Annotated in this window: 200 protein-coding genes, 3 tRNA genes, 7 pseudogenes, 1 riboswitch and 1 other annotated feature (2 of these 212 cut by a window edge); of the genes and pseudogenes, 129 read left to right on the top strand and 81 right to left on the bottom strand. The window is 49.6% G+C overall.

Annotated elements, in window-relative coordinates; all coding sequences use genetic code 11:
• The 8 genes from HUZ68_RS14935 to yeiP form a co-directional block, all read right to left on the bottom strand.
• On the bottom strand, window positions 1–697 hold the 5' portion of the coding sequence (locus HUZ68_RS14935; RefSeq protein WP_000501611.1) for a microcin C ABC transporter permease YejB. The gene continues 398 nt to the left of window position 1, outside the view; the window shows 697 of its 1095 coding nt (coding positions 1–697); its start codon is at window positions 695–697; the stop codon falls past the left edge of the window.
• A complete protein-coding gene (locus HUZ68_RS14930) occupies window positions 698–2512 on the bottom strand; it encodes an extracellular solute-binding protein (RefSeq protein WP_077039663.1) in 1815 nt (604 codons plus the stop codon).
• A gap of 81 nt (window positions 2513–2593) precedes the next feature.
• Window positions 2594–4150, bottom strand: coding sequence for a cyclic di-GMP phosphodiesterase (locus HUZ68_RS14925; protein WP_000470592.1), 1557 nt, complete (start codon window positions 4148–4150; stop codon window positions 2594–2596).
• A 180-nt stretch (window positions 4151–4330) separates the two neighbouring features.
• Window positions 4331–4897 (bottom strand): bifunctional murein DD-endopeptidase/murein LD-carboxypeptidase, encoded by a 567-nt coding sequence (mepS, locus tag HUZ68_RS14920; RefSeq protein WP_000241011.1) that lies wholly within the window; start codon window positions 4895–4897, stop codon window positions 4331–4333.
• A gap of 411 nt (window positions 4898–5308) precedes the next feature.
• A complete protein-coding gene (gene lpxT, locus HUZ68_RS14915) occupies window positions 5309–6022 on the bottom strand; it encodes a Kdo(2)-lipid A phosphotransferase (protein ID WP_000594599.1) in 714 nt (237 codons plus the stop codon).
• Between the two features lie 38 nt (window positions 6023–6060).
• The gene (gene yeiR, locus HUZ68_RS14910) at window positions 6061–7047 is read right to left on the bottom strand and encodes a zinc-binding GTPase YeiR (protein WP_094318123.1); all 987 of its coding nucleotides are present in this window, start codon (window positions 7045–7047) and stop codon (window positions 6061–6063) included.
• A 118-nt stretch (window positions 7048–7165) separates the two neighbouring features.
• A complete protein-coding gene (locus HUZ68_RS14905) occupies window positions 7166–8632 on the bottom strand; it encodes a mannitol dehydrogenase family protein (protein WP_001613458.1) in 1467 nt (488 codons plus the stop codon).
• A 222-nt stretch (window positions 8633–8854) separates the two neighbouring features.
• On the bottom strand, window positions 8855–9427 hold the full coding sequence (gene yeiP, locus HUZ68_RS14900; RefSeq protein WP_001136827.1) for an elongation factor P-like protein YeiP: 573 nt from the start codon (window positions 9425–9427) through the stop codon (window positions 8855–8857).
• A gap of 154 nt (window positions 9428–9581) precedes the next feature.
• Between yeiP and HUZ68_RS14895 the strand changes: the two genes are divergently transcribed.
• Window positions 9582–9836, top strand: coding sequence for a YkgJ family cysteine cluster protein (locus HUZ68_RS14895; RefSeq protein WP_000389030.1), 255 nt, complete (start codon window positions 9582–9584; stop codon window positions 9834–9836).
• Here the strand turns inward: HUZ68_RS14895 and setB are convergent.
• Entirely contained in the window at window positions 9833–11014 is a 1182-nt protein-coding gene (setB, locus tag HUZ68_RS14890) for a sugar efflux transporter SetB (RefSeq protein ID WP_069906318.1), read from the bottom strand. The two genes, HUZ68_RS14895 and setB, sit on opposite strands and share 4 nt — an antisense overlap.
• Before the next feature lie 367 nt (window positions 11015–11381).
• On the opposite strand from setB, the gene fruB reads away from it, so the two are divergent.
• From fruB to HUZ68_RS14860, 6 genes are all read left to right on the top strand, one after another.
• Window positions 11382–12512 carry a fused PTS fructose transporter subunit IIA/HPr protein gene (gene fruB, locus HUZ68_RS14885; protein WP_000487246.1) on the top strand — a complete coding sequence of 377 codons (1131 nt, stop codon included), beginning with the start codon at window positions 11382–11384 and terminating at the stop codon, window positions 12510–12512.
• Window positions 12512–13450 carry a 1-phosphofructokinase gene (fruK, locus tag HUZ68_RS14880; protein WP_000091263.1) on the top strand — a complete coding sequence of 313 codons (939 nt, stop codon included), beginning with the start codon at window positions 12512–12514 and terminating at the stop codon, window positions 13448–13450. Before fruB ends, fruK begins: the two co-directional genes overlap by 1 nt.
• A gap of 16 nt (window positions 13451–13466) precedes the next feature.
• On the top strand, window positions 13467–15158 hold the full coding sequence (gene fruA, locus HUZ68_RS14875) for a PTS fructose transporter subunit IIBC (RefSeq protein WP_000854439.1): 1692 nt from the start codon (window positions 13467–13469) through the stop codon (window positions 15156–15158).
• Window positions 15159–15581: 423 nt separating this feature from the next.
• The gene (locus HUZ68_RS14870; RefSeq protein ID WP_001208138.1) at window positions 15582–16523 is read left to right on the top strand and encodes a pseudouridine kinase; all 942 of its coding nucleotides are present in this window, start codon (window positions 15582–15584) and stop codon (window positions 16521–16523) included.
• On the top strand, window positions 16511–17449 hold the full coding sequence (gene psuG / locus HUZ68_RS14865; protein WP_032224464.1) for a pseudouridine-5'-phosphate glycosidase: 939 nt from the start codon (window positions 16511–16513) through the stop codon (window positions 17447–17449). Before HUZ68_RS14870 ends, psuG begins: the two co-directional genes overlap by 13 nt.
• Before the next feature lie 93 nt (window positions 17450–17542).
• Window positions 17543–18793, top strand: coding sequence for a NupC/NupG family nucleoside CNT transporter (locus HUZ68_RS14860; protein ID WP_001389701.1), 1251 nt, complete (start codon window positions 17543–17545; stop codon window positions 18791–18793).
• A gap of 70 nt (window positions 18794–18863) precedes the next feature.
• On the opposite strand, the gene HUZ68_RS14855 is transcribed toward HUZ68_RS14860, so the two are convergent.
• Window positions 18864–19562, bottom strand: coding sequence for a transcriptional regulator YeiL (locus tag HUZ68_RS14855; RefSeq protein ID WP_000658575.1), 699 nt, complete (start codon window positions 19560–19562; stop codon window positions 18864–18866).
• Window positions 19563–19691: 129 nt separating this feature from the next.
• On the opposite strand from HUZ68_RS14855, the gene rihB reads away from it, so the two are divergent.
• Entirely contained in the window at window positions 19692–20633 is a 942-nt protein-coding gene (rihB, locus tag HUZ68_RS14850) for a ribosylpyrimidine nucleosidase (protein ID WP_000415446.1), read from the top strand.
• 99 nt (window positions 20634–20732) lie between these two features.
• Window positions 20733–21983 (top strand): NupC/NupG family nucleoside CNT transporter, encoded by a 1251-nt coding sequence (locus HUZ68_RS14845; RefSeq protein WP_097489610.1) that lies wholly within the window; start codon window positions 20733–20735, stop codon window positions 21981–21983.
• A 55-nt stretch (window positions 21984–22038) separates the two neighbouring features.
• Here HUZ68_RS14845 and HUZ68_RS14840 read toward each other — a convergent pair whose 3' ends face one another.
• The 3 genes from HUZ68_RS14840 to HUZ68_RS14830 all read right to left on the bottom strand — a co-directional run bounded on the left by HUZ68_RS14840 (window position 22039) and on the right by HUZ68_RS14830 (window position 25110).
• A complete protein-coding gene (locus HUZ68_RS14840) occupies window positions 22039–23127 on the bottom strand; it encodes a sugar kinase (protein WP_001064972.1) in 1089 nt (362 codons plus the stop codon).
• A 2-nt stretch (window positions 23128–23129) separates the two neighbouring features.
• The gene (gene nfo / locus HUZ68_RS14835) at window positions 23130–23987 is read right to left on the bottom strand and encodes a deoxyribonuclease IV (RefSeq protein ID WP_000873890.1); all 858 of its coding nucleotides are present in this window, start codon (window positions 23985–23987) and stop codon (window positions 23130–23132) included.
• A 73-nt stretch (window positions 23988–24060) separates the two neighbouring features.
• Window positions 24061–25110, bottom strand: a complete 1050-nt coding sequence (locus HUZ68_RS14830; RefSeq protein WP_000182053.1) for a YeiH family protein — start codon at window positions 25108–25110, stop codon at window positions 24061–24063.
• A gap of 98 nt (window positions 25111–25208) precedes the next feature.
• Here HUZ68_RS14830 and yieE point away from each other — a divergent pair, with 98 nt between their 5' ends.
• The 3 genes from yieE to cirA all read left to right on the top strand — a co-directional run bounded on the left by yieE (window position 25209) and on the right by cirA (window position 30035).
• Entirely contained in the window at window positions 25209–26090 is an 882-nt protein-coding gene (yieE, locus tag HUZ68_RS14825; RefSeq protein ID WP_000548294.1) for a DNA-binding transcriptional regulator YeiE, read from the top strand.
• Between the two features lie 204 nt (window positions 26091–26294).
• The gene (gene lysP, locus HUZ68_RS14820) at window positions 26295–27764 is read left to right on the top strand and encodes a lysine-specific permease (protein WP_000253274.1); all 1470 of its coding nucleotides are present in this window, start codon (window positions 26295–26297) and stop codon (window positions 27762–27764) included.
• Between the two features lie 291 nt (window positions 27765–28055).
• Window positions 28056–30035: a catecholate siderophore receptor CirA gene (cirA, locus tag HUZ68_RS14815; RefSeq protein WP_000489254.1), complete on the top strand. Its 1980-nt coding sequence runs from the start codon at window positions 28056–28058 to the stop codon at window positions 30033–30035.
• Between the two features lie 31 nt (window positions 30036–30066).
• Here the strand turns inward: cirA and yeiG are convergent, their stop codons facing one another.
• Window positions 30067–30903 (bottom strand): S-formylglutathione hydrolase, encoded by an 837-nt coding sequence (yeiG, locus tag HUZ68_RS14810; protein WP_097489611.1) that lies wholly within the window; start codon window positions 30901–30903, stop codon window positions 30067–30069.
• A gap of 257 nt (window positions 30904–31160) precedes the next feature.
• Here yeiG and folE point away from each other — a divergent pair, with 257 nt between their 5' ends.
• The 6 genes from folE (at window position 31161) to mglC (ending at window position 38070) form a co-directional block, all read left to right on the top strand.
• On the top strand, window positions 31161–31829 hold the full coding sequence (gene folE / locus HUZ68_RS14805) for a GTP cyclohydrolase I FolE (RefSeq protein ID WP_001139613.1): 669 nt from the start codon (window positions 31161–31163) through the stop codon (window positions 31827–31829).
• A gap of 16 nt (window positions 31830–31845) precedes the next feature.
• On the top strand, window positions 31846–33003 hold the full coding sequence (yeiB, locus tag HUZ68_RS14800) for a DUF418 domain-containing protein YeiB (protein WP_239593917.1): 1158 nt from the start codon (window positions 31846–31848) through the stop codon (window positions 33001–33003).
• Between the two features lie 141 nt (window positions 33004–33144).
• A complete protein-coding gene (galS, locus tag HUZ68_RS14795; protein ID WP_001625502.1) occupies window positions 33145–34185 on the top strand; it encodes an HTH-type transcriptional regulator GalS in 1041 nt (346 codons plus the stop codon).
• A gap of 279 nt (window positions 34186–34464) precedes the next feature.
• Window positions 34465–35463: a galactose/glucose ABC transporter substrate-binding protein MglB gene (gene mglB / locus HUZ68_RS14790; RefSeq protein ID WP_001036964.1), complete on the top strand. Its 999-nt coding sequence runs from the start codon at window positions 34465–34467 to the stop codon at window positions 35461–35463.
• 60 nt (window positions 35464–35523) lie between these two features.
• Entirely contained in the window at window positions 35524–37044 is a 1521-nt protein-coding gene (mglA, locus tag HUZ68_RS14785; protein ID WP_000255039.1) for a galactose/methyl galactoside ABC transporter ATP-binding protein MglA, read from the top strand.
• A 15-nt stretch (window positions 37045–37059) separates the two neighbouring features.
• Window positions 37060–38070, top strand: coding sequence for a galactose/methyl galactoside ABC transporter permease MglC (gene mglC, locus HUZ68_RS14780; RefSeq protein WP_032325346.1), 1011 nt, complete (start codon window positions 37060–37062; stop codon window positions 38068–38070).
• Window positions 38071–38312: 242 nt separating this feature from the next.
• Here mglC and preA read toward each other — a convergent pair whose 3' ends face one another.
• From preA to HUZ68_RS14740, 8 genes are all read right to left on the bottom strand, one after another.
• Complete coding sequence (gene preA, locus HUZ68_RS14775) at window positions 38313–39548, bottom strand: NAD-dependent dihydropyrimidine dehydrogenase subunit PreA (protein ID WP_000956071.1); 1236 nt, start codon at window positions 39546–39548, stop codon at window positions 38313–38315.
• A complete protein-coding gene (gene preT / locus HUZ68_RS14770) occupies window positions 39542–40780 on the bottom strand; it encodes an NAD-dependent dihydropyrimidine dehydrogenase subunit PreT (RefSeq protein ID WP_001136365.1) in 1239 nt (412 codons plus the stop codon). Before preT ends, preA begins: the two co-directional genes overlap by 7 nt.
• Window positions 40781–40973: 193 nt before the next feature.
• Window positions 40974–41213 carry a DUF2542 family protein gene (locus tag HUZ68_RS14765; RefSeq protein ID WP_000383096.1) on the bottom strand — a complete coding sequence of 80 codons (240 nt, stop codon included), beginning with the start codon at window positions 41211–41213 and terminating at the stop codon, window positions 40974–40976.
• A 2-nt stretch (window positions 41214–41215) separates the two neighbouring features.
• Window positions 41216–41935 (bottom strand): outer membrane permeability protein SanA, encoded by a 720-nt coding sequence (sanA, locus tag HUZ68_RS14760; protein ID WP_000920064.1) that lies wholly within the window; start codon window positions 41933–41935, stop codon window positions 41216–41218.
• Window positions 41936–42084: 149 nt separating this feature from the next.
• Entirely contained in the window at window positions 42085–42969 is an 885-nt protein-coding gene (cdd, locus tag HUZ68_RS14755; protein WP_000553555.1) for a cytidine deaminase, read from the bottom strand.
• Window positions 42970–43098: 129 nt separating this feature from the next.
• On the bottom strand, window positions 43099–43794 hold the full coding sequence (locus tag HUZ68_RS14750; protein WP_000968208.1) for a CidB/LrgB family autolysis modulator: 696 nt from the start codon (window positions 43792–43794) through the stop codon (window positions 43099–43101).
• Window positions 43791–44189 (bottom strand): CidA/LrgA family protein, encoded by a 399-nt coding sequence (locus HUZ68_RS14745; protein WP_001299855.1) that lies wholly within the window; start codon window positions 44187–44189, stop codon window positions 43791–43793. The genes HUZ68_RS14750 and HUZ68_RS14745 overlap by 4 nt, the downstream gene beginning before the upstream one ends.
• A gap of 130 nt (window positions 44190–44319) precedes the next feature.
• The gene (locus tag HUZ68_RS14740; protein ID WP_000024633.1) at window positions 44320–45228 is read right to left on the bottom strand and encodes a LysR family transcriptional regulator; all 909 of its coding nucleotides are present in this window, start codon (window positions 45226–45228) and stop codon (window positions 44320–44322) included.
• A gap of 126 nt (window positions 45229–45354) precedes the next feature.
• Between HUZ68_RS14740 and mhbT the strand changes: the two genes are divergently transcribed.
• The 6 genes from mhbT (at window position 45355) to dusC (ending at window position 51433) form a co-directional block, all read left to right on the top strand.
• Complete coding sequence (gene mhbT, locus HUZ68_RS14735) at window positions 45355–46713, top strand: 3-hydroxybenzoate transporter MhbT (protein ID WP_000194230.1); 1359 nt, start codon at window positions 45355–45357, stop codon at window positions 46711–46713.
• An 11-nt stretch (window positions 46714–46724) separates the two neighbouring features.
• Window positions 46725–47753, top strand: a complete 1029-nt coding sequence (gene gtdA / locus HUZ68_RS14730) for a gentisate 1,2-dioxygenase (protein ID WP_000131688.1) — start codon at window positions 46725–46727, stop codon at window positions 47751–47753.
• A 15-nt stretch (window positions 47754–47768) separates the two neighbouring features.
• The gene (locus tag HUZ68_RS14725) at window positions 47769–48470 is read left to right on the top strand and encodes a fumarylacetoacetate hydrolase family protein (protein WP_000196039.1); all 702 of its coding nucleotides are present in this window, start codon (window positions 47769–47771) and stop codon (window positions 48468–48470) included.
• An 8-nt stretch (window positions 48471–48478) separates the two neighbouring features.
• A complete protein-coding gene (gene maiA, locus HUZ68_RS14720) occupies window positions 48479–49123 on the top strand; it encodes a maleylacetoacetate isomerase (RefSeq protein WP_000781198.1) in 645 nt (214 codons plus the stop codon).
• A gap of 14 nt (window positions 49124–49137) precedes the next feature.
• A complete protein-coding gene (locus HUZ68_RS14715) occupies window positions 49138–50331 on the top strand; it encodes a 3-hydroxybenzoate 6-monooxygenase (RefSeq protein WP_000170147.1) in 1194 nt (397 codons plus the stop codon).
• Window positions 50332–50482: 151 nt separating this feature from the next.
• Window positions 50483–51433 carry a tRNA dihydrouridine(16) synthase DusC gene (dusC, locus tag HUZ68_RS14710; RefSeq protein WP_001311941.1) on the top strand — a complete coding sequence of 317 codons (951 nt, stop codon included), beginning with the start codon at window positions 50483–50485 and terminating at the stop codon, window positions 51431–51433.
• Window positions 51434–51820: 387 nt separating this feature from the next.
• On the opposite strand, the gene yohP is transcribed toward dusC, so the two are convergent.
• The gene (gene yohP, locus HUZ68_RS14705) at window positions 51821–51904 is read right to left on the bottom strand and encodes a small membrane protein YohP (RefSeq protein ID WP_000691708.1); all 84 of its coding nucleotides are present in this window, start codon (window positions 51902–51904) and stop codon (window positions 51821–51823) included.
• Between the two features lie 223 nt (window positions 51905–52127).
• On the opposite strand from yohP, the gene mdtQ reads away from it, so the two are divergent.
• Both mdtQ and HUZ68_RS14695 read left to right on the top strand, forming a co-directional pair.
• Window positions 52128–53564, top strand: coding sequence for a multidrug resistance outer membrane protein MdtQ (gene mdtQ / locus HUZ68_RS14700; protein ID WP_069916527.1), 1437 nt, complete (start codon window positions 52128–52130; stop codon window positions 53562–53564).
• Window positions 53565–53616: 52 nt separating this feature from the next.
• Window positions 53617–54378: an SDR family oxidoreductase gene (locus HUZ68_RS14695; RefSeq protein ID WP_000079520.1), complete on the top strand. Its 762-nt coding sequence runs from the start codon at window positions 53617–53619 to the stop codon at window positions 54376–54378.
• Between the two features lie 129 nt (window positions 54379–54507).
• Here HUZ68_RS14695 and HUZ68_RS14690 read toward each other — a convergent pair whose 3' ends face one another.
• A complete protein-coding gene (locus tag HUZ68_RS14690) occupies window positions 54508–55086 on the bottom strand; it encodes a DedA family protein (protein WP_000365433.1) in 579 nt (192 codons plus the stop codon).
• Window positions 55087–55255: 169 nt separating this feature from the next.
• Between HUZ68_RS14690 and HUZ68_RS14685 the strand changes: the two genes are divergently transcribed.
• Entirely contained in the window at window positions 55256–55843 is a 588-nt protein-coding gene (locus HUZ68_RS14685; protein ID WP_236933199.1) for a Yip1 family protein, read from the top strand.
• A gap of 173 nt (window positions 55844–56016) precedes the next feature.
• Window positions 56017–56949: a D-alanyl-D-alanine endopeptidase gene (gene pbpG, locus HUZ68_RS14680; RefSeq protein WP_001295432.1), complete on the top strand. Its 933-nt coding sequence runs from the start codon at window positions 56017–56019 to the stop codon at window positions 56947–56949.
• Window positions 56950–56987: 38 nt separating this feature from the next.
• Here pbpG and dld read toward each other — a convergent pair whose 3' ends face one another.
• Complete coding sequence (dld, locus tag HUZ68_RS14675; protein ID WP_000097369.1) at window positions 56988–58703, bottom strand: D-lactate dehydrogenase; 1716 nt, start codon at window positions 58701–58703, stop codon at window positions 56988–56990.
• Between the two features lie 195 nt (window positions 58704–58898).
• Here dld and bglX point away from each other — a divergent pair, with 195 nt between their 5' ends.
• The 5 genes from bglX to yehW all read left to right on the top strand — a co-directional run bounded on the left by bglX (window position 58899) and on the right by yehW (window position 65184).
• Window positions 58899–61196, top strand: a complete 2298-nt coding sequence (gene bglX, locus HUZ68_RS14670) for a beta-glucosidase BglX (protein ID WP_000871512.1) — start codon at window positions 58899–58901, stop codon at window positions 61194–61196.
• A gap of 251 nt (window positions 61197–61447) precedes the next feature.
• Window positions 61448–62365, top strand: a complete 918-nt coding sequence (gene osmF, locus HUZ68_RS14665; protein WP_239593916.1) for a glycine betaine ABC transporter substrate-binding protein OsmF — start codon at window positions 61448–61450, stop codon at window positions 62363–62365.
• Between the two features lie 6 nt (window positions 62366–62371).
• Window positions 62372–63529: a glycine betaine ABC transporter permease YehY gene (gene yehY, locus HUZ68_RS14660; protein ID WP_001613417.1), complete on the top strand. Its 1158-nt coding sequence runs from the start codon at window positions 62372–62374 to the stop codon at window positions 63527–63529.
• Complete coding sequence (gene yehX, locus HUZ68_RS14655; RefSeq protein ID WP_021577703.1) at window positions 63522–64448, top strand: glycine betaine ABC transporter ATP binding protein YehX; 927 nt, start codon at window positions 63522–63524, stop codon at window positions 64446–64448. The genes yehY and yehX overlap by 8 nt, the downstream gene beginning before the upstream one ends.
• A gap of 4 nt (window positions 64449–64452) precedes the next feature.
• Window positions 64453–65184 carry a glycine betaine ABC transporter permease YehW gene (gene yehW, locus HUZ68_RS14650; RefSeq protein ID WP_000783120.1) on the top strand — a complete coding sequence of 244 codons (732 nt, stop codon included), beginning with the start codon at window positions 64453–64455 and terminating at the stop codon, window positions 65182–65184.
• Here the strand turns inward: yehW and HUZ68_RS14645 are convergent.
• Window positions 65165–65272, bottom strand: a complete 108-nt coding sequence (locus tag HUZ68_RS14645; RefSeq protein ID WP_001216963.1) for a protein YohO — start codon at window positions 65270–65272, stop codon at window positions 65165–65167. The genes yehW and HUZ68_RS14645 overlap by 20 nt on opposite strands.
• Window positions 65273–65331: 59 nt before the next feature.
• Window positions 65332–66063, bottom strand: a complete 732-nt coding sequence (gene mlrA / locus HUZ68_RS14640) for an HTH-type transcriptional regulator MlrA (RefSeq protein ID WP_021556974.1) — start codon at window positions 66061–66063, stop codon at window positions 65332–65334.
• Between the two features lie 221 nt (window positions 66064–66284).
• On the opposite strand from mlrA, the gene btsS reads away from it, so the two are divergent.
• The 3 genes from btsS to HUZ68_RS14625 are packed head-to-tail and all read left to right on the top strand — an operon-like array spanning window position 66285 to window position 69203.
• Window positions 66285–67970, top strand: a complete 1686-nt coding sequence (btsS, locus tag HUZ68_RS14635) for a two-component regulatory system sensor histidine kinase BtsS (RefSeq protein ID WP_001295431.1) — start codon at window positions 66285–66287, stop codon at window positions 67968–67970.
• The gene (btsR, locus tag HUZ68_RS14630; RefSeq protein ID WP_000598641.1) at window positions 67967–68686 is read left to right on the top strand and encodes a two-component system response regulator BtsR; all 720 of its coding nucleotides are present in this window, start codon (window positions 67967–67969) and stop codon (window positions 68684–68686) included. The genes btsS and btsR overlap by 4 nt, the downstream gene beginning before the upstream one ends.
• 46 nt (window positions 68687–68732) lie before the next feature.
• Entirely contained in the window at window positions 68733–69203 is a 471-nt protein-coding gene (locus tag HUZ68_RS14625; protein ID WP_001295430.1) for a YehS family protein, read from the top strand.
• A 41-nt stretch (window positions 69204–69244) separates the two neighbouring features.
• Here the strand turns inward: HUZ68_RS14625 and HUZ68_RS14620 are convergent, their stop codons facing one another.
• From HUZ68_RS14620 to metG, 10 genes are all read right to left on the bottom strand, one after another.
• On the bottom strand, window positions 69245–69706 hold the full coding sequence (locus HUZ68_RS14620) for a YehR family lipoprotein (protein WP_033815449.1): 462 nt from the start codon (window positions 69704–69706) through the stop codon (window positions 69245–69247).
• A gap of 124 nt (window positions 69707–69830) precedes the next feature.
• Window positions 69831–71834 carry an SWIM zinc finger family protein gene (locus HUZ68_RS14615; protein WP_033815450.1) on the bottom strand — a complete coding sequence of 668 codons (2004 nt, stop codon included), beginning with the start codon at window positions 71832–71834 and terminating at the stop codon, window positions 69831–69833.
• Window positions 71831–72967 carry a VWA domain-containing protein gene (locus HUZ68_RS14610; RefSeq protein WP_033815451.1) on the bottom strand — a complete coding sequence of 379 codons (1137 nt, stop codon included), beginning with the start codon at window positions 72965–72967 and terminating at the stop codon, window positions 71831–71833. Before HUZ68_RS14610 ends, HUZ68_RS14615 begins: the two co-directional genes overlap by 4 nt.
• Window positions 72960–75239: a DUF5682 family protein gene (locus tag HUZ68_RS14605; RefSeq protein ID WP_239593915.1), complete on the bottom strand. Its 2280-nt coding sequence runs from the start codon at window positions 75237–75239 to the stop codon at window positions 72960–72962. The genes HUZ68_RS14610 and HUZ68_RS14605 overlap by 8 nt, the downstream gene beginning before the upstream one ends.
• A 10-nt stretch (window positions 75240–75249) precedes the next feature.
• Complete coding sequence (locus HUZ68_RS14600; protein WP_024257900.1) at window positions 75250–76338, bottom strand: ATP-binding protein; 1089 nt, start codon at window positions 76336–76338, stop codon at window positions 75250–75252.
• A 1183-nt stretch (window positions 76339–77521) separates the two neighbouring features.
• On the bottom strand, window positions 77522–77842 hold the full coding sequence (gene yehK / locus HUZ68_RS14595; protein ID WP_239593914.1) for a protein YehK: 321 nt from the start codon (window positions 77840–77842) through the stop codon (window positions 77522–77524).
• A gap of 60 nt (window positions 77843–77902) precedes the next feature.
• Window positions 77903–81535 (bottom strand): DUF4132 domain-containing protein YehI, encoded by a 3633-nt coding sequence (gene yehI / locus HUZ68_RS14590; RefSeq protein WP_033815033.1) that lies wholly within the window; start codon window positions 81533–81535, stop codon window positions 77903–77905.
• A 9-nt stretch (window positions 81536–81544) separates the two neighbouring features.
• The gene (locus HUZ68_RS14585) at window positions 81545–84577 is read right to left on the bottom strand and encodes a DUF4132 domain-containing protein (protein ID WP_021577697.1); all 3033 of its coding nucleotides are present in this window, start codon (window positions 84575–84577) and stop codon (window positions 81545–81547) included.
• Window positions 84578–84589: 12 nt separating this feature from the next.
• Window positions 84590–88399 carry a DUF4132 domain-containing protein gene (locus HUZ68_RS25145; protein ID WP_023154461.1) on the bottom strand — a complete coding sequence of 1270 codons (3810 nt, stop codon included), beginning with the start codon at window positions 88397–88399 and terminating at the stop codon, window positions 84590–84592.
• Between the two features lie 140 nt (window positions 88400–88539).
• A complete protein-coding gene (gene metG, locus HUZ68_RS14575; protein WP_001301615.1) occupies window positions 88540–90573 on the bottom strand; it encodes a methionine--tRNA ligase in 2034 nt (677 codons plus the stop codon).
• A gap of 131 nt (window positions 90574–90704) precedes the next feature.
• Between metG and apbC the strand changes: the two genes are divergently transcribed.
• The 6 genes from apbC to HUZ68_RS14545 all read left to right on the top strand — a co-directional run bounded on the left by apbC (window position 90705) and on the right by HUZ68_RS14545 (window position 97489).
• The gene (gene apbC, locus HUZ68_RS14570) at window positions 90705–91814 is read left to right on the top strand and encodes an iron-sulfur cluster carrier protein ApbC (protein WP_001005448.1); all 1110 of its coding nucleotides are present in this window, start codon (window positions 90705–90707) and stop codon (window positions 91812–91814) included.
• Between the two features lie 262 nt (window positions 91815–92076).
• Window positions 92077–92358, top strand: a complete 282-nt coding sequence (locus HUZ68_RS14565; RefSeq protein WP_001362265.1) for a YehE family protein — start codon at window positions 92077–92079, stop codon at window positions 92356–92358.
• A 293-nt stretch (window positions 92359–92651) separates the two neighbouring features.
• Window positions 92652–93194 (top strand): fimbrial protein, encoded by a 543-nt coding sequence (locus HUZ68_RS14560; protein ID WP_023154819.1) that lies wholly within the window; start codon window positions 92652–92654, stop codon window positions 93192–93194.
• Between the two features lie 79 nt (window positions 93195–93273).
• Window positions 93274–93948 (top strand): fimbria/pilus periplasmic chaperone, encoded by a 675-nt coding sequence (locus HUZ68_RS14555; protein WP_000677381.1) that lies wholly within the window; start codon window positions 93274–93276, stop codon window positions 93946–93948.
• Window positions 93949–93963: 15 nt separating this feature from the next.
• The gene (locus tag HUZ68_RS14550; RefSeq protein WP_033815034.1) at window positions 93964–96444 is read left to right on the top strand and encodes a fimbrial biogenesis outer membrane usher protein; all 2481 of its coding nucleotides are present in this window, start codon (window positions 93964–93966) and stop codon (window positions 96442–96444) included.
• Window positions 96445–96454: 10 nt separating this feature from the next.
• Complete coding sequence (locus HUZ68_RS14545; protein ID WP_239593913.1) at window positions 96455–97489, top strand: fimbrial protein; 1035 nt, start codon at window positions 96455–96457, stop codon at window positions 97487–97489.
• A gap of 81 nt (window positions 97490–97570) precedes the next feature.
• Here the strand turns inward: HUZ68_RS14545 and rcnB are convergent, their stop codons facing one another.
• The gene (gene rcnB / locus HUZ68_RS14540) at window positions 97571–97909 is read right to left on the bottom strand and encodes a Ni(II)/Co(II) efflux transporter accessory subunit RcnB (RefSeq protein ID WP_000153074.1); all 339 of its coding nucleotides are present in this window, start codon (window positions 97907–97909) and stop codon (window positions 97571–97573) included.
• Window positions 97910–98127: 218 nt separating this feature from the next.
• Window positions 98128–98952 carry a nickel/cobalt efflux protein RcnA gene (rcnA, locus tag HUZ68_RS14535; protein ID WP_000134567.1) on the bottom strand — a complete coding sequence of 275 codons (825 nt, stop codon included), beginning with the start codon at window positions 98950–98952 and terminating at the stop codon, window positions 98128–98130.
• A 120-nt stretch (window positions 98953–99072) separates the two neighbouring features.
• Between rcnA and rcnR the strand changes: the two genes are divergently transcribed.
• From rcnR to HUZ68_RS14510, 5 genes are all read left to right on the top strand, one after another.
• A complete protein-coding gene (gene rcnR, locus HUZ68_RS14530; RefSeq protein WP_000019944.1) occupies window positions 99073–99345 on the top strand; it encodes a Ni(II)/Co(II)-binding transcriptional repressor RcnR in 273 nt (90 codons plus the stop codon).
• A gap of 91 nt (window positions 99346–99436) precedes the next feature.
• A riboswitch (TPP riboswitch) is annotated at window positions 99437–99533 on the top strand.
• A 34-nt stretch (window positions 99534–99567) separates the two neighbouring features.
• A complete protein-coding gene (gene thiM, locus HUZ68_RS14525) occupies window positions 99568–100356 on the top strand; it encodes a hydroxyethylthiazole kinase (protein WP_097470117.1) in 789 nt (262 codons plus the stop codon).
• Window positions 100353–101153 carry a bifunctional hydroxymethylpyrimidine kinase/phosphomethylpyrimidine kinase gene (thiD, locus tag HUZ68_RS14520; protein WP_047624243.1) on the top strand — a complete coding sequence of 267 codons (801 nt, stop codon included), beginning with the start codon at window positions 100353–100355 and terminating at the stop codon, window positions 101151–101153. Before thiM ends, thiD begins: the two co-directional genes overlap by 4 nt.
• Window positions 101154–101217: 64 nt before the next feature.
• A complete protein-coding gene (locus HUZ68_RS14515) occupies window positions 101218–102036 on the top strand; it encodes a glycoside hydrolase family 25 protein (RefSeq protein WP_239593912.1) in 819 nt (272 codons plus the stop codon).
• 51 nt (window positions 102037–102087) lie between these two features.
• A complete protein-coding gene (locus HUZ68_RS14510) occupies window positions 102088–102834 on the top strand; it encodes a GntR family transcriptional regulator (protein ID WP_000434038.1) in 747 nt (248 codons plus the stop codon).
• On the opposite strand, the gene HUZ68_RS14505 is transcribed toward HUZ68_RS14510, so the two are convergent.
• Genes HUZ68_RS14505 through HUZ68_RS14495 form a run of 3 tightly spaced genes read right to left on the bottom strand, consistent with a single transcriptional unit; the run spans window position 102808 to window position 106048 of the window.
• Entirely contained in the window at window positions 102808–103773 is a 966-nt protein-coding gene (locus HUZ68_RS14505) for a carbohydrate kinase family protein (RefSeq protein WP_001613398.1), read from the bottom strand. The two genes, HUZ68_RS14510 and HUZ68_RS14505, sit on opposite strands and share 27 nt — an antisense overlap.
• Window positions 103770–104774: an ADP-ribosylglycohydrolase family protein gene (locus HUZ68_RS14500; protein ID WP_032201094.1), complete on the bottom strand. Its 1005-nt coding sequence runs from the start codon at window positions 104772–104774 to the stop codon at window positions 103770–103772. Before HUZ68_RS14500 ends, HUZ68_RS14505 begins: the two co-directional genes overlap by 4 nt.
• Window positions 104771–106048: a nucleoside permease gene (locus HUZ68_RS14495; RefSeq protein WP_097470118.1), complete on the bottom strand. Its 1278-nt coding sequence runs from the start codon at window positions 106046–106048 to the stop codon at window positions 104771–104773. The genes HUZ68_RS14500 and HUZ68_RS14495 overlap by 4 nt, the downstream gene beginning before the upstream one ends.
• A gap of 256 nt (window positions 106049–106304) precedes the next feature.
• Between HUZ68_RS14495 and fbaB the strand changes: the two genes are divergently transcribed.
• The 8 genes from fbaB (at window position 106305) to HUZ68_RS14455 (ending at window position 113905) form a co-directional block, all read left to right on the top strand.
• Window positions 106305–107357, top strand: coding sequence for a class I fructose-bisphosphate aldolase (fbaB, locus tag HUZ68_RS14490; protein ID WP_239593911.1), 1053 nt, complete (start codon window positions 106305–106307; stop codon window positions 107355–107357).
• A 299-nt stretch (window positions 107358–107656) separates the two neighbouring features.
• The gene (gene gatY, locus HUZ68_RS14485) at window positions 107657–108511 is read left to right on the top strand and encodes a tagatose-bisphosphate aldolase subunit GatY (RefSeq protein ID WP_032342919.1); all 855 of its coding nucleotides are present in this window, start codon (window positions 107657–107659) and stop codon (window positions 108509–108511) included.
• A gap of 28 nt (window positions 108512–108539) precedes the next feature.
• Complete coding sequence (gatZ, locus tag HUZ68_RS14480) at window positions 108540–109802, top strand: tagatose-bisphosphate aldolase subunit GatZ (RefSeq protein WP_115740082.1); 1263 nt, start codon at window positions 108540–108542, stop codon at window positions 109800–109802.
• Window positions 109803–109811: 9 nt separating this feature from the next.
• The gene (gatA, locus tag HUZ68_RS14475) at window positions 109812–110264 is read left to right on the top strand and encodes a PTS galactitol transporter subunit IIA (protein WP_000182899.1); all 453 of its coding nucleotides are present in this window, start codon (window positions 109812–109814) and stop codon (window positions 110262–110264) included.
• 30 nt (window positions 110265–110294) lie between these two features.
• Window positions 110295–110579: a PTS galactitol transporter subunit IIB gene (gatB, locus tag HUZ68_RS14470; RefSeq protein WP_000823282.1), complete on the top strand. Its 285-nt coding sequence runs from the start codon at window positions 110295–110297 to the stop codon at window positions 110577–110579.
• A 3-nt stretch (window positions 110580–110582) separates the two neighbouring features.
• Window positions 110583–111938, top strand: a complete 1356-nt coding sequence (locus HUZ68_RS14465; protein WP_000490679.1) for a PTS galactitol transporter subunit IIC — start codon at window positions 110583–110585, stop codon at window positions 111936–111938.
• 47 nt (window positions 111939–111985) lie between these two features.
• Entirely contained in the window at window positions 111986–113026 is a 1041-nt protein-coding gene (gene gatD / locus HUZ68_RS14460) for a galactitol-1-phosphate 5-dehydrogenase (protein WP_000844194.1), read from the top strand.
• Between the two features lie 105 nt (window positions 113027–113131).
• Window positions 113132–113905 (top strand): DeoR/GlpR family DNA-binding transcription regulator, encoded by a 774-nt coding sequence (locus HUZ68_RS14455; protein ID WP_001295426.1) that lies wholly within the window; start codon window positions 113132–113134, stop codon window positions 113903–113905.
• An 81-nt stretch (window positions 113906–113986) separates the two neighbouring features.
• Here the strand turns inward: HUZ68_RS14455 and yegS are convergent, their stop codons facing one another.
• Entirely contained in the window at window positions 113987–114886 is a 900-nt protein-coding gene (gene yegS, locus HUZ68_RS14450) for a lipid kinase YegS (protein WP_000807366.1), read from the bottom strand.
• Between the two features lie 413 nt (window positions 114887–115299).
• Here yegS and yegR point away from each other — a divergent pair, with 413 nt between their 5' ends.
• Window positions 115300–115617: a protein YegR gene (gene yegR / locus HUZ68_RS14445; protein WP_000716757.1), complete on the top strand. Its 318-nt coding sequence runs from the start codon at window positions 115300–115302 to the stop codon at window positions 115615–115617.
• Window positions 115618–115946: 329 nt separating this feature from the next.
• On the opposite strand, the gene trhP is transcribed toward yegR, so the two are convergent.
• The 10 genes and pseudogenes from trhP to mdtA form a co-directional block, all read right to left on the bottom strand.
• Window positions 115947–117308, bottom strand: coding sequence for a prephenate-dependent tRNA uridine(34) hydroxylase TrhP (gene trhP / locus HUZ68_RS14440; RefSeq protein ID WP_000476014.1), 1362 nt, complete (start codon window positions 117306–117308; stop codon window positions 115947–115949).
• Between the two features lie 102 nt (window positions 117309–117410).
• Window positions 117411–117707, bottom strand: a complete 297-nt coding sequence (locus HUZ68_RS14435; RefSeq protein WP_033815040.1) for a type II toxin-antitoxin system RelE/ParE family toxin — start codon at window positions 117705–117707, stop codon at window positions 117411–117413.
• Window position 117708: 1 nt separating this feature from the next.
• A pseudogene (locus HUZ68_RS14430) lies at window positions 117709–118006 on the bottom strand (type II toxin-antitoxin system ParD family antitoxin).
• A gap of 197 nt (window positions 118007–118203) precedes the next feature.
• Window positions 118204–118536 (bottom strand): YegP family protein, encoded by a 333-nt coding sequence (locus HUZ68_RS14425; protein WP_001301848.1) that lies wholly within the window; start codon window positions 118534–118536, stop codon window positions 118204–118206.
• Window positions 118537–118726: 190 nt separating this feature from the next.
• Window positions 118727–119449: an envelope stress response regulator BaeR gene (baeR, locus tag HUZ68_RS14420; protein WP_033815041.1), complete on the bottom strand. Its 723-nt coding sequence runs from the start codon at window positions 119447–119449 to the stop codon at window positions 118727–118729.
• Complete coding sequence (baeS, locus tag HUZ68_RS14415; protein ID WP_000675144.1) at window positions 119446–120849, bottom strand: envelope stress sensor histidine kinase BaeS; 1404 nt, start codon at window positions 120847–120849, stop codon at window positions 119446–119448. Before baeS ends, baeR begins: the two co-directional genes overlap by 4 nt.
• A pseudogene (mdtD, locus tag HUZ68_RS14410) lies at window positions 120846–122260 on the bottom strand (multidrug transporter subunit MdtD). The gene baeS and the pseudogene mdtD overlap by 4 nt, the downstream one beginning before the upstream one ends.
• Window positions 122261–125338 carry a multidrug efflux RND transporter permease subunit MdtC gene (gene mdtC, locus HUZ68_RS14405; RefSeq protein ID WP_033815043.1) on the bottom strand — a complete coding sequence of 1026 codons (3078 nt, stop codon included), beginning with the start codon at window positions 125336–125338 and terminating at the stop codon, window positions 122261–122263. It abuts the pseudogene before it with no gap.
• A complete protein-coding gene (gene mdtB / locus HUZ68_RS14400; protein WP_001197877.1) occupies window positions 125339–128461 on the bottom strand; it encodes a multidrug efflux RND transporter permease subunit MdtB in 3123 nt (1040 codons plus the stop codon).
• Complete coding sequence (gene mdtA / locus HUZ68_RS14395) at window positions 128461–129708, bottom strand: multidrug efflux RND transporter subunit MdtA (protein WP_024192826.1); 1248 nt, start codon at window positions 129706–129708, stop codon at window positions 128461–128463. The genes mdtB and mdtA overlap by 1 nt, the downstream gene beginning before the upstream one ends.
• A 278-nt stretch (window positions 129709–129986) precedes the next feature.
• On the opposite strand from mdtA, the gene HUZ68_RS14390 reads away from it, so the two are divergent.
• The 6 genes from HUZ68_RS14390 (at window position 129987) to yegI (ending at window position 134279) form a co-directional block, all read left to right on the top strand.
• On the top strand, window positions 129987–130043 hold the full coding sequence (locus HUZ68_RS14390) for a type I toxin-antitoxin system Ibs family toxin (RefSeq protein ID WP_012767742.1): 57 nt from the start codon (window positions 129987–129989) through the stop codon (window positions 130041–130043).
• Window positions 130044–130314: 271 nt separating this feature from the next.
• A complete protein-coding gene (locus tag HUZ68_RS14385) occupies window positions 130315–130371 on the top strand; it encodes a type I toxin-antitoxin system Ibs family toxin (protein WP_012767741.1) in 57 nt (18 codons plus the stop codon).
• A gap of 273 nt (window positions 130372–130644) precedes the next feature.
• A complete protein-coding gene (gene ibsA, locus HUZ68_RS14380) occupies window positions 130645–130704 on the top strand; it encodes a type I toxin-antitoxin system toxin IbsA (protein WP_010723109.1) in 60 nt (19 codons plus the stop codon).
• Window positions 130705–130924: 220 nt separating this feature from the next.
• Window positions 130925–131584 (top strand): vWA domain-containing protein, encoded by a 660-nt coding sequence (locus tag HUZ68_RS14375; RefSeq protein ID WP_000003176.1) that lies wholly within the window; start codon window positions 130925–130927, stop codon window positions 131582–131584.
• Window positions 131581–132342, top strand: a complete 762-nt coding sequence (locus HUZ68_RS14370) for a PP2C family serine/threonine-protein phosphatase (protein WP_000119055.1) — start codon at window positions 131581–131583, stop codon at window positions 132340–132342. Before HUZ68_RS14375 ends, HUZ68_RS14370 begins: the two co-directional genes overlap by 4 nt.
• Window positions 132339–134279, top strand: coding sequence for a helix-hairpin-helix domain-containing protein (gene yegI, locus HUZ68_RS14365; RefSeq protein WP_239593910.1), 1941 nt, complete (start codon window positions 132339–132341; stop codon window positions 134277–134279). Before HUZ68_RS14370 ends, yegI begins: the two co-directional genes overlap by 4 nt.
• A gap of 12 nt (window positions 134280–134291) precedes the next feature.
• Here the strand turns inward: yegI and yegD are convergent, their stop codons facing one another.
• Window positions 134292–135644 (bottom strand): molecular chaperone, encoded by a 1353-nt coding sequence (gene yegD, locus HUZ68_RS14360; protein ID WP_033815045.1) that lies wholly within the window; start codon window positions 135642–135644, stop codon window positions 134292–134294.
• Window positions 135645–135777: 133 nt separating this feature from the next.
• On the opposite strand from yegD, the gene alkA reads away from it, so the two are divergent.
• Window positions 135778–136626, top strand: a complete 849-nt coding sequence (gene alkA / locus HUZ68_RS14355) for a DNA-3-methyladenine glycosylase 2 (protein WP_033802910.1) — start codon at window positions 135778–135780, stop codon at window positions 136624–136626.
• A 108-nt stretch (window positions 136627–136734) separates the two neighbouring features.
• Here alkA and HUZ68_RS14350 read toward each other — a convergent pair whose 3' ends face one another.
• Window positions 136735–140052, bottom strand: a complete 3318-nt coding sequence (locus HUZ68_RS14350) for a diguanylate cyclase (RefSeq protein ID WP_033815046.1) — start codon at window positions 140050–140052, stop codon at window positions 136735–136737.
• Window positions 140053–140369: 317 nt separating this feature from the next.
• Here HUZ68_RS14350 and udk point away from each other — a divergent pair, with 317 nt between their 5' ends.
• From udk to asmA, 3 genes are all read left to right on the top strand, one after another.
• Window positions 140370–141011, top strand: a complete 642-nt coding sequence (gene udk / locus HUZ68_RS14345; protein WP_001295424.1) for a uridine kinase — start codon at window positions 140370–140372, stop codon at window positions 141009–141011.
• Between the two features lie 91 nt (window positions 141012–141102).
• Window positions 141103–141684 carry a dCTP deaminase gene (dcd, locus tag HUZ68_RS14340; RefSeq protein ID WP_001234767.1) on the top strand — a complete coding sequence of 194 codons (582 nt, stop codon included), beginning with the start codon at window positions 141103–141105 and terminating at the stop codon, window positions 141682–141684.
• 21 nt (window positions 141685–141705) lie between these two features.
• Window positions 141706–143559 carry an outer membrane assembly protein AsmA gene (gene asmA, locus HUZ68_RS14335; protein WP_033815047.1) on the top strand — a complete coding sequence of 618 codons (1854 nt, stop codon included), beginning with the start codon at window positions 141706–141708 and terminating at the stop codon, window positions 143557–143559.
• Window positions 143560–143611: 52 nt separating this feature from the next.
• On the opposite strand, the gene HUZ68_RS14330 is transcribed toward asmA, so the two are convergent.
• The 4 genes from HUZ68_RS14330 to HUZ68_RS14315 all read right to left on the bottom strand — a co-directional run bounded on the left by HUZ68_RS14330 (window position 143612) and on the right by HUZ68_RS14315 (window position 146238).
• Window positions 143612–143902 (bottom strand): helix-turn-helix domain-containing protein, encoded by a 291-nt coding sequence (locus tag HUZ68_RS14330; protein WP_000687872.1) that lies wholly within the window; start codon window positions 143900–143902, stop codon window positions 143612–143614.
• On the bottom strand, window positions 143892–144230 hold the full coding sequence (locus tag HUZ68_RS14325; RefSeq protein WP_001227701.1) for a type II toxin-antitoxin system RelE/ParE family toxin: 339 nt from the start codon (window positions 144228–144230) through the stop codon (window positions 143892–143894). Before HUZ68_RS14325 ends, HUZ68_RS14330 begins: the two co-directional genes overlap by 11 nt.
• Window positions 144231–144304: 74 nt before the next feature.
• Window positions 144305–145888 carry a TerC family protein gene (locus tag HUZ68_RS14320; RefSeq protein WP_000454701.1) on the bottom strand — a complete coding sequence of 528 codons (1584 nt, stop codon included), beginning with the start codon at window positions 145886–145888 and terminating at the stop codon, window positions 144305–144307.
• Between the two features lie 200 nt (window positions 145889–146088).
• Window positions 146089–146238 carry a hypothetical protein gene (locus HUZ68_RS14315; protein ID WP_162829205.1) on the bottom strand — a complete coding sequence of 50 codons (150 nt, stop codon included), beginning with the start codon at window positions 146236–146238 and terminating at the stop codon, window positions 146089–146091.
• Between the two features lie 308 nt (window positions 146239–146546).
• Between HUZ68_RS14315 and wza the strand changes: the two genes are divergently transcribed.
• The 34 genes from wza (at window position 146547) to wzzB (ending at window position 185102) form a co-directional block, all read left to right on the top strand.
• A complete protein-coding gene (wza, locus tag HUZ68_RS14310; RefSeq protein ID WP_000978094.1) occupies window positions 146547–147686 on the top strand; it encodes a polysaccharide export protein Wza in 1140 nt (379 codons plus the stop codon).
• A gap of 5 nt (window positions 147687–147691) precedes the next feature.
• Entirely contained in the window at window positions 147692–148135 is a 444-nt protein-coding gene (gene wzb, locus HUZ68_RS14305) for a low molecular weight protein-tyrosine-phosphatase Wzb (protein ID WP_000482901.1), read from the top strand.
• A gap of 2 nt (window positions 148136–148137) precedes the next feature.
• On the top strand, window positions 148138–150300 hold the full coding sequence (gene wzc / locus HUZ68_RS14300) for a tyrosine-protein kinase Wzc (RefSeq protein WP_239593909.1): 2163 nt from the start codon (window positions 148138–148140) through the stop codon (window positions 150298–150300).
• Between the two features lie 92 nt (window positions 150301–150392).
• Window positions 150393–151232: a colanic acid biosynthesis glycosyltransferase WcaA gene (wcaA, locus tag HUZ68_RS14295; RefSeq protein ID WP_000654494.1), complete on the top strand. Its 840-nt coding sequence runs from the start codon at window positions 150393–150395 to the stop codon at window positions 151230–151232.
• A gap of 2 nt (window positions 151233–151234) precedes the next feature.
• Window positions 151235–151723, top strand: a complete 489-nt coding sequence (gene wcaB, locus HUZ68_RS14290; protein WP_047645743.1) for a colanic acid biosynthesis acetyltransferase WcaB — start codon at window positions 151235–151237, stop codon at window positions 151721–151723.
• Window positions 151720–152937 (top strand): colanic acid biosynthesis glycosyltransferase WcaC, encoded by a 1218-nt coding sequence (wcaC, locus tag HUZ68_RS14285; protein ID WP_115740074.1) that lies wholly within the window; start codon window positions 151720–151722, stop codon window positions 152935–152937. The genes wcaB and wcaC overlap by 4 nt, the downstream gene beginning before the upstream one ends.
• A complete protein-coding gene (gene wcaD / locus HUZ68_RS14280; protein ID WP_115740073.1) occupies window positions 152912–154129 on the top strand; it encodes a colanic acid polymerase WcaD in 1218 nt (405 codons plus the stop codon). Before wcaC ends, wcaD begins: the two co-directional genes overlap by 26 nt.
• Before the next feature lie 10 nt (window positions 154130–154139).
• Complete coding sequence (wcaE, locus tag HUZ68_RS14275; RefSeq protein WP_000927041.1) at window positions 154140–154886, top strand: colanic acid biosynthesis glycosyltransferase WcaE; 747 nt, start codon at window positions 154140–154142, stop codon at window positions 154884–154886.
• A 15-nt stretch (window positions 154887–154901) separates the two neighbouring features.
• A complete protein-coding gene (gene wcaF, locus HUZ68_RS14270) occupies window positions 154902–155450 on the top strand; it encodes a colanic acid biosynthesis acetyltransferase WcaF (RefSeq protein WP_001153573.1) in 549 nt (182 codons plus the stop codon).
• A 26-nt stretch (window positions 155451–155476) separates the two neighbouring features.
• The gene (gene gmd / locus HUZ68_RS14265; RefSeq protein ID WP_000048190.1) at window positions 155477–156598 is read left to right on the top strand and encodes a GDP-mannose 4,6-dehydratase; all 1122 of its coding nucleotides are present in this window, start codon (window positions 155477–155479) and stop codon (window positions 156596–156598) included.
• Window positions 156599–156600: 2 nt separating this feature from the next.
• The gene (gene fcl / locus HUZ68_RS14260) at window positions 156601–157566 is read left to right on the top strand and encodes a GDP-L-fucose synthase (protein ID WP_000043606.1); all 966 of its coding nucleotides are present in this window, start codon (window positions 156601–156603) and stop codon (window positions 157564–157566) included.
• Window positions 157567–157568: 2 nt separating this feature from the next.
• Window positions 157569–158048, top strand: a complete 480-nt coding sequence (gene gmm / locus HUZ68_RS14255; protein ID WP_000479836.1) for a GDP-mannose mannosyl hydrolase — start codon at window positions 157569–157571, stop codon at window positions 158046–158048.
• A complete protein-coding gene (wcaI, locus tag HUZ68_RS14250) occupies window positions 158045–159268 on the top strand; it encodes a colanic acid biosynthesis fucosyltransferase WcaI (protein WP_137461689.1) in 1224 nt (407 codons plus the stop codon). The genes gmm and wcaI overlap by 4 nt, the downstream gene beginning before the upstream one ends.
• 2 nt (window positions 159269–159270) lie before the next feature.
• A complete protein-coding gene (cpsB, locus tag HUZ68_RS14245) occupies window positions 159271–160707 on the top strand; it encodes a mannose-1-phosphate guanyltransferase (protein WP_239593908.1) in 1437 nt (478 codons plus the stop codon).
• A 280-nt stretch (window positions 160708–160987) separates the two neighbouring features.
• Entirely contained in the window at window positions 160988–162358 is a 1371-nt protein-coding gene (gene cpsG, locus HUZ68_RS14240; RefSeq protein ID WP_001514313.1) for a colanic acid biosynthesis phosphomannomutase CpsG, read from the top strand.
• Window positions 162359–162412: 54 nt separating this feature from the next.
• Window positions 162413–163807, top strand: a complete 1395-nt coding sequence (gene wcaJ / locus HUZ68_RS14235) for an undecaprenyl-phosphate glucose phosphotransferase (RefSeq protein ID WP_000183130.1) — start codon at window positions 162413–162415, stop codon at window positions 163805–163807.
• 1 nt (window position 163808) lies between these two features.
• Complete coding sequence (gene wzxC, locus HUZ68_RS14230; protein ID WP_000058463.1) at window positions 163809–165287, top strand: colanic acid undecaprenyl disphosphate flippase WzxC; 1479 nt, start codon at window positions 163809–163811, stop codon at window positions 165285–165287.
• A gap of 371 nt (window positions 165288–165658) precedes the next feature.
• Window positions 165659–166939 (top strand): colanic acid biosynthesis pyruvyl transferase WcaK, encoded by a 1281-nt coding sequence (wcaK, locus tag HUZ68_RS14225; protein WP_239593907.1) that lies wholly within the window; start codon window positions 165659–165661, stop codon window positions 166937–166939.
• Complete coding sequence (gene wcaL / locus HUZ68_RS14220; RefSeq protein WP_239593906.1) at window positions 166936–168156, top strand: colanic acid biosynthesis glycosyltransferase WcaL; 1221 nt, start codon at window positions 166936–166938, stop codon at window positions 168154–168156. Before wcaK ends, wcaL begins: the two co-directional genes overlap by 4 nt.
• Window positions 168157–168166: 10 nt before the next feature.
• Entirely contained in the window at window positions 168167–169561 is a 1395-nt protein-coding gene (gene wcaM / locus HUZ68_RS14215) for a colanic acid biosynthesis protein WcaM (RefSeq protein WP_170880803.1), read from the top strand.
• A gap of 174 nt (window positions 169562–169735) precedes the next feature.
• Window positions 169736–170629 carry a UTP--glucose-1-phosphate uridylyltransferase GalF gene (gene galF / locus HUZ68_RS14210; RefSeq protein ID WP_060634346.1) on the top strand — a complete coding sequence of 298 codons (894 nt, stop codon included), beginning with the start codon at window positions 169736–169738 and terminating at the stop codon, window positions 170627–170629.
• Window positions 170630–171000: 371 nt separating this feature from the next.
• On the top strand, window positions 171001–172086 hold the full coding sequence (gene rfbB / locus HUZ68_RS14205) for a dTDP-glucose 4,6-dehydratase (RefSeq protein ID WP_001710472.1): 1086 nt from the start codon (window positions 171001–171003) through the stop codon (window positions 172084–172086).
• The gene (gene rfbD / locus HUZ68_RS14200) at window positions 172086–172985 is read left to right on the top strand and encodes a dTDP-4-dehydrorhamnose reductase (RefSeq protein WP_001710471.1); all 900 of its coding nucleotides are present in this window, start codon (window positions 172086–172088) and stop codon (window positions 172983–172985) included. The genes rfbB and rfbD overlap by 1 nt, the downstream gene beginning before the upstream one ends.
• A 57-nt stretch (window positions 172986–173042) precedes the next feature.
• Window positions 173043–173921, top strand: a complete 879-nt coding sequence (gene rfbA / locus HUZ68_RS14195) for a glucose-1-phosphate thymidylyltransferase RfbA (protein WP_042054565.1) — start codon at window positions 173043–173045, stop codon at window positions 173919–173921.
• A gap of 4 nt (window positions 173922–173925) precedes the next feature.
• The gene (gene rfbC, locus HUZ68_RS14190) at window positions 173926–174474 is read left to right on the top strand and encodes a dTDP-4-dehydrorhamnose 3,5-epimerase (protein ID WP_042054567.1); all 549 of its coding nucleotides are present in this window, start codon (window positions 173926–173928) and stop codon (window positions 174472–174474) included.
• Window positions 174475–174517: 43 nt separating this feature from the next.
• A complete protein-coding gene (gene wzx, locus HUZ68_RS14185; protein ID WP_198586500.1) occupies window positions 174518–175744 on the top strand; it encodes an O1 family O-antigen flippase in 1227 nt (408 codons plus the stop codon).
• A 9-nt stretch (window positions 175745–175753) separates the two neighbouring features.
• Window positions 175754–176881, top strand: coding sequence for a non-hydrolyzing UDP-N-acetylglucosamine 2-epimerase (gene wecB, locus HUZ68_RS14180; protein ID WP_042054570.1), 1128 nt, complete (start codon window positions 175754–175756; stop codon window positions 176879–176881).
• A 14-nt stretch (window positions 176882–176895) separates the two neighbouring features.
• The gene (locus HUZ68_RS14175; protein WP_042054571.1) at window positions 176896–177960 is read left to right on the top strand and encodes a glycosyltransferase family protein; all 1065 of its coding nucleotides are present in this window, start codon (window positions 176896–176898) and stop codon (window positions 177958–177960) included.
• 51 nt (window positions 177961–178011) lie between these two features.
• Window positions 178012–179016, top strand: a complete 1005-nt coding sequence (gene wzy, locus HUZ68_RS14170; protein ID WP_042054573.1) for an O1 family O-antigen polymerase — start codon at window positions 178012–178014, stop codon at window positions 179014–179016.
• A 1-nt stretch (window position 179017) separates the two neighbouring features.
• Window positions 179018–179977 (top strand): glycosyltransferase family 2 protein, encoded by a 960-nt coding sequence (locus HUZ68_RS14165; protein WP_042054575.1) that lies wholly within the window; start codon window positions 179018–179020, stop codon window positions 179975–179977.
• A gap of 9 nt (window positions 179978–179986) precedes the next feature.
• Window positions 179987–181051 carry a DUF1972 domain-containing protein gene (locus tag HUZ68_RS14160; protein WP_042054577.1) on the top strand — a complete coding sequence of 355 codons (1065 nt, stop codon included), beginning with the start codon at window positions 179987–179989 and terminating at the stop codon, window positions 181049–181051.
• 103 nt (window positions 181052–181154) lie between these two features.
• Window positions 181155–182561, top strand: coding sequence for an NADP-dependent phosphogluconate dehydrogenase (gene gndA / locus HUZ68_RS14155; protein WP_000043472.1), 1407 nt, complete (start codon window positions 181155–181157; stop codon window positions 182559–182561).
• 248 nt (window positions 182562–182809) lie between these two features.
• Window positions 182810–183976, top strand: coding sequence for a UDP-glucose 6-dehydrogenase (gene ugd / locus HUZ68_RS14150; protein WP_000704848.1), 1167 nt, complete (start codon window positions 182810–182812; stop codon window positions 183974–183976).
• Between the two features lie 145 nt (window positions 183977–184121).
• Window positions 184122–185102: an LPS O-antigen chain length determinant protein WzzB gene (gene wzzB, locus HUZ68_RS14145; RefSeq protein WP_001350693.1), complete on the top strand. Its 981-nt coding sequence runs from the start codon at window positions 184122–184124 to the stop codon at window positions 185100–185102.
• 96 nt (window positions 185103–185198) lie between these two features.
• Here wzzB and hisIE read toward each other — a convergent pair whose 3' ends face one another.
• From hisIE to hisL, 9 genes are all read right to left on the bottom strand, one after another.
• Window positions 185199–185810, bottom strand: a complete 612-nt coding sequence (gene hisIE, locus HUZ68_RS14140) for a bifunctional phosphoribosyl-AMP cyclohydrolase/phosphoribosyl-ATP diphosphatase HisIE (RefSeq protein ID WP_000954893.1) — start codon at window positions 185808–185810, stop codon at window positions 185199–185201.
• On the bottom strand, window positions 185804–186580 hold the full coding sequence (gene hisF / locus HUZ68_RS14135) for an imidazole glycerol phosphate synthase subunit HisF (RefSeq protein WP_000880151.1): 777 nt from the start codon (window positions 186578–186580) through the stop codon (window positions 185804–185806). The genes hisIE and hisF overlap by 7 nt, the downstream gene beginning before the upstream one ends.
• On the bottom strand, window positions 186562–187299 hold the full coding sequence (hisA, locus tag HUZ68_RS14130) for a 1-(5-phosphoribosyl)-5-[(5-phosphoribosylamino)methylideneamino]imidazole-4-carboxamide isomerase (protein WP_089676588.1): 738 nt from the start codon (window positions 187297–187299) through the stop codon (window positions 186562–186564). Before hisA ends, hisF begins: the two co-directional genes overlap by 19 nt.
• Window positions 187299–187889, bottom strand: coding sequence for an imidazole glycerol phosphate synthase subunit HisH (hisH, locus tag HUZ68_RS14125; protein ID WP_089676586.1), 591 nt, complete (start codon window positions 187887–187889; stop codon window positions 187299–187301). Before hisH ends, hisA begins: the two co-directional genes overlap by 1 nt.
• On the bottom strand, window positions 187889–188956 hold the full coding sequence (gene hisB / locus HUZ68_RS14120; RefSeq protein ID WP_089676584.1) for a bifunctional histidinol-phosphatase/imidazoleglycerol-phosphate dehydratase HisB: 1068 nt from the start codon (window positions 188954–188956) through the stop codon (window positions 187889–187891). Before hisB ends, hisH begins: the two co-directional genes overlap by 1 nt.
• Complete coding sequence (hisC, locus tag HUZ68_RS14115; protein WP_001362957.1) at window positions 188956–190026, bottom strand: histidinol-phosphate transaminase; 1071 nt, start codon at window positions 190024–190026, stop codon at window positions 188956–188958. The genes hisB and hisC overlap by 1 nt, the downstream gene beginning before the upstream one ends.
• Window positions 190023–191327, bottom strand: coding sequence for a histidinol dehydrogenase (gene hisD, locus HUZ68_RS14110; RefSeq protein WP_239593905.1), 1305 nt, complete (start codon window positions 191325–191327; stop codon window positions 190023–190025). Before hisD ends, hisC begins: the two co-directional genes overlap by 4 nt.
• A 5-nt stretch (window positions 191328–191332) precedes the next feature.
• Window positions 191333–192232: an ATP phosphoribosyltransferase gene (hisG, locus tag HUZ68_RS14105; protein ID WP_000131782.1), complete on the bottom strand. Its 900-nt coding sequence runs from the start codon at window positions 192230–192232 to the stop codon at window positions 191333–191335.
• Between the two features lie 46 nt (window positions 192233–192278).
• Window positions 192279–192402, bottom strand: a sequence feature (His leader region).
• Window positions 192378–192428: a his operon leader peptide gene (gene hisL, locus HUZ68_RS14100; protein WP_001364200.1), complete on the bottom strand. Its 51-nt coding sequence runs from the start codon at window positions 192426–192428 to the stop codon at window positions 192378–192380. Its footprint overlaps the feature before it by 25 nt.
• A gap of 426 nt (window positions 192429–192854) precedes the next feature.
• On the opposite strand from hisL, the gene HUZ68_RS14095 reads away from it, so the two are divergent.
• From HUZ68_RS14095 to tsuB, 6 genes are all read left to right on the top strand, one after another.
• Window positions 192855–193679: an SDR family oxidoreductase gene (locus tag HUZ68_RS14095; protein ID WP_000754737.1), complete on the top strand. Its 825-nt coding sequence runs from the start codon at window positions 192855–192857 to the stop codon at window positions 193677–193679.
• A 45-nt stretch (window positions 193680–193724) separates the two neighbouring features.
• Window positions 193725–194654 carry a LysR substrate-binding domain-containing protein gene (locus HUZ68_RS14090; protein WP_160399157.1) on the top strand — a complete coding sequence of 310 codons (930 nt, stop codon included), beginning with the start codon at window positions 193725–193727 and terminating at the stop codon, window positions 194652–194654.
• Window positions 194655–194868: 214 nt separating this feature from the next.
• The gene (yoeI, locus tag HUZ68_RS14085; protein ID WP_010723108.1) at window positions 194869–194931 is read left to right on the top strand and encodes a membrane protein YoeI; all 63 of its coding nucleotides are present in this window, start codon (window positions 194869–194871) and stop codon (window positions 194929–194931) included.
• The gene (gene plaP, locus HUZ68_RS14080) at window positions 194921–196279 is read left to right on the top strand and encodes a putrescine/proton symporter PlaP (protein WP_000019197.1); all 1359 of its coding nucleotides are present in this window, start codon (window positions 194921–194923) and stop codon (window positions 196277–196279) included. Before yoeI ends, plaP begins: the two co-directional genes overlap by 11 nt.
• A 178-nt stretch (window positions 196280–196457) precedes the next feature.
• Window positions 196458–197516 (top strand): thiosulfate utilization transporter TsuA/YeeE, encoded by a 1059-nt coding sequence (gene tsuA, locus HUZ68_RS14075; RefSeq protein WP_239593904.1) that lies wholly within the window; start codon window positions 196458–196460, stop codon window positions 197514–197516.
• Between the two features lie 13 nt (window positions 197517–197529).
• A complete protein-coding gene (gene tsuB, locus HUZ68_RS14070; protein WP_000985273.1) occupies window positions 197530–197757 on the top strand; it encodes a thiosulfate utilization sulfurtransferase TsuB/YeeD in 228 nt (75 codons plus the stop codon).
• A 42-nt stretch (window positions 197758–197799) separates the two neighbouring features.
• Here tsuB and sbcB read toward each other — a convergent pair whose 3' ends face one another.
• Window positions 197800–199227 carry an exodeoxyribonuclease I gene (sbcB, locus tag HUZ68_RS14065; RefSeq protein ID WP_239593903.1) on the bottom strand — a complete coding sequence of 476 codons (1428 nt, stop codon included), beginning with the start codon at window positions 199225–199227 and terminating at the stop codon, window positions 197800–197802.
• A 208-nt stretch (window positions 199228–199435) separates the two neighbouring features.
• Between sbcB and dacD the strand changes: the two genes are divergently transcribed.
• The 4 genes from dacD to HUZ68_RS14045 all read left to right on the top strand — a co-directional run bounded on the left by dacD (window position 199436) and on the right by HUZ68_RS14045 (window position 202952).
• Window positions 199436–200602: a serine-type D-Ala-D-Ala carboxypeptidase DacD gene (gene dacD, locus HUZ68_RS14060; RefSeq protein ID WP_032224278.1), complete on the top strand. Its 1167-nt coding sequence runs from the start codon at window positions 199436–199438 to the stop codon at window positions 200600–200602.
• Between the two features lie 118 nt (window positions 200603–200720).
• Window positions 200721–201194: a DNA gyrase inhibitor SbmC gene (sbmC, locus tag HUZ68_RS14055; protein WP_001105414.1), complete on the top strand. Its 474-nt coding sequence runs from the start codon at window positions 200721–200723 to the stop codon at window positions 201192–201194.
• A gap of 198 nt (window positions 201195–201392) precedes the next feature.
• Entirely contained in the window at window positions 201393–202451 is a 1059-nt protein-coding gene (locus HUZ68_RS14050) for an FUSC family protein (RefSeq protein ID WP_001200891.1), read from the top strand.
• Between the two features lie 171 nt (window positions 202452–202622).
• A complete protein-coding gene (locus HUZ68_RS14045) occupies window positions 202623–202952 on the top strand; it encodes a DUF496 family protein (protein WP_000450409.1) in 330 nt (109 codons plus the stop codon).
• 100 nt (window positions 202953–203052) lie between these two features.
• Here the strand turns inward: HUZ68_RS14045 and HUZ68_RS14040 are convergent.
• Window positions 203053–203349 (bottom strand): annotated as a pseudogene (locus HUZ68_RS14040) (EutP/PduV family microcompartment system protein); the annotation flags it as partial.
• On the opposite strand from HUZ68_RS14040, the gene HUZ68_RS14035 reads away from it, so the two are divergent.
• The 5 genes from HUZ68_RS14035 (at window position 203328) to ldtA (ending at window position 207194) form a co-directional block, all read left to right on the top strand.
• The gene (locus HUZ68_RS14035) at window positions 203328–203687 is read left to right on the top strand and encodes a hypothetical protein (protein ID WP_001307873.1); all 360 of its coding nucleotides are present in this window, start codon (window positions 203328–203330) and stop codon (window positions 203685–203687) included. The pseudogene HUZ68_RS14040 and the gene HUZ68_RS14035 overlap by 22 nt on opposite strands.
• A gap of 133 nt (window positions 203688–203820) precedes the next feature.
• Entirely contained in the window at window positions 203821–204366 is a 546-nt protein-coding gene (gene cobU, locus HUZ68_RS14030; RefSeq protein WP_000973155.1) for a bifunctional adenosylcobinamide kinase/adenosylcobinamide-phosphate guanylyltransferase, read from the top strand.
• The gene (gene cobS / locus HUZ68_RS14025) at window positions 204363–205106 is read left to right on the top strand and encodes an adenosylcobinamide-GDP ribazoletransferase (protein WP_033815069.1); all 744 of its coding nucleotides are present in this window, start codon (window positions 204363–204365) and stop codon (window positions 205104–205106) included. The genes cobU and cobS overlap by 4 nt, the downstream gene beginning before the upstream one ends.
• A gap of 11 nt (window positions 205107–205117) precedes the next feature.
• Complete coding sequence (gene cobT, locus HUZ68_RS14020) at window positions 205118–206197, top strand: nicotinate-nucleotide--dimethylbenzimidazole phosphoribosyltransferase (RefSeq protein ID WP_033815070.1); 1080 nt, start codon at window positions 205118–205120, stop codon at window positions 206195–206197.
• 61 nt (window positions 206198–206258) lie between these two features.
• Complete coding sequence (gene ldtA, locus HUZ68_RS14015; protein WP_000986322.1) at window positions 206259–207194, top strand: L,D-transpeptidase; 936 nt, start codon at window positions 206259–206261, stop codon at window positions 207192–207194.
• A gap of 55 nt (window positions 207195–207249) precedes the next feature.
• Here ldtA and HUZ68_RS14010 read toward each other — a convergent pair.
• A tRNA-Asn gene (locus HUZ68_RS14010) sits at window positions 207250–207325 on the bottom strand.
• Between the two features lie 325 nt (window positions 207326–207650).
• Between HUZ68_RS14010 and nac the strand changes: the two genes are divergently transcribed.
• Window positions 207651–208568 (top strand): nitrogen assimilation transcriptional regulator NAC, encoded by a 918-nt coding sequence (gene nac / locus HUZ68_RS14005; protein ID WP_001011466.1) that lies wholly within the window; start codon window positions 207651–207653, stop codon window positions 208566–208568.
• Window positions 208569–208669: 101 nt separating this feature from the next.
• Complete coding sequence (cbl, locus tag HUZ68_RS14000; protein WP_094318080.1) at window positions 208670–209620, top strand: HTH-type transcriptional regulator Cbl; 951 nt, start codon at window positions 208670–208672, stop codon at window positions 209618–209620.
• Window positions 209621–209657: 37 nt separating this feature from the next.
• Here cbl and HUZ68_RS13995 read toward each other — a convergent pair.
• Window positions 209658–209733 (bottom strand) — tRNA-Asn (locus tag HUZ68_RS13995).
• A gap of 160 nt (window positions 209734–209893) precedes the next feature.
• On the opposite strand from HUZ68_RS13995, the gene yeeO reads away from it, so the two are divergent.
• Together yeeO and HUZ68_RS13985 are read left to right on the top strand one after the other, a co-directional pair.
• Window positions 209894–211381 carry a toxic metabolite efflux MATE transporter YeeO gene (gene yeeO, locus HUZ68_RS13990; RefSeq protein ID WP_094318147.1) on the top strand — a complete coding sequence of 496 codons (1488 nt, stop codon included), beginning with the start codon at window positions 209894–209896 and terminating at the stop codon, window positions 211379–211381.
• A 100-nt stretch (window positions 211382–211481) separates the two neighbouring features.
• Window positions 211482–211557 (top strand) — tRNA-Asn (locus HUZ68_RS13985).
• 455 nt (window positions 211558–212012) lie between these two features.
• Here HUZ68_RS13985 and HUZ68_RS13980 read toward each other — a convergent pair.
• The 3 genes from HUZ68_RS13980 to shiA all read right to left on the bottom strand — a co-directional run bounded on the left by HUZ68_RS13980 (window position 212013) and on the right by shiA (window position 215944).
• The gene (locus HUZ68_RS13980; protein WP_077039684.1) at window positions 212013–212729 is read right to left on the bottom strand and encodes a YebC/PmpR family DNA-binding transcriptional regulator; all 717 of its coding nucleotides are present in this window, start codon (window positions 212727–212729) and stop codon (window positions 212013–212015) included.
• Window positions 212730–213071: 342 nt separating this feature from the next.
• Entirely contained in the window at window positions 213072–214526 is a 1455-nt protein-coding gene (gene amn, locus HUZ68_RS13975; protein ID WP_001060244.1) for an AMP nucleosidase, read from the bottom strand.
• Between the two features lie 101 nt (window positions 214527–214627).
• Window positions 214628–215944, bottom strand: coding sequence for a shikimate transporter (shiA, locus tag HUZ68_RS13970; protein ID WP_094318079.1), 1317 nt, complete (start codon window positions 215942–215944; stop codon window positions 214628–214630).
• 307 nt (window positions 215945–216251) lie between these two features.
• Between shiA and HUZ68_RS13965 the strand changes: the two genes are divergently transcribed.
• From HUZ68_RS13965 to HUZ68_RS13955, 3 genes and pseudogenes are all read left to right on the top strand, one after another.
• Window positions 216252–217514 (top strand): IS1380-like element ISEcp1 family transposase, encoded by a 1263-nt coding sequence (locus HUZ68_RS13965; protein ID WP_239593902.1) that lies wholly within the window; start codon window positions 216252–216254, stop codon window positions 217512–217514.
• A 239-nt stretch (window positions 217515–217753) separates the two neighbouring features.
• Window positions 217754–218395 (top strand): oxygen-binding di-iron domain-containing protein, encoded by a 642-nt coding sequence (locus HUZ68_RS13960; protein WP_000134999.1) that lies wholly within the window; start codon window positions 217754–217756, stop codon window positions 218393–218395.
• A 223-nt stretch (window positions 218396–218618) separates the two neighbouring features.
• A pseudogene (locus HUZ68_RS13955) lies at window positions 218619–218957 on the top strand (IS4 family transposase); the annotation flags it as partial.
• Between the two features lie 30 nt (window positions 218958–218987).
• On the opposite strand, the pseudogene HUZ68_RS13950 reads toward HUZ68_RS13955, so the two are convergent.
• Window positions 218988–219383 (bottom strand): annotated as a pseudogene (locus HUZ68_RS13950) (helix-turn-helix domain-containing protein); the annotation flags it as partial.
• An 87-nt stretch (window positions 219384–219470) separates the two neighbouring features.
• On the opposite strand from HUZ68_RS13950, the gene tetC reads away from it, so the two are divergent.
• Window positions 219471–220064, top strand: coding sequence for a tetracyline resistance-associated transcriptional repressor TetC (tetC, locus tag HUZ68_RS13945; RefSeq protein ID WP_000428546.1), 594 nt, complete (start codon window positions 219471–219473; stop codon window positions 220062–220064).
• Window positions 220065–220176: 112 nt separating this feature from the next.
• On the opposite strand, the gene tet(B) is transcribed toward tetC, so the two are convergent.
• Window positions 220177–221382, bottom strand: a complete 1206-nt coding sequence (gene tet(B), locus HUZ68_RS13940; RefSeq protein WP_001089068.1) for a tetracycline efflux MFS transporter Tet(B) — start codon at window positions 221380–221382, stop codon at window positions 220177–220179.
• Between the two features lie 81 nt (window positions 221383–221463).
• On the opposite strand from tet(B), the gene tetR(B) reads away from it, so the two are divergent.
• Window positions 221464–222087 carry a tetracycline resistance transcriptional repressor TetR(B) gene (gene tetR(B) / locus HUZ68_RS13935; protein WP_000088605.1) on the top strand — a complete coding sequence of 208 codons (624 nt, stop codon included), beginning with the start codon at window positions 221464–221466 and terminating at the stop codon, window positions 222085–222087.
• Here the strand turns inward: tetR(B) and HUZ68_RS13930 are convergent.
• Genes HUZ68_RS13930 through HUZ68_RS13920 form a run of 3 tightly spaced genes read right to left on the bottom strand, consistent with a single transcriptional unit; the run spans window position 222065 to window position 223458 of the window.
• Entirely contained in the window at window positions 222065–222751 is a 687-nt protein-coding gene (locus HUZ68_RS13930) for an ArsR/SmtB family transcription factor (RefSeq protein ID WP_001284954.1), read from the bottom strand. The two genes, tetR(B) and HUZ68_RS13930, sit on opposite strands and share 23 nt — an antisense overlap.
• A 7-nt stretch (window positions 222752–222758) precedes the next feature.
• Window positions 222759–223145: a hypothetical protein gene (locus tag HUZ68_RS13925; protein ID WP_000460651.1), complete on the bottom strand. Its 387-nt coding sequence runs from the start codon at window positions 223143–223145 to the stop codon at window positions 222759–222761.
• Complete coding sequence (locus tag HUZ68_RS13920; RefSeq protein ID WP_000562370.1) at window positions 223138–223458, bottom strand: antibiotic biosynthesis monooxygenase family protein; 321 nt, start codon at window positions 223456–223458, stop codon at window positions 223138–223140. Before HUZ68_RS13920 ends, HUZ68_RS13925 begins: the two co-directional genes overlap by 8 nt.
• A 443-nt stretch (window positions 223459–223901) precedes the next feature.
• Between HUZ68_RS13920 and gltS the strand changes: the two genes are divergently transcribed.
• Both gltS and HUZ68_RS13910 read left to right on the top strand, forming a co-directional pair.
• On the top strand, window positions 223902–225107 hold the full coding sequence (gene gltS, locus HUZ68_RS13915; protein ID WP_000599533.1) for a sodium/glutamate symporter: 1206 nt from the start codon (window positions 223902–223904) through the stop codon (window positions 225105–225107).
• 230 nt (window positions 225108–225337) lie between these two features.
• Window positions 225338–225457: pseudogene (locus HUZ68_RS13910) on the top strand (LysR family transcriptional regulator); the annotation flags it as partial.
• A 15-nt stretch (window positions 225458–225472) separates the two neighbouring features.
• Here the strand turns inward: HUZ68_RS13910 and HUZ68_RS13905 are convergent.
• Window positions 225473–226681, bottom strand: a complete 1209-nt coding sequence (locus HUZ68_RS13905; protein ID WP_239593901.1) for an IS4-like element ISVsa5 family transposase — start codon at window positions 226679–226681, stop codon at window positions 225473–225475.
• Between the two features lie 619 nt (window positions 226682–227300).
• Here HUZ68_RS13905 and HUZ68_RS13900 point away from each other — a divergent pair.
• The 3 genes and pseudogenes from HUZ68_RS13900 to HUZ68_RS13885 form a co-directional block, all read left to right on the top strand.
• Window positions 227301–228347, top strand: a pseudogene (locus HUZ68_RS13900) (thioredoxin family protein).
• Window positions 228337–229752, top strand: coding sequence for an IncHI-type conjugal transfer protein TrhH (gene trhH / locus HUZ68_RS13890; protein WP_001200841.1), 1416 nt, complete (start codon window positions 228337–228339; stop codon window positions 229750–229752). The pseudogene HUZ68_RS13900 and the gene trhH overlap by 11 nt, the downstream one beginning before the upstream one ends.
• Window positions 229753–229760: 8 nt before the next feature.
• Window positions 229761–230686, top strand: the 5' portion of a protein-coding gene (locus HUZ68_RS13885) for a conjugal transfer protein TraG N-terminal domain-containing protein (protein WP_239593899.1). Its footprint extends 796 nt past the window's final position; only the first 926 of its 1722 coding nucleotides appear in the window; the start codon lies at window positions 229761–229763; the stop codon falls past the right edge of the window.

Raw genomic sequence — 230686 nt, 5'->3', positions numbered from 1 at the left:
GCACCGGCAGCGTGATATGCCACAGATAATCGGTGATTTTCTGATACCACGGCAGCGAATCAAAGTTAGCGGAAACCAGGCCGCGTAGAGGGAACAGGTCGAAATAGCTGCCGCCTGCGAAGAAGACAATCAGCAGGATGGCAAACAAAAAGGCCGGAATGGCGTAGCCGATGATGATAAATGCGCTACTCCAGACGTCAAAGCGGCTCCCATTATAAACAGCTTTGCGAATGCCTAACGGAATCGACACCAGATAGATAATCAGCGTGCTCCACAATCCGAGGGTGATGGAAACCGGCAGACTGTCTTTAATCAGCGTCAGCACCGAGGCGCTGCGAAACAGGCTATCACCAAAATCAAAGCGGATGTAGTCCCAGAGCATTTTGAAGTAACGTTCGTGGAGCGGCTTATCGAAACCGTAGCGATGAGTGATCTCAGCGATCACTTCTGGATCTAATCCGCGTCCGCCACGGTAATTACTGTCGCTGATATTGCCGACACCCGTTTGCGCATGGCTGGCACGAACACCTTCACCGCCTGCGCCGGGTAATACTCCGGCATTACCAAACTCAATGGCGGCGATGGCCTGGTCGACCGGACCGCCAGGCGCAATTTGCACGATGAAAAAGTTGATAGTGATAATCGCCCATAACGTTGGGATCACCAGCAACAGACGGCGAATCAGATAAGCGCCCATCTACTCTCCCTGTTGTCTGGCTGACGGCAGTTTGGCCGCTTTATTAATGTCATACCACCAGGTATCGATACCCAGGCTGTAAACAGGGCGTACAGCGGGTTGGGAGAATTTATCCCACCAGGCGAGACGGTCTTCCGCCATGTACCACATTGGCAGCATGTAATAATTCCACGTTAATACGCGATCCAGTGCTCGCCCTAACGGCAGTAATTTTTCTTTATTTCCCTGCGCGGCAATAATTTGGTTGATCAGCGAGTCGATAACCGGGCTTTGCACGCCGGGGGCATTATAAGTGGAATTGATATATTCCGATGACCAGGAAATCTGTAAATCGGAACTGGGCCACGGCATCGCCCGCCATACGCGCGGCATCATGTCATAGTCGCGACTGCGCATGCGGTTGGTGATTTGCGAGTTATCCACCTTGCGAATGTCCATGTTGATACCCAGCCGTTGCAGGCTGTGCTGGAACGGCAATACCCACTGACTATTGCTGCTTGCAGGAAGCAATAATTCAAAGCTGAGCGGCTGACCCGTTGTGGCATTAACGCGTTGCTGACCCTTCAGCACCCAGCCCGCTTCGTTGAGAAGTTTGTCGGCTTTTAACAGGTTGTCACGATCGTAGCCATCGCCTTTAGATACCGGCGGCTGGTAGATTTGTGTGAAGACTTCTGACGGTAGATCTTTTTTCATTGGTGCCAGAAGCACCAGCTCCGCGGCGTCGGGGTAATTTCTGGCCGCGTATTCGGTATTCTGAAAATAACTGTTCGTGCGACTCCAGGCATTGTAAAACAACGCCTTGTTCATCCATTCAAAGTCAAAGGCGAGGGTGATTGCTTCCCGGACCCGGCGATCGCTGAATACCGGACGTTGGATATTAAACGCCAGCCAGCGCGTATCCTGGGCTGATTCGTTCTTTTGCTCATCTTTGATGATGTATTTTTTATCGAAATTTTTACCGGTATAACGCGTGGCCCAGTTTTTAGCGTCGTTTTCCATACGCAAATCAAAAGCACCTGCTTTAAACGCTTCAAAGGCGACATTATCATCGAGGTAATAATCGTAGCGAATGGTGTCGAAATTCCAGCGTCCACGGTTTACCGGTAAGTTTGCTGCCCAGTAATCTTTCACGCGGGAATAGACAATATTTTGCCCCATTTTCCAGGACGTAATTCGGTACGGACCACTGGCAAGCGGAGGCGTGGCGAGCGGATCGCTAAGTTTGTGATCCTTCCAGTACTTTTCTGGAAATACCGGCAGCGAAAACAGACTCAACATATCTTCTTTGCCGGGTTTAGCTAACTCAATGCGCACGGTTAACGGCGCAATGGCTTTGACGGTGGTGCCTTTGTAGACCAGACGAAATTGCGGCACGCCTTCGGTCATAAATTTTTGAAAAGTAAACTCTACATCGCGGGCAGTAATGGGCGAATCATCATGAAAACGGGCGCGCGGATTAATAGCGACCTCCACCCAGGAATAATCGTCAGCATAGCGTGCGCTTTCAGCAATCAGCGGGTAATAACTGCCTGGTTCGTCATCGGAAGTCGTAAATAGCGTGTCGTACAGCTGCTCGGTGCGTGCGCCCGGGTTGCCGCGCAGTGCATAGCGGTTGAAATTATCGAAGGTGCCGAGGGCTGACAACGTTATCTGCCCACCTTTTGGCGCGGCGGGGTTCACATAATCAAAATGGTTGAAATTAAACGCGTACCGGGGTTCGCCCAGCACGGCAAAGGCATAGCTTTCCTTGATAGCCTGCGCCTGCGCACCAAAGGTGAACAGAGCGATAAACAGCAGCAGTATGCGCACAATCATCTGCAACGGATTTCCTTTTACTCATCATTAGCCGCAATCCGGCATGCTTTCACTATGAATAATAAGGGACGTAAGCACACCTTACCACTGCGGCGTATACGGTTTCTTCAGCCAGCGGACAAAATCGTCCAGCGGTAACGGGCGACTAATCCAGTAGCCTTGCATGAAATTAACGCCGCGTTCGCTTAGCCATCGCGCCTGTTCCGGCGTTTCGACCCCTTCAGCAACCGTCAGCATATTGAGGCGTTTCGCCAGCGTCAGCACCGCGTCAAGTACGGGTGAAGTGATCGTTTCCGTACCGATGGCGTTGATAAATCCACGGTCAATTTTCAGATAATCGAGCGTAAAACGCTCAAGATAGATAAGCGCGCTGTGCCCGGTGCCGAAGTCATCAATAGCAATTTCTATGCCGACCGAGTGCAGCCAGGCGAAGAGTTGTGTGGCTTCTTGCTCTTTCAGCATATCGCGCTCGGTAATTTCCAGCACAATCTGGAAATGGTGTGCGGGCAGGGAAGTGAGCAGTTTCTGGATATCTGCTTTAAAGCTTTCGCTGTGCAGATGGTCCGGCGCAATGTTAATACCAAATTTGACGCCTACCGGCAGCACTTTTTCTAATTCTGCGGCATCGCGGGCAATTAACTCAAACAGGTGCTGAGTCAGCGGCACAATCATCTTTTGAGATTCGGCAAAGTTAATGAAGGCATCCGGGGGAATTTCTCCCGCGACAGGATGCCGCCAGCGTAGCAGTACTTCCAGGCCCGTTACTCGCAAAGCTTGTGTATCCACCACCGGTTGATACGCCACGTAAAATTGTTCGCGCTTGATGGCGGTCATGATTTCTCTGCCGGGGCGCATACGTACGCTCATCAGGTAATAGCAGAGCAGGCCAACGACAGTTCCACTCATGCCGCCCAGTAAAAATGCGTACCACACATCGTTCCATGTCCAGTCATCTGCATAAAGCCGAACGGTCAGAGGAATGCCCGCAATTTTAGTTTCACGGACTGGCATGTCGGTTAATTCATTAACGTTCATCAAACGTGAAGAAAAGGTAGATAGCGCAGTATTACCAATAATGAGGGCGACGCCATCGTAATCTTCCTGCCTTGAACTATAAAAGAGAGAAGGCGTCAGGTTGAGATTCAGAGCGGCAAAGACGCCGCTATTTTTCAGCAAAGGGTTGCGATACCAGATGACGATTGCGGGTTTGTTCGGCACCATCGGCGTGCCGGGTAAGATCGCCATATCGACGTTTTTATTAATGTCGAGCGCCGGAATCAATTCATTGAGTGGAATGTCCATCTCACCGGTCGCAGATGAACAGAATGTTTTTTTATCTTTCACCAGCACAAACGTACGGACATTCATGCTAAACGCCGCGCGGGCGGTCAGTTCGGGGTTAGCCTGCTGGCAGGTATCTAAGGTCAGCGGCTGGAGCCGGTCAGTAGTGGATTTCAGGTCGGCAAAATAGGTATCGAGATACTTTTGTACGTCGGTAATCAGTGTGTCGTATTTGACTTCGTGCTTATGCCAGGCCACTAAAAACTGAAGGCAACTCACCAGTATCGCAATCATTACGCCTGCAACAATGCAGGTAAGCAGGAGCTTACGTCCAGAATTGGGAGCGCGTATGAACATGATTCCGTTAATTTCCTGAAATTACGACAACATTTAAAAGATAACAATGACCGGACTATAGCCTGGATCAAGACGCGGAAACATCATTTTCTCTGATGAATGAAAACAAAAAAGCACTGCCTAAGCAGTGCTTTCAGTTAACTCGTCAGGATAGCCAAGGGATTGCATCCAAACGGTTTATTAGCTGCGGCTGAGAACCCGGCGTGCTTCGTTGTAACGCTTCTTCCAGTACGGTTCATTCATGCTGGAAATAATAACACCACTGCTGGTGGAAGCATGGACAAACTGATTGTTGCCGATATAAATACCGACATGGCGTCCCGTTGAACCGGCACGGAACAGAACTAAATCACCCGTACGCAAATTACTGCGGGAAACAGATTTACCCATTTCCTGCTGTTCGTAAGTCGAACGCGGAAGTTCTAAGCCAAATTGCTCACGGAATGTACGCTGTACAAAACCAGAACAATCGATACCTTTTTTAGTGCTGCCGCCCAGACGATAACGTACGCCTTTCCAGTCAGCATACTGATCCATAATTCGCGATTTTACGTCGACATTACGAACCAGGTTTTCAAATTCATCCTGAGAAGCTTGCAGTGATGATGTTTCACTACCCACTGCACGTGTCTCAGGATGCATATTCTTTGCGGTGTTATTTGCACTACATGCAGAAAGCAGAACCGCTACTGCAATCGCGGGGATCCCGCGCAAGATATATCTCAAAATCGGTTGAGATTTGACCATGTTGTTTGTTTTCCCTTGAAGTCCTTAACGACAAATATCGTTATAAAAAAATGCCAAGCGACACGAGACTAATTACCTGGGCATGTTGAAACAATTCCTTAAGGCCAAATCTGTGGACTAACGCACAAAATTATATGCTGTGAGGATAATCTAACGCCGAGGCAAAACGAGTTCGAGATTACCCGATTGGTGCGGTCTTGGCGAGCGGTTTTACATGATTTTTTATAAGAAAAAGTGATACAGAAAGTTAATAAGCGGGATTGGTCAATTAAAGTACGATTGAGTGAAACGCATGCAATCCATTCATTTACTTAGAGAATGATTTTTGCGTTCGATAGATGAAAGCACGGTGCGCATCATCAGGATTATCCTCACTATAAAAATAAACCTGATGATGTTAATTACTGTGAGTTATTTGTTTTGGAAATGTTTGTTTTTTCCCGGTAGTGATTTGTCAAAAAAGGTGATTAATCGATCACTTAATGGCGTCAGCAACACCCAGGGCAAACCGATCAATATCACGGTCATCGAACCGACAATGATGTCAGTAAACCAGTGTGCGCCAATCATTACTCTGGGAAACGCAAAAACCACAAAAATAATAAGGGCGATAAGACCTGCAACTTTGCCGAAATAACGCCACATGAATGCCGAAAAAATAAGCAGCATCATGCCGTGATCGCCGGGAAAGCTATCTCGTGAGGCATCTTTCGTGGGGACAGAGAGCAGTTCGCTGACGCGGTTAATATCGGTAAAAGTCAATGTTGGGCTGGCCCGTTTTACAGGAATTAATGCCTGACCCAGCTGGTTTAATACCACTGCAGTTAATAGCATGACCAGACCAATAATCACGATACGTCGTCTGCCTGGGGCGTTTTCTTTCAGCCAGAAACTCAGCATCAACATTCCCATCGCCAGCAGTGAACAACCGTCGAAAGCGCGATTGTTGGTTAATGCAACCAGCCACAAAAAGGCCTTACTTTCGACCAGTTTCTGATTAAAGAAATAAAAAATATCCGCATCAATCGGCAACCAGAATCCATGATTAACGGGAATATACCAGGAAAGAAACAGCGCGAGGCCGACAATATTCAACAACACTATTTGCGGCAAATTTTTAATCATATTTTCTCTAATTATCTTACTGAAAAACGCAGGCAACCTTACGCGGTAGTCGCTAAACGAAGCTTCAACAGCGCGCTCTGCAAGGCATTCCAGTCAGCTTCGCTGCTGGAAATCAGCTCAATACGGCTGTCCGGTGGCGCAACGTTTTGCGTTTCAATGTGCAGGTCATCGCCCTGACGGTTGATTCGCACCAGCCCTTCGGGAATACGCAGCACGCCTTTGACGCGTTCTACCGGTGCAAGTCGCGCCCATTCCAGAATGCCAATGGTGTCGAATACCGTATCAGCGTCGAATATCCAGCCGCAGGCCTGATATCCTTGCCCGCTGTTCAGACTGCGACGCCAGCGTTGATGCTCTGGCAGGCTTAACGCTGCTAACCCTTTTTTCACGCCATGCTGATGAGAATGCGCGGCGCTGGCGGGCAATTCGGCTAAATTGCGACGCGGCAAATCCAGAAGATGACCGTCAACTTTCCCATGCGCGCTGTGAATTAATTGCCGATCGCCACCATTTTGCTGCCACCAACGTTGTAACGCTTGCTCGCTTTCAGGTGTAGCGCGATCGGATTTATTGGCGACAATAATGTCGGCGGCAGCCAGCTGGTCACGGAAGTTTTCATTGCTGACGCTTTTTTCGTCCAGCAGCAGGCGAGGATCGAGAATGCACAAGGTGGCGCGCAGATCGATCCACGGTTCATAGACCGGCGCGGTTAACAGATCGAGGATCTGTTTCGGATGACCCAGTCCGGTCGGCTCTATCAGCAAGCGGTCAGGTTTTCCCTGGCGCAGGAGGGTATTCAGCCCCACCTGCATAGGTAAACCATTGACGCAACACATGCAGCCGCCAGGGATCTCTTTCAGCAATGCGCCACTATCTGCGAGCAAAGCGCCATCTATTCCGACTTCCCCAAATTCATTAACCAGAACCGCCCATTTTTCGTTTGGATCTTTGTGGGCTAGCAGATGAAGGATAGAGGTTGTTTTCCCGCTGCCGAGAAAACCGGTGATGAGGTTGGTCCTGGTCACAACGGCTCCGCAATAATCAGATGAGTTAACTGTGCGTTAATCCTGGCTAAAAAAGCCGGAAAAGAGAAGAGAGAGGGCGGACGAAGCGATGCTCCATCCGCTTTAACCGCAGAAATCGTTAAATTTTGAGGGTGTTTAATAGCGCCTGATGCGCGCCGAACTGCGCGATTTGTTGCCAGGCTTGTTCGATTGCCTGCACAAAATGCGGGTTATCTGGCAGATCATCACCGAAAACTTCACGCAGGGAAAGCAGGGCGGTGACGCGTTGTTCACTGCTGCTGCCCGCAACAAGTTCGCGAATTTTATCGCTAAGCGGATCGCGAACATCAATGGCATTTCCGGCATCATCAACGCCGCTGACGTAACGCATCCAGCCTGCAACGCCTAATGCCAGCAACGACCAGTCCGTTTCGCGCCCCAGATGTATGCGAATACCTGCCAGCATGCGTTGCGGTAATTTCTGGCTGCCATCCATCGCGATTTGCCAGGTCTTATGTTTCAGCGCCGGATTAGCAAAACGTGCAATTAACTTATCCGCATATTGTGTTAAATCGACATCTTTAATCCGCAGTGTCGGCGCTTGCTCATCCAGCATTAATGTTCTGGCGGCATGGCGAAATGCGCGATCCTGCATGCAATCACTGATATGGGCGAATCCTGAGAGGTAACCCAGATAAGCGAGAAAAGAGTGGCTGCCGTTAAGCATACGCAGTTTCATCTCTTCCCATGGCAGGACATCATTCACCATTTGTACACCTGCGACTTCCCAGGCAGGACGCCCAGCGACGAAGTTATCTTCCACCACCCACTGGATAAACGGTTCGCAGCTAATCGCGCAGGGATCATTTACCCCCAGATGCTGGCTGATTTCTGCCAGTGATTCGGCGGTTGCAGCCGGAACAATGCGGTCGACCATGGTTCCCGGAAAACTGACGTGTTCTTTTATCCACCCGGCGAGTTCTGGCGAACGTTTTTCTGCCATTCCCAGCACCGCGTTTTTCACCACATGGCCATTGTCGGGAATATTGTCGCAGGAGAGCACGGTAAACGGTGTAAGGCCGCGCTCACGGCGGCGTTTCAGTGCTTCGACGAGAATACCTGGCGCGGAGTGAGGTTCTTCAGGGGTTTGTAGATCGTGAATAATCCGCGGATTGCTGGTGTCGAGTGCACCGGTGGCCGGGTCAATACAATAGCCTTTTTCGGTAATCGTCAGGGAAACAATTGCCACCTGTGGCTCGCAAAATTTCTCAATAATTGCCGCTAAGGAATCCAGTTTTGCATTCAGGCATTCGTGAACGGCACCGACGATTATCGCCTGATTGCCGTCCGCCCCTTTCTCCAGCACGGTATATAAATGGTTCTGTGCGCGGAGCTGGCTCATCAGTTGATCACCGCTGAACAAGCTGATTTCACAGATCCCCCAGTCGCCGCCCTGGGCATTCAGCACACGATCGGTCAGTAACGCCTGATGTGCGCGGTGAAAGGCTCCAAAGCCAAAATGAACGATACGTGATTGCAACTGCTGGCGATCGTAGCGTGGAGCGTGTACATGATGCGGGAGCGTAACGGAGGCGATTGTATTCATAGGAGTCACGTCTTAGTAACGATTAATTAACAATGATAGTGTAAAGTTATATGACAGCAATTGAAATTGGTCTGGATTGTTAATGCGATGAAGTGTGAGGGCGATCAATCAACGAGTGAAAATTGCGGGCATAAGGTGTTCAGGAAGCGCAAAATAGAAGATTGGTATAATAAATTAAAAAAGGGACAGCCTGAGCTATCCCTTTTCTGCATGCGGCTGAAGTTAGTCAGCACGCCCCATATAACGGCGTTCTTCGATATGGATACGAATTTTTTCGCCCGGGCTTAAGTATTCTGGTACCTGAATCACCAGACCAGTGCTCAATGTCGCCGGTTTGTTACGGGCGCTGGCAGATGCCCCTTTGATGCCTGGTGCGGTTTCAACGATTTCCAGATCAACGGTCTGCGGCAGCTCAAGCGCCAGCAGTTGACCGTCCCAGGTCAGCACCTGCATGTCCGGCATGCCGCCTTCTGGCATAAACAGCAACTCTTCTTCAATCTGATCTTTGGTGAAGGTATACGGAGTATAGTCTTCTTTATCCATAAAGACATATTCGTTGCCATCGACATAGGAGAAGTCAACGTAACGGCGGGTCAGCGTCACGGTGTCAACGATATCATCTCCTTTGAAACGCTCTTCTACTTTCAGCCCGGTACGGACATCAGAAAAACGCATTTTGTACAGCGTAGCGGCACCGCGGGCAGTGGGCGACTGAATATCAATGTCCTTAACCAGCAGCAGTTTGCCGTTGTAATTCAGTACCATACCTTTTTTAATTTCGTTCGCTCTTGGCATCGAAAAATTCCTGTAGTCGAAAATGTCAAAAATATCGCGACAAAGTACTCGCGACGGGCCTTTCGGGCAAGTGGTATTCGCACTTTTGCTGGTGCAAAAAAGGTGGTACTGTGCGCGCTCATCAATCCGGTGGTTAACCTTAAGAGAACAACGTATGGAATGCCGTCCGGGTTGCGGGGCGTGTTGCACTGCCCCTTCAATTTCCAGCCCTATTCCCGGTATGCCAGATGGCAAGCCCGCCAATACGCCCTGCATTCAGCTTGATGAACAGCAACGCTGTAAAATTTTCACCTCGCCACTGCGGCCGAAAGTCTGTGCAGGCTTACAAGCCAGCGCTGAAATGTGCGGTAACTCGCGTCAGCAGGCAATGACCTGGCTTATCGATCTGGAAATGCTGACCGCGCCTTAAACATCTTTAATCCGCAGTAAGCAAAACAGAGTGGCGATAATCATCACCATCGCAAACCAGAACACAGCGTGATAATTCCAGATCTCGGCGACGATGCCCGCTACAGATCCTGCGATGATCCAGCCCACGCGCGACGTGTTGGTATAGAGCGTGGTGGCTGAACCTGCCTGACCGGGCATCAAATCCTGAAAATAGAGCATCCCGATGCCGCCCAGAATGCCAATAAAAATAGCATTTAGCAGCTGCAAGCCCAACAGAATGGCAGGTGAATGCGCCATCAGCATTCCTGCGTAAAAACAGACGCCACCCACGGCAGCAACGCGCATTAAGAAACGCTTACCCAGACGTTTGGCGAAATATCCGGCAATCAACATCGTCGGGATTTCCAGCCCGGCGGCGGTCCCCATCATCACACCGGCCAGTTTCTCGGGAAGATGCAGTTCGTTGATAATAAATAGCGGCATGTTGATGATGTACAGGCTGTTCGAGCCCCACATCAATGTACAAATGACAAACAGCAGCAGCGTATCGCGACGGTTACGGCGCGGCGCTTCGATCGTGCCGGTCGCCAGCGGAAGCTCTTTTTGCATCGACGGTAAAAACAGCCACACCATCACACCGCAAACAATAAACGCTACCGCTGCGCTCAGATACATTACCGTAAAGCTGAAACCCATCGCTAAGGCATAAGCCAGCGGTGGGCCAATGACCCATGCCAGTGAAACCTGAGCGCGTAAAAAAGAGCTGAACATCACCGCCTCACGTCCGGTTTTGTCGGCATGTTCACGGGCAAGGGCAAACATTTGCGGGTTAGCGGTCGAGCCAAAGCTGCTAAGAAAGACGCCAACGAATAGCAAAACAAAGTAGTTGCGATTCCAGGCAAAAAGGGTGCAGGCCAGCACGCCTAACAGGCAGCAAAAGACAATCAGCGATTTGCGATCGCCGCGCTTATCAGAGCGCCCGGCGAGAAACTGACTCACCAGAATCCCAATGACAGCGCTGCCGGTAAAGAAGAATCCCACCATCGCCGGACGGGCATGTACTTCATCGGTAAGAAAAATACTGAGTGTCGGGGTTTGCAGAGCGCCCGCAATACCGGTGAGAAAGGCAACGATTAAAAACGCCGTCGAGGTCAGGTCAAACGATTTCGCGCTGGAGACTGCGGGGGAGTTATGCATGCTGGTCGATCACTGGAAGAGGAAGACGCGGAGTTTACGCTGCTTGTCAGAAAATAAACAGACAGCGAAATCAAAAGCGCCACGAATAATCAAAATGCCATTTCACTGTTGCTGATTGGCTGCTGACGCTGCTGAAATGAAATTGCTGATAACGGATTTTCCCATCAGCAATTAGGAAAAATGACAAAAAATTGTGCAGCACATCAAACTTTTGCTCATAACTTTACGGCTTTCCTTGCGTGCTGAAACAGAAGTATTATGCTTTCTTGAAACGTTTCAGCGCGATCTTGTCTTTAACCCTAAGCCAGGTTGGCGCTTTTTTTCTCATAGAAGCTGAATCGTTTCAATTCAGCAAGAGAGGAGAACTATGTTCCAGTTATCCGTACAGGACATCCATCCGGGCGAAAAGGCCGGAGACAAAGAAGAGGCGATTCGCCAGGTCGCTGCGGCGCTGGTGCAGGCCGGTAATGTAGCAGAAGGCTACGTCAATGGCATGCTGGCGCGCGAACAGCAAACCTCAACGTTCCTCGGCAATGGTATTGCTATTCCACACGGCACTACCGACACCCGCGATCAGGTGCTGAAAACCGGCGTTCAGGTATTTCAGTTCCCGGAAGGCGTCACTTGGGGTGACGGTCAGGTAGCGTACGTAGCGATCGGTATTGCTGCGAGCTCGGATGAGCATCTGGGCCTGCTACGCCAGCTGACCCACGTACTGAGCGATGATTCCGTTGCTGAACAACTGAAGTCAGCAACAACAGCAGAAGAACTTCGCGCATTGCTGATGGGCGAAAAGCAGAGTGAGCAGCTGAAGCTCGACAACGAAATGCTGACGTTGGATATCGTCGCCAGCGATCTGCTAACTCTTCAGGCGCTGAACGCTGCGCGTCTGAAAGAGGCGGGGGCAGTTGACGCCACTTTCGTCACCAAAGCCATCAATGAACAACCGCTGAACCTCGGACAGGGCATCTGGCTGAGCGATAGCGCCGAAGGCAATCTGCGTAGCGCGATTGCGGTAAGCCGTGCGGCAAATGCTTTTGATGTGGACGGCGAAACGGCAGCCATGCTGGTGAGTGTGGCGATGAATGACGATCAGCCCATTGCGGTTCTTAAGCGTCTCGCTGATTTGTTGCTCGACAATAAAGCTGACCGCTTGCTGAAAGCGGATGCGGCAACGTTGCTGGCGCTGCTGACCAGCGATGATGCGCCGACCGACGACGTGTTAAGCGCGGAGTTTGTGGTGCGCAATGAACACGGCCTGCATGCTCGTCCAGGTACCATGCTGGTCAACACCATTAAACAATTTAACAGTGATATTACCGTGACAAACCTTGATGGCACCGGCAAACCGGCAAACGGACGTAGTCTGATGAAAGTTGTGGCACTTGGCGTTAAGAAAGGTCATCGCCTACGCTTTACCGCCCAGGGTGCAGATGCTGAACAGGCGCTGAAAGCAATCGGCGACGCTATCGCTGCTGGTCTTGGGGAGGGCGCATAATGAGCAGACGTGTTGCTACTATCACCCTTAATCCGGCTTATGACCTTGTTGGTTTCTGCCCGGAAATTGAACGCGGCGAAGTGAACCTGGTGAAAACCACCGGTCTGCATGCGGCGGGTAAAGGCATCAACGTGGCCAAAGTATTAAAAGACCTGGGAATTGATGTCACCGTTGGCGGCTTCCTCGGTAAAGACAATCAGGATGGTTTTCAGCAACTGTTCAGCGAGCTGGGCATTGCCAACCGTTTCCAGGTTGTACAGGGGCGCACCCGAATTAACGTTAAGCTGACGGAAAAAGACGGCGAAGTGACCGACTTCAACTTCTCGGGTTTTGAAGTCACCCCCGCCGACTGGGAACGCTTTGTGACTGATTCTCTGAGCTGGCTCGGTCAGTTCGATATGGTCTGTGTCAGCGGAAGCTTACCGTCAGGCGTCAGCCCGGAAGCGTTCACCGACTGGATGACTCGCCTGCGTAGTCAGTGCCCTTGCATTATCTTTGATAGTAGCCGTGAAGCGTTAGTAGCAGGTTTGAAAGCGGCACCGTGGCTGGTGAAACCTAACCGCCGCGAGCTGGAAATCTGGGCAGGCCGTAAACTGCCTGAAATGAAAGATGTGATTGAAGCTGCGCATGCGCTGCGTGAACAAGGTATTGCGCATGTCGTTATTTCACTGGGTGCCGAAGGCGCGCTTTGGGTTAATGCCTCCGGCGAATGGATCGCCAAACCACCGTCAGTCGATGTCGTAAGCACCGTTGGCGCAGGGGATTCTATGGTTGGTGGCCTGATTTATGGCTTGCTAATGCGTGAATCCAGTGAACACACACTGCGTCTGGCGACTGCTGTTGCAGCCCTGGCGGTAAGTCAAAGCAATGTGGGTATTACCGATCGTCCGCAGTTGGCCGCAATGATGGCGCGCGTCGACTTACAACCTTTTAACTGACAGCAGGAGAGGCATAATGAAAACGCTGCTGATTATTGACGCTAATCTCGGTCAGGCACGCGCCTATATGGCGAAGACCCTGCTGGGCGCGGCGGCGCGAAAAGCAAAACTGGAAATCATCGACAATCCGAACGACGCAGAAATGGCGATTGTTCTCGGTGATTCCATCCCGAATGACAGCGCGCTGAACGGTAAAAATGTCTGGCTGGGCGATATTTCCCGGGCAGTTGCGCACCCTGAGCTGTTCCTGAGTGAAGCCAAAGGCCATGCGAAACCTTACACTGCGCCGGTCGCTGCGACAGCACCGGTTGCCGCCAGCGGTCCGAAACGCGTAGTTGCGGTGACTGCTTGCCCGACTGGCGTAGCACACACCTTTATGGCGGCTGAAGCCATTGAAACCGAAGCGAAAAAACGTGGCTGGTGGGTGAAAGTTGAAACCCGTGGTTCTGTTGGTGCGGGTAATGCAATCACCCCCGAAGAAGTAGCCGCAGCGGATCTGGTGATTGTGGCGGCAGATATCGAAGTGGATCTGGCGAAATTTGCTGGTAAACCGATGTATCGTACCTCTACCGGTCTGGCGCTGAAGAAAACCGCGCAGGAACTGGATAAAGCGGTTGCTGAAGCAACGCCGTATGAACCGGCGGGCAAAGCTCAAACGGCGACCTCTGAAGGTAAGAAAGAGAGTGCAGGCGCATACCGTCACTTGCTGACGGGCGTCTCTTACATGCTGCCGATGGTCGTTGCAGGTGGTCTGTGTATCGCGCTTTCTTTTGCTTTTGGTATCGAAGCGTTTAAAGAGCCGGGTACGTTGGCAGCGGCGCTGATGCAGATTGGTGGTGGTTCAGCCTTTGCGCTGATGGTGCCGGTACTGGCAGGTTACATTGCCTTCTCCATTGCCGATCGTCCGGGTCTCACGCCGGGTCTGATTGGCGGTATGCTGGCGGTCAGCACCGGTTCTGGCTTCATTGGCGGTATTATTGCGGGCTTCCTGGCTGGTTACATTGCGAAGTTAATCAGTACGCAACTGAAACTGCCACAGAGTATGGAGGCGCTGAAACCGATCCTGATCATTCCGCTAATTTCCAGTCTGGTGGTCGGTCTGGCGATGATCTACCTGATCGGTAAACCGGTTGCTGGCATTCTCGAAGGGTTGACTCACTGGCTGCAGACCATGGGGACTGCGAATGCGGTTCTGCTGGGGGCGATCCTCGGTGGCATGATGTGTACTGACATGGGCGGACCGGTAAATAAAGCAGCGTACGCATTCGGTGTGGGTCTGCTGAGTACTCAAACCTATGGCCCGATGGCGGCGATTATGGCGGCAGGTATGGTGCCACCGCTGGCAATGGGTCTGGCAACAATGGTGGCGCGTCGCAAATTCGACAAAGCGCAGCAGGAAGGTGGCAAAGCCGCTCTGGTTCTTGGTCTGTGCTTTATTTCGGAAGGTGCAATTCCGTTTGCTGCTCGTGATCCGATGCGTGTGCTGCCGTGTTGTATCGTTGGTGGGGCGCTGACTGGCGCAATCTCAATGGCGATTGGTGCGAAACTGATGGCACCGCACGGTGGTCTATTTGTTCTGCTGATCCCTGGCGCTATTACGCCGGTACTGGGTTACCTGGTAGCAATTATTGCCGGTACGCTGGTGGCGGGTTTGGCCTATGCCTTCCTGAAACGTCCGGAAGTGGACGCAGTAGCGAAAGCCGCGTAATAAAAGGTGTGTTACAGGGCAGAAATTTCCTGCCCTGTATCATTGGATGAGCGCAAAGAGAATGACCGGTTTGTGAATGTAATTTTATGAATTTAAATGGTTTTATCTTTTAGTAGAAACCTGAAACGTTCATCAAACACTAAGGTTATTTCCTCAAGGGCAGATTATTTTCTGCCCTTTTTTAGTGTTCCTGTTCTGTGCATCCCGTCACAAATTCCTCGCTTTTGTAATTCTGACATTTAATCGCATTTTGTGAGCCTGCTCAAATCTGCCCGCTTTGCCTCTCTGGCGGCAATTTACTTTACGTAAAACATGCATACTATGAGCACATGTTTAAATATGAACACATGTTTAAACCGTCTTTGCAGTATCTATATTCTTGTGGATTGACAGGGTTGGTAATTTTTTACCAGAGGACGTGCTATGCGCGAAAAGGATTATGTCGTAATTATAGGCTCGGCGAATATTGATGTCGCCGGATATTCACATGAATCATTAAATTATGCGGATTCAAATCCAGGTAAAATAAAATTTACGCCTGGTGGGGTAGGGCGCAATATTGCACAAAACCTGGCGTTGCTGGGTAATAAAGCCTGGCTACTGAGCGCCGTAGGCAGTGATTTTTATGGCCAATCGCTGCTAACGCAAACCAATCAATCTGGCGTTTATGTCGATAAATGCCTGATTGTGCCGGGAGAAAATACGTCGAGCTATTTATCATTACTCGATAATACCGGTGAAATGCTGGTTGCTATAAATGACATGAATATTAGCAACGCTATTACAGCTGAATATCTCGCACAGCACCGTGAATTTATTCAGAGGGCAAAGGTCATTGTCGCGGACTGTAATATCAGTGAAGAGGCACTGGCATGGATTCTGGATAATGCTGCCAACGTACCCGTATTTGTCGATCCGGTTTCAGCGTGGAAATGTGTCAAAGTGCGCGACCGTCTAAATCAGATCCACACTCTGAAGCCAAACCGCCTTGAAGCGGAAACCCTGAGTGGGATTGCGCTGTCAGGGCGTGAAGATGTGGCAAAAGTTGCTGCCTGGTTCCATCAACATGGCCTGAACCGACTGGTATTGAGCATGGGCGGCGATGGCGTTTATTACAGTGATATCAGCGGTGAAAGTGGCTGGTCTGCCCCGATCAAAACCAATGTTATTAATGTTACCGGAGCGGGCGATGCCATGATGGCGGGACTTGCTTCGTGTTGGGTAGACGGAATGCCGTTTGCCGAATCTGTTCGTTTCGCACAGGGATGTTCGTCAATGGCGCTCTCCTGTGAATACACCAATAACCCCGATTTATCGATTGCCAACGTTATATCGTTAGTGGAGAACGCAGAATGTCTGAATTAAAAATTTCCCCTGAATTATTACAAATTTCCCCGGAAGTGCAGGACGCTTTAAAAAACAAAAAACCGGTTGTGGCGCTGGAATCGACCATTATTTCTCACGGGATGCCGTTCCCACAAAATGCCCAGACCGCAATTGAAGTTGAAGAAACTATTCGTAAACAGGGCGCAGTACCTGCCACTATCGCCATTATTGGTGGCGTGATGAAAGTGGGTTTAAGCAAAGATGAAATTGAATTACTGGGTCGTGAAGGGCATAACGTGACCAAAGTTAGTCGTCGCGATTTACCTTTTGTTGTTGCCGCCGGAAAAAATGGCGCAACCACTGTGGCTTCAACGATGATTATTGCGGCGCTTGCCGGAATTAAAGTATTTGCCACCGGGGGAATTGGTGGTGTTCATCGCGGGGCGGAACATACCTTCGATATTTCTGCCGATTTGCAAGAACTGGCAAATACTAATGTCACCGTTGTTTGTGCCGGGGCGAAATCTATTCTCGATTTAGGATTAACCACTGAGTATTTAGAAACCTTCGGTGTGCCGTTAATTGGCTATCAGACTAAAGCGCTGCCTGCGTTTTTCTGCCGCACCAGCCCGTTTGACGTCAGCATTCGTCTCGACAGCGCCAGCGAAATTGCCCGTGCAATGGCGGTGAAATGGCAAAGCGGGCTGAACGGTGGCCTCGTGGTAGCGAACCCGATCCCGGAACAGTTTGCGATGCCAGAACACACTATCAATGCGGCGATCGATCAGGCGGTAGCTGAAGCTGAAGCGCAGGGTGTTATTGGTAAAGAAAGTACGCCATTCCTGCTGGCGCGCGTTGCTGAGCTGACCGGCGGTGACAGCCTGAAATCCAACATCCAACTGGTGTTCAACAACGCCATTCTGGCGAGTGAAATTGCCAAAGAATACCAGCGTCTCGCGGGTTAATTTCTGACGGGCAGAAAGCCGTCGCCCGTACTCATCAAACATACCAAAACCTGGCGCTGACGCCGGGTTTACTGGCATGAAGGGAAAATCATTATGGACATAATGAGAAGTGTTGTGGGGATGGTGGTGTTACTGGCAATAGCATTTCTGTTGTCAGTGAATAAAAAGAGCATCAGTTTGCGTACGGTTGGAGCCGCACTACTGCTGCAAATTGCTATTGGTGGCATCATGCTCTATTTTCCGCCGGGAAAGTGGGCTGTAGAACAGGCGGCATTAGGCGTTCATAAAGTGATGTCTTACAGTGATGCCGGTAGCGCCTTCATTTTTGGTTCGCTGGTCGGGCCGAAAATGGATGTCCTCTTTGACGGTGCGGGTTTTATCTTCGCCTTTCGCGTACTCCCGGCGATTATCTTCGTCACTGCGCTCATTAGTTTGCTGTACTACATTGGCGTGATGGGGCTGCTGATTCGCATCCTTGGCAGCATTTTCCAGAAAGCCCTCAACATCAGCAAAATCGAATCTTTTGTTGCGGTTACCACTATTTTCCTCGGGCAAAATGAGATCCCGGCGATCGTTAAACCGTTTATCGATCGCATGAATCGCAACGAGTTGTTTACCGCAATTTGTAGCGGGATGGCGTCCATTGCGGGTTCGATGATGATTGGTTATGCCGGAATGGGCGTACCAATTGACTACCTGTTGGCGGCATCGCTGATGGCGATCCCCGGCGGTATTTTGTTTGCACGTATTCTTAGTCCGGCAACCGAGCCTTCGCAGGTCACATTTGAAAATCTGTCGTTCAGTGAAACGCCGCCAAAAAGCTTTATCGAAGCGGCGGCGAGCGGTGCGATGACCGGGTTGAAAATCGCCGCCGGTGTGGCGACGGTGGTAATGGCGTTTGTCGCAATTATTGCGCTGATTAATGGCATTATCGGCGGAATTGGCGGCTGGTTTGGTTTTACCAATGCTTCTCTGGAAAGTATTTTTGGCTATGTGCTGGCACCGCTGGCGTGGATCATGGGTGTGGACTGGAGTGATGCCAACCTTGCGGGTAGCCTGATTGGGCAGAAACTGGCGATTAACGAATTCGTCGCTTACCTGAGTTTCTCCCCATACCTGCAAACGGGCGGCACGCTGGAAGTGAAAACCATTGCGATTATCTCCTTTGCGCTTTGTGGTTTTGCTAACTTTGGTTCTATCGGTGTTGTCGTTGGCGCATTTTCGGCTATTTCGCCAAAACGTGCACCGGAAATCGCTCAGCTTGGTTTACGGGCGCTGGCAGCAGCAACGCTTTCCAACCTGATGAGTGCGACTATTGCCGGGTTCTTTATTGGTCTGGCGTAATGCTCAATTTGTAGACCGGATAAAACGCATCAAGCGTTGCATCCGGCAATCGTGCTATTGCAAATAATTTTTACTGCATCATCCCGGAGAATTTATTCTCCGGGTCCATCTCCAGCGCCAGCCCTGACAACTGCTTTCTGTTTTTAATTAGATATCCTTTCTTGCTTTTAATTAATAAACCGTCGTGAATGAATTGCGCGAGAACATATAAAAGATGTCGATAAGAAACGCCTAAATACTCTGCCGCTTGCGTATGCTTTTCGTGATAAAGATCACCTTCCTGCGAGAGTAATATAAAAGCTGCCAGGCGATTAACTAACGGAAATGATTGATTCTGAGTTAAAGAAACAATATTACGATAATTTTTATGACTTAAGGTGACGCAGAGTTTTCGTAAAAATAGCGTGTCGTTTAATAACAGCGGGCGGTAATGTTTCATAGGGAGCGCAAGGCACCAACACTCTTCAATAGCCTGCACCGCACGCGGTTCATGGTCTTTGTCGATTAACTCAATCTCGCCAATAAAACAGGGGGCGGCAAAGAAATCGATCAGCGACACGCGACCATTAGCTAGCGTGGCGTAAAGCCTGGCGCGGCCTCGCGTCAGGTAAAACAGCCAGGACGGCTGTTGCCCTTCCTGCACAATGTAGTCACGCGCTAAAAAATGAAACAGCCGCGTATCGGCTGAAACATCCGTTAAAAAGCAATCCTTAAACGCGGATTCACTCATCAATTGCTGCTTAAGATCATTATTGTGGATTTCTTTCACGATGTTTATCCGCTATGAGATTTCTCATATTTAGCATACGTACGCGGTTGGTAAGATTCAATCATCGGCCCGGTCGAATTTTCTTTGCTGTAGAAAAAATAACGCAACTGGAAACAGAGGAAATAAACAATGGAAAAGAGAAAAATTATTCTGGATTGTGATCCGGGTCATGATGATGCTATTGCAATGATGATGGCAGCGAAACATCCGGCAATAGATTTATTAGGCATCACTATTGTAGCGGGTAATCAGACGCTTGATAAAACATTAATTAATGGCCTGAATGTTTGCCAGAAACTGGAGATTAATGTTCCGGTTTATGCGGGGATGCCGCAACCCATTATGCGTAAACAAATCGTTGCCGATAATATTCACGGTGAAACCGGACTGGATGGCCCGGTATTCGAGCCGCTGACCCGCCAGGCAGAAAGTACCCACGCGGTGAAATACATCATTGATACCCTGATGGCAAGCGATGGCGATATCACTCTGGTGCCGGTTGGTCCGCTTTCAAATATCGCGGTGGCAATGCGTATGCAACCCGCGATCCTGCCCAAAATCCGTGAAATTGTGCTAATGGGCGGCGCTTACGGTACAGGCAACTTCACGCCATCTGCCGAGTTCAACATCTTTGCTGATCCGGAAGCAGCCCGCGTGGTGTTCACCTCCGGCGTTCCATTAGTGATGATGGGCCTCGATCTCACCAACCAGACCGTTTGCACCCCGGACGTGATTGCACGGATGGAAAGGGCAGGCGGCCCTGCCGGAGAGCTGTTCAGCGACATCATGAACTTCACTCTCAAAACGCAGTTCGAAAACTACGGCCTGGCTGGCGGCCCGGTGCACGACGCCACCTGCATCGGTTATCTGATTAACCCTGATGGCATTAAAACCCAGGAGATGTACGTCGAAGTGGACGTCAACAGTGGCCCTTGCTATGGGCGCACCGTCTGCGACGAGCTGGGCGTTCTTGGCAAGCCCGCCAATACCAAAGTCGGCATCACTATTGATACCGACTGGTTCTGGGGCTTAGTCGAAGAGTGCGTGCGCGGCTACATCAAAACCCATTAAGCGTTGATAACAAGCCGGGCCGATAGCGCAAGATGCAGGCCCGGCTATTTCTGATGGGCAGAAAGCCGTCGCCCAATATGACATGAAGAGATAATCACTATGGATGTCATGAGAAGTGTTCTGGGAATGGTGGTATTGCTGGCAATTGCATTTTTGCTGTCAGTAAACAAGAAGAAGATCAGCCTGCGTACCGTTGGCGCGGCGTTAGTGTTACAGGTTGTGATTGGCGGCATTATGCTTTGGTTACCGCCAGGGCGTTGGGTCGCTGAAAAAGTCGCTTTTGGCGTGCATAAAGTGATGGCGTACAGCGACGCGGGTAGCGCATTTATCTTCGGTTCTCTGGTCGGACCGAAAATGGACACCTTATTTGATGGCGCAGGATTTATCTTTGGTTTCAGAGTATTACCGGCAATTATCTTCGTCACCGCGCTGGTGAGTATTCTCTATTACATCGGTGTGATGGGGATCTTAATTCGCATTCTCGGCGGTATATTCCAGAAAGCATTAAATATCAGCAAGATCGAGTCATTCGTCGCGGTCACTACCATTTTCCTCGGGCAAAACGAAATTCCGGCAATCGTCAAACCCTTTATCGATCGGCTGAATCGCAATGAATTATTTACAGCGATTTGTAGTGGCATGGCCTCGATTGCTGGTTCGACAATGATTGGTTACGCCGCACTGGGTGTGCCTGTGGAATATTTGCTGGCGGCATCGTTAATGGCGATCCCCGGCGGGATCTTGTTTGCCCGCATGCTAAGCCCGGCTACGGAATCTTCACAGGTTTCCTTTAATAACCTCTCTTTCACCGAAACACCGCCAAAAAGCATTATTGAAGCGGCAGCGACAGGGGCGATGACCGGGCTGAAAATCGCTGCGGGTGTGGCAACAGTGGTGATGGCATTTGTTGCCATCATTGCGTTAATTAACGGTATTATCGGCGGCGTTGGCGGCTGGTTTGGTTTTGAACATGCCTCGCTGGAGTCCATTTTAGGTTATCTGCTGGCCCCACTGGCGTGGGTAATGGGTGTTGACTGGACTGATGCGAATCTTGCCGGGAGTTTGATTGGACAGAAACTGGCAATAAATGAATTTGTCGCTTATCTCAATTTCTCACCCTATCTGCAAACGGCTGGCACTCTGGATGCTAAAACCGTGGCGATTATTTCCTTCGCGTTGTGCGGTTTCGCTAACTTTGGTTCTATCGGGGTGGTGGTGGGGGCGTTTTCTGCGGTTGCGCCACACCGTGCGCCGGAAATCGCCCAGCTTGGTTTACGCGCGCTGGCGGCGGCGACACTTTCTAACCTGATGAGTGCCACCATTGCCGGGTTCTTTATTGGTTTAGCGTAGTGTGCGATTTATGAGCCGGATAAGATGCGGTCAAGCGTCGAATCCGGCAACATTGTTACACCATTGGCACTAATGAAAGCGCGTTATCGGCAGACAGGGTAGGGTTGTTTAAGCTGCCGCTGGCGCGTGAAATTGCCGCGCAGGCCATCGCAAAACGGGCGCTGTCACGGAAATTGTTTCCTTCCAGAAAGCTATATACCAGGCCCGCCATAAAACCATCGTCAGCACCAAAACTGTCTACTGTCGTATGCGCTGGTGCGGTCAGCAAAAATTGTTCTCCATCCTTTTCGCTGCAATAAACTGACTCATCGGGCAAATAAACAAACAGTTGCTGAACACCTTGCTGATGCAACGCATTCACTGCAGCATTACGGTCAGCATCGCTGGTGATCGCCTGTCCCCATAAAATTTCCAGCTCCGGTAAAGTGGGTTTCAGGGTGTGAATATGCGCCAGCCAGTGTTTGATTTTGCCCGCTTTGAATTCTGAAACGGTATCGACAAACACCGGGATCTCACCAGCGAGGGTAAAGACCCATTCCAGCGCCTCGGCTGTCAGGTTGCAATCAGCCAGTACCACGCCCGCATGACGAAGTAAATCGCGCGACCCGTTCAATAATTGCGGCGATAACTGTTCCAGCAGATGGGTATCGTTAATCGCCAGCACGGTTTCATCGTCTCGATTGGCAATTGCCAGATACGTCGATGTGCTTTGACCATGTAAACGAACGCAGCCGGAGACATTCACGCCGGCGCGGCGCGTTTCTTCCAGGAGCATTTCGCCATAAAAGTCATCGCCAATCACTGAAAGCAAATGGACGTCGCGGCCTAACAGCGCCAGATTGTGGGCGATATTGCGTCCAACGCCGCCTGCCGAGCAATGAATTGTACCGGGATGAGAAGCCGCTTGCGGGTAATGGATATCCGCCATCCCGCGAATATCCATATTGATTGTCCCCACCACTACGCAGTATTCCTGCTCGGTGAGAATGTAACCTTTGCCTTTAATCCGGCCTTTGCGCATTAAATCCATAATATGCGCCGCAACGCGCGAACGACTGATTTGCAGCATGTCCGCAATTTCGTTCTGCTGAATCAGCGGGTTACGCCGTAAAATTGCAAGGATCTCCTTTTCCCGGTTATTCATCTTCAGGCTACCGCTTTTTCAGTTTGTTGCGCTTTCAGCCAGGCGATCTCTTCTGCCCAGATATCCGGGTTGATGGTTTCAAGGATCAGCGGAATGCCGTCGAAACGGTCGTCCTGCATGATCCAGCGGAACGCATCATGACCGATATTGCCTTCACCGAGGCTATGATGGCGGTCAACGCGGCTGCCAAAGGTGCTTTTCGCATCGTTAAGGTGCATCCCGCGCAGATACTTAAAGCCGACAATACGGGCAAAATCAGCGAACGTTTTCTCGCATTCGGCTGGAGTACGCAAATCATACCCGGCAGCGAAAGCATGGCAGGTATCAATGCAGACGCCGACACGGGATTTATCTTCCACGCCGTCGATAATCGCCGCGAGATGTTCGAATTTAAACCCTAAGTTACTGCCCTGACCGGCGGTGTTTTCAATCACCGCGGTCACACCTTGAGTTTTATCCAGCGCAATGTTGATGGATTCGGCAATACGCGCAAGGCAATCCTCTTCTGAAATCTGCATCAGATGGCTGCCAGGGTGGAAGTTGAGCAAAGAAAGCCCTAGTTGTTCGCAACGCTGCATTTCATCTATAAAGGCATCGCGCGATTTTTCCAGAGCTTCAGTGACCGGATGTCCGAGGTTAATCAGATAACTGTCGTGGGGAAGAATTTGCGCCGATGTGTAGTGATATTTTTCACAGGCGGCTTTGAATTCATCGATGGTTTGCGTCGTGAGCGGTGCGGCACGCCACTGACGTTGGTTTTTGGTGAACAAGGCAAACGCGGTTGCGTCGATTTCGGCGGCGCGAATTGCGGCATTTGCCAGACCGCCAGCAGCACTAACGTGCGCTCCAATGTATTTCATGCGAGGACTCCTGTTAAACCCGCTGGAGGAAAACGGTAATGATAGCGGGTTAACAGGAGCAAGATGTAGTGGTTTATGCGATGACGCTTTGAATCACATAGTTAATCGCACCACCACCAACAATCAGCCAGGCAAACAGTACCAGTGCCATCAGCAGAGGTTTCGCCCCAGCTTTTTTCAGCGCGCTGACGTGAGTGGTCAGACCCAGCGCCGCCATCGCCATTGCCAGCAGGAAGGTATCCAGCGTTACCAGCATGTTCACCACGCTCTGCGGTAACAGGTGGAACGAGTTAAAGATGGCAACTACGATGAACAAGATGGCAAACCACGGAATAGTGATTTTGCTTTTCTCGCCGCTGTTCGCCCCAGACAGCTGTTTAACACGCGCCGCCAGCAGGATGAGGAACGGAGCCAGCATCATCACGCGCAGCATTTTGGAAATAACTGCTGCGTTTTCCGCATCCGGGCTGATGGCATGACCTGCCGCCACCACCTGCGCCACTTCGTGCACAGTAGAACCAATGTAGATACCGAAAGTTTCCGGACTAAACCATTGAGACATCAGCGGATATATCGCCGGGTAGAGGAAAATCGCGACGGTCCCGAAGATAACAACGGTTGCAACAGCCACGGTTACTTTACTGGCTTCCGCTTTCACTACCGGCTCAGTCGCCAGTACCGCGGCAGCACCACAGATACTGCTACCGGCACCGATCAACCAGCTGGTGTGCTTATCCAGACCAAACACTTTCTGCCCCAGGAAGCAAGCCAGCAGGAAGGTACTGGACAGCGTCAACACGTCAATGATGATCCCACTGATACCGACATCGGCAATTTGCGAGAACGTCAGACGGAAGCCATAAAGAATGATACCCAGACGTAATAAATATTGCTTGGCAAACAGCACACCACCGTCACAGCTTTTCCAGATGTGCGGATAGATGGTGTTGCCTAAAACCATCCCCAACAAGATTGCGAGGGTGAGGGCACTAAACCCGGCACCCGCAACCGCGGGAATGGAACCACCCCACAGGGCGACCCCGGTGATAACTGCACTCAGGGCTAACCCCGGAATAAAATGCCACAGTGTACGATGTTGTTTCTGTAAGGTGATATTCGTCATAACCCTCTCCTTTAACCGGGCATAAGGTTACGACTAACTGGTTTAAAAATAAAATTGATTATATATTTATAATTAATCTTTATAAGTGGTAAGCGACTATGCACATCACCCTCCGGCAGTTGGAAGTTTTTGCAGAAGTATTGAAAAGTGGATCAACCACCCAGGCGTCGGTGATGCTGGCGTTGTCGCAATCAGCAGTGAGCGCAGCCTTGACCGACCTGGAAGGGCAGCTTGGCGTGCAACTGTTTGATCGCGTGGGGAAAAGACTGGTTGTTAATGAACACGGGCGGCTGCTCTATCCGCGTGCGTTGGCATTGCTTGAACAGGCGGTTGAAATCGAACAACTGTTTCGCGAAGACAACGGCGCGATTCGTATCTATGCCAGTAGTACCATCGGTAACTACATTCTGCCTGCAGTTATCGCCCGTTATCGCCATGATTATCCGCAGTTGCCGATTGAACTTAGCGTTGGGAACAGCCAGGACGTGATGCAAGCGGTGCTGGATTTCCGCGTTGATATTGGCTTTATTGAAGGACCGTGCCACAGCACTGAAATCATTTCTGAACCGTGGCTGGAAGACGAGCTGGTGGTTTTCGCCGCGCCGACTTCGCCGTTGGCCCGTGGTCCGGTCACCTTAGAACAGCTGGCCGCTGCGCCGTGGATCCTGCGTGAACGCGGTTCCGGCACGCGGGAGATTGTCGATTATCTGTTGCTGTCACATTTACCGAAGTTTGAGATGGCGATGGAATTAGGTAACTCCGAGGCAATCAAACATGCGGTGCGTCATGGGTTGGGAATTAGTTGCCTGTCGCGACGTGTGATTGAAGATCAATTGCAGGCAGGCACATTAAGTGAAGTTGCGGTCCCTCTGCCGCGCCTGATGCGTACGTTGTGGCGTATACATCATCGGCAAAAACACCTTTCCAACGCGCTACGGCGCTTTCTGGACTATTGCGATCCCGCAAATGTGCCGCGTTAAGTTGCTGTACAAGAACATGCTGGTGCTGTGTCGATTTCGTGACGCAGCGCCTTCAGCATGCATTCGCCAGAAAAGAGATTGGCTGCTTTACTTATAATCCCGGGGCGATCATGAAGGTGTCTTATAACCGTGTATTTCTGCCGGAAGGATTGCCAATCGTCTGCTACAATCGCGCCTCATTTTTTAGATGGATAGCATTTTTGTATGGTTTCCGAAACTAAAACCACAGAAGCGCCGGGCTTACGCCGTGAATTAAAGGCGCGTCACCTGACGATGATTGCCATTGGCGGTTCCATCGGTACAGGTCTTTTTGTTGCCTCTGGCGCAACGATTTCTCAGGCAGGTCCGGGCGGGGCATTGCTCTCGTATATGTTGATTGGCCTGATGGTTTACTTCCTGATGACCAGTCTCGGTGAACTGGCTGCATATATGCCGGTTTCCGGTTCGTTTGCCACTTACGGTCAGAACTATGTTGAAGAGGGCTTTGGCTTCGCGCTGGGCTGGAACTACTGGTACAACTGGGCGGTGACTATTGCCGTTGACCTGGTTGCAGCTCAGCTGGTCATGAGCTGGTGGTTCCCGGATACACCGGGCTGGATCTGGAGTGCGTTGTTCCTCGGCGTTATCTTCCTGCTGAACTACATCTCTGTTCGCGGCTTTGGTGAAGCGGAATACTGGTTCTCACTGATCAAAGTCACGACAGTTATTGTCTTTATCATCGTTGGCGTGCTGATGATTATCGGTATCTTCAAAGGCGCGCAGCCTGCGGGCTGGAGCAACTGGACAATCGGCGAAGCGCCGTTTGCTGGTGGTTTTGCGGCGATGATCGGCGTAGCTATGATTGTCGGCTTCTCTTTCCAGGGAACCGAGCTGATCGGTATTGCTGCAGGCGAGTCCGAAGATCCGGGGAAAAACATTCCACGCGCGGTACGTCAGGTGTTCTGGCGAATCCTGTTGTTCTATGTGTTCGCGATCCTGATTATCAGCCTGATTATTCCGTACACCGATCCAAGCCTGCTACGTAACGATGTTAAAGACATCAGCGTTAGTCCGTTCACCCTGGTGTTCCAGCACGCGGGTCTGCTCTCTGCGGCGGCGGTGATGAACGCAGTTATTCTGACGGCGGTGCTGTCAGCGGGTAACTCCGGTATGTATGCGTCTACTCGTATGCTGTACACCCTGGCGTGTGACGGTAAAGCGCCGCGCATTTTCGCTAAACTGTCGCGTGGTGGCGTGCCGCGTAATGCGCTGTATGCGACGACGGTGATTGCCGGTCTGTGCTTCCTGACCTCCATGTTTGGCAACCAGACGGTATACCTGTGGCTGCTGAACACCTCCGGGATGACGGGTTTTATCGCCTGGCTGGGGATTGCCATTAGCCACTATCGCTTCCGTCGCGGTTACGTATTGCAAGGACACGACATTAACGATCTGCCGTACCGTTCAGGTTTCTTCCCATTGGGGCCGATCTTCGCATTCATTCTGTGTCTGATTATCACTTTGGGCCAGAACTACGAAGCGTTCCTTAAAGATACCATTGACTGGGGCGGCGTAGCGGCAACGTATATTGGTATCCCGCTGTTCCTGATTATTTGGTTCGGCTACAAGCTGATTAAAGGAACCCACTTCGTACGCTACAGCGAAATGAAGTTCCCGCAGAACGATAAGAAATAAGTTTCTCCCTTCCTTGCTAAGCCCTCTCAACCGAGAGGGCTTTTTCAATTCCATTTCCCTGACAAATCATGCGGATATAAAATTTAACATTTGGATTGATAATTGTTATCGTTTGCATTATCGTTACGACGCAATCAAAAAAGGCTGACAAATCAGAGGCTGGTCCGGCTTTCTGGGATGATCACCTGCATACAAATAAGTCCACCGCGATGCTGCCGTACGCAAGGGGACGTGAAGAAGATGTGAGCGATAACCCATTTTATTTTCGTAGTTACCTCATGGAGATATGGAATGTTTAGGTTGAACCCTTTCGTACGGGTCGGGCTGTGTTTGTCCGCTATTTCTTGTGCATGGCCTGTGTTAGCGGTCGATGATGATGGCGAAACGATGGTTGTCACTGCATCTTCCGTTGAACAAAACCTTAAAGATGCACCCGCCAGTATCAGCGTCATTACCCAGGAAGACCTGCAGCGAAAACCGGTACAGAATCTGAAGGATGTCCTCAAAGAAGTGCCTGGCGTACAACTGACGAACGAAGGGGATAACCGTAAGGGCGTTAGTATTCGTGGTCTGGACAGCAGCTACACCCTGATTCTTGTCGACGGTAAACGCGTTAACTCCCGCAATGCCGTCTTCCGCCACAATGATTTCGATCTGAACTGGATCCCGGTCGATTCCATCGAACGTATTGAAGTGGTCCGTGGCCCGATGTCGTCGCTGTACGGTTCCGATGCGCTCGGCGGTGTAGTGAATATCATCACCAAAAAAATCGGTCAGAAATGGTCGGGTACCGTTACCGTCGATACCACCATTCAGGAACATCGCGATCGCGGTGATACCTATAACGGTCAGTTCTTTACCAGCGGACCATTAATTGACGGTGTGCTGGGAATGAAAGCTTACGGCAGCCTGGCAAAACGTGAAAAGGATGACCCGCAAAACTCAACGACCACCGATACCGGAGAAACGCCGCGTATTGAAGGATTCTCCAGCCGCGACGGCAATGTCGAATTTGCCTGGACACCGAATCAAAATCACGATTTTACTGCCGGATACGGTTTCGACCGTCAGGATCGTGATTCCGACTCGCTGGACAAAAACCGCCTGGAACGCCAGAACTACTCCGTCAGCCATAATGGGCGTTGGGATTACGGCACCAGCGAACTGAAATACTACGGTGAGAAAGTCGAGAACAAAAACCCTGGCAACAGCAGCCCGATAACTTCCGAAAGCAATACGGTCGACGGCAAATACACGTTGCCGCTGACGGCGATTAATCAGTTTCTCACGGTTGGCGGTGAATGGCGTCACGACAAACTTAGCGATGCGGTGAACCTGACCGGGGGAACCAGCTCCAAAACGTCTGCCAGCCAGTACGCGCTGTTTGTGGAAGATGAATGGCGGATCTTCGAGCCGCTGGCGCTGACGACCGGCGTGCGTATGGACGATCACGAAACCTACGGTGAACACTGGAGTCCGCGTGCCTACCTGGTTTATAACGCCACCGACACCGTAACGGTGAAAGGGGGCTGGGCGACGGCATTTAAAGCACCTTCTCTGTTGCAACTTAGCCCTGACTGGACGAGCAATTCCTGCCGTGGCGCATGTAAGATTGTGGGTAGCCCGGATCTGAAACCAGAAACCAGCGAAAGTTGGGAGCTGGGGCTTTACTACATGGGTGAAGAAGGCTGGCTGGAAGGGGTTGAATCCAGCGTTACCGTTTTCCGTAACGATGTGAAAGATCGTATCAGCATCAGCCGTACGTCTGACGTCAATGCTGCACCGGGCTACCAAAACTTTGTTGGTTTTACAGCGAACGGTGTGCCGGTATTTAGCTACTACAACGTTAACAAAGCACGTATTCAGGGCGTGGAAACCGAGCTGAAAATTCCGTTCAACGATGAATGGAAACTGTCACTCAACTACACCTACAACGATGGTCGTGATGTCAGCAACGGCGAAAACAAACCGCTATCCGATCTGCCGTTCCATACCGCTAACGGTACGCTGGACTGGAAACCGCTGGCGCTGGAAGACTGGTCATTCTATGTTTCTGGTCACTATACCGGGCAGAAACGAGCCGACAGCGCGACGGCTAAAACACCGGGCGGTTATACCATCTGGAATACCGGCGCGGCCTGGCAGGTGACTAAAGACGTCAAACTGCGCGCAGGCGTGCTGAACCTTGGCGACAAGGATCTCAGTCGTGACGACTACAGCTATAACGAAGACGGACGTCGTTACTTTATGGCAGTGGATTATCGCTTCTGATAAGAAGATGCCCGGCGAACCGGGCGGACTTTCACTTCAGTAAATACTGCGCATGGAAGCGCAGGTGATCCTCTATAAAAGAGGCGATGAAGTAGTAACTGTGATCATATCCCGGCTGAATACGCAGCGTCATCGGCCACGCTTTCTGGCGCGCGGCTTCTGCAAGTACTGCAGGTTGCAGTTGGTCAGCAAGAAACTGATCGTTATCACCCTGATCGATAAGCGTCGGGATCGCATCCTGCGCGTTACTGGCATACATCAGCGCGCAACTGTCCCATTCCAGCCATGCATTTTTGCCCTCACCTAAATAGCGGCTAAACGCTTTGATTCCCCACGGGACGCTGCACGGATTCACAATTGGCGCAAAGGCCGAAACGCTGGTGTATTTGCCCGGGTTTTTCAGCGCCATAATCAGCGCACCGTGACCACCCATTGAATGACCGCTAATAGCGCAGCGGTCGCTGACATTAAATTGCGACTGAACCAGCGCCGGTAATTCATCGCGCAGATAATCATACATCCGGTAATGCGTCGCCCACGGCGGTTGCGTGGCATTAAGATAAAAGCCTGCGCCCTGGCCTAAATCGTAGCCATCGTCGTTGGCAACCTTTTCGCCGCGCGGGCTGGTGTCTGGCATTACCAGCACAATCCCCAGTTCCGCCGCTACCCGCTGAGCACCCGCCTTGGTGGTGAAGTTCTCGTCATTGCAGGTTAATCCGGAAAGCCAGTACAGCACTGGAGGCGGGGTGTGATCACGAGGTGGTGGGAGAAAGATACTGAACGTCATCGGACAGTTTAAGGTACTGGAGTCGTGTCGCCAGCGTTGCTGCCAGCCTTCAAAACAGCGGTGCTCTTCGAGCATTTCCATGCGTGGCTCCTTGTTGTGTTGTTTGCAATTTCTTCATCATACCGTTTATTCAATGTGCTGTGAGTAACTTTCACTTCCGTATTTGCATAACGATGTTTTAACATCTGCTGATGAAAGGCAGCGGCAATTACAATAATTATCGCTGTGAATACTGGATTATGTGCGCCGCCTCACGCACAATAATCAGGCTGTAAATCAGCTTAATAACTTTGCCCCCACGCAGGGCGGAGGCGTCACACCTGCAGGAGAAATCATAAATGCCATCACTCAGTAAAGAAGCGGCCCTGGTTCATGAAGCGTTAGTTGCGCGAGGACTGGAAACACCGCTGCGCCCGCCCGTGCATGAAATGGATAACGAAACGCGCAAAAGCCTTATTGCTGGTCATATGACCGAAATCATGCAGCTGCTGAATCTCGACCTGGCTGATGACAGTTTGATGGAAACGCCGCATCGCATCGCTAAAATGTATGTCGATGAAATTTTCTCCGGTCTGGATTACGCCAACTTCCCGAAAATCACCCTCATTGAAAACAAAATGAAGGTCGATGAAATGGTCACCGTGCGCGATATCACTCTGACCAGTACCTGTGAACACCATTTTGTTACCATCGATGGCAAAGCGACGGTGGCTTATATCCCGAAAGATTCGGTGATCGGTCTGTCAAAAATTAACCGTATCGTGCAGTTCTTTGCCCAGCGTCCGCAGGTGCAGGAACGTCTGACGCAGCAAATTCTTATTGCGCTACAAACGCTGCTGGGCACCAATAACGTGGCTGTCTCTATCGACGCGGTGCATTACTGCGTGAAGGCGCGTGGCATCCGCGATGCAACCAGTGCCACGACAACGACCTCTCTTGGTGGATTGTTCAAATCCAGTCAGAATACGCGCCACGAGTTTCTGCGCGCTGTGCGTCATCACAACTGATTAAAAGGCAGGAACCATGGAGCGCAACGTCACGCTCGATTTTGTTCGCGGCGTCGCCATTCTGGGGATCCTGCTATTAAACATCAGCGCCTTTGGGCTACCAAAGGCGGCTTATCTTAATCCCGCCTGGTACGGCGCTATTACGCCGCAGGATGCATGGACCTGGGCATTTCTCGATCTCATCGGCCAGGTGAAATTCCTCACGCTTTTTGCGCTGCTGTTTGGTGCTGGCCTGCAAATGTTGCTGCCCCGTGGCAGACGCTGGATCCAGTCGCGGTTAACGCTGTTAGTCTTGCTGGGCTTTATTCACGGTTTATTGTTCTGGGACGGCGATATTCTGCTGGCTTACGGGCTGGTGGGCTTAATCTGCTGGCGGCTGGTGCGCGATGCGCCATCGGTAAAAAGCCTGTTTAATACCGGCGTCATGCTTTATCTGGTGGGGCTTGGCGTTTTGCTGTTATTGGGGTTGATTTCCGATAGCCAGACCAGCCGCGCCTGGACGCCGGATGCATCGGCTATTTTGTATGAAAAATACTGGAAGCTTCACGGCGGCGTTGAAGCGATCAGTAATCGTGCCGATGGTATTGGCAACAGTTTACTGGCACTGGGCGCACAGTATGGCTGGCAACTGGCTGGGATGATGCTCATTGGTGCCGCATTGATGCGCAGTGGCTGGCTGAAAGGGCAGTTCAGCTTACGTCACTATCGTCGTACTGGTTTTGTGCTGGTGGCGATTGGGGTGATCATTAACCTTCCTGCCATCGCCCTGCAATGGCGGCTGGACTGGGCATATCGCTGGTGCGCCTTCTTACTTCAGATGCCGCGGGAACTGAGTGCACCGTTTCAGGCGATTGGCTATGCGTCGCTGTTTTATGGTTTCTGGCCGCAATTGAGCCGCTTTAAGCTGGTGCTTGCGATCGCCTGCGTCGGACGGATGGCGCTGACCAACTATCTATTGCAAACGCTGATTTGTACCACGCTTTTTTATCACCTCGGTTTGTTTATGCAGTTTGACCGTCTGGAATTGCTGGCGTTTGTTATTCCGGTATGGCTGGCGAATATTCTCTTCTCTGTTATCTGGCTGCGTTACTTCCGCCAGGGGCCGGTGGAATGGCTCTGGCGTCAGTTAACTTTGCGTGCTGCCGGACCAGCAATATCTAAAACATCAAGATAACGATCTGGATCACATTCGTTAACAAAACGGCTGTAACCGTTTCCATTGCTGTGACTCGATTCACGAAGTCCTGTATTCAGTGCTGACAAAATAGCCGCCAGCAAGCAGTAATTTACTGCAATCTCATAACAGGTAGTGAATATGATCACCATTCGTGATGTAGCGCGTCAGGCTGGCGTCTCTGTGGCAACGGTTTCCCGGGTGCTCAATAACAGCACGCTGGTCAGTGCCGACACGCGTGAAGCAGTAATGAAAGCCGTGAGTGAGCTGGATTATCGGCCAAACGCCAATGCCCAGGCGCTGGCAACTCAGGTTAGCGACACCATTGGCGTGGTGGTGATGGACGTTTCTGATGCGTTTTTCGGCGCGCTGGTAAAAGCGGTGGATCTGGTCGCCCAGCAGCATCAGAAATACGTGCTAATCGGCAATAGCTATCATGAAGCGGAAAAAGAACGTCACGCCATTGAGGTGTTAATTCGCCAGCGTTGTAATGCATTGATTGTTCACTCAAAAGCATTGAGTGACGATGAACTGGCGCAATTTATGGATAACATTCCCGGTATGGTGTTAATCAACCGCGTTGTGCCGGGGTACGCCCATCGTTGCGTTTGCCTGGATAATCTCAGCGGTGCCCGAATGGCGACGCGCATGTTGCTGAATAACGGTCATCAACGTATTGGTTATCTTTCTTCCAGTCACGGCATTGAAGATGACGCCATGCGTAAAGCAGGCTGGATGAGTGCGTTGAAAGAGCAGGATATTATTCCGCCGGAAGGCTGGATTGGCACTGGCACGCCGGACATGCCGGGCGGTGAGGCGGCGATGGTTGAACTGCTGGGGCGCAATCTACAACTTACCGCTGTATTTGCTTATAACGACAATATGGCCGCTGGCGCACTGACAGCATTAAAAGATAATGGCATTGCGATTCCGTTACATCTCTCAATCATCGGTTTCGATGATATTCCCATCGCCCGTTACACCGACCCGCAATTAACGACCGTGCGTTATCCCATTGCTTCAATGGCGAAATTAGCCACCGAACTGGCCTTGCAGGGGGCAGCAGGCAATATTGATCCTCGTGCCAGCCACTGTTTTATGCCGACGTTAGTGCGTCGCCATTCTGTCGCAACACGCCAGAATGCGGCGGCGATCACTAACTCAACAAATCTGGCGATGTAACCGCTTTCAATCTGTGAGTGATTTCACAGTATCTTAACAATGTGATAGCTATGATTGCACCGTTTTAACGTTGTAACCCGTATGTAACAGTGAATAATCACTTTCACCGAGGTAATAGCGTCATAACAACAATTAAAGCCGTTTTCTGGAGCGTTACCGGGCATGGAAGAACGAATTTTAAAAAGTGAGCTTCGGCGTTCAGTAACACTTCATTAACTCTACTGCCCCGCCGAGCATTTATCTCAAGCACTACCCTGCATAAGAAAAACCGGAGATACCATGAATAAGAAGGTGTTAACCCTGTCTGCTGTGATGGCCAGCATGTTATTCGGTGCCGCTGCACACGCTGCTGATACTCGCATTGGTGTAACAATCTATAAGTACGACGATAACTTTATGTCTGTAGTGCGCAAGGCTATTGAGCAAGATGCGAAAGCCGCGCCAGATGTTCAGCTGCTGATGAATGATTCTCAGAATGACCAGTCCAAGCAGAACGATCAGATCGACGTATTGCTGGCGAAAGGGGTGAAGGCACTGGCAATCAACCTGGTTGACCCGGCAGCTGCGGGTACGGTGATTGAGAAAGCGCGTGGGCAAAACGTGCCGGTGGTTTTCTTCAACAAAGAACCGTCTCGTAAGGCGCTGGATAGCTACGACAAAGCCTACTACGTTGGCACTGATTCCAAAGAGTCCGGCATTATTCAGGGCGATTTGATTGCTAAACACTGGGCGGCGAATCAGGGTTGGGATCTGAACAAAGACGGTCAGATTCAATTCGTATTGCTGAAAGGTGAACCGGGCCATCCGGATGCAGAAGCACGTACCACTTACGTGATTAAAGAGCTGAACGACAAAGGCATTAAAACTGAACAGTTACAGTTAGATACCGCTATGTGGGATACCGCTCAGGCGAAAGATAAGATGGACGCCTGGCTGTCTGGCCCGAACGCCAACAAAATCGAAGTGGTTATCGCCAACAACGATGCGATGGCAATGGGCGCGGTAGAAGCACTGAAAGCACACAACAAGTCCAGCATTCCGGTGTTTGGCGTCGATGCGCTGCCAGAAGCGCTGGCGCTGGTGAAATCCGGTGCACTGGCGGGCACAGTACTGAACGATGCTAACAACCAGGCGAAAGCGACCTTTGATCTGGCGAAAAACCTGGCCGATGGCAAAGGTGCGGCTGATGGCACCAACTGGAAAATCGACAACAAAGTGGTCCGCGTACCTTATGTTGGCGTAGATAAAGACAACCTGGCTGAATTCAGCAAGAAATAAGACTGATTGGGCGCAGTCGTTTACTGCGCCCTTATTGTATGGCCAACAAGGTAAAATTATATGGTCAGCTCAACGACTCCGTCTTCCGGGGAATACTTGCTGGAAATGAGCGGTATCAACAAGTCCTTTCCTGGTGTTAAGGCACTTGATAACGTTAATTTAAAAGTCCGGCCACATTCTATCCATGCATTAATGGGGGAAAACGGTGCAGGAAAATCGACATTATTAAAATGCCTGTTTGGTATTTATCAAAAAGACTCCGGCACCATTTTATTCCAGGGTAAAGAGATCGATTTCCATTCTGCCAAAGAAGCACTGGAAAATGGTATTTCGATGGTACACCAGGAGTTAAACCTGGTATTACAACGTTCGGTGATGGATAACATGTGGCTGGGGCGATATCCCACCAAAGGCATGTTTGTCGATCAGGACAAAATGTACCGCGAAACCAAAGCGATTTTTGATGAACTGGATATTGATATCGATCCGCGTGCGCGCGTCGGCACATTATCCGTTTCGCAAATGCAGATGATCGAAATCGCCAAAGCGTTTTCCTATAACGCGAAAATTGTGATTATGGATGAACCGACTTCTTCGTTAACCGAAAAAGAGGTCAATCATCTGTTCACTATTATTCGTAAATTAAAAGAGCGCGGCTGCGGTATTGTTTATATCTCGCATAAAATGGAAGAAATCTTCCAGTTATGTGATGAAGTTACCGTATTGCGCGACGGTCAGTGGATCGCCACCGAACCGCTGGCAGGACTGACGATGGACAAGATCATCGCCATGATGGTTGGGCGTTCTCTTAATCAGCGTTTTCCTGACAAAGAAAACAAGCCGGGCGAAGTCATCCTCGAGGTGCGTAACCTAACGTCACTGCGCCAGCCGTCGATTCGCGATGTCTCGTTTGATCTGCATAAAGGGGAGATCCTCGGTATTGCCGGGCTGGTGGGGGCGAAACGTACCGATATTGTTGAGACGTTATTTGGTATTCGCGAGAAATCGGCTGGCACCATTACGTTGCACGGCAAACAGATCAATAACCATAATGCCAACGAAGCCATAAACCACGGATTTGCACTGGTAACTGAGGAGCGCCGCTCAACGGGAATTTATGCCTATCTGGATATTGGTTTTAACTCGTTAATTTCCAATATTCGCAACTACAAAAATAAAGTTGGTTTACTGGATAACTCGCGGATGAAAAGCGATACCCAGTGGGTGATTGATTCGATGCGGGTAAAAACGCCGGGTCATCGGACGCAAATTGGTTCGCTCTCCGGTGGTAATCAGCAAAAGGTGATTATTGGTCGCTGGCTACTAACGCAACCAGAAATATTAATGCTCGATGAACCGACGCGCGGTATTGATGTCGGGGCGAAGTTTGAAATTTATCAGTTAATTGCCGAACTGGCGAAGAAAGGCAAGGGGATTATTATTATCTCCTCTGAAATGCCTGAGTTGTTAGGGATAACAGACCGTATTCTGGTCATGAGCAATGGTCTCGTTTCCGGAATTGTCGATACAAAAACAACAACGCAAAACGAAATTCTGCGTCTTGCGTCTTTGCACCTTTAAGATTAGGGGCTTCCCATGAGTGCGTTAAATAAGAAAAGTTTTCTTACTTACCTGAAAGAGGGCGGTATTTACGTCGTTCTTTTAGTTTTGCTGGCGATTATTATTTTCCAGGACCCAACATTTTTAAGTCTGTTGAACTTAAGTAATATTCTCACCCAGTCATCGGTGCGTATTATTATCGCGCTCGGTGTGGCAGGGTTAATTGTCACCCAGGGGACCGATCTTTCTGCTGGTCGTCAGGTAGGGCTGGCGGCAGTGGTGGCTGCGACATTATTGCAGTCCATGGATAACGCCAACAAAGTGTTCCCGGAAATGGCGACGATGCCGATTGCGCTGGTTATTCTGATTGTCTGTGCCATTGGTGCGGTGATCGGTTTGATCAACGGTCTGATTATCGCTTATCTCAACGTGACGCCGTTCATTACCACGCTCGGCACGATGATCATCGTCTATGGCATCAACTCGCTCTATTACGACTTTGTCGGGGCGTCGCCAATTTCTGGTTTTGACAGTGGCTTCTCTACCTTTGCTCAGGGCTTTGTCGCGCTGGGGAGTTTCCGTCTCTCTTACATCACCTTCTACGCGTTGATTGCGGTGGCGTTCATCTGGGTGTTGTGGAACAAAACCCGCTTCGGTAAGAACATTTTTGCCATTGGCGGTAACCCGGAAGCGGCAAAAGTATCTGGTGTCAACGTCGGCCTGAACCTGCTGATGATCTACGCGTTGTCTGGTGTGTTCTATGCCTTCGGCGGGATGTTAGAAGCCGGACGTATCGGCTCTGCCACCAACAACCTCGGCTTTATGTATGAACTGGATGCTATCGCGGCGTGCGTGGTAGGCGGTGTATCGTTCAGCGGCGGTGTGGGGACGGTGATTGGCGTGGTGACCGGGGTAATTATTTTTACCGTCATCAACTATGGCCTGACGTACATCGGCGTAAACCCATACTGGCAGTACATCATCAAAGGGGCGATTATTATCTTCGCCGTAGCGCTGGATTCACTGAAGTATGCGCGTAAGAAGTGATATGATTGTGGTCCGCATTCGGTCATAAACGCACATAACATCATGATCTGTGTGGTTTTGTAGGCCGGATAAGGCGTTCACGCCGCATCCGGCGACAGGAGCCAAATGCCGGATGCAACGCTGGCGCGTTTTATCCGGCCTACAATGAGCTCAACATACTGATTTGTATGGTTTTGTAGGCCGGATAAGGCGTTCAAGCCGCATCCGGCGACAGGAACCAAATGCCGGATGCGTCTCTGGTTTTACAACGTTACCGGGTGTTCTTTCTCGCCTTTCTTAAACTTCACTTCCCCGAGCTCAATACAACCCACCGGGCAGACGTGACCACAAAGCAGACAACCCACACATTTCTCGGTATTACAATGCGGTGTGCGGGTTTTCTCGCTCCATTCCATCGCCTGGTGACCGCCGTCGTAACAGGAAATATAACAGCGTCCACAGCCAACACATTTATCAAGATTGATACGGGGATAGACAATATAACTGCGGTCTAAATCTTCCGCCGGGACAATATTGTTATTCGCCAGACCTACCATCTCCTGCAACGAATCAAATCCCTGATCGGCGAGATAATGCGATAACCCGCTCGCCATATCTTCTACGATGCGATAGCCGTACTGCATAATGCCGGTGGTGACCTGTAACGTTGCTGCGCCGAGCAATAAAAACTCCGCCGCATCCTCCCAGGTTTCAATGCCGCCGATACCGCTGATTGGGAAATCGCGCAGTTCTGGATGGGTGCGCATTTGCTGAATGAAGCGCAGGGCGATCGGTTTTACCGCTTTACCGGAATATCCGGAAATACTCGATTTTCCGTTAACGATCGGCATACCGATTTTCTGATTAAGATCGATATTGGTGATGGATTTAACGGTGTTAATCGCCGCAATGCCATCTGCGCCGCCGCGCTTCGCCGCCAGCGCCACTTCGCACATATCACCGATATTCGGTGTCATCTTCGCCAGCATTGGCAGCGTGGAACCCCGTTTCACTGCCCGACAATATTTTTCTACCAGCTCCGGGCTTTGCCCGACATCGCTACCCATCGCATGAGAAGTCATTTGCGGACAGGAGAAGTTACACTCGATCATATCCGCGCCAGCTTCTTGCACCAGGCGCGCCAGCTCCTCCCATTGCTGCTCATTTTCCCCCATGATCGAAGCGATCAATACTTTGTCCGGGTAATCTTCCTTCAGCCGACGCAGGGCGGCCAGATTCTCTTCCAACGGATGTTCAGCAATCTGCTCCATATTTTTGAAGCCGATAAAACCGGTATCTTCTTTCACCAGATGATCAAAACGCGGCGAGACTTCGTTGGCGATAAAAAAGCCGATCGTTTTAAACACCACGCCGCCCCAACCTGTGTCGTAGGCTTTGGCACACATCTCATAGCAGTTGCCTACAGGCGAAGAAGAGAGGCAGAACGGGTTGGGAAACTTCACGCCGCAAAAAGTAATCGAAAGATCTTTCGTTAACATGAGCAAGCTCCCTCTAAATAGTGATGAATCGCCTCGGCGGCTTCTTTCCCGGTTTTCACGGCATAGACCACGGTTTTGTCACCCTCAACAATATCGCCAGCAGCAAAGACTTGCGGATCGCGGGTCTGATAATTTTGTGTTTTGATGGTGTTACGCTGCGGCTCTAACTCCGCAAAGGCATCCAGTCTGGCATGCTGACCGACGGCGAGAATAATTTTATCTGCCGCCATCGTCAGTTCGCCCGGTAACCGTACATGCTTAAACGTGACTTTATTGCCTTCCACGGCTACTGGCGTGAATCCATCGATGATCGAAACGCCCAGCTCCCGGGCGCTGGCAAACTCTTTTTCGCTTGCCGGAAACTCATCTAACTCTTCACGCGCTACGCAGGTTACCGCCTGACAGCCGAGAACTTTCAGCGTGCTGGCTACGTCCATCGCAACATCACCGCCGCCGATAATTAATGCGCTTTGTGGAATGCTGATATCGCCTTGCGCCTGTCGTGCACGTTGCAGGAAGTCCACGGCAATCTCAACGTCGCTATGCTCAAACAGCGATAACCCGGAACCGCTCGATAACCCCACGGTGACCAGTACCGCGCGGTTTTCTGCTTTCAGCTGCTCAAGGGTGAGTGTGTTACCGACTTCGTTGTTGCACTTAATGGTCACGCCCATTTTTTCAATACGGGCGATCTCTGCATCCAGCACTGATTGCGGTAACCGGAATTGCGGAATACCGTTACGCAACCAGCCACCGGGGTGCGCTTCTTTCTCATAAATCGTGACGTCATAACCCTGGTTTGTCAGTGTTACACTGGCCTGCAATCCGGCAGGACCTGCGCCAATAATCGCGACTTTGCCGAGCGTTTTAGTACCGGGCTGATAAATTTCCATCCCAGTTTGTTGTTCAAAATCAGTAACAAAACGCTGTAAGCGACCGATATCAATGGGAGTATCAACACCGGCACGGGTACAACCGCTTTGACATAATTTCTCCGTCGGGCACACTCTGGCACAAACGGCACCGAGGGCATTATTTTCGCGAATTGTCTCGGCAGCGCCTTTAAAATTACGAAAGTAGATTGAGCGAATAAATTTCCCCGGATCGGTCTGTGCCGGGCAAGCCTGACTACAGGGAGCGTCATGACATAATAAACAGCGAGAGGCTTCTTTAATCGCCAGTAAAGGCGTAAAAGCCGGAGTGAGTTCATCCAGATAATTTTGTTGCGGCATGTGATCTTCCTTAATGCTATGAGTAATTAAGGCGAACGCTAAATAAATATTGCGTGCTGATATTAAGGCTATGCGCGTGGGGAAATTTAAACTGTGAAAGGATTCACAAATAGCTGCGGTTCAGAATGTTATATCCGCAGCTTATTGAGTGAAGTAATAATTATTCTCAATAATTAACAGAAAAGAGAAAATATTAACGATAGAAAATAAGATAAACAATCATGCCGATAGATAAAATTCCGAAGCCGATATATGCCACCATATAAGCGAAAAAGAGTCCGGGATTTTTTGCTCGCCAGACATACACCGGTTCCGGTGCATTTTTAACCCGTTTATCAATCGCGCCTGCGCGCCAGCCTTTCCATGCTTCGCGGAAACAAAATATCGGGATAAGGAAAAAAACGGCAACGACAAAAAACTGCTGTACATCCATAACTACTTTCCTTGTTTCTTTTGTAATTCAAGTAACTGTTCGGGTGTGACGGCGGGATACCCCTGCGCATCTTCCGGTACCTGGTGCATAGCCGGAATAGGGACCAGCGGCCCTAAAAAACGCGGTTCACGTTTAAAAATATAAAGGTCAGCCAGCGCACCGAAACGGGCGGCAAATTCACGAATACGTACTGACAGCATATCTTTCGGTGACGGTACGGCATAACACTGAGCCTGAATCCCCATATGCAGCGCAATAAATAATGCCCGCTCACAGTGGAAACGTTGGGTGATAATAATGAAATCATTAGTATCGAAAACTTTGCGTGTACGCACGATGGAATCCAGCGTACGAAAGCCTGCGTAATCGAGAACAATATCTGATGGGTCGACACCAGCAGCGATTAAATCTTTGCGCATGGTCATCGGCTCATTATAACTTTGCAATGCGTTATCGCCGCTCAGTAATAGATAATTTACCTTACCGCTGTTATAGGCATTAATCGCTCCTTGAATGCGGTAGCGATAATACTGATTAATTACGCCAGTACGATAATATTTTGCTGTTCCGAGCACCACACCGACCTGGCGGTAGGGGAGATCCTGCAATTCGTCGTAGATATAAGGCGCGGTTTTCCAGCTCATCCAGCGATCGAGGCCGAGCACAGTCAACAGCAGCAAGCCGATAAGGACTAACAGGCTGAGGAACACGCGCTTTAACATGCAGGAGACTCGATCTAAGGAAAATTTCCATCAGGCTACTTTACCCGCTGGTTTTGCGCAAGAAACGGCAAACTGTTTGCCGGGATTTTCGACACCAGGAGAGGGCTGGCAAGCCGGACAAGGCGTTCACGCCGCATCCGGCACCAGGCTTAAGCGAGAAGCACGCGGTCGATACTGTGACAGCCGAGCGCTTTCAGCGTTGCGGAGGTGGCATCCCACTGAATCAACGGCGCATCGGCTTTTTCTGCCAGAACCGCGCGCTGGATATCCGGGTAATCATAACCCTTGAGATTCAACAGAATTAACGCTCCCTGCAACGGCGGCAGAGTCGGGTTGAATGCGGCGTTTTCAGCGTAGCTGCCGCTGAAAATTCGACCGTCTTTACATTCCAGCGCAACACCGCTTGGCGACTTACTGTAAGGCATGTGCGAACGGTTTGCCGCCGCAATCGCCGCCTGAGAAAGCGCATCACCTGTCAGCGCATACCCGTGATCCTGCTCGTCCATCAGCAGCGTTTTAATCTCCAGATCTTTCGGCCCAAAGGCATCCGGCAGATAGTCACGCAGCGCGTGTGCCTCGCGGCCCGGCAGATGAATACGCAGATCCAGACCGCTGTTCAGTTCATTCATAAACTGACGGCAGTGACCACAAGGCGTGTAGTTAACGGTGATGGCTGCAAGCGCTTTTTCACCACTCAACCAGGCGTGGCTGATCGCGCTTTGTTCGGCATGAACGGTTTGCTGCATTGTCGCACCAATAAATTCCATATTGGCACCAAAATACCAGGTTCCGCTCACACCGCGCGCAATTGCGCCAACATTAAAATTCGACAATGGCGTACGCGCACAGGCCGCCGCCAGCGGAAGTAGTGCGAATGCCAGCGCGTCTTCGTCCAGCCCCGTTGCGCTCTTCAGCGATGAGACTTGCTCCCCGGTCAACAAAGCGGGGAAGTACTTGTCTGCCAGAATAGGTTCCAGTGCAGATTGCAAGTTATCCGCAAGTTGGGCAAAAGCGGTTTGAAAACGTGGATGCATGGCGTTGCCTCATAATCATGTAATGGGATAACAGTTTACGAACCCGTTATGGCTTTATATGTGATCTGAATCTCATTAATTATGCAACGCGTGAAACTTACATCAAAAATGCGCGACGCATCGCAAATTTTAGCCCATTACTGCCAGAATAATCGGGAAAAGGAACGGTGCGATCAGCGAAGTAATTATCCCGCATAACACCAGCGCTAGCGAACTAAATGCACCTTCCTGATAATCCAGCTCGGCGCAGCGCGCCGTACCGAGGGCGTGCGAGGCAGTCCCCATTGCCAGACCGCGCGCAGCTTTGGTACGAATACGCATCGCATTAAGCAATGTATGGCCAAATACCGCGCCGAGGATGCCGACGAAAATCACGCAAACTGCGCTGATTGCCGGAATACCGCCAATACTGCCGCCAACCGCCATTGCAATAGGCGTGGTGACTGATTTCGGCAGGATTGACGCGGCGATTTCCGGTGAAGCGCCCATCAACAATGCCACGGAAGTCCCCGTCACCATCGCAACCACGCTGCCGATAAAACAGATGGTGATGATCGATTTCCAGCGCGCGCGGATCTGGTGTAGCTGCTCATATAAAGGATAGGCCAGCGCGACGACCGCCGGTTGCAGCAGATCGTTTAGCACTTCGCTACCTTTAAAGTAACTGTCGTAAGAGATGCCGGTCAGCATTAAAAAAGGAATGATCACCACCATTGCTACCAGCAACGGGTTAAGCAGGGGAAACTTATACCGTGCCGCCAGTTTGCGGGCGGCAAAAAAGACAATCAACGTCAGCGGTAATGACCACCAGATATTCGCCATCATTCTTCTGATCCTTTCTGACCTACGACTTTACGTTCACCGTGTACCAGTTGCGAACTCCAGCTCACCACCAGAAAAACCACCAGCGTACTGATTGCACAGGAAACCACTACCGGGCCAAACTGTGCGCGGAGCAAATCAAAATATTGCATGACGCCTACGCCAATCGGCACAAACAATAGCGCCATATAGCGAATCAGTACGTAGCACCCCGGATTGACCCATTTCGCCGGAAGAATTTGCAAGGCCAGCAGGACAAACAGGATCAGCATCCCGATGATGCTGCCCGGAATGGTTACCGGTAGCAGGGAAGCAATGAAAATGCCTGCATACAGGCAGGCATAAATCAGGACGAAAGCGCGTAAATATTGCCAGATAATGTTCAGTGTCTTACTCATAATCAACACCCCAGATGAGATGGATTCATCATACAATTAATTCGTAAAACGTGCTACCGATCACATTAAGAATTCTCAGCATAGTTGAATTTTAGGGAGGTAACCTCGGGCGAGCGCCCCGTTCAGCACACTAATTCTGCTGTAAAAAGTGCAGAAACTGACTTAAAGCATAAGAAGGCGTTTCGTTATTGCGCCAGAACACACCGACGCTACCTTTCTGTTCTATCTTTGGCAGGTTGAGTATCACCAGTTGTCCCTGGCTGGCATAACGTTGCGCCAGGCGTAATGACAAAATAGAGATCATATCGCTGCTTTGTAACAGGTTGGTACTGACGTTCATCGACGCCGACTCAATCGTGTTTTCTGGCAGCATTACGCCGTGGTCTACCAGCGCATTATCAATACTAATGCGAATGGGGGTACCAGTCGGCCAGACGATCCAGCGCCAGTTGGCAAGATCATTCCAGCTGAGGGTGGCGTATTTCGCCAGTGGGTGCTCAGGGCGTGCGACAAAGCATACTGGCTCGGTGTACAGCACCTGATAATTCAGTGGCAGCTGCAATGCGCGACCGCCAATTCGCCCAACGACCACATCGACAGAACCTGCCAATAGATCTTGCAGCAATGGGGTCATCACCTTCTCTTCGATATTCAGGTGTAGAGTTGGCATCTTCGTAAGCAAATGCAAAATCGCCTGGGATACGCAGTCAGTGGCGACGGGAGAACAGCCAATTTTCAGACTGCCGACCAGTCCACCTTGTTTAAAACGGGCCAGTTCATGTTGCGATCGCTCCATGTCATTGATTAACCGTTGGGCATGTTGCAATAACAATTTGCCGCCTTCAGTCGGACGTAATCCTTTGCTGTGCCGCTCAAAAAGTGTGATTCCAATCTCATCTTCGAGTTGTGACAACCATTTCGAAAGCGCAGGTTGGGTGATATTCATCATTCGTGCGACATGGGTTAGATTGCCCTGTTCACCCAGCGCCACCAGCATTTCAAGGTGATGTAGTTTTAATTTTTGCGCCCAGTTCGCCATTTGCCATAACCTCCAGGTTATCTCTCTGCCCGAAATGCCATTGTACATCTCATCTCTTTAATCACAATATCGCAACATATACAAAACAAAAGAAACATCTACCTTACCTGCACTGAGGCATTTACTATGACTCAACGACGTGATTTACAAGCACTTATCGATGCTGCTCCGGTCGGCAAGATGCAGTGGCGCGTTATCATCTGCTGTTTTCTGGTGGTAATGCTCGATGGTTTTGACACCGCGGCTATCGGATTTATCGCCCCTGATATTCGCACTCACTGGCAACTCACCGCAGGCGATCTCGCCCCGCTTTTTGGCGCGGGTCTGCTAGGATTAACCGCAGGCGCACTGCTTTGTGGCCCGTTGTCCGATCGCTTTGGTCGCAAGCGGGTGATTGAGCTGTGCGTCTTTTTGTTTGGCGCGTTAAGCCTCGCCTCGGCTTTCTCACCGGATCTGCAAACGCTGGTCTTCCTGCGCTTTCTCACCGGCCTGGGTCTGGGCGGCGCGATGCCGAACACCATCACCATGACCTCGGAGTATCTGCCTGCCCGCCGCCGCGGCGCGCTGGTGACGCTGATGTTTTGCGGCTTTACGCTGGGTTCGGCGTTTGGCGGGATTGTCAGTGCGCAGCTGGTGCCGGTGATTGGCTGGCACGGCATTCTGGTGTTGGGGGGCGTGTTACCGCTGATGCTGTTTGTCGCACTGCTGGTAGTTCTGCCGGAATCGCCACGCTGGCAGGTGCGCCGCCAGCTACCGCAGGCGGTGATTGCGAAAACCGTCAGCGCCATCACCCGCGAGCGTTATGTCGATACCCACTTTTATCTCATTGAATCAGCCTCCGTTACAAAAGGCAGCATTCGTCAACTGTTTATGGGACGTCAGTTACCCATCACGTTGATGCTGTGGGTAGTGTTCTTTATGAGCCTGCTGATTATTTACCTGCTCTCAAGCTGGATGCCGACGCTACTGAACCATCGCGGCATCGACCTGCAACACGCGTCCTGGGTCACCGCCGCGTTCCAGATTGGTGGTACGTTAGGCGCGCTGGCGCTGGGTGTGCTGATGGATAAGTTCAATCCTTTCCGCGTGCTGGCGCTGAGCTATGCCATAGGCGCTATATGCATCGTGATGATTGGCTTAAGCCAGGATGGATTATGGTTGATGGCGCTGGCGATTTTCGGCACTGGCATTGGCATTAGCGGATCGCAGGTGGGGCTGAATGCGCTGACCGCAACACTTTATCCAACACAAAGTCGCGCCACGGGCGTGAGCTGGTCAAATGCTATCGGCCGCTGCGGCGCGATTGTTGGTTCGCTGTCTGGCGGCGTGATGATGGCGATGAATTTCTCTTTCGACACCCTGTTTTTCATTATCGCTGTGCCTGCGGCGATCAGTGCGGTGATGTTAACCCTGCTGATTACCGTGGTTCGCCAGTCGACCTCTGTCCCTGACTCACTGCCTCGCGCAGGCGTTGTGAACGAATAAGGAGCATCCCAATGACTGATAACAATCAAAATAGCCGCGAGCAATTTTATCAGCATATTTCCGGGCAAAACCTGACCCCGCTGTGGGAGTCACTGCACCATCTGGTGCCGAAAACGCCCAACGCTAACTGTGCGCCAGCGTACTGGAATTATCAGGAGATCCGCCCGCTGCTACTGGAGAGCGGCGGCCTGATTGGTGCGAAAGAGGCCGTGCGCCGCGTGCTGGTGCTGGAAAACCCGGCGCTGCGCGGGCAGTCTTCCATTACCGCGACTTTATATGCCGGTTTGCAACTGATCATGCCGGGCGAAGTGGCACCGAGTCATCGTCATAATCAGTCGGCGCTGCGTTTTATTGTTGAAGGCAAAGGGGCATTTACCGCCGTTGATGGCGAACGCACGCCAATGAATGAAGGCGATTTTATCCTGACCCCGCAGTGGCGCTGGCACGATCACGGTAACCCTGGCGACGAACCGGTTATCTGGCTCGATGGGCTGGATCTGCCATTAGTGAATATTCTGGGCTGCGGTTTTGCCGAAGATTATCCGGAAGAGCAACAACCGGTAACGCGTAAAGAGGGAGATTATCTGCCGCGTTACGCTGCCAATATGTTGCCGCTGCGGCATCAGACGGGGAACTCCTCGCCGATCTTTAACTATCGTTATGACCGCAGCCGCGAAGTGCTGCACGATTTAACCCGACTGGGCGATGCCGACGAGTGGGATGGCTACAAAATGCGCTACGTCAACCCGGTCACCGGCGGCTATCCGATGCCGTCGATGGGCGCTTTCCTGCAACTGCTGCCGAAAGGGTTTGCCTCACGCGTTGCGCGTACCACTGACAGCACCATCTACCATGTGGTGGAAGGTAGCGGGCAGGTCATCATCGGCAATGAAACCTTCAGCTTTAGTGCAAAAGATATCTTCGTGGTGCCGACCTGGCATGGCGTGTCGTTCCAGACCACGCAAGATTCCGTTTTATTTAGTTTTTCGGACAGACCGGTACAAGAAGCCCTGGGGCTGTTCCGCGAAGCGCGTTATTAATTTAGGAGAGAAAAAATGACTCAATACGTATTCGAACCGCAAGCGCCCGTTACCGTACCGGTTGTTGGCAGTGATGAACAATTCCCCGTGCGCCGCGTTTACTGCGTCGGACGTAACTATGCCGCTCACGCCCGCGAAATGGGCTTTGATCCGGATCGTGAACCGCCATTCTTCTTCTGCAAACCGGCGGATGCCGTTGTTCCGGTTGCCGCTGGTGAAACGCTGGCGCTGCCGTATCCGGCACAGACCGATAACTACCATTACGAAATTGAACTGGTGGTGGCGATTGGTAAAAAAGGCAGCGATATCCCGCTGGAACACGCCCATGAATATGTCTGGGGTTATGCCACGGGTCTTGATATGACTCGGCGTGACCGTCAAATGGAAATGCGCCAGATGGGCCGCCCGTGGGAAATCGGTAAAGCGTTTGATCTCTCAGCGCCCATCGCGCCGCTGCACAAAGCCCGCGATATCGGCGGTATTGATAATGCGCCAATCTGGTTACAGGTTAACGGCGAAGATCATCAGCGCAGCGATATTCGTCATCTCATCTGGTCGGTGAATGAAACCATCAGCTATCTGTCAGGCTTCTTTGAGCTGCAACCGGGCGATCTGATCTTCACCGGTACGCCGGAAGGGGTTGGCCCGGTAGTGAAAGGTGATGTGATCACAGGCAACGTCGAGGGCTTAACGCCTATCGCGGTGAAGATTGTCTGAGGTGCATGATGAAGCTGTACAGTTTTTTTAATAGTTCAGCGTCGTACCGGGTACGCATTGCGCTGGCGCTGAAAGGCATTAATTACCAGACCGAAGGGGTGAATATCCGTATTGGTCAGCAAAATGAACTGGCCTATCGGCGGATGAATCCGGTCGGGCTGGTGCCGACGCTGCTGACTGACGAGGGCGAATCACTCGGACAATCGCTGGCGATTATTGACTGGCTGGAGAGGCACTACCCGCAAGTTCCGCTGGTGCCGCAGGAAGAACCGGCCCGCAACAAGGTGCTGGAAATTGTCTATGCCATCGCTTGTGATATTCATCCATTGAATAACTTGCGCGTGCTGCGCTACCTGACCGAAGAACTGAACGTCAGTGAAGAAGAAAAAAAACGTTGGTATGCGCACTGGATCCAGCAAGGGTTAAGCGCGGTGGAACAACTGTTGCGCCAGAACCAGTCGGGGCAATTTTGTGTGGGCGAGACGCCGACGCTGGCAGATTGCTGCCTTGTCCCGCAGTGGGCGAACGCGCTACGCATGAACTGCGATTTGAGCGGGTATCCACGCTGCAAAGCGGTGTACGACGCCTGCACACAGCTGCCAGCGTTCATTGCCGCAGCGCCAGAAAATCAACAAGATAAAATTTCAGCCTGACCAGGAGAACTATAATGACGAAAGTGACACGCGCAGTAATTGTGGGAGGCGGGATCGGCGGTGCGGCAACTGCGCTGTCACTGGCCCGCCTGGGGATCAAAGTGGTGCTGCTGGAAAAGGCGCATGAGATCGGTGAGATTGGCGCGGGCATCCAGTTGGGGCCAAATGCGTTTTCGGCGCTGGACAGCCTCGGCGTCGGCGAAGTTGCCCGCCAGCGCGCGGTGTTTACCGATCACATTACCATGATGGATGCGGTGAACGCCGAAGAAGTGGTGTGCATTGAAACCGGGCAGGCTTTTCGTGACCATTTCGGCGGCCCTTACGCGGTGATCCACCGGGTTGATATTCACGCCTCGGTGTGGGAAGCGGTACTGACGCATCCGGACGTGGAATATCACACCTCCACCAACGTCGTGGATATTCGCGAGACGGAAGACGATGTCACCGTGTTTGACGATCGCGGCAATAGCTGGACCGGCGATATTCTGATTGGCTGTGACGGCGTGAAGTCAGTGGTGCGCCAGAGCTTATTGGGCGATGCGCCGCGTGTCACCGGACATGTTGTCTACCGTGCGGTTATCGATCGTGCCGATATGCCGGAAGATTTGCGCATTAACGCACCGGTACTGTGGGCGGGGCCGCATTGTCACTTGGTGCATTACCCTTTGCGCGGCGGCAAGCAGTATAACCTGGTGGTAACATTCCACAGCCGCCAGCAGGAAGAGTGGGGCGTGAAGGATGGTAGTAAAGAGGAAGTGCTCTCTTACTTTGAAGGGATTCACCCCCGTCCGCGCCAGATGTTGGATAAACCGACTTCATGGCGACGCTGGTCAACCGCTGACCGTGAACCGGTGGCGAAGTGGGGAACGAAGCGCATAACGCTTGTGGGCGATTCGGCCCATCCGGTGGCGCAATATATGGCGCAGGGAGCCTGTATGGCGCTGGAAGATGCAGTAACGCTGGGTAAGGCGCTGGCGCAGTGTGAGGGTGATGCGGCGCAAGCCTTTGCGCTGTATGAGTCGGTACGAATTCCGCGCACCGCGCGCATCGTCTGGTCGACCCGTGAAATGGGGCGGGTTTACCACGCCGCAGGGGTAGAACGCCAGGTACGTAATCTGCTGTGGAAAGGGAAATCGCAGGCAGAATTTTATCGCGGCATGGAGTGGTTGTACGGCTGGAAAGAAGATAACTGTTTGCAACCACGCTGAGCACTTCTTCACCCAATCAGGCGGTCCCCTCGCCCCTTCGGGAGAGGGTTAGGGTGAGGGTAAAAATCTTGCCCGAATTAATCAGTAAGTCAGTTTGTCTGCAAACACAGGAGGCGCTAACATAGCGCCTCATTTATTTGCGGGTGATGATATGCGTGTGTTACTGGCACCGATGGAGGGAGTGCTTGACTCTCTGGTGCGTGAATTGCTGACCGAAGTTAACGACTACGATCTGTGCATCACCGAGTTCGTCCGCGTGGTGGATCAACTGCTGCCGGTAAAAGTCTTTCATCGCATTTGCCCTGAGCTACAAAACGCCAGCCGGACACCATCCGGTACGCTGGTGCGCGTGCAGTTGTTGGGTCAGTTCCCACAATGGCTGGCAGAGAACGCCGCCCGTGCGGTGGAATTAGGTTCCTGGGGCGTGGATCTCAATTGCGGCTGCCCGTCGAAAACGGTCAACGGTAGCGGTGGTGGGGCGACGTTACTCAAAGATCCTGAACTCATCTACCAGGGTGCAAAAGCGATGCGTGAAGCTGTACCGGCGCATTTGCCCGTCAGCGTGAAAGTGCGTCTGGGCTGGGACAGCGGTGAGAAGAAATTTGAAATCGCCGATGCGGTTCAACAGGCTGGCGCTACGGAGCTGGTGGTGCATGGGCGGACAAAAGAGCAGGGTTACCGCGCGGAGCATATTGACTGGCAGGCGATTGGTGAGATTCGCCAGCGGCTGAATATTCCGGTGATTGCCAACGGTGAAATCTGGGACTGGCAGAGCGCGCAACAATGCATGGCGATCAGCGGCTGCGACGCAGTGATGATTGGTCGCGGGGCGCTCAATATTCCCAACCTGAGCCGGGTAGTAAAATATAACGAACCGCGAATGCCGTGGCCGGAGGTGGTTGCTTTGCTGCAAAAATATACCCGTCTGGAAAAGCAGGGCGATACCGGGTTATATCACGTAGCGCGGATTAAACAGTGGTTGAGTTATTTGCGTAAAGAATACGATGAAGCAACGGAATTATTTCAGCATGTTCGGGTGTTGAATAATTCCCATGATATTGCAAGGGCTATTCAGGCAATTGATATCGATAAGCTGCGATAATAGTGGAATCGCAGTTTATCAGAGACAATGAATCGCTTATTCAGCTTCATCATCTTGTTGCGCTCCTTTCATGAACTAAGCCACATATTGCCACTGGCGCAAGGAGCGCGCAGGGGGAGGACAATCGCCTCCTCCCCCTGCACCCCCGGGCTCTGGCGAACAAAATCGCCGCTGCGCGGTACCTTCAGCTTATCCCCTTCGGCTACCGGGTCGGGCGCGAGGAAACGTCCTTGTAAGACGCGCCCTCAGCCCACATCCATGTGGGCTGCCCCGGCCTTCGGGGAACGCTTCAGCGATTTTGACGCCACCAACACCGGAGCTGTTTGCAAATCAAGTACACAAAATATCTAGTTCCTGACCTGACAACTTATATGTCATATCTGATTTTTAAAATATCATCTTAAATACGCCAGTCACCACCAGTAGCCCAATCAGGAAAATAATCAATACAGCCCAGAGTATAATTTTCATTGGCGTTCCTTTATTTGTGAGTGCTGAATAAGTATAGGAAAAAACGAAGCCCTTTGCCGTTATCCATAAACGATTAAGATAAATCGGAAGATATCATTCACTTAGTGTATATTTTTCTGGATATGTCGTTTTATTGCTACTGATGTATTGCCACGCGAAACTAAAAAATATATCGCAACACACGGTAATCTCCGCGCACCTTTTCTTACCTGATTATTCCCCCATGAATCGTGATTCCTTTTATCCAGCCATCGCCTGTTTTCCGCTGTTACTGATGCTGACCGGGTGTGCGCCTATGCATGAAACCCGCCAGGCGTTAAGCCAGCAAACGCCCGCTGCACAAGTTGATACCGCATTACCCACGGCGCTGAAAAATGGTTGGCCAGACAGCCAATGGTGGCTGGAGTATCACGATAATCAACTCACTTCATTAATTAACAATGCACTACAGAACGCACCGGATATGCAGGTGGCTGAACAGCGCATTCAGCTAGCTGAAGCCCAGGCGAAGGCAATTGCCACTCAGGATGGTCCGCAGATCGACTTTTCTGCGGATATGGAGCGGCAAAAAATGTCGGCAGAAGGGCTAATGGGGCCGTTTGCTCTGAACGATCCGGCCGCAGGTACGACCGGTCCGTGGTACACCAACGGAACTTTTGGCTTAACGGCGGGCTGGCATCTCGATATCTGGGGAAAGAATCGGGCGGAGGTTACTGCCCGCCTGGGTACGGTTAAAGCACGGGCGGCGGAACGCGAGCAAACCCGCCAATTGCTGGCTGGCAGCGTAGCCCGCCTGTACTGGGAGTGGCAAACCCAGGCGGCGTTAAACACGGTCTTGCAGCAAATCGAAAAAGAGCAGAACACCATTATCGCGACCGATCGCCAGCTATATCAGAACGGGATTACTTCTTCAGTTGAAGGTGTGGAAACCGATATTAATGCCAGCAAAATCCGGCAGCAGCTCAACGATGTCGCGGGGAAAATGAAAATTATTGAGGCACGGTTAAGTGCGCTCACCAACCACCAGACAAAGTCATTGAAGCTTAAACCGGTCGCGTTGCCGAAAGTGGCAAGCCAGCTTCCTGATGAACTGGGGTACTCCTTACTGGCCCGGCGGGCAGATTTGCAGGCGGCGCACTGGTACGTTGAGTCATCGCTAAGCACCATTGATGCGGCAAAAGCGGCATTTTATCCTGACATCAACCTGATGGCCTTCCTGCAACAGGATGCGTTGCACTTAAGCGATCTGTTCCGTCATTCCGCGCAGCAAATGGGCGTTACGGCAGGCCTGACGCTACCCATTTTCGATAGTGGTCGTCTTAACGCCAATCTCGATATCGCAAAAGCCGAAAGCAACTTGTCTATCGCCAGCTACAACAAAGCGGTGGTTGAAGCGGTGAATGACGTGGCGCGGGCAGCCAGTCAGGTTCAGACACTGGCGGAGAAAAACCAGCATCAGGCGCAAATTGAGCGCGATGCCTTGCGTGTGGTAGGTCTTGCGCAGGCGCGCTTTAACGCGGGCATCATTGCTGGTTCCCGCGTCAGCGAAGCCAGAATCCCCGCGCTGCGTGAGCGGGCCAATGGCCTGTTATTGCAAGGGCAGTGGCTGGATGCCTCCATTCAACTCACTGGTGCGTTGGGCGGGGGTTACAAACGCTGATGATATGTGACTTCTATACTTAACGTTTATTCAGCGTTAAGTGGAGAACTCGATGGCACAGGTAGCGATTATTACCGCCTCCGATTCGGGGATCGGCAAAGAGTGCGCGTTATTACTGGCGCAGCAAGGGTTTGATATTGGCATTACCTGGCACTCAGATGAAGAAGGGGCAAAAGATACCGCGCGTGAGGTAGTTAGCCACGGCGTACGTGCGGAGATTGTGCAGCTGGATCTCGGTAAACTGCCAGAAGGTGCGCAGGCGCTGGAGAAACTCATTCAACGGCTGGGGCGTATTGATGTGCTGGTGAATAATGCGGGCGCAATGACCAAAGCGCCGTTTCTTGATATGGCTTTCGATGAGTGGCGCAAGATTTTTACCGTTGATGTCGATGGTGCATTTTTATGCTCACAAATTGCGGCCCGCCAGATGGTGAAACAAGGGCAGGGCGGTCGCATCATCAACATTACGTCGGTACATGAACATACGCCGCTGCCGGATGCCAGCGCCTACACAGCCGCTAAACATGCGCTCGGTGGGTTAACCAAAGCGATGGCGCTGGAGCTGGTCAGACATAAGATTTTGGTGAACGCAGTCGCGCCTGGGGCGATCGCCACGCCAATGAATGGCATGGATGACAGCGACGTGAAGCCCGACGCGGAGCCTTCGATTCCTCTGCGGCGTTTTGGCGCAACGCATGAGATTGCCAGCCTGGTAGCGTGGCTGTGCTCAGAGGGCGCAAATTACACCACCGGGCAGTCGTTGATAGTGGATGGCGGCTTTATGTTGGCGAATCCGCAGTTCAACCCAGAATAGCGCAGTGAGGTGCGTGGTTATTTCAATGGGTAAAATTTTGGTAGGCATGATAAGACGCACAAGCGTCGCATCAGGCATGGTGCCCCGGATGTCGGATGCGGCGCGAACGCCTTATCCAGGGCAATGGTTTTACGCCTGATTATCCGGCTTTTTCTTCCCGCGCCGTTTCAGCCACCAGCGCACGCCTACCACCAGAACCACGACCAGAATCAACCAGACCCAGTGCTTCAAATGCTGATCGAGATTGTGCAACCACGGCGCAATCACCTGACCACCAGCGTAACCGATAGTGGTAAAAATCAACGCCCAGGCAAATGCGCCGAGAATATTCAGCGGCAGAAAGATTTTCGGCGGCAGCTGGCTGGCACCAATCAGCGTCGGGCCAATCACCCGAAAGCCATACATAAAGCGCGTACCAATGACAAACAGATACGGATGGCGTTGGATAAGTTTCTGCGCCCGCTCAATTTTATCCTGATGTTTCGAGAAACGGCGTAACAGCTTGCCGCCAAACCGCCGCCCGCACAGATAGAGCACCTGGTCGCCAATCATGCCGCCAAGCGCCACAGAAAGTACCACCAGCGGGAACTTTAATAGCCCCTGATGCGCCGCAACGCCTCCCAGCAAAGTCACGGTTTCACCTTCCGCCAGGCTACCGATCACCAGCGCGGCATAACCATATTGTGAGATAAGTGTATTGAGATCCATAGGCCAGTCTGTCTCCCTTTGGTTGCCAGTAAGCATACACCCTGTGAATCATTCACGCTGAAAAAGGACGTTCATCAGACAGTGAAAATTACATGGGCGAACAAAAAATAATCACAAGCTGACTTATACTTGAACTGTCAGGTTCATGAACTCACAACAAGGGGGCGGTATGAGCCATGTCTGGGGACTGTTTTCCCATCCCGATCGTGAAATGCAGGTGATTAATCGCGAAAACGAAACGATTTCTCACCATTACACCCACCACGTTTTGCTGATGGCGGCGATTCCGGTGATTTGCGCCTTCATTGGCACTACACAGATTGGCTGGAATTTTGGCGATGGCACTATCCTGAAGTTATCCTGGTTTACCGGACTGGCGCTGGCTGTCTTGTTTTACGGCGTTATGCTGGCTGGGGTCGCGGTGATGGGGCGGGTCATCTGGTGGATGGCGCGCAATTACCCGCAGCGTCCGTCACTTGCGCACTGCATGGTCTTCGCGGGCTACGTTGCAACTCCGCTGTTTTTAAGCGGTCTGGTGGCGCTTTATCCGCTGGTCTGGTTGTGTGCGCTGGTCGGCACGGTGGCGCTGTTTTACACCGGCTACATGCTTTATCTCGGTATTCCGAGCTTCCTGAATATCAACAAAGAGGAAGGCCTTAGCTTCTCCAGTTCGACGCTGGCGATTGGCGTGCTGGTACTGGAAGTGCTGCTCGCCCTTACCGTTATACTATGGGGCTACGGTTATCGTTTGTTCTAGAAAGTTCTTTGACGTTGCATTGCTGGCGTAAATGTCAGCAATGCAGCATTTCCTCACGATTCTCCTTTGACGATCGCACTTTTTGCTCGTTATGATGGCGTCGCTAGCCTCAGTAAATCCTTACTCCGGCGGTGCGCAACCCGTGCGCGTGAACCACTATCTGAATGCTCATCATGCCGAAATTTCGAGTTTCTTTATTTAGCCTGGCCCTGATGCTGGCTGTGCCTTTGGCACCGCAGGCCGTTGCGAAAACGGCAGCCGCTACCACCGCTTCACAACCGGAAATTGCCTCCGGTAGCGCGATGATTGTTGATCTGAATACCAACAAAGTGATCTATTCGAACCACCCGGATCTGGTGCGTCCGATTGCGTCTATCAGCAAATTAATGACCGCGATGGTTGTGCTGGATGCACGACTGCCGCTGGATGAAAAACTAAAAGTGGATATCAGCCAGACGCCGGAGATGAAAGGGGTCTATTCGCGCGTACGACTGAATAGCGAAATCAGCCGTAAAGATATGCTGTTGCTGGCGCTGATGTCTTCAGAAAACCGCGCGGCGGCAAGCCTTGCGCACCATTATCCCGGTGGTTACAAAGCCTTTATTAAGGCAATGAATGCGAAAGCGAAATCGCTCGGAATGAACAACACGCGCTTTGTTGAACCTACCGGATTGTCGGTGCATAACGTTTCAACTGCCCGTGACTTAACCAAACTGCTCATTGCCAGCAAACAATATCCGTTGATCGGGCAGTTAAGTACTACCCGGGAAGATATGGCAACCTTCTCTAACCCGACGTATACGCTGCCGTTCCGCAATACTAACCATCTGGTGTATCGCGATAACTGGAATATTCAGTTAACCAAAACCGGTTTTACCAATGCGGCGGGCCATTGTCTGGTGATGCGTACGGTTATCAATAATAAACCGGTGGCGCTGGTAGTGATGGATGCGTTTGGCAAATATACCCATTTTGCCGATGCCAGCCGCCTGCGTACCTGGATTGAAACCGGTAAAGTGATGCCTGTTCCAGCAGCAGCGTTGAGCTATAAAAAACAAAAAGCCGCCCAAATGGCGGCGGCGGGGCAGACGGCACAGAACGATTAAGTGAATGACGGATGGCGATACTATGCCATCCGTAATTTTTACTCCACTTCCTGCCAGTTTTTCCGCTTACTGGTTTTACCGATCCCCGGATTCATACTGTTGGTCGGATCGTTCTCGCGATAAAACTTCTGCAACGTCTCCGGTGCTTTATACAAATGACCGACGTTATGCTCGGCAGGGTATTGCGCGCCGCGCTGCTGTAGCAGTTCCAGCATCTGTTCTTTTAACGCATGCACATCCACGCCTTTTTTCACTATGTAATCCTGATGGAAGACATAGCACATAAAATGGCCGTAATAGAGCTTGTGCACCAGCTGGCTGTCGATCTCCGGCGGTAAATGCTCATACCACTCGGTGTCGTTACGCCGCAGAGCGATATCCAACGCCAGAATGTCTTCGACTTCATCGGAATGCACCGCCTGATAACGAATTGCTGCGCCCGCAGCGGCGAAACGGTGTAAAAACGCTTTGCTGCCTTCCTCCGGCGTACAGACAAAGAAATCGCCTTCGGCCTGTTTGAAATAATCCACCAACCACGATTTGGCTTCGCCCACGCCATCGCCCGCCATTTTTAACAGCAGATGATGCTCGTATTTATCGCGCCAGTTTTTCATGCGCGGCGGTAAATGGCTGGGGAACAGGTGACCGAATTTTTGCATCGCACGGTCAGTAAAATGCGGACGGAAGAATTTCACTTTCTCCAGCATCGCATCGGTGCGTCCCTTGAGATTAAAGAAGAACGGCATCTTGTCGGTGCCTAACTTATCAATCATCAGGAAGGTGTCTTTGCCGTATTTTTCCGCAATATCGTAGATATCCCGGTGCATATATTCCCCGGCAACCGGCAGATTTTCGAAGTTAGCCAGAATATGACGGCGGATTTCGGTCAGCACTTCCGGCTGGTTGGTGCCGATATAAAACACCTGCTGATTTTTTTCCGCTTCGAAGGTATCTAGACGTACCGCAAAGACGGCCAGCTTCCCGGCGCAACCAGAAGATTCAAATAACCGATCAGGATCGGCGTTATAACGTGCGGGCGTGTCGGCTTCAATATCACGAACGCGGTGGACATAGTCATAATCGTGGGCGTGACGACCATCGTGACGCACATCGTCATCTTTGATGCGATCATCATCCAGCTTGCTAAGGATCTGCTCCGGCGTTTCGCCCAGATCAATCCCCAGATGGTTCACCAGCGTCAGTTTGCCGTCTTCATTTATACGCGCGAATAACGACATTTCGGTATACGCCGGGCCACGTTGCACCAGCGAGCCGCCGGAGTTGTTACAAATACCGCCGATAACCGATGCGCCTATACACGACGATCCAATCACCGAGTGCGGTTCGCGTCCCAGCGGTTTGAGGGCTTTTTCCAGCGAATAGAGCGTGGTGCCCGGATAGGCCAGCACCTGTTCGCCCTTGCCAAGAACGTGCAGCTTGTCGAGACGCAGGGTGCTGATGATCACGATATCGCGATCATAGTCGTTACCGTTTGGCGTCGATCCTTCGGTCAGGCCTGTATTGGCAGCCTGCATCAGAATAATTTTGTCGGCGGTGACACAGGCTTTCAGCACCCGCCACAATTCCAGTAGTGAGCCAGGGAAAACGACAGCCAGCGCGTCGCCCTGACCAGAACGGAAGCCCTTGCGATAGCGGGCCGTTTTTGCGGGATCGGTGAGCAGGTGTGAATGACCGACCAGACGGGCAAGTTCATTCAAAAAGGCTTTATTATCAGTTGTTGTCATGGAAGACATTTTCCACTCCTTGTGGTGGCGAAAAAATATCACAAACTAGAATAGCGCCTTGTATGACAATTCAGCGAGTGAATATTTTGAAAATTCAGACAATAAACTGAGCATTCTTTTTCTCTCTCCATCATGCTTATGGCAAACTACGGTTTTTGCACCATTTTCGCTGCCTCGTCGGGCAACAGAGGAAGAAAAATCCATATGAAATGGCTATGTTCAGTAGGAATCGCGGTGAGTCTGGCCCTGCAGCCAGCACTGGCGGATGATTTATTCGGCAACCATCCATTAACGCCCGAAGCGCGGGATGCGTTCGTCACCGAACTGCTTAAGAAAATGACAGTTGATGAGAAAATTGGTCAGCTGCGCTTAATCAGCGTCGGCCCGGATAACCCGAAAGAGGCGATCCGCGAGATGATCAAAGACGGTCAGGTTGGGGCGATTTTCAACACCGTAACCCGTCAGGATATCCGCGCCATGCAGGATCAGGTGATGGAATTAAGCCGCCTGAAAATTCCTCTTTTCTTTGCTTACGACGTGCTGCACGGTCAGCGCACGGTGTTCCCGATTAGCCTCGGTCTGGCCTCGTCTTTTAACCTCGATGCAGTGAAAACGGTCGGACGTGTCTCTGCTTATGAAGCGGCAGATGATGGCCTGAATATGACCTGGGCACCGATGGTCGATGTCTCGCGCGATCCGCGCTGGGGACGTGCTTCCGAAGGTTTTGGCGAAGATACGTATCTCACCTCAACAATGGGTAAAACCATGGTGGAAGCGATGCAGGGTAAAAGCCCGGCAGATCGCTACTCGGTGATGACCAGCGTCAAACACTTTGCCGCATACGGCGCGGTAGAAGGCGGTAAAGAGTACAACACCGTCGATATGAGTCCGCAGCGCCTGTTTAATGATTATATGCCGCCGTACAAAGCGGGGCTGGACGCAGGCAGCGGCGCGGTGATGGTGGCGCTGAACTCGCTGAACGGCACGCCAGCCACCTCCGATTCCTGGCTGCTGAAAGATGTTCTGCGCGACCAGTGGGGCTTTAAAGGCATCACCGTTTCCGATCACGGTGCAATCAAAGAGCTGATTAAACATGGCACGGCGGCAGACCCGGAAGATGCGGTGCGCGTGGCGCTGAAATCCGGAATCAACATGAGTATGAGCGACGAGTATTACTCGAAGTATCTGCCTGGGTTGATCAAATCCGGCAAAGTGACGATGGAAGAGCTGGACGATGCTGCCCGCCATGTACTGAACGTTAAATATGATATGGGATTGTTTAACGACCCATACAGCCATTTGGGGCCGAAAGAGTCTGACCCGGTGGATACCAATGCCGAAAGCCGCCTGCACCGTAAAGAAGCGCGTGAAGTGGCGCGTGAAAGCCTGGTGTTGCTGAAAAACCGTCTCGAAACGTTACCGCTGAAAAAATCGGCCACCATTGCGGTGGTTGGGCCACTGGCGGACAGTAAACGTGACGTGATGGGCAGCTGGTCCGCAGCCGGTGTTGCCGATCAATCCGTGACCGTACTGACCGGGATTAAAAATGCCGTCGGTGAAAACGGTAAAGTGCTGTATGCCAAAGGGGCGAACGTTACCAGTGACAAAGGCATTATCGATTTCCTGAATCAGTATGAAGAAGCGGTCAAAGTCGATCCGCGTTCGCCGCAAGAGATGATTGATGAAGCGGTGCAGACGGCGAAACAATCTGATGTGGTGGTGGCTGTAGTCGGTGAAGCACAGGGGATGGCGCACGAGGCCTCCAGTCGTACCGATATTACTATTCCGCAAAGCCAACGTGACTTGATTGCGGCGCTGAAAGCCACCGGTAAACCGCTGGTGCTGGTGCTGATGAACGGGCGTCCGCTGGCGCTGGTGAAAGAAGATCAGCAGGCTGATGCGATTCTGGAAACCTGGTTTGCGGGGACGGAAGGCGGTAATGCAATTGCCGATGTGTTGTTTGGCGATTACAACCCGTCCGGCAAGCTGCCGATGTCCTTCCCGCGTTCTGTCGGGCAGATCCCGGTGTACTACAGCCATCTGAATACCGGGCGTCCGTATAATGCCGACAAGCCGAACAAATACACTTCGCGTTATTTTGATGAAGCTAACGGGGCGCTGTATCCGTTCGGCTATGGTCTGAGCTATACCACTTTCACCGTCTCTGATGTGAAACTTTCTGCGCCGACCATGAAGCGTGACGGCAAAGTAACTGCCAGCGTGCAGGTGACGAACACCGGTAAGCGCGAAGGGGCCACGGTAGTGCAGATGTACTTGCAGGATGTGACGGCTTCCATGAGTCGTCCGGTGAAACAGCTGAAAGGCTTTGAGAAAATCACCCTGAAACCGGGCGAAACTCAGACCGTTAGCTTCCCGATTGATATCGAGGCGCTGAAGTTCTGGAATCAACAGATGAAATATGACGCCGAGCCTGGCAAGTTCAATGTATTTATCGGCACTGATTCCGCACGCGTTAAGAAAGGCGAGTTTGAGTTGCTGTAATGCTTTTGTAAGGGCGCGACGTTTGCGCCCTTTGCCTGATGTTCATATCTTAACTTGCTGAATTTTCGCCCTTTGTAGGCCGGATAAGGCGTTTACGCCGCATCCGGCAAGAAACGCCGGGCAAAATATGCCCTTTAAGTATTTATCTGATTCTGCAACTGAATCCTTCCGCTCAGGCTAACTCTGTCATTATCAACTATGCTTTTCTCTTAATTCGCTGAAAACAACAGTAAAAGAATGAGGAAAGCATCATGCCACTCTCAAAGGTCTGGGCAGGTTCACTGGTTTTGTTGGCAGCCGTGAGCCTGCCGCTGCACGCGGCTTCCCCCGTTAAAGTCGGTTCAAAAATCGATACCGAAGGCGCGCTGCTCGGCAATATCATTTTGCAGGTACTCGAAAGCCACGGCGTACAGACGGTGAATAAAGTGCAACTCGGAACGACTCCTGTGGTGCGCGGGGCGATTACTTCCGGTGAACTGGATATCTATCCGGAATATACCGGCAATGGCGCGTTTTTCTTTAAAGATGAAAACGATGCAGCGTGGAAAAACGCGCAGCAAGGTTACGAGAAAGTCAAAAAACTCGATGCAGAGCAAAACAAGTTAATCTGGCTGACGCCCGCACCTGCAAATAACACCTGGACCATCGCCGTGCGTCAGGATGTGGCAGAGAAAAACAAACTCACTTCGCTTGCTGACCTGAGTCGTTATCTGAAAGAGGGCGGCACCTTCAAACTGGCAGCCTCGGCTGAGTTTATCGAACGCGCCGATGCGTTACCCGCGTTTGAAAAAGCCTACGACTTTAAACTCGATCAGGATCAGTTACTGTCACTGGCTGGCGGCGACACGGCGGTAACGATTAAAGCCGCTGCCCAGCAAACCTCTGGCGTTAATGCCGCAATGGCTTACGGCACTGACGGTCCGGTCGCGGCGCTGGGGCTGCAAACCTTAAGCGATCCGCAAGGCGTGCAACCTATCTACGCGCCTGCACCAGTGGTGCGTGAGTCGGTGTTGAAAGAGTATCCGCAAATGGCACAGTGGCTACAGCCAGTCTTCGCCAGCCTCGATGAAAAAACATTGCAGCAACTGAATGCCAGCATTGCAGTGGAAGGACTGGATGCCAAAAAAGTGGCTGCCGACTACCTGAAACAAAAAGGGTGGACGAAGTAATTTCCCGTGACTTATCTACGTATTAATCCTGTTCTGGCGCTGCTGCTGTTGCTGACGGCAATCGCAGCGGCGCTGCCGTTTATCAGTTACGCGCCTAATCGTTTAGTCTCGGGTGAAGGGCGTCATCTCTGGCAACTGTGGCCGCAAACGATCTGGATGCTGGTGGGCGTTGGTTGCGCCTGGCTGACAGCCTGTTTTATTCCCGCTAAAAAAGGCAGCATTTTTGCACTCATTCTGGCGCAATTCGTCTTCGTATTGCTGGTGTGGGGAGCAGGAAAGGCGGCGACCCAACTGGCTCAAAATGGCAGTGCGCTGGCGCGTACCAGCCTCGGCAGTGGTTTCTGGCTGGCCGCGGCGCTGGCATTGCTGGCCTGTAGTGATGCCATCCGCCGAATCTCCACGCATCCGCTGTGGCGCTGGTTGTTGCATATGCAGATTGCCATTATTCCGCTGTGGTTGCTGTACTCCGGCACGCTTAACGATCTCTCACTAATGAAAGAATACGCCAACCGTCAGGATGTGTTTGACGACGCGCTGGCACAACATCTGACGTTGCTGTTTGGTGCGGTGCTGCCTGCGTTAGTGATTGGTGTGCCGTTGGGCATCTGGTGCTACTTTTCCACCGCTCGGCAGGGGGCGATTTTTTCTCTGCTCAATGTCATTCAGACCGTGCCTTCGGTTGCGCTCTTTGGCCTGCTGATTGCGCCGCTTGCCGGACTGGTTACGGCCTTTCCGTGGCTGGGGAAGCTTGGCATAGCAGGAACCGGAATGACACCCGCACTGATTGCGCTGGTGCTCTATGCCTTGCTGCCGCTGGTGCGCGGCGTGGTAGTCGGCTTGAACCAGATCCCGCGCGATGTGTTGGAGAGCGCCAGAGCGATGGGCATGAGCGGAGCGCAGCGATTCCTGCATGTTCAGTTACCGCTGGCGTTACCGGTATTTCTGCGCAGCCTGCGGGTGGTGATGGTGCAAACTGTAGGCATGGCGGTGATTGCGGCGTTAATCGGCGCAGGCGGTTTTGGTGCGCTGGTTTTCCAGGGGCTGCTAAGCAGCGCCATTGATTTAGTGTTGCTGGGGGTGATCCCGGTAATTGTTCTGGCGGTGCTGATCGATGCGCTGTTCGATTTACTAATCGCACTGTTGAAGGTGAAACGTAATGATTGAATTTAGCCATGTCAGCAAACTGTTCGGCGCACAAAAAGCCGTTAACGATCTCAATCTCAATTTTCAGGAAGGGAGTTTTTCGGTGCTGATTGGCACATCTGGCTCCGGCAAATCCACCACCCTGAAAATGATTAACCGCCTGGTGGAACATGACAGCGGAGAGATCCGCTTTGCCGGAGAAGAAATTCGCTCGCTGCCAGTACTGGAGTTGCGCCGCCGGATGGGCTATGCCATTCAATCTATTGGCCTGTTCCCCCACTGGAGCGTGGCGCAAAACATCGCTACCGTGCCGCAATTACAAAAATGGTCGCGGGCGCGGATTGACGATCGTATCGACGAATTAATGGCGCTACTGGGGCTGGAGTCAAATTTACGTGAGCGTTATCCGCATCAGCTTTCCGGTGGTCAGCAGCAACGTGTGGGAGTAGCGCGCGCACTGGCTGCCGATCCGCAAGTCTTACTGATGGATGAACCTTTTGGCGCACTGGACCCGGTAACGCGCGGCGCGTTGCAACAAGAGATGACGCGCATTCACCGTTTGCTGGGGCGCACTATTGTGCTGGTCACTCATGATATTGATGAGGCGCTACGGCTGGCAGAACATCTGGTATTGATGGATCACGGTGAAGTGGTGCAGCAGGGGAATCCGCTGACGATGCTGACTCGTCCGGCGAATGATTTTGTCCGCCAGTTTTTTGGACGTAGTGAACTGGGTGTGCGCCTGCTTTCGTTACGTAGTGTGGCGGATTACGTGCGTCGCGAAGAACGAGCAGAAGGTGAGGCACTGGCAGAAGAGATGACGCTACGCGATGCGCTCTCTCTGTTTGTCGCGCGGGGATGCGAGGTGCTGCCGGTGGTGAACACGCAGGGCCAGCCTTGCGGAACGCTGCATTTTCAGGATCTGCTGGTGGAGGCGTAAGCGTATGAAGATGTTGCGCGATCCGCTGTTCTGGCTCATTGCTTTGTTTGTGGCACTGATTTTCTGGCTGCCTTACAGCCAGCCGCTGTTTGCTGCCTTGTTCCCACAACTGCCACGACCCGTTTATCAGCAAGAAAGTTTTGCAGCTCTGGCACTGGCTCATTTCTGGCTGGTGGGAATTTCGAGTTTGTTTGCGGTGATCATTGGCACTGGTGCCGGAATTGCAGTCACTCGCCCGTGGGGCGCGGAATTTCGCCCACTGGTGGAAACTATTGCCGCCGTTGGGCAGACTTTTCCGCCTGTCGCAGTGCTGGCGATTGCTGTTCCGGTGATAGGCTTTGGTCTGCAACCAGCGATTATCGCCTTGATCCTTTATGGTGTGCTGCCCGTCCTGCAGGCGACACTTGCCGGGCTGGGAGCGATTGATGCCAGCGTGACAGAAGTTGCGAAAGGTATGGGAATGAGTCGTGGTCAGCGACTGCGTAAGGTCGAGCTACCGCTGGCGGCTCCGGTGATTCTGGCGGGCGTGCGAACTTCGGTGATTATCAACATTGGTACGGCGACGATCGCCTCAACGGTAGGGGCCAGCACGCTGGGTACGCCCATCATCATCGGGCTTAGCGGATTTAATACCGCGTATGTGATCCAGGGGGCGTTACTGGTGGCACTGGCGGCGATCATCGCAGACCGCCTGTTTGAAAGGCTGGTGCAGGCGCTTAGCCAGCACGCAAAATAAAGGTATAACCTGCGAGCATGACGCCACCAATTCCGCCTAACGCCATAAACAGGAACAGGGCGATGACCCCAATTTTAGCTATGCGCATAATGCACTCCTTATGTTAACGAAAGGATTGTACAGTAAAGCGCATTTGTTAACGAATCATTAAATGCCGAGTGGGAAAATATCATAGCCTTGTTCTTGCCAACTGGTGAGTTGCTGCTGTTGGGCGGAGGTTCGATTTTCACCGCACCACACCAGCAATGTACGACCTTCGAATAGTTCAGGGCGTAGTTGATTGAGCGAGTGGGCGAGGACATCAATGCGCCATCCTTGTTGACTGGCAATCCAGCCCTCCAGCCACAGACGGGTGGTATCCTGAATATTCCAGCCAACCACCAGCGCATCTTTACCCTGTTTTTTACGTGCCGAAGCCAGACAAATGGCGATGTAGTTGATCAGTACGCCGTCGAGGATCGCCAGCAGCGCCTGGAGAGTCGGTTGTTGGCATTGAAGTCGTCGGCGCAGAGGAATAAACAGATGTGTGGTGAGTGTCTGGGCGGGGTAATCCTGACCGCGCTCTTTGATCCACGTTCGCAGGCTATGCAGATTGCCGCTTTGCAGGTAGGTCAGTAATGTTTCTTGCTGATCGCGCCAGCCGTTCTGCACATCAACATTTTCATTACTGAGCAGCATTTTAACTTTGCTGACCTGCACGCCGTTGTCGATCCAGCGTTTGATCTCGCGGATACGGTCAATATCGGCATCGTTGAACAGCCGATGACCGCCGTCTGTCCGTTGCGGTTTCAGCAATCCGTAACGCCTCTGCCACGCGCGTAACGTGACAGGGTTAATATCACAAAGCAACGCCACTTCACCAATTGTGTAAAGCGCCATCGTCTCACCCTTGCTCGCGAGGTCCCGGTTTAACTTTAGACGCAGTTTTGCGAACCAGGTAGTTTTGCCCGTTTTTTGTGCATTTATAGGGTGATTTTATTTTTGCCAGGCGATTTTGAGTGATCGTACTCACGAATTCTCATTTTTCTGCAAGAGTTCAAAGAAAGTTAAACGCAGGCAATGTATGTTACGCGTTTTAAAGGGAAGTGTGGTTTGCGGGTATGTACGATTTTAATCTGGTGTTGCTGCTGCTTCAGCAGATGTGCGTTTTTTTAGTCATTGCATGGTTAATGAGTAAAACGCCATTATTCATACCGTTAATGCAGGTCACGGTTCGTCTGCCGCATAAGTTTCTCTGCTACATCGTCTTTTCCATCTTCTGCATCATGGGCACCTGGTTTGGGTTGCACATTGACGATTCTATTGCCAATACCCGTGCGATAGGCGCGGTAATGGGCGGCTTACTCGGCGGTCCGGTCGTCGGTGGGCTGGTTGGCCTGACCGGCGGGTTACATCGATATTCGATGGGGGGCATGACCGCGCTAAGTTGCATGATCTCGACCATCGTTGAAGGATTACTCGGTGGCCTGGTACACAGCATCCTGATCCGCCGCGGGCGCACTGATAAAGTCTTTAACCCCATTACCGCCGGTGCCGTCACGTTCGTCGCTGAAATGGTGCAAATGTTGATCATCCTGGCGATCGCCCGACCTTATGAAGATGCGGTGCGTCTGGTGAGTAATATTGCTGCGCCAATGATGGTCACCAATACCGTCGGCGCGGCGCTGTTTATGCGTATATTGCTCGATAAACGCGCGATGTTTGAAAAATACACTTCAGCTTTTTCTGCCACTGCGCTGAAAGTGGCGGCCTCGACGGAAGGCATTTTGCGCCAGGGGTTTAACGAAGTGAACAGCATGAAAGTGGCACAGGTGCTGTATCAGGAGCTGGATATTGGTGCAGTCGCGATTACCGATCGAGAGAAATTGCTGGCCTTTACCGGAATTGGTGACGACCACCATTTACCCGGCAAACCGATTTCTTCGACTTATACCTTAAAAGCGATTGAAACCGGTGAAGTGGTCTACGCTGATGGCAACGAAGTACCTTACCGTTGCTCTTTGCATCCGCAATGCAAACTGGGGTCGACGCTGGTAATTCCGTTACGTGGTGAAAATCAGCGGGTGATGGGCACCATCAAATTGTATGAAGCCAAAAACCGTTTATTCAGTTCAATCAACCGCACGTTGGGTGAGGGGATTGCGCAATTGCTTTCGGCGCAGATCCTTGCCGGGCAATATGAGCGGCAAAAAGCGATGCTCACCCAGTCAGAGATCAAACTGCTTCACGCCCAGGTGAATCCCCATTTTTTGTTTAATGCGCTTAACACCATTAAAGCGGTGATCCGCCGCGACAGCGAACAGGCCAGCCAGCTGGTGCAGTATCTTTCCACTTTTTTCCGCAAAAACTTAAAGCGGCCTTCGGAGTTTGTTACTCTCGCCGACGAAATTGAACATGTGAACGCTTATCTGCAAATTGAAAAGGCGCGCTTCCAGTCGCGGTTGCAGGTCAACATTGCTATTCCGCAAGAATTATCCCAGCAGCAATTGCCCGCGTTTACCCTGCAACCGATAGTGGAAAACGCCATTAAACATGGGACATCACAACTGCTGGATACAGGGCGAGTGGCAATCAGCGCCCGACGTGAGGGGCAACATTTGATGCTGGAGATCGAAGACAATGCCGGTTTGTATCAACCGGTAACCAATGCCAGTGGGCTGGGGATGAATCTGGTGGATAAGCGTTTACGTGAACGGTTTGGCGATGACTATGGGATAAGCGTCGCCTGTGAGCCTGATAGTTACACCCGAATAACGTTACGACTACCATGGAGGGACGAGGCATGATTAAAGTCTTAATTGTCGATGATGAACCGTTAGCACGGGAGAACCTGCGCGTATTTTTGCAGGAGCAGAGCGATATTGAAATCGTTGGTGAGTGTTCAAACGCCGTGGAAGGAATCGGCGCGGTGCATAAACTGCGCCCGGATGTGCTGTTTCTCGATATCCAGATGCCGCGCATCAGTGGTCTGGAAATGGTGGGGATGCTTGATCCGGAACATCGCCCGTATATTGTTTTTCTCACCGCGTTTGACGAATACGCTATTAAAGCCTTTGAAGAACATGCCTTTGATTATCTGCTGAAGCCAATTGATGAAGCGCGACTGGAGAAAACGCTGGCGCGATTGCGTCAGGAGCGCAGCAAGCAGGATGTTTCGCTGTTACCGGAAAATCAACAGGCGCTGAAATTTATCCCTTGTACGGGGCATAGTCGGATTTATTTGCTGCAAATGAAAGATGTGGCATTTGTCAGCAGTCGGATGAGCGGTGTCTACGTTACCAGCCACGAAGGGAAAGAGGGCTTTACCGAATTGACATTACGTACTCTGGAAAGTCGTACACCACTACTGCGCTGCCATCGTCAGTATCTGGTTAACCTCGCGCATTTACAGGAGATTCGTCTGGAAGATAACGGCCAGGCCGAGTTGATTTTGCGTAATGGCTTAACCGTGCCGGTCAGCCGCCGTTATCTGAAAAGCTTAAAAGAGGCGATTGGCCTGTAAAAGACTGCTAAAATGGCTTTTTGCCTCATCAACACCTGAAGGCCTCATGCTAAGTAACGATATTCTGCGCAGCGTGCGCTACATTTTGAAAGCCAATAATAATGACCTGGTGCGTATTCTGGCGCTGGGTAATGTCGAAGCCACCGCGGAACAGATCGCCGTCTGGCTACGTAAAGAAGACGAAGAGGGTTTTCAGCGTTGTCCGGACATTGTTTTGTCGTCATTCCTCAATGGCCTGATTTATGAAAAACGCGGCAAGGATGAGTCTGCTCCGGCACTGGAGCCGGAACGTCGCATTAATAACAACATCGTGCTGAAAAAATTACGCATCGCGTTTTCGCTGAAAACCGATGACATTCTGGCGATCCTCACCGAACAGCAGTTCCGCGTTTCGATGCCGGAAATTACGGCGATGATGCGTGCACCGGATCATAAAAACTTCCGCGAATGCGGCGATCAATTTTTACGTTATTTTCTGCGTGGACTGGCAGCGCGCCAGCATGTGAAGAAAAGCTAAGACGGGTATGGCGGCCATGCGCAAACATGGCCGCCGACAGATTATTTCACTTCTTTAAAACCAGAGGCTTTCATCACCAGTTCCATTTGCGCCATAGTGATACCTTTTTTGGCATCTTCAGCAGAAACGTTGATTCCTGAAATACCCTGCAGGGCTTTAAAATCCACTTTTTCCATATCGATAGTCACGTTTTCCTGCGCGTAGGTATCGGTATAGGTTAATTTTTCTTCAACACCCGCGATGTTTTTGTATTTGGCGCTTAACGGCTCAAGTGTCTTGGCAGCATCTTCTTTGGTGGTTGCACCAATGGAGGCAAATTGAATTTTGGTTTCAGAAGATTGCTTAAGCACCTTGTCACCTTTGTAGATATAGGTAATGGCAATTTCAGTGCCGTTCAGATTGGCGCTGAATTTCTTCGATTCTTCTTTGTCACCGCAGCCAGCAAGAGAGAAAACCAGAACAGATGCAACAACAAGGGAAAACAGCTTATTGAAAGCCTTCATGTAAAACTCCATTTTATTTAATCAAGGAACTGGTGACTCTCACCAGGGGCTATATAGGATATGCCTAATACCGTGGCGTGAGCAGTCCGGAACTGGAGTAGAACTCTTAGTAAAAAGCACTATTTCATCCTTGTTGCTGAAGCATGGGGAATAATTGTTCGCACAGCAAAACACCGTTATTCATTGCTTCTACCCGTGCCTCGCTTTCTGTATTACGAAATTGTCCCAACATATGTGCCAGCCGATAAAAACCCACCGCGGTGAGGTCATTCGCCAGCAACTCTGCCTGACCAATAACACTCTGTTCCTGATAGCGCCAGCCGTTATGGAGCAGTTGAATAAGTAATGCCTGGCAGCGCATCAGCAACTGATGAGCAGTAGACGGCACAGGCAGAACGCTGACAGAAGGTAGTGATGTCACCACAGGCGCAGTTTCTGCGTCCAGCGCCCAGGCACGAGTCTTTGTCATCATTACCTGTGGTTCCAGTGTCAATTGCCCATCAACAAAACTGACAAAGCCAGAAACCAGACACACGGGGTCGTCTGTTTGTTGCAAAAGCGCCGCCATGCGTTCAACGGCATAAGGCGCGCTGGCTGAGGCTGGCAGTGATAACGTCAGCAGATTATCTTCACCTTCGCCGCTGATTACCTGCGCATCCAGCGTCTGGCGGCTGCTATCCCAACCGAGAGAAATACACTCAGCGACCGGCAGAATAAATAAGTTATCGACCTGATTAAGAGGCCGTATGCAGGCGGGGGGACGCTGGCGTAAATATTCCCGCAAAGCCACAATGCCCGGCTGGCGTAACGGCGCGCTCAACATTTGCCAGGCATCAGGCGACAGCGGCACAACGCTGCTTAAGCGGTTGCGGGTAGCTAACAGCAGCTCGCCATCGGCACTGCGTTTTGCTGCTTGTGAAACAATTTGCCCGCCCGCCAGTGCGCCAGCCTGAAAACTAAACAGCCGACGCGTAGCTGCCGGTGAGTTTTCCTGTTCACTTCGTGGCCAACTGCGCGAAAGGTGCAAAATACTGCCGGTGTCGGGATCGGTAAACCAGATGCGTAAACCATACTGCTCAATATCCTGCCAGCAACGCATACCTAAAGACACCAGTCGCAGATGATCAAGCTTTGCTTCTCCGGCAATGCCAGCGCCAACGACCGTGCGCCACGGCACAGGAGGAACTTCACCGATACTGTCGCGCCGCGCCATCTCTTGTGCGCAATTTAATCGACTGTTTAATGCCGCAAGCTGACGTAAGCATTCTCCTGCATGATAGTGGCTGGCGCGGGCGTGGAAGGCATCAACGCTGGCGCGCAGTTGCCGTAGTGATTCACTCACCCAGCGCCAGTTGCAGCGTTCCGCCGCTTGCTGCGCGCGGCTGAAAGCGGCCTCGTAGTGAATAAGCGGCTGGCTGATGCCGCCCAGCCATAATGCCTGGCTTAGTTGCTGAACATATTGACGACACGCGTTGCCCTCTTCGCTGGCAAACGGATCGTCAGATGATGTGACGTGTTCGCTGCGCATCTGCCAGATTAAATGAGTAAATTCCGCTTGCTGAGTTTTGGCCTCGACGAAGGCCTGCACAGCCAGTACGACATGTTCGCAAAGTGTGCCTTCAATACAATCACAACGGGCGAAACGAATGCTGCTACGGGAATAAAAACGCACATCGCTCATCGGTAAGCGGGCTGAGGGAATTTCGCCAGGCGCACAGAACAACTCAATGGTGATGCCTTTAGCGACCAGCACCTGTGCACGTTTGCGGGTGGCATCGGGCAGGGTAGCCAGTTCTTCCAGCCAGATTGCAGGCTGCCACTCTTCTTCTTTTTCCGTGGGCCGGGTGGTGGCACAAAGTCGCTGATAACTTAACACCAGCATCACGCGATGACGGCACATGCCGCTAGCCCCGCAGGTGCACTGAGCCTCTTTCAGTGCCTGGCCGTTCGCCAGCTGGGTACGGACACCGTCACTGAAGGTGGCGATTAAAGCGCCGTTCTCATGGCTGATTTCCGGGACGTTGCCATTTTCCAGTTCCTTAAGGCTGCGCTTAACAAAACCGGCATTGCTTAACGCCGTCAGGGCCTGCGGTGTCAGTTCTAATAATTCCGGACGTAGTGAATTCATGACTGAAGATTCTCCGCAAGCCATGATGCCAGTTCGCCCGGTGTCATGGCGGCTATTTGTGCGCCGACATTAACCAGCGCCTGGGCCGTATCGCGGTCATAGCAAGGCGTTGCTGTGCTATCGAGCGCCGCCAGTCCCAGCACTTTGATGCCGCTCTGGACACACTTTTTCACCTGATGCGTCAGCAATGATGATGAACCCCCTTCGTAAAAATCGCTCACGAGGATAATGACGCTTTTTGCTGGTTGTTCAATAAGTTGCCGACCATATTCCACGGCACTGGCGATATTGGTCCCGCCGCCCAACTGTACTTTCATTAATAACTCTACCGGATCGGCAACGTCTGCCGTGAGATCAACGACGCTTGTGTCAAACGCCACCAGATGGGTACGAATGCCGGGTAACTGCCACAAACAGGCCGCCATCACCGCAGAGTGGATCACCGAGTCCACCATCGATCCGCTTTGATCAACCAGTAAGACCAGTTGCCATTGTTCACTGTGGCGTTTAATGCGGCTGTTAAAGCGGGGGGATTCGATATACAACTTGCCGTGTTGCGGGTGCCAGTGTTGCAGGTTGGCGCGCAGAGTACTTTTGAAATCAAAGTTTCGCGCCAGTGGAATAAATGAGCGGCGACGGCGATCGCGGACACCAGAAAAAGCCTGATGAACTTCCTTTGCCAGTCGAGCCATAATTTCTTCAACAACCTGGCGCACTATCCGGCGGGCGGCAGCCAGTACTTCGGGGTTCATCAGATGTTTGGTGTGCAAAACGGCGCGTAGCAGGCTTTCAGAAGGCTGCATACGTTCCAGCACGTCGAGATTCGTCACCACATCTTCAATGCCGTAGCGCAGTACGGCATCGCTTTCCAGCCGCTCAATCACCTGTTGCGGAAACAGCGTGTGAATACTGTTGATCCACTCAGGGGTGGTGAGATTTGAGCCACCTAATCCACCGGAGCGTTCACCACGCTGGAGCCGTTCAGGATCGCGCCCATACAGCCACTCCAGCGCGTGGTCTATCTGCCGGGAGTTGTCATCCAGCCCACAAAGCGTCGTTTCTGCCGCTTCGCCAAGAATTAATCGCCAGCGTTGTAGCTCACGGGTGGTCAGAAGATCGTTCAGTTCAGACATGGAAAACTCCCCAGTTTTGCAGCGATGCCAGTGCCTGCTGTTCGAGTTGTTGATGATGTGCAATGGCTTGTGGTGGACAATGCAACGGCATTTGCAGCGCCGAAACGGGAAGTTGCGCCAGTTGATAATGCTCAAGCACCTGATGCGCCAGCGTCCCGCGTTCTCGTGGTGGTAGCCAGGCCATCGCCGCGCGTAAATCGGGCAGGGCATTGATAAAATTGGCATCACTCAGTTGATTTAAATGACTGCTGAAACCGGCGATAAATGCCGGCTGACAGGCCAGTTGATGGCGGGCCAGCGCCAGCAAACCGTGCAGCGCTTCGCCGGATTGTGCCGGGGATAACTGCGCCAGCATCGTCAGCGCCGCTTCGGTAATGGCGTTGGGATGTTCCAGACGCATCAGTGCGCTAAGAGCCGCGCCGCGATCCAGCGCCGGGGCATGAATCGCCTGACTGCGTCGCTCCAGTAAGGCTACCGCTGCAGAAAGAGAAACGCCGGGTAAATTAACGCCGCTATGTAGATCGCGCAGGATATGGCAAAGCGCCTGCCAGCTATGCAGGTGAGCGTGAAACTCCTTTTCATCCGGTTTGCCGTTGGATTCACACAGCCAGAGCGTGCGATCGATAGCCGCGCATAACGTCGTTTGTAATATCTGCGCGCCTTGCATACCGCTAATTTCATCCAGCCGCCATAAGGCATATAGCACTTCCAGCGCCTGGCCCATTTCGGCAAATTGATTTTCCTGGGCGATTAATAATGTGAGTTGCTCCAGTAATTGTTGACTGAAGGACGCCAGACCCGCTAACGCCGCCTGGCTAAGACATGTGGTGATACTGCCGATTCCACCCGCGTCCAGCATATCGGCTTCTAATTTATGGCGTGCGGCTTCCTGGAGTGTGGCACCAAAGCAGGCGGCCTCAATCAATGCCGCATGCTGGCTAAGCGGGCGGGTTAATTTCCAGCGTTCTTCACCGTTGCCTGCAAGTGTCAGTGTGCTTCCCTGCTGGCGTACAATCCCTGGGATCTCCAGTATTGCCAGCCGATGTAACACCTGACTTTGCGCTAGTCCATTGGGGTTAAAGCGATTTAAGGTAAGCTCCGCCGGAAGAGAGATTGCGGTACGTTCCAGTTCGCAGGTGACATCTTTTGGCAGAGGCGGTTGTGGCGTAGAAGGGGCAAGTTTACCGAATCCGTCACCCGCTAATGTGTCTATCAACGTTAGCAGAATCGGATCGGTGTCGGGATGAATAACTCCGCGATAGCTCCACGGCAACGGCGCGTTCAGGGCTTCTTTAATCAGCGAGCCTGCTATGGCATCCAGCCAGTCAGTGCGTAACGGTAGTGTATGACCGCGCAACTGTGCCAGCGCCATCGCATGCAGATGAGCGGCAGCCATATCCGCGGTCGAAGCAGGCAACTTGTGCTGGCGCAAACGGGTAAGGATAGTTTTTAGCAGTTGTTCACCGGCCTGCTGTAAGCCCCACTGCCAGCACCAGTTTTGCCAGACCGGGGCAGGCATACCGGAAAGGTATCCTGCCAGCACATCAAGGCGCTTTTCGCTGTATGGCGTGAGATAACAACCTGTAATGGCATCTGCCAGCGAGGGCAATTCCGGCGTGTTAATTTCCTGCGGGCATTCGCGCCACATCTTTGCCAGTGCCGAAGCATGCCAGCCGCCGCAGACGACTAACACGTCGCCATTGTTTTGCTGCATCGCCCATCCAATCCAGCGGGCCATAAAGGCTTCGCGCTGACGATTGAGCGCATCGCCGGGGGAGTCGCCCCGCAGTTGGGCAAAATAGCGCGCCAGTGCAGAGGGTAATGCAGTTTGCTGGCTTTCATCTTCGAACAAGTGATCCCACAGGGTGTCGCTGTTATCCATGCGGGTGGCACGCAGCAGCAAGGTCTGGCTTTCCTCTTGCGTATCAGGCGAATCGTCCTCTTCTTCACTCTGTGCCCAGCAAGGCAAATCGATGAAGTAAGTTTGTGCCTGAATACGACGAGCGGCTTGTAGCGCCTGCCACTCCGGCGAAAATTCAGCAAATGGCGTCCAGGCACCACGCCCGGGGGCTGCACCGTCCTGATACTGGCAATAACTGTAAATAGCTACCGGAAGCTGGTGGGCTAAAAACAGTTCGTCTACCCGGTCATTAAAATCAGCCGGGCCTTCAATCAACACGTATCGTGGCCGCTGGCTTTCGATTAACGATTTCACCAGCCGGGCGCAGGCCGGACTATGATGCCGGATGCCGACAATTAACGGCTCGCTCATGCATCTTTCCTCACGGCAGGCGGTGGCGGGCTTGATAATAAGCCTGCCAGTGAGCTTCTTTATGTGTGGCGACACGCTGTTCGAAGTAACGGCGCAGACGAGCGCGATCTCCTTCGTTATCTTTGACGATGGTTCCGGCAATACAGTCCACCAGGTCGGCAGGCTCCCCCGCGCGATTCGCTAAAAACCAGGCGCGGACGCCCACGGCGTGGGCCACGTTCACGGCTTCAGCCGTGGACATAATCGCTGTTAGTGTATCCATTGACGTTTTCTTTTCGCCGTTGGCACGCAGATCGCGGAAGGTGCGGACCAGTAACTCCAGTACCGCGTCAGGCACTTTATGCGGAATACCGCTATGGGCCAGCAAACGCGCCGAAGCACTGGCGACAAGCTCCAGCTCCTGGGCGAAATCCATAATCGGAAAGACAGTTTCAAAATCGAAGCGACGCTTTAGCGCAGCACTCATTTCATTGACGCCGCGATCGCGGGTATTGGCAGTGGCAATAATATTAAAGCCTTCTCGCGCATAGAGCTGACTGGCTTCACCAGTGAGTTCCGGCACCGTCATCACCCTGTCAGAAAGCATACCTAACAGACAGTCTTGCACTTCCAGCGGTGTACGCGTTATCTCTTCAAAACGGACGATTTTGCCGTCGCGCATTCCCTGGTAAAGCGGGGCAGGGACCAGCGCTTCCGTTGATGGACCATGATTGATAAGCAGGGCGTAGTTCCAGCCGTACTTGATTTGATCTTCGGTAGTAGATGCGCCGCCCTGGATGGTTAACCCGGCATCGCCGCTAATAGCGGTTGCCAGTAATTCAGACAGGAGAGATTTTGCGGTGCCAGGTTCCCCCACCAACATCAAACCGCGTCCGGTGGCAAGAGTGACTAACATACGTTCGACAGCGGAGGGACTAATCACTACTTTACGGCTAATATTTTGCGCGCTATCGCCAAGGATAAAAGCACGGGCCGCAGGCAAACTTAACTGCCAACCGGGCGGGCAAGGTGCGGTATCATTTTGTTTTAATTTTGCCAGTTCATCGGCGTATAACACAGCAGCAGGCGGACGCTGCAGATGATTATTCTGCGGTGACATATATTCATCCCTGAAATGTATTAATGAAATAAACGATATTTTACGCGCAATAAATGTTTGGCGCATTAGTTGTTTGAGCGAAAAATATCTGGAAAGCAGATCACAGTAAATAAAAAAACCTGCTGGTGAGGCAGGTTCTTTTATTTACTATTTTCAGGCCTAACACCACAGCCTGTGCAACATCGTGTTCCAACGAACGAATTATAACCACGGCTGGACCCCGTTGCAATTAAGATAATGAGATTTATAATCCAGACCGTTGGGACGTTGCGCCGGATCGAACCTATTTCAAGTCCTGGCTACCGGACGGGTGGTGCTGCAGGTGGTGCCCTGATCCGGAGTGCAACATCGTGGTCCAACATACGTAAACCAGTATCGACAGGCAGTGTAAGGGTAAGGTGCTGGTGTTGCGCTCCTTAATAAGGAGAGCGGATGGACACGCTGACACAAAAGTTAACCGTGCTCATTGCTGTACTGGAGCTATTAGTCGCTCTGTTACGGTTGATTGATTTGTTGAAGTAACGGGCAAATTGAAACGCATCTAAGGGGGAAAACCGCTTCCCCCTTTAATAAAATGATTACTGTTTTTATTAATTCATCATATAACTCATTTTTATTTATAAATTCATCGATTTTATATTCAACGCACCATTTGACCGGGATGTGAATATTTATGGTGGGCTATTGGCAAAAAATATCTGGAAAGTAGATCGCAGAAAATAAAAAAACCTGCTGGTGAGGCAGGTTCTTTTATTTACTATAGTGACGCTAACTTGCTGATTGTGCAACATTTCGTACCAACGAATAAATTATAACCATATCCACACTCCATTGCAATTCAGTGAGTGAGATTTATAATCCTGCCCGTTGGGAGGTTGTGCCGGATCGGACCAATTTTAAGTCCTGGCTGCCGGACGGGTGGTGCCGCAGGCGGTGCCCTGATCCGGAGAGCAACGTTTCGTACCAACATACGTAAACCAGTATCGACAGGCAGTGTAAGGGTAAGGTGCTGGTGTTGCGCTCCTTAATAAGGAGAGCGGATTGACACGCTGACACAAAAGTTAACCGTGCTCATTGCCGTACTGGAGTTATTAGTGGCTCTGTTACGGTTGATTGATTTGTTGAAGTAACGGGCAAATTGAAACGCATCTAAGGGGGAATACCGTTTCCCCCTTTAATAAAGCTATTTTTCTATTTGTTGGATGAATATATTCTGTAGTTCACGATTAAAAATTGCTATTACAGTTTCAGGTGATTCACCTCGTATTTTCCGCTCATCAATACACTCATCTCTTATATAAATCAACGCATCATTTATTAGCGGGTCAGCATCTTCTCGATCACGTTGATGAAATGTTGGATGTAGCCGGAATCGCTCCAGTCGATAGACGGAACCTGTAAATAATTCAGAGCATTTATGGATCTCAAGTCTGAAGGAAAACGGATCTTCAGGTACAGGAACCTCATAATCGTAAATAGCAACCAGCTCTTTTTGCACGATCATCGCTTTCCCCGCTGGTAAGTCGTGTTAATAACGGGCAGTTGCATCACTGCCCGCTGTGTTTTAATGGAAATTGACGTCAGGTGCGCTTAACGCCTCACTCAAATCAAACACATCAAGTTCGGCAAAAGTGACGGATTTATTGTCACGGTACACTCGAAGAGAACGGAAGCTCATTAGCGCTTTGCTATCAACATTGTAGTGGTTAAAACCGGGTGAAAACTTAAGGACCAGCCGGTACTCACCCAGGTCATAGACAAATGCGTCCTCATAGCCTGACTCCCAGCCTTTGTATCGCATTCCCATAAGTTGCCCAACGGTAGCGGATTTACCTTCCCAGCGAGTCAGGCTGTTACTGGTTGACTCGTCAGGTGTGAGCAGCACCGTGCGGCGCGACAACTGGCGAAAAGGCGGCATAATTTCGTAATCGGCAAAAAGCTGTGCAAATTCACTGCGCATTTCTGCTGTCATTTCTAACGGGTGGGCAATGCCAATCAGAGCATCCGCAGGAAGGTCAATGGGCTCATCCTGCGCATTGCAGAACTCCCCCTCTGCGGCCACACGAAAGGCGTTGAGTAAACGACGCGGTTCATTTGCCGGATAAACCCCCCATATTAAGCGCTGGGTAACCAGGCGGGTAAAGGGATGATTAACAAACAGAGAATGAAAATCTGCCAGCGACCAGCGTCGGGTGGTACGTAGGGCAGCTTCAAGACGCGGGAGCAGGTTTTTGCTCACCTGAGTAGCATCTTTTTTTAGCCCTTTTAGTCGGGCCAGTGCCTCGGGCGCTTTCAGTTGATCGTCATCGGCACGCAACCGGGGAACACTTTTCTGGCGAACGTTTTGTTGATCAAAGATAACCGGGTTGAGGTTTTCATCGAAGCGAACGGTAAACTGCCGGGGACCAAAATCAAAAATCAACGCCTGCGGATCATCAAGACCCAGTGTTGGGACTAATCTGTCCGCTAACTCTTCCTGGCTTAGCCCGCGATTTTCTGCGACCACCTGAAGAAATTCCGCTGCGTTTTCACGTAATGAAGAGGATTTCGCCCGTTGTGATACATGATGCAGCTGTATCAGCGCCATATCATTATTCATCAAGGTAAGTATATTCAGACCAATGACAGCACGGGCAGATTTGCCTTCTTGTGGCCAGGCGAGGATCTGTGTCGTCAGATCCCGAGCCGTGCTTTCGTCACCAAAGAGACTTAACGCCAGAAATGCCCAGTTGTCTTTTGCGGGGGCACCAGCTTGTTGCCACGCAGTGAAGAGATCCCAGGCAAAAGCGGCCAGCGTTTGTGGCTGGCAAAACGTTTTCAGTTGTTCCAGACCGCTATAAAAACGTCCGCCCTGGGTAAAGCGCAGCATTTCGCCGATAATTTCCAGAGCGTCATCGGTAACAGGCTGATTATTAGTGATAAGTCGCGGCCTGGACCACATTGCCGGATGCCAGAAATCAGGGGCTTTTGGAATGCGTGCCGGGTAAATGTCCATTGGACCCTGTTTCAGTAAATGCTCCAGGGCAGGCCATACATCTGTACGCTGCCAGCGGTTTGCCACGGTTTGCAGCAATTCACCATGTCCCTGTTCGTAAAGTAAACGCAGGGCAAGTAATGCAGCTTCGCTATTATCGCTGGATTTGGTGAAGACAAGAGGGATAAGTGCAGTAGCCGTATGTTCCGGCCAATGTAAAATCCACTGGCGAGCCAGATCACGCTGCACCGCGAAACGTCGCCAGACGCGGGCAACGGGCAGGGCCAGTTCTGTTGCGCCAAAATTTAAAATTAACGGAAATGTTTCTTTTGGACGATGTAAAAAAGCCAACATCAGACCTGGTAGCGCATCCAACCCGAGGATACTGAGAAAATAGTCCTCACCCGCGAACAGATGTTTTTTCTCATTGATACGCAGCCAGAAGGTCAAAGCCATCTCACGCGGCAACTGTGCCAATAAATACAGGTTCCAGACACTCTTTTCCGGACGATAACGTGAGTAGTTGTCATTTTCCCATATGTTAATTAACGCTTCTATGTGACCGCTGCGGAGCGCCTGTTCTGCTAATTGTGCTTCCGGGGAGTTCCAGCCATTCAGGATCTCTTCAACCCGCCCCTGGTAGTAATGCCACTGAACAATGAGTGAATTGCGTGCAGCATCCAGTTTTCCGGGGAGTATATAATTCAGAAACAGCCATACATCATCCCCAAAACCCAGTTCCTGTAATACAACTCGCCCACTTTTTTGTTCCATGCGTTCCGCAAGAGATTCCGTGCTGAAATAACGGGCAGACTCAGTGGAGGCAAGCCACTCTTGTTCGCCTGGTTGCCAGTAAACTTGCGGGGTTAATTCGAGCGGTGCCAAATCAAGACGTGGAGCTGTCATTTTTTTCTTACTACGCCACGGTGGTGAAACGAGGATTTCAGGCAGATTGCTGTTATCGGTGCCATCAATAACCGGTTTTGGCAGTGCCGATAAATAACTCTTCAGCACTACCCTGGCTTGAGTACTTAACCACGGCATCACTTCTGCTGCCAGTTGTGGCTGCGATGCCATCAGCGTTTGTAACAGCGTACGCCAGTATTCATCTCGAGCTTTTTGCTGTGCAGGCAGCTTTTTGTCTTCGATGATTGGATAACCAGGGCGGGCTGGTGGTTCTTTTAACGCCAGCAGTTCTGCCAGTGCGGCGAGCGTCGCATGGGGGAAGTTTTTACTGTATTTAGCCACACGTTGCAGGCTGGGTTTGTTTTTATCAGCAACTAACAGCAAGGTGCGGATGACTTGCGGATGGTTAATTTGTACCAGCAGACTGCCGCAATCTTCTTTATGAGCATACATTGCCAGGCGCGGAACGGCTGCCAGTCCTTGTTCGCGCAAAAGGGAGGCGCAGGCCGCGTAGCCGAAGCGGTTTTCTTGTGACATGTAGCTGGCTTCGCGATCGCTAAATACGTCCAGGCCCCAGTATCGTTCGAGTTTTTTTACCGCCGTATTATCAGTAGCAACGACCTTTAACCACTCCTTTGAATGGAGACTTGACCGGGAGCTTTCAAGACTGGCGAGTTCATTGGCTATTTCAGGTTTTTCCGGGAGGATCAGCGCAATAAAAGGACGGCGAATTTTGGATATTCCTGGCAGTGCGGCAATGAGTTTATCGGCACAACGCTGCCAGCAACTTTCCTCTGCCAGCGACAGATGCTTACGCAAACGGAGATCGAAATCGTTATAGGTCGCGGAGCCATAACCGTAGCCATAGTCCTCGTCCTGATACTGCAAAGTGACGACCAGTGAGTCACTCTCATAACGCCGCGCAATGCACTGACGCGCCATCACTACATCCGTCGCATATTCCAGCCCCTCTTGTTGGACGATTTCGTCGAGCAACTGTTGGCTGTCATTTTGCGCGATACAGGCTAGCGCCGCCATTGTCCGGGCCGGGATTGAGGGTTTGTGTTCGCCGATCAAGTTGATGGCCTGCGTGATGGCGGACTGCCACTCCAGTGAAAAATTTTCATAACGCCAGACAATGTTTTTTTTCTTCTCAGCTTTTTGTAGCAATTCATCACCCAGTGTCTGAATGATGCTTTCAGTGATAACAGGCACTGGTTCGCCCGGCCAATTGCGATGGCTGAGTGGTGTTTTACCCTTTTTATATTTCAGTTCCAGTTGGGCGTTATCAGCCAGCCACGGTAATTCCTTGTCCATGCTCTTTCCTTATTCAAACAGGGCTTCAATATCGTTAATTAGCTCGCTGGCGGTGATGGCATCGAGTACGGAGAGCTGCGCTTCCTGTGTTGAATTACTCCCCCAGCCATAGCTTTCCGCTTTGCCTTCCCATAGCCACAGCTTGCTTAAGAGTTGCTCGGCACTCAGTTCGGCTGGCGACATGCCTACCGCAAAGCCTTCATCGATTTCCATGATTAACGACCAGCGGCCCAGAGGTTTGATCATCCAGCCGATCCAGCCTCCATCCTGTGGTTCGCCCTTTATCCAGCCTTTATTCGCCAGCCCCATTACCCGACCGCTCGGGCATTTTCTGCCTGCCCAGCGGGTCAGTTCGCTGGCGTTGCGCTCGGCTTCTGTCAGGGCGTAACTGTTACGGTGAAGCTGACGGAACGGTGGTAGCAGTTCGTAGTCGGCAAAAAGCTGACCAAAGGCGGCAGCATCCGTTGGTGATATTTCCAGAACGTGAGGAATGCCGATAGAGATATCGCCTTCCGGCAGGGTGAAAAGATCATCGTCAGCGGTGCTGTAGCTGTTATCTTCCGCTACGCGAAAGCAAGCCTGCAGCTGGTTTTCGGCGCTATAAACGCCCCAAATCAGACGGCGGGTTAAGTGGCGAACCAGCGGATGCACAACCAGGAAGAGTTGGAAGTTTTCCGGCGACCAGCGGCGGCGCAGGCACATGGCGGATTCAAGCCTTGCCACCTGCTGGGCGGCGACGGTACGCGCATCTTTTTTCAGCAGTTTGTAGCGGTTAACAGCATCGTTCGCCTGTGATTCATCATCGCTTTTGTTTGGTTTGGGCAGGTCTTTCAGACGGCTGCCAGAAACATCACGCACAAACGGTTTTAAGGTTTCATCAAAGCTGACGGTGAACTGGCGTGGGCCGAAATCCAGCAGCAACGAACCGTTATCATCCAGACTGAGATCCGGTGCTAACCGATCTTCAAGCTCCTCCACTGTCAGTTCGCGACTTTCAGCAATGTCGGCAATTTTCTCTTTCGCCCGCTCCTGTAAAGCTTTGAATTTCAGTTTCTGAGCAATGCCGTTAAGCTGCATCAGAGCGATATCACTACCGATAGCGGCGAGAATATCCAACCCAACGGTGGCGCGTTTATGCTGAGATTCGCCAGGCCAGGCGCGTATTAATGGCGTCAGTTTGCGAGCGGTGTCGTCGTTACCGAGAACACCTAACGCAGTGAACGCCCAGCTTTCTTTCGATGGTGCACCCGTAGTCAGCCAGGCGGTAAACAGATCCCAGGCAAATTCAGCCAGTGAGTCGGCGGTACAGGCATCTTTCACCTGCAATAATCCCGGATACAGCGCCTCTTCCTGAGGGAAGCGGAGCATTTCACCGAGGTGGAGGAGGGCGTTATCTGGCAGTACCTTGCTGCTATTTTTGAGTTTTGGGCGAGTCCATAATGGAGGTTGATAAAACAACGGTAAAGGGGGGATTTTCGCCGGGTATTTACCCACAGGACTGTTGTCGTTATTTTTATTTTGAGTTTCCCAGGGCGGCGAGACTAGTACCATTGGTAGAATTTCTGAGTTTGCAAAATCTTCATTGCGACTATTCAGCAATTGCTGACATTGTTGCAATAAATTTGCCGCTTGCGACGATAATCCGATGACTAATTTTTCGACCAATAAAGGATTTGCATTAAGTAATGAAACCAGCAACGTATGTTTGCGTTTATCATCTTTTTTTACCAATGCTTCGGCTAATGCCGCTATCGTGGCAGAAGGAAAATTTTCGGCACTTTTTATTAGTCGTTCATAACAGCGTTTATTAGTATCGGCGGCTTCGATGAGTGCCGTAATGGCCAACGGATGATTAATACATTTCAGTACGTCACCGCAATTATCTTCTTCAGCATAGGAAGCCAGGCGAGCCAGTGCCGCTATACCTTGTTCCCGTAATACCGTAGCTGACCAACTGGCACCATAGGTGTTAAATACATCAATGTATTGATAGTTCTCCAGTATTTCGAGCGTGAATGGATCTGTCGCTACCAGTTTCAACATTTCAAGTTGTGGAACATCTGCGACCTGGTGTAAACGATGTACGATCTCATGGGCCACTTCGGGTATTTCTGGCATTAAAATGGCAATTAACGGTTGGCGATAGAGTGATATATCTGGTAACGCAACGAGTAATTTTGCAATGCAATTTTGCCATACTTCTTCTTCTGCTAGTGATAAATGTTTACGCAGACGTAAACTAAATTTGTCGTTATTCCTTCTATAACTGTCCTTGCTGCTATCTGCATAATTAATAAAGAAAGTCAAATGTTCATCTTTATAGTCAAAATCGAAATCAATTTGCCACCAGAAGATGACAGTTTCAGTTGCGTATTCGATACCGAAGGTGCTTACAATTTCATCCAGCAACTCGGATGAGGTTTCATCATTCCAGCCCTGACAAAAACATATTTCCAGAAAAGTAAGTACCGCCATAGTACGCGCGGGTATCTCAGTCTTTTGGGCCTTAATTAAGCTGATTGCCTGGCTAATCGCATCAGCCCATTCATCAGAGCATGAGCTGTAATCGAAAGTCAGATTTTTATAATAATGATAAGTACGATTTGCCAATCGGGAAATTAAATTTTGTTTCTCGGGTTTGGTTGGTTTTTTTACTGGCTCTCCCGGCCAAAGGCGGTGGCTGAGGGCATGGCGGGCAATATTCGGGGGAAGAATAATGGGATCGTTGTCTGCCAGCCAGGGTAAACCATTAGTTGCTGCCTGGTGATTTATTGAGGCTTTTTCCTCTGTGACCAGGACTTTCTTTGCTGAGACATCATGTGAGTGAGCGTTAGCGTCTACTTGCTCCACATACCCCTTCTTCACCTTCTCCGCAATCAGCTTCAGTTCCGCTTTTTCTGCCGCCGCAGCATCAGCAAAGCTTTTTACCTGACTTTGCCCGTTAGTGCCGACTTTGCCCCAGTTGATATGCAGCTCGTTTCTCTGCTGCTCCACCGCCCAGAATTTATGTGATTTTTCGTCCTGATAAATATAGGTTTTCATTGCTAAATCCTTTTAATCAAACAGTGATTCAATGTCGTTAATCAGCTCGCTGGCGGTGATGTCGTCGAGCACGGAGAAAGTGGGTGAGGATTGTTTACCATAGCGATCATAAGGGGCGGTGATTTTTACGCTTTCGACAGGCAGCAGGTCGCTATACCCCGTTTCGCCATAAATTAATGAAAAAGGTTCTGTTTCAAGTTCGAGAGCACCATAAGGGGTAGATTTGCGCATCGCATAGACGCTGCCGCTTTCTTCCAGACGTTGCCAGCCTCTGCGTTCAAGCCCGACAATGCGTCCGGCCTGGCAGAGACGTCCGTTCCAGCGTGACAATTCATGGACATTACGTTCGTTATCAGCAAGGTGGTAACTACCACGTTCGAGCTGTTGGAAAGGGGGAAGCAGTTCGTAATCAACGTAAATTTGCCTGAATGCAGCGGCGGATTCAGGGGGGATTTCCAGCACATGCGGTATACCGATGTTTCCTGCTGGCAGCGTGAATAACTCATCCTGCGCATCGCTGTAAGTGCTGTCTTCTGCCACGCGAAAACAGGTGATAAGGGCGTTTTCATCGTTATAAACCCCCCATAACAGCCGTCGGGTTAAGTGACGTACCAGCGGATGCTCCACCAGAAACAGGCGGAACTGCTCTGCCGTCCAGCGTCTGCGCTGGCACATAGCCTGTTCCAGACGATCAATCTGCTGGCTGGCTATGGCGCGTACATCTTTTTTCAACTGTTTGAAGAGATTAACCGCGTCAGTTGCCTGAGTTTTTTCATCGCTCTGGTTTGGTTTGGGCAAATCTTTCAGGACTTTGCCGTTTGCGTCGCGCACTACAGGTTTTAAAGTTTCGTCAAAACCAACGGTAAATTGACGTGGGCCGAAATCCAGTATCAGCGAGCCACTGCTATCAAGCCCTAAATCTGGAGCCAGGCGGTCTTCCATTTCAGCCATAGTCAGCCCACGGTTTTCAGCAACTATGTTGATTTTCTCGCGGGCATGTTCCTGTAATGCTTTGAATTTAATTTTTCGCGCGATGCCATTAAGCAGCATTAGCGCAACATCGCTGCCAATATCAGCTAATACATCCAGCCCGGACACCGCCCGTTTATGCTGGGATTCCCCAGGCCAGGCGCGGATAAGCGGGGTTAATTTACGCGCGGTGTCGTCATTGCCTAAAATCCCAAGCGAAGTAAATGCCCAGTTTTCTTTTGCGGGTGCGCCAGCTTCTGTCCAGGCGGTATACAGATCCCAGCCAAATTCAGCCAGTGATTCGCGGGTGAAGATTTCTCTAATGATATCCAGCCCAGCGTAGGCGGTAATGTCGCGAGGAAAGCTCAGCATAGTGCCGAGGTGGCGCATAGCGTCATCTGACAGAGGCAGGTTGTTACTTTTAAGCCGTGGTCTGCGCCACAAGGTGAACTGATAAAAGCCGGACAGTGGGGCGATTTTAGCGGGATATTCTTCCAGTGGGTCGCTATCGAACAATGTTGCCAGCGCAGCTAAAACATCAGGTTGATTATATCCTTGCGCGATTTCCTCAATCGTTTCTCGCTGGTTTAAATTCACCAGCAGACGAAGCGCCTGGCGGGCACAATCACGATCTTTTCCTTTTTTGCCCAGGGCCACAGGAAGTAGCCCGGCGGCGGCATGGCGTGGATAATCAGTTAGCCAGTTTCGCGCATCTTCATAAGACATTTTTTTCTGTAATTGTTGCGCCATCGGTAAGGCCAGTTCACTGACACCGAGGAAAAAGGGGAAGAAGCACAGACGTCGTGGATCACGTTGCAGGCAGGCCATAAATGCAGGTATGGCGGCGCTACCAAAAATTGCCAGAATATTTCCCTCACCAGAGTAGTTATCTTCTTTGACTATCTGGTTAAGAAAAGAAATGGCCTGTTGACCAGGCAGGTAACAGAGGGCAATGAGATTCCAGCTTTTGTATGCATTGTTATGATATTGCACAAATTCAGCATTGAGTGCTGGAAAATCGAAGCGTAGCAGGGCATCAACGGCGCTTTGTGGCGCCGGAATTTTTTCGTATATTTTTTCTCCGCTTTCCCGCCATTTTTCAAAACCAAGATGCCACAGTATTTGTTGCTCCGGTGTAAGCGGTATTAAGTGTTTCTCCCAGCTTGCTTTTTTGATCGGCGGCAGGTCGGTAAACAACGTTTGTTTTGTCGCCTGCTGTTGGGCTATTTGCTGGAAGTGGGTGACAAGGTAAGTACGGGTCAGTTTTTTGGTAATCTCTGGAGTGACATCAGAAACAGAAGGAACTGGAAGCACTGGAAGATCAAACACAGGCGTATTTTTCTTTTTCTCTTTGGTCATCCAGGGCGGCGAAACAAGCAGCTCCGGCAACATATCCACAGTGGCATATTCACATTCTTCAGCTACTGGCTGCGGACGACATTCAGATAAGATGCCTGCCGCTTTAGCATTAACCCAGGGAATGACGTCGCATACTAACTCTGGCGTGGCGGTAATCAGTTTGACAAGCGCTTTACGCCACTCTTTATTTACATGTATTGCCAGCAAAGTAGCATAAGCGGCAATAGCCGCAGCAGGATGTTTTTGGCAGGCTTTGCTTAAGTATTCCAGGTGCTTTTTCTTGCCATTTACACCGAGGATCAGAATTTGAATCGCATCCGGGTGATTCGTTTTCCATAGCCATTTGACAAGATTTTCAGTCTCGCTGATGCGTTCGAAGAGATAAGTGGGATTGTCAGAATGGTCTTCCGTAAACTCAAGAAGTATCCGGCTTACACCGCGCACCCCATTATTTGCCAACAACATTGCCAGATAAGCGCGAAAATTACGAAAATCACGATACAACGGTGGGAAGTCGTATCTTTCCACTGTACTCAGAGCAGTATCATCGGTTATCACCAGTCTTAACCAGGTCATCGCCGGGACGTTTTGGTCTGCATAGCGTAGAGCTATAGCATGGGCGATATCCGGGCGTTCAGGGAGCAGTAACGCCGCAAAAGGTTGCCGTGCGGGGGATAGCGTCGGAATGGCGGTGAGTACTTTATCTACACAGCGTTGCCACTCATCTTCTGAAGCGAGTGAAAGATGATGACATAGACGTTGATGCCAACTAGGTAGCGATTCTGCTTCGTGATTAGGTGGAATGATGGTGGTTACTGCGCCTTTTACTGGTTTATATTTGAGTTGAAGGGCAAAAAGGACGATTTCAACGGCGCTTTCCAGACCACAGCGAATGACTAAGTCATCGACCAGTTCATCTGCAGAGTAAGAGTTCCAAAAACTCCAGAGCAATGCTGCATCAGATTGCACACTCCCTGTCTGTTGATTACCCAGAATTCGCATTTGTAACTCAGCAAAAGCCTGCTGCCAGTTTTCTGGATAAGCTCGGTAATTGTTGTCGGGATCATATGCCCTGGTGTTATCTGCAATACGCTTCCATATCTCACCGTCTTTGCGCAGATAATTGATCTCTCTGGGGCGAGAGCGATGAGGAAAAGCAAATCGGTTAATATCGTCAGTTACCGGAATAACTGCATCATCAGCCAGCCACGGGCGTTGGTTTTTACTCTCAGGGGAAGTTTCAACTTCAGGAGTGGCTTTGGTGATGGGGGAGATATGCACGTTTGCTGAAGCATTTTCCACATAGCCTTTTTTCGTTTTCTCTGCGATCAGCTTAAGCTCCGCTTTTGCCGCTGCAGCAGCATCTGAAAAACTTTTTATCTGACTTTGCCCGTTAGTACCGACTTTACCCCATCTAATATGAAGCTCATTATCCTGTTGCTCAACCGCCCAGAATTTATGTGATTTTTCGTCCTGATAGATAAAGTGTCTCATTCTGCATCCCTGTAATTTTATCCAGTTGAATGCAGATGCTACCAGTATTTATGCGGGTTAGAGAGAGACAAAATCGCAAGAAAACAACTTTAGGAATTTATAAAGAAAAGGCGCTGTCGATGCAGCGCCTTGAAGGGGGATTATTTCACCTGATGGCCTGGTTTAGCACCAGCATCCGGGCTTAACAGGAAAATATCTTTCCCGCCAGGACCAGCAGCCATTACCATGCCTTCGGAGATACCAAAGCGCATTTTACGTGGCGCCAGGTTGGCCACCATAATGGTGTGACGCCCGATCAGTGCCTGCGGATCCGGGTAAGCAGAACGAATGCCGGAGAAGACATTACGCTTTTCGCCGCCGAGATCCAGCGTCAGGCGTAGCAGTTTGTCAGAACCTTCAACAAACTCTGCGTTTTCAATCAGCGCCACGCGCAGGTCAACTTTGGCGAAGTCGTCAAAGGTGATGGTTTCCTGAATCGGATCATCTGCCAGTGGGCCAGTAACTGGCGCGGCAGCTGCTTTCACTTCTTCTTTAGACGCTTCCACCAGTGCTTCAACCTGCTTCATATCGATGCGGTTATACAGCGCCTTGAACGGATTCACTTTGTGGCCCAGCAGCGGTTGCTGGATACCATCCCAGGTCAGTTCTGTATTGAGAAATGCTTCTGCGCGCTCGGTCAGTTTCGGCAGTACCGGCTTCAGGTAAGTCATCAGCACGCGGAACAGGTTGATGCCCATTGAGCAAATCGCCTGCAGGTCAGCATCGCGGCCTTCCTGTTTTGCCACCACCCACGGAGCCTGTTCATCGACATAGCGGTTAGCCAGATCAGCCAGCGCCATGATTTCGCGCACTGCTTTACCAAATTCGCGGCTTTCCCACGCTTCACCAATCACTTCAGCGGCATCAGTGAAGGTTTTGTACAACTGCGGGTCAGCCAGTTCGCTTGCCAGCACGCCGTCAAAACGCTTGTTGATAAAGCCCGCATTACGAGAGGCCAGGTTAACCACTTTGTTAACGATATCGGCATTCACGCGCTGAACGAAATCTTCCAGGTTGAGATCGATATCATCAATGCGCGAAGAGAGTTTCGCAGTGTAGTAGTAACGCAGGCTGTCGGCGTCAAAATGATTCAGCCAGGTGCTGGCTTTAATAAAGGTACCGCGAGACTTAGACATCTTCGCGCCGTTCACCGTCACATAGCCATGAACAAACAGGTTGGTCGGCTTGCGGAAGTTGCTGCCTTCCAGCATTGCTGGCCAGAACAGACTGTGGAAGTAAACAATATCTTTACCGATGAAGTGGTACAGCTCGGCGGTGGAGTCTTTCTTCCAGTATTCATCGAAGCTTACGCTGTCGCCGCGCTTGTCGCACAGATTCTTGAAAGAACCCATATAGCCAATCGGCGCATCTAGCCAGACGTAGAAATATTTACCCGGCGCGTTCGGAATTTCAAAACCGAAGTACGGCGCGTCGCGGGAGATATCCCACTGTTGCAGGCCAGATTCAAACCACTCCTGCATTTTATTTGCCACCTGCTCCTGCAACGCACCGCTGCGGGTCCATGCCTGCAACATTTCGCTGAAAGAGGGCAGATCAAAGAAGAAGTGTTCAGAATCACGCATTACCGGGGTAGCGCCAGAAACCACCGATTTCGGCTCGATCAATTCAGTCGGGCTGTAGGTCGCGCCGCAGACTTCGCAGTTATCGCCGTATTGATCCGGGGATTTACATTTCGGGCAGGTGCCTTTCACAAAACGGTCCGGCAGGAACATGCCTTTTTCCGGATCGTACAGCTGAGAGATGGTGCGGTTTTTAATAAAACCGTTTTCTTTCAAGCGAGTATAGATAAGCTCAGACAACTGGCGGTTCTCTTCGCTGTGCGTCGAGTGATAGTTGTCATAGCTGATGTTAAAGCCTGCGAAATCAGTCTGATGCTCCTGACTCATTTCGCCAATCATCTGCTCCGGGGTGATACCAAGCTGCTGAGCTTTCAGCATGATCGGTGTACCGTGGGCATCGTCGGCGCAGATGAAGTTGACCTCGTGGCCGCGCATTCGCTGGTAACGGACCCAGACATCAGCCTGGATGTGCTCCAGCATATGGCCGAGGTGGATTGAGCCGTTAGCGTACGGCAGTGCGCACGTCACCAGAATTTTCTTCGCGACTTGAGTCATAGTAGGCATTACTTCTTAATAGTGAAAAGGGGTTAGATAGTACCAAATGGGAAAATGTTAAGTAAGTACTTCTCTATATTCTTCAGGTAAACTATCAGCTGATGGTTTATCTATACAAAAAAGGAGTCGGGATGAACGAACAATCCCAGGCCAAATCACCAGAAGCCTTGCGCGCAATGGTCGCCGGGACACTGGCCAATTTTCAGCACCCAACCCTGAAGCATAACCTCACCACGCTGAAAGCGTTGCACCATGTCGCCTGGATGGACGACACGTTGCATGTGGAACTGGTTATGCCATTCGTCTGGCATAGCGCGTTTGAAGAGTTAAAAGAGCAATGTAGCGCCGAACTGCTGCGTATCACCGGGGCGAAAGCTATCGACTGGAAACTGTCGCACAATATCGCCACCTTAAAACGCGTGAAGAATCAGCCGGGTATTAATGGCGTGAAGAACATCATTGCGGTCAGTTCCGGTAAAGGCGGCGTGGGTAAATCCTCCACGGCGGTAAACCTGGCGCTGGCACTGGCGGCGGAAGGGGCGAAAGTCGGCATTCTGGACGCCGATATCTACGGCCCATCAATTCCCACCATGCTGGGCGCAGAAAATCAGCGTCCAACTTCGCCGGACGGTACCCATATGGCACCGATTATGTCTCATGGCCTGGCAACCAATTCAATTGGTTATCTGGTCACTGACGACAATGCGATGGTGTGGCGTGGACCGATGGCGAGCAAGGCGTTAATGCAGATGTTGCAGGAAACCTTGTGGCCGGATCTCGACTATCTGGTGCTTGATATGCCGCCAGGCACCGGTGACATTCAATTGACGCTGGCGCAAAACATTCCAGTAACTGGTGCAGTCGTGGTCACCACCCCGCAGGACATCGCGTTGATCGATGCGAAAAAAGGCATTGTGATGTTCGAGAAAGTCGAGGTTCCGGTGCTCGGTATTGTCGAGAACATGAGTGTGCATATTTGCAGTAACTGTGGTCACCATGAACCGATTTTTGGTACCGGTGGTGCAGAGAAACTGGCAGAGAAATACCACACACAACTGCTGGGGCAGATGCCGTTACATATTTCCTTACGTGAGGATCTCGATAAAGGCACGCCAACGGTTATCAGCCGTCCGGAGAGCGAATTTACCGCTATCTACCGCCAGCTGGCTGACCGCGTTGCAGCTCAGCTCTACTGGCAGGGTGAAGTCATTCCAGGCGAGATTTCCTTCCGCGCGGTCTAACGCCTATTAACCATTCTGGTTATTCTTCATACACCGCAGAGATGTTACATTGATGCGGTGTATTTGTTTTTGCCGCATTAATGAACACTTATTTAATACTGCGAATATTCTGCGGACCTTCGTCCGAAACTCTACAAAGTCGATTGATCGTACAGGCAATGCTTCATTATCATCCTTCGTGGCTGTGTAGTGGATGTACAGCTATAGTTTGTTATGCACTCATTCTATCCAGGCATAACCTTTACTACAGGGATAACGTTCAATGAATAAGTATTGGCTGTCAGGAATTATTTTTCTTGCCTATGGATTGGCTTCTCCCGCGTTCTCTTCAGAGACTGCCACATTAACGATTAATGGCAGGATCAGTCCCCCAACATGCAGTATGGCTATGGTTAATAGTCAACCTCAACAGCATTGTGGTCAGTTAACGTATAATGTCGATACCCGTCATCAGGTTTCTTCGCCCGCCAAAGGTGTAACGACAGAAGTGGTTGTTGCAGGTAGTGATAGCAAACGTCGAATCGTGTTAAATCGCTACGATTAATTTGGCAACCTGATTTTAATTGCATTTAGAAAGCCGAAATCATTTATATAAATGATTTCGGCTTTTTTTATTGATATCAACAATACCATTTACATAAATCTACATTAATTAATAGATGCGATAAATATTTAATACTCTTAAGTATTTGTTGTATTTATATTGCAATGGTTAATTTGTTTTAAATCAATAAAACAATATGTTTACATTGCGGCAACTTTTTTGATGTGAGAAATTTGTTTCCAAGAGATACAGACTCTTAACAACCAAAAATAAATTTTATTAAGGAACATATTATGAAACGTTCAATTATTGCTGTCGCTGTCTTTTCTTCTTTTTTTATGAGCGCTGGAGTATTTGCTGCAGACGTTGATACCGGAACATTAACTATTAAAGGGAATATTGCAGAATCTCCGTGTAAATTCGAAGCGGGTGGTGATTCAGTAAGTATTAATATGCCGACTGTACCAACCACTGTCTTTGAAGGTAAAGCTAAATATTCTACCTATGATGATGCAGTCGGTGTAACCAGCAGCATGTTAAAAATTAGCTGCCCGAAAGAAGTTGCTGGTGTAAAACTCTCGTTGATTACCAACGATAAAATAACTGGTAACGATAAGGCGATAGCCAGTAGCAACGATACTGTGGGTTACTATCTCTATTTAGGTGATAACAGCGATGTCCTGGATGTTTCTGCACCTTTTAATATTGAGAGTTATAAAACAGCGGAAGGTCAATATGCTATTCCGTTTAAAGCAAAATACCTGAAATTGACAGATAGCTCAGTGAATTCAGGTGATGTGTTATCTTCTCTGGTTATGCGTGTGGCGCAGGATTAATAAATAAAATTGTAAGTTTCTCCAGGTAATAAACATGGCCGCTATCCCATGGCGGCCTTTTAATTTAAGAGGCATTAAAATGAAAGGATTATTATCTTTACTCATTTTTTCTCTGGTCCTTCCTGCACATGCCGGAATTGTTATCTACGGGACGCGCATTATTTACCCGGCAGAAAATAAAGAAGTGATGGTGCAGTTGATGAACCAGGGAAACCGTTCTTCGCTGCTGCAGGCGTGGATTGATGATGGCGATACGTCATTACCACCAGAAAAAATTCAGGTTCCTTTCATGCTAACGCCACCAGTGGCAAAAATAGGGGCAAATTCCGGGCAGCAAGTAAAAATCAAAATTATGCCGAATAAACTGCCCACTAATAAAGAAAGCATTTTTTATCTGAATGTTCTGGATATTCCACCAAATAGTCCAGAGCAAGAAGGTAAGAATGCACTGAAGTTTGCGATGCAAAACAGAATTAAGTTGTTTTACCGGCCAGCGGGTATTGCTCCGGTAAATAAAGCGACATTTAAAAAATTGCTGGTAAATCGCAGTGGCAATGGTTTGGTGATAAAAAATGACTCAGCTAATTGGGTGACGATTTCGGATGTCAAAGCTAATAATGTCAAAGTCAATTATGAAACTATTATGATTGCCCCCTTAGAAAGTCAGAGTGTTAATGTCAAAAGTAATAATGCAAATAACTGGCATCTGACCATCATTGATGACCACGGTAACTATATCAGTGACAAAATTTAATTGCAGGAGCTGCCTATGTTGAGAATGACCCCACTTGCATCAGCAATCGTAGCGTTATTGCTCGGCATTGAAGCTTATGCAGCTGAAGAAACCTTTGATACCCATTTTATGATAGGTGGAATGAAAGACCAGCAGGTTGCAAATATTCGTCTTGATGATAATCAACCCTTGCCGGGGCAGTATGACATCGATATTTATGTCAATAAGCAATGGCGCGGGAAATATGAGGTTATTGTTAAAGACAACCCGCAAGAAACATGTTTATCAAGGGAAATTATCAAGCGGTTAGGCATTAATAGCGATAACTTCGCCAGCGGTAAGCAATGTTTAACATTTGAGCAACTTGTTCAGGGTGGGAGCTATACCTGGGATATCGGGGTTTTTCGTCTCGATTTCAGTGTCCCGCAGGCCTGGGTGGAAGAACTGGAAAGTGGCTATGTTCCACCGGAAAACTGGGAGCGGGGTATTAATGCGTTTTATACCTCTTATTATGTGAGTCAGTATTACAGTGACTATAAAGCGTCGGGTAATAGTAAGAGTACATATGTACGTTTTAACAGCGGGTTAAATTTACTGGGGTGGCAACTGCATTCTGATGCCAGTTTCAGTAAAACAAATAACAATCCAGGGGTGTGGAAAAGCAATACCCTGTACCTGGAACGTGGATTTGCCCAACTTCTCGGCACGCTTCGCGTGGGTGATATGTACACATCAAGCGATATTTTTGATTCTGTTCGCTTCAGAGGTGTGCGGTTGTTTCGTGATATGCAGATGTTGCCTAACTCGAAACAAAATTTTACGCCACGGGTGCAGGGGATTGCTCAGAGTAACGCGCTGGTAACTATTGAACAGAACGGTTTTGTGGTTTATCAGAAAGAGGTTCCTCCTGGCCCATTTGCGATTACAGATTTGCAGTTGGCCGGTGGTGGAGCAGATCTTGATGTCAGCGTGAAAGAGGCGGACGGTTCGGTAACCACCTATCTGGTGCCTTATGCAGCGGTGCCAAATATGCTGCAACCCGGCGTGTCGAAATATGATTTTGCGGCGGGTCGTAGTCATATTGAAGGGGCGAGCAAACAAAGTGATTTTGTCCAGGCGGGTTATCAGTATGGTTTTAATAACTTATTGACGCTGTATGGTGGCTCGATGGTCGCGAATAATTATTACGCGTTCACTTTGGGGACTGGCTGGAATACACGCATTGGTGCCATTTCCGTCGATGCCACGAAGTCGCATAGTAAACAAGACAACGGCGATGTATTTGACGGGCAAAGTTATCAAATTGCCTACAACAAATTTGTGAGCCAAACGTCGACGCGTTTTGGTCTGGCGGCCTGGCGTTATTCGTCGCGTGATTATCGGACATTTAATGATCACGTTTGGGCTAACAATAAAGATAATTATCGCCGTGATAAAAACGATGTCTATGACATTGCCGATTATTACCAGAATGATTTTGGTCGCAAAAATAGCTTTTCCGCCAATATGAGTCAGTCATTGCCAGAAGGCTGGGGATCTGTGTCATTAAGTACGTTATGGCGAGATTACTGGGGGCGAAGCGGCAGTAGTAAAGATTATCAACTGAGTTATTCCAATAACTGGCGGCGGATAAGCTATACCCTCGCGGCAAGCCAGGCGTATGACGAGAACCACGCCGAAGAGAAACGCTTTAATATTTTTATATCGATTCCCTTTGACTGGGGCGATGACGTTACGACGCCGCGGCGGCAAATATATATGTCTAACTCAACGACCTTTGATGATCAGGGTTTTGCTTCAAACAATACCGGGTTATCGGGAACCGTTGGGAACCGCGATCAGTTTAACTATGGTATCAACTTGAGCCATCAACATCAGGGAAATGAAACGACAGCTGGGGCCAATTTGACCTGGACCGCACCGGCCGCAACAGTGAATGGCAGCTATAGTCAGTCGAGTACTTATCGACAGGTCGGAGCTAGTGTTTCAGGGGGACTGGTTGCCTGGTCTGGTGGCGTTAATCTGGCGAACCGTCTTTCCGAAACGTTTGCTGTGATGAATGCGCCAGGAATTAAAGATGCTTATGTCAATGGGCAAAAATATCGCACAACAAACCGTAATGGAGTGGTGGTATACGACGGAATGACATCTTATCGGGAAAATCACCTGATGCTGGATGTGTCGCAAAGCGATAGCGAAGCAGAATTGCGCGGTAACCGGAAAATTGCCGCACCTTATCGCGGCGCGGTTGTACTGGTTAATTTTGATACCGATCAGTGCAAGCCCTGGTTTATAAAAGCATTAAGATCCGATGGACAGCCATTAACGTTTGGTTATGAAGTCAATGATATGCATGGTCATAACATTGGTGTTGTCGGCCAGGGCAGTCAGATATTTATTCGCACCAATGAAATACCGCCAGCGGTTAATGTGGCAATTGATAAGCAACAAGGGCTTTCATGCACAATCACCTTCGGTAAAGAGATTGATGAAAGTAAAAATTATATCTGTCGGTGAGAGGTGAAATATGATGTTCAGAAATGGAATATTACTAATATTTATATTGTGGGCTAATTTTACCTGGGCTGGGTGTCGTACTACTGCATCATTAAATATTACAGATGGTATTAATGTTGGGGAGATTTTAGCGAATGAAACTTCCTTTAGTAAAAGTGTCGTGTTTACTGGGATATCTTGTGATACGAGCACGGATAAAATAGTTTATAAAAATATCCAAAGTGATTGGGTTGAAGTTGGGCCTTTTGGTAATGGCGAAAAATTAAAGGTTAAAATAGAGTCTTTAGGTAAAACCAGCGACACAATTGGGAAATCCAGCAATGCGCAGGCAGTATTACCCTATGTGGTTAAAATAGCCAGAGGCACACCTGATTTTACTGGAGAAAGAAAATCTACCTGGTTTATTTCAGATACCGTGATTGCAAATATTGGCGGTGAGTCATCGTCATCCATCGATTTTTGGTTGGGTATTTGTAAGGCATTGAAGTTTAACTGGTGTGTGAATTATCTCACCAGCAAACTGGCGGGGGATACATTTACGCTTGGGTTAAGTATTTCCTATTATCCTAAAAATACGACCTGTAAGCCTGAAAACACAGTTATAAAAGTAGATGATATCGCCTTGTTCCAGCTCAGAAATCAGGGAAAGATTGCGGCGAACAGTAAGGAAGGAACAATTACGTTGAAATGTGATAATCTTTTCGGCGACAAAAAACAAGCATCGCGGAATATGGTTGTATATCTTTCTAGCAGTGACTTAGTTAAAGGAAGTAATACTATTTTGCGTGGTAAAACAGATAATGGTGTAGGGTTTGTGTTGGATCTAACAGAACCACCAAAAGGGACTGAGGCTGCCATTAAAATTTCGGCCAACGGCGATCAGGGCGCGGCGACATCATTATGGAAAACAGATAAACCAGGAGTTTCATTAAATAGCAACATTATTAATATACCAATCATGGCCAGTTACTATGTATATGATGAAAAAAAAGTTAAATCTGGCGCACTGGAGGCAACCGCACTAATCAACGTGAAATACGACTAATAACAAGCAAGACGAGCAAGTGGCTAATAATAAAAAATAACAAGGTGTCTGCATTTCCCCCTCATGATGAGGGGGCTTTTTTTAGCGATGATAAAAAATCTCACCGTCGTAGGCTTTAATGATTTTACCGTCGGTGTCGCTGATCAACACGTACGCGCCACCCATATAGGTCCAGTGCGTCCCGGCATCCGGCGCGGGCAGGTTACGTAACTGCCACTGCTTAATGTTGTACTCATCGGTTCGGTACATCTCTGGGACGGTATCACCTGGTTTGAAATGCTTAAAGTCAGCAATGAAACTACTTAACTCATACTTAGAAATTCCCGAGGTATTGGTCGAACCCGCGGTGGCTGGTGCGGCCCAGGCGGCACTGGTAACCAGCAAAAGCACACCCAGCAACATCTTATTTTTAATGGTCATAAACTCTCCACTTTGGGGATCTGTAATATCAGTCGCATATCTTTCCTGCCATACAATATAACTGACAAGCGATATTTTGTTAGTGATCCCATGATTTCGTAAAAAGTGTAAATGAAAGGATGCCCTAAAAGCATCCTTATCGAGCAGAGAGTCAGCGGAAATAGCTGATTTAAGAATCATCCTGGGCTGAAGATAACATGCAAGCCTAAAGGATTGAGTTATCGCATTATGCCCATGAAGCCATGTACGCCCATATACACACCAACTAAGCCAATCAACAGACTGGAAAAATAGGGGGCGCGTTTAGCGAGAGTGTTAAATCCGCTCCAGCGTTTTGCGACCTGCTGAACGCTGATTGCTGCGCCAACGCCTACGGTGACAAGCGTTAACGCCAGGCCAATGCTGAAACTGACGACCAGTGTTGCGCCCAGTGTCAGGGCTTTCAACTGAATGCATATCAACAGCACGGTAATTGCTGCCGGGCAGGGGATAAGGCCACCGGTTAAGCCAAATAACAAAATTTGCCAGTTGGTGACCTCTCTACCATCAAAGCGTCGTTTAATGTCATTGGCATGGGCTCGTGCATGGGCATCCTGATACTCGCCATGTTCGTGATGGTGATGATGTCCATGGTCGTGGTGATCTTCGTGATCGTGGTGATGATGTTCATGATCATGCTCGTGCATATTCTCCAGCCAGTTGTGTTCGCCGCGCCAGGTACGCCAGAACATCCAGAACGCGGTGCCAATAATGATCACTGCGGAAATCAGCTGGAGCCACGGTTCTGCTGATTGAGCAGTAAAGCGCTTGCTGATCACCATCCCGCCAAAGGCAATCAACCAGACCACTGCGGTATGCGAAATGGTTGCTGCCAGTCCGAGCATTACCGCCTGTTTAATGGTGCCTTTGATGGCGATGATAAACGCCGCCATCATCGTTTTTGAGTGCCCTGGTTCCAGGCCATGAAGCGCACCAAGTAAGATGGCGCTGGGGATGAAGAACCAGGCGTTTCCTTGCTGAAGAAGAGTTGTAAATTCGGTCATGATAATAATTCTTAGTATTAATTCGGCAATCTGATTCTACTCCCCCCCAGTACCTGATACTACCCCCCAGTAGATTAATAGTGCTATGATTTTTCATATTCTTGTTAACCAGGTGTTGCCATGTCTCATACAATCCGTGATAAACAGAAACTGAAAGCACGTGCCAGTAAGATCCAGGGCCAGGTCGTGGCGCTCAAGAAAATGCTCGACGAGCCGCACGAATGCGCTGCAGTTTTACAACAGATTGCTGCTATCCGTGGAGCGGTAAACGGTCTGATGCGGGAAGTGATTAAAGGTCATCTGACGGAACACATCGTTCACCAGGGGGATGAGCTAAAACGTGAAGAAGATCTGGATGTCGTTCTGAAGGTGCTGGATTCATATATCAAATAATTTATTAACGCGATTGTAAAACTGCCGTTTTTCCTCGTTTACAACGGGTGCGCTGGACATTACCATCCTCCTCTGCGATTTATCATCGCAACCAAACGACTCGGGGTGCCCTTCTGCGTGAAGGCTGAGAAATACCCGTATCACCTGATCTGGATAATGCCAGCGTAGGGAAGTCACAGACCATCAGGTCATTGCTTCTTCACGTTATGGCAGGAGCAAACTATGCAAGTCGACCTGCTGAGTTTCGCGCAATCTGCGCACACGTTACACCTTTTTCACCAACATTCCCCTCTTGTGCACTGCATGACCAACGATGTGGTGCAAACCTTTACTGCCAATACCTTGCTGGCGATCGGTGCATCGCCAGCGATGGTTATCGAAACCGAAGAGGCCAGTCAGTTTGCGGCTATCGCCAGTGCCTTGTTGATTAACGTTGGCACACTGACGCAGCCACGCGCACAGGCGATGCGTGCTGCCGTTGAGCAAGCAAAAAGCTCTCAAACACCCTGGACGCTTGATCCAGTAGCGGTTGGTGCGCTCGATTATCGCCGCCATTTTTGTCATGAACTTTTATCTTTTAAACCGGCAGCGATACGTGGTAATGCTTCGGAAATCATGGCATTAGCTGGCATTGCTAATGGCGGACGGGGAGTGGATACCACTGACGCCGCAGCTAACGCGATACCCGCTGCACAAACACTGGCACGGGAAACTGGCGCAATCGTCGTGGTCACTGGCGTGATGGATTATGTTACCGATGGACATCGTATCATTGGTATTCACGGTGGCGATCCGTTAATGACCAAAGTGGTAGGAACTGGCTGTGCATTATCGGCAGTTGTCGCTGCCTGCTGTGCGTTACCAGGCGATATGCTGGAAAATGTCGCATCTGCCTGTCACTGGATGAAACAAGCCGGAGAGCGCGCAGTCGCCAGAAGCGAGGGGCCAGGCAGTTTTGTTCCACATTTCCTTGATGCGCTCTGGCAATTGACGCAGGAGGTGCAGGCATGAAACGAATTAACGCTCTCACGATTGCCGGTACTGATCCGAGTGGTGGTGCGGGGATTCAGGCCGATCTTAAAACCTTCTCGGCACTTGGCGCTTATGGTTGCTCAGTTATTACTGCACTGGTGGCGCAAAATACCCGTGGCGTACAGTCGGTGTATCGCATTGAGCCTGATTTTGTCGCCGCCCAGCTCGATTCGGTGTTCAGCGATGTGCGAATCGATACCACTAAAATCGGTATGTTGGCGGAAACCGATATTGTTGAAGCGGTGGCAGAACGGTTGCAACGTTATCAGATCCAAAACGTGGTACTCGACACCGTTATGCTGGCAAAAAGCGGCGACCCGCTGCTTTCACCTTCGGCGGTTGCTACGCTGCGCAGTCGATTATTGCCACAGGTTTCATTAATAACGCCAAACTTGCCCGAAGCTGCCGCCTTGCTCGACGCGCCACACGTGCGCACCGAACAGGAAATGCTGGAACAAGGGCGATCGCTGTTGGCGATGGGCTGTGGCGCAGTGCTAATGAAAGGTGGTCATCTGGATGATGAGCAAAGCCCGGACTGGCTGTTTACCCGCGAGGGTGAACAACGGTTTACCGCACCGCGCATTATGACCAAAAACACCCACGGCACTGGTTGTACACTCTCTGCGGCGTTGGCTGCACTACGCCCGCGCCATACAAACTGGGCTGACACCGTACAGGAGGCAAAAAGCTGGCTTTCATCGGCGTTAGCCCAGGCCGACACGCTGGAAGTTGGTCACGGTATTGGTCCGGTTCACCACTTCCACGCCTGGTGGTGAGCACCGTACTATAGCTGCTTTGGTTATTGTCAGCCTTTGGCACTGACATTCAGGGATGAAACCAATGCAGCTAAGAATTACCAGTCGAAAAAAACTCACCGCTCTATTATGCGCTCTTGGGCTAATTTCCATCGTTGCAATTTATCCGCGTCAGACGGTGAATTTTTTCTATTCGACAGCAGTTCAGATTACAGACTACATCCACTTCTACGGTTATCGCCCGGTTAAATCTTTCGCTATTCGTATTCCTGCCAGTTACACCATTCACGGAATAGATGTTTCGCGCTGGCAGGAGCGGATCGACTGGCAGCGGGTGGCAAAAATGCGCGATAACGGTATCCGCTTACAATTTGCCTTTATCAAGGCGACGGAAGGCGAAAAGCTGGTGGACCCCTATTTTTCGCGTAACTGGCAACTAAGCCGCGAAAATGGCCTGCTGCGCGGGGTGTATCATTATTTCTCCCCGTCGGTAGCAGCGCCTGTTCAGGCGCGATTATTTCTGCAAACGGTGGATTTCTCACAAGGCGATTTCCCTGCCGTGCTGGACGTAGAAGAACGGGGAAAATTATCGGCAAAAGAATTACGCAAGCGGGTAAGTCAGTGGCTAAAAATGGTCGAAAAAAGTACGGGAAAAAAGCCGATTATTTACTCAGGAGCCGTTTTTTATCACACCAATCTGGCGGGCTATTTCAATGAATATCCGTGGTGGGTGGCTCACTACTATCAACGTCGTCCGGACAATGACGGCATGGCCTGGCGCTTCTGGCAGCATTCCGACCGTGGACAGGTAGATGGCATCAATGGTCCGGTGGATTTTAATGTATTTAATGGCACGGTGGAGGAGTTGCAGGCATTCGTTGATGGGATTAAAGAAACGCCTTAAATAAGAAGCAGTGATATACTCCCACCAGACTCCCTGGCAGGAAAAAGACAAATGGAACAAGCGCATACCCAGCTGATTGCCCAACTGAACGAGCGTATTTTAGCGGCGGATAACACGCCGCTTTATATTAAGTTTGCCGAAACGGTAAAAAATGCCGTGCGCAGCGGGGTGCTGGAGCATGGCAATATTTTGCCCGGTGAGCGTGATTTAAGTCAGTTAACCGGCGTTTCACGCATTACGGTGCGCAAGGCGATGCAGGCGCTGGAAGAAGAGGGTGTGGTGACGCGTTCGCGCGGTTACGGCACGCAGATCAACAACATCTTCGAATACTCGTTGAAAGAAGCGCGAGGTTTTTCTCAGCAGGTGGTATTGCGCGGGAAAAAGCCCGATACGCTATGGGTTAACAAGCGTGTCGTGAAATGTCCCGAAGAAGTCGCGCAGCAGCTGGCGGTCGAAGCGGGAAGTGATGTCTTTTTGCTTAAGCGTATTCGCTATGTCGATGAAGAAGCGGTATCGATTGAGGAATCGTGGGTTCCGGCGCATTTAATTCATGATGTTGATGCCATCGGAATTTCTCTTTATGACTATTTCCGCAGCCAGCACATTTACCCACAACGTACGCGTTCCCGCGTTAGCGCCCGGATGCCGGATGCCGAGTTTCAGTCACATATTCAGTTAGATAGCAAAATACCGGTGCTGGTGATCAAGCAAGTGGCGCTTGACCAACAGCAACGGCCTATTGAGTACAGCATTAGCCACTGTCGCAGCGATCTATACGTTTTTGTGTGCGAGGAGTAGTTCCTCGCGCGTTGGCGCACAATCACCGCCCCGATGCCCGACAACCCACGACGCCACTGCATTGCCCAGTAATACGGCATCCGCCAGTGGCAGACCAGAAGCCAGCCCGGCAAGTACGCCACCTGCATGACTGTCGCCCGCCCCAATGGTATCTACAACTTGCGTTGGATATGCCGGAATGCAGCCAGAAGCGTCGTTGCTGAAATACCATGCGCCTTCTTTATCGAGACGAACGATCAACGGCGCGGCAAATTTCTCCTGCCATTGCTTGCCAAGTGTTGTTATCTCTGCGGATAAAGCAAAACGTTCGGCGGCAATCTCAGCCTCTTGACGATTGAGTGACACTAAAGGTCGACAGGCCATGATCCGCGCCAGTAATGCGTCCGGGATATCGCCAATACGTGGGCCAAAATCGATAAACGGCGTCACGTCTTGCAGCTCTTCCAGCCATTCCACTAACAATTCGCCGCAGGGCGAGGCCAGTTGATAACCGGAAAAATAGAGCAGGCTGCCAGGCGCAACGGTTAATCGCGCCAGCCACTGGCGATTCCACTGATTTTCCACACCGCTGAATGACATAAAAGTACGTTCGCCATCCGGCTCAACCAGCGCCAGACACCAGCCGTTATCGCCTTCGGCGTTATCGATCAGGCTGATTAACCCCTCTTTCGCCATCCGGTTGCGAATAATCTCCGCCCACACGCCCTGACCGAGCGGCAAGGCATTACCCGCTTCGATGCCGAGGCGCTTTAACGCCACGGCAATATTCAGTGCGCAGCCGCCAACGTTAACGCTCTGCTGTTTCAGTTCGATATCGCACCCACGCCAGGGGAGGGCATAAGCGTCGGCGATCACGTCAATGACCGCCGCGCCGACGACCATCACCGGCTGACGCGTGGTTAATTCAGGCAGCAGCGTGTGTAATCGAACGCCGCTCATACCGCCTCCCGTTGTTGACGATATTTCGCCAGCGCTGTGGCATAGCGGTTGAAATCAAGCTGATTTACCGCATCCAGCTCCGCCTTTAACGCAGGATCGATAGCGTTAATGCCATGCAACGCGCCGCAGATTGCCGTCGCCATAGCACCGATGGTGTCTGTATCGCCGCCAAGGTTAGCGCAGAGGACGGCGCAACGGTTCGGGTCGGTTTGTGCCAGTTCAACCAGCGCAATGGCGCACGGAACGGACTCAATAGTGCTGGTACCTGCGCCAACGACCTGGTAAAGCTGTTCGCTGGCGGATTCAGTGCCGTCGGCATTGCGCACAATTTTCAGCGCAATCTCCAGACGTGCTGCCAGTGAGGCGCTGAAGGTAGTGATGCGTTTTTGCTGTGCATGTCGCGCAATTGAAGGCAGTGAATCAACAATCGCTGACCAGCTTTCTCCGTCAATGGCACGGGAAATCGCCCATGCGATGACTACCGCGCCCGCAACCGCCAGATCGGATTTATGGGTCGGGCTGGACGCCAGCGCCACATCATCAATAAAGGAATCAACATCACTCGCCGGAAGCAAACAACCTAATGGCGAGACGCGCATCGCTGCGCCGTTGGTCACGCCGTTGTTTTCCAGTTCAGCAACGGGTTTACCGTCGCGAATGGCGTTGAGCGCAATCTTCGAGGTCGGACCTAGTACGTTTTTATTAAAGGCGTCGAAACGCAGCGCCCAGTCGAGAATATTACGCCCAATCAGATCCGGATCGATCTTGCCTTTACGTTCCAGCAACGCATCCGCCAGACACAGCGCCATCGAGGTATCGTCGGTGAATTCGGCGCGGTTAAAATAACAGGCCGCGTTATTCTCCTTTGGTCCAGGCAGAAAACGGTCAATCCAGCCAAAGTGTGCTTTAACACGGCTGCGTGGCCAAAGCTCGGAGGGCATCCCCATCGCATCCCCTAACGCCTGCCCATAAAGAGCACCGAGAATACGTTCTGTTTTCATTTAACTTCCCCTTGTGTCAACGCAATATCGCGATCATCGACCTTGATAGCCGTAATTTCGTTGTCGGATTCGCGGAAAAAAATCATGAACAGCACGGCGATAATGGCAATCATCACCGCGCCAAAAGTCCACATCCCGGACCAGTTGAAAGTCAGTCCGTTTACCGGTTCCTGATAAGCGAACATCTTTTCCATCATCACACCGCCAAGACGATAGCCGAGCAAACTGCCGAAGCCCTGGCAGCAGAGCGTGATCAGCCCCTGCGCGGCGGTACGCATATGCACGGGGGCTTTTTTATCGACATAGATGTAAGCGGTAACGTAGTAAAAATCGTAACTTACGCCGTGAAGCAAAATACCGAGGAACAGTAACGCGTAGGTGAAATATTCATCCGCACTACCGTAAATAAAGAAGCCATAGCGGATCGCAGCGGTGATCAGACCAAGCAATAATACCTTTTTGATACCAAAGCGTTTAGTGAAAAACGGTAATGCCAGCATAAAGAATATTTCAGAGAACTGGCCGAGCGTCATCCAGCCGGTGGCGTTTTTCATGCCAACTTCGGTCAGATAACCATTGGCAAAGATGTAATAGAACGCCAGTGGCATCGCAAACAGGAATGAACAGAAGAAAAAGACGAGGAAGTTTTTATCGCGCAGCAGGATCAGCGCATCCAGGCCGAGCATGACTTTAATATCCATTTTGCCGGTGCTTTTTGGTGGCGTGTCGGGCAGGAAAAACGCAAACACACCGAGTAGAACAGAACTTCCGGCGGTAATCAGCAGCGGGATGTTAGTCGGTGAGATATCGGCATACCCCAGCATTTGCGGCAAGAAACCACATGCCAGACCAGAGGCAATCCAGCCGATAGTGCCCATCACACGAATGCGCGGGAAATCACGCTCCACATCCGGCACGTTGGCAAAAGCGATACTGTTAGTCAGCGCAATGGTCGGCATATAGGTTAGCGAGTAGGCCAGCAGTAACGGGAAGAACCCGGCAAAAGTGGTCTGTTGCGCAGCGAAATACATCAGCAGCGCGCCTGCGAACATCAATACCGCCAGCACTTTTTGCGCCGAGAAAAAGCGGTCAGTGATGGAGCCAACCAGAATTGGCGACAGGATCGCCGCAATGGCTGTGCAGGCATACGACCAGCCAATTTCTCCGGCACTAAAACCGCTTTTACTTAACCACAACCACAATGGCACAAACCACGCGCCCCAGATAAACCATTCAACAAACATCATGAACGACAGCTTTACTGTTGTTTTCATCTTTTAATTCCTTCATGACAGGTAATGTAAGGTACGCGATGACAATACCACTTAATAATACCTTTTAAATACCTTTGCGGTGAAAACTTGACCGCGCTAACATTTTTTCTGATGAATCGAGCCAACAGAAAACGCTGAAAAAACATCCAAAAGATGGAAAAACTCGCCCGTAACGACCAGGATTATGATTGCCCGCAAAAGGCGGGCCAGGACAATCCATAGCCGATATCCAATCGGAATTTACGGGAGCATAGTAATGACAGATATTGCGCAGTTGCTTGGCAAAGACGCCGACAACCTTTTACAGCACCGTTGTATGACTATTCCTTCTGACCAGCTTTATCTCCCCGGACATGACTACGTAGACCGCGTGATGATTGACAATAATCGCCCGCCTGCGGTGTTACGTAATATGCAGACGTTGTACAACACCGGGCGTCTGGCTGGCACAGGATATCTTTCTATTCTGCCCGTTGACCAGGGCGTTGAGCACTCTGCCGGAGCTTCATTTGCCGCTAACCCGCTCTACTTTGACCCGAAAAACATTGTTGAACTGGCGATCGAAGCGGGCTGTAACTGTGTGGCATCAACTTACGGCGTGCTGGCGTCGGTATCGCGGCGTTATGCGCATCGCATTCCATTCCTCGTCAAACTTAATCACAACGAGACGCTAAGTTACCCGAACACCTACGATCAAACGCTGTATGCCAGCGTGGAGCAGGCGTTCAACATGGGTGCGGTGGCGATTGGTGCGACTATCTATTTTGGCTCGGAAGAGTCACGTCGCCAGATTGAAGAAATTTCTGCGGCTTTTGAACGTGCACACGAGCTGGGCATGGTGACAGTGCTGTGGGCCTATTTGCGTAACTCCGCCTTTAAGAAAGATGGTGTTGATTACCATGTTTCCGCCGACCTGACCGGTCAGGCGAACCATCTGGCGGCGACCATAGGTGCAGATATCGTCAAACAGAAAATGGCGGAAAATAACGGCGGCTATAAAGCGATTAATTACGGTTACACCGACGATCGTGTTTACAGCAAATTGACCAGCGAAAACCCGATTGATCTGGTGCGTTATCAGTTAGCTAACTGCTATATGGGGCGCGCAGGGTTGATAAACTCCGGCGGCGCTGCGGGCGGTGAAACTGACCTCAGCGATGCAGTGCGTACTGCGGTTATCAACAAACGCGCTGGCGGAATGGGGCTGATTCTTGGACGTAAGGCGTTCAAGAAATCGATGGCTGACGGCGTGAAACTGATTAACGCCGTGCAGGACGTTTATCTCGATAGCAAAATTACTATCGCCTGATACGAACGGCACTACCCCGTAGGACGGATAAGGCGTTTACGCCGCATCCGGCAACCTATGCCTGATGCGACGCTGAAGCGTCTTATCATGCCTACGCAGCGCTGCCACATATGTTTACGCCGCATCCTGCATAAAACCACGCGCACTTTGTTGCGGCTTCCCTCCGGGAGGCCGTTTTTTTTTGCCTTTCATTCCTCGATTAATTTTCATATTGTCGTTTTTGTGATCGTTATCTCGACATTTAAAAACAAATAATTTCATTATATTTTGAAATCGAAAACAAACGACAGGATATGAAAATGTACGTGGTATCGACAAAGCAGATGCTGAACAACGCACAGCGCGGCGGTTATGCGGTTCCGGCATTCAATATTCACAATCTCGAAACGATGCAAGTGGTGGTAGAAACCGCTGCCAACCTGCATGCGCCGGTCATCATCGCCGGAACGCCTGGCACATTTACTCATGCCGGTACAGAAAATCTGTTGGCGCTGGTCAGCGCGATGGCGAAGCAATATCACCATCCACTGGCAATTCATCTCGACCATCACACGAAATTTGACGATATCGCTCAGAAGGTTCGTTCTGGCGTGCGCTCAGTCATGATTGACGCCTCGCATTTGCCTTTTGCGCAAAATATTACACGGGTCAAAGAGGTGGTGGATTTTTGCCATCGCTTTGATGTCAGCGTTGAAGCGGAGCTGGGGCAACTTGGCGGCCAGGAAGATGATGTGCAAGTCAATGAAGCCGATGCGTTGTACACCAACCCCGTTCAGGCGCGTGAATTTGCCGAGGCAACCGGAATTGATTCCCTGGCGGTCGCCATCGGCACGGCTCATGGGATGTATGCCAGCGCACCGGCGCTTGATTTTTCTCGACTGGAGAATATTCGCCAGTGGGTGAACTTACCGCTGGTGCTGCATGGCGCGTCAGGATTATCGACTAAGGATATTCAGCAAACCATCAAACTGGGGATATGCAAAATCAACGTTGCAACGGAGCTGAAAAATGCCTTCTCGCAGGCGTTAAAAAATTACCTGACCGAGCACCCCGAAGCGACCGATCCCCGGGATTATTTGCAGTCGGCTAAATCCGCAATGCGCGATGTGGTGAGCAAAGTGATTGCCGATTGTGGCTGCGAGGGCAGGGCATAACGCACCTGCCATTTAACAAGGAAAAAATATGAAAACGTTAATTGCCCGGCATAAAGCTGGTGAACATATCGGCATATGTTCAGTCTGTTCTGCCCATCCGTTGGTTATCGAAGCGGCGCTGGCATTTGATCGCAACAGCACGCGCAAAGTGCTGATTGAAGCAACGTCAAACCAGGTCAATCAATTTGGCGGTTATACCGGAATGACACCGGCAGACTTTCGCGAATTTGTTTTTGCGATTGCCGATAAAGTCGGATTTGCACGCGAACGCATTATTCTCGGCGGTGACCATCTGGGGCCAAACTGCTGGCAGCAAGAAAATGTGGATGCGGCGATGGAAAAATCCGTCGAGCTGGTAAAGGCATATGTTCGTGCTGGCTTCAGTAAAATTCATCTTGATGCGTCAATGTCCTGCGCGGGGGATCCCATACCGTTAGCACCAGAAACGGTTGCGGAACGAGCTGCTGTGCTTTGCTTTGCTGCGGAGAGTGTGGCGACAGATTGCCAGCGTGAGCAACTGAGCTATGTCATTGGCACCGAAGTTCCGGTTCCGGGCGGTGAGGCCAGCGCCATTCAGTCAGTACACATCACCCATGTTGAAGATGCCGCCAATACTTTACGTACGCATCAAAAGGCCTTTATTGCCCGTGGGCTGACAGAGGCATTAACACGCGTGATTGCCATCGTGGTGCAGCCGGGTGTGGAATTTGATCACAGCAATATTATCCATTATCAGCCGCAGGAAGCGCAGGCGCTGGCGCAATGGATAGAAAATACCCGAATGGTTTATGAAGCACATTCTACCGATTACCAGACCCGGACGGCTTATTGGGAATTAGTCCGCGATCACTTTGCAATATTGAAAGTCGGTCCCGCATTAACCTTTGCTTTACGTGAGGCGATATTTGCGCTGGCGCAAATTGAGCAGGAACTTATCGCCCCCGAAAATCGCAGCGGTTGCCTGGCGGTAATTGAAGAAGTGATGCTCGACGAACCGCAGTACTGGAAGAAATATTATCGCACGGGTTTTCACGATTCATTACTGGATATTCGTTACAGCCTGTCGGATCGTATTCGTTATTACTGGCCACATAGTCGGATTAAAAATAGCGTTGAAACGATGATGGTGAATCTGGAAGGTGTGGACATCCCACTGGGCATGATTAGTCAGTATCTTCCTAAACAATTTGAACGCATTCAGTCCGGGGAATTATCAGCAATACCGCATCAGCTGATTATGGATAAAATTTATGATGTTTTGCGCACCTATCGCTACGGCTGTGCGGAATAAGGACGGTATATGACTAACCTGTTTGTTCGTAGCGGAATTTCTTTTGTCGATCGTAGCGAAGTTTTAACCCATATCGGTAATGAGATGCTCGCGAAAGGTGTGGTTCATGATACCTGGCCACAGGCATTAATTGCCAGAGAAGCAGAATTCCCTACTGGGATAATGCTTGAGCAGCACGCCATTGCAATACCGCATTGTGAGGCGATTCATGCTAAGTCGTCAGCCATTTATTTGTTAAGGCCAACAAATAAAGTTCATTTTCAGCAAGCGGATGATGATAATGACGTGGCGGTATCGTTGGTTATTGCGTTGATTGTGGAAAATCCGCAGCAGCAATTGAAACTTTTACGCTGTTTATTTGGCAAGTTACAACAGCCCGATATCGTCGAGACACTAATCACTCTTCCTGAAACCCAGTTAAAGGAATACTTCACAAAGTATGTTTTAGATTCAGACGAATAAATCCCTCTGTAACAATAAAAAGGACTATTTATGAAACGCAAGATTATTGTCGCTTGCGGAGGCGCGGTTGCGACCTCTACGATGGCGGCGGAAGAAATTAAAGAGTTGTGTCAGAGTCATAATATTCCTGTTGAATTAATCCAGTGTCGGGTTAATGAAATAGAAACCTATATGGATGGCGTGCATTTGATATGTACTACCGCCAAAGTTGACCGTAGTTTTGGCGATATTCCGTTAGTTCACGGCATGCCTTTTGTTTCTGGTGTCGGTATCGAAGCATTACAAAATAAAATTCTGACTATCTTACAGGGGTGACCTATGTTTTCAGAAGTCATGCGTTATATTCTCGATCTCGGCCCTACGGTGATGTTGCCGATTGTCATCATTATTTTTTCTAAAATTTTAGGCATGAAGGCAGGCGATTGCTTTAAAGCGGGTCTGCATATCGGGATTGGCTTTGTTGGCATTGGCCTTGTGATTGGCTTAATGCTGGATTCCATTGGTCCGGCGGCGAAAGCGATGGCGGAAAATTTCGACCTGAATCTGCATGTGGTCGATGTCGGCTGGCCGGGCTCTTCACCAATGACCTGGGCGTCGCAAATTGCGCTGGTGGCGATTCCGATTGCGATTCTGGTTAACGTGGCGATGTTACTGACCCGTATGACGCGGGTGGTAAATGTTGATATCTGGAATATCTGGCATATGACCTTCACCGGCGCGTTGCTGCATCTGGCAACCGGTTCATGGATGATAGGGATGGCGGGTGTGGTAATTCACGCGGCGTTTGTTTATAAGCTCGGCGACTGGTTTGCCCGCGATACCCGAAATTTCTTTGAGCTGGAAGGCATTGCAATCCCGCACGGTACGTCGGCGTATATGGGGCCGATTGCGGTGCTGGTCGATGCCATTATCGAGAAAATCCCAGGCGTTAACCGAATTAAATTTAGCGCCGATGATATTCAGCGCAAATTTGGCCCTTTTGGCGAGCCTGTCACCGTGGGTTTTGTGATGGGGCTGATTATCGGCATCCTCGCGGGTTACGATGTCAAAGGTGTATTGCAGCTGGCGGTAAAAACGGCGGCGGTGATGCTGCTAATGCCACGGGTGATTAAACCCATCATGGATGGTTTAACGCCCATCGCTAAGCAGGCCCGTAGTCGTTTACAGGCGAAGTTCGGCGGTCAGGAGTTCCTGATTGGCCTGGATCCCGCATTACTGCTGGGGCATACGGCGGTGGTATCGGCAAGCCTGATTTTTATCCCGCTCACCATTTTAATTGCTGTTTGTGTGCCGGGTAATCAGGTGCTGCCGTTTGGCGATCTTGCCACTATCGGCTTCTTTGTGGCGATGGCGGTCGCGGTGCATCGTGGAAATCTGTTCCGCACCTTAATCTCGGGTGTCATCATTATGAGCATCACCCTGTGGATCGCGACGCAAACTATTGGTTTGCACACCCAACTGGCGGCTAATGCTGGGGCGTTAAAAGCCGGGGGTATGGTGGCTTCAATGGATCAGGGCGGTTCTCCCATTACCTGGTTACTGATTCAGGTTTTCTCCCCGCAAAATATTCCCGGTTTCATTATTATCGGCGCAATTTATCTTACCGGTATTTTCATGACCTGGCGTAGAGCGCGTGGCTTTATTAAACAAGAGAAAGTCGTTCTCGCAGAATAATTTTTACCTGAGGGGGAGGTTATCCCCCTTAACAATCAGGAGTTTTTATGAAATCAGTGGTGAATGATACTGATGGTATCGTGCGCGTTGCAGAAAGCGTCTTTCCTGAAATTAAACATCAGGATGAGGTTCGGGTAAAAATTGCCAGCTCGGGCTTATGTGGTTCCGATTTACCCAGGATATTTAAAAATGGTGCACATTATTATCCAATAACGTTAGGCCATGAATTTAGCGGCTATATTGATGCGGTGGGATCCGGTGTTGATGATTTACACTCTGGCGATGCGGTTGCCTGTGTGCCGTTATTACCCTGTTTTACTTGTCCAGAGTGTTTGAAAGGGTTTTATTCCCAGTGCGCAAAATATGATTTTATTGGCTCGCGGCGTGATGGTGGATTTGCTGAATATATTGTCGTTAAGCGAAAAAATGTCTTTGCTCTACCCACGGATATGCCTATTGAGGATGGGGCTTTTATTGAGCCGATTACCGTTGGCCTGCATGCTTTTCATTTAGCGCAAGGTTGTGAGAATAAAAACGTTATTATTATTGGTGCCGGAACCATTGGCCTGCTGGCCATTCAGTGCGCTGTCGCGCTGGGAGCAAAGAGTGTGACGGCTATCGACATTAGTTCAGAAAAACTGGCACTGGCAAAATCTTTCGGTGCGATGCAAACATTTAACAGTAGCGAAATGAGCGCGCCGCAAATGCAGGCCGTTTTACGCGAGCTGCGCTTTAATCAGCTTATCCTCGAGACGGCTGGCGTACCGCAAACTGTCGAACTGGCAGTAGAGATTGCCGGTCCTCATGCCCAACTGGCGCTGGTGGGCACGTTGCATCAGGATCTGCATTTAACATCGGCAACGTTTGGCAAAATATTGCGTAAAGAGCTGACGGTTATCGGCAGTTGGATGAACTACTCCAGCCCTTGGCCGGGGCAGGAGTGGGAAACGGCGAGCCGGTTGCTGACAGAACGTAAGTTAAGTCTGGAGCCATTAATCGCTCACCGTGGAAGCTTTGAAAGCTTCGCCCAGGCGGTGCGTGACATCGCTCGTAATGCTATGCCGGGCAAAGTGTTGCTCATTCCCTGAAACCGCGGGCCAGCGTGATGCTGGCCCGGTATTGTGCAAAACAGATCATTCACCAATGGTCCCCCTTCGTTTACACTAGCCACAATTGAATATGGGTAAATGACGATGAATTCATTCGAGCGAAGGAATAAGATCATCCAATTAGTGAATGAACAGGGAACCGTGCTTGTTCAGGATCTGGCGGGAGTATTTGCTGCCTCGGAAGCGACAATCCGTGCCGATTTGCGCTTTCTCGAACAAAAAGGCGTGGTTACGCGCTTTCATGGCGGTGCGGCGAAAATAATGTCCGGTAATAGTGAAACCGAGACCCAGGAAGTCGGGTTTAAAGAGCGATTTCAGCTCGCCAGCGCGCCAAAAAACAGAATAGCGCAGGCGGCAGTCAAAATGATCCACGAAGGGATGACCGTTATTCTCGACAGCGGAAGTACGACAATGCTTATCGCCGAAGGATTAATGACCGCCAAAAATATCACGGTGATTACCAACAGTCTCCCGGCAGCGTTTGCCCTTTCCGAAAATAAAGATATTACTCTGGTCGTCTGTGGTGGCACCGTCCGCCATAAAACGCGCTCGATGCATGGTTCCATTGCCGAGCGTTCATTGCAGGATATTAATGCCGATTTAATGTTTGTCGGTGCTGATGGTATTGATGCGGTTAATGGTATTACGACCTTTAATGAAGGTTATTCGATTAGCGGGGCGATGGTCACCGCCGCTAATAAAGTGATTGCCGTTCTCGATTCATCGAAATTTAACCGTCGCGGTTTTAATCAGGTACTGCCAATCGAAAAAATCGATATTATTATTACCGACGATGCTGTGTCAGAGGTGGATAAACTGGCATTGCAGAAGACACGGGTAAAATTAATTACGGTGTAGTATTGTTCTGTATGCCGGATAAGGTATTTACACCGCATCCGGCATTACGGATTCTCCCTGGTTCAAGAGAGAATAGTTTGATTAACGCAATAATGGACAATCCGGTGGTAATCGACAACGCAACGCCGCCGGAAGTATTTCAATATGAAAGTTTTGTCCGCTCAACGGTTCGCCATCAAGATTAAAAGTGATTTCGTGTGGGGCTTGTATATCAAACCACGATGAAGCGCCTTCGATAATATTCGGGTTATCTTCGTCAGATTTTAAGGTTGATACGAGAGCCGGAAGAATTTCATCGCCGGTAAAAATGCGCAGTTGCAGCAAGCCATCGTTAATTAACGCGTTCGGGCACAATTGTTGACCGCCACCGGCCTGACGCCCGTTACCAATACCAATGACCAGGGCGTCACCTTGCCAGTGAAAGTTTTCACCGCGGATTTCACAACGGTCCGGTTGCAGAGTATCCATACGCATTAAGCCATGAATGATGTAAGAGACGCCACCCAGCGCGGCTTTTAATTTTTCCGGCGTTTCTGTGGTAATACGCGTCCCAAATCCGCCTGTCGCCATATTAATAAAACAGGTTTGTTTGTTGACCTGCGCCATATCTATCGCAATGGCGTTACCGACAATTGCCAGTTTCAGCGCCTTATCCAGTGCCTCAGGAATCCCTACACTGGTAGCAAAATCATTGGCGGTTCCTAATGGCAAAATTCCCAGCGCGGGTATGTCATCCCCCTCACACTGAATCAACGCCGTAGAAACTTCATTAATGGTGCCATCGCCACCACCGGCAATCACCGTTGCGACGCCCAACTTCCGGGCCTCCTCTACATATCGTGCGGCATCGCCTTTCTCCCAGGTGACCCGCACATGGATCGTCATTCCTTCCTCACGCAACAGCATAATTGCTTCGCGCAAGGGTAGATTGTCAGTACTTTTGCCATTAAGAATCAGTAAGCTGGCGGGAAATTCTGCCATGATCGTATGTGCCTTTATGATTGGTCTGTAGATAGTGTAGAGCAGAAAAGAAAAGGTGGAGTCAGAACAGGATGAAAGTCGGAGGATAAAAAGTCAGTTCAAGTATGGGGGATTCAGTGGTTACCACCAGGAGCTTGCAATGGGAACAGCGAATATTAACGGTAGCCACCGATAAATTTCAAAAAAGAGCATATGCCTAATATTCAACCAAACAGTGGCATCTTAAATATACTATTCCAAATATATTAAAGCCCCATGGAGTTACTTGGAAAGGGCCTTCATGTCTGTAATTCCTACTTATGTAGGAAATGTTGTACAGAACATTTATTATAATCCTATTCAAATATAATAATCAGCCATTATTATATTTAAACACTAGAGAGTGTCGTTGGTATTTAATGGGGAAAGGTGAGATGAAAAAGATAGCTGCTATATCATTAATTAGTATTTTTATTATGTCTGGTTGTGCTGTGCATAATGATGAGACAAGTATCGGTAAATTTGGTCTTGCATATAAAAGTAATATTCAGCGTAAACTCGATAACCAATACTACACCGAAGCCGAAGCTTCTTTAGCCAGGGGCAGAATATCTGGTGCAGAAAATATAGTAAAAAATGATGCAGCCCATTTCTGTGTTACTCAGGGCAAAAAAATGCAGATAGTTGACCTGAAGACAGAAGGTGCAGGATTACATGGCGTCGCTCGTCTGACATTCAAATGTGGAGAGTGAGAATATTTTTTGGTAAGCGTCAAACATGCGCGTTCTGGTTGTGCTTAGCCGGAACCTGTGCGAGCACGATGCCAATAAGTGAAAGGCATCGTGCTATGAAGGGAGATTCTATCGATGTGGTCAATGGAAGACGGTGACCAGGGATAGGGCTTATGCATAAAAAATAAGCCCGTGTAAGGGAGATTACACAGGCTAAGGAGGTGGTTCCTGGTACAGCTAGCATTTTATGGGTTATGTTTTTCAGCGAAACGGATGATAACCTTAATAAATGCAGCTGTATGTGATCGGTTTCTAAGAATTTTCCATCCGGGAAAAATAATCGAAATTAATCACTTACCGTGTGGGTTACGCGTGGTTTCCCCGGAGAAATTACGCATCAGCAGCGCGTAATTTAGCTCAAGATCCTGCGGCACCGGGAGCCACACAGTATAACCATCGCCTGGTGCTACCGGCATAGCTTCGCCTTTGGCGTTTTCCATGTGCTCAAGGGTAAAGTTAATGTTGCCTTGCGGCGTCATCAGCTCAAGGCTGTCGCCAACGGAGAATTTATTTTTCACCGCTACCGCCGCGAGGTCCCCCTTGCGCTCACCGGTAAACTCACCAACAAACTGCTGGCGGTCAGAAACCGAGTAACCGTATTCGTAGTTCTGATAATCGTCGTGAGTATGACGACGCAGGAAACCTTCGGTATAGCCACGATGCGCCAGACCTTCCAGAGTTTCCAGCAGGCTGGTATCGAACGGTTTGCCCGCAGCGGCATCATCGATAGCTTTACGATAAACCTGTGCGGTGCGTGCGCAATAGTAGAAAGATTTAGTACGGCCTTCGATTTTCAGCGAATGCACGCCCATTTTGGTCAGGCGTTCTACATGGGCGATGGCGCGCAGATCTTTCGAGTTCATGATGTAAGTGCCGTGCTCATCTTCAAACGCGGTCATATACTCGCCCGGACGCTGGGCTTCTTCGATCATAAACACTTTGTCGGTTGGCGCGCCGATACCCAGCGTCGGCTCAACATTTTGCACCGGAATCGGCTCGTACTTGTGTACGATGTTGCCAACGTCATCTTCTTTCCCTTCCTGGACGTTGTACTCCCAGCGGCAGGCGTTGGTGCAGGTACCCTGGTTCGGGTCGCGCTTGTTGATATAGCCAGAGAGCAGGCAGCGACCGGAGTAGGCCATGCACAGTGCGCCGTGAACGAAGATCTCGATCTCCATATCCGGCACCTGATTACGGATCTCTTCAATCTCTTCCAGCGACAGCTCGCGAGAGAGGATCACGCGGGTCAGGCCCATTTGCTGCCAGAATTTCACCGTCGCCCAGTTTACGGCGTTAGCCTGAACCGAGAGGTGGATCGGCATTTCAGGGAAGTGCTCACGCACCAGCATAATCAGCCCTGGATCGGACATAATCAGCGCATCCGGCCCCATTTCCACCACCGGTTTCAGGTCACGGATAAAGGTTTTCAGCTTAGCGTTGTGCGGTGCAATGTTGACCACGACATAAAACTTTTTCCCCAGCGCGTGGGCTTCATTGATGCCGAGCTGAAGATTTTCGTGGTTGAATTCGTTGTTGCGCACACGCAGGGAGTAACGCGGCTGGCCCGCATAAACAGCATCTGCGCCATAAGCGAAAGCGTAACGCATATTTTTCAGCGTTCCCGCCGGGGAAAGGAGTTCCGGTTTAAACATAATTCTCTCGTTCTGATGACAGGTCAGATCCGCTTCACCTGATGAAGCGGTTAGGGGAGTGCCCCCACTTTAAGGGCGGGCATTGTAGCGCAATCGGCGGGTTTAGCTCCAGTGTAAATGTCTGGTGGCGTCCTGGTTTTGGTTAAGGGTACGAATGACGATAATTTCCCCTGGTGATTGCAGGAAATAAATTACGTGGCGTTCAAAAGGAAGAACAAAAATACCTTCGCCTAATTCAGGTCTGGGCGTACCTATATTATTGTTACTCAGAATCTGGAGAACGTCTGAAAGATGTTCCACATATCTGTCGGCTTGTGGTTCGCCGAAATGGTGATAGCTGTAATACCAGATGCCTTCTAAATCCTCATTGGCTTTTGGCATGAGTTTAATAATACGCACATTATTTCCTTATCCCTGCTTTCACCTTCCGTAAAAACGCGTCCTTTTCCCACGGCTGAGCTTCACCACTACTCAACCCTTCTGCGAGCATGTCACGTAACGCTTGCAGGCGAGACTCTGCTTGCTTTTCTCGAAGTAAGCGCAGCGACTCACGGATCACTTCGCTTTGGGTGCGATAGTCGCCGGATTCAATCAAGGACTCGATAAATTCACGCAACTCATCGCCGAGATCAACCGTCATCGTTCTGGCCATGTTTATGCTCTCCTGTAAGTAAAAATCTTACATCAGTGTATGTCATAAACCGGATAGCGTCACGAAAAGTATTAGACGATATTTTGGCAGATGAACATGTTCAGGAGGATAAGCATGGAGATGTTAAACAAAGAAAGCACAATGAGTATTCATCAGTGTCCACTATTTTAATGGTGCAGGTAAATAAATAAGCGTTATTTGGAAATAAAGCCGGACGCCAACAACCCACGCCCGGCATCGTAATTACGTATTGTCTTTCACCGTCTGACTTGTGCCATTGGCTTTAACGGAGGCAATTCCGGTTTCACGAGATTGCGCGGTGGCGTACATCTGGCTGGAGCCGATAATTTGATGATTGGCGGCTTTCAGATTGAAATAGAATTTGCCGTTACTTGCCGTTTTTTTCTCATAGCGTTCTTCTTGCGGGCTGTTGCTACGCACCGACGCGATACCCTTTTCCGCAGAGGCTTTTGAGGTATACAGCTCGCTGGTGAGGATCGTCTCACCATTGCCCGCTTTTAGCACAAACCGGAACTGACTATCACTGCTCTTACTGAGTTCAAACCAACCAGCCATAATGACTCCTTGATTGAAATTGCGTATCGAAAACAGCATCTAAAGGTGCAGTTTACCGATTAAAGTATGAGCGATTTTCTGATGCCTGCCAGGGCGGAGAGATAATGTCAGTTTGCTGACCATGCGTGGGATAATGTTGCCGGATCGGGTCTGAACGCCATCTCCGGCTAACAAAGTAATGTCGCTAAAACTAAACGATGCGGCAGGCGTCGGCTTCCCAGCGGTAACCAACGCCGTAAACGGCGCGGATAAATGACTGTTCGGCATCGAGAGATTCCAGCTTGCGGCGCAGGTTTTTAATGTGGCTGTCAATGGTGCGGTCGGTTACTACGCGGTAGTCGTCATAAAGATGATTGAGCAATTGCTCGCGGGAGAACACTTTTCCTGGTTCGTGAGAGAGCGTTTTCAGCAGACGAAATTCCGCAGGCGTCAGGTCAAGCATTTTACCGCGCCATGAAGCCTGAAAACGACCTTCGTCGATAATCAACGGGCTTTCAGCATCCTGTTGCTGCAACTCGCGCTGCGGTTTGCAACGGCGCAAAATGGTTTTGACGCGCGCTACCACTTCCCGTGGGCTGTACGGCTTGCAGATGTAGTCATCTGCGCCAATCTCCAGCCCCAGCAGGCGGTCGATCTCTTCGATTTTTGCCGTCACCATCACGACAGGAACATCGGAAAAACGACGAATTTCCCGGCACAGCGTCAAGCCATCGGTGCCAGGGAGCATCAGATCCAACAGGATCAGATCCGGTGGTGTCTGGCGCACATACGGCAGTACCTGATCGCCGTGGCTAATAAGCGTCGGCGCATAGCTCGCAGCACGCAGATAATCAATGAGCAACTGCCCCAGCTTCGGTTCATCTTCCACGATCAAAATACGCGGTGTGTTTTCGTCGATTGGTAACTCGGTCATACTTCTCTCTGTAAATCCCGTTCCAGCGGTAACTCTACTGTAATGCTTACCCCGCCAAAAGGCGAATGGGCAGCAATAATGCGGCCATTATGTGCTTCAACAATGTTCAGGCAAATCGCCAGCCCCAGCCCGGAACCGCCGCTGGCACGGTTGCGGGAACCTTCGGTGCGATAAAAACGTTCAAACAATTTTTGTAGCTGATCGTCACTGACACCTGGCGCACTGTCGGCAAAGGTCAGGCGCACCGTTTTGTCGTGCTGCTCGGCAGAGATTTTCAGGCTGCCGCCGCTGTCAGTGTAGCGCAGGCTGTTTTCCAGTAAGTTATTGAATAACTGCATTAAACGGTCGCGATCGCCAAATACGGTAATACTGTCTGGCAGGGAAAATTGCAGTTTCAGGCCACGGCTGGCGAATCGTTCGCGAAATGCGCCGCCCGCCACTTCCAGCAGTGGGATCAAATCTACCGGTGCTTTTTGATAGGCGAGAGCGCCTTCATCAGACATCGACAACTGATGAAGATCGTCAACCAGTTTGGTCAGTGTACCGACCTCCGCCTGTAAAGACGCCACCGTCTCCGGCGTGAATTTACGCACGCCATCCTGAATGGCTTCCAGTTCACCGCGCAGCACCGCTAATGGCGTACGCAGTTCGTGAGAAATATCGGCCATAAAATCGCGCCGCATTTGCTGGTTTTTCTCTAGAGTGCTGGCGAGCTGGTTGAAGTCTTGCGCCAGTTTGCCCAGTTCATCTTCACTGGTGGGCGTCACGCGGGTTGTGAAATCGCCCGCCGCCAGTTTGTGCGTGCCGTCCACCAGCCGTTTGACCGGGGCCAAAAGACCGCGCGCCAGCAGAAAGGTGGCGAGCGCCGCGAGTAACGTTGCCAGAGCGACAATCAACCAGCTGGTTTGCCGCTGTTGTTTATCGAAATTGATATCAGTATTGCGCGTTAACCGCTCAACGGGGGAGGCGATCACCGCGCCAACTTCCGCACCGTTGACCAGAATGGGTCGCCGTGTACCGTCAGGTGGAATCGGCGCTCGCGGACCAACCAGCACTTTGTTGTTTTGATCAACCACCCAGAACTGGGTACGCCAGCCGTGCGGTGGCATACCCGGGCCGGGTTTATCTTCCGAATTATCGTGTTCAAATGAACGCAGGATCTGAAAGACAAAGCGATCATTGTTGCGCAGGAAGCGCCAGTTGCCATGCTGCGCATACTGCTCGCCAAGCGCATCACTTAACAGTTGTAATCGCTGTTCATTACCATGCTTGATGTAATCAATAAAGCCACGCTCAAAACTGATACGCACCGCCCAGTGCATACTGATCAGCAAGACAATGCAGGTGGCGAAAATCGCCAGAAACAGTTTGCCGGTAATACCGGGTCGCCAGAACTTCATTGCGCGCTCCTTTTTCGCCGCGAAATAGCTACATTTTGATGCGTATCGTTCGGCACTCTGGCAAAGATGAACGCCGGAAGGGCGATGATAAACGCCATGCTAAGCCAGGTGTACATAAAGACGGTTTGTGTGGTGCCGCTGTCGACGCTGACATGCTGCGAACCAAAAAGTCCCAGCAACAGCCCGGCGATGGTGACGCCGATACCATCGACAATTGCATAATCATCGACAGCAGACTGTTGCCGCTGCTCGCCAGATTGTCCGGGAGATCTTTCAGCGTCAGGGTGTTCATGGAGGAGAAACGGGTCGAGTTGACCATCCCTTGTAAAAACAGGACGAACGGCAAAACGTAGTACCAGCCCAACAGAGCGGTAGTCATAAACAACAGGGTGACCAGCGACAGACCCAGCGTGGTCGCTACCAGTACCCGACGATAACCAAAGCGATTCACCACCTGAACCACAATTCGCTTCATTCCCATGCTGCCAAGCACCATCGGGATCATCATCAGTCCGGCATGAAAAGGCGAGAAACCGAGGCCAATTTGCAGGAAAACCGGCGTCATAAAGGGCAACATGCCGCTACCGATACGTCCGGCAAAGCTCCCCGCCAGGCCCAGCGAAAAGGTACGAGTGCGGAACAGTTTCAGACTGAAAAGAGCGCGGTGGTTATTTCTGGCGTGCAGCAGATAAAGCACCAGTGCCACCACGCCAACTGCGACCAGGCCAGCAATCGCCAGCGGCGATAAACCTGTACCTTTACTGCCGTCCAGCGCCAGGGTTAATACCGCCATGCCAACCGCCAGCAATAAAAAGCCGGAGAGATCAAAGCGCCGCGTCTGCATGGTGTAGTTCGGCATTAACATCAATGTGGCGATCGCACCGATAATCCCCACCGGAATGTTGATCAAAAAGATCCAGTGCCACGACGCGTACTCCACCAGCAGGCCGCCAAGCGCCGGACCGAGCAGCGGACCGACCTGACCGGGTAACGTGACAAAGGTCATCGCCGCCATATATTGCTCGCGCGGTACGATTTTCATCACCGTAAGCCTTCCGACCGGCACCATCATCGCACCGCCAACGCCCTGTAACGCGCGTGCCAGCAACAGTTCGTTCAGCGTGCCGGAAAGCGCGCAAAACAGTGAACCGAGAGTAAACAGCACGATAGCGGTAAAGAAAATATTGCGCACGCCGACTTTGTCCGCCAGCCAGCCGCTGGCAGGCAGCATCACCGCCACGGTCAGCACATAAGAGACAATAACCATGTGCATATGCAACGGACTTTCCCCGAGGCTTTGCGCCATTGAGGGAAGGGCGGTGTTAACGATGGTGGTGTCCAGCGACTGCATAAAGAAGCCGAAAGCCACAATCCACAATTGCCAGCGGGTGCTGTCGGGAAGATCTGTCATTTACTCGGTTACCGTTTGTTTAGGTTTACGCGAAAAACGCAGCCGTAGACGGTCGAAAAAGAGATACACCACCGGCGTGGTATACAGCGTCAGGAGCTGGCTCATTACCAGACCGCCGACAATGGTGATCCCCAGGGGTTGGCGCAACTCCGATCCGTCGCCGCCCGACAATACCAGCGGCAGCGCACCAAACAGCGCCGCCAGGGTAGTCATCATAATCGGGCGAAAACGCAGCAGACAGGCCTGGAAAATAGCTTCCTGCGGCGTCAGGTTACCGTGCCGTTGGGCTTCAAGCGCAAAATCGACCATCATAATGGCGTTTTTCTTCACGATGCCGATTAATAGCATGATCCCTATCAGGGCGATTAGGCTGAACGGGGCATTGAACAGCTCCAGCGCCAGCAGCGCTCCAACGCCCGCCGAGGGCAGGGTGGAGAGAATCGTCAGCGGATGTACGTAACTCTCGTAAAGGATACCCAGCACGATATACACCGTGGCGATGGCGGCGATAATCAGGATCACCTGTGAGTTCATCGTCTCCTGGAACACCTGCGCCGTGCCGGCAAAACTGCCGCGCACCGTCGAAGGCACACCAAGCTGGGTCATTGCGCGATCGATCGCCGCACTGGCGTCCGAGAGCGATTTCCCGGTCGGCAGGTTAAACGAAATGGTCGAGGCCGCCGATAATCCCTGATGATTCACCGATAGTGGGGCATTCGCCGGTTGCCATTTAGCGAAATACGACAGCGGGATCGCTTCTCCTTCGTTATTGATAACGAACATTTTTTCCAGCGCGCTGATGTCCTGGGTATAGCGCGGATCCACTTCCATCACCACTTTATACTGGTTCATCGGCTGGTAAATGGTCGAGATTTGCCGCTGACCGAAGGCGTTATTTAACAGGCTGTTGGCGGCCTGCACGTCGATTCCCAGCCGTGCCATCGTGTCGCGATCGTAAACCAGATTCATTTCTGCGCCGTTATCCTGCTGGTCGGAGTTCACGTCCGCCAGTTCTGGCAACGTTGCCAGTTTTTTGCGGATTTTCGGCTCCCATTCGCGCAGTGCCGCCAGGTCGTCGGATAACAACGTGTACTGATAACTGGCGTTCGACTGACGTCCGCCAACGCGAATATCCTGTACCGCCATCAGGAACAGATTCGCCCCCGGTTCTTTCGCCAGCTTCACCCGCAGACGGTCGATAATTTGCTGCGCCGTTTCGCTGCGTTCGTCGCGTGGCTTGAGGGTGATAAACATCATCCCGCTATTCACCCGCGAACCGCCAGTAAATCCGGTGACATTATCCACCGCCGGATCGTCACGGATAATTTTCATGAAATCCTGCAATTTGCCGCGCATCGCCTGAAACGAAATACTCTGATCCGCCTGTATCCCGCCCATCAACACGCCGGTGTCCTGCTCCGGGAAGAAGGTTTTCGGGATCGAGATATAGAGCCAGATATTCAAAGCAATGGTGCCAAGCAGCACCACGCCCACCAGACGGGTATGATTGAGCACCCATTTCAGTGACTTACCATAGCCTTGTTGCAGGGCTACCAACATGCGACCAAAACCACGCAGTCGCTTTTGCTCGCGCGGCTTGCTGGCTTTCAGCATCCAGCCACACATCATTGGCGTTAATGTCAGAGAAACCAGCAACGAAATACCAATGGCGACAGAAAGCGTCACGGCAAACTCGCGTAACAGTCGGCCCGGCAATCCGCCCATCAACAGCAGCGGCAGGAACACCGCCACCAGTGACAGACTCATCGACAGCACCGTAAAGCCGACTTCGCGAGTACCTTGTAGCGCGGCCTGTAGTGGTTTCATCCCCGCTTCCAGATGACGGGCAATGTTTTCCAGCACCACGATGGCGTCATCCACCACGAAACCAGTAGCGATGGTGAGCGCCATTAACGACAGGTTATTGAGACTGAATCCGCACAAGTACATCGCCGCAAACGTACCAATCAGCGAAACCGGCACCGCAACGGCGGGAATAATAGTGGCGCGACCCGAGCGCAGGAATAAAAACACCACCAGAATCACCAGCGCCACTGAGATAATCAGCGTTTGCTCGACTTCTTCCAGCGAGGCGCGAATGGTGGGGGAGCGATCCTGGGCAATTTGCAGATCAATCGCCGCCGGAATGGTCTCCTGCAACTCCGGTAATTTTGCCCGGATGCTGTCTACCGTCTGGATAATATTGGCTTCCGGCAGTTTGCGGATCATCAGTAAAATAGCCGGTTTGGCGTTGGTCATCCCGGCGTTGCGCACATCCTGCACCGAGTCGGTCACCGTCGCCACATCGCCCAGACGAACCGCGCCGCCGTTGTTGTAATGAATAATCAACGGCTGATATTCAGCGGCGGTTTTTAGCTCATCATTGGTCTGGATCTGCCAGCGGTGAGTGCCATCTTCCAGCGCCCCCTGCGGTTTACGCACGTTGGCATTGCTGATGGCAGTGCGTACGTCGTCCAGCGACACGCCCTGATTAAACAGCGCCTGCGGGTTCAGCCCGACGCGCACGGCGGGCAGCGAGCTGCCGCCGACATCGACATCACCGACGCCGTCGATTTGCGAAATCGTCGGAGCCAGCTGCGTCGAGGCGAAATCGTACAATTCACCCTGCGAATAAGTATCGGAGGTTAGCGTCAGGATCATAATTGGCGCATCCGACGGGTTCGCTTTGCGATAAGTCGGGCGGCTGGGCATCCCACTGGGCAGCAGACTTTGTGCGGCGTTGATCGCCGCCTGCACATCACGCGCCGCACCGTTGATATCCCGGTCAAAATCAAACTGCAAAATAATACGCGTGCTGCCGAGCGAACTGCTGGAGGTCATTTCACTGACCCCGGCAATGCGCCCAAGTGAGCGCTCCAGCGGCGTGGCAACGGAAGACGCCATTGTCTCCGGCGACGCACCGGGCAGCGAGGCGCTGACCATAATCACCGGAAAATCGACCTGCGGCAGCGGGGCGACCGGCAGCATACGGAAACCCAGTATGCCGCATAGGGTAATGGCGACCGACAGTAAAATCGTCGCCACCGGGCGGTAAATGAAGAGGGCAAAAAACTTCACTTACGCCTCCTCTTCATGGCGAGCAAAGCGACTTTTGGTCCACAATGCCAGGCGGTCAAACAGCAGATAAATCACCGGCGTGGTGAACAGCGTCAGCACCTGGCTGACAATCAGGCCGCCGACCATGCCGATACCTAACGGACGACGCAGTTCCGCGCCGACCCCGGTACTCAACATCAGCGGCAGCGCGCCAAGCAGAGCCGCCAGGGTGGTCATCAGGATCGGACGAAAACGCAACAGACAAGCCTGGTAGATTGCATCGCGCGGCGACATGCCTTGCTCGCGCTCAGCAGCCAGCGCGAAGTCGATCATCATGATGGCGTTCTTCTTCACGATACCGATCAGCAAAATAATGCCAATTATCGCAATCACATCCAGTTCGCTACCGGCAATCATTAACGCCAGCAGGGCGCCAACACCTGCCGTGGGTAGCGTCGAGAGAATGGTGATCGGGTGAATAAAGCTCTCGTACAGAATGCCGAGCACGATATACATCGCCACCACCGCCGCGACAATCAGCCAGACAGTGCTGCCCAGCGCCGACTGGAAGGCGAGGGTGCTGCCCTGGAACTGCGTGGTGATATCCACCGGCAGATTCAGCGTCTTTTCGGTGTCCATAATCGCCTGCACCGCATCGCCCAGCGAATAGTTATCTGGCACGTTAAAAGAGATGGTCGTTACCGGGAACTGATCCAGATGGTTGATGGAAAGCGGCGCAAAACGCTGCTCAATTTTGGCAATTGAGCTTAGCGGTACCACGCCGCCATCGCTGCTGGTCAGGCGAATGGTATCCAGCGCCGCAAGCCCTGGGGTATTTTCGGTGTTGTGCTCCAGCACCACGCGATACTGGTTGGCCTGAGTATAAATAGTGGAAATCAGCCGCTGACCAAACGCGTTGTACAGGGCGTTATCGACATCCGCCATACTGATCCCCAGACGGCTGGCGCTGTCGCGATCAACATTGACATACGCCACCAGCCCTTTGTCCTGCCAGTCGCTGGAGACATCAGAAAGCTGTGGCAGCTGCTGGAGTTTTTCCATCAACTGTGGCACCCAGGTACTGAGCGCATCCAGTGACGTGGCCTGCAAGGTAAACTGGTACTGGGTGCGGCTGACCTGAGTATCGATGGTCAGGTCCTGCGTTGGTTGCAGGAAGAGATCGACGCCCGGCACTTTATCCACCGCCGTTTGCAGACGGGCGATGACTTTTTGCACCCGATCATCACGTTCATCCAACGGTTTGAGGTTGATCTGCAAACGCGCACTGTTCAGCGACGGGTTAGTGCCATCAACGCCAACAAATGAGGTCAGACTTTGCACTGCCGGATCCTGCAAAATCACGTCCGCGACCTGGCGTTGCCGCTGGGCCATATTGGCAAAGGAGCTGGATTGCGGTGCCTGCAAAGTGCCCTGAATAATGCCGTTATCCTGTACCGGGAAGAAACCTTTCGGAATGAACACCCACAATAGAACGCTAAGCAGCAGCGTGCTGAGCGCCACGCTTAAGGTCAGCCACGGATGATTCAGCACTTTCGCCAGTCCACGACCATAGGCGGCGATTATCCTGTCGAACATTTTTTCCGAGGCACGGGAGAAGCGGTTCTGTTTACGCAACGACTCCTGGCTGAGCATCCGTGCGCACATCATCGGTGTCAGGGTTAGCGACACCACGGCTGAGATTAAAATCGCTACCGCCAGGGTAATAGCAAATTCGCGGAACAGTCGCCCGACGATATCGCCCATAAACAGCAGTGGGATCAACACCGCAATCAGCGAGAAGGTCAGCGAGATAATGGTAAAGCCGATTTCACCTGCGCCTTTGAGCGCCGCCGCCAACGGTTTTTCGCCTTTTTCGATATAGCGGGAAATATTTTCGATCACCACGATGGCGTCATCGACCACGAACCCGGTGGCGATAGTTAACGCCATCAGCGTCAGGTTATTGATTGAAAAATCGAGAAACACCATGACCGCGAAGGTGCCGATTAACGACAGCGGCACTGCGACGCCGGGAATGATGGTCGCCGGAATATTGCGCAAAAACAGGTAGATAATCATGACTACCAGCGCGATAGCCATCATCAATTCAAACTGAGTATCATCGACGGATGCGCGGATATTGGTGGTACGGTCAGAAAGTACCGTCACCTTCACCGATTTCGGCAAACTCTCGGTGAGCTGTGGCAGCATCTGCCGGATGCTGTCAGCGGTGGAGATAATGTTAGCACCGGGCTGGCGCTGAACATTCATCACAATGGCCTGTTCTTTGTTCGCCCACGCGCCGAGCCAGCTGTTTTCTGCACCTTGCTCTACAGTTGCGACATCGCCCAGACGAATCGGCGCGCCGTTCTGGTAGGCGATAATCAACTGGCGATATTCTTCCGCAGATTGCATTTGGTCATTCGCGGAAAGCGTAACCGCGCGGGAAGGGCCGTCAAGGCTACCTTTTGCCGAGTTAACGTTAGCGCCGGTAATGGCGGTTCGCACGGTTTCGCTGGTCAGGCCGAGGGCGGCAATCGCCTGAGCGTTAAGTTTGACGCGAACAGCCGGACGCTGTCCGCCGGAAAGCGTCACCAGGCCGACGCCGGAAATCTGCGAGATTTTCTGCGCGACGCGGGTTTCCACCATATCTTCCACTTGCGTCATCGGCATGGCTGTTGAGGTGACGGCGAGCGTCATGATCGGCGGATCTGCCGGGTTCACTTTGCTGTAAACCGGCGGGTTAGGCAGATCGCTCGGCAACAAGTTGGTCGCAGCGTTAATCGCGGCCTGTACTTCCTGCTCGGCGACATCCAGCGGTAATGTTAGCTGGAACTGCAAAGTGATAACTGAAGCACCGCCGGAACTTTGCGACGACATCTGTTTCAGACCAGACATCTGCCCGAACTGGCGTTCGAGAGGCGCGGTAACGGCAGAGGTCATGACATCCGGGCTCGCACCTGGGTAGAGCGTGACCACCTGAATGGTCGGATAGTCCACTTCCGGCAGCGCCGAAACGGGCAGGGCGCGATAACCGATAATCCCGGCGAGTAAGATCGCCACCATCAGCAGCGTGGTGGCGACAGGACGCATAATAAACAGGCGCGACGGGCCGCCTGTGCTGCTCGGGGGTAACACCTGCATCAGGAGCGTGCTCCTTTTTTCGCGTATTCGCGGCTGGTGGCTTTCTCTTCCGGAGTGGTGGCGCTCTGGGCTTCCACCACTTCCACTTTCGCCCCTTCGGTCAGGCGATCAATGCCGTCTGTCACCACGCGATCGCCCGCTGAAATACCTGCACGGATCACCACTTTCTGACTGTCCTGAATGCCCGGCGTCACCAGATGTTTGCTGACCTTGTTTTCGCTATTCAGCACCCAGACAAAATGGCCTTCATTGCCCATTTGCAGGGCGGCTGTTGGGATCACTACGGCGTTTTGTTCGGTGTCGACTAACATGCGCGCGTTAACAAACTGATTGGGAAACAGCGCATCATCCTGATTATTAAAGCGTGCTTTCACTTTAATCGTACCGGTAGTGGCATCGATTTGGTTATCGAGACTTAACAGCGTGCCTTCACTTAATTTCTTCGAGTTGGTGCGATCCCAGGCTTCTACCACCAGCGGTTTTCCGGCTTTTTGCGCCTGCACTACGGTAGCGATATCGCTTTCCGGCAGGGTAAAGAGCAAATCGATAGGATGCGTCTGGGTGATCACCACGATCCCGGTGGTATCACCACTGGAGATTTGGTTACCAACATCAACCTGCTTGAGACCAACGCGACCATCGACTGGTGCGGTGATGCGGCTCCAGTCGAGTTGCAGCTGCGCGCTGGCGACGCTTGCTTCATCAGCCTTAATGGTGCCTTCGGTTTCACTGACCAGCGCTTGTTGGGCATCCAGTTCCTGACGGGAGACGAGATTGGTTTTTGCCAGTTGCTGATAACGCGCCAGATCACGGCGGGCGTTAGCAAGCGTGGCTTTATCTTTTGCCAGTTGGCCCTGGGCTTGTGCTAATGCAACTTTGAACTGGCTGGGGTCAATTTCTGCCAGTAAATCGCCTGCTTTGACCTGCTGGCCTTCCTGGAAATGTAACGCCATCAACTGACCATCTACGCGGCTGCGCACCGTAACGGTGTTAGCAGCGGTAATGGTGCCAAGCCCGGTGAGGTAACGCGGAACTGCCTGTTCTACGGCGGTCGCCGCCTGAACCGGGGCTAATGGGCCGGAACGCATACCACGGCGACCACCCGCTGGCGATTGCTGCGCTTGTTTCGTCGCCCCTGGGGCTGCACTCTGGGAGTCATTGCGGCCTTGCCAGAACCAGAATGCGGCGATGGCGGCGATAACCACCACGATTACGATTACCCAACGGGATTTATAACTGCCTTTCATCGTTAAGAGTTTCTCTTCCTGAAACGTTTCGCGGAATGATACTAGTGTAGCCAGCCAATAAGGGAGAAAAATGGAGGAATTATGAAACACTATCGGGAATCGTCTGAATGGCGGGCACATTTGCGAGCACGCATCCAGTAATAACACAGGAAACTATTTTATCTACGCGTTAGCGATAGACTGCTTGCATGGCGAAAGGAGGTAAGCCGACGATTTCAGCGGGACGCTGAAACGGGAAAGCCCCTCCCGAGGAAGGGGCCATAAATAAGGAAAGGGTCATGATGAAGATACTCATCATCGTGGTGCTCTTAGTGATTAGCTACCCAGCATACTAAGACTACCAGGGCGGGGGAAACCCCGCTCTACCCTCACTCCTGAAAGTATGCCTTCACGTTCAGAATGTCAATCCGCAGGCTTTGCAGTCTGCGATCCTGCCAGCAAATATTCTTTGCGAGACGTTACGCAATAATCACAGAGGAAACTATTTTGTTCACGCGTTAGCGATAGACTGAATTCAGGGCGAAAGGAGGTAAGCCGACGATTTCATCGGGACGCTGAAACGGGAAAGCCCCTCCCGAGGAAGGGGCCATAAATAAGGAAAGGGTCATGATGAAGTGGATCATCATCGTGGTGCTCTTAGTCATAAGCTTCCCGGCTTACTAAGACTACCAGGGCGGGGGAAACCCCGCTCAACCCTCACTCCTGAAAGTATGCCTTCACGGTCAGATTGTCAATCCGCAGGCTTTGCAGTCTGCGATCCTGCCAGCAAATATACTCTTTGCGAGTCGTTACGCAATAATCACAGAGGAAACTATTTTGTTCACGCGTTAGCGATAGACTGTATTCAGGGCGAAAGGAGGTAAGCCGACGATTTCAGCGGGATGCTGAAACGAGAAAGCCCCTCCCGAGGAAGGGGCCTTAAATAAGGAAAGGGTTATGATGAAGCACGTCATCATACTGGTGATACTCTTAGTGATTAGCTTCCAGGCTTACTAAGAACACTAGGGGGAGAGGGAAACCTCTCCCTAACCCTCACTCCTGAAATTATGTCACTCCGCCCTTAGTGTCAATCGACGGCTCTCCATTCTTGCGAGGCGAATAGCAAAATTTTCTGCGCCGCCGGGCCTAATTCTGAAAGTTTCTTCGTTTGCTCTTATTTCATTATTGCAATCGGTATGATACCGGACCTCAATAATTCTCTAAGAAAGGATTTCTTATGAGCGAACAAATCACGTTTGCCACCAGCGATTTTGCCAGTAACCCGGAACCACGTTGCCCCTGCATTCTGCTGCTGGATGTTTCTGGCTCGATGAGCGGCAGACCTATTAATGAACTTAACGCCGGATTGGTTACCTTTCGTGATGAACTGCTTGCTGATCCGCTGGCTTTAAAAAGAGTGGAACTCGGCATTGTGACGTTCGGCCCGGTGCATGTGGAACAACCCTTTACCAGCGCCGCTAACTTTTTCCCGCCCATCCTGTTTGCCCAGGGGGATACGCCTATGGGGGCCGCCATTACCAAAGCCCTGGATATGGTTGAAGAGAGGAAACGTGAGTACCGCGCAAATGGTATTTCGTATTATCGCCCGTGGATTTTCCTGATCACCGATGGCGCTCCAACCGATGAGTGGCAGGCTGCCGCCAACAAAGTGTTTCAGGGGGAAGAAGATAAGAAGTTTGCCTTCTTTTCCATCGGTGTTCAGGGGGCGGATATGAAGACTCTGGCACAAATCAGCGTTCGTCAGCCTTTGCCACTGCAGGGATTACAATTCCGTGAACTGTTTAGCTGGTTATCCAGTTCGCTGCGTTCGGTTTCCCGCTCCACGCCGGGAACGGAAGTTGTGCTGGAAGCGCCAAAAGGCTGGACGTCAGTGTGAGCTGGCGTCTGGTTTATGCATCCGCTGTTGGAACGTCGCACATTAGCGCTGATTTACCTTGTCAGGATGCCTGCCAGATGCAGGTTGCCTGGCTAAATGACCAGCAGCCATTACTGGTGATGTTCCTTGCTGATGGCGCAGGTAGCGTTTCGCAGGGAGGAGAAGGCGCGAAGCTCGCCGTCAATGAAGCGATGGCGTTTATGGTGCAAAAAGTACAGGACGGTGAATTGGGGCTTAATGATGTCCTCGCCACAAATATGGTACTGACCATTCGTCAACGACTTTTTGCCGAGGCAGAAGCCAAAGCATTAGCAGTTCGCGATTTTGCCTGCACGTTTCTGGGATTGATTTCATCGGCTAACGGCACCTTGATTATGCAAATTGGCGACGGCGGTGTAGTGGTGGATTTTGGTCGTGGTCTGGAACTGCCGCTCACGCCGATGGTGGGTGAATATGCCAATATGACGCATTTCATTAGCGATGAAGATGCTGTTTCCAGACTGGAAACTTTCACCAGCACTGAGCGTGCGCATAAAGTTGCAGCATTTACGGATGGTATTCAGCGACTGGCGTTAAATATGCTGGATAATTCTCCGCATGTGCCTTTCTTTACCCCGTTTTTCAATGGACTGGCGGCAGCAACGCAGGAACAACTCGATTTATTACCTGAATTGTTAAAGCAGTTTTTGTCGAGCCCGGCGGTAAACGAGCGTACCGATGATGATAAAACGTTGGCACTGGCGCTGTGGTTACCATGAAACCCACTTTATATACTGCTACTGGTGAGTGCGTTACGCCAGGCCGTGAACTGGGCAAAGGCGGTGAAGGTGCGGTTTATGATATCGAGGAGTTTGCCGATAGCGTCGCCAAGATTTATCACACGCCGCCACCCGCCTTAAAACAGGACAAACTTGCCTTTATGGCTGCGACAGCTGACGCGCAGTTGTTGAATTATGTCGCCTGGCCGCAGGCAACGCTTCACGGTGGGCGAGGCGGAAAAGTTATCGGTTTTATGATGCCAAAAGTTTCTGGTAAAGAACCGATTCATATGATCTATAGCCCGGCACATCGTCGCCAGAGTTACCCTCATTGTGCGTGGGATTTTCTACTCTATGTTGCGCGCAATATTGCTTCATCTTTTGCTACGGTTCACGAGCACGGGCACGTCGTGGGGGACGTAAACCAGAACAGCTTTATGGTAGGTCGCGACAGCAAAGTGGTGTTGATCGATAGTGACTCCTTTCAGATTAACGCCAATGGCACACTGCATTTATGCGAAGTCGGCGTGTCGCATTTTACGCCGCCAGAGCTACAAATCTTGCCATCATTTGTCGGTTTTGAACGTACCGCGAATCACGATAATTTTGGCCTTGCGTTGCTGATTTTTCACGTCTTGTTTGGTGGGCGGCATCCTTATTCTGGTGTGCCGCTTATCTCTGATGCGGGTAATGCGCTGGAGACGGATATTGCCCATTTCCGTTATGCCTACGCGTCAGACAACCAGCGACGTGGTTTAAAACCGCCGCCACGATCGATTCCGCTGTCGATGTTACCGGGCGATGTTGAAGCCATGTTTCAGCAGGCATTCACGGAAAGTGGCGTGGCAACCGCGCGTCCGACGGCAAAAGCGTGGGTAGCGGCACTGGACTCTCTACGCCAACAGTTAAAGAAATGTACCGTTTCGGCAATGCATGTTTATCCCGCTCATTTGACTGACTGCCCGTGGTGTACGCTGGATAATCAAGGCGTTATCTATTTTATTGATCTCGGCGAAGAGGTCATTACCACCGGCGGGAATTTTGTGCTGGCGAAAGTCTGGGCGATGGTGATGGCGTCAGTAGCACCGCCAGCAGTGCAATTGCCATTACCCGATCATTTCCAACCGACTGGCAGGCCGCTTCCTTTAGGCCTGTTACGGCGCGAATACATCATTCTGCTTGAGATCGCACTGTCAGCGTTATCGCTGTTGCTTTGCGGCCTTCAGGCAGAATCGCGTTATATTATTTTGGTTCCTGTGCTGGCGGCTATCTGGATTATTGGCAGTCTGACAAGCAAAGCTTATAAAGCAGAAATCCAGCAACGCCGTGAGGTATTTAATCGCGCGAAAATGGACTATGACCATTTAGTCAGCCAGATCCAACAGTTGGGCGGGCTGGAAGGTTTTATCGCCAAACGGACGATGCTCGAAAAAATGAAGGACGAAATTCTCGGGTTACCGGAAGAAGAAAAACGTGCTCTGGCAGCACTTCACGACACTGCAAGGGAACGGCAGAAGCAGAAGTTTCTGGAGGGATTTTTTATTGATGCTGCCTCTATTCCCGGCGTTGGCCCTGCGCGTAAAGCGGCGTTACGGTCTTTTGGTATTGAAACAGCCGCGGATGTTACCCGTCGTGGGGTTAAGCAAGTGAAAGGGTTTGGTGATCATCTGACCCAGGCGGTCATCGACTGGAAAGCGAGCTGTGAACGCCGTTTTGTGTTCAGGCCGAACGAAGCGGTAACGCCTGCAGAAAGACAAGCGGTAATGGCGAAAATGGCCGCCAAACGACATCGGCTGGAATCGGCGTTGACTGTCGGCGCGACAGAGTTGCAGCGATTCCGCCTTCATGCTCCAGCACGGACCATGCCGTTGATGGAACCGTTACGTCAGGCGGCAGAAAAACTGGCTCAGGCGCAGGCAGATTTAAGCCGCTGCTGAGCCATTTTTCAATTAACGAAACACCACTTCCGCCCAGCGTGCCAGCCCGGCGGTGACGGAGCCAAAGTCATCGCCGCCTGCAATCGGAATGCCCGGCAACTGTTCTGCCAGCGCTTTTTTAATCAGCGGCGAACGGGCGCTACCGCCGGTCAGGTAGATGACATCCGGTTTTTCCTGGGCGTTATCGAGGGCCAGTTGCACCTGTTCCAGAATCCGCGCCAGTGGCTGGCTGAGGGCGCTTTCCAGCCCTTGCTGGCTAATCAGCGTAGCCAGTTCATCGCTGATAAACGGCAGTGAGGCGCGGATTTCCGCTACGCTTGAAAGAGCAATTTTGCACTCTTCTGCGCTACGCACCAGGCGATAGCTTAAACGCTGACGCCAGACTTTCTGTAGCAGGGCCACTTTTTCCGGTTCGCGGGCATCGCGTACCAGATCGTTAAGCAGACGACCGTTGGCACTACTGTAGAAATCACTCTGCGCAGGAACGTCGTTGATGGCAACCGCATTCCACCACGGCAGAATCGGCAGGGCGATGCCTTTTTCGGTTTCGCCACCCATACCCAGCAGTGGCATCAGGTTTTTAAACGCCAGTGCGATATCCAGATCGTTACCGCCAATACGGCAACCACTGTGACCCAGCAGGCTGGCTTCACGATCGAGACGCGAACGCCACTGCGGCCCCATCAGCAGCAATGAACAGTCAGTCGTACCACCGCCGATATCCACCACCAGCACCCGTTTTTCTTCCTGCAAAGTCGCTTCGTAATCCAGCCCTGCCGCTACCGGCTCGTACTGGAATACCACATCCTTAAACCCGGCACGCTTCGCCGCGCGTTCCAGAATCCCCTGCGCCTGGGTGTTTGCTTCATCGCCGCCAAGCCCCTGGAAGTTGATAGGGCGACCGATCACCGCCTGAGTAATCGCTTCTGGCAGCTGCGCCTGCGCCTGCTGGCGAATGTGCAACATCATTGCGCAGACCAGATCCTCAAACAGCGCTACCTGCTGCGGTTTTAAGCCGCTGGCACCGAGGAACGATTTTGGTGATTTCACAAACCACACTTCTTCTGGATCATCAATGTACTGTGCCAGTGAGGAAAGACCGAACTGCACGCTTTTCGCCGTAACATCGATATCTTCTTCGCGGTTATAACGAATCGCCCGACGCAACAGCGCCTGCGTTTCATCGTCGTCTGCCGGAACATCATGATGGCGGTACAGCCATTCGCTTACCGCTTCACGCGTTGGCGCGCAAAGCATTGAAGGCAGCAGCGTGCTGTCGTTTTCCATTTTTAGCAAGTGCGGTTTACCGTCACGCATGACCGCCACTGAACAGTTTGCTGTACCGTAATCAAAACCAATAAACACGAAATAATCCCCATGCCGGTGAAGAAGGGGCGTGACTTTAGCGAAATGTTGCCGTCGCGACAACCGGAATATGAAAGCAAAGCGCAGCGTCTGAATAACGTTTATGCTGAAAGCGGATGAATAAGGAGATGCGATGTATACCCTGAACTGGCAGCCGCCGTATGACTGGTTGTGGATGTTGGGATTTCTCGCCGCCCGTGCGGTGAACGGTGTGGAAACGGTCGCTGACGATTATTATGCCCGTAGTCTGGCGGTTGGCGAATATCGCGGCGTGGTGACTGCTATTCCGGATATAGCCCGCCATACTCTGCACATAAATTTAAGTGCAGGTTTAGAACCCGTTGCCGCTGAGTGTCTGGCGAAAATGAGCCGCCTGCTTGATCTGCAATGTAACCCGCAGATTGTTAACGGTGCGTTGGGCAAGTTAGGCGCGGCGCGGCCCGGATTGCGTTTACCCGGCTGTGTTGATGCTTTTGAGCAGGGCGTGCGGGCGATTTTAGGCCAACTGGTGAGCGTGGCGATGGCGGCAAAATTGACTGCCAAAGTGGTACAGCTTTATGGCGAACGGCTGGATGATTTTCCGGAGTATATCTGCTTCCCCACGCCTCAGCGGCTGGCAGCAGCCGACCCGCAGGCATTAAAAGCGTTAGGCATGCCGTTGAAACGGGCAGAGGCACTGATTCATCTGGCAAATGCGGCGCTGGAGGGCAGCTTACCAATGACAATTCCGGGCGATGTGGAGCAGGCGATGAAAACGCTGCAAACTTTTCCGGGTATCGGGCGCTGGACGGCGAATTATTTCGCCTTGCGCGGCTGGCAGGCGAAAGATGTTTTCCTGCCGGATGATTATCTGATTAAACAGCGATTTCCGGGAATGACACCGGCACAAATCCGCCTTTATGCCGAACGCTGGAAGCCCTGGCGTTCTTATGCGCTGTTGCATATCTGGTATACGGAAGGCTGGCAACCAGACGAAGCATAACGTTGGTCGCCGGATGCGGTGCGAGCGCCTTATCCGGCCTGGGGAATGAGCGATTTGTAGGCATGATAAGACGCGTTAGCGTCGCATCAGGCGATGGGGAAGCACGCCTCAGTTAATCGCGAAATAACTACTATTCACCAGCAAATCCAGCGGTTGGGCATCGGCAATCACCTCACCATAAATCAGATCGACGCCGATGCCAGAAAGCGTATCCATCACTAAGGGTAAAACGACTGGCCCGGCGATGGTTTTCATCCCGAGTCGCTGAGCGTGCCCCTGAATAATCGTAATCAGCATCTCATCCATCAAATTACCCTGCACGTTGGCGCATAACTCACCATCAAGTAGCAGGTAATCTGCCATATTCGCTTTCAGCGAGTTGAAGATTTGCAGATCGCGGCCCACCTGGCTGAGCACGATCCGACATCCCCCCAGCCGCAGTTTTTGCACGCTTTCTGCGTGATCGAAAATCGCTTCTGCCGGAATAATCAGATGTAATAACCGTGGTGGTAGAGGGCTATTTTCCAGCTGCTCAAGCAGATCATTCACCAGCGTGGCGCTACTCAAACCGGCAACGGAAAGGGGGAGGGCGATGCTTATGCCTTTACTGGCAACCGCTTTTGCGGCCTGCTGGAAAAATTCGTGGAATACCCGGCGGTCAAGAGCATGGCTAAGCGCCGGATCGCTGAAGCTACGACGAAATGTTTGTTCATCAATAATCTCGCCTTCGCAACTCCAGAGCTTAAGTGAAATCAGCCACAAATTACGCGCTTCCGGGATCCGTGGCGAAGCGACACCGTGGGCGAGCATCATCAACTGATTCTCTTTAATCATCCGCCACTGTTCATCAAGCGACATCGCCGCCCGTTCGCTATGTGCGGCAGCTTGCTGCGGTTCGTAAACCGTCACCCGGCCCCGGCCACCATTTTTGGAGGCATAACAGGCGATATCAGCCTGCGACATCACTTCTGCCGCCTGATGATTGTTGTCATCGATCAAGGTAATCCCGGCGCTGGCACCTACCCGATGTACCCGGCCTTCCCATATAAAGTGATAGTCATTCACAGCACTGACAATACGTGTAGCGATAAAACGAGCGCTTTCAACATTGCAGTCTGGCAGCAGCAGACCAAATTCATCACCGCCGAGCCGCGCCAGCACGTCACTGGAGCGCAGCATACTCAGCATCAACGACGCCAGTTCGCGCAGCAAAGCGTCGCCCGCCGCATGCCCGGCGCTGTCATTCACCGCTTTAAAGCGATCAAGATCGATAAACACCAGTGCATGTCGCTGATGCGTACTGTTTACCGTTTGCAGCAGGATACGCAGTTGTTTCTCAAAACTGGCGCGGTTGGCGAGATGCGTCAGTGCATCATGGGAGGCGCTGTAGCTCAGCTGGCGCAGCATTTTGCGTGATTCGGTAACGTCCTGAATCACCAGAACCGAACCAATATTGCTGCCGTCCAGAGTACTTAACGGCGTAATACTGTAATGCACGTCGTAACTGCCGCCGCTCCGACAGTGCAACACCACATCTTGTTCGATCGCGGAACGTGAGGTGTCGGCACTGTAAATATTCTCCATTAATGGCCCGTTGTCGCCAAAAGTAATATGCAACACCGTCAGGAGCGGAACACCTAATGCTTCTTCCTGCGCCCAGCCGCTCATCTTCTCCGCCACCGGATTCATAAAGGTAATTTTCATCGCCATATCAATACAGACCACGGCTTCACCGATGGAATCAAGCGTAATGTGCAGGCGCTCTTTTTCCTGAAACAATGCCTCGTTAAGCTGTTTAACCTCGGTCATATCCATATTAATGCCGAGCAGGCGTTCGACTTCGCCTTCTTTATTCAGTACCCGGTTGGCGAGGGCGCGGATATGGCGAATACCGTCTTTCACGGTAATGCGAAATTCCAGTTTAAAGGGCGAGCGTGATTGCAACGAATCACGAATTACTTTTTCGGCATGCTGGCGATCTTCAGGCAGCACGCACTCGTACCACACCTGCCAGTTCGGTTTGATATGCGGAGGAATTTCATACAGCTCGAACATCCGCTTATCCCAGCTAAAAATATTCGGCTTCAGCTCCCACTCCCAGATGCCAATCCCTCCCGCTTCGTTAGCCAGAGTGATGCGCTCCATTAGTTGCTGATTGACCTGTTCGGTGCGTTTTAGCTCGTTAATGTCTTCAATCTGAGCGATAAAATAGAGCGGCGTGCCATCCGTGTGGCGCACCAGTGAGACGGCAAGCAACGCCCAGACAACATCGCCATTGCGGTTGTAGTAACGTTTTTCCATTGAATAGGTGTTTATTTCACCGCTTATCAGCTTTTCAACCTGTTGGAGATCTTTATTGAGATCCTCCGGCCAGGTCAGTTGCTGAAAGGTGAGTCCGCGCAACTCTTCCTGACTGTAACCGAGAAACTGGCAGAGTGCTTTGTTGGATTGCAGCCATTGTCCCTCGGTGCCCACTAACGCCATGCCGATAGCGGAATATTCCATCGCGTTTCGAAAGCGGGTTTCGCTTTCGGAAATGTGTTTGCGTTCCGCACGAAAGGCATACATCACCATGGTCATGATGTTGGCGGGCAGCAGGATCAGCAAAAACGGTAGCCACGGCATATGGCTCATCAGGTATGTACGCGGCGTAGCAAGCAGGGAAGGATCCGCGGCCATCATCAGCGACACCATCATCACCGTGGTAAGGAAGATCAAAAAGGCTTCCATTCGTGGTAGGCGCACGGCGCTCCACATCAACAGCACAATAATGAAAGTAAAAGGCCACGGCAGATACAGCATCGAAAGCCAGCTTAACGTCAGTGTGATGGCTAACGTGAGCAGCGACTCAAAAAGCAACCGTGGGTTGCGATGGCGCAGCAGATAGTGTGGTTTAAATAACAATCCCAGCGGCACCAGTGCCAGAGCGCCGATGGATTCTGACAGTACCCATATCAAAAATGCCCTGAGAGGATCGTCTCCGGGCGTCAGCAGGACAACCAGAACACCCCCCAACAGAGGCGGAACAATGGCGCTGCCGAGTGCCAGACGCAGCCAGTCAGCCAGATTTTGCAAGGGGTTATACCACGGCAGCAATTTACGTAGTAGCACTGCCCCGACCACGGCTTCAACAATATTGATGGTCGTCCAGGTCATGTTCAGCGAGCTGGTGGAAAAAAGCAGGATGGATGCGGCGATATTTCCCAGCGAGCAGCTCAGCGCAATCCCTGGCCACATGCGCCCGGCATGGCGATAAAACGCCACCATCATGATGGACGTCGGGAACCACAGTGGGGCGAGTTGGGTGCCAAACTGCGAAAGCTCAAGCGAGAAAAGGGTGAAGATAAACGAGACTAAACCTAAACTGACCAGGTGAAGCAGCGGGTGGGGCAGGGCAATTAATACATGCTGTGATTGTTTGCTCATTACCGCTTTATCCGCAAGGCCAGGTCGCCAGTATTCGTTTCTGTGTTTATGCTAGTACAAAAGTTTTACATTTTATATGCGAATTGCTCATAAAGTGACGTAAAGGCGGATAATTTGCGCAACTGCGTATAACAATTTTTACCTTGTATAAAACTGATCAACGTAATTTGCCACCGGGAATTCTTCGTCAACAATTAACTCTGAGCGCGCGGCAACGCTATTCGACTGGTATCAGGCGGATGAAATCCCTATAATTGCCGCGTTTGGCGCTTCGTCGCCCCCTTCCTAACATCCAGGTTAATCAGGTCGCTAAATATATGACTGATCAGTCTCATCAGTGCGTCATTATCGGTATCGCTGGCGCATCGGCTTCCGGCAAGAGTCTTATTGCCAGTACCCTTTATCGTGAATTACGTGAGCAAGTCGGTGATGAACACATCGGCGTAATTCCCGAAGACTGCTATTACAAAGATCAAAGCCATCTGTCGATGGAAGAACGCGTTAAGACCAACTACGACCATCCCAGCGCGATGGATCACAGCCTGCTGCTTGAGCATTTACAAGCGTTGAAACGCGGCTCGGCAATTGACCTGCCGGTTTACAGCTATGTTGAACATACGCGTATGAAAGAAACGGTGACGGTTGAGCCGAAGAAGGTCATCATTCTCGAAGGCATTTTGTTGCTGACGGATGCACGTTTGCGTGACGAACTTAACTTCTCCATTTTCGTTGATACCCCGCTGGATATCTGCCTGATGCGCCGCATCAAGCGTGACGTTAACGAGCGTGGGCGTTCAATGGATTCCGTGATGGCGCAATATCAAAAAACCGTGCGTCCGATGTTCCTGCAATTCATTGAGCCTTCTAAACAATATGCGGACATTATCGTGCCGCGCGGCGGGAAAAACCGCATCGCGATCGATATATTGAAAGCGAAAATAAGTCAGTTCTTTGAATAAGCTTGATAAATTGTGTACCGTTCAGTGATAACCTGGTATGCCCTTGACGTAATTGGCGTTAAGGGAGTGATGCGCGAAAGGAGAAAATGCCATGCGTCTGTGTGACCGAGATATTGAAGCCTGGCTTGATGAAGGCCGTTTGTCGATCAACCCACGTCCGCCAGTGGAGCGTATTAACGGCGCGACGGTGGATGTACGCCTGGGCAATAAATTTCGTACCTTCCGTGGTCACACGGCAGCGTTTATCGATCTGAGCGGTCCCAAAGATGAAGTGAGCGCCGCGCTTGACCGCGTGATGAGCGATGAGATCGTTCTCGACGAGGGCGAGGCGTTCTATCTTCACCCAGGAGAGCTGGCGCTGGCGGTGACGCTGGAGTCGGTGACGCTGCCAGCCGATCTGGTGGGCTGGCTGGACGGGCGTTCCTCTTTGGCGCGTCTGGGGCTGATGGTGCACGTCACCGCGCACCGCATCGATCCGGGCTGGTCTGGCTGCATTGTGCTGGAGTTCTACAACTCCGGTAAGCTGCCGCTGGCGCTACGTCCGGGCATGTTAATTGGTGCGCTGAGCTTTGAGCCGCTTTCCGGCCCGGCGGCGCGACCTTACAACCGCCGTGAAGATGCGAAGTATCGCAACCAGCAGGGCGCGGTAGCCAGCCGAATCGATAAAGACTAATTCAGGCCCATTGAGGATACCATGAGACGATTTCTGACGACGCTGATGATACTCCTGGTCGTGCTGGTGGCCGGGTTATCTGCGTTAGTGTTGCTGGTGAATCCGAATGATTTCCGCGACTATATGGTCAAGCAAGTTGCTGCACGTAGCGGTTATCAATTGCAGCTCGACGGGCCACTGCGTTGGCACGTCTGGCCGCAGCTTAGTATCCTCTCCGGGCGAATGTCTCTCACCGCCCAGGGCGCGAGCCAGCCACTGGTTCGCGCCGACAACATGCGTCTGGACGTGGCGCTTTTACCACTACTGAGTCATCAACTGAGCGTTAAGCAGGTGATGCTAAAAGGGGCAGTGATCCAACTGACGCCGCAGACGGAAGCGGTGCGCAGTGAAGACGCTCCGGTTGCACCGCGCGACAATACCTTGCCGGATCTGTCAGACGATCGCGGATGGTCGTTTGATATATCCAGTCTTAAGGTGGCGGACAGCGTTCTGGTGTTCCAGCATGAAGATGACGAGCAGGTGACAATCCGCAATATTCGCCTGCAAATGGAACAAGATCCCCAACATCGTGGCTCATTTGAGTTCTCCGGGCGGGTTAATCGCGATCAGCGCGATCTCACGATATCCCTTAACGGTACGGTAGATGCTTCTGATTATCCGCATGATTTAACGGCGGCTATTGAACAAATTAACTGGCAGTTGCAGGGTGCCGATTTACCAAAACAAGGTATTCAGGGGCAGGGGAGTTTCCAGGCCCAGTGGCAGGAGTCACATAAACGCCTTTCATTTAACCAAATCAGCTTGACCGCCAATGACAGTACGCTGAGCGGGCAAGCACAGGTCACGCTGACAGAGAAACCGGAATGGCAGCTGAGACTGCAATTCCCGCAACTGAATCTTGACAACCTCATCCCGCTTAATGAAACAGCGAATGGTGAAAACGGTAACGCGCAGCAGGGGCAGAGCCAATCAACGTTGCCGCGCCCGGTCATTTCTTCGCGTATTGATGAACCGGCCTATCAGGGACTGCAAGGCTTTACGGCTGATATTTTGTTGCAGGCCAGTAACGTGCGCTGGCGCGGAATGAATTTTACAGATGTTGCCACGCAAATGACCAACAAGTCGGGTTTGCTGGAAATTACTCAACTGCAGGGCAAACTTAACGGTGGACAGGTTTCACTGCCGGGCACGCTGGACGCGACATCAATAAATCCGCGGATAAACTTCCAGCCACGGCTGGAAAACGTTGAGATTGGTACCATTCTGAAGGCGTTTAACTATCCGATTTCGTTGACCGGAAAAATGTCACTGGCTGGTGATTTCTCCGGTGCTGACATAGATGCCGACGCATTCCGCCACAACTGGCAGGGGACGGCGCATGTCGAAATGGCCGATACGCGCATGGAAGGGATGAACTTCCAGCAGATGATTCAGCAAGCGGTAGAACGTAATGGTGGTGATGTGAAGGCCGCTGAAAACTTCGATAACGTGACGCGTCTTGACCGCTTTACCACCGATTTGACGTTGAAGGATGGCGTCGTGACGTTAAACGACATGCAAGGTCAATCGCCTGTGCTGGCGCTTACAGGGGAAGGCATGTTGAATCTGGCAGATCAAACCTGCGACACCCAGTTTGATATTCTGGTCGTGGGTGGCTGGAACGGGGAAAGCAAACTGATTGATTTCCTCAAAGAAACGCCAGTACCGCTGCGGGTTTATGGCAACTGGCAGCAACTCAATTACAGTCTGCAAGTGGATCAGTTACTGCGCAAACATCTACAGGACGAAGCGAAACGTCGCCTGAATGACTGGGCCGAGCGGAATAAAGATTCCCGCAATGGCAAAGATGTGAAGAAGTTGCTGGAGAAGATGTAAGACAAGTTATATAGATGGCGGCATCAATTTGTCGCCATCTGTATTTATAGCACTAAGCAGCATGTGGATATTGAACTTCAATACGTTGAATATGTAGTCCTGCATGAGCCATCATGGTGATCAATTTATCGATACTAAAGATCTGGATTTTACCTCTGGCAAGTTCAGAGATGCGAGGTTGAGTGACCCCTAAAGCAGAAGCTGCCTGAGCCTGGCTAAACCCTTGTTGTTCAATCCAGTTATTAATGATCGTTACAAGCTCGGCACGGATCCGCATATTTTCCGCTTGTTCAGGGGTGTCACTCACCGCATCCCACACACTATCAAAGGTTTCAATTTTCATTTTTCCGCTCCTGAACAAGTTCTTTATAGCGTCGTTTGGCTAAATCAATATCCGATTGACTGGTAGTCTGTGTTTTCTTTTGAAAACAATGCAATACGTAAACCGCTTCTTCAAATTTTGCGACATACATGACGCGATAGATCCCATCAGCATCGCGAGTACGAATCTCTCGCACACCCGGGCCGATAGTTGAAAAAGGTTTCCAGTCGTATGGGTTTAACCCTTGTTGGATCCTGTCGAGTTGATAGCCAATTTCCTGTCGAGACGATTCTGGAAATGCGCGTAAATCGTCAAGACTGGTATCAAGAAAAGCCAGCTTTTTTCTCATTACTCCATCCTTAGATTATACTAAATTTTGTATAAATCAAATGCGCAGTTTGAACCTGCGCATTTGATGTTTTATCACACCTCGTACTCCATCTCGCCATCCTTACGCAGCGGAATAATTTGCACCTTCTGCACGCGATGGCTTTCCACCTGCAACGTTTTAAGCAAATAATCCCCTACCTGAACTTCTTCGCCAGGTTTTGGAATACGCTGCAAATATTCCATCAACAGCCCAGCAATGGTGTGATATTCACGTTTTTCATCCAGCGGCAGCGGCACATATTGCACCAGATCTTCCAGCGGCATATGACCATTCGCCGTCCAGGAACCGTCCGCATTCTTCTGAATATCATGGCGGGCGTCGATCTCTTCCACTTCGTTCGGTAAGTTACCGGCAATGGTTTCAGTGACGTCACTTAATGTCACAATCCCTTCCACCGAGCCAAACTCATCCACCACAAAAGCAAAGTGCGTGCGGGCATTACGGAACTGCTCCAGGGCAGGTAACAACGGCAAGGTTTCCGGGAACACCAGCGGCTGGCGAATCAACACCCGCAGGTTGAGCGGTTCGCCGCGCAGAGACTGTTGTAGCAGGTCGATAACGTGAACAACACCGAGCAAATCTTCTGCGTCATCACCGTCGGTAACCACCAGCCGCGTATGCTGATTTCGCTCCAGCAACTGGCGGATTTCTTCTTCCGGCGCGTTGAGATCGATATGCTCAATATCGTGGCGCGACGTCATAATGCTGCTGACAGTACGCTGGTTAAGATTAAGTACCCGCTCAATCATCCGCCGTTCCTGCGGATTAAAGATCTGCTGGTTACCATGATCCACCAGCATGGACGCGGTTTCGGCGTCCAGTTCCGCATCCTCTTTTTGCCCGCTAAGCAGGCGCATTACCGCTTCGGTAGTCCGCTGGCGCAGCGTCTGGTTAGCGGAAAGAAAACGTCGCCGGTTAAAGATAGCCAACTGATTGAGCGCCTCGATCATCACCGAGAAACCAATGGCAGCGTACAGGTAGCCTTTCGGAATGACGAAGCCGAAACCTTCTGCCACCAGGCTAAAGCCAATCATCAACAGGAAGCTTAAGCAGAGAATAACGATGGTCGGGTGACTGTTAACAAATTGCGTTAACGGCTTGCTGGCCATCAACATCAGGCTGATAGCGATAACCACGGCGGCCATCATGACCAGTAAATGGTCGACCATCCCGACGGCGGTAATCACTGAGTCGAGTGAGAAGATGGCGTCCAGTACCACAATTTGCGTCACCACGCCCCAGAACTTCGCACCTTTGCGTTGTGTGGGATTATTGCTGTCTTTCCCTTCCAGCCGTTCGTTCAGCTCCATCGTGGCTTTGAACAACAGGAAGAAACCACCAAACAGCATGATTAAGTCGCGGGCGCTAAAGGTAAACGAGCGGAAGCTGAACAGCGGTTGAGTCAGGGTGACCAGCCAGGAGATTGACGCCAGCAGTAACAGGCGCATTAACATCGCCAGCAGCAGCCCGGTAACCCGTGCGCGGTCGCGCTGCTTCGGCGGTAGTTTTTCGGCGAGGATGGCAATAAAGACCAGGTTATCAATGCCGAGGACCAGTTCGATCACAATCAGCGTGATTAACCCGGCCCAGATAGACGGATCGGCAATCCATTCCATAGTAAGTACAAAACCTATTCGTTGTATGACAAATGTCACAATTCGATCATGGATAAATCAGGGCAAAAATGCAATGTTGCGGCACTATTTATCTCACATTATTTGAGGATTATAACATCGCATTATCCCTGAATTAAAAGTGGTAATAATAAAACATTATTTAAGAAATATCGCATGTGGAGACGCAATATTAAATATTGTCAACCTAAAGAAACTCCTAAAAACCATATTGAATGACACTTAATATAATTCTTAAAAATAGCCAATTGCCGAATTGTTACCTTGCCTGCTATTCCGTTAGCTGTAACACTTCCTCCTGCATTATTGGAGAGCCAATATTCAATTACCATAATGTCACCTTATATTCGGAAGTTAATTTCCGCAATAACCCTTTCTCATCAACGATTGTATGCAGAGAGGGTTTGAAAAATTAAGCTAAATCAGTGTATTGGTAGCTAAAAAGCCAGGGGCGGTAGCGTGTCTGGATGCCTGAAAGACCAGTCTGAATTATTCTGTCAATAGCCTGCGGATGAAATCAATTTTTTTAGGACTGATGCCAGTTAAATTTTTATTCAATTAACTGCAAGGTAAATGTGCATGGCGACATTGCTATTAATAGTGCACAGGATAATTACTCTGCCAAAGTGATAAATAAACAATGATGAAATCCAAAATGAAATTGATGCCATTATTGGTGTCAGTAACCTTGATAAGCGGTTGCACAGTACTTCCGGGCAGCAATATGTCGACGATGGGCAAAGACGTCATCAAACAGCAGGACGCTGATTTCGATCTCGACAAAATGGTGAATGTTTATCCGCTGACCCCGCGCCTGATTGACCAATTACGCCCACGCCCGAATGTAGCGCGCCCCAATATGACGCTGGAAAGCGAGATCGCGAATTACCAGTATCGCGTCGGGCCGGGCGACGTTCTGAATGTCACCGTCTGGGATCACCCGGAACTCACCACGCCAGCCGGTCAGTACCGCAGCTCCAGCGACACCGGCAACTGGGTACAGCCTGACGGCACTATGTTTTACCCGTATATCGGCAAGGTTCACGTCGTGGGGAAAACGCTCGCTGAAATCCGCAGTGATATTACCGGGCGCTTAGCGACGTACATCGCTGACCCGCAGGTGGACGTTAATATCGCCGCCTTCCGCTCGCAAAAAGCCTATATCTCCGGCCAGGTGAATAAATCCGGTCAACAGGCGATCACCAACGTACCACTGACCATTCTCGATGCCATCAACGCCGCAGGTGGCCTGACCGACACCGCTGACTGGCGCAACGTGGTGCTAACACACAATGGTCGTGAAGAACGCATTTCTTTGCAGGCGCTGATGCAAAACGGCGACCTCAATCAGAACCGACTGCTTTACCCCGGCGATATTCTCTACGTGCCGCGTAATGATGATCTGAAAGTGTTTGTGATGGGTGAAGTGAAGAAACAGAGCACCCTGAAAATGGACTTTAGCGGCATGACCCTGACTGAAGCCCTGGGCAATGCTGAAGGCATCGACATGACCACCTCCAACGCCAGCGGCATCTTTGTCATTCGTCCGTTGAAAGGCGAGGGCGGGCGTAACGGCAAGATTGCCAATATCTACCAGCTGGATATGTCCGATGCCACGTCGCTGGTGATGGCGACAGAATTCCGCCTGCAACCTTATGACGTGGTGTATGTCACCACCGCCCCGGTTTCCCGCTGGAACCGTCTGATCAATCAGTTGCTGCCAACTATTAGCGGTGTCCGTTACATGACGGATACAGCCAGCGACATTCATAACTGGTAATCGTCATGTTTAACAACATCTTAGTTGTCTGTGTCGGCAATATTTGCCGTTCCCCGACGGCGGAACGCTTACTGCAACGTTATCACCCGGAGCTGAAAGTGGAGTCCGCTGGACTCGGCGCGCTGGTCGGTAAGGGCGCTGATCCTACCGCCATCAGCGTTGCCGCAGAGCATCAACTGTCTCTGGAAGGTCACTGTGCACGGCAAATCAGCCGCCGTCTGTGTCGCAACTACGACCTGATTTTGACCATGGAAAAGCGCCATATCGAACGCTTATGCGAGATGGCACCCGAGATGCGCGGCAAAGTGATGCTGTTTGGTCACTGGGATAACGAATGTGAAATCCCCGATCCGTATCGCAAAAGCCGGGAAACGTTTGCAGCGGTGTACACATTACTTGAACGGTCTGCCCGCCAGTGGGCGCAGGCATTGAACGCAGAGCAGGTATAAGAATGACAGAAAAAGTAAAACAACATGCCACTCCGGTAACGGGCAGTGATGAAATCGATATTGGTCGCCTGGTCGGCACCGTCATTGAAGCGCGCTGGTGGGTGATTGGCATCACCGCTGTATTCGCCCTTTGTGCCGTGGTTTACACCTTCTTCGCCACGCCGATTTATAGTGCCGACGCACTGGTACAAATCGAGCAAAGCAGCGGCAATTCGTTAGTGCAGGATATCGGATCGGCGTTAGCCAACAAACCGCCTGCATCGGACGCCGAGATCCAGTTGATTCGTTCGCGCCTGGTGCTTGGTAAAACGGTGGACGATCTCGACCTCGATATTGCGGTGAGCAAAAACACGTTCCCGATTTTCGGTGCGGGCTGGGATCGCCTGATGGGACGTCAGAACGAAACGGTGAAAGTGACCACCTTTAACCGCCCGAAAGAGATGGCGGATCAGGTGTTTACACTTAATGTGCTGGACAACAAAAACTACACCCTGAGCAGCGACGGCGGCTTTAGTGCCCGTGGGCAAGCGGGCCAGATGCTGAAAAAAGAAGGCGTCACGCTGATGGTTGAAGCCATTCACGCCAGCCCGGGCAGTGAGTTTACCGTCACCAAATACTCCACGCAGGGGATGATCAACCAACTGCAAAACAGCCTGACGGTAACGGAGAACGGCAAAGACGCAGGCGTATTGAGCCTGACTTATACCGGTGAAGATCGCGAACAGATCCGCGACATTCTTAACAGCATCGCCCGTAACTATCAGGAACAAAATATTGAGCGCAAATCGGCGGAAGCGTCGAAAAGCCTCGCTTTCCTCGCGCAACAGTTACCGGAAGTACGTAGCCGCCTTGATGTTGCCGAAAACAAACTGAATGCCTACCGTCAGGATAAAGATTCTGTTGATCTGCCGCTGGAAGCGAAAGCGGTGCTCGATTCGATGGTGAACATCGACGCGCAGTTGAACGAACTAACCTTTAAAGAGGCGGAAATCTCCAAACTTTACACCAAAGTTCACCCGGCGTACCGCACGCTGCTGGAGAAACGGCAGGCGCTGGAAGACGAAAAAGCCAAACTTAATGGTCGCGTAACGGCGATGCCGAAAACCCAGCAGGAAATTGTGCGTCTGACCCGCGATGTCGAGTCTGGTCAGCAGGTCTATATGCAACTGCTGAATAAAGAGCAGGAGCTGAAAATCACCGAGGCCAGCACCGTCGGCGATGTGCGCATTGTTGACCCGGCAATCACCCAGCCAGGTGTACTGAAACCGAAGAAAGGGCTGATTATCCTTGGGGCGATTATCCTCGGCCTGATGCTCTCTATCGTGGGTGTGCTGCTGCGCTCGTTGTTTAATCGCGGCATCGAAAGCCCGCAAGTGCTGGAAGAACACGGAATCAGCGTCTATGCCAGCATCCCGCTGTCGGAGTGGCAGAAAGCGCGCGATAGCGTCAAAACCATCAAAGGAGTTAAACGCTATAAACAGAACCAGCTACTGGCGGTGGGGAATCCAACCGATCTGGCGATTGAAGCCATCCGCAGTCTGCGTACCAGTCTGCACTTCGCGATGATGCAGGCGCAGAACAATGTGTTGATGATGACCGGGGTTAGCCCGTCAATCGGTAAAACCTTTGTCTGCGCCAACCTGGCGGCGGTGATCAGCCAGACCAATAAACGCGTGTTGTTGATCGACTGCGATATGCGCAAAGGCTACACCCACGAGCTGTTGGGCACCAATAACGTCAATGGCCTGTCGGAAATTCTGATTGGTCAGGGCGATATTACTACCGCAGCTAAACCGACCTCTATTGCCAAATTTGACCTGATCCCGCGCGGTCAGGTGCCGCCAAATCCTTCTGAACTGTTGATGAGCGAACGCTTTGCCGAACTGGTGAACTGGGCGAGTAAAAACTATGACCTGGTGTTGATTGATACGCCGCCGATTCTGGCAGTGACCGATGCGGCAATTGTTGGTCGTCATGCTGGAACCACGTTAATGGTGGCGCGTTATGCGGTCAACACATTGAAAGAAGTGGAAACCAGTCTGAGCCGCTTTGAGCAAAACGGTATTCCGGTGAAAGGGGTGATTCTGAACTCCATCTTCCGCCGCGCCAGCGCGTATCAGGATTATGGCTATTACGAATACGAATATAAGTCGGATGCGAAATAACGACGCCTGCATTCGCACCGACCCGTAGGCCGGATAAGGCGCTCACGCCGCATCCGGCAAGCAAACCAGCTCATAAGCCGGGAGAACAACCTATGAAAGACAATCCGCTGATCTCAATCTATATGCCGACCTGGAACCGCCAACAACTGGCGATTCGGGCGATAAAATCGGTCCTGCGCCAGGACTACAGCAACTGGGAGATGATCATCGTGGATGATTGCTCCACCTCCTGGGAACAACTGCAACAGTACGTCAGCGCCCTCAACGATCCGCGTATCACCTACATTCACAACGACATTAACAGCGGGGCGTGCGCGGTACGTAACCAGGCTATTATGCTGGCGCAAGGGGAATACATTACCGGGATCGATGACGATGACGAATGGACACCCAACCGTCTGAGCGTCTTCCTCGCCCATAAACAGCAACTGGTCACTCACGCCTTTTTGTACGCTAACGACTACGTTTGTCAGGGCGAAGTCTATTCCCAACCGGCAAGTTTGCCGCTGTATCCCAAATCGCCGTATTCACGCCGCCTGTTCTACAAACGCAATATCATTGGCAATCAGGTCTTTACCTGGGCGTGGCGTTTCAAAGAGTGTTTGTTCGATACCGAACTGAAAGCGGCACAGGATTACGACATCTTCCTGCGGATGGTGGTGGAGTATGGCGAACCGTGGAAAGTGGAAGAAGCGACGCAGATCCTGCATATCAATCACGGTGAAATGCAGATCACCTCGTCACCGAAAAAATTCTCCGGATACTTCCACTTTTACCGCAAGCACAAAGACAAATTCGACCGTGCCAGTAAAAAATATCAGCTGTTTACCCTCTACCAGATCCGCAATAAACGTATGACCTGGCGCACTTTGCTGACGCTGCTGTCGGTGCGTAACGGCAAACGTCTGGCTGATGGTATTCGGGGGCGCTAAATATGCTGGAAGATCTACGCGCCAACAGCTGGAGTTTACGCCCGTGCTGCATGGTTCTTGCCTATCGCGTCGCTCATTTTTGTTCGGTGTGGCGCAAAAAGAACGTTTTCAACAATCTTTGGGCGGCCCCGCTGCTGGTGCTGTATCGCATTATCACCGAATGCTTTTTCGGTTATGAAATCCAGGCTGCCGCGACCATTGGCCGCCGCTTTACTATCCATCACGGTTACGCCGTAGTGATCAATAAAAACGTGGTAGCGGGGGATGATTTTACCATTCGCCACGGCGTCACTATCGGCAATCGTGGTGCCGATAACATGGCATGTCCACACATTGGCAACGGCGTCGAACTCGGTGCCAACGTCATTATTCTTGGTGATATCACGCTTGGTAACAACGTCACCGTGGGCGCGGGCAGCGTGGTGCTCGACTCTGTCCCGGACAACGCGCTGGTGGTGGGAGAAAAAGCGCGAGTGAAGGTAATTAAATGAATATTCTGCAATTTAATGTGCGACTGGCGGAAGGCGGGGCGGCAGGTGTGGCGTTAGATCTCCACCAGCGTGCGCTGCAACAGGGGCTGGCGTCACATTTTGTCTACGGTTACGGCAAAGGCGGCAAAGAGAGCGTCAGCCATCAGAACTATCCGCAGGTCATCAAACATACGCCGCGGATGACCGCGATGACGAACATTGCCCTGTTTCGTCTGTTTAATCGCGATCTGTTTGGCAATTTCAATGAGTTATATCGCACCATTACTCGCACACCGGGTCCGGTGGTCCTGCATTTTCATGTGCTGCACAGCTACTGGCTAAATCTTAAGAGCGTGGTGCGCTTTTGCGAAAAGGTGAAAAACCATAAACCGGACGTCACTCTGGTCTGGACGCTGCACGACCACTGGAGTGTAACCGGACGCTGCGCCTTTACCGACGGTTGCGAAGGCTGGAAAACGGGCTGCCAGAAATGCCCGACCTTAAATAATTATCCGCCGGTGAAGATTGATCGCGCACACCAACTGGTGGCGGGCAAACGCCAGTTATTCCGTGAGATGCTGGCGCTGGGCTGTCAGTTTATTTCCCCCAGCCAGCATGTGGCTGACGCTTTCAATAGCCTGTACGGTCCAGGGCGTTGCCGGATTATCAATAACGGTATTGATATGGCAACCGAAGCGATTCTGGCGGACTTGCCTCCGGTGCGCGAAACCCAGGGCAAGCCGAAAATCGCGGTGGTGGCGCATGACCTGCGTTACGACGGCAAAACTAACCAGCAACTGGTGCGTGAGATGATGGCGCTGGGCGACAAAATCGAACTGCATACCTTTGGTAAGTTCTCGCCGTTCACCGCTGGCAACGTGGTTAATCACGGCTTTGAAACTGACAAGCGCAAGTTGATGAGCGCGCTCAATCAGATGGATGCGCTGGTGTTCAGTTCTCGCGTCGATAACTACCCGCTGATTTTGTGTGAGGCGTTATCAATTGGCGTGCCGGTGATTGCCACCCATAGCGATGCGGCGCGGGAAGTGTTGCAAAAATCCGGCGGTAAAACCGTCAGCGAAGAAGACGTGCTGCAACTGGTGCAGTTAAGCAAACCGGAAATCGCGCAGGCGATATTTGGTACCACGCTGGCTGAGTTCAGCCAACGCAGCCGCGCGGCCTACAGTGGACAACAGATGCTGGAGGAGTATGTCAACTGCTATCAGAATCTGTAGCTACCTGCTGCTGCCGCTGATCTACCTGCTGGTTAACGTCAAAATCGCCCAGCTTGGCGAAAGTTTCCCCATCACCATCGTCACTTTTTTACCTGTCTTGTTACTGCTGTTTTTAGAACGCATCAGCGTTAAAAAATTGATGATTGCCTTAGGGATTGGTGCGGGACTCACGGCGTTTAACTATCTGTTTGGTCAGTCGCTGGATGCCAGTAAATACGTCACTTCAACCATGCTGTTTGTCTATATTGTGATCATTATTGGCATGGTGTGGAGTATTCGTTTTAAAACAATTTCGCCACACAACCATCGCAAGATATTACGTTTCTTTTATCTGGTGGTCGGGCTGGTGGTGGCGCTGGCGGCAGTGGAGATGGCGCAAATTATCCTCACCGGCGGCAGCAGTATTATGGAGTCGATTTCGAAATATCTGATTTACAGCAACAGCTATGTGCTGAATTTCATTAAATTCGGCGGCAAGCGCACGACAGCACTTTATTTCGAACCGGCATTTTTCGCTCTGGCATTAATCTCAATTTGGCTCAGCATCAAACAGTTTGGTATCAAAACGCCTAAAACCGATGCTATGATTCTCGCAGGGATAATATTATCCGGATCGTTTTCAGGGGTTATGACCTTTATCCTGTTTTATTTGCTGGAGTGGGCATTTCAATATCTGAATAAAGAGGCGATTAAGAAAAAGTTACCGTTAGCATTGATTTCTCTGGCTGTATTCCTGGTTGGTGTGGTAATTGCCTTTCCTTATATTTCCACCCGTCTGGGCGATTTAGGTACGGAAGGATCGTCATCGTATTATCGTATTGTCGGTCCGCTGGTGATGGTCGGTTATTCTTTGACCCATATTGACGGTGTAGTCAGATTTGGCTCACTTTATGAATATGTCGCATCATTCGGAATATTTAACGGTGCGGATGTCGGAAAAACCATAGACAATGGTTTGTATCTGCTGATTATTTATTTTTCCTGGTTCGCGGTGTTTTTATCGCTGTGGTACATGGGGAAAGTGATAAAAATGATGATCAACGCTTTTGGTGATAACCGCAATTTTCGCGTGCAATTATATCTTTTTACTCCGGTATCGCTGTTTTTTACCGGTTCGATATTTAGCCCGGAATATGCATTTTTAATCGTCTGTCCGTTTATTTTGCGAAAAGCGTTAAATATTACGAGGTAAGAATAAGAACATGTTGCTTAGCATAATCACTGTCGCGTTTCGTAACCTCGAAGGGATAGTCAAAACACATGCCTCGCTGGCGCATCTGGCGCAGGCGGACGATATCAGCTTCGAATGGATTGTTGTCGATGGCGGTTCCAATGACGGCACCCGTGAGTACCTGGAAAATCTCAATGGTATCTATAACCTACGCTTTGTCAGCGAGCCAGATAACGGTATCTACGACGCCATGAACAAAGGCATTGCGATGGCACAAGGCAAGTTCGCGTTGTTTCTTAACTCGGGCGATATTTTTCATCAGGATGCCGCAAATTTTGTCCGTAAGTTAAAAATGCAAAAAGATAACGTGATGATCACCGGCGATGCGCTGCTGGATTTTGGCGACGGGCATAAAATTAAGCGTAGTGCTAAACCGGGTTGGTATATTTATCACAGCCTGCCCGCCAGTCATCAGGCGATATTTTTCCCGGTATCCGGTTTGAAAAAATGGCGTTATGACCTGGAATATAAAGTTTCTTCTGATTACGCGCTGGCAGCCAAAATGTATAAAGCCGGTTATGCATTTAAAAAACTCAATGGTCTGGTGTCTGAATTTTCTATGGGTGGGGTATCAACCACCAATAATATGGAATTGTGTGCTGACGCCAAAAAAGTCCAACGGCAAATATTACATGTGCCTGGCTTTTGGGCTGAATTATCCTGGCATTTACGCCAACGTACTACCTCAAAGACGAAAGCCTTATATAACAAAAGCTGAATATAAGGGAAAACGATGCAGGATTTAAGTGGATTCTCGGTGCCGAAAGGGTTCCGGGGTGGCAACGCTATTAAAGTGCAATTGTGGTGGGCAGTACAGGCAACATTATTTGCCTGGTCGCCACAAGTATTGTATCGCTGGCGGGCATTTTTATTACGTTTATTCGGCGCAAAAATAGGAAAAAACGTAGTTATTCGTCCGTCAGTAAAAATTACCTATCCGTGGAAATTAACCTTAGGTGATTACGCGTGGGTCGGCGATGACGTCAATTTATATACCCTCGGTGAAATAACCATTGGCGCACATTCGGTGATATCGCAAAAAAGTTATTTATGCACCGGGAGCCACGACCATGCAAGTCAACATTTCACCATTAACGCCACGCCTATTGTGATTGGCGAGAAATGCTGGCTGGCAACCGATGTTTTTGTTGCCCCAGGCGTCACGATTGGCGACGGCACCGTCGTGGGTGCGCGAAGCAGTGTTTTTAAATCGCTTCCGGCAAATGTGGTTTGCCGGGGGAATCCCGCAGTGGTGATACGCGAACGCGTTGAAACTGAATAAATTCAAAAAATACAGAGGAATAAGACATGTCAAAAGTCGCTCTCATCACCGGTGTAACCGGACAAGACGGTTCTTACCTGGCAGAGTTTCTGCTGGAAAAAGGTTACGAGGTGCATGGTATTAAGCGTCGTGCATCGTCATTCAACACCGAGCGCGTGGATCACATTTATCAGGATCCGCACACCTGCAACCCGAAATTCCATCTGCATTATGGCGACCTGAGTGATACCTCCAACCTGACGCGCATTTTGCGTGAAGTGCAGCCGGATGAAGTGTACAACCTGGGCGCAATGAGCCACGTTGCGGTTTCTTTTGAGTCACCGGAATATACCGCTGACGTCGACGCGATGGGTACGCTGCGCCTGCTCGAGGCGATCCGCTTCCTCGGTCTGGAAAAGAAAACCCGTTTCTATCAGGCTTCCACCTCTGAACTGTATGGTCTGGTGCAGGAAATTCCGCAGAAAGAAACCACGCCGTTCTACCCGCGATCTCCGTATGCGGTCGCCAAACTGTACGCCTACTGGATCACCGTTAACTACCGCGAATCCTATGGCATGTACGCTTGTAACGGTATTCTCTTCAACCATGAATCCCCGCGCCGCGGCGAAACCTTCGTTACCCGAAAAATCACCCGCGCAATCGCCAACATCGCCCAGGGGCTGGAGTCGTGTCTGTACCTCGGCAATATGGATTCCCTGCGTGACTGGGGCCATGCCAAAGACTACGTAAAAATGCAGTGGATGATGCTGCAACAGGAACAGCCGGAAGATTTCGTTATCGCGACCGGCGTTCAGTACTCCGTACGTCAGTTCGTGGAAATGGCGGCAGCACAGCTGGGCATCAAACTGCGCTTTGAAGGCACGGGTGTTGAAGAGAAGGGCATTGTGGTTTCCGTCACCGGGCATGACGCGCCGGGCGTGAAACCGGGTGATGTGATTATCGCCGTTGATCCGCGTTACTTCCGTCCGGCTGAAGTTGAAACGCTGCTCGGTGACCCGACCAAAGCGCACGAAAAACTGGGCTGGAAACCAGAAATCACCCTCAGAGAGATGGTATCTGAAATGGTGGCTAATGACCTCGAAGCGGCGAAAAAACACTCTCTGCTGAAATCTCACGGCTACGACGTGGCGATCGCGCTGGAGTCATAAGCATGAGTAAACAACGCATTTTTATCGCTGGTCATCGCGGGATGGTCGGTTCCGCCATCAGGCGGCAGCTCGAACAGCGCGGTGATGTGGAACTGGTATTACGCACCCGCGACGAGCTGAACCTGCTGGACAGCCGCGCCGTGCATGATTTCTTTGCCAGCGAACGTATTGACCAGGTCTATCTGGCGGCCGCGAAAGTGGGCGGCATTGTTGCCAACAACACGTATCCGGCGGATTTCATCTATCAGAACATGATGATTGAGAGCAACATCATTCACGCCGCGCATCAGAACGACGTGAACAAACTGCTGTTTCTCGGATCGTCCTGTATCTACCCGAAACTGGCAAAACAGCCGATGGCAGAAAGCGAGTTATTGCAGGGCACGCTGGAGCCGACCAACGAGCCTTACGCCATTGCCAAAATCGCCGGGATCAAACTGTGCGAATCTTACAACCGCCAGTATGGACGCGATTACCGCTCGGTCATGCCGACCAACCTGTATGGCCCGCATGACAACTTCCACCCGAGTAATTCGCATGTGATCCCTGCATTGCTGCGTCGCTTCCACGAGGCGACGGCACAGAATGCACCGGACGTGGTGGTGTGGGGCAGCGGTACACCGATGCGTGAATTCCTGCACGTCGATGATATGGCGGCGGCGAGCATTCATGTCATGGAGCTGGCGCACGAAGTCTGGCTGGAGAACACCCAGCCGATGCTGTCGCACATTAACGTCGGCACGGGCGTTGACTGCACTATCCGCGAGCTGGCGCAAACCATCGCCAAAGTGGTGGGTTACAAAGGCCGGGTGGTTTTTGATGCCAGCAAACCGGATGGCACGCCGCGCAAACTGCTGGATGTGACGCGCCTGCATCAGCTTGGCTGGTATCACGAAATCTCACTGGAAGCGGGGCTTGCCAGCACTTACCAGTGGTTCCTTGAGAATCAAGACCGCTTTCGGGGGTAATGATGTTTTTACGTCAGGAAGACTTTGCCACGGTAGTGCGCTCCACTCCGCTTGTCTCTCTCGACTTTATTGTCGAGAACAGTCGCGGCGAGTTTCTGCTTGGCAAAAGAACCAACCGCCCGGCGCAGGGTTACTGGTTTGTGCCGGGAGGGCGCGTGCAGAAAGACGAAACGCTGGAAGCCGCATTTGAGCGGCTGACGATGGCGGAACTGGGGCTGCGTCTGCCGATAACAGCAGGCCAGTTTTACGGTGTCTGGCAGCACTTTTATGACGATAACTTCTCCGGCACGGATTTCACCACTCACTATGTGGTGCTCGGTTTTCGCTTCAGAGTAGCGGAAGAAGAACTGTTACTGCCGGATGAGCAGCATGACGATTACCGCTGGCTGACGCCGGACGCACTGCTCGCCAGTGACAATGTTCACGCTAACAGCCGCGCCTATTTTCTCGCTGAGAAGCGTGCCGGAGTACCCGGATTATGAAAATACTGGTCTACGGCATTAACTACTCGCCGGAGTTAACCGGCATCGGCAAATACACCGGCGAGATGGTGGAATGGCTGGCGGCGCAAGGTCATGAGGTGCGGGTTATTACCGCACCGCCTTACTACCCGCAGTGGCAAGTGGGCGAGAACTATTCCGCCTGGCGGTACAAACGAGAAGAGGGGGCCGCTACGGTGTGGCGCTGCCCGCTGTACGTGCCAAAACAGCCGAGCACCCTGAAACGCCTGTTGCATCTCGGCAGTTTTGCCGTCAGCAGTTTTTTCCCGTTGATGGCGCAACGTTGCTGGAAGCCGGATCGCATTATCGGCGTAGTGCCAACGCTGTTTTGTACGCCGGGAATGCGCCTGCTGGCGAAACTCTCTGGTGCGCGTACCGTGCTGCATATTCAGGATTACGAAGTGGACGCCATGCTGGGGCTGGGCCTTGCCGGAAAAGGCAAAGGCGGCAAAGTGGCACAGCTGGCGACGGCGTTCGAACGTAGCGGACTGCATAACGTCGATAACGTCTCCACGATTTCGCGTTCGATGATGAATAAAGCCATCGAAAAAGGCGTGGCGGCGGAAAACGTCATCTTCTTCCCCAACTGGTCGGAGATTGCCCGTTTTCAGCATGTTGCAGACGCCGATGTTGATGCCCTTCGTAACCAGCTTGGCCTGCCGGATAACAAAAAAATCATTCTTTACTCCGGCAATATTGGTGAAAAGCAGGGGCTGGAAAACGTTATTGAAGCTGCCGATCGCATGCGCGATGAACCGCTGATTTTTGCCATTGTCGGGCAGGGCGGCGGCAAAGCGCGGCTGGAAAAAATGGCGCAACAGCGTGGTCTGCGCAACATGCAATTTTTTCCGCTGCAATCGTATGACACTTTGCCCGCACTGCTGAAGATGGGCGATTGCCATCTGGTGGTGCAAAAACGCGGCGCGGCAGATGCCGTATTGCCGTCGAAACTGACCAATATTCTGGCAGTAGGCGGTAACGCGGTGATTACCGCAGAGGCCCACACAGAACTGGGGCAGCTTTGCGAAACCTTTCCGGGCATTGCGGTTTGCGTAGAACCGGAATCGGTCGAGGCGCTGGTGGCGGGGATTCGTCAGGCGCTCCTGCTGCCCAAACACAACACGGTGGCACGTGAATATGCCGAACGCACGCTCGATAAAGAGAACGTGTTACGTCAATTTATAAATGATATTCGGGGATAATTATGGCGCAGTCGAAACTCTATCCAGTTGTGATGGCAGGTGGCTCCGGTAGCCGCTTATGGCCGCTTTCCCGCGTACTTTACCCCAAGCAGTTTTTATGCCTGAAAGGCGATCTCACCATGCTGCAAACCACCATCTGCCGCCTGAACGGCATGGAGTGCGAAAGCCCGGTGGTGATTTGCAATGAGCAGCACCGCTTTATTGTCGCGGAACAGCTGCGTCAACTGAACAAACTCACCGAGAACATTATTCTCGAACCGGCAGGGCGTAACACTGCACCTGCCATTGCACTGGCGGCGCTGGCGGCAACACGTCATAGCCCGGAGATCGACCCGTTAATGCTGGTATTGGCGGCGGATCATGTGATTGCCGACGAAGACGCTTTTCGCACCGCCGTGCGTAATGCCATGCCGTATGCCGAAGCGGGCAAGCTGGTGACCTTCGGCATTGTGCCGGATCTACCTGAAATCGGTTATGGCTATATTCGTCGCGGTGAAGTGTCGGCGGGTGAGCAGGATACGGTGGCCTTTGAAGTGGCGCAGTTTGTCGAAAAACCGAATCTGGAAACCGCCCAGGCCTATGTGGCAAGCGGCGATTATTACTGGAACAGCGGTATGTTCCTGTTCCGCGCCGGACGCTATCTCGAAGAACTGAAAAAATATCGCCCGGATATTCTTGACGCCTGTGAAAAAGCGATGAGCGCCGTCGATCCGGATCTCGATTTTATTCGCGTGGATGAAGAAGCGTTTCTCGCCTGCCCGGAAGAGTCGGTGGATTACGCGGTCATGGAACGTACGGCAGATGCCGTTGTGGTGCCGATGGATGCGGGCTGGAGCGATGTCGGTTCCTGGTCTTCATTATGGGAGATCAGCGCCCACACCGCCGAGGGCAACGTTTGCCACGGCGATGTGATTAATCACAAAACTGAAAACAGCTATGTGTACGCCGAATCTGGCCTGGTCACCACCGTCGGGGTGAAAGATCTGGTGGTGGTGCAGACCAAAGATGCGGTGCTGATTGCCGATCGTAACGCGGTGCAGGATGTGAAAAAAGTGGTCGAGCAGATCAAAGCCGATGGTCGCCATGAGCATCGGGTACATCGCGAAGTGTATCGTCCGTGGGGCAAATATGACTCTATCGACGCGGGCGACCGCTACCAGGTGAAACGCATCACCGTGAAACCGGGCGAAGGGTTGTCGGTACAGATGCACCATCACCGCGCGGAACACTGGGTAGTGGTCGCGGGAACGGCAAAAGTCACCATTGACGGTGATATCAAACTGCTTGGTGAAAACGAGTCCATTTATATTCCGCTGGGGGCGACGCACTGCCTGGAAAACCCGGGGAAAATTCCGCTCGATTTAATTGAAGTGCGCTCCGGCTCTTATCTCGAAGAGGATGATGTGGTGCGCTTCGCGGATCGCTACGGACGGGTGTAAACGTCACATCAGGCGCTGTTTGTCGGATGCGGCGTGAACGCCTTATCCGACCTACGGTTCGGATTTGTAGGCCTGATAAGACGCGGCAGCGTCGCATCAGGCGCTGGCTGTCGGATGCGGCGTGAACGCCTTATCCGACCTACGGTTCGGTTTTGTAGGCCTGATAAGACGCGGCAGCGTCGCATCAGGCAATGAATGCGAAACCGCGGTGTAAATAACGACAAAAACAAAATTGGCCGTTTCGGTCAGGGCCAACTATTGCCTGAAAAAGGGTAACGACATGAAAAAATTAACCTGCTTTAAAGCCTATGATATTCGCGGGAAATTAGGCGAAGAACTGAATGAAGATATTGCCTGGCGCATTGGTCGCGCTTATGGCGAATTTCTCAAACCGAAAACCATTGTGTTAGGCGGTGATGTCCGCCTCACCAGCGAAACCTTAAAACTGGCGCTGGCGAAAGGTTTACAGGATGCGGGCGTCGATGTGCTGGATATTGGCATGTCCGGCACCGAAGAGATCTATTTCGCCACGTTCCATCTCGGTGTGGATGGCGGCATTGAAGTTACCGCCAGCCATAACCCGATGGATTACAACGGCATGAAACTGGTGCGCGAAGGGGCTCGCCCGATCAGCGGTGATACCGGACTGCGCGACGTCCAGCGTCTGGCTGAAGCCAACGACTTCCCTCCCGTCGATGAAACCAAACGCGGTCGCTATCAGCAAATCAACCTGCGTGACGCTTACGTTGATCACCTGTTCGGTTATATCAATGTCAAAAACCTCACGCCGCTCAAGCTGGTGATTAACTCCGGGAACGGCGCGGCGGGTCCGGTGGTGGATGCCATCGAAGCCCGCTTTAAAGCCCTCGGCGCGCCCGTGGAATTAATCAAAGTACACAACACGCCGGACGGCAATTTCCCCAACGGTATTCCTAACCCGCTACTGCCGGAATGCCGCGACGACACCCGCAATGCGGTCATCAAACACGGCGCGGATATGGGCATTGCCTTTGATGGCGATTTTGACCGCTGTTTCCTGTTTGACGAAAAAGGGCAGTTTATCGAGGGCTACTACATTGTCGGCCTGCTGGCAGAAGCGTTCCTCGAAAAAAATCCCGGCGCGAAGATCATCCACGATCCACGTCTCTCCTGGAACACCGTTGATGTGGTGACTGCCGCGGGCGGCACGCCGGTGATGTCGAAAACCGGACACGCCTTTATTAAAGAACGTATGCGCAAGGAGGACGCCATCTACGGTGGCGAAATGAGCGCCCACCATTACTTCCGTGATTTCGCTTACTGCGACAGCGGCATGATCCCGTGGCTGCTGGTCGCCGAACTGGTGTGCCTGAAAGGAAAAACGCTGGGTGAACTGGTGCGCGACCGGATGACAGCGTTTCCGGCAAGCGGTGAGATCAACAGCAAACTGGCGCACCCCGTTGAGGCGATTAACCGCGTGGAACAGCATTTTAGCCGTGAGGCGCTGGCGGTGGATCGCACCGATGGCATCAGCATGACCTTTGCCGACTGGCGCTTTAACCTGCGCTCCTCCAACACCGAACCGGTGGTGCGGTTGAATGTGGAATCGCGCGGTGATGTGCCGCTGATGGAAGCGCGAACGCGAACTCTGCTGACGTTGCTGAACGAGTAATGTCGGATCTTCCCTTACCCCACTGCGGGTAAGGGGCTAATAACAGGAACAACGATGACAAATCTAAAAAAGCGCGAGCGAGCGAAAACCAATGCATCGTTAATCTCTATGGTGCAACGCTTTTCAGATATCACCATCATGTTTGCCGGACTATGGCTGGTTTGCGAAGTCAGCGGACTGTCATTCCTCTACATGCACCTGTTGGTGGCGCTGATTACGCTGGTGGTGTTCCAGATGCTGGGCGGCATCACCGATTTTTATCGCTCATGGCGCGGTGTTCGGGCAGCGACAGAATTTGCCCTGTTGCTACAAAACTGGACCTTAAGCGTGATTTTCAGCGCCGGACTGGTGGCGTTCAACAATGATTTCGACACGCAACTGAAAATCTGGCTGGCGTGGTATGGGCTGACCAGCATCGGACTGGTGGTTTGCCGTTCATGTATTCGCATTGGAGCGGGCTGGTTGCGAAATCATGGCTATAACAAGCGCATGGTCGCGGTGGCGGGGGATTTAGCCGCCGGGCAAATGCTGATGGAGAGCTTCCGTAATCAGCCGTGGTTAGGGTTTGAAGTGGTGGGGGTTTACCACGACCCGAAACCGGGCGGCGTTTCTAACGACTGGGCGGGCAATCTGCAACAGCTGGTCGAGGATGCGAAAGCGGGCAAGATTCATAACGTCTATATCGCGATGCAAATGTGCGACGGCGCGCGAGTGAAAAAACTGGTCCATCAACTGGCGGACACCACCTGTTCGGTGCTGCTGATCCCCGATGTCTTTACCTTCAACATTCTCCATTCACGTCTCGAAGAGATGAACGGCGTTCCGGTGGTGCCGCTTTACGACACGCCGCTTTCCGGGGTTAACCGCCTGCTCAAACGTGCGGAAGACATTGTGCTGGCGACGCTTATTCTGCTGCTGATCTCCCCGGTGCTGTGCTGTATTGCGCTGGCGGTGAAACTCAGTTCACCAGGGCCGGTTATTTTCCGCCAGACTCGCTATGGCATGGATGGCAAGCCGATCAAAGTGTGGAAGTTTCGTTCCATGAAAGTGATGGAGAATGACAAAGTGGTGACCCAGGCGACGCAGAACGATCCGCGCGTCACCAAAGTGGGGAACTTTCTGCGCCGCACCTCGCTGGATGAATTGCCGCAGTTTATCAATGTGCTGACCGGCGGGATGTCGATTGTCGGGCCACGTCCGCACGCAGTAGCGCATAACGAACAGTATCGACAGCTCATTGAAGGCTACATGCTGCGCCATAAGGTGAAACCGGGCATTACCGGCTGGGCGCAGATTAACGGCTGGCGCGGCGAAACCGACACACTGGAGAAAATGGAAAAACGCGTCGAGTTCGACCTTGAGTACATCCGCGAATGGAGCGTCTGGTTCGATATCAAAATCGTTTTCCTGACGGTGTTCAAAGGTTTCGTTAACAAAGCGGCATATTGATATGAGCTTACGTGAAAAAACCATCAGCGGCGCGAAGTGGTCGGCGATTGCCACGGTGATCATCATCGGCCTCGGGCTGGTGCAGATGACCGTGCTGGCGCGGATTATCGACAACCACCAGTTCGGCCTGCTGACTGTGTCGCTGGTGATTATCGCGCTGGCAGATACGCTTTCTGACTTCGGTATCGCTAACTCGATTATTCAGCGAAAAGAAATCAGCCACCTTGAACTCACCACGCTGTACTGGCTGAACGTCGGGCTGGGGCTTGTGGTGTGCGTGGCGGTGTTTTTGTTGAGTGATGCCATTGGTGACGTGCTGAATAACCCGGACCTGGCACCGTTGATTAAAACATTGTCGCTGGCGTTTGTGGTGATCCCCCACGGGCAGCAGTTCCGCGCGTTGATGCAAAAAGAGCTGGAGTTCAACAAAATCGGCATGATCGAAACCAGCGCGGTGCTGGCGGGTTTCACTTTTACGGTGGTTAGCGCCCATTTCTGGCCGCTGGCGATGACCGCGATCCTCGGTTATCTGGTCAATAGTGCGGTAAGAACGCTGCTGTTTGGCTACTTTGGCCGCAAAATTTATCGCCCCGGTCTGCATTTCTCGCTGGCGTCGGTGGCACCAAACTTACGTTTTGGTGCCTGGCTGACGGCGGACAGCATCATCAACTATCTCAATACCAACCTTTCAACGCTGGTGCTGGCGCGTATTCTCGGCGCGGGCGTGGCTGGGGGATACAACCTGGCGTACAACGTGGCCGTTGTGCCACCGATGAAGCTGAACCCAATCATCACCCGCGTGTTGTTTCCGGCATTCGCCAAAATTCAGGACGATACCGAAAAGCTGCGCGTTAACTTCTACAAGCTGTTGTCGGTAGTGGGGATTATCAACTTTCCGGCGCTGCTGGGGCTGATGGTGGTGTCGAATAATTTTGTACCGCTGGTCTTTGGTGAGAAGTGGAACAGCATTATTCCGGTGCTGCAATTGCTGTGTGTGGTGGGTCTGCTGCGTTCGGTGGGTAACCCAATTGGTTCGCTGCTGATGGCGAAAGCGCGGGTCGATATCAGCTTTAAATTCAACGTATTCAAAACCTTTCTGTTTATTCCGGCGATTGTTATTGGTGGGCAGATGGCGGGCGCAATCGGCGTCACGCTTGGCTTCCTGCTGGTGCAGATTATCAACACCATTCTGAGCTATTTCGTGATGATTAAACCGGTGCTCGGTTCCAGTTATCGCCAGTACATCCTGAGTTTGTGGCTGCCGTTTTATCTCTCGCTGCCGACGCTGGTGGTCAGTTATGCGTTGGGCATTGTGCTGAAAGGGCAACTGGCGCTGGGGATGCTGCTGGCGGTGCAAATAGCCGCGGGCGTGCTGGCGTTTGTAGTGATGATTGTGCTGTCGCGCCATCCGCTGGTGGTGGAAGTGAAGCGTCAGTTTTGTCGCAGCGAAAAAATGAAAATGCTTTTACGGGCGGGGTGAGTTGTTGTTTTCGGTTCCGACAACGGTTGCCGGGTGCAGCGTAAAACGCCTTATCCATCCTACGGTTCTGTGCTCGGGACCTGTAGGCCTGATAAGACGCGTCAGCGTCGCATCAGGCACTGAATGCCGGATGCGGCGTGAACGCCTTATCCGGCCTACGGTTTTGGGCTCGGATCTTGTAGGCCTGATAAGACGCGTCAGCGTCGCATCAGGCACTGAATGCCGGATGCGGCGTAAACGCCTTATCCGGCCTACGGTTTTGGGCTCGGATCTTGTAGGCCTGATAAGACGCGTCAGCGTCGCATCAGGCAAAAAACGGCAATGAACACAACAAACACAGCCTCACCTGGCATCAAATTTATGAGGAAAAAATGAAATTACTTATTTTGGGCAACCACACTTGCGGCAATCGTGGCGACAGCGCCATCTTGCGCGGCTTACTTGATGCCATCAACATCCTCAATCCACACGCAGAAGTGGACGTGATGAGCCGCTATCCGGTCAGTTCTTCCTGGCTGCTCAACCGCCCGGTAATGGGCGATCCGCTGTTCCTGCAAATGAAACAACACAACAGCGCGGCGGGCGTTGTCGGGCGCGTTAAAAAAGTCCTCCGTCGCCGCTATCAACACCAGGTACTGCTCTCACGCGTCACCGACACTGGCAAGCTGCGTAATATCGCCATCGCCCAGGGATTCACCGACTTCGTGCACCTGCTGTCAGGTTACGACGCCATTATCCAGGTCGGCGGATCGTTTTTTGTCGATCTCTACGGCGTGCCGCAGTTTGAACATGCGCTTTGCACATTTATGGCGAAAAAGCCGCTGTTTATGATTGGTCACAGCGTCGGCCCGTTCCATGATGAGCAATTTAACCAACTGGCGAACTACGTTTTCGGTCACTGTGACGCGCTGATCCTGCGCGAATCGGTCAGCCTCGATCTAATGAAACGCAGCAATATCACCACTGCAAAAGTTGAACATGGCGTCGATACCGCGTGGCTGGTCGATCACCACACCGAAGATTTCACCGCCAGCTATGCCGTCCAACACTGGCTGGACGTTGCCGCACAACAGAAAACGGTGGCAATTACCCTGCGCGAACTGGCACCGTTCGACAAACGTCTCGGCACCACTCAACAAGCGTATGAAAAAGCCTTTGCCGGGGTGGTCAATCGCATTCTCGACGAAGGCTATCAGGTGATTGCGCTCTCCACCTGTACGGGTATCGACAGCTATAACAAAGACGACCGCATGGTGGCGCTCAACCTGCGCCAGCACATCAGCGATCCTGCCCGTTACCACGTAGTGATGGATGAACTCAACGATCTGGAAATGGGCAAAATTCTGGGGGCCTGTGAACTCACCGTCGGTACGCGCCTGCACTCCGCCATTATCTCAATGAACTTTGCCACCCCGGCGATTGCCATCAACTATGAACATAAATCCGCTGGGATTATGCAGCAGCTGGGACTACCGGAGATGGCGATTGATATCCGTCATTTATTATACGGCAGCCTGCAAGTGATGGTTGCGGATACCTTAGGCCAGCTTCCGGCACTGAACACGCGACTTAACGAAGCCGTCAGTCGCGAACGTCAGACGGGAATGCAGATGGTGAAATCTGTGCTTGAACGCATCGGGGAGGCGAAATGAAGGTCGGCTTCTTTTTACTGAAATTTCCGCTGTCGTCGGAAACCTTCGTCCTCAATCAAATTACCGCGTTTATTGATATGGGCTTTGAGGTGGAGATTGTTGCGCTGCAAAAAGGCGACACCCAGAACACCCACGCGGCATGGACGAAATACAACCTTGCCGCCAGAACCCGCTGGTTACAGGACGAACCTACGGGCAAAGTGGCGAAACTGCGCCACCGTGCCAGCCAGACCTTACGCGGCATTCATCGTAAAAATACCTGGCAGGCACTTAACCTCAAACGCTATGGTGCCGAGTCGCGAAACCTGATTTTGTCTGCCATTTGTGGTCAGGTCGCAATACCGTTTCATGCCGATGTCTTTATCGCTCATTTTGGCCCTGCGGGGGTAACCGCAGCAAAACTACGCGAACTGGGTGTCATTCGCGGCAAAATTGCCACTATTTTCCACGGCATTGATATTTCCAGTCGGGAAGTGCTCAACCATTACACTCCCGAATATCAACAACTGTTTCGCCGTGGCGACCTGATGTTACCAATAAGCGATCTGTGGGCCGGAAGGCTGCAAAAAATGGGCTGTCCGAGGGAAAAAATCGCCGTATCGCGTATGGGCGTGGACATGACGCGCTTTAGCCCGCGTCCGGTGAAAGCACCCGCAACACCGCTGGAAATCATTTCCGTCGCCCGCTTAACCGAGAAAAAAGGCCTGCATGTGGCGATCGAAGCCTGCCGTCAGTTGAAAGAGCAGGGCGTGGCATTTCGCTATCGCATCCTCGGCATTGGCCCGTGGGAACGACGCCTGCGCACGCTCATCGAACAATATCAACTGGAAGATGTGGTGGAGATGCCGGGCTTTAAACCGAGCCACGAAGTGAAGGAGATGCTCGATGACGCGGATGTTTTCCTGTTGCCATCGGTAACGGGCGCGGATGGCGATATGGAAGGCATTCCGGTGGCGCTGATGGAGGCGATGGCGGTCGGCATTCCGGTTGTTTCTACTCTGCATAGCGGAATACCGGAACTGGTCGAGGCCGATAAATCCGGCTGGCTGGTGCCTGAGAACGATGCTCGCGCACTGGCGCAACGACTGGCGGCGTTTAGCCAACTGGACACCGACGAATTGGCTCCGGTCGTCAAACGTGCTCGCGAAAAAGTCGAACACGATTTTAACCAGCAGGTGATTAATCGAGAACTCGCCAGCTTGCTGCAAGCTTTATAGAGGAGAACGTATGCCATTTAAAAAACTCTCCCGACGCACCTTCCTGACGGCAAGCTCGGCGCTTGCCTTCCTCCATACCCCTTTCGCTCGCGCACTTCCCGCCCGACAAAGCGTTAACATTAACGACTACAACCCTCACGACTGGATCGCCTCATTTAAACAAGCCTTCAGCGAAGGGCAAACGGTCGTCGTGCCTGCTGGATTCGTTTGCGACAATATCAACACCGGCATCTTCATTCCTCCTGGCAAAACGTTACACATTCTTGGAAGCCTGCGCGGCAGCGGCAGAGGGCGGTTTGTCTTACAGGACGGCAGCCAGGTGACAGGGGAGGAGGGCGGCAGTATGCATAACATCACCCTGGATGTGCGTGGTTCTGACTGCACCATCAAAGGGCTGGCGATGAGCGGCTTTGGTCCGGTAACGCAGATTTATATCGGCGGCAAAAACAAACGGGTCATGCGCAACCTGACCATCGATAACCTCACTGTCAGCCACGCTAATTACGCCATCTTACGCCAGGGATTTCATAACCAGATTATCGGTGCCAACATCACCAATTGTAAGTTCAGCGACTTACAGGGGGACGCTATTGAATGGAACGTGGCGATTAACGACAGTGATATTTTGATCTCCGACCATGTCATCGAGCGCATCAACTGTACCAACGGCAAAATCAACTGGGGCATCGGTATAGGCTTTGCGGGAAGCACTTACGATAATAATTACCCGGAAGACCAGGCAGTGAAAAACTTTGTCGTGGCGAATATCACGGGATCGGATTGTCGGCAGTTGATCCATGTTGAAAATGGTAAACATTTTGTTATTCGTAATATCAAAGCCCGCAATATCACGCCGGATTTCAGTAAGAAAGCAGGCATTGATAACGCGACAGTTGCTATTTACGGTTGTGACAATTTCGTGATTGATAATATTGAAATGATTAATAGCGCCGGGATGTTAATCGGCTATGGGGTAATTAAAGGCAAATATCTCTCGATACCGCAAAATTTCCAAGTGAATAATATTCAACTGGATAACACCCATCTTGCTTATAAATTGCGCGGCATCCAAATCTCCGCTGGGAATGCCGTCTCCTTTGTGGCGCTGACTAACATTGAGATGAAGCGTGCCTCGCTGGAGCTTCACAATAAACCGCAACATCTTTTTATGCGAAATATCAAAGTGATGCAGGAATCCTCTGTTGGACCCGCATTGAGCATGAACTTCGATATGCGCAAAGACGTTCGCGGCGTCTTTATGGCGAAAAAAGAAACACTGCTGTCTCTTGCAAATGTTCATGCGGTGAATGAAAGAGGGCAAAGCTCCGTCGATATCGACAGGATTAATCACCATATTGTTAATGTGGAAAAGATTAACTTTAGATTGCCGGAACGGAGGGAGTAGATTTGCGACCATTCCTGGAAAAATGGAGCCATACTTAGGAACAATGCTACTGCAATCCACAACGAAGCGGCGTAACATCACAAGTAATTCAGTAATCAATTCAGGGTAATTGATGCTGGCGAAAAAAATCGAACAAGCTATAATTCAGCAACCATTTTACAGGTGGATGAAATAATGACGAATTTAAAAGCAGTTATTCCTGTAGCGGGTCTTGGGATGCATATGTTGCCTGCCACTAAGGCGATTCCCAAAGAGATGCTACCGATCGTCGACAAGCCAATGATTCAGTACATTGTTGACGAGATTGTGGCTGCAGGGATCAAAGAAATCCTCCTGGTAACTCACGCGTCCAAGAACGCGGTCGAAAACCACTTCGACACCTCTTATGAATTAGAATCTCTCCTTGAACTGCGCGTGAAGCGTCAACTGCTGGCGGAAGTACAGTCCATTTGCCCGCCGGGCGTGACAATTATGAACGTGCGTCAGGGTGAACCTTTAGGTTTGGGCCACTCCATTTTGTGTGCACGCCCCGCCATTGGTGACAACCCATTTGTCGTGGTGCTGCCAGACGTTGTGATCGACGACGCGAGTGCCGACCCGCTGCGCTACAACCTTGCTGCCATGATTGCGCGCTTCAACGAAACGGGCCGCAGCCAGGTGCTGGCAAAACGTATGCCAGGCGATCTCTCTGAATACTCCGTCATTCAGACCAAAGAGCCGCTGGACCGCGAAGGTAAAGTCAGCCGCATCGTCGAATTTATCGAAAAACCGGATCAGCCGCAAACGCTGGACTCAGACATCATGGCCGTTGGTCGCTATGTGCTTTCTGCCGATATTTGGCCGGAACTTGAACACACTCAGCCAGGTGCATGGGGGCGTATTCAGCTGACTGATGCCATCGCTGAACTGGCGAAAAAACAGTCCGTTGATGCCATGCTGATGACAGGTGACAGCTACGACTGCGGTAAAAAAATGGGCTATATGCAGGCGTTCGTGAAGTATGGGCTGCGCAACCTCAAAGAAGGGGCGAAGTTCCGTAAAGGCATTGAGAAGCTGTTAAGCGAATAATGAAAATCTGACCGAATGTAACGGTTGATAAGAAAATTATAACGGCAGTGAAGATTCGTGGCGAAAGTAATTTGTTGCGAATATTCCTGCCGTTGTTTTATATAAACAATCAGAATAACAACGAGTTAGCAATAGGATTTTAGTCAAAGTTTTCCAGGATTTTCCTTGTTTCCAGGGCGGATTGGTAAGACAATTAGCGTTTGAATTTTTCGGGTTAAGCGCGAGTGGGTAACGCTCGCTACATCGTAGGCATGCATGCAGTGCTCTGGTAGCTGTAAAGCCAGGGGCGGTAGCGTGCATTAATACCTCTATTAATCAAACTAAGAGCCGCTAATTTCACAGCATGCTCTGAAGTAATATGGAATAAAAAAGTGAAGATACTTGTTACTGGTGGCGCAGGATTTATTGGTTCTGCTGTAGTTCGTCACATTATAAATAATACGCAGGATAGTGTTGTTAATGTCGATAAATTAACGTACGCCGGAAACCTGGAGTCACTTGCTGATGTTTCTGATTCTGAACGCTATGTTTTTGAACATGCGGATATTTGCGATTCTGTTGCAATGGCGCGGATTTTTGCTCAGCATCAGCCGGATGCAGTGATGCACCTGGCTGCTGAAAGCCATGTGGATCGTTCAATTACAGGCCCTGCGGCATTTATTGAAACCAATATTGTTGGTACTTATGTCCTTTTGGAAGCGGCTCGCAATTACTGGTCTGCTCTTGATGGCGACAAGAAAAATAGCTTCCGTTTTCATCATATTTCTACTGACGAAGTCTATGGCGATCTGCCTCATCCTGACGAAGTAAATAATACAGAAGAATTACCCCTCTTTACTGAGACGACAGCTTACGCGCCAAGCAGTCCTTATTCCGCATCAAAAGCATCCAGCGATCATTTAGTCCGTGCTTGGAAACGTACCTATGGTTTACCGACTATTGTGACTAACTGTTCGAATAACTACGGTCCGTATCATTTCCCGGAAAAATTGATTCCCTTGGTTATTCTCAATGCTCTGGAAGGTAAAGGATTACCTATTTATGGTAAAGGGGATCAAATTCGCGACTGGCTGTATGTTGAAGATCATGCGCGTGCGTTATATACCGTCGTAACCGAAGGTAAAGCGGGTGAAACTTATAACATTGGTGGACACAACGAAAAGAAAAACATCGATGTAGTGCTCACTATTTGTGATTTGTTGGATGAGATTGTCCCGAAAGAGAAATCTTACCGTGAGCAAATTACTTATGTTGCCGATCGCCCGGGACACGATCGCCGTTATGCGATTGATGCAGAGAAGATTAGCCGCGAATTGGGCTGGAAACCGCAGGAAACGTTTGAGAGCGGGATTCGTAAAACAGTGGAATGGTACCTGGCTAATGCAAAATGGGTCGAGAATGTGAAAAGTGGTGCTTATCAATCGTGGATTGAACAGAACTATGAGGGCCGCCAGTAATGAATATTCTCCTTTTCGGCAAAACAGGGCAGGTAGGTTGGGAACTACAGCGTGCTCTCGCACCTTTGGGTAATTTGATTGCTCTTGATGTTCACTCCACTGATTATTGTGGTGATTTTAGTAATCCTGAAGGTGTGGCTGAAACCGTCAAAAAAATTCGCCCTGATGTAATTGTTAATGCTGCGGCTCATACCGCAGTAGATAAGGCTGAGTCAGAACCCGAATTTGCACAATTACTCAATGCGACCAGCGTTGAATCAATTGCCAAAGCGGCTAATGAAGTTGGGGCCTGGGTAATTCATTACTCAACTGACTACGTATTTCCGGGAACCGGTGAAATACCATGGCTGGAGACGGATGCAACCGCACCGCTAAATGTTTACGGTGAAACCAAGTTAGCCGGAGAAAAAGCGTTACAGGAACATTGCGTGAAGCATCTTATTTTCCGTACCAGCTGGGTATACGCAGGTAAAGGAAATAACTTCGCCAAAACGATGTTGCATCTGGCAAAAGAGCGCGAAGAACTGGCTGTGATTAATGATCAATTTGGTGCGCCAACAGGTGCTGAGCTGTTGGCAGATTGTACGGCACATGCTATTCGTGTGGCACTGAATAAACCAAAAGTCGCAGGCATGTACCATCTGGTAGCCAGTGGTACCACAACCTGGCACGATTATGCTGCGCTGGTTTTTGAAGAGGCGCGCAAAGCAGGTATTCCCCTTGCACTCAACAAGCTCAACGCAGTACCAGCAACAGCCTATCCTACACCAGCTCGTCGTCCACATAACTCTCGCCTTAATACAGAAAAATTTCAGCAGAACTTTGCGCTTGTTTTGCCTGACTGGCAGGTTGGCGTGAAACGAATGCTCAACGAATTATTTACGACTACAGCAATTTAATAGTTTTTGCATCTTGTTCGTGATGATGGAGCAAGATGAATTAAAAGGAATGATGAAATGAAAACGCGTAAAGGTATTATTTTAGCGGGTGGTTCTGGTACACGTCTTTATCCTGTGACTATGGCTGTCAGTAAACAGCTATTACCTATTTATGATAAGCCGATGATCTATTACCCGCTCTCTACACTGATGTTGGCGGGTATTCGCGATATTCTGATTATTAGTACGCCACAGGATACTCCTCGTTTTCAACAACTGCTGGGTGACGGTAGCCAGTGGGGGCTAAATCTTCAGTACAAAGTGCAACCGACTCCAGATGGGCTTGCGCAGGCGTTTATTATCGGTGAAGAGTTTATCGGTGGTGATGATTGTGCTTTGGTTCTTGGTGATAATATCTTCTACGGCCACGATCTGCCGAAGTTAATGGATACCGCTGTTGACAAAGAAAGTGGTGCAACGGTATTTGCCTATCACGTTAATGATCCTGAACGCTACGGTGTCGTTGAGTTTGATAAAAACGGTACGGCAATAAGCCTGGAAGAAAAACCGCTACAACCAAAAAGTAATTATGCGGTAACCGGGCTTTATTTCTATGATAACGACGTTGTCGAAATGGCGAAAAACCTTAAGCCTTCTCCCCGTGGTGAACTGGAAATTACCGATATTAACCGTATTTATATGGAACAGGGGCGTTTATCCGTTGCCATGATGGGGCGTGGTTATGCGTGGCTGGACACGGGGACACATCAAAGCCTGATTGAGGCAAGCAACTTCATTGCTACAATTGAAGAACGTCAGGGGTTGAAAGTTTCCTGCCCGGAAGAAATTGCTTACCGTAAAGGGTTTATTGATGCTGAGCAAGTAAAAGTGTTAGCACAACCTCTGAAAAAAAATGCTTATGGTCAGTACCTACTAAAAATGATTGAAGGTTATTAATAAAATGAAAGTAATTAAAACTGAAATTCCTGATGTATTAATTTTCGAACCGAAAGTTTTTGGCGATGAGCGTGGATTCTTTATGGAAAGCTTTAATCAGAAAGTTTTCGAAGAAGCTGTAGGGCGTAAGGTTGAATTTGTTCAGGATAACCATTCGAAGTCTAATAAAGGCGTTTTACGCGGGCTGCATTATCAGTTAGAACCTTATGCGCAAGGAAAATTAGTTCGCTGTGTTGTTGGCGAGGTTTTTGATGTTGCTGTGGATATTCGTAAGTCATCCCCTACGTTTGGTAAATGGGTTGGTGTGAATTTATCTGCTGAGAATATGCGACAGTTGTGGATACCTGAAGGATTTGCTCATGGGTTTTTGGTGCTGAGTGAGACGGCGGAGTTTTTGTATAAGACGACAAATTATTATCATCCTCAGAGTGATAGAGGAATAAAATGGGATGATCCAAGCATCAATATTTCATGGCCAGTCGATTCACAAGTGCTGCTATCAGCTAAAGATAATAAGCATCCTCCATTAACAAAGATTGAAATGTATAGTTAAGATCACGATAAATCTTGGAAGGGTTGCAAAATTGAATAAAATAGTGAGCAAAAGTGAAATAAGGAACGTAATCCACAATGCTGGCTATATGATGATTACTCAGATAGCTTTATATGTTGCACCATTATTTATACTGAGTTATCTGTTAAAAACACTGGGGGTTGCACAGTTTGGTAATTATGCCTTAATACTATCAATCGTTGCATATTTGCAGATTATAACGGATTATGGTTTTTCTTTTAGTGCAAGTCGTGCGATCTCACAGAATAGAGAGGACAAAGAATATATATCAAAAATTTATCTGTCAACTATGACTATCAAGTTGGTGATATGCGCTTTCTTATTCTTATTGCTCATGCTATTTTTAAATCTTTTGCCTGTGCAAGCTGAATTAAAACAAGGAATATTATATGGGTATCTTCTTGTAATAGGAAATACTTTCCAACCACAATGGTTTTTCCAAGGTATCGAAAAATTAAAAATCATAGCCCTTTCTAATGTTATATCAAGATGCGCCGCGTGTTTACTTGTATTTATCTATGTGAGGAATAGCGAGGATTTACAAAAAGCACTTTTAGTACAGTCACTTCCATTAGTAATTTCTGCGATTGGATTAAATATATTTATATTGAAATATATCAATATTATTTTTCCGGAAAAAAAATTATTTAAGGTAATTTTAAAAGAAGGTAAGGATTTTTTTCTTGCATCACTTTATTCTGTTATTCTCAATAATAGTGGCATTTTTCTATTAGGGATTTTTACTAATCCTGTTATTGTTGGTGTATATGCCGCCGCTGAAAAGATAGTCAAGGCCGTATTGTCGCTATTTACACCACTGACGCAAGCTATATATCCTTATAATTGTCGTAAGTTTTCACTATCCGTATTTGACGGCATAGAGGCTGCAAAAAAAACTGGTATACCAATTATAATTTTAGCATTTATAGCTGCTGTTATCGTTGCAATTACCTTACCTGTTGCAATCGACTATCTTAATTTTCCAAAAGAAACAATTTCTGTAGGTCAAATATTAAGTGCATGGATCTTTTTTGGTGTTCTTAATAATGTATTCGGCATTCAGATATTGAGTGCATCAGGAAGAAGTAAAATATATAGTAGGATGGTGTTCGTATCAGCGGTTATAACATTACTTTTGATTACTCTATTATTGCAGTTTTGTAACGCCACTGGAGTGGCATGTGCAATATTATTGGGTGAAATGTTCTTATCAATATTGTTACTTAAGCGATATAAAAAAATAATTTAAGGAATAGTTATGAAGAAGTTATTATTAGTATTCGGTACTAGGCCTGAAGCAATAAAGATGGCCTCTATCATTGAATTATTAAAAAAAGATTGTAGATTCGAATATAAAATATGTGTAACAGGCCAACATAAAGAGATGCTTGATCAAGTTATGCAAGTTTTTGATGTTAAACCTGATTATAATTTACGGATTATGCAGCCTGGGCAAACATTAGTATCTGTAGCAACAAATATACTCTCACGGTTAAGTGAAGTTTTAATTATAGAAAAGCCAGATATTATACTTGTGCATGGGGATACAACGACTACCCTTGCTGCTACTTTAGCTGGGTATTACCACCAAATAAAAGTTTGTCATGTGGAAGCAGGATTAAGAACAGGGGATATTTACTCTCCTTGGCCTGAAGAGGGCAATCGTAAAGTTACAGGGGCATTAGCATGTATTCATTTCGCCCCAACAGAGAGATCAAAAGATAATCTCCTGAGGGAGGGGGTCAAAGTAAATAATATATTTGTAACGGGTAATACCGTCATCGACTCTTTATTTATTGCAAAAGATATCATAGATAATGACCCTAATATAAAGAACGCTTTACATAATAAATTTAATTTTCTTGATAAAGGCCGACGAGTAGTACTTATAACAGGTCATCGAAGAGAAAATTTCGGGAAAGGTTTTGAAGATATATGCTTTGCAATAAAGGAATTAGCTTTCATTTATCCTAATGTCGATTTTATTTATCCGGTGCATCTTAATCCCAATGTAATGGAACCAGTACATCGTATCTTAGATAATATATGTAATATTTACCTTATTGAGCCCTTGGATTATTTGCCTTTTGTTTATTTAATGAATGAGTCATATTTAATATTGACTGATTCAGGGGGGATACAAGAAGAAGCGCCTTCGTTAGGTAAACCGGTTTTGGTTATGCGTGATACTACTGAACGCCCTGAGGCGGTTGAGGCTGGTACTGTTGTATTAGTGGGGACTTCTAAGATAAAAATAGTAAATAAAGTAACTGAGCTACTAAACAATGCTGATATCTACAATGCTATGTCTCTGTTACATAATCCATATGGCGATGGAACAGCTGCTCAAAAAATTCTTGACGTGCTCGCCCAAGAGCTAATTTAATTTAAGCTAAAAATATGTTATTAATTATTGCTGATTATCCAAACGAAATGAATATGCGCGAGGGAGCTATGCAACGAATAGATGCGATAGACTCTCTCATTCGAGATCGCAAGCGAGTGTATTTGAATATTTCATTCAAAAAGCATCTAGTTCGCTCAAGTAGTTCCTTTAATAATGTTATAGTTGAAAATCTAAATGCAATTATTCACAGAAACATCATAAAACAGTACATGCAAAAATCAACAACTATATATGTTCATTCTGTTTATAATTTATTAAAGGTTATAACGCTCATTGATCTAAAAAAGACAATTCTTGATATACATGGTGTTGTACCGGAAGAACTTTTGGCAGATAATAAAAAATTACTTAGTAAAGTATATAACATGGTGGAAAAAAAAGGTGTCCTTGGATGCAAAAAATTAATACACGTCAGTACAGAAATGCAAAAACACTATGAAGCAAAATATGGAGTAAACTTGGCTGAAAGGTCAATAGTGCTCCCGATTTTTGAATATAAAAATATAACCCAATCACAAAACAAATGGACAGAAAATAAAATACGAAGTATCTATCTTGGAGGATTACAAACATGGCAAAATATTGATAAAATGATTCAAATTTGTGATGACACAGTGATAAACAATGAAGCAGGTAAGTATGAATTCAACTTTTTCATCCCACAGAGTAACTTGGAAGGGTTTATAGATAAATATTCGTTAAAATTACATAATATCAATGCAAATGCATCTACGCTATCACGTGATGAAGTAATTCCCTTTCTAAAAGAATGTCATATTGGTTTTGTATTGCGCGATGATATAATAGTAAACAGAGTTGCGTGTCCTACAAAATTGGTTGAATATTTAGAGTGTGGTGTCGTTCCAGTTGTGCTCTCCCCACTTATAGGTGATTTTTATTCGATGGGATATCAATACATTACTGCAGAGGAAATGGCCAACAGAAGTATAAGTTTGTTGGATCTTGAAAAAATGGCTGCACATAATTTACAAATTTTGACTTCTTATCAGAAGAGAACCTACAAGGCACAGAAAGAACTTATTGCTCAACTGTGCTGAATTTTTTACATATATAAAATTATGTAAGCATATCGCTGGTCAGGTAATTGTATGCGTATTAAATATAAAGATAACGGTTATATATTATGTTTTCTATTATGTTTCATTTTGAGCTACTTAGTTTTACTCAAATCTGACTACTTTCCTGCTGATTTTCTGCCATATACAGAAATATACGATGGAACATACGGAGAAATCAATAATATTGAGCCTGCCTTTTTATATTTAACACGGTTGTTTCATTATTTAAATTTCCCCTATATATTTTTTGCAATGTTAGTTTGTGCCCTATGTTTAAGTTGGAAAATAAAATATGCAAGAAAAATAATTAAAGATAGTTATATATATTTATTCTTGTATGTATATGTATCATTTTATGTGTTTTTGCATGAAATGACTCAATTGCGCATAGCAATTGCAGTCACTATGTGCTATGTGTCGGTTTATTATTACTTTTATAAAAATTGTATTAAACGTGCACTGCCATGGATGGTGTTGGCTATTTTGTTTCATTACAGCGCCTTGCTTTTATTTGTGTCATTATTTATATACAGTTATAGGAGGTTATTAATAGTAATTATAGGTTTTGTAATATGTATGAGCTTTTTAAACGTGTATGCAGATACAATTGCACTATATTTGCCAAATGAAAAAATAGTAAATTATGTATATAGTATTTCATCATCATTAGACAATAGAAATGATTTGGCAATATTCAACCTGAATAATATAATATTTTTATCAATATTTATTTTAATCTTTTATCTTAGTCGATATATAAAATTAAATGATAATGAGGCGAAGTTTATTAAGTATGTGCAATGTTCAGGAATATTAGCCTTTTGTATTTTCTTTCTGGCTAGTGGAGTCCCGGTCATTGCTTATCGAACTGCAGAGTTGCTGCGAATATTTTATCCGATGGCTTTAGTATTAATCCTTTCGCATATAAAAAATAATAATATGCGTTATTTTATTGCAGTCATTATAGTTATCCTTTCAGGCTTAATGTTGTTTATAACACTAAGGGCTGTATCAATAGTTGGTCAAGGATTATAAAATGAATGTTGCTATTTTGTTGTCTACGTATAATGGCGAAAAATATTTAGAGGAACAACTGGATTCATTGCTGCTTCAAAGTTATCAGGATTTTGTAGTGTATATCCGTGATGACGGATCATCTGATAGAACTGTAAATATAATAAACCAATACGTAATGAAAGATAACAGATTTATTAACGTGGGTAATTCAGAAAATCTTGGTTGTGCTGCTTCGTTTATTAATTTATTAAGAAATGCTTCAGCCGATATTTATATGTTTTGTGACCAAGATGATTATTGGCTTCCGAATAAATTACAGCGTGCTGTGGATTATTTTTCGGCTATTGATCCTTTACAACCTACCTTGTATCATTGCGATCTAACTGTTGTTGATGAAAAACTTAATGTTATACAAAATTCATTTTTGCAGCATCAGAAAATGTCAGCGTATGATTCAATGAGAAAAAATAATCTTTTCATACAAAATTTTGTTGTTGGTTGTTCATGTGCTGTTAATGCTTCACTTGCGGAATTTGTTCTTTCGCGAATTGGAGAGCAGCATGTAAAAATGATAGCTATGCATGACTGGTGGTTAGCCGTGACTGCAAAACTTTTTGGTCGAATCCATTTTGATAATACTCAAACGATTCTTTATCGACAACATCAGGGCAATGTATTAGGTGCAAAATCATCAGGTATGATGCGTTTTATTCGATTAGGATTAAATGGGCAAGGGATTTCGCGTGTAGTATCTTTTAGAAAAAAAGTTTGTGCGCAAAATAAGCTTCTTTTACATGTCTATGATAAAGATTTAAATCTTGAGCAAAAAAAATCTATCAGGCTTGTAATTGAGGGCCTTAAAGAGAACTCTTCAATTTCTGACCTTTTAAAATGTTTCTATCATGGTAGCTATATGCAAGGTTTTAAACGTAATCTTGCCTTAATATATTCAGTTCTTTACACAAAAAAAAGAAGATAGTGTATCCTTATGAAAAAAATTGCTATTATCGGTACTGTTGGCATACCAGCATCATATGGCGGATTTGAAACATTAGTTGAAAATTTAACAAGATACAATTCCTCGGGAGTTGAATATAATGTTTTTTGTTCATCGTTTCACTACAAATCCCCCCAAAAAAAACATAATGGGGCTCGTTTAATTTATATTCCGCTTAAAGCCAATGGATGGCAGAGCATTGCGTATGACATAATTTCGTTAGCATATTCTATTTTTTTGAAGCCTGATGTGATTCTGATATTAGGGGTTTCTGGTTGTTCATTTTTGCCTTTCTTCAAACTCTTAACACGCGCTAAGTTTATTACTAATATTGATGGCTTGGAATGGCGAAGAGATAAATGGAATTCAAAAGTGAAACGTTTCTTAAAATTTTCAGAAAAAATCGCAGTTCAATATTCGGATGTCGTTATTACGGATAATGAGGCAATTTCTGAGTACGTTTTTAACGAGTATAATAAAGATAGCCGAGTTATTGCCTATGGAGGGGATCATGCATGGTTAAATACTGAGGATGTATTTACAACAAGAAATTATAAAAGCGATTACTACCTTTCTGTATGTCGTATCGAACCCGAAAACAATGTAGAATTAATTTTAAAAACATTTTCAAAGCTAAAATATAAAATAAAATTTATTGGAAATTGGAATGGCAGCGAGTTCGGAAAGAAACTTAGGCTGCATTATTCTAACTATCCAAATATTGAAATGATTGATCCGATTTATGATCTTCAACAATTATTTCACTTACGAAATAATTGCATAGGATATATACATGGTCATTCGGCTGGAGGAACAAACCCTTCTTTAGTCGAGGCAATGCATTTTAGTAAACCTATATTTGCATATGATTGTAAGTTTAATAGGTACACTACTGAAAATGAAGCATGTTATTTTTCTAATGAATCTGACCTCGCAGAGAAAATCATAATGCATTGTGAGCTATCATTAGGTGTCTCTGGCACGAAAATGAAAGAAATTGCTAACCAGAAATACACTTGGAGACGAATAGCAGAAATGTATGAGGATTGCTATTAACTCTGTTAAACTTCAAATATTTTACAATATATGGCATGACTATAAGCGCATTAATTGTATTTCAAGCCGCTCTCGCGGTGACCACCCCTGACAGGAGTAAACAATGTCAAAGCAACAGATCGGCGTAGTCGGTATGGCAGTGATGGGGCGCAACCTTGCGCTCAACATCGAAAGCCGTGGTTATACCGTCTCTATTTTCAACCGCTCCCGTGAAAAGACGGAAGAAGTGATTGCCGAAAATCCAGGCAAGAAACTGGTTCCTTACTATACGGTGAAAGAGTTTGTTGAATCTCTGGAAACGCCTCGTCGCATCCTGTTAATGGTGAAAGCAGGTGCAGGCACGGATGCTGCTATTGATTCTCTCAAGCCATACCTCGATAAAGGTGACATCATCATTGATGGTGGTAACACCTTCTTCCAGGACACCATTCGTCGTAACCGTGAGCTTTCTGCCGAAGGTTTTAACTTCATCGGTACCGGTGTTTCCGGCGGTGAAGAGGGGGCGCTGAAAGGGCCTTCCATCATGCCTGGTGGGCAGAAAGAAGCCTATGAACTGGTTGCTCCGATCCTGACCAAAATCGCCGCCGTTGCTGAAGATGGCGAACCGTGCGTTACCTATATTGGTGCCGATGGCGCGGGTCACTATGTGAAGATGGTTCACAACGGTATTGAATACGGTGATATGCAACTGATTGCTGAAGCCTATTCTCTCCTGAAAGGCGGCCTGAATCTCTCTAACGAAGAACTGGCACAGACCTTTACCGAGTGGAATAACGGTGAACTGAGCAGCTACCTGATCGACATCACCAAAGACATCTTCACTAAAAAAGATGAAGACGGTAACTACCTGGTTGATGTGATCCTGGATGAAGCGGCTAACAAAGGTACCGGTAAATGGACCAGCCAGAGCGCGCTGGATCTCGGAGAACCGCTGTCGCTGATTACCGAGTCTGTGTTTGCACGTTATATCTCTTCTCTGAAAGAGCAGCGTGTTGCCGCATCTAAAGTTCTCTCTGGCCCGCAAGCGCAGCCAGCTGGCGACAAAGGTGAGTTCATCGAAAAAGTTCGTCGTGCTCTGTATCTGGGCAAAATCGTTTCTTACGCTCAGGGCTTCTCTCAGCTGCGTGCGGCGTCTGAAGAGTACAACTGGGATCTGAATTACGGCGAAATCGCGAAGATTTTCCGTGCTGGCTGCATCATCCGTGCGCAGTTCTTGCAGAAAATCACCGATGCTTATGCCGAAAATCCGCAGATCGCTAACCTGCTGCTGGCTCCGTACTTCAAGCAAATTGCCGATGACTACCAGCAGGCGCTGCGTGATGTCGTTGCTTATGCAGTACAGAACGGTATCCCGGTTCCGACCTTCGCTGCTGCGGTTGCCTATTACGATAGCTACCGTGCCGCTGTTCTGCCTGCGAACCTGATCCAGGCACAGCGTGACTATTTCGGTGCGCATACTTATAAGCGCATTGATAAAGAAGGTGTGTTCCATACTGAATGGCTGGATTAATCTGATTTAACCAACAATAAAATTGAGGCCCGGCGTATATTGCACCGGGCTTTTTTTTGCCAATTATCTTATAGACTAAATTTCACTGCTTAATATTAACTTAATAAATATCAGCTATTCTTATAAAGAAAATCTGAATTGTTTTTCGTTGCGTTGACCATCGAACAACGTAGCGTTAAAACTTTTAGCTCTTATCAGGATGCTAAAAACATCATGATTCACAGTTAAGTTAATTCTGAGAGCATGAAATGAAAATCACCATTTCCGGTACTGGCTATGTAGGCTTGTCAAACGGGCTTCTAATCGCACAAAATCATGAGGTTGTGGCATTAGATATTTTACCGTCACGCGTTGCTATGCTGAATGATCGGATATCTCCTATTGTTGATAAGGAAATTCAGCAGTTTTTGCAAGCAGATAAAATACACTTTAATGCCACATTAGATAAAAATGAAGCCTACCGGGATGCTGATTATGTCATCATCGCCACTCCAACCGACTATGATCCTAAAACTAATTATTTCAATACATCCAGTGTAGAATCAGTAATTAAAGACGTAGTTGAGATAAACCCTTATGCGGTTATGGTCATCAAATCAACGGTTCCCGTTGGTTTTACCGCAGCGATGCATAAGAAATATCGTACTGAAAATATTATTTTCTCTCCGGAATTTCTCCGTGAAGGTAAAGCTCTTTACGATAATCTCCATCCTTCACGTATTGTCATTGGTGAGCGTTCAGAACGCGCAGAACGTTTTGCTGCTCTGTTACAGGAAGGCGCGATTAAGCAAAATATCCCGACCCTGTTTACCGACTCAACCGAAGCAGAAGCGATTAAACTTTTTGCAAACACCTACCTGGCGATGCGCGTAGCATACTTTAACGAACTGGATAGCTATGCAGAAAGTTTAGGTCTGAATTCCCGTCAAATAATCGAAGGCGTTTGTCTCGACCCACGTATTGGCAACCATTACAACAATCCGTCGTTTGGTTATGGTGGTTATTGTTTGCCGAAAGATACTAAGCAGTTACTGGCGAACTATCAGTCTGTGCCGAATAACCTGATCTCGGCAATTGTCGATGCTAACCGCACGCGTAAAGATTTTATTGCCGATGCCATTTTGTCACGCAAGCCGCAAGTGGTGGGTATTTATCGTCTGATTATGAAGAGCGGTTCAGATAACTTCCGTGCGTCTTCTATTCAGGGGATTATGAAACGTATCAAGGCGAAAGGTGTTGAAGTGATCATCTACGAGCCAGTGATGAAAGAAGACTCATTCTTCAACTCTCGCCTGGAACGTGATCTCGCCACCTTCAAACAACAAGCCGACGTCATTATCTCTAACCGAATGGCAGAAGAGCTTAAGGATGTGGCAGATAAGGTATACACCCGCGATCTCTTTGGCAGCGACTAACATCTTGTTATCAGGGCTATTTACGCCCTGATTGTCTTTTGTTACTTACGCAACAATTCATTATTTTTATCACTTATCCTATAGCATTCACGAGGATTATCGCTAAACTATGCGGACTTGGAAATTTCCGTCACTTAGGGTAATGATGAGAGTAGAAAATAATAATGTTTCTGGGCAAAACCATGACCCGGAACAGATTGATTTGATTGATTTACTAGTGCAGTTGTGGCGTGGCAAGATGACAATCATCATTTCCGTCATTGTGGCTATTGCCCTGGCTATTGGTTATTTGGCAGTAGCGAAGGAGAAATGGACGTCAACAGCAATTATCACTCAGCCCGACGTGGGGCAAATTGCTGGCTATAACAATGCCATGAATGTTATCTATGGTCAGGCTGCGCCGAAAGTATCGGATTTACAGGAGACGTTAATTGGTCGCTTCAGTTCTGCCTTCTCTGCATTAGCAGAAACGCTGGATAATCAGGAAGAACCAGAAAAACTTACCATCGAACCTTCTGTTAAGAACCAGCAATTACCATTGACTGTTTCTTATGTTGGGCAAACAGCAGAGGGCGCACAAATGAAGTTGGCCCAATACATTCAGCAAGTTGATGATAAAGTGAATCAAGAGCTAGAAAAGGATCTAAAAGACAACATTGCTCTGGGACGGAAAAACTTGCAGGACTCTTTAAGAACTCAGGAAGTAGTCGCGCAAGAGCAGAAAGATCTGCGTATCCGTCAGATTCAGGAAGCGTTGCAGTATGCGAATCAGGCGCAGGTGACAAAACCGCAAATTCAACAGACTGGCGAAGATATCACGCAAGATACGTTGTTCCTTTTGGGGAGCGAAGCGCTGGAGTCGATGATTAAGCACGAGGCGACCCGTCCGTTGGTGTTCTCACCAAACTACTATCAGACACGTCAAAACCTGCTGGATATCGAAAGCTTAAAAGTTGATGATCTTGATATTCATGCTTACCGTTATGTGATGAAACCGACGTTACCTATTCGTCGCGATAGTCCGAAAAAGGCAATCACCTTGATTCTGGCGGTGCTGCTGGGCGGCATGGTTGGCGCGGGGATTGTGTTGGGGCGTAATGCTCTGCGTAATTACAACGCGAAGTAATCTTTTCGGTTTTAAAGAAAATGGGCAGGGTGGTGACACCTTGCCCGTTTTTTTTGCCGGATGCGACGACAACATCGCATCTGCTTACCCCGCAACTCACTGATGACGTTTACGCAGGTTCTCAATCACCGTTGTTAAATCCAGATCCTGATCCTGCAACAACACCAGCAGGTGATACATCAAGTCAGATGCCTCGTTGGTCAGCTCAAAGCGGTCATGTACCGTCGCTGCCAGTGCGGTTTCCACGCCTTCTTCGCCCACTTTCTGCGCAATGCGTTTGGTGCCGCTGGCATACAGTTTGGCGGTGTAAGAGGTTTCCGGGTCGGCAGATTTGCGTTCGGCGAGCAATTGTTCCAGTTGATACAGGAACAGCCACTGGTGAGCGGTGTCGCCGAAGCAGCTGCTGGTGCCTTTGTGGCAAGTTGGCCCGATGGGATTCGCCAGCACCAGTAACGTGTCGTTGTCGCAGTCCGGCGCAATACTCACCACATTGAGGAAATTGCCCGACGTTTCGCCTTTGGTCCACAGTCGCTGTTTAGTGCGCGAGAAGAAGGTGACTTTGCCGCTTTCGATGGTTTTATCTAAGGCTTCCGGGTTCATATAGCCCAGCATTAACACTTCACCGGATACCGCGTGCTGCACAATCACCGGCATAAGTCCGTCGGTTTTTTCCCAGTCCAGTTCGCGACGTTGTTGTTCTGTTAACATATCCTGATCTCCACGCCCTGTGTTGCCAGGTACGCTTTTAATTCACCAATATTGATTATTTGTTTGTGGAATACGGAAGCCGCCAGCGCGCCGTCAACGTCGGCATCGCGGAAGGCTTCGAGGAAGTGTTCCATGGTGCCCGCGCCACCGGAGGCAATCAGCGGGACGTGGCAAACTTCACGCACTTTTTTCAGCTGTTCGAGGTCGTAACCGTTACGCACGCCGTCCTGATTCATCATGTTGAGGACGATTTCTCCGGCACCGCGTTTTTGCACTTCCTGTACCCAGTCGAGCGTTTCCCATTGAGTGACGCGGGTGCGGCTTTCATCGCCGGTATATTGATTCACATGATATTTACCGGTTTCAGCGTCGTACCAGGTATCAATACCGACCACAATACACTGCACGCCAAAGCGATCCGCCAGGTGAGTAATTAACGTCGGGTCCGCAAGCGCAGGGGAGTTAATGGAGATTTTATCCGCGCCAAAGGAAAGAATTTTGGCGGCGTCATCCAGAGACTTAATCCCACCCGCCACACAAAACGGAATGTCGATCACTTCCGCCACGCGAGATACCCAGCTTTTATCTACCACACGGCCATCGCTGGAAGCGGTGATATCGTAGAACACCAGTTCGTCTGCACCTTCCTCGGCGTAGCGTTTTGCCAGCGGCACGATATCGCCAATGATTTCATGGTTGCGAAACTGTACGCCTTTCACCACCTGACCATCACGAACGTCGAGACACGGAATTATGCGTTTTGCCAGCATGCGATGGCCTCCTTCACGGTGAATTTACCTTCCAGTAATGCCCGACCAACTATTACGCCGCGCACGCCAGTACCACGCAGGGCAGCAACATCGTTAATGTCGCCAATGCCCCCGGATGACTGAAATGCCACCTGCGGATATCTGGCGCACACTTCTTCATATAAAGAGACGTTAGAACCTGCCAGCGTGCCGTCGCGCGAGATATCGGTACACAGCACATGTTTCAGGCCGACGGGCAGATAGGTTTCCACCAGTTGTTCCAGCGACACGCCCGAATTCTCTTGCCAGCCGCTGACCGCCACCTGCTTGTTGCCTTGCTCGTCAATACGGACATCCAGCGCCAGCACTAAGGCATCGGCACCGAAGCGTTCAAACCAGCCTTTCACCATATCTGGTGATTTCACCGCGGTGGAGCCGACCACTACGCGCGCAACGCCCGCTTCCAGTAACGCCGCCACATCTTCTTCGCTACGCACGCCGCCGCCAACCTGCACCGGAACGTTAACGCCCGCGACCAGGGTTTTAATCAGCGGGATTTGACGTTTGGCCGGATCTTTTGCCCCGGTCAGATCCACCAGATGCAACACTTGGGCACCCTGCGCGGCGTAATCCTGTAAGCGCGGCAGCGGGTCGTTACCGTAATCGCGCTGTTTGCCGTAATCGCCTTGATGGAGACGCACCACGGTGCCGTCGATTAAATCTAATGCCGGAATAATCATCACATCTCCAGGAAGTTTTTCAGCAACTTAGCGCCAGCGGCACCAGAACGCTCCGGGTGGAACTGCACGCCGTAGAAGTTATCTTTTTGTACCGCCGCGGTGAACGGTTCGCCGTAATTACATTGGGCAATGGTCCACGGATTGACCGGCATTGCGTAGCTGTGAACAAAGTAAAAGTACGCGCCGTCTTCAATCCCCTGAAACAGGCGGTTGCTTGCCTGCGGGTAAACGCGGTTCCAGCCCATATGCGGCAGCGGCAGACCAAAGTCGGTCATTTTCGGCACGTTTTCGTCGATGATGCCCAGCAAATCGACGCCGTTGCTCTCTTCACTGCGTCGCCCCAGCAGTTGCATCCCTAAGCAGATACCCAGCACCGGTTGGGTACAGGCTTTGATGAGATCAAACAGCTCGCGCTCACGCACCTGATCCATCGCTGCTTGCGCAGTGCCAACACCGGGTAAAAACAGTTTATCGGCCAGCAACACGACGTCCGGGTCACGGCTGACTTTGGGTTCATAACCGTGACGCGCAATGGCAGACTTCACCGAGTTCAGATTGGCGCAGCCGGTATCAAGGATCACCACGTTCATTACAGCACTCCTTTCGACGAAGGCAGGGTGTCGCCTTCCACGCGGATGGCCTGGCGCAGGGTGCGACCAAAGGCTTTGAACAGGCTCTCTACACGGTGGTGATCGTTTTTACCTTTGGTTTTCAGGTGCAACGTCACGCCCATGGTGTAAGAGAGTGAACGGAAGAAGTGCTCGATCATCTCGGTGCTGAGATCGCCTACGCGCTGGTAGGTAAACTCGGCTTTATATTCCAGGTGCGGGCGACCAGAGATATCCAGCGCGCAGCGGGCAAGGCATTCGTCCATCGGCAGCACAAAACCAAAGCGGCAAATACCGCGTTTGTCGCCAAGAGCAATTTTTAACGCTTCGCCCAGCGCCAGGCCGGTATCTTCGACGGTGTGGTGATCGTCGATATAAAGGTCGCCTTTGACGTTGATTTCCATACGGAAACCGCCGTGGGTGGCGATCTGATCCAGCATGTGATCAAAGAATCCAACGCCGGTGTTAATCTTGCTGCCACCTTCGCGATCCAGCCACACCTGGACATCAATTTGCGTCTCTTTGGTGTTGCGCACCACATGGGCGTAACGGTCTCGTTTAGTGAGTTGCTGGCCAATCATCGGCCAGTTCAGGGCTTCGCGGTCGTAGCGTAAACCATTAATACCCATGTTTTCCGCCAGTTGAATGTCGGTCGCGCGATCGCCAATCACATAACTGTTGGCGCGATCCATCGCTTGCTCAGCGAGATAACGCTCCACCAGTTTTACTTTCGGCTTACGGCAGTCGCACTCATCGGCGGGCAGGTGCGGACAAATCAGCACTTCATCAAACTGCACGCCTTGCGAGGTGAAGATCTGCATCATCAGGTTGTGCGGGCCATCAAAATCCGCCTGCGGGAAACTTTGTGTTCCAAGACCATCCTGATTAGTGATCATCACCAGCTTGTAGCCCGCTTTTTGCAGCTTCAGCAGCTGCGGGATCACGCCCGGTTCAAAGGCGAGTTTGTCAAAACGGTCCACCTGAAAATCACTCGGCGGTTCGCTAATCAGGGTTCCATCGCGATCGATAAAAAGATACTTCTGACTCATCAAACTTGCTCCGCACGTAAGGCGTCAATGACGCGCTGGCTTTCTTCACGGGTTCCGACGGTAATTCGCAGGCAGCCGCTTAAAGAGGGTTGTTTATTCTGATCACGTAAGATAATGCCCTGATCCCACAAAGATTTAAACACTGCGCTGGAGGCTTTAAAGCGCGCCAGAATGTAGTTGGTTTCGGAGTCGAAAACCTGCTCTACGCAGGGGATCTCTTTCAGTGCGGCAATCAGGTATTCGCGTTCTGCAATAATTTGCGTCACTCGTTCGCGCATAGCGACGATTCCCTGCGGGCTTAACGCCTGGGCCGCAATGTCGGCAACCGGCGTCGAGAGCGGGTAGGGGGCGATCACTTTCATCAGCAGGTTGATGACTTCTTCGTTTGCCAGCGTAAATCCGCAACGAAGGCCCGCCAGAGCAAAAGCTTTCGACAGTGTGCGCAAAATAGCCAGGTGCGGATATTCCGCCAGCCAGCCAGCCAGCGATGCCTGCGGGCAAAACTCGATATAGGCTTCATCGGCAACCACAATGGCTTTTCCGCGGGTTAACTCCAGCAGAGTGCGAAAATCTTGCGGATTAATCAGTTGCCCGGTGGGGTTATTGGGGCTGCAAACATAGACCACTTTTACGCCGTCCAGCTTGTCGGAAATGCCCTGTAAGTCCAGTTGCCAGTTGTCCAGCGTCGGCACGGTGCGGCACTCGACGCCAATGGTTTCGGCGCTGACGCTGTACATGCCGTACGTTGGCGGGCAGTAGAGGATGGCGTCTTTACCCGGTTCGCAAAAAGCGCGGATCAGCAGTTCAATACCTTCGTCCGCGCCACGGCTGACCAGCACCTGCTCCGGCTTCACGCCTGCATACTGCGCGTAATTTTCAATCACCGCTTTCGGCTGACATTCCGGGTAGCGGTTGAGCGTTTGCTGAGTAAGCTGAAACTCCACGGCTGTGGGATATTCGTTGGCGTTCAGCCAGACATCGCCGTTACCGCCCAGACGACGCGCTGACTGATACGGCGTCAGGTTGCGGACGTTTTCACGCGCTAAATCGGTAATAGTCACGGTGCTCATGCTTGCTCCTTAAGGGCGTTAACACGCAAAGTAACGGCATTTTTGTGGGCGGTCAGGCGCTCGGCGGCGGCCAGTGTTTCAATGGTCGAAGCCAGCGCGGAGAAACCTACTTTCGACAGTTCCTGCACGGTCATCCGTTTCTGGAAATCCGCCAGTCCGAGGCTGGAACAGGTGGCGGTGTAACCGTAAGTCGGCAGAACGTGGTTGGTGCCGGAGGCGTAATCACCTGCCGATTCCGGTGACCAGTCACCAAGAAATACCGAACCGGCGCTGGTGATGCCATCGACCAGATCGCGGGCGTTGCGGGTCTGAATGATCAGGTGCTCCGGGCCGTACTGGTTGGAGATCTCCACGCACTGCGCTAAATCTTTAGTCACGATCAGGCGGCTGGCGTTTAGTGCCTGGCGGGCGGTTTCGGCACGCGGCAGTTCTGCCAGTTGGCGTTCGACAGCTTCGGCAACTTGATGCGCCATATCAGCATCGGGCGTCAGTAAAATCACCTGAGAGTCCGGGCCGTGTTCAGCCTGAGAAAGCAAATCAGAAGCCACGAAATCCGGCGTAGCGCCGCTGTCAGCAATCACCAACACTTCCGACGGGCCTGCGGGCATATCGATCGCCGCACCGTCCAGACGCTGGCTCACCTGACGTTTCGCTTCGGTGACAAAGGCGTTACCTGGCCCGAAGATTTTGTCCACTTTCGGCACGGATTCTGTACCAAACGCCAGCGCGGCAATGGCCTGTGCGCCGCCGACGTTAAACACGTCCTGTACACCGCACAACTGCGCCGCATAAAGGATCTCATCGGCAATCGGCGGCGGTGAGCACAGCACCACTTTTTTACAGCCCGCAATACGCGCCGGAGTTGCCAGCATTAATACCGTTGAGAAGAGCGGGGCGGAGCCGCCAGGAATATACAACCCAACTGAAGCGACCGGGCGCGTGACCTGCTGGCAACGCACGCCTGGCTGCGTTTCTACATCTACCGGCGGCAGTTTTTGCGCAGTGTGGAAGGTTTCAATATTCTTTACTGCCACCGCCATCGCCTGTTTTAGCTCGTCGCTCAGGCGTTCGCTAGCGGCGGCAATTTCCTCAGCAGACACCTTCAGTGCGGTAACCGTGGTTTTATCAAACTTCGCGCTGTATTCCCGCAGGGCGTCATCACCGCGTGCTTTCACGCTATCGAGAATATCGTTAACAGTGCGTGTAATGCTTTCAGAAGCGGAGATCGCCGGGCGCATTAACAGCTGGCGTTGTTGCTCCGCAGTACAGCTATTCCAGTCAATGATTGTGTTAAAGCTCATGGCGATCACTCCATCATCTTCTCAATCGGCAGGACCAGGATTGAACTGGCACCCAGCGCTTTCAGTTTTTCCATCGTTTCCCAGAACAGGGTTTCGCTACTGACCATGTGCATCGCTACGCGCTGTTGGTCACCCGCCAGCGGCAGAATGGTTGGGCGTTCGGCACCTGGCAGCAGGGCGATGACTTCATCCAGACGTTCGGTCGGTGCGTGCATCATGATGTATTTTGATTCGCGCGCCTGGATCACGCCCTGAATACGGGTCAGCAGTTTGTCGATCAGTTGCTGTTTAGATTCTTCCATTTCGCCATCGCGCTGGATCAGGCAGGCTTTCGAGCGGTAGATAACTTCGACTTCGCGCAGGCCGTTTGCTTCCAGCGTGGCACCGGTGGAAACCAGATCGCAAATCGCATCCGCCAGTCCGGCACGCGGGGCGACTTCAACAGAACCGTTCAGTAAGCAGGATTTAAAAGAGATGCCTTTCTGGTCGAGATAACGCTTGAGCAGGTGAGGATAAGAGGTGGCGATACGTTTACCGTTTAAGGAGAGCGGGCCGTCCCAGGCTTCATCAACCGGCGTTGCCAGCGAAAGACGGCAGCCGCCGAAATCCAGACGACGCAGGGTAAAGTAGCGTGGATCTTCACCTTGGGCGCGGCGGTTAAGCAGTTCTTCTTCCAGCACGTTTTCGCCAATAATCCCAAGATCTACCACGCCGTCCATTACCAGACCGGGAATGTCGTCGTCACGCACGCGCAGAATATCAATCGGCATGTTTTCTGCCATCGCGATCAGGCGCTGGGTGTGAAGATTGATTTTAATGCCACAGCGCGCCAGCAATTCGCGAGAGTCATCACTTAAACGGCCGGATTTCTGCATAGCTATGCGTAAACGAGTGTTGTCTGTCATTTTGTTATTCCTCTTTAAACCTGTCTGAACCGTTATCAACCGCGCAATAAAAAAGCCCCCGGAAGGTGATCTTCCGGGGGCTTTCTCATGCGTTCATGCACCACTGGAAGATCTGAATGTCTTCCAGCACACATCGCCTGAAAGACTAGTCAGGATGATGGTGATGATGGTGGTGTTTAAATTGAACGCGTGTCATAAAAGTCTCTGTGAATGTTTATTCAACTGATGTCTTTTAACCTAAACCACTTTCACGTTAGAAAGCAAGGGCTTTTTTATATATTTTATGGCGATGGATTTGTTTAATGAATGAGCGGGGAAAGGAGGGGGCCTGGAGTGACTACGTTAAAAAAGTAATCGTGAAAATATGTCATTAAAACCCTCAAGAACATTGTGTTCTGTAACTAAAGTGGGCTTTGTTCCTGCCGGATGCGGCGTGAATGCCTTATCTGGTCTACAAATGTTGCGTAAATTCAATATATTGAAGTTTTTGTAGGACTGATAAGCGGAGCGCATCAGGCAATGGTATATTTGCTAACCGTTTCGATTTCATTCATAGAATGAATTGTCAGTTTTGATACGCTAGCGTAGCCTTATAGATCTAAGGTGTATCAGGAGATAACGGATGAAAAAGGTCGCAATTGTCGGGTTAGGGTGGTTAGGCATGCCGCTGGCGATGTCACTTTCAGCGCGAGGCTGGCAAGTCACCGGGAGTAAAACCACACAAGATGGTGTCGAAGCGGCCCGAATGAGTGGCATTGATAGCTATCTGCTTCGCATGGAGCCTGAGTTAGTTTGCGATTCTGACGATCTGGATGCCCTGATGGATGCCGACGCGCTGGTCATTACGCTTCCGGCACGTCGTAGCGGCCCCGGCGATGAGTTCTATTTACAAGCGGTACAAGAGTTAGTGGATAGCGCGCTGGCCCATCGTATTCCCCGAATTATTTTTACCAGCTCAACGTCTGTCTATGGCGACGCGCAAGGCACGGTGAAAGAAACCACCCCGCGTAATCCGGTGACCAACAGTGGACGAGTATTAGAAGAACTCGAAGACTGGCTGCACAATTTACCCGGTACTTCGGTCGATATTCTGCGTCTTGCGGGCCTGGTCGGACCGGGACGTCATCCCGGACGCTTCTTTGCCGGAAAAACCGCGCCTGATGGTGAACATGGTGTTAATTTAGTCCATTTAGAAGATGTTATTGGCGCTATCACTCTGTTGTTACAGGCACCTAAAGGCGGACACATCTATAATATATGTGCGCCAGCTCACCCTGCGCGTAATGTTTTCTATCCGCAGATGGCCCGTTTACTGGGGCTGGAACCTCCGCAGTTCAGAAATAGTCTGGACAGCGGCAAAGGTAAGATTATTGATGGCAGTCGGATTTGTAATGAACTGGGATTTGAATACCAGTATCCCGATCCGCTGGTAATGCCGCTGGAGTAAGCGATCACGCCAGCAGGACGCCGCATGCACTGCAAGGGGGCGTGTATGAAACCACTGCTGGATGTGTTGATGATCCTCGATGCCTTAGAAAAAGAAGGCAGTTTTGCGGCGGCGTCGGCCAAACTCTACAAGACGCCGTCCGCTCTGAGTTACACCGTTCACAAGCTGGAAAGCGACCTTAATATTCAATTGCTTGATCGTAGCGGTCACCGCGCTAAATTCACCCGCACCGGAAAAATGTTATTAGAGAAAGGGCGGGAAGTTCTGCATACCGTGCGAGAACTGGAAAAGCAGGCGATCAAACTGCATGAAGGCTGGGAAAACGAGCTGGTGATTGGCGTGGACGACACGTTTCCTTTTTCTCTGCTTGCGCCACTGATTGAAGCTTTTTATCAACATCATAGCGTGACGCGCCTGAAGTTTATCAATGGCGTACTCGGTGGTTCCTGGGATGCCCTGACTCAGGGGCGAGCGGATATTATTGTTGGCGCGATGCATGAGCCACCATCTTCCAGTGAGTTTGGTTTCTCGCGGTTGGGCGATCTGGAACAAGTCTTTGCGGTCGCGCCTCATCATCCGTTAGCCCAGGAAGAAGAGCCGTTAAACCGTCGTATCATTAAGCGATATCGGGCGATTGTGGTGGGGGACACTGTGCAGGCAGGCGCTTCTACGGCCTCACAACTTCTCGACGAACAAGAAGCCATTACCGTTTTCGATTTTAAAACCAAGCTGGAGCTGCAAATTAGCGGCCTCGGCTGCGGCTATTTACCCCGTTATCTGGCGCAACGTTTTCTCGATAGTGGCGCGTTAATCGAGAAGAAAGTGGTCGCCCAAACTCTCTTTGAACCCGTCTGGATTGGCTGGAATGAACAGACCGCAGGGCTTGCCAGTGGCTGGTGGCGGGATGAAATTTTAGCAAATAGTGCGATCGCCGGTGTTTATGCAAAATCTGATGACGGAAAATCAGCCATTTAAAGAAAAATTATTATGACAAGCCTCTCATTCTCTTGTCATTTCCCCCCCATTTAGGCACAATGCGCCGCTGTCAAAAAATGACTAAAAACCGACGTTTCATCAGCGTCGGTTATTTTTTGCTTCAAACCAATCATTCATACCAAGAGGCCGGGCTTCGTACCGGATAGATATTTACTAAAAATCGACAGTTGTTGTCGCTGAGGAATCCAAAAAAATGGGGCAATTTTTTGCTTACGCGACGGTTATCACCGTAAAGGAGAATGACCATGTCGCATAACGTTACTCCAAACACCTCTCGCGTGGAATTGCGTAAAACGCTTACGTTAGTTCCGGTTGTAATGATGGGTCTTGCCTATATGCAGCCGATGACGCTGTTTGATACTTTTGGTATCGTTTCAGGCCTCACGGATGGTCATGTGCCGACAGCCTATGCGTTCGCATTGATTGCGATCCTGTTTACGGCTCTGAGCTACGGGAAGCTGGTTCGCCGCTATCCTTCTGCTGGCTCTGCATATACTTACGCCCAGAAATCCATTAGCCCGACTGTCGGCTTTATGGTGGGTTGGTCTTCTCTGCTCGACTATCTGTTCGCGCCGATGATCAACATTCTGCTGGCGAAAATTTATTTTGAAGCTCTGGTGCCTTCCATCCCATCGTGGATGTTTGTGGTGGCGCTGGTGGCCTTTATGACCGCCTTTAACCTGCGTAGTCTGAAATCTGTAGCGAACTTCAACACTGTAATCGTCGTGTTGCAGGTGGTGCTGATCGCGGTGATTCTGGGCATGGTTGTTTATGGCGTATTTGAAGGTGAAGGCGCTGGTACGCTGGCGAGCACTCGTCCGTTCTGGTCTGGCGATGCGCATGTTATCCCGATGATTACCGGGGCGACAATCCTGTGCTTCTCCTTTACCGGCTTTGACGGCATCAGCAACCTGTCGGAAGAAACCAAAGATGCAGAGCGCGTGATCCCGCGTGCGATTTTCCTGACCGCGCTGATCGGCGGCATGATCTTCATCTTTGCAACTTACTTCCTGCAGCTGTACTTCCCGGATATCTCTCGCTTTAAAGATCCGGATGCGTCGCAGCCTGAAATCATGCTGTACGTTGCGGGTAAAGCGTTCCAGGTTGGCGCGCTGATCTTCTCCACCATTACCGTACTGGCGTCCGGTATGGCGGCGCACGCAGGTGTTGCGCGTCTGATGTACGTAATGGGTCGTGACGGCGTGTTCCCGAAAAGCTTCTTCGGTTATGTACACCCGAAATGGCGTACTCCGGCGATGAACATCATCCTGGTTGGCGCGATTGCCCTGCTGGCAATCAACTTCGACCTGGTAATGGCAACGGCGCTGATTAACTTTGGTGCGCTGGTGGCATTCACCTTTGTTAACCTGTCGGTCATCTCGCAGTTCTGGATCCGTGAGAAGCGTAACAAGACGCTGAAAGATCACTTCCAGTATCTGTTCCTGCCGATGTGTGGTGCGCTGACCGTTGGTGCGCTGTGGGTTAACCTGGAAGAAAGCTCAATGGTTCTGGGTCTGATCTGGGCTGCTATCGGTCTGATTTACCTGGCTTGCGTCACCAAGAGCTTCCGTAACCCGGTTCCGCAGTACGAAGACGTAGCATAATCATCTTTTCTAATAATCAACCGGAGTCGAATGAATATTTGGCTCCGGTTTTTTTATTCTTTTTTATCGAAATCCTCATTAAGAACCATTTGTTCTAATTTAGAGAATTTGGTTATTGGTCTGCATTCCACCAGTCATGAATAATTTCCCCATTAACATTCATCTGGTTAATTAATTTATGTTTTCAATGATATTAAGCGGGCTAATTTGTGGTGCTCTGCTGGGATTTGTCATGCAGCGTGGGCGTTTTTGCCTGACTGGTGGTTTTCGCGATATGTATATCGCGAAAAATAATCGCATGTTTTACGCCTTGCTGATTGCAATTTCGGTACAAAGCGTGGGGGTTTTTGCGTTAATTCAGGCGGGCCTACTGACTTACGAAGCCGGGGCGTTCCCGTGGCTTGGTACTGTTATAGGTGGGTATCTCTTCGGGCTGGGAATTGTTCTGGCGGGTGGATGTGCCACCGGGACCTGGTATCGCGCGGGTGAGGGATTGATCGGCAGTTGGATCGCGCTTTTCACTTATATGGTGATGAGTGCGGTGATGCGTTCTCCACATGCCAGTGGTTTAAATCAAACCTTGCAGCACTACAGTACTGAACATAACTCTATTGCTGAGACTTTTAATTTGTCTGTGTGGCCGTTGGTTACCGTTTTGCTGGTGATAACGCTCTGGGTGGTGATGAAAGAGTTGAAGAAGCCAAAACTGAAAGTCGCGACCTTACCGCCGCGCCGAACCGGGATCGCTCATATTCTGTTTGAAAAACGCTGGCATCCCTTTGTCACTGCTGTACTCATCGGTTTGATTGCGCTTTTAGCCTGGCCCCTGAGTGAAGCAACCGGACGCATGTTTGGGTTAGGAATCACTTCCCCAACGGCCAATATTCTGCAATTTCTGGTCGCAGGTGACGTGAAATACATTAACTGGGGCGTTTTCCTGGTGTTAGGGATCTTCGTGGGGTCATTTATTGCAGCCAAAGCGAGCCGTGAGTTCCGCGTTCGCGCAGCTGATGCACAAACAACATTACGTAGCGGGTTAGGTGGTGTACTGATGGGCTTCGGTGCCAGTATTGCAGGTGGTTGCTCTATCGGTAATGGACTGGTTATGACTGCAATGATGACCTGGCAGGGCTGGGTTGGCCTTGTATTTATGATTCTCGGAGTCTGGACTGCGTCCTGGCTTGTGTATGTTCGACCGCAGCGTAAGGCGCGACTGGCAACTGCTGCGGCAAATTAAGTAAGGTGTAAAGATGGCGATTAAAAAGCTGGATGTGGTGACGCAGGTCTGTCCGTTTCCACTCATAGAAGCAAAAGCAGCACTGGCAGAAATGGCCAGCGGCGATGAGTTGGTAATTGAGTTTGATTGCACCCAGGCAACTGAAGCAATCCCACAGTGGGCGGCAGAAGAAGGACATGCCATCACCGATTATCAGCAGATTGGCGATGCTGCGTGGAGCATCACCGTTCAAAAAGCCTGACCCAACATTGTCCTCCGCCGTATCAGCGGCGGAGGCTTCAAACTAGACGATCTCTTCCGCGTACTGCCAAAGCGCTTTTAACAGCGCCACTTTTTCTTTATCGTCGGCATACTGCTGCGCCAGCATCTGAATCTCTTCTGCATAGCCTTGTAAAAACTCGGGTGTGAATACCTGGCGGCGGTGCTCCAGCCAGCGTTGCTGCTCGGCATAATCCAGCGACCCCGGGAAGTTGCGCGCCCGATAATTGAACAACAGCTTTTCAATCCGTTTATCGACAAAAGTGATATCCAGTGCCGGTAAATTACGCGGCTCGGTTTCCAGCACAATTTTCATTGCTGCACGATCGGCGTCACTGAAAAAGCCGTTATAAAGCTGTGCATCCACGTTATCTGAAGGCGTAAACGGTTCGGCTTCCGCGAATATCGCCACCACTTTTTCGCGCACTTGCGGATTTTCACGCAGAATTTTCAGGTTATCGAGGCAATGCTGACGATTAATTCCCAGTCGGTCGGCATCTTCCGGGCGTAGCGTATTCGCCTGGGCCAGCACCGGACATTTATTGATATGCACCAGCTTAACCGGAACGGCGGCGTTATCGCCAAGATCGGTTTTTGCGGTATATAAACGCTCGCGCAATGTGTCGCTATCCAGTTCCAGTAATGGCGAAATGTCTCCTGCCAAATCCACCATAATTACGGCATTGCGATTTTCAGGATGCCACGCCAGCGGTGCCACCCAGCTGGTATTGCCGCGCCATGCCCCAAACATTCCGGAAACGTGAACCAGGGGTTTCATCTGCGGAACATCAATCAACGCCATCAGTTTGTGTTTATTACGATGGGTAAAGAGATAATCAAACAGGCGTGGCTGACTCGTTTTTACCAGCTTTGCCATCGCAATAGTGGCGTACACATCAGCCATCGCATCGTGGGCGTTGCTATGTTCAATACCATTAGCTTTGGTTAAATGCTCAAGGCGAAAGCTCGGTAGACCGTCATCATTTTCAGGCCAGTTTATTCCTTCCGGGCGCAGCGCATAACAGGCACGCATAACATCAAGTAAATCCCAGCGCGAGTTATCATGCTGCCAGCTCCAGGCGTAAGGATCGTAGAAATTACGATAAAAAATGTTGCGTGTGACTTCGTCGTCGAAACGCACATTGTTATAGCCCAGAATACAGGTCTTCGGTACGGTAAAAAGCGAGTGAATACGGGCGGCAAACGCGGCTTCGTTTTCTCCTTTCGCCCGTGCTTCCTGCGGGGTAATACCGGTAATTAATACTGCTCCAGGCTGGGGTAAATAGTCATCCGCAGGCTTGCAGTAAAAGACTTCGGGTTCGCCGATGACATTGAATTCGCTATCGGTGCGAATGGCTGCGAACTGTGCAGGGCGATCTAACGCGGGGTGCGTGCCAAAGGTTTCGTAATCGTGAAACAAAAAGGTAGATTGTTGCTTACAGTCATTCATCATTAGGTTAAATCCGTTATTTCTGCTGTCTGCCAGAGTATCAAATATCACCGTGCTAATCAGCTTTAGCGCGACAATTTGGCAGCGAGTGGCAACAGATCATGTCAGATAAAAATGAGAGGGTAGTCACATTTTCTTGCACTTTATTCCAGCCAGTTCATAAGTATTTCCGTAAAAAGAACAGCTATTTGAAACTCCTGAGGGTTTGCTGTTGAAACGCCGTCTTATTATTGCTGCTTCTTTGTTCGTTTTTAACTTATCGTCTGGTTTTGCGGCGGAAAACATTCCTTTTTCACCTCAGCCTCCTGAGATTCATGCCGGGTCCTGGGTACTGATGGATTACACCACCGGTCAGATCCTCACCGCGGGTAATGAGCATCAACAGCGCAATCCCGCCAGCCTGACAAAGCTGATGACGGGTTATGTCGTGGATCGCGCTATCGATAGTCATCGCATTACGCCAGACGATATTGTCACCGTGGGGCGCGATGCGTGGGCGAAAGATAATCCGGTGTTTGTCGGTTCTTCACTGATGTTTTTGAAAGAGGGCGATCGCGTATCGGTACGTGATTTAAGCCGTGGTTTAATTGTGGATTCCGGAAATGACGCTTGTGTTGCACTGGCTGACTATATTGCCGGTGGGCAACGGCAGTTTGTTGAAATGATGAACAACTATGCCGAGAAGCTGCATCTCAAGGATACGCATTTTGAAACAGTGCATGGCCTGGATGCGCCAGGTCAGCATAGCTCGGCTTATGATTTAGCTGTGCTTTCTCGCGCTATCATCCACGGCGAGCCCGAGTTTTATCATATGTACAGTGAGAAAAGTCTCACCTGGAACGGTATCACCCAGCAAAACCGTAACGGGTTGTTGTGGGATAAAACCATGAATATTGACGGCCTGAAAACGGGTCATACTTCTGGTGCCGGGTTTAATCTCATTGCTTCGGCTGTAGATGGGCAGCGTCGTCTCATTGCAGTGGTAATGGGGGCTGACAGTGCAAAAGGTCGTGAGGAAGAGGCAAGAAAATTACTGCGTTGGGGGCAACAAAACTTTACTACGGTGCAAATTTTGCACCGTGGGAAAAAGGTCGGAACGGAACGCATCTGGTATGGCGATAAAGAAAATATCGACCTGGGAACGGACCAAGAGTTCTGGATGGTGCTACCGAAAGCCGAAATTCCACATATCAAAGCCAAATATACCCTTGATGGTAAAGAACTCACCGCGCCAATTAGCGCCCATCAGCGGGTAGGGGAAATTGAACTTTACGACCGTGATAAACAGGTGGCGCACTGGCCGCTGGTTACCCTGGAATCTGTCGGGGAAGGCGGCATGTTTTCCCGCCTGAGTGATTATTTCCACCATAAGGCCTGACCTTTCTTTTGCAGCAGACTGGCAGGAGTGCGAGTCTGCTCGCATAATCAACACTCATTCCTTGTGGTTTTAATTTTGCAACTATACTGTATATAAAAACAGTGTTAATGGAGGCGTCATGAACTACGAGATTAAGCAGGAAGAGAAACGTACCGTTGCAGGTTTCCATCTCGTTGGCCCGTGGGAACAGACGGTAAAGAAAGGTTTTGAGCAGTTGATGATGTGGGTAGATAGTAAAAATATTGTGCCGAAGGAATGGGTTGCTGTCTATTACGACAATCCAGATGAAACACCCGCCGAAAAATTACGCTGCGACACCGTCGTGACGGTGCCGGGTTACTTTACGCTCCCCGAAAACAGTGAGGGCGTCATTTTGACAGAAATTTCAGGTGGTCAGTATGCGGTGGCGGTAGCTCGTGTAGTCGGTGATGATTTTGCTAAACCCTGGTATCAGTTCTTTAATAGCCTCTTGCAGGACAGTGCTTATGAAATGTTACCAAAGCCCTGTTTCGAGGTTTATTTGAACAATGGCGCGGAAGATGGGTACTGGGATATCGAAATGTATGTTGCGGTGCAGCCAAAACATCACTAATTCATCTCAGGGCGGTGTGTTAACGCGATGACCACTCTTTTTTTTGAAAGCGAAAAGAGTAAGATGCGCCTTTCAATTTTTTCGCTCCTGCCGGGAAATTACACTGTTCCCGGTTTGTCCGTCGGATAATTCAGAGGCGCGCCTTCTGGCCGACAGATGAGTTATGAGCGCTTTTAATCTTCATTACGGAGTTTCTGCGTGCGTGCCGATAAGTCATTAAGCCCGTTTGAAATCCGGGTATACCGCCATTACCGCATTGTGCATGGTACTCGGGTCGCGCTGGCATTCCTGCTCACTTTTCTCATTATCCGCCTGTTTACTATCCCGGAAAGCACCTGGCCGCTGGTCACCATGGTGGTGATTATGGGGCCAATCTCGTTCTGGGGTAACGTTGTCCCTCGCGCCTTTGAGCGTATTGGCGGTACGGTGTTGGGTTCGATTTTAGGTCTTATCGCTCTGCAACTGGAGTTAATCTCGTTACCGCTGATGTTAGTCTGGTGCGCGGCGGCCATGTTCCTTTGCGGTTGGCTGGCGCTGGGCAAGAAACCGTATCAAGGTTTACTGATTGGGGTGACGCTGGCAATTGTTGTTGGTTCCCCGACAGGTGAAATTGATACGGCGTTATGGCGAAGCGGCGATGTGATCCTCGGCTCTTTACTGGCAATGTTGTTTACCGGTATCTGGCCACAACGGGCGTTCATCCACTGGCGCATTCAACTGGCGAAAAGTCTGACCGAGTATAATCGGGTCTATCAATCTGCATTCTCACCGAACTTACTCGAACGCCCACGTCTGGAAAGCCATCTACAAAAACTCTTGACCGATGCCGTGAAAATGCGTGGGCTGATTGCGCCCGCCAGCAAAGAAACTCGTATTCCAAAATCGATATATGAAGGTATCCAGACCATTAATCGCAATCTGGTTTGTATGCTGGAGTTGCAAATCAATGCGTACTGGGCCACGCGCCCCAGCCATTTCGTGTTATTGAACGCACAAAAACTTCGTGATACCCAGCACATGATGCAGCAAATACTGCTGAGCCTTGTTCATGCGCTGTACGAAGGTAATCCGCAGCCGGTTTTTGCCAATACGGAAAAATTGAACGATGCTGTGGAAGAGCTGCGTCAGTTGCTCAATAACCACCATGACCTGAAGGTTGTGGAAACACCAATCTATGGTTATGTGTGGCTGAACATGGAAACGGCACATCAGCTTGAGTTGCTATCGAATTTGATTTGCCGGGCCTTGCGCAAATAATTCCTGAACTTCAGAATCATCTTGCTGCTGCTTCGATTCAGCAAGGATAAAGGGTATGATAGTGAAAAGGGATAAAAGCATTGTCATCTGCGGCAGCTATGAGTAATGTTGGCCCTAACGAATAGCGGTTGCTTAAACGAATCCGACTCTCACATTATCAGGGGTATAAAAATGGAAACTACCAAGCCTTCATTCCAGGACGTACTGGAATTTGTTCGTCTGTTCCGTCGTAAGAACAAACTGCAACGTGAAATTCAGGACGTTGAGAAAAAGATCCGTGACAACCAGAAGCGCGTCCTGCTGCTGGACAACCTGAGCGATTACATCAAGCCGGGGATGAGCGTTGAAGCAATCCAGGGCATCATCGCCAGCATGAAAGGTGACTATGAAGATCGCGTTGACGATTACATCATCAAAAATGCCGAGCTCTCCAAAGAACGCCGCGATATCTCCAAAAAGCTGAAAGCTATGGGTGAAATGAAAAACGGCGAAGCGAAGTAATTCCTGTTTTATTCAATGAGGGTTGCCCGGCAACCCTCATTGCTCATTGATTCTTTTCTGTGTATCACAGTCATCATTCCCATCTGATAACCTATCGAAATTAGCGACAGACATCTTCTGTATGCAGCAAGGAAAAAAGTTCTGTAACTCCATTGTTATTAACCGCACTGGTTACTAACACGTTCTGCGCTCCAGCTTCCCGTAACCAACATTTCACCAAAGATATTTGTTCCATGTTGGCTAAATCTGCTTTGGTGACTACTCCAATGACCGGGCGATTCATTGACGAGGTAAAGCCAGGCGAAAAAGGTGACCACGGTGCGTCCGCATTAAGCACCAGCGCGATAATGTCTGCTTCGCAGGCACTGACCAACAGTGCACTGTAGAGGCTGCGGTTTTATCCGTGAGGACTGGCAGCAAGATTTCCAGCCTTTTGACGGTGGGCCTGTGCAATCGTTATCAGATGCGTATAGCGATTATTCAGTGCTGCTATTGATAGCAGCTGAAAGCGAGATATCCGTACCAGAATGGCTCGCTCATTCTGAGGGAACGACGGTAATTTTGATTGCAGAACACAATGCCCGTTTACTGACTGGTCCGGCTGGTGGGGCTGTAGCATTAATCCATTATCTGAATGAAATCTGTCATTCCAGAGAAACCGCTGTCAATGACGCATTTTGTCGGACGTTAACACGAGGAAGTCTGGCTATTCCACAATGCCATCTTCTTTCGTAATGGATTGAGAATGCTGGATTTTTAATTATATTACGCGCAGTATTAATCGCGTAAATGTTTTGCGGTCAGCAACGGTGGGTGATCCATTGTTCTGTTCAATGAATACCATCATACAATTGAATCAGGAGTCGGTATGATGATTTTGGTGACGGGGGGCGCACGGAGCGGGAAGAGTCGCCATGCAGAGGCGCTTATTGGGGACTCTTCACAGGTTCTGTATATCGCCACCTCACAAATCCTTGATGATGAGATGGCTGCACGGATAGAACATCATCGGCAAGGCCGTCCGGCGCACTGGCACACGGTGGAACGTTGGCAACATCTTGATGAATTAATTCATGCAGACATTAACCCGCATGAAGCTGTGTTGCTGGAATGCGTTACCACAATGGTGACTAATCTGTTGTTTGATTATGGCGGCGATAAAGACCCTGATGAATGGGATTATCAGGCGATGGAACAGGCGATTAATGCTGAGATTCAGTCGTTGATTGCTGCCTGCCAACGTTGCCCCGCAAAGGTTGTATTAGTGACTAACGAAGTGGGAATGGGGATTGTGCCGGAGAGTCGTCTGGCACGACATTTTCGTGATATTGCCGGGCGGGTAAATCAGCAGCTGGCCGCTGCGGCAAATGAAGTGTGGCTGGTGGTTTCGGGTATTGGAGTAAAAATCAAATGAGTAAATTATTTTGGGCGATGCTCTCTTTTATTACGCGTCTGCCTGTACCGCGTCGCTGGTCCCAGGGACTGGATTTCGAGCATTATTCTCGCGGTATTATTACTTTTCCTTTAATTGGATTATTGCTTGGCGCGATTAGCGGGCTGGTCTTCATGGTGCTGCAGGCATGGTGTGGCGTATCACTGGCGGCACTGTTTAGCGTACTTGTGCTGGCGCTGATGACCGGGGGATTCCACCTGGACGGCCTCGCCGATACCTGTGATGGTGTATTTTCTGCACGTAGCCGCGATCGCATGTTGGAAATCATGCGTGATAGCCGTTTAGGCACCCACGGCGGTCTGGCATTGATTTTTGTTGTACTGGCAAAGATTCTGGTGTTAAGCGAGTTGGCTCTGCGTGGCGAACCGATCCTTGCATCGCTGGCGGCAGCATGTGCGGTCAGCCGCGGGACTGCCGCATTATTGATGTATCGTCATCGTTATGCCCGGGAAGAAGGGCTTGGCAATGTGTTCATTGGCAAAATTGATGGGCGACAAACCTGCGTCACACTCGGCTTAGCCGCTATTTTTGCTGCCGTATTATTGCCGGGTATGCATGGTGTGGCTGCTATGGTGGTGACGATGGTGGCGATTTTCATCCTCGGTCAGCTTCTCAAACGTACGCTGGGCGGGCAAACCGGCGATACGCTGGGAGCTGCTATAGAGCTTGGTGAACTGGTCTTCCTGCTGGCACTGCTATAAAGAGACGTGACATGCAAACACTTGCCGATTTACTGAATACGATCCCTGCTATCGATCCTGCCGCTATGTCGCGTGCACAACGGCATATTGACGGGTTACTCAAACCTGTTGGTAGCCTGGGAAGACTGGAGGCGCTTGCCATACAACTGGCGGGAATGCCGGGGTTGAATGGCATACCGCATGTGGGCAAAAAAGCGGTACTGGTTATGTGTGCCGATCACGGCGTCTGGGAGGAAGGGGTCGCTATTTCCCCAAAAGAAGTGACAGCCATTCAGGCTGAAAATATGACCCGCGGAACAACCGGCGTGTGTGTGCTGGCAGCACAAGCGGGCGCTAACGTCCACGTAGTTGATGTTGGTATTGATAGTGCTGAGCCTATCCCCGGACTTATCAACATGCGTGTCGCACGAGGTAGCGGCAATATTGCTTCAGCTCCGGCAATGAGTCGCCGTCAGGCTGAAAAGTTGCTTTTCGACGTCATATGTTATACGCGGGAGCTGGCAAAAAACGGTGTCACGCTGTTTGGTGTAGGTGAACTGGGGATGGCAAACACGACACCGGCAGCGGCAATCGTCAGCACAATCACTGGCCGGGATCCTGAAGAAGTGGTTGGGATTGGCGCAAACCTGCCGACAGATAAACTGGCTAATAAAATTGATGTTGTGCGCCGGGCGATTACGTTGAATCAACCAAATCCGCAGGATGGCGTTGATGTTCTGGCAAAAGTGGGTGGATTTGATTTGGTCGGAATGGCTGGCGTGATGTTAGGCGCTGCTTCCTGCGGTTTACCCGTGTTGCTGGATGGATTTCTTTCTTATGCTGCTGCGCTCGCAGCCTGCCAGATGTCTCCTGCAATCAAACCGTATCTCATTCCTTCTCACCTGTCGGCAGAAAAAGGGGCGCGTATAGCGCTGTCGCATTTGGGGCTGGAGCCTTATCTCAATATGGATATGCGTTTAGGTGAGGGGAGTGGCGCAGCTCTGGCGATGCCCATCATCGAAGCTGCCTGTGCGATATATAACAACATGGGCGAACTTGCTGCCAGTAATATTGTTCTACCGGGGAATACGACTTCTGATTTGAACAGTTAAAAACGAAAAGTCTGATAAAAGCTATACTTAACGGATAGCTTTCGCGACATAGGAAAGGGACATGATGCGTCGTGTAAATATTCTTTGCTCATTTGCTCTGCTTTTTGCCAGCCATACTAGCCTGGCGGTAACTTATCCATTACCTCCAGAGGGTAGCCGTTTAGTGGGGCAGTCGTTTACTGTAACTGTTCCTGATCACAATACCCAGCCGCTGGAGACTTTTGCCGCACAATACGGGCAAGGGTTAAGTAACATGCTGGAAGCGAACCCGGGCGTTGATGTTTTCTTGCCGAAGTCCGGCTCACAACTCACCATTCCGCAGCAACTGATTTTGCCCGCCACTGTTCGTAAAGGGATTGTGGTTAACGTCGCTGAGATGCGTCTTTATTACTACCCGCCAGACAGTAATACTGTGGAAGTCTTTCCTATTGGTATCGGCCAGGCTGGGCGAGAAACCCCGCGTAACTGGGTGACTACCGTTGAACGTAAACAAGAAGCTCCAACCTGGACGCCAACGCCGAACACTCGGCGCGAATATGCGAAACGAGGGGAGAGTTTGCCCGCATTTGTTCCTGCGGGGCCCGATAATCCCATGGGGCTGTACGCGATTTATATTGGCAGGTTGTATGCCATCCACGGTACCAATGCCAATTTTGGTATTGGACTTCGGGTAAGTCAGGGCTGTATTCGTCTGCGCAATGACGATATCAAATATCTGTTTGATAATGTTCCTGTTGGGACGCGTGTGCAAATTATCGACCAGCCAGTAAAATACACCACTGAACCAGATGGCTCGAACTGGCTGGAAGTTCATGAGCCGTTGTCGCGCAATCGTGCAGAATATGAGTCTGACCGAAAAGTGCCATTGCCGGTAACCCCATCTTTGCGGGCGTTTATCAACGGGCAAGAAGTTGATGTGAATCGCGCAAATGCTGCGTTGCAACGTCGATCGGGAATGCCTGTGCAAATTAGTTCTGGTTCAAGACAGATGTTTTAAGAGAGTTGGTAATTAGAAAGCAAAAAGCCTGCTAGAAAGCAGGCTTTTTTGAATTTGGCTCCTCTGACTGGACTCGAACCAGTGACATACGGATTAACAGTCCGCCGTTCTACCGACTGAACTACAGAGGAATCGTGTGAACGGGGCGCATATTAATGGCAGTGGATGGTGATGTCAAAGGGTGAAATGCATTTTTTTGTTTGTTTGCTGCCAATTTCAACAAAGTGATGAGATTTCAATCTTATTGGTAATGAACCATCGTGGTGCATACCCTCCTTTTATAGGGCAGGGGAACGCGACTGCTGGTGAAAAGAGCCAATGACGAATCTATCATAATCTCTTATTTGACAGTTGGTTAGCTTGTACATCAACGCCAAAATAAAACTGGCAAGCATCTTGCAATCTGGTTGTAAGTAATGGCGGCACTTGGGCCGATTCTTAAAAACCGGAGGCAACATGAACTTCAGACGCCTGAAATACTTCGTAAAAATTGTAGATATTGGTAGCCTGACTCAGGCTGCTGAAGTATTGCATATCGCACAACCAGCGCTCAGCCAACAGGTTGCCACACTCGAAGGTGAGTTAAATCAACAACTTTTGATTCGCACAAAACGGGGCGTTACGCCAACAGACGCCGGAAAAATTCTCTATACCCATGCGCGGGCCATTTTACGTCAGTGTGAGCAGGCCCAACTGGCGGTGCATAACGTTGGTCAGGCATTATCGGGGCAAGTCTCGATTGGCTTTGCGCCAGGAACCGCTGCGTCATCTATCACCATGCCCTTATTACAGGCGGTTCGCGCTGAATTCCCGGAGATCGTTATCTATCTTCATGAAAATAGCGGTGCAGTGCTTAACGAAAAACTGATAAATCACCAACTCGATATGGCGGTGATTTATGAGCATTCCCCTGTGGCTGGGGTATCCAGTCAGGCTTTGCTGAAAGAAGATCTTTTCCTGGTAGGAACTCAAGATTGCCCGGGGCAAAGCGTTGATGTTAATGCTATTGCACAAATGAACCTCTTTCTCCCCAGTGATTACAGCGCTGTTAGACTTCGTGTTGATGAGGCGTTTTCCCTACGGCGACTCACGGCAAAAGTCATTGGTGAAATTGAGTCTATTGCCACGCTTACCGCAGCGATTGCCAGCGGCATGGGCGTTGCAGTATTACCCGAATCGGCCGCGCGTTCGTTATGTGGCGCAGTAAATGGGTGGATGTCACGCATTACCACGCCTTCCATGAGTCTCTCTTTGTCATTAAATTTACCCGCCAGAGCGAACTTATCGCCACAGGCACAGGCAGTGAAAGAGTTGTTAATGTCAGTGATTAGTTCTCCAGTGATGGAAAAAAGGCAGTGGCAATTGGTGAGCTAAGCGTTATATCGGGATGGAATAAGATGCGGGTTTTTATTATTTGTTATGCCGGGCGTTAGACTTTAACAATAACGGGATATCTGAACTGCCCGGAGTTTACCGTGAATTTCCAACAACTAAAGATAATCCGCGAAGCTGCACGTCAGGATTACAACCTGACAGAGGTTGCGAATATGCTTTTTACCTCACAGTCAGGCGTCAGCCGTCATATTCGGGAACTGGAGGATGAACTTGGCATCGAAATATTTGTTCGACGAGGTAAGCGACTGCTGGGCATGACTGAACCGGGCAAAGCATTACTGGTCATTGCAGAACGTATTCTCAATGAAGCCAGTAATGTTCGTCGGCTTGCAGACCTGTTTACCAACGATACGTCTGGCGTTCTCACTATTGCAACGACGCATACTCAGGCACGTTATAGCTTGCCAGAGGTCATTAAAGCTTTTCGCGAACTTTTCCCGGAGGTTCGGCTCGAGCTAATCCAGGGGACGCCACAGGAAATTGCGACGTTGTTGCATAATGGTGAAGCTGATATTGGTATCGCCAGCGAGCGTTTGAGTAATGACCCGCAGCTCGTCGCCTTCCCGTGGTTTCGTTGGCATCATAGTTTGCTTGTTCCACACGATCATCCCTTGACGCAATTTTCACCATTGACGCTGGAATCAATAGCGAAGTGGCCGTTAATCACTTACCGACAGGGGATTACGGGGCGCTCACGTATTGATGACGCATTTGCCCGCAAAGGTTTGCTGGCAGATATTGTATTAAGTGCGCAGGATTCTGATGTCATTAAAACCTATGTTGCTCTTGGGCTGGGGATCGGAATAGTTGCCGAACAATCCAGCGGTGAACAAGAGGAAAAGAATTTAATCCGCCTGGATACGCGGCATCTTTTTGATGCTAATACTGTCTGGTTGGGACTGAAGCGAGGACAACTTCAGCGTAACTATGTCTGGCGCTTTCTGGAACTTTGTAATGCAGGACTTTCAGTTGAGGATATCAAGCGGCAGGTGATGGAAAACAGTGAAGAGGAAATTGATTATCAGATATAGCAAAAAGCCCGCTATAAAAGCGGGCTTTTCAGAAATTTGGCTCCTCTGACTGGACTCGAACCAGTGACATACGGATTAACAGTCCGCCGTTCTACCGACTGAACTACAGAGGAATCGCTGTTGAGGCACATCTTAACGGCGAAAAATCTTTTGTCAAACCCGATTTTTAAATTCCCCAACTGTTTGCCGTTTCTATCAACAGTTTGTTGCATTTGCAGACAATTTGTTGGCGAAAATCTTTGCAGCTTTGCTGATTCTCCCTCATTATTTGAAATGTGGTTTCACTTTCTGCAATTAAGGTCGGCTTTGAATATCTCCTCTGCTTTACGCCAGGTTGTTCACGGCACTCGCTGGCACGCTAAACGCAAGAGCTACAAAGTGTTGTTCTGGCGCGAGATAACCCCGCTTGCTGTTCCTATCTTCATGGAGAATGCCTGTGTCCTGTTGATGGGTGTCCTGAGCACTTTTCTGGTCAGCTGGCTGGGAAAAGATGCGATGGCCGGCGTGGGATTGGCGGACAGCTTCAATATGGTCATTATGGCTTTTTTTGCTGCTATCGATCTTGGTACTACTGTCGTTGTGGCATTTAGTCTCGGTAAGCGGGATCGACGACGAGCGAGGGTGGCGACGCGGCAGTCATTGGTGATCATGACGTTGTTTGCCGTACTGTTGGTAACGCTTATTCATCATTTTGGCGAGCAAATTATTGATTTCGTCGCGGGTGATGCCACGACAGAAGTTAAAGCACTGGCGTTGACTTATCTGGAGCTGACGGTACTCAGTTATCCAGCAGCTGCCATCACTTTGATTGGTAGCGGGGCACTTCGTGGTGCAGGGAATACGAAAATACCGCTACTGATTAACGGTAGCCTGAATATTCTTAATATTATTATTAGCGGCATATTGATTTACGGCCTTTTCTCCTGGCCGGGACTGGGATTTGTCGGGGCTGGGTTGGGTTTAACCATTTCTCGTTATATTGGCGCAGTTGCAATTTTGTGGGTGCTGGCGATTGGTTTTAATCCTGCGCTAAGGATTTCGTTAAAGAGCTATTTTAAGCCACTGAATTTTAGCATTATCTGGGAAGTCATGGGGATTGGTATTCCAGCGAGTGTCGAATCAGTGTTATTTACCAGTGGTCGGTTATTAACCCAAATGTTCGTTGCCGGGATGGGGACCAGTGTTATTGCCGGAAATTTTATCGCGTTTTCAATTGCGGCTCTTATCAACTTACCCGGAAGTGCGCTCGGCTCTGCTTCTACGATCATTACAGGCCGAAGGTTGGGGGTAGGGCAGATAGCGCAAGCAGAGATTCAGTTGCGGCATGTGTTCTGGCTTTCCACTCTTGGATTAACGGCCATCGCCTGGCTAACGGCTCCCTTTGCCGGGGTTATGGCATCGTTTTACACCCAGGATCCACAGGTTAAACATGTCGTTGTGATTCTGATTTGGCTAAATGCTTTATTTATGCCTATTTGGTCCGCCTCATGGGTGCTACCCGCTGGATTTAAGGGGGCTCGTGACGCCCGTTACGCTATGTGGGTTTCTATGTTGAGCATGTGGGGTTGCCGGGTTGTCGTCGGTTATGTGCTGGGCATCATGCTTGGCTGGGGTGTGGTTGGTGTCTGGATGGGAATGTTTGCCGACTGGGCTGTGCGGGCCGTGCTGTTTTACTGGCGAATGGTTACTGGACGTTGGCTATGGAAATACCCTCGATCCGAGCCGCAAAAGTGTGAAAAAAAGCCAGTTGTGTCGGAATAAACGTCAAAATGCAGATTATTTCAGCAAACGATTTCAAATTTAAAAAACAGGCTTTGACATTGTGGGTGGGCATCGCTAATATTCGCCTCGTTCTCACGATTCCTCTGTAGTTCAGTCGGTAGAACGGCGGACTGTTAATCCGTATGTCACTGGTTCGAGTCCAGTCAGAGGAGCCAAATTTTAGTTTTGAGACATCTCTATGAGTCTCAAGGCAGTTAAAAAATAAAAATTATTTTTACCCGGTCACTTTGTAAAAAAGTGGCCGGGTTTTTTGATTTCTGTGTTTCGTGCGCTTAATCGAGTCTCACGCTTCAGTGAGCAAATTGCTCCTCCCCAACAGACATCACGATTCACAAGGTCAAAAATTCTGTTCCATGAAGTACCGTACAAAGATAAAGAGAAAAATGCCTTATGCGGGATGTAGCTGTCGCGTCTTTATCGGGAAACTATACGTAATTGCCACTTTGTCTTCGGTAATCAGAAAAAGAAGACCTGCCATTTTAATAAATATTATTTCTCTGGGAACGAGGATTTTTTATAAGCAATATGACGAGTTGAACATTATATTTTTTATAAGGATTATATGAGATTAAAGAAATCTGCCATAAAGACAGATTTCTTTAACATATAATTAGAGATTTGCGACGTTATGATAAACTTTTTGTACATCGTCGTCATCTTCAAGGGCATCAACAAGCCCTTCAAAGATTTCTAAATCTTCTGGGGAAAGCTCAACTTCTGATTGAGCAATCATTTCTAATTCTGTTGTTGAGAACTCAGTGATTCCAGCTGCTTGTAGAGCCGCGATTCCTTTATGAAGGTCAGTAGGTTCAGTATAAATAACAATGTTACCTTCTTCTTCAGTCACATCACGAACATCAACTTCAGCTTCAAGTAAAATTTCAAAAATATGGTCAGGGTCTGTTCCTTTAAATACAATCACACCCGTATTGTCAAACATATAGCTGACAGAACCTGCCGCTCCGATATTGCCGCCTTTTTTATTGAAAATTGTGCGAACGTTAGCAATCGTACGGTTAACATTTGAAGTTAATGTCTCAGCGATAATCATTGAGCCATTAGGACCAAAGCCTTCATAACGTCCCTGCACGAACGTTTCATCTCCGCCGCCTTTAGCTTTATCAATTGCTTTATCAATAACGTGCTTTGGAACTTGTGCCTGCTTTGCTCGTTCAATAACGAATTTTAAAGATGTGTTTAATTCTGGATCGGGTTCACCTTGTTTGGCAGCAGCATAGATTTCTACACCGAATTTTGCATAAATTTTAGACGTTGCACCGTCTTTAGCCGTTTTTTTAGCAACAATATTGGCCCATTTACGTCCCACTGGAATGATCTCCTCGAAAATTTATTTACATTACTGGTAAATCGTTAACATGTGTTAATTCGGCATATTATATCATAACAGGAAAAATCTCGTCTATTAGAAATAAAAATATTCTAAAGTCATAATCTTATATTTAATTTTATAAAAACTTATAATGTTGGTGGGGTTTTTTATAATTGTGTTTTGAAAGCATACTTGCTTTTAATATGTGGAAATCATTAAGACGATAATAAAACTCGTATCCGCCCAAGGAAGCAAACAGCCCGCGTTTATTGCGGGCTATTTGCCAGATGTCTTACTTAATCCTTCACATCTATTTTTGATAAGAAGGTTCAGAACTTATTATCGGAACGGCGGCTCATTAAAGGTTCGTAATTTACGTGAATGCAGTCGGTCGCCTTCTGCGCGCAGCAAATCGATTGCCCGAATGCCAATTTGCAGGTGTTCGGAAATAGCGCCTTCATAAAAACGGTTAGCCTGGCCGGGAAGTTTAATCTCGCCATGCAACGGTTTATCTGAAACACACAGTAGTGTCCCGTATGGCACGCGGAAACGATATCCTTGCGCGGCAATGGTTGCACTTTCCATATCAATTGCTACGGCCCGGCTTAAGTTAAAACGAAGTGCAGAAGCTGAGTAACGTAATTCCCAGTTCCTGTCATCTGTGGTTACCACAGTACCAGTACGTAGCCGCTGTTTGACTTCCTCACCGGGCCTGCCGCTCACCAGCTTGGTGGCGTCATAAAGCGCACGTTGCACTTCAGCAATGCTCGGAATAGGAATATCGGGCGGCAGAACCGCATCAAGAACGTGGTCATCGCGTAAATAAGCGTGTGCAAGTACATAATCGCCAATGGCCTGACTTTCACGTAATCCGCCACAGTGACCAATCATCAACCAGACATCCGGGCGTAGCACTGCCAGATGATCGCAGATGGTTTTAGCATTTGACGGTCCCACGCCAATATTCACCAGAGTAATACCCTGACCATCGGCGGTAATTAAATGCCATGCTGGCATCTGGTGTTTTTTCCATGCAAGGTCGGAAATGGCTTCTTCTGGCGCTTCGGTTTCGGCGGTGATCCAGTTCCCGCCAGCACAAGAAAGGGCAATGTAGGGACTATCAGGATCGAGGATCTGGCTGCATCCCCAACGAACGAATTCATCCACATAACGTGTATAGTTGGTAAACAAGACGAACGGCTGAAAATGTTCAACTGGCGTACCGGTATAATGGCGCAACCGTGCGAGGGAAAAATCGACGCGGCGCGCATCAAAATGCGATAGCGGGGAGAATTCAGTTGGATGATAAATGCCGTCTGCAGTTTCATCTCCAATTTGCGCCAGTTCTGTTGTTGGGAAATAGCGAGTTAACCCAGCGCTCATTGAGCGATCAAGTGTCAATTCAGAGCCATCGATGACATAAGGATAAGGGATTTCATGCTGCGAGGGTTGCACCGAGATATGCGCACCATAATCCTGATACAGCAACGTAAGTTGTTCATTGAGATACGAACGAAAGAGAGTAGGGCGAGTAATCGTGGTGGTGTAGCTGCCTGCGTGAGTAAAACGACCAAATGCGCGCGTTTTGGGGGGATTGGTTGTGCTACCGTCCCAGGTTACGGTCAGTGATGGATAGACAAAAAGACCTTGTTTGCGGGCGTTTTCATCAGGTAATTCGCCACTTGTAATATAGTTGCCAATGGCGTTGCGTAATGCGACTACAGATTGCTCATACAGCGCGTCGAGTTTATCCAGTGCCTGAGCTGGGGTCAGACCGGAGCCCTTATTATTCATGTGTGTCTCCTGTTCCATACAATTACCGCACATCCGATAGTATGTCACAGGAATGTGAAACAAAAGTGTAAGGCGAAGATCGGATGATCTTCGCCAGGCTATCAAGCGCGTTGATTGTCTTTCATCAACAAAGCGGTTATTGCGGAAATCAGGCATCCAGCCAGCAAATAAATGGCGACGCTATGCCAGTTCCCGGCAAAGTAAGTGATGAGTGCAGCGGCAATAAAAGGTGTAAATCCACCACCAACCACACTGGCAACCTGATAACCGACTCCAGCGCCACTATAGCGATAACTGGCACCAAACATTTCGGTAAACATCGGTTGTTGCACACACACCACCATGTCATGCGCAATGTTTGCCAGCATTATGGAGAAGAAAACTATCCAGAAAATAGATTGTGCTTCAAGCGCCATAAAGAAAGGAAATGCGCTCAACGTTCCGATCAACGCGCCTGTGATATAAACCCTGCGGCGACCAAAACGATCGGCAAGCCAGGCAAAACAGGGAATTGTCAGGCAGCTTAATCCACCTACCAGCAAACCAATATTAAGGAAAAGTTCGCGCGGTAACCCCATATTCTGGGTTGAATAATTAAGTGCAAAGGCGGTAACGATGTACATCGTCAGCAACTCGCACAGCCGTAGCGCAATAATCTTCAGGAAAGCACCAGGATGTCGTAACAGCGCTTCGATAACCGGGATGCGTTTTTTCGCGGCAGCTTGATTATGTTGCTGTTGTTCAAATTCCGCGGACTCTTCCATGCCATTGCGCACCCACAATGCTCCCAGTACCAGTACGATGCTAAACAGGAAAGGAATGCGCCAGCCCCAGCTTAAAAACTGTTCGTCAGTCGTCATTATACTGATCAATGAAACCAGTCCGGTTGAAAGCAGTAAACCTACTCCGTAGCCAACTTGTACACCGCTACTGTAAAAGGCTTTTTTATTTTCCGGCGCACTTTCAACGGAAAGCAACGCCGCGCCTCCCCATTCGCCGCCGACGGCAAATCCCTGAATGGCACGCAGTGTCACCAGCAAAATAGGTGCCCACCACCCAATGGTCGAGAATGAAGGAAGAATACCAATCAAGGCTGTCGCGATGCCCATCATCCAGACGGTCAGCATTAACATGCGCTTACGTCCCAGTCGGTCGCCAAAGTGACCGAAAATGACACCGCCGAGCGGACGGAAAAGGAATCCGACGCCAAAGGTGACAAATGCGGCGAGCGTTCCCATAGCCGGGCTTACTTGCGGGAAAAACTCGCGATTAAAAACCAGTGCGGCGGTAATGCCATAGAGTAAAAAATCATACCAGTCGACGACGGCACCAGCGAAACTGCCTAACGCAGCTCGTCGGGCGCGACTTAACGAAAGCGTCCCTTCATCGGGACGAGTGGAGATGAGCGTGGAGTCCATAATGATCCTGTTTGTACTGTCTTTTTATAATTAGTATGGAAAAGGTAACTCACATTGCCGTCGATCTATAAACGAACCTTATGAGACTACCTCGACAGAGCGCATCTGCAAATGATTTTATCCTAGATTCTACGTCAGTACTTCAAAAAGCATAATCAAAGCCTTGATAAATATGCATTCCTTCGAAATTCAGCTTTCACCCATTGGGTGAAAGAAAAGTGCTCAAAAATATGTTAAATTATCAGCTTTTATGACTCGATATATGGTAAAATAATAGTAAGAAAAGTAGTAAAAAGGGGTTCTAATTATGATTAATAAAATTGATTTCAAAGCTAAGAATCTAACATCAAATGCAGGTCTTTTTCTGCTCCTTGAGAATGCAAAAAGCAATGGGATTTTTGATTTTATTGAAAATGACCTCGTATTTGATAATGACTCAACAAATAAAATCAAGATGAATCATATAAAGACCATGCTCTGCGGTCACTTCATTGGCATTGATAAGTTAGAACGTCTAAAGCTACTTCAAAATGATCCCCTCGTCAACGAGTTTGATTTTTCCGTAAAAGAACCTGAAACAGTGTCACGGTTTCTAGGAAACTTCAACTTCAAGACAACCCAAATGTTTAGAGACATTAATTTTAAAGTCTTTAAAAAACTGCTCACTAAAAGTAAATTGACATCCATTACGATTGATGTTGATAGTAGTGTAATTAACGTAGAAGGTCATCAAGAAGGTGCGTCAAAAGGATATAATCCTAAGAAACTGGGAAACCGATGCTACAATATCCAATTTGCATTTTGCGACGAATTAAAAGCATATGTTACCGGATTTGTAAGAAGTGGCAATACTTACACTGCAAACGGTGCTGCGGAAATGATCAAAGAAATTGTTGCTAACATCAAATCAGACGATTTAGAAATTTTATTTCGAATGGATAGTGGCTACTTTGATGAAAAAATTATCGAAACGATAGAATCTCTTGGATGCAAATATTTAATTAAAGCCAAAAGTTATTCTACACTCACCTCACAAGCAACGAATTCATCAATTGTATTCGTTAAAGGAGAAGAAGGTAGAGAAACTACAGAACTGTATACAAAATTAGTTAAATGGGAAAAAGACAGAAGATTTGTCGTATCTCGCGTACTGAAACCAGAAAAAGAAAGAGCACAATTATCACTTTTAGAAGGTTCCGAATACGACTACTTTTTCTTTGTAACAAATACTACCTTGCTTTCTGAAAAAGTAGTTATATACTATGAAAAGCGTGGTAATGCTGAAAACTATATCAAAGAAGCCAAATACGACATGGCGGTGGGTCATCTCTTGCTAAAGTCATTTTGGGCGAATGAAGCCGTGTTTCAAATGATGATGCTTTCATATAACCTATTTTTGTTGTTCAAGTTTGATTCCTTGGACTCTTCAGAATACAGACAGCAAATAAAGACCTTTCGTTTGAAGTATGTATTTCTTGCAGCAAAAATAATCAAAACCGCAAGATATGTAATCATGAAGTTGTCGGAAAACTATCCGTACAAGGGAGTGTATGAAAAATGTCTGGTATAATAAGAATATCATCAATAAAATTGAGTGTTGCTCTGTGGATAACTTGCAGAGTTTATTAAGTATCATTGCAGCAAAGATGAAATCAATGATTTATCAAAAATGATTGAAAGGTGGTTGTAAATAATGTTACAATGTGTGAGAAGCAGTCTAAATTCTTCGTGAAATAGTGATTTTTGAAGCTAATAAAAAACACACGTGGAATTTAGGTTAGACTATAAATAGAAAAAGGTGTTTTGACAATGACAGAGATTATCAAAGATTTATACCAATTTACAGAGGTAATGGAGCCGATTAAGCTTTCAATGCACCAATACTTATTGATGACAAATGAGCCTGTTCTCATTCAGACCGGAGCCGTATCACAAGCGCAAACTACCATTCCTAAGTTGCAAGAGTTGCTCGGTGAACGCAAAATAAAATACATTCTAATTTCTCATTTTGAATCAGACGAATGTGGCGGACTTGCTTTGGTTCTCAAAGAACATCCCGAAGCTGTCGCGGTTTGTTCCGAAACCACAGCAAGACAACTGATGGGGTTTGGTATTACTAACAATGTGCTTATTAAAAAGCCGAATGAAATATTTGCCGGAGATGATTTTGAATTTCAAACTATCAGTTACCCATCTGAAATGCATATGTGGGAAGGACTTTTATTTTTTGAAAAGAAACGTGGTATTTTCTTTAGCAGCGACCTCATGTTCGGCATGGGTGAGAATCACGGACAAGTTATCGAAAGCAGTTGGGACGCAGCGGTAAAATCAAGCGGCGCAGATACATTGCCCAATCAAGAATCCGGACAAAAGCTATCCTCGGATTTGAGTGAGATTGAACCTAAGTTCGTTGCTTCCGGTCATGGGTTTTGCATTACGATTGTAGGATAAATCAAGCAAATAGACCTTGCAAAATAAGCATTTGCAAATATACCACTTCATAAAACCGTATACTGTAATTATCAAGATTTTGAACGATATTGAAAAACAGTAACTTAAAGGCTCGATATATTTATAATATATCGAGCTTTTTTCATGTCTAAAAACTTGGGGGTATATAGTGAAAAATACCGTCCCAACGTCCCAAAGGCTGATAAGTAGGCGCATTATATGGGTTGAAGAAACCTTCCGAGACTTGAAAAGTCCTGCCTACGGACTAGGCCTACGCCATAGCCGAACGAGCAGCTCAGAGCGTTTTGATATCATGCTGCTAATCGCCCTGATGCTTCAACTAACATGTTGGCTTGCGGGCGTTCATGCTCAGAAACAAGGTTGGGACAAGCACTTCCAGGCTAACACAGTCAGAAATCGAAACGTACTCTCAACAGTTCGCTTAGGCATGGAAGTTTTGCGGCATTCTGGCTACACAATAACAAGGGAAGACTTACTCGTGGCTGCAACCCTACTAGCTCAAAATTTATTCACACATGGTTACGCTTTGGGGAAATTATGAGGGGATCTCTCAGTGCATTGCCTCCAATTCCCATAATTTATTACGCCGATAATAACTTGGTGTAACCTTAAAAATGTACTTAAATCGACGTGTAAAAGATTGTTGGGAATCAAATTGATATTTTAATGCGATCTCAAGGATAGTTTTTTTCGTCAACCTCAACTCAACAGCCGCTTTCGTCAAACGACGAGCACGAATATAGCTAGCCAGTGTGACCCCTGTTACTTTTTTGAACAGCCGCTGAAAATACCACTTGGTATAACCCGCTTTATTCGCCACATCATCAAGCAGTAAAGACTGATCTAAATTATGTTCAATCCATAATAGAACATCTTTGATAACCGTTGTATGAAACTGCTTATCATCATATCTTAATTGGATGTTATTAGCTTTATTTTGATAGCGAGAATGCTGTTCAATATACATAAAATAACCTAAATGTTCTTAAGATTGTCACGACCACATCATCATGATACCATAAACATACTGACGGTATGTTATTTTAAATCTATCATGGAAAATAAAAATCATCAACAAGAAAATTTTAAGAGTACCTATCAATCACTGGTTAACTCAGCACGAATATTGTTTGTTGAAAAAGGCTATCAAGCTGTTTCAATAGATGAGATCTCGGGAAAAGCGTTGGTGACCAAAGGTGCCTTTTATCATCACTTTAAAAATAAAAAACAATTACTCAGTGCCTGTTATAAGCAGCAATTAATTATGATTGATGCCTACATCACAACAAAAACTGATTTAACAAATGGTTGGTCTGCCTTAGAAAGTATATTTGAACATTATCTTGATTATATTATTGATAATAATAAAAACCTTATCCCTATCCAAGAAGTGATGCCTATCATTGGTTGGAATGAACTTGAAAAAATTAGCCTTGAATACATTACTGGTAAGGTAAACGCCATTGTCAGCAAATTGATCCAAGAGAACCAACTTAAAGCTTATGATGATGATGTGCTTAAAAACTTACTCAATGGCTGGTTTATGCATATCGCAATACATGCGAAAAACCTAAAAGAGCTTGCCGATAAAAAAGGCCAATTTATTGCTATTTACCGCGGCTTTTTATTGAGCTTGAAAGATAAATAAAATAGATAGGTTTTATTTGAAGCTAAATCTTCTTTATCGTAAAAAATGCCCTCTTGGGTTATCAAGAGGGTCATTATATTTCGCGGAATAACATCATTTGGTGACGAAATAACTAAGCACTTGTCTCCTGTTTACTCCCCTGAGCTTGAGGGGTTAACATGAAGGTCATCGATAGCAGGATAATAATACAGTAAAACGCTAAACCAATAATCCAAATCCAGCCATCCCAAATTGGTAGTGAATGATTATAAATAACAGCAAACAGTAATGGGCCAATAACACCGGTTGCATTGGTAAGGCTCACCAATAATCCCTGTAAAGCACCTTGCTGATGACTCTTTGTTTGGATAGACATCACTCCCTGTAATGCAGGTAAAGCGATCCCACCACCAGCCAATAAAATTAAAACAGGGAAAACTAACCAACCTTCAGATATAAACGCTAAAAAGGCAAATGCACTACTATCTGCAATAAATCCGAGCAGTACTGCCGTTTTTTCGCCCCATTTAGTGGCTATTCTTCCTGCCACAAAGGCTTGGAATACTGAGTGTAAAAGACCAAGACCCGCTAATGAAAAGCCAACCATCATGCTATTCCATCCAAAACGATTTTCGGTAAATAGCACCCACACCGTTGCGGGAATTTGGCCTATCAATTGCGCTGAAAAATAAATAATCAACAAAATGGGCATCGTTTTAAATAAAGTGATGTATACCGAATTCGATTGCGTCTCAACCCCTACTTCGGTATCTGTATTATCACGTGTATTTTTGGTTTCACGGAACCAAAACATAACCACAAGGAAAGCGACAATATTTAGCAACGCAGCGATAAAAAAGGGACTATGCGGTGAAATCTCTCCTGCAAAACCACCAATAATAGGCCCCGCTATTAAACCAAGCCCAAAACTTGCCCCTAACCAACCGAACCACTTCACGCGTTGAGAAGCTGAGGTGGTATCGGCAATGACCGATGCCGCGACAGCCCCAGTAGCTCCTGTGATCCCTGAAAGCAAACGGCCTAAATACAGCATCCAAAGCGCACTTGAAAAAGCCAGCAATAAGTAATCCAGCGATGCGCCTATTAATGACAACAACAGCACTGGGCGCCGACCAAATCGGTCAGACATTTTTCCAAGCCAAGGAGCAAAGATAACCTGCATTAACGCATAAAGTGCAAGCAATACGCCAAAGTGGTTAGCGATATCTTCCGAAGCAATAAATTCACGTAATAACGTTGGCAAGACTGGCATGATAAGGCCAATCCCCATGGCATCGAGTAACGTAATTACCAATGCGATCTTTGTCGAACTATTCATTTCACTTTTCTCTATCACTGATAGGGAGTGGTAAAATAACTCTATCAATGATAGAGTGTCAACAAAAATTAGGAATTAATGATGTCTAGATTAGATAAAAGTAAAGTGATTAACAGCGCATTAGAGCTGCTTAATGAGGTCGGAATCGAAGGTTTAACAACCCGTAAACTCGCCCAGAAGCTAGGTGTAGAGCAGCCTACATTGTATTGGCATGTAAAAAATAAGCGGGCTTTGCTCGACGCCTTAGCCATTGAGATGTTAGATAGGCACCATACTCACTTTTGCCCTTTAGAAGGGGAAAGCTGGCAAGATTTTTTACGTAATAACGCTAAAAGTTTTAGATGTGCTTTACTAAGTCATCGCGATGGAGCAAAAGTACATTTAGGTACACGGCCTACAGAAAAACAGTATGAAACTCTCGAAAATCAATTAGCCTTTTTATGCCAACAAGGTTTTTCACTAGAGAATGCATTATATGCACTCAGCGCTGTGGGGCATTTTACTTTAGGTTGCGTATTGGAAGATCAAGAGCATCAAGTCGCTAAAGAAGAAAGGGAAACACCTACTACTGATAGTATGCCGCCATTATTACGACAAGCTATCGAATTATTTGATCACCAAGGTGCAGAGCCAGCCTTCTTATTCGGCCTTGAATTGATCATATGCGGATTAGAAAAACAACTTAAATGTGAAAGTGGGTCTTAAAAGCAGCATAACCTTTTTCCGTGATGGTAACTTCACGGTAACCAAGATGTCGAGTTAACCACCCTTTAGATTCATAAAGCGAAAATAATGCGGCTCCAACGTACCCACCTAAATGGAAACGGCGTTCACTCCAATCTAAACACGCACAACAGATTTTACGTGAATGTTTGGAAGGAACGTCAATTCCCATTTCATGAAAATATTGAATACCACTTAATGTGATCATTGAACCATTTTCAGTGATCCATTGCTGTTGACAAAGGGAATCATAGATCTTAACGGCAACTTCGCCAGCTAAATGATCATAGCAAGTACGTGCTTTTCGTAAATGCACTGGCGTGGAAACTTTGGCATGTACGCCATGGTTTAAGGAGATCCCCATCATACTTTCCATCAATTCAGCAATATCTTTTCCTGCTAGCCGAAAATAACGATGCTTGCCTTGAGCTACTACTGTGATTAGCTGGCAATCTAATAATTTAGATAAATGACTGCTCGCCGTTGAAGCTGATATATTCGCCACAGAACTTAGCTCAGTGGCCGTCCAAGCTCGCCCATCCATCAAAGCACTGAGTATTTTAACTCGTGAAATGTCAGACATAGCCGCCCCTATCGCGGCTATTGAGGACTCAAAGGTAACCTCTTTTCGTATTAAATTAGCCATCGCAAGTTCACTTTATTGCCCAAGGGAGCGTAACAGATGCAGCCATACTATCATTGTCCGTTATTAATATCAGTTGGTTAGCATGGTCACTGTATTGCACTAAAATATTAATGTTATTCTCCGCCAATACTCGTGCTATTTCGCCAAGTTCCCCCGGTTTTTCCTGTTTTAACTTACGAATTAATGGTGTCCGGATCGCAAGTACTAACAGTCCAGCTTGCTCTAGCGCTATTTTAGCTTCCTTTCCTTGTTCAACAAGAAAATGAGCATGGCATTCATCACCAACCGTAAATATCCCTCCCCCTTCCAATCCAATACCTTTATTACCTAATGTTTTTCCTAGTAATGCTAATTGTCCTATTTGATTATCTAAAACAACGTGAACATCAAACATTATCCTTGTCCTTTTTAAATGAATATTCGCGAGTAATATGAGCAATACTAATTTTGTAAAAATCAAATATTGACTCTCGCCCTTCTTGTTGAGCTTTCGCATGTAAAACATGATTTTTCCATTGCAGAACTGCGTATTCGTTTTCCCACCAAGATAGCGATAACATTTTTCCTTCTGTAGCTAGACTTTGAAAACGTTCAATTGAAATAAAACCAGCTACATGACTTAATAGTGGTCTTAACTCCTCAGCTAAAGTCAAATAGCGAGTTTGTTGGTCGGGTTGTATTTGCACCTCAAATATTACAGCAATCATATTTTTCTCCGTTATTAATCAACAAACAGAGTAATCCACCCGAAAATTAACACTTCGATAAGCAACGAAATATAGAAAGGTCATGCTGCTGTTTTATGTTGTATATCACACTTCTTTAAATTGCTCGGCCTGCGCTTATCATGTTCTCCTTCTCTTATAATTTTGTTTATTATTTATACTTTTTTATTTTTTGCTATCACCGAAAATAGTGCGGATCCCGCATGGTATTTAGGTTTACCCATCATTAAATACCATTGTTGTTATTTTAATCTTTTTAATATTTCATGATTAAGATCACACTAAAATTATGACCCTATTAACTAAAAGTTATGGATACCCTAATAAAACTCATTGTTAAAGATTAGTTAACCAAAGTAACTTCATTTTTCACTATTGTTAAATTGTTATAGTGAAAATTCTGGTAAACTAATAGAGGTAAAAAAATGATCCTAGATGCCAGTTATACATTATTAGTCGCATGTATCGCGCTACTCATAGGAATGTTTGTCGTAAAATTTACCCCGTTCCTACAAAAAAACCACATACCAGAAGCCGTCGTTGGTGGCTTTATTGTTGCAATTGTTCTGTTAATTATTGATAAAACATCAGGTTATTCGTTTACTTTTGATGCTTCATTGCAAAGTTTATTAATGCTCACATTCTTTTCCTCTATCGGGCTAAGTTCTGACTTTTCTCGACTGATTAAAGGAGGAAAGCCGTTAGTTCTATTAACTATTGCAGTAACGATCCTAATCGCCATTCAAAATACTGTCGGCATGAGTATGGCTGTCATGATGAATGAAAGTCCATTTATTGGCTTAATTGCAGGTTCAATTACTCTAACAGGTGGTCATGGTAATGCCGGAGCATGGGGCCCTATTCTCGCTGATAAATATGGTGTAACAGGCGCCGTTGAATTAGCGATGGCTTGTGCAACACTTGGATTAGTGTTGGGTGGTTTAGTTGGCGGCCCTGTTGCCCGTCATCTTTTGAAAAAGGTCTCTATTCCTAAAACAACCGAGCAAGAGCGCGACACTATCGTTGAAGCTTTTGAGCAACCAAGCGTCAAAAGAAAAATCAATGCAAATAACGTTATTGAAACCATTTCAATGCTGATTATCTGTATTGTTGTTGGTGGCTATATCAGTGCATTGTTTAAAGATACTTTTCTGCAACTGCCTACTTTTGTCTGGTGTTTATTTGTCGGTATTATTATCCGTAATACACTGACTCATGTATTTAAACACGAAGTGTTTGAGCCGACCGTCGATGTATTAGGTAGCGTTGCTTTATCGCTTTTCTTGGCAATGGCGTTAATGTCATTAAAATTTGGTCAATTGGCAAGCATGGCAGGGCCAGTATTAATTATCATTGCTGTACAAACTGTTGTCATGGTGCTATTTGCCTGCTTTGTCACCTTTAAAATGATGGGCAAAGATTATGATGCTGTCGTGATCAGCGCGGGTCACTGTGGCTTTGGTATGGGAGCAACACCAACAGCAATTGCGAATATGCAAACAGTCACAAAAGCATTTGGACCATCACATAAAGCTTTCCTTGTCGTTCCTATGGTCGGTGCCTTTATTGTTGATATTTCAAACAGTATCTTAATTAAAATATTTATTGAAATTGGTACATACTTTACCTAATAGCTACACACTACTCGGCGTACTTCTCCTAACAATTTATTATAGGGCAGTATGCCGAGCCGCTTTCTTACCCCGTATATTCCCCTAGTCAATCTATTTAGCTTGCACGTTTACGAATTAATTCTCGTGACAACTAAACCAAAATTTGAATTATGACGAGTATATCTGATTATTTATACTTTATTCGTTAGAATAGTCCGTAGAAATAAATAATCAGTAGGCTACATGGAATGAAATTAAGACATCTCGATATCTTTTATGCTGTAATGACTTGTGGTTCCTTAACGCGTGCGGCTGAAGTTTTACATATTTCTCAACCCGCGGCGAGTAAAGCACTCAAACATGCTGAGCACTGAGAGATCCCCTCATAATTTCCCCAAAACGTAACCATGTGTGAATAGATTTTGAGTAAGCAGGGTTGCAGCCACGAGTGAGTCTTCCCTTGTTATTGTGTAGCCAGAATGCCGCAAAACTTCCATGCCTAAGCGAACTGTTGAGAGTACGTTTAGATTTCTGACTGTGTTAGCCTGGAAGTGCTTGTCCCAACCTTGTTTCTGAGCATGAACGCCCGCAAGCCAACATGTTAGTTGAAGCATCAGGGCGATTAGCAGCATGATATCAAAACGCTCTGAGCTGCTCGTTCGGCTATGGCGTAGGCCTAGTCCGTAGGCAGGACTTTTCAAGTCTCGGAAGGTTTCTTCAATCTGCATTCGCTTCGAATAGATATTAACAAGTTGTTTGGGTGTTCGAATTTCAACAGGTAAGTTAGTTGCTAGAATCCATGGCTCCTTTGCCGACGCTGAGTAGATTTTAGGTGACGGGTGGTGACAATGAGTCCGTGTCGAGCGCTGATTTTTTCGGCCTTTAGAGCGAGATTTATACAATAGAATTTGGCATGAGATTGGATTGCTTTTAGTCAGCCTCTTATAGCCTAAAGTCTTTGAGTGACTAGATGACATATCATGTAAGTTGCTGATAGGTTTCCAGTTTTCCGCTCCTAGGTCTGCATATTGTACTTTTCCTCTTACTCGACTTAACCAGTACCAACCCAGCTTCTCAACGGATTTATACCATGGCACTTTAAAGCCAGCATCACTGACAATGAGCGGTGTGGTGTTACTCGGTAGAATGCTCGCAAGGTCGGCTAGAAATTGGTCATGAGCTTTCTTTGAACATTGCTCTGAAAGCGGGAACGCTTTCTCATAAAGAGTAACAGAACGACCGTGTAGTGCGACTGAAGCTCGCAATACCATAAGCCGTTTTTGCTCACGGATATCAGACCAGTCAACAAGTACAATGGGCATCGTATTGCCCGAACAGATAAAGCTAGCATGCCAACGGTATACAGCGAGTCGCTCTTTGTGGAGGTGACGATTACCTAACAATCGGTCGATTCGTTTGATGTTATGTTTTGTTCTCGCTTTGGTTGGCAGGTTACGGCCAAGTTCGGTAAGAGTGAGAGTTTTACAGTCAAGTAAGGCGTGGCAAGCCAACGTTAAGCTGTTGAGTCGTTTTAAGTGTAATTCGGGGCAGAATTGGTAAAGAGAGTCGTGTAAAATATCGAGTTCGCACATTTTGTTGTCTGATTATTGATTTTTGGCGAAACCATTTGATCATATGACAAGATGTGTATCTACCTTAACTTAATGATTTTGATAAAAATCATTAGGGGATTCATCAGCTACATGTTGCTGTTTTCTTCAGACAGCTTCCGGCCTAACGTAACTGAAACGATTATGCTAATATTATTTTCAACCGTAGTTGCTCATTACCCAGTCAATTCTGCCTAACTTTTCTCTGCATAAGTATGACTAACATGAAATGGCATTTTTTAGGTCAATACTGCATATGATATAAACACATTAAACCGTTTTCTTGCCAAATAATATATCCTCAGTTTTTTTAATTTATCGAAAATTCCCGATTCGAAAATCAATCGAATGCGGCGCTCATCTAGAAATTTTTAAAAGTATCGTCTGGAATTGAATTCAGATTCAATTAACTATGCTGATAACTATTTTCCCACCTTTTTAGCTCCCATACCTTCCCTGCACACAGAAGTTCAACAGCCCTTTCAGGGTCTTTCTAGTAGTCACATTTATGACTTTTTAACGTTTGAAATCTACCCCGTTACCGAGCTCATGAAGTTTTTTTCTATGCCATCATACCTCTATTCCATGAGGAGATCGGTAAATGACTCGATTAACGTTAATACCTTCAAAGATGTTAGTGCTGCTGTCTTTGTTTATTACTGGGGTCCATGCAAATGAAGAGCAGGCCCTTATCAAAGACACTCCCTTTGTATCAGGACAGGCCTTCAAGAAAGGCTTTTTCTGGTATGACGACCCGACAAGGAAAACTGAGGAAGAAATTACAGAGACCAAGCCTCCTGTTGCATCTTCGACCCAGCCAGAACAAGAAGAAAAGATTGAGCTTAATTCAAAGTGGCTAAAGGACAATATGCCTCAGCTTTTGACTAAGGCTATGGATAATCCGACCCCTGAAAATTTATCGAGATTTTATACAGCACAACGTTTAATGCTGGATATCGGTACGCGGTTTTCGGATAAATCGAAAGATTATTTCCTTAAAAATCCAATGATGTCTGAAAAACGCAGGCAACCGGTTGAAAAGGTAGCGCTCGATGCACATCGTACGGTGGTCGAGAAAAATCAGCAGTCGGTTATGAAAGATATTTTCACTAAATCCGGGCTGTTTTTCTTTTTCCAGAGTACTTGTCAGTTCTGCCACGAAGAAAGTCAAATGCTCCAGTTTATGGAGAATTACTATTCTGTCGACATTCTTCCTGTCAGCATGGACGGCAGACCACTACAGAATGGGTTGTTCCAGGATTTCTCTGTACCTAATGCGCAGATTATTGATTAATTTAAAATCCGTGAAGTTCCAACTATTTTCCTTGTCTCAAAAGATGGGTCATCAGCGCAACGAATAAGCGAAGGCATGATCACTGCTGAGGAGCTCAAGAATACTATTATTCTGGCTGCAAAAGGCATGAAGCTGATTGATGATGCCTCTTTCCAGTCCACTTTAGATATTAAGCGCCAATATACCATTGGCGAGGATGGCGTAATTACTGTGAATAAATCAGAAATGGACTCTGATCCGTTCTTATTGCAACGAATAATGGATAAGAAACTTGAAGGGTACGATATGCCAACGGCGGACCCAGTGAACTATCTGAATGTGGGTGGAAGTTTAGGAGGTGCATATGCGCGCTGATTTCCATGTTTGTGCAAAAAAGTTACTTTTATCGTTAGCCGTTTGCACGGCGATGATTGCGCCAAATGCCGTTGCCGATAACGCCATGCGTAATATTTTCAATGGCATGATGACGACTACGAGCCCAGCTAGTTTTGAAACGGCCACCCGTACCGGAGTGGTTGGCGGCTCATTTTCCTACCGCACGACAAACGTGAATACCAATTTAGTGTCAATGTCTTTTCCCAAAGCTTCCGTAGGCTGCAACGGAATCGATGTTTTCCTTGGTTCCTTCAGTATGATTAACGGAGATCAGCTGGTTCAGGTTGCTCGCGGTATTGCACAGGGGGCTGCAATTTATGCATTCAATGTCGCGGTATCGGCAATCTGTGCTGACTGTGCTGCGACTATTAACGATATCCAGAATAAATTGCAGGCGCTGAATAAATTTGCCAAAGATTCATGCAACGCTACTTATTCGTTTCTTACTGAAAATGTTGGTCCACCTAGCCAGTTTGCGAATGCTGTCAGTTCCGGCCCTGCTTCAATGCTTGGCACTCTTAATGGACTGTTGCCTGATTTTGGTTCATCAATGACAAAGTCGCCGGAAACCGTGACTTCCCAGGTAAAAGCAAAAGACCCTGAAGAGTTTGCTGAAAAATTCAGTGGAAACCTTTTCTATATGTCATTTATGGACATCGATAAAGGGTCAATGAATATCGGTGGCGTGACTGAGCTATCTGGCTACAGACTTGCTGAGCAGCTGATGTCGCTTGTCGGTACTGTAATTATCAACTGGGACGCTAAAGGTGAAAAAGCGGGGATGGAAGTTCGCCCGTCGACGATGACGGTATCGGATTTCATCATGGGCCCACCGGCTGGTGGTTCCATAAAAATGCTCAAATGTTCGCCTGCCCCCGATCCAGCTTCAGCTAGAAAGTCGCAATGCCTGGTTATGTCTGAAGTGACGGATGGTGGTTTCAAAGGTTTGAAGGATACAATCTCGGACCTCCTTATTCAGGTTCAGACAAAGGCAATTAGTGATGTCAGGATCTCTGATGATGAATTACGCATTATTTCTTATATTGGCATCCCAACTATTCTTGATTCACTTCAGACGTTTGATGTCCCTGAAGGCTACGCCTATATCCAGGATATCAGTGCGATAGCGGCCACCAGCCTTGTTATTAACATGCTTCGGCAAGTTGAAGCAAAGATCAGCGCTATGAATATACCCAGCGAATCTCTTTCCGGGCGGCGGCAGGACCTGACTAGGTTATCTGAAAACCTGACCAATCAGGTAAAAGCTGCCTATGAGCTAACCCGTAGCCAGGTGGGCAACAGCTCTGACGTCATTTCTGCATGGGATGATCGCCGATTAAAGAGAAAAGCGTTCATGGAAAGTCTTCGTGGCACAGGTAACTGAGGTCTGATATGGATTACAACATCTATACAGTTGGCGATATTGAATTTGTGTGGTCCGCCCTGAACGGGATTGCCCTGATTTTCTCACAATACACCGGTGTAAAAGCATTTCTAACGACGGCAGCGGTACTGGCTGGAGCCAGCCTGTTTTATAAAACGTGGCTTTGGCTGTTGAACCCGACAAAAGCAGAAGTGCCGATATTTTCATGGATTCTTGGGCTGATTCTATTTTCGATGGCAATTGTTCGTGTGGATGTGACGATTGAATCAGTTAAGTCTGGTGAAGTGAGAAATGTCGATGGCATTCCTATTTTTATTGCGGCGATGGGAACTGTCACCACGAACCTTAGCCAGGGCTTACTCAAAGACTACAAAACGGCATTTGATCCACTGGCGCCGATCGACTTTGCCGCAACGACGCTTGATGATGACATTACTCTTGGTCCGATGATTCGTTTCGTTAAATTCTTACAATGGGGTGGTGACAGCCAGGGCTATTGTTCTGCGTTTCCCGAACCAGCCAGCGGGTTAGGTGCGATGAATGTGTGCGCGACAGTACAATCACTGGCCTATAACTGTCTCAAGGGAACCCAAAACTCAAGCGCAAAAATTGCTGGGAAAGAAACCATTTTTAACGATATTTTCTCTGCAAATATCGTGGATAGCATGGAACGCATTAATCAGGCGATGAAAGGTTCGCTGAAGAACGCCTCTGCCAACATTGTCGGTGTGAATAGCTCAAAGTCTGCTACTTGTGAAGAGGTCTGGTCGACCGTTAAACAGGTAACGAGCACCCCAGAGGCTCGGCAGACGATTGCATTGATTGGGCAAACAAACGGTATCCTTGCTCCAGATGAGGCGGGAGGTGCAGCATCAGGAGCGAGCTTCACGGATGTAATGGCGTCGGCGAATGGCATGTACGGCAAAGCTATTGG

The organism is Shigella dysenteriae (assembly GCF_022354085.1).
Taxonomy (GTDB): Bacteria; Pseudomonadota; Gammaproteobacteria; order Enterobacterales; family Enterobacteriaceae; genus Escherichia; species Escherichia coli.
Note: the sequence above shows the minus strand (reverse complement) of the source record. Positions and strands in the feature narration are given on the sequence as shown.

Excerpts from the sequence above, each read along its gene's own strand:
- HUZ68_RS14930 (WP_077039663.1), bottom strand. The coding sequence starts at position 2,512 with ATGATTGTGCGCATACTGCTGCTGTTTATCGCTCTGTTCACCTTTGGT.
- HUZ68_RS14925 (WP_000470592.1), bottom strand. The coding sequence starts at position 4,150 with ATGTTCATACGCGCTCCCAATTCTGGACGTAAGCTCCTGCTTACCTGC.
- mepS (WP_000241011.1), bottom strand. The coding sequence starts at position 4,897 with ATGGTCAAATCTCAACCGATTTTGAGATATATCTTGCGCGGGATCCCC.
- lpxT (WP_000594599.1), bottom strand. The coding sequence starts at position 6,022 with ATGATTAAAAATTTGCCGCAAATAGTGTTGTTGAATATTGTCGGCCTC.
- HUZ68_RS14905 (WP_001613458.1), bottom strand. The coding sequence starts at position 8,632 with ATGAATACAATCGCCTCCGTTACGCTCCCGCATCATGTACACGCTCCA.
- yeiP (WP_001136827.1), bottom strand. The coding sequence starts at position 9,427 with ATGCCAAGAGCGAACGAAATTAAAAAAGGTATGGTACTGAATTACAAC.
- HUZ68_RS14895 (WP_000389030.1), top strand. The coding sequence starts at position 9,582 with ATGGAATGCCGTCCGGGTTGCGGGGCGTGTTGCACTGCCCCTTCAATT.
- setB (WP_069906318.1), bottom strand. The coding sequence starts at position 11,014 with ATGCATAACTCCCCCGCAGTCTCCAGCGCGAAATCGTTTGACCTGACC.
- fruB (WP_000487246.1), top strand. The coding sequence starts at position 11,382 with ATGTTCCAGTTATCCGTACAGGACATCCATCCGGGCGAAAAGGCCGGA.
- fruK (WP_000091263.1), top strand. The coding sequence starts at position 12,512 with ATGAGCAGACGTGTTGCTACTATCACCCTTAATCCGGCTTATGACCTT.
- fruA (WP_000854439.1), top strand. The coding sequence starts at position 13,467 with ATGAAAACGCTGCTGATTATTGACGCTAATCTCGGTCAGGCACGCGCC.
- HUZ68_RS14870 (WP_001208138.1), top strand. The coding sequence starts at position 15,582 with ATGCGCGAAAAGGATTATGTCGTAATTATAGGCTCGGCGAATATTGAT.
- psuG (WP_032224464.1), top strand. The coding sequence starts at position 16,511 with ATGTCTGAATTAAAAATTTCCCCTGAATTATTACAAATTTCCCCGGAA.
- HUZ68_RS14860 (WP_001389701.1), top strand. The coding sequence starts at position 17,543 with ATGGACATAATGAGAAGTGTTGTGGGGATGGTGGTGTTACTGGCAATA.
- rihB (WP_000415446.1), top strand. The coding sequence starts at position 19,692 with ATGGAAAAGAGAAAAATTATTCTGGATTGTGATCCGGGTCATGATGAT.
- HUZ68_RS14845 (WP_097489610.1), top strand. The coding sequence starts at position 20,733 with ATGGATGTCATGAGAAGTGTTCTGGGAATGGTGGTATTGCTGGCAATT.
- HUZ68_RS14840 (WP_001064972.1), bottom strand. The coding sequence starts at position 23,127 with ATGAATAACCGGGAAAAGGAGATCCTTGCAATTTTACGGCGTAACCCG.
- nfo (WP_000873890.1), bottom strand. The coding sequence starts at position 23,987 with ATGAAATACATTGGAGCGCACGTTAGTGCTGCTGGCGGTCTGGCAAAT.
- HUZ68_RS14830 (WP_000182053.1), bottom strand. The coding sequence starts at position 25,110 with ATGACGAATATCACCTTACAGAAACAACATCGTACACTGTGGCATTTT.
- yieE (WP_000548294.1), top strand. The coding sequence starts at position 25,209 with ATGCACATCACCCTCCGGCAGTTGGAAGTTTTTGCAGAAGTATTGAAA.
- lysP (WP_000253274.1), top strand. The coding sequence starts at position 26,295 with ATGGTTTCCGAAACTAAAACCACAGAAGCGCCGGGCTTACGCCGTGAA.
- cirA (WP_000489254.1), top strand. The coding sequence starts at position 28,056 with ATGTTTAGGTTGAACCCTTTCGTACGGGTCGGGCTGTGTTTGTCCGCT.
- yeiG (WP_097489611.1), bottom strand. The coding sequence starts at position 30,903 with ATGGAAATGCTCGAAGAGCACCGCTGTTTTGAAGGCTGGCAGCAACGC.
- folE (WP_001139613.1), top strand. The coding sequence starts at position 31,161 with ATGCCATCACTCAGTAAAGAAGCGGCCCTGGTTCATGAAGCGTTAGTT.
- yeiB (WP_239593917.1), top strand. The coding sequence starts at position 31,846 with ATGGAGCGCAACGTCACGCTCGATTTTGTTCGCGGCGTCGCCATTCTG.
- galS (WP_001625502.1), top strand. The coding sequence starts at position 33,145 with ATGATCACCATTCGTGATGTAGCGCGTCAGGCTGGCGTCTCTGTGGCA.
- mglB (WP_001036964.1), top strand. The coding sequence starts at position 34,465 with ATGAATAAGAAGGTGTTAACCCTGTCTGCTGTGATGGCCAGCATGTTA.
- mglA (WP_000255039.1), top strand. The coding sequence starts at position 35,524 with ATGGTCAGCTCAACGACTCCGTCTTCCGGGGAATACTTGCTGGAAATG.
- mglC (WP_032325346.1), top strand. The coding sequence starts at position 37,060 with ATGAGTGCGTTAAATAAGAAAAGTTTTCTTACTTACCTGAAAGAGGGC.
- preA (WP_000956071.1), bottom strand. The coding sequence starts at position 39,548 with ATGTTAACGAAAGATCTTTCGATTACTTTTTGCGGCGTGAAGTTTCCC.
- preT (WP_001136365.1), bottom strand. The coding sequence starts at position 40,780 with ATGCCGCAACAAAATTATCTGGATGAACTCACTCCGGCTTTTACGCCT.
- HUZ68_RS14765 (WP_000383096.1), bottom strand. The coding sequence starts at position 41,213 with ATGGATGTACAGCAGTTTTTTGTCGTTGCCGTTTTTTTCCTTATCCCG.
- sanA (WP_000920064.1), bottom strand. The coding sequence starts at position 41,935 with ATGTTAAAGCGCGTGTTCCTCAGCCTGTTAGTCCTTATCGGCTTGCTG.
- cdd (WP_000553555.1), bottom strand. The coding sequence starts at position 42,969 with ATGCATCCACGTTTTCAAACCGCTTTTGCCCAACTTGCGGATAACTTG.
- HUZ68_RS14750 (WP_000968208.1), bottom strand. The coding sequence starts at position 43,794 with ATGATGGCGAATATCTGGTGGTCATTACCGCTGACGTTGATTGTCTTT.
- HUZ68_RS14745 (WP_001299855.1), bottom strand. The coding sequence starts at position 44,189 with ATGAGTAAGACACTGAACATTATCTGGCAATATTTACGCGCTTTCGTC.
- HUZ68_RS14740 (WP_000024633.1), bottom strand. The coding sequence starts at position 45,228 with ATGGCGAACTGGGCGCAAAAATTAAAACTACATCACCTTGAAATGCTG.
- mhbT (WP_000194230.1), top strand. The coding sequence starts at position 45,355 with ATGACTCAACGACGTGATTTACAAGCACTTATCGATGCTGCTCCGGTC.
- gtdA (WP_000131688.1), top strand. The coding sequence starts at position 46,725 with ATGACTGATAACAATCAAAATAGCCGCGAGCAATTTTATCAGCATATT.
- HUZ68_RS14725 (WP_000196039.1), top strand. The coding sequence starts at position 47,769 with ATGACTCAATACGTATTCGAACCGCAAGCGCCCGTTACCGTACCGGTT.
- maiA (WP_000781198.1), top strand. The coding sequence starts at position 48,479 with ATGAAGCTGTACAGTTTTTTTAATAGTTCAGCGTCGTACCGGGTACGC.
- HUZ68_RS14715 (WP_000170147.1), top strand. The coding sequence starts at position 49,138 with ATGACGAAAGTGACACGCGCAGTAATTGTGGGAGGCGGGATCGGCGGT.
- dusC (WP_001311941.1), top strand. The coding sequence starts at position 50,483 with ATGCGTGTGTTACTGGCACCGATGGAGGGAGTGCTTGACTCTCTGGTG.
- yohP (WP_000691708.1), bottom strand. The coding sequence starts at position 51,904 with ATGAAAATTATACTCTGGGCTGTATTGATTATTTTCCTGATTGGGCTA.
- mdtQ (WP_069916527.1), top strand. The coding sequence starts at position 52,128 with ATGAATCGTGATTCCTTTTATCCAGCCATCGCCTGTTTTCCGCTGTTA.
- HUZ68_RS14695 (WP_000079520.1), top strand. The coding sequence starts at position 53,617 with ATGGCACAGGTAGCGATTATTACCGCCTCCGATTCGGGGATCGGCAAA.
- HUZ68_RS14690 (WP_000365433.1), bottom strand. The coding sequence starts at position 55,086 with ATGGATCTCAATACACTTATCTCACAATATGGTTATGCCGCGCTGGTG.
- HUZ68_RS14685 (WP_236933199.1), top strand. The coding sequence starts at position 55,256 with ATGAGCCATGTCTGGGGACTGTTTTCCCATCCCGATCGTGAAATGCAG.
- pbpG (WP_001295432.1), top strand. The coding sequence starts at position 56,017 with ATGCCGAAATTTCGAGTTTCTTTATTTAGCCTGGCCCTGATGCTGGCT.
- dld (WP_000097369.1), bottom strand. The coding sequence starts at position 58,703 with ATGTCTTCCATGACAACAACTGATAATAAAGCCTTTTTGAATGAACTT.
- bglX (WP_000871512.1), top strand. The coding sequence starts at position 58,899 with ATGAAATGGCTATGTTCAGTAGGAATCGCGGTGAGTCTGGCCCTGCAG.
- osmF (WP_239593916.1), top strand. The coding sequence starts at position 61,448 with ATGCCACTCTCAAAGGTCTGGGCAGGTTCACTGGTTTTGTTGGCAGCC.
- yehX (WP_021577703.1), top strand. The coding sequence starts at position 63,522 with ATGATTGAATTTAGCCATGTCAGCAAACTGTTCGGCGCACAAAAAGCC.
- yehW (WP_000783120.1), top strand. The coding sequence starts at position 64,453 with ATGAAGATGTTGCGCGATCCGCTGTTCTGGCTCATTGCTTTGTTTGTG.
- HUZ68_RS14645 (WP_001216963.1), bottom strand. The coding sequence starts at position 65,272 with ATGCGCATAGCTAAAATTGGGGTCATCGCCCTGTTCCTGTTTATGGCG.
- mlrA (WP_021556974.1), bottom strand. The coding sequence starts at position 66,063 with ATGGCGCTTTACACAATTGGTGAAGTGGCGTTGCTTTGTGATATTAAC.
- btsS (WP_001295431.1), top strand. The coding sequence starts at position 66,285 with ATGTACGATTTTAATCTGGTGTTGCTGCTGCTTCAGCAGATGTGCGTT.
- btsR (WP_000598641.1), top strand. The coding sequence starts at position 67,967 with ATGATTAAAGTCTTAATTGTCGATGATGAACCGTTAGCACGGGAGAAC.
- HUZ68_RS14625 (WP_001295430.1), top strand. The coding sequence starts at position 68,733 with ATGCTAAGTAACGATATTCTGCGCAGCGTGCGCTACATTTTGAAAGCC.
- HUZ68_RS14620 (WP_033815449.1), bottom strand. The coding sequence starts at position 69,706 with ATGAAGGCTTTCAATAAGCTGTTTTCCCTTGTTGTTGCATCTGTTCTG.
- HUZ68_RS14615 (WP_033815450.1), bottom strand. The coding sequence starts at position 71,834 with ATGAATTCACTACGTCCGGAATTATTAGAACTGACACCGCAGGCCCTG.
- HUZ68_RS14610 (WP_033815451.1), bottom strand. The coding sequence starts at position 72,967 with ATGTCTGAACTGAACGATCTTCTGACCACCCGTGAGCTACAACGCTGG.
- HUZ68_RS14605 (WP_239593915.1), bottom strand. The coding sequence starts at position 75,239 with ATGAGCGAGCCGTTAATTGTCGGCATCCGGCATCATAGTCCGGCCTGC.
- HUZ68_RS14600 (WP_024257900.1), bottom strand. The coding sequence starts at position 76,338 with ATGTCACCGCAGAATAATCATCTGCAGCGTCCGCCTGCTGCTGTGTTA.
- yehK (WP_239593914.1), bottom strand. The coding sequence starts at position 77,842 with ATGATCGTGCAAAAAGAGCTGGTTGCTATTTACGATTATGAGGTTCCT.
- yehI (WP_033815033.1), bottom strand. The coding sequence starts at position 81,535 with ATGGACAAGGAATTACCGTGGCTGGCTGATAACGCCCAACTGGAACTG.
- HUZ68_RS14585 (WP_021577697.1), bottom strand. The coding sequence starts at position 84,577 with ATGAAAACCTATATTTATCAGGACGAAAAATCACATAAATTCTGGGCG.
- HUZ68_RS25145 (WP_023154461.1), bottom strand. The coding sequence starts at position 88,399 with ATGAGACACTTTATCTATCAGGACGAAAAATCACATAAATTCTGGGCG.
- metG (WP_001301615.1), bottom strand. The coding sequence starts at position 90,573 with ATGACTCAAGTCGCGAAGAAAATTCTGGTGACGTGCGCACTGCCGTAC.
- apbC (WP_001005448.1), top strand. The coding sequence starts at position 90,705 with ATGAACGAACAATCCCAGGCCAAATCACCAGAAGCCTTGCGCGCAATG.
- HUZ68_RS14565 (WP_001362265.1), top strand. The coding sequence starts at position 92,077 with ATGAATAAGTATTGGCTGTCAGGAATTATTTTTCTTGCCTATGGATTG.
- HUZ68_RS14560 (WP_023154819.1), top strand. The coding sequence starts at position 92,652 with ATGAAACGTTCAATTATTGCTGTCGCTGTCTTTTCTTCTTTTTTTATG.
- HUZ68_RS14555 (WP_000677381.1), top strand. The coding sequence starts at position 93,274 with ATGAAAGGATTATTATCTTTACTCATTTTTTCTCTGGTCCTTCCTGCA.
- HUZ68_RS14550 (WP_033815034.1), top strand. The coding sequence starts at position 93,964 with ATGTTGAGAATGACCCCACTTGCATCAGCAATCGTAGCGTTATTGCTC.
- HUZ68_RS14545 (WP_239593913.1), top strand. The coding sequence starts at position 96,455 with ATGATGTTCAGAAATGGAATATTACTAATATTTATATTGTGGGCTAAT.
- rcnB (WP_000153074.1), bottom strand. The coding sequence starts at position 97,909 with ATGACCATTAAAAATAAGATGTTGCTGGGTGTGCTTTTGCTGGTTACC.
- rcnA (WP_000134567.1), bottom strand. The coding sequence starts at position 98,952 with ATGACCGAATTTACAACTCTTCTTCAGCAAGGAAACGCCTGGTTCTTC.
- rcnR (WP_000019944.1), top strand. The coding sequence starts at position 99,073 with ATGTCTCATACAATCCGTGATAAACAGAAACTGAAAGCACGTGCCAGT.
- thiM (WP_097470117.1), top strand. The coding sequence starts at position 99,568 with ATGCAAGTCGACCTGCTGAGTTTCGCGCAATCTGCGCACACGTTACAC.
- thiD (WP_047624243.1), top strand. The coding sequence starts at position 100,353 with ATGAAACGAATTAACGCTCTCACGATTGCCGGTACTGATCCGAGTGGT.
- HUZ68_RS14515 (WP_239593912.1), top strand. The coding sequence starts at position 101,218 with ATGCAGCTAAGAATTACCAGTCGAAAAAAACTCACCGCTCTATTATGC.
- HUZ68_RS14510 (WP_000434038.1), top strand. The coding sequence starts at position 102,088 with ATGGAACAAGCGCATACCCAGCTGATTGCCCAACTGAACGAGCGTATT.
- HUZ68_RS14505 (WP_001613398.1), bottom strand. The coding sequence starts at position 103,773 with ATGAGCGGCGTTCGATTACACACGCTGCTGCCTGAATTAACCACGCGT.
- HUZ68_RS14500 (WP_032201094.1), bottom strand. The coding sequence starts at position 104,774 with ATGAAAACAGAACGTATTCTCGGTGCTCTTTATGGGCAGGCGTTAGGG.
- HUZ68_RS14495 (WP_097470118.1), bottom strand. The coding sequence starts at position 106,048 with ATGAAAACAACAGTAAAGCTGTCGTTCATGATGTTTGTTGAATGGTTT.
- fbaB (WP_239593911.1), top strand. The coding sequence starts at position 106,305 with ATGACAGATATTGCGCAGTTGCTTGGCAAAGACGCCGACAACCTTTTA.
- gatY (WP_032342919.1), top strand. The coding sequence starts at position 107,657 with ATGTACGTGGTATCGACAAAGCAGATGCTGAACAACGCACAGCGCGGC.
- gatZ (WP_115740082.1), top strand. The coding sequence starts at position 108,540 with ATGAAAACGTTAATTGCCCGGCATAAAGCTGGTGAACATATCGGCATA.
- gatA (WP_000182899.1), top strand. The coding sequence starts at position 109,812 with ATGACTAACCTGTTTGTTCGTAGCGGAATTTCTTTTGTCGATCGTAGC.
- gatB (WP_000823282.1), top strand. The coding sequence starts at position 110,295 with ATGAAACGCAAGATTATTGTCGCTTGCGGAGGCGCGGTTGCGACCTCT.
- HUZ68_RS14465 (WP_000490679.1), top strand. The coding sequence starts at position 110,583 with ATGTTTTCAGAAGTCATGCGTTATATTCTCGATCTCGGCCCTACGGTG.
- gatD (WP_000844194.1), top strand. The coding sequence starts at position 111,986 with ATGAAATCAGTGGTGAATGATACTGATGGTATCGTGCGCGTTGCAGAA.
- HUZ68_RS14455 (WP_001295426.1), top strand. The coding sequence starts at position 113,132 with ATGAATTCATTCGAGCGAAGGAATAAGATCATCCAATTAGTGAATGAA.
- yegS (WP_000807366.1), bottom strand. The coding sequence starts at position 114,886 with ATGGCAGAATTTCCCGCCAGCTTACTGATTCTTAATGGCAAAAGTACT.
- yegR (WP_000716757.1), top strand. The coding sequence starts at position 115,300 with ATGAAAAAGATAGCTGCTATATCATTAATTAGTATTTTTATTATGTCT.
- trhP (WP_000476014.1), bottom strand. The coding sequence starts at position 117,308 with ATGTTTAAACCGGAACTCCTTTCCCCGGCGGGAACGCTGAAAAATATG.
- HUZ68_RS14425 (WP_001301848.1), bottom strand. The coding sequence starts at position 118,536 with ATGGCTGGTTGGTTTGAACTCAGTAAGAGCAGTGATAGTCAGTTCCGG.
- baeR (WP_033815041.1), bottom strand. The coding sequence starts at position 119,449 with ATGACCGAGTTACCAATCGACGAAAACACACCGCGTATTTTGATCGTG.
- baeS (WP_000675144.1), bottom strand. The coding sequence starts at position 120,849 with ATGAAGTTCTGGCGACCCGGTATTACCGGCAAACTGTTTCTGGCGATT.
- mdtB (WP_001197877.1), bottom strand. The coding sequence starts at position 128,461 with ATGCAGGTGTTACCCCCGAGCAGCACAGGCGGCCCGTCGCGCCTGTTT.
- mdtA (WP_024192826.1), bottom strand. The coding sequence starts at position 129,708 with ATGAAAGGCAGTTATAAATCCCGTTGGGTAATCGTAATCGTGGTGGTT.
- HUZ68_RS14375 (WP_000003176.1), top strand. The coding sequence starts at position 130,925 with ATGAGCGAACAAATCACGTTTGCCACCAGCGATTTTGCCAGTAACCCG.
- yegI (WP_239593910.1), top strand. The coding sequence starts at position 132,339 with ATGAAACCCACTTTATATACTGCTACTGGTGAGTGCGTTACGCCAGGC.
- alkA (WP_033802910.1), top strand. The coding sequence starts at position 135,778 with ATGTATACCCTGAACTGGCAGCCGCCGTATGACTGGTTGTGGATGTTG.
- HUZ68_RS14350 (WP_033815046.1), bottom strand. The coding sequence starts at position 140,052 with ATGAGCAAACAATCACAGCATGTATTAATTGCCCTGCCCCACCCGCTG.
- udk (WP_001295424.1), top strand. The coding sequence starts at position 140,370 with ATGACTGATCAGTCTCATCAGTGCGTCATTATCGGTATCGCTGGCGCA.
- dcd (WP_001234767.1), top strand. The coding sequence starts at position 141,103 with ATGCGTCTGTGTGACCGAGATATTGAAGCCTGGCTTGATGAAGGCCGT.
- asmA (WP_033815047.1), top strand. The coding sequence starts at position 141,706 with ATGAGACGATTTCTGACGACGCTGATGATACTCCTGGTCGTGCTGGTG.
- HUZ68_RS14330 (WP_000687872.1), bottom strand. The coding sequence starts at position 143,902 with ATGAAAATTGAAACCTTTGATAGTGTGTGGGATGCGGTGAGTGACACC.
- HUZ68_RS14325 (WP_001227701.1), bottom strand. The coding sequence starts at position 144,230 with ATGAGAAAAAAGCTGGCTTTTCTTGATACCAGTCTTGACGATTTACGC.
- HUZ68_RS14320 (WP_000454701.1), bottom strand. The coding sequence starts at position 145,888 with ATGGAATGGATTGCCGATCCGTCTATCTGGGCCGGGTTAATCACGCTG.
- HUZ68_RS14315 (WP_162829205.1), bottom strand. The coding sequence starts at position 146,238 with ATGGTAATTGAATATTGGCTCTCCAATAATGCAGGAGGAAGTGTTACA.
- wza (WP_000978094.1), top strand. The coding sequence starts at position 146,547 with ATGATGAAATCCAAAATGAAATTGATGCCATTATTGGTGTCAGTAACC.
- wzb (WP_000482901.1), top strand. The coding sequence starts at position 147,692 with ATGTTTAACAACATCTTAGTTGTCTGTGTCGGCAATATTTGCCGTTCC.
- wzc (WP_239593909.1), top strand. The coding sequence starts at position 148,138 with ATGACAGAAAAAGTAAAACAACATGCCACTCCGGTAACGGGCAGTGAT.
- wcaA (WP_000654494.1), top strand. The coding sequence starts at position 150,393 with ATGAAAGACAATCCGCTGATCTCAATCTATATGCCGACCTGGAACCGC.
- wcaB (WP_047645743.1), top strand. The coding sequence starts at position 151,235 with ATGCTGGAAGATCTACGCGCCAACAGCTGGAGTTTACGCCCGTGCTGC.
- wcaC (WP_115740074.1), top strand. The coding sequence starts at position 151,720 with ATGAATATTCTGCAATTTAATGTGCGACTGGCGGAAGGCGGGGCGGCA.
- wcaD (WP_115740073.1), top strand. The coding sequence starts at position 152,912 with ATGTCAACTGCTATCAGAATCTGTAGCTACCTGCTGCTGCCGCTGATC.
- wcaE (WP_000927041.1), top strand. The coding sequence starts at position 154,140 with ATGTTGCTTAGCATAATCACTGTCGCGTTTCGTAACCTCGAAGGGATA.
- wcaF (WP_001153573.1), top strand. The coding sequence starts at position 154,902 with ATGCAGGATTTAAGTGGATTCTCGGTGCCGAAAGGGTTCCGGGGTGGC.
- gmd (WP_000048190.1), top strand. The coding sequence starts at position 155,477 with ATGTCAAAAGTCGCTCTCATCACCGGTGTAACCGGACAAGACGGTTCT.
- fcl (WP_000043606.1), top strand. The coding sequence starts at position 156,601 with ATGAGTAAACAACGCATTTTTATCGCTGGTCATCGCGGGATGGTCGGT.
- gmm (WP_000479836.1), top strand. The coding sequence starts at position 157,569 with ATGTTTTTACGTCAGGAAGACTTTGCCACGGTAGTGCGCTCCACTCCG.
- wcaI (WP_137461689.1), top strand. The coding sequence starts at position 158,045 with ATGAAAATACTGGTCTACGGCATTAACTACTCGCCGGAGTTAACCGGC.
- cpsB (WP_239593908.1), top strand. The coding sequence starts at position 159,271 with ATGGCGCAGTCGAAACTCTATCCAGTTGTGATGGCAGGTGGCTCCGGT.
- cpsG (WP_001514313.1), top strand. The coding sequence starts at position 160,988 with ATGAAAAAATTAACCTGCTTTAAAGCCTATGATATTCGCGGGAAATTA.
- wcaJ (WP_000183130.1), top strand. The coding sequence starts at position 162,413 with ATGACAAATCTAAAAAAGCGCGAGCGAGCGAAAACCAATGCATCGTTA.
- wzxC (WP_000058463.1), top strand. The coding sequence starts at position 163,809 with ATGAGCTTACGTGAAAAAACCATCAGCGGCGCGAAGTGGTCGGCGATT.
- wcaK (WP_239593907.1), top strand. The coding sequence starts at position 165,659 with ATGAAATTACTTATTTTGGGCAACCACACTTGCGGCAATCGTGGCGAC.
- wcaL (WP_239593906.1), top strand. The coding sequence starts at position 166,936 with ATGAAGGTCGGCTTCTTTTTACTGAAATTTCCGCTGTCGTCGGAAACC.
- wcaM (WP_170880803.1), top strand. The coding sequence starts at position 168,167 with ATGCCATTTAAAAAACTCTCCCGACGCACCTTCCTGACGGCAAGCTCG.
- galF (WP_060634346.1), top strand. The coding sequence starts at position 169,736 with ATGACGAATTTAAAAGCAGTTATTCCTGTAGCGGGTCTTGGGATGCAT.
- rfbD (WP_001710471.1), top strand. The coding sequence starts at position 172,086 with ATGAATATTCTCCTTTTCGGCAAAACAGGGCAGGTAGGTTGGGAACTA.
- rfbA (WP_042054565.1), top strand. The coding sequence starts at position 173,043 with ATGAAAACGCGTAAAGGTATTATTTTAGCGGGTGGTTCTGGTACACGT.
- rfbC (WP_042054567.1), top strand. The coding sequence starts at position 173,926 with ATGAAAGTAATTAAAACTGAAATTCCTGATGTATTAATTTTCGAACCG.
- wecB (WP_042054570.1), top strand. The coding sequence starts at position 175,754 with ATGAAGAAGTTATTATTAGTATTCGGTACTAGGCCTGAAGCAATAAAG.
- HUZ68_RS14175 (WP_042054571.1), top strand. The coding sequence starts at position 176,896 with ATGTTATTAATTATTGCTGATTATCCAAACGAAATGAATATGCGCGAG.
- wzy (WP_042054573.1), top strand. The coding sequence starts at position 178,012 with ATGCGTATTAAATATAAAGATAACGGTTATATATTATGTTTTCTATTA.
- HUZ68_RS14165 (WP_042054575.1), top strand. The coding sequence starts at position 179,018 with ATGAATGTTGCTATTTTGTTGTCTACGTATAATGGCGAAAAATATTTA.
- HUZ68_RS14160 (WP_042054577.1), top strand. The coding sequence starts at position 179,987 with ATGAAAAAAATTGCTATTATCGGTACTGTTGGCATACCAGCATCATAT.
- gndA (WP_000043472.1), top strand. The coding sequence starts at position 181,155 with ATGTCAAAGCAACAGATCGGCGTAGTCGGTATGGCAGTGATGGGGCGC.
- ugd (WP_000704848.1), top strand. The coding sequence starts at position 182,810 with ATGAAAATCACCATTTCCGGTACTGGCTATGTAGGCTTGTCAAACGGG.
- wzzB (WP_001350693.1), top strand. The coding sequence starts at position 184,122 with ATGAGAGTAGAAAATAATAATGTTTCTGGGCAAAACCATGACCCGGAA.
- hisIE (WP_000954893.1), bottom strand. The coding sequence starts at position 185,810 with ATGTTAACAGAACAACAACGTCGCGAACTGGACTGGGAAAAAACCGAC.
- hisF (WP_000880151.1), bottom strand. The coding sequence starts at position 186,580 with ATGCTGGCAAAACGCATAATTCCGTGTCTCGACGTTCGTGATGGTCAG.
- hisA (WP_089676588.1), bottom strand. The coding sequence starts at position 187,299 with ATGATTATTCCGGCATTAGATTTAATCGACGGCACCGTGGTGCGTCTC.
- hisH (WP_089676586.1), bottom strand. The coding sequence starts at position 187,889 with ATGAACGTGGTGATCCTTGATACCGGCTGCGCCAATCTGAACTCGGTG.
- hisB (WP_089676584.1), bottom strand. The coding sequence starts at position 188,956 with ATGAGTCAGAAGTATCTTTTTATCGATCGCGATGGAACCCTGATTAGC.
- hisC (WP_001362957.1), bottom strand. The coding sequence starts at position 190,026 with ATGAGCACCGTGACTATTACCGATTTAGCGCGTGAAAACGTCCGCAAC.
- hisD (WP_239593905.1), bottom strand. The coding sequence starts at position 191,327 with ATGAGCTTTAACACAATCATTGACTGGAATAGCTGTACTGCGGAGCAA.
- hisG (WP_000131782.1), bottom strand. The coding sequence starts at position 192,232 with ATGACAGACAACACTCGTTTACGCATAGCTATGCAGAAATCCGGCCGT.
- HUZ68_RS14095 (WP_000754737.1), top strand. The coding sequence starts at position 192,855 with ATGAAAAAGGTCGCAATTGTCGGGTTAGGGTGGTTAGGCATGCCGCTG.
- HUZ68_RS14090 (WP_160399157.1), top strand. The coding sequence starts at position 193,725 with ATGAAACCACTGCTGGATGTGTTGATGATCCTCGATGCCTTAGAAAAA.
- plaP (WP_000019197.1), top strand. The coding sequence starts at position 194,921 with ATGTCGCATAACGTTACTCCAAACACCTCTCGCGTGGAATTGCGTAAA.
- tsuA (WP_239593904.1), top strand. The coding sequence starts at position 196,458 with ATGTTTTCAATGATATTAAGCGGGCTAATTTGTGGTGCTCTGCTGGGA.
- tsuB (WP_000985273.1), top strand. The coding sequence starts at position 197,530 with ATGGCGATTAAAAAGCTGGATGTGGTGACGCAGGTCTGTCCGTTTCCA.
- sbcB (WP_239593903.1), bottom strand. The coding sequence starts at position 199,227 with ATGATGAATGACTGTAAGCAACAATCTACCTTTTTGTTTCACGATTAC.
- sbmC (WP_001105414.1), top strand. The coding sequence starts at position 200,721 with ATGAACTACGAGATTAAGCAGGAAGAGAAACGTACCGTTGCAGGTTTC.
- HUZ68_RS14045 (WP_000450409.1), top strand. The coding sequence starts at position 202,623 with ATGGAAACTACCAAGCCTTCATTCCAGGACGTACTGGAATTTGTTCGT.
- cobU (WP_000973155.1), top strand. The coding sequence starts at position 203,821 with ATGATGATTTTGGTGACGGGGGGCGCACGGAGCGGGAAGAGTCGCCAT.
- cobS (WP_033815069.1), top strand. The coding sequence starts at position 204,363 with ATGAGTAAATTATTTTGGGCGATGCTCTCTTTTATTACGCGTCTGCCT.
- cobT (WP_033815070.1), top strand. The coding sequence starts at position 205,118 with ATGCAAACACTTGCCGATTTACTGAATACGATCCCTGCTATCGATCCT.
- ldtA (WP_000986322.1), top strand. The coding sequence starts at position 206,259 with ATGATGCGTCGTGTAAATATTCTTTGCTCATTTGCTCTGCTTTTTGCC.
- nac (WP_001011466.1), top strand. The coding sequence starts at position 207,651 with ATGAACTTCAGACGCCTGAAATACTTCGTAAAAATTGTAGATATTGGT.
- yeeO (WP_094318147.1), top strand. The coding sequence starts at position 209,894 with ATGTGGTTTCACTTTCTGCAATTAAGGTCGGCTTTGAATATCTCCTCT.
- amn (WP_001060244.1), bottom strand. The coding sequence starts at position 214,526 with ATGAATAATAAGGGCTCCGGTCTGACCCCAGCTCAGGCACTGGATAAA.
- shiA (WP_094318079.1), bottom strand. The coding sequence starts at position 215,944 with ATGGACTCCACGCTCATCTCCACTCGTCCCGATGAAGGGACGCTTTCG.
- HUZ68_RS13965 (WP_239593902.1), top strand. The coding sequence starts at position 216,252 with ATGATTAATAAAATTGATTTCAAAGCTAAGAATCTAACATCAAATGCA.
- HUZ68_RS13960 (WP_000134999.1), top strand. The coding sequence starts at position 217,754 with ATGACAGAGATTATCAAAGATTTATACCAATTTACAGAGGTAATGGAG.
- tetC (WP_000428546.1), top strand. The coding sequence starts at position 219,471 with ATGGAAAATAAAAATCATCAACAAGAAAATTTTAAGAGTACCTATCAA.
- HUZ68_RS13930 (WP_001284954.1), bottom strand. The coding sequence starts at position 222,751 with ATGGCTAATTTAATACGAAAAGAGGTTACCTTTGAGTCCTCAATAGCC.
- HUZ68_RS13925 (WP_000460651.1), bottom strand. The coding sequence starts at position 223,145 with ATGTTTGATGTTCACGTTGTTTTAGATAATCAAATAGGACAATTAGCA.
- HUZ68_RS13920 (WP_000562370.1), bottom strand. The coding sequence starts at position 223,458 with ATGATTGCTGTAATATTTGAGGTGCAAATACAACCCGACCAACAAACT.
- gltS (WP_000599533.1), top strand. The coding sequence starts at position 223,902 with ATGATCCTAGATGCCAGTTATACATTATTAGTCGCATGTATCGCGCTA.
- HUZ68_RS13905 (WP_239593901.1), bottom strand. The coding sequence starts at position 226,681 with ATGTGCGAACTCGATATTTTACACGACTCTCTTTACCAATTCTGCCCC.
- trhH (WP_001200841.1), top strand. The coding sequence starts at position 228,337 with ATGCGCGCTGATTTCCATGTTTGTGCAAAAAAGTTACTTTTATCGTTA.